We start from the raw sequence: 179,986 nt of genomic DNA, 5'->3' as shown, positions 1-179,986 counted from the left end.
GCCCCCCCGCGGGGGGGGGGGGGGGGGCCCCCCCCCCCCCCCCCCCCCCCCCGCTCCCCACCCCCCGCTCCCCACCCCCCGCTCCCCGCTCCCCCGCCCCACCATCACTTCATGAGGAGAGACAGATGGCTTCCTTCAATGTGAACGCGGCGCGCGCGCAGCGCCTCGAAACGCTCGGCCGGACCTGGTCGTTCGAGCTGGACGGCGAGACCTTCGAGCTCCCGACCGAGCTGGGCCGCGCCACCGCCAAGGCGCTGCGCGGCCTGGACGACAACGACGTCGACGGGCTGCTCGAACTGCTCCTGGGCGAGCAGCAGTTCGCCCGCTTCACGCAGCACGACATCACCGTCCAGGACATCGCCGCGATCCTGGAGGCGTACGGCAAGGAGACCGGGCTCGGCCTGGGGGAAGGCTGAGCCTCGTCGCGTTCGTGGACGAACACGCCGAGGCCCTCGAAGCGGACCTCCTCCGGCACTACGGCGTGGACCTGCTCGACTGGCACCGCGGCCGGCTCTCCAGCCGCCGGCTCGCGGTGCTGGTCAAGCACATGCCACGGGACAGTGCCCTCACCCACGAACTCCACGGCGAGGAAGCCGACTGGTCGGTCACCGACCATCTCCTCGCCGCCGCGGTGGACCATCTGGCGGCCGCGAACTGGATGTTCGCCACGGTCAACACCGACGAGAACGCCGACCCCCCGGACCCGCCCGTCCCGGTCCCCCGCCCCACGGACCCACTCCCCGGCCACCCCGCCGAACTCACGGAACCCCCCGCTCCACCGGCCTCCGCCGCCTCCGCCGCCTCCGCCGTCTCCCCGCAACGGGACCACCCCGCCCCGGACAACCCGTCCCGCGCCGACCTGGTCCGCTTCTTCACCTGACGGCGGCGGGAACGCGGCCCCGAAAGCCGGCCCGTCGGCTTCAGAACGGCATGAACAGAAGGCGGATCACCAATGCCGAGAGCAACACGGCCATCACCACATAGACATAACCCTCGGAAGCCGCGACAGGCGGGCGGCTGACGTTCCCCGGCCGTCGCGGGTCACAGACAAGCCGAACCTCTTGCCCAAGGCTCGCGATACGGCCTGATTTTCCACCGCCGATGGTTCGCTCGTAGGTCTTTCCATCGGGCCCTTTGTAGCGGATGACGGAGGATGTGGGCTTCTCCGCCACACAGGTGCCGGTTATTTCCGTGCCCCGACGCCTCAAGGAAAACAAATTCCTGGCCAGCACAACGAAAAACACCACGGCGGAAATGAGGACAGCCGTCCCTAAGAACCAGTAGATGAATTCGACCAGCCCGAAGTCTTCTCGCATGCGCGCGACAGTACCACGCGACAGCATGGAGAGAAAGGGGAAGCGGATGACGGACAGCCCCACCACGAAGGAGCTCGAAGAGAAGCTCAAGGAATCGTTTTCCTTGATCACCGGCCAGATTCAGCACCTGGCAGCGGAACAGAATTCCATCACGCTCGGCATCATCGATACACTCAAGCCGCTGCAAAAAGAGGTGGCCAACCTCAGGACGGAGGTGGCCAACCTCACGGCCAACCCTGAATGGCTGGCCAGCCATCTGCTTGAAGGAAAGCCTTTCAGTGCCTCCAACCAATTCGAGTACTTCAGCAATCAGGTATTCAAATGGGACCTGGAGGCCGTCGCTTTCACTCCCACCGGTCTCACGCTTTTCGGGGCGGAAGTGGTCAAGTTCCCCTGGGTGGAGAGACTCCGCCAATCCGGACTCGTCTCCTGGATCCAGGAGAAGCTGCCAGGCTGGCTGCATGCCCCCGACACCCAGGCGACCCACGAAGCCGAAATAGAGCAGTTGGCGCAACGCGCGCATACACGCATCGACAACATGCTTCAGATGCAGGAAACACAGCAGCAAAAAATCACGCAAACGTCCACCTCCATGGGACGGCAATTGGGTATCCTCCGCGGCTCGATCTCACAGACCAGAGGCGTTGCCGAAACCGCCAAATCCCTCGCGAAGAGCGCCCACACCCGTATCGACGGCATCAACCGTGCCCAGCAGGGGCGGCAGCAGCGCGCGGAGGCCGCGGCGGGCCGGCCGAGTGTGGCCGCGCAGGACCCGAAGAAGCTGAAGGACGCCGCCGAACAGATCCGGGCCCTTGAGTCGCGGGTCAACGAACTCGCGCGAGCGCTGGCGTGAGCCGCGAGCCGCGAGCCGCGAGCCCTGGGCCGTTCCGGCCCGCCCGCACCGCACCGCCCCGCCCCCCTTCGATTGGTGAGTGAACCATGTCCCTCGCAAGCTCTCTGGGGAGAGTTTCCACCTCGCTGAGAGGCTTCAAGACCCAGGCCGACGCGGCCGGCGCGGCGACCGGGAGCCTTCAGAGCAAGGCCCAGGCCGGCAGCCGGGAGATCGGCAGGATCAAGAGTTCCGCCCAGACCTCCGCACGCGAGCTGAGCGGCCTCAAGTCCAAGGCCGACAGCGCCGCGTCCTCGCTCACCAAGGCCGGGCAGGCCGGTCAGAAGGGCGGGACGCAGGTCGGAAAGTTCAAGTCCGGGGCCGACAAGGCGTCCAAAGGCATGAACGGGCTGAACAAGTCGATGAAGGGCAACCTCGTCGGCGTCCTGCTCGCCCTGCTCGCGCCGCTGATCGAGAAGGTGGTCGAGATGGCCACCCGGTCGAAGACCATGCAGAAGGTGATGAAGACCGCCTTCGACGCGATCAAGAAGGTGATCAGCGCGGTCATGAGCGCGATCGGCCCGATCATGAAGAAGGCCGGCTCGCTCATCAAGTCCGTCTGGAACGGCATCAAGTCGGCCGTCACCGCCGTCGTCAAGGCGGTCGCCACGGTCATCAAGACATACTTCAACGCCTGGAAGACGGTCATCACCACGGCGATGAACGCCGTGAAGAGCGTGATCTCCAGCGTCTGGAACGGCGTCAAGAAGATCATCTCGCCGGTCGTCTCCTGGATCAGGAACGTCGTCCCGCAGGCGTTCAGCACCGTCAAGAACAAGCTCTCCTCCATCTGGGGCGGCCTCAAGGGGATCGCCTCACGGGCCTTCAACTCCGTGAAGAGCGCGGTGAAATCGCCGCTCAACGGGGTCATCGACCTGATCAACTCCGCGATCGGGAAGCTCAACGGCATCAAGGTGTCGATCCCCGGCTGGGTCCCCGGCGTCGGCGGGAAGACCTTCGGGGTCAACCTGCCGACCATCCCCCGGCTCGCCGAGGGCGGCATCGTCACCCCCCGGCGCGGCGGCGTCGCCGCCCTGGTAGCGGAGGCAGGGGAGGCGGAGGCGGTGCTGCCGCTCTCCAAGCTCGACCGGCTGCTGCGGCACACCGCACGCCAGGGCCGGGCCCAGGCGCTCGCCGCCGGGGCGGGCGGCGGCGGGCTGCTCATCGAGAACTACCACGAGGCCGCCGGCAGTGACCTCCGCGAGACCGCGATGGCCCTGATGTTCCTCTCCAAGGCCCGCGGATGAGCGCCGCCACCGCCGGAGCCACCACCGGAGCCGGCCCCCTGCGGGATCCCCTCGCCGGGGTCGCCACCGCCCTAGCCTCCTTCCGTACCTGGACCGGCCAGAGCGGCTCCGCCCTCCGCTCCCTGCGCGACCGCGCCCAGCGGGCCGCCACAGCGGCGGGCCGGATCGCCTCCGCCGCCGACCCGGCGGCGAGCGGCCTCCGCCAGGTCAGGACCGGGGCGGACGCCGCCGGACAGGCGGTCGCCAAGGCCGGCCGGTCCGCCGGGAGCGCGGCCACCCAGATCCGTACCGGCGGCAACAAGGCCAGGTCCGCCACCGGCGCGCTCTCCCCGCTGGCCACCGGCGCCGGGCTCTTCGGCGGCCTGGCGGAGAAGCTCGGCTCGGGCGCGGGGGCCGTCGGCAAGATCATGGGACCGCTCTCGACCGGGCTCACCGTCGCCACCGGTGCCATGACCGCCGTCAACGTCGCCCTCCGCGCCAACCCCCTGGGCTTTGTGATCGGCCTGGTCACCCCGCTCGCCGCCTATCTGATCGACCTCGCCGTCAACTCCGACACCGGCCGCCGCATCCTGAAGCAGGTCTTCGACCAGGCCCTCAAGGTGGTCCAGGGGATCTGGAGCTTCCTGAGCCCGGTCGTGAAGCTGTACGCGAAGACCGTCACCACCGCCTTCACCACCGTCCGTACGGTCATCGGCGCCGTCCTCAAGGTGCTCGGCCCCGCGCTCACCCAGGGCTTCAACGGCGCCCGTAACGCGCTCTCCACCGCGACCCGCGCCCTCAGCGCGCTCTTCCGCTCGCCGTGGAACGCCCTCAAGGCCGCCGTCCGGCCGGCCGTCGACTGGATCCGCGAGGACATCCCGCGCGGCTTCCAGCGGGTGAAGGACGCCATGTCCCGCACCCTGGACGGGCTGAGCGGCTTCCTCACCACCGCCTTCCAGAACCTGCTCGCTGTCGTGAAGGGCCCGCTCAACGGCCTGATCTCGTTCGCCAACTGGGTCATCGACGGCCTCAACAGCCTCAGCTTCTCGGTCCTCGGAAAGAAGTTCGGGATCGACCTCCCGAAGATCCCCGAGCTGGCCGAGGGCGGCATCGTGCTCCCCGCGGCCTCGGCCACCGGCGCCGCGCACCCCGCCGTACTCCCGCTCTCCGCGCTCGGCCGGCTCCGGCCCGCCGAACCGGGCCACCGGGCCCCGGCGGGACGCCCCGGGCACCGCACCGTCCTGCCCTGCTACGAGGAGCCCGCGGGGCGCAGCGCGCTCTTCATCGCCGAGGACCTGCTCTTCCTCCACCGGACCGCCGCGTGACCACGGCCCTGACCACGGCCCTGACAACAACGGCTCCACCACGAAGCTCCGCTACGAAAACGAGGTGACGGCCCATGGCCGAGACCACCGCATACCAGGAAGACCTCTCCCCCGGCTCACTGATCACCCGCGACGGGCAGATCCAGTGGGCCGGACTGCTGCTCGGCCCCGGTACCCCCTTCCCGGTCGACCGCGCGGGGATCAGCGGCTGGGACGACCTCCCCGGCATCGATGTGGGCGATGTCCCCCGCCCCGACCAGCACGGCTCCTGGCCCGGTTCGCGCTGGGCGCAGCCCCGGCTGATCGACGCGACCGTCTGGCTGCTGCCCCCGTCCCGCGACGAGGCCCGCGCCACGCTCCGCGAGTTCCGGGCCGGCACCGGCCTGGACGGGGCCGAGCGGTGGCTCGCGGTCCGGCTGCACGGGGAGACCCTGGCGGTACGGGCCCGGATCAGCCGCCGTGTCGTACCGCAGGACCGTTCGTTCGTCCTGAGCGGCACCTCGAAGACCAGCCTCCAGTGGACCGCCACCGACCCGCGCCGCTTCGGCGCCGACGAACAGCGGGCCCGCACCGGGCTGCCCGCCCCCGAGCCGGGCCTCGACTGGCACCCCGGAGCCTCGGAGGACGGCCCCGGCGACGGACCCGACGGTCCCGGCAGCGGTCTCGGCTGGCCGCTCGACTGGGGTACGGCCGGGACGAACGGCTCCCTCACCGCCGTCAACTCCGGTGATACGGCGGCCCATCCGCTGATCGAGTTCCGCGGGCCCGTCCGCCGCCCCTCGCTGACCCGGCTCTCCGACGGCCGCCGGCTCCAGTACGACATCACGCTCGCCGCCGACGACGTCCTGACCGTGGACACCTGGACCGGGACGGTGGTCCTCAACGACACCGCCTCACGCCTCTACACGGCCACCGCCGCCTCCGCCCCCGAGCAGCTCTTCCTCCTGGAACCCGGCGAGACCGCGCTGGCCTTCCGCTCCGAGGACACCGCGCCCGACCCGGCGGCGCGGGCGACCGTGCGCTGGCGCCACTCGCACTGGTGACACGGGCGCCCTGTCCCGCCCTCCCGTCACCTCCGCCCCTCCCAAACCACCCTTCCGACGGACGACTTACGGAGATCCCATGCCCATCCGTTCCGCCTGGCTCCTCAACCGCACCGACGACGCCACCGGCACCCCCACCGGCCAGTCCCGTACCGACACCCGCCTCGCCCCCCTCGGCACCATGGCCCCCACCGGCCGCCTCACCACCCGGAGCGGCGTCGTCCCCGGCTCCCCCGACGGCAAGTACGTGCTCTCCGGGCTCTACGTGTTCGGCGAGGCCGCCGGCATGACCCTGACCGTCGCCTCCGGCCGCGCCGTCGTCCAGGGCGCCGAGGCGGCCGGCGCGTACCCCGTCGCCGTCACCGAGTACACCTCCCTCCTCCTCGACGACGGCGACCCGGCCAACCCCCGGATCGACCTCGTCGTGCTCCGCGTGTACGACGGGACGCAGGACGGCGGCGAGCGCACCGAGGCCGCGCTGGAGGTCCTCGTCGGCGAGGCGAGGGCCACCCCCGAGCCCCCGGAGATCCCGGCCGGCGCCCTGCCGCTCGCCTCCGTCCTCGTCCCGGCCGGCGCCTCGGCCGGCAACGGCGGGATCAACTGGGCCTCCGCCGTCTCCGACCTGCGCCGTACCACCGTCGCGGTCGGCGGGATCATGCCCGAGGAGTGGGCCAGGGCGACCCCCGGCGCCTACCCGGGCCAGTACCGGGACGCCGGCGCGGCCGGCCTCCAGCGCTGGGACGGCGCCGCCTGGCAGCCGTACCCGCCGGTGCCGCGCTGGCGGGACTGGACCCCGGCCTGGACGACCTCCAACGGCCAGGCGACCCCGGCCTACGGCAACGCGACGGTGAACTGCCGCTACGTCCAGCTCGGGACCGTGGTGCACGGGACCTTCGACATCCTCTTCGGCTCGACCACGAACTTCGGCAACGGCGCCACGTCCAGCACCAACTGGCGCTTCAGCCTGCCGGTGGCGGCCGCGGCGGCCACCCAGGCCGCGGGCTTCGCCGGGCTCGTGGGCACCAGCAGCAACAACAAGGACCGGTACGCCACCCGGGTCCGGCTCACCACCGTCAGGACCCTGGAACTGGAGCTGGCCTCGGGCTCCAACGGCCCGCTGGAGGGCCCGTACGGCGGCATCGTCGACGCCCTCACCCCCTGGACCTGGGTCGCCGGTATGCGGATCTCCGGCACCTTCACCTACGAGGCGGCGGAGGCCGCCCTGTGACGCCGGTGCTCCAGGAGTCGCTGCGGACCCCCGGCACCGCCGTCTACCGGGCCCTCTTCTGCGATCTGCGGACCGACCGGGTGCTCGACGTCCTCCCGCTCACCGACGCGAAGTTCGACGACTTCATCGGGAAGGCGGGCTCGCTCTCCGCGACCGTCCCGCTCCCCGACGCCGCCCTCGCCGAGCGGGCCCGCGCCGCCCTCGTGCCCGGCCGTACGGCGGTCTGGCTGGAGCGGAACGGGGACATCTGGTGGGGCGGGGTGCTCTGGACCCGCACCCCGCAGATGGACGAACAGGGGCGGCTCACCGTCCAGTTCCAGGCCGGCACCTTCGACTCGTACCTCGACCACCGGATCCTCTCCGCCGACCTGGCCGGGACGGGCGTCGAGCAGCTCGACATCGTCCGGCTCCTCATCGACCACGTACAGGAGCAGCCCGGCGGCGACATCGGGCTGCGGTACGGGTCCGAGGCGTCCGGGGTCCGCAGGGACTTCGCGTACGGCTACACCGCGCTGGCCCGGGTACGGGAACTGATCGACAAGCTCGGCCAGTTCGACGACGGCTTCGAGTGGCGGATCCACTGCTACCGCGACGCGGAGGGAAACCGCGTCAAAATGCTCCAGCTCGGCCATCCGGCGATCACCACCGGCCGGACGGAGATCGTCCTCGACCATCCCGGTCCCGTACAGACCTACAGTCTGCCGTCCGACTCCACCGTGCAGGCCAATGTGTGGGTGGCCCGCGGCGAGTCGGACAACAGCGACCAGTCGCAGGAGTCCGAGCCGCTGACCGTCCGCGTGATCAGCGACGAGGACCTCGCGGGCGGCTGGCCCCGGCTGGAGCAGACCTCGGACCACACCTCGGTGAACGACGCGGCCGCCCTCGGCTCCCTCGCCCGCGCCGAGCTGGCCCGCCACCGCGCCCCGGAGACCATCCCGGAGCTGACGGTGTGGATGGACGGCCGGATCACCCCCGCCCTCATGGGCGCCCGGATCCGGCTGCGCGTCCACGACCTGTGGCACCCCGGCGGCTCCGACACCCGGTTCCGGGTCGTCGGGCTCGCCGTCAGTCCGCCGCAGCGGGCCAGGCCCGAGACGGCCACGCTCTATCTGGAAGGGGTGTGAGAGGCCATGGCGATCATCCCCGTCGACCTGCTCGACCGGATCCGGACGCTGGAACGGCAGGTGCGCGACCTCATGGGCAGCGCCAACACCCGCCCGGCGATGAACCGGATCACCAGCGGCGATGTCGTCATCGGCGACGGCGGCCGGCTGCGGGTGCGCACCGGCGACGGCGACGACCTGCTCTATCTCGGGCGGGTCCAGCCCGACCGCGCCGATGAGACCCCCCAGCAGGGCCTGCTGGTACGGCGCGACGACGGCTCCCTCGCCCTGACCGTCTGGACCGGCGCCCCCGACACGCTGCCGGTCCAGGCGGTCCAGATCCTCGACCGCAAGGGCCATGTGGTCGTCGCCGACGACGCCGTACGCCAGGGCCTGGCCCGGCCGTACGTGCCGTATCCGCTGCCCCAGCCGGTCGCCGCCGAGCGGTGGGAGTCCACCGGCGCGACCGGCTGGACCACGCTCCACCGGGGCGCGGGCCTCGTCCAGCACGCGCGGGTGCACTGCCGGATCGCCACCGAGACGACGGGGGGCGAGGCCGAGGTGCGGCTGCTGGCCAACGGCGTCCCGGTGGTCCCGGCGGGCTCGGAGGGGCCGGTGCGGCTGGTGGCCGGCGCGCGGGACGTGGCGTTCACGGAGGTCCTGAACGTGGCGTACGACACGGCCGTCACCTTCGAGGTGCAGGCCCACGTCCTGACAACGGGCGCCACCGTACGCTGCCGCCCCCTCGCCCTGTACGGCGTGGAGTCCTGACGGACGGGGCGGCACGGGGCGGCACGGGGCATACGGGACAGGCGTACGAGGCGTACGGGGCAGGCGTGGCAGGCGTGGCAGGCGTACGCGGCGTACGCGGCGTACGCGGCAGGCGTACGGCACGGACGTGCGCCCACCGCCGCCACCCCGCCGCCCGCGCCGCCCCGCCACCCGCGCCACTCCACCACCCGCGCCACCCCGCCGCCCCGCCGCCACCCCTCCACCCACTCTGCCCCGCCGCCTCCGTCACCCCCACCACCCCGTCTCCCACCTCCACCCCCACCTCCACCACCCCTCTCCAGGAGGCCACCCCGTGCTGCCCGAATCCATCCCCACGGTGACCGTCACCGCGCGCTATCTGACGCCGGACGGCACCCCCATGACCGGCCAGGTCGAGTTCCGGCCGCCGACCGTGCTCACCCACGCCGAGGCCGATCTCTTCCTCGGCGGGCCGACCCGGGCGCCCCTCGACAGCGAGGGCGCGATCTCCGTGGTGCTGCCCGCCACGGACGCCCCCGGCTGGAACCCGGAGGAGTGGGCCTACACGGTCACCGAGAAGCTGGGCGGCCTCACCCGGCCGCGCGCCTACCGGATCGTCCTCGCCGCCGGCCAGGAGCGCGTCGACCTCGCCGACCTGGCGCCCGCCGACCCGGCCACCCCGAACTACGTGGCGGTACGCGGACCGGCCGGGCCCGCCGGGGAACCGGGCGAGCAGGGGCCACCGGGCGAGCCCGGAGCCGTACGTTCCGTCAACGGGCATACCGTGGCGGACATCGCCCTCACCGCCGCCGACGTGGCCGCGCTCCCCGCCGCCTCGGCCGGCGCCCGGGGCGGGGTCGCCACCCTGGGCGCGGACGGGCTCGTACCGGCGGGCCAGTTGCCGGCCGGCACCGGCGGCGGGGTCGCCTCCGTCAACGGCAGGACCGGTACGGTCGTCCTCGCCGCCGCCGATCTCGGCGCCCTGGACCCCGCCGCCGCCGACCTGCGGTATCTCCGGCTCGGCGGCGCGCCGGTCACCTCCGTCAACGAACAGACCGGAGAGGTCGCGCTCACCGCCGCCGACGTGGGCGCCGTACGGGCCGGGGACGCGCTGCTGCTCGACGGGGACCAGACGGTACGCGGCACGAAGAGCTTCGCCGCCCCGCCCGCCACCACCGTCAACCCCACCACCGCCGACCAGCTCACGCGGCGCGGATACGTCGACGCGGTCACCCCGGCGGGCACCTGGTCACCGGCCTCGGTCGGCTTCTCCGGGTGGGCGTTCGACCCGGCGGCGGGCTCCGGCTCCACCGTGCAGTACTGCGTCAACGGATGGGTCTATCTGATCGGCATACCGCTGCACGCGGCCACCACCGTACGGAACGTGGTCTTCTACGTCCCCGGGTACGCGGGCACCGGCCTCGGCGCCACCTCGTTCGCCGGCCTCTACACCGCCGCCGGGGCCCGCATCGGGCTGACCGCCGCCCTGCCCAACCTGATCAAGGGCACCTCGGGCGAGACCGTGGTCTGCCCGCTGACCAGCGCGTACAGCGCCGCCCCCGGCAACTACTGGGTGGCCCTGCTGATCAACGGGCCGAGCCCGAGCACCAACGGCCCCGCCTTCCTGCGCGGCTCCAGCATGGGCGAAACGCCCGGTGGGAGCGCCCGGATGCCGGGGTCCTTCATCCGCCACGGCCGGCTGAGCGTCACCGGCCAGACCTCGCTGCCGGCCTCCTTCACCCCGTCGACCGTGGTCGCCGACTCCAACGCCGTCTGGGCCGCGCTCTCCTGACCGTAAGGCCCGGACCGTACGGCCCCGACCACCACACACCCCCGGCCACACGCCCCTGACCACACGCCCTCTGACCGTAAGCCTCCGCCCCACCCCCCCTCCCACCCCCGCACAGAAAGCAGACCCCCATGGCCACCCCGCTCACCGCCGACGCCCTCGTCGCCGCCCTGCGCGCCGAGGGCGTCACCGTCGTCGAACACCCCGGCTGGCGCACCCACAACCGCGATCACATCGGCCCCTGGGGCCCCGTCAACGGCGTGATCGTCCACCACACCGTGTCCAGCGGAACCGAAGCCTCCGTAGAACTCTGCTACAACGGCTACGCCGCCCTGCCCGGCCCGCTCTGCCACGGCGTCATCGCCAAGGACGGCACCGTCCACCTGGTCGGAAACGGCCGCGCCAACCACGCCGGCGGCGGCGACCCGGACGTCCTGGCCCACGTCATCGCGGAGGACTACGGCGAGCGCCCGCCCGCGCCCCGCTACCACGAGGGCTCGGCCGGCGCCGTCGACGGCAACGCCCGCTTCTACGGCTTCGAGTGCGTCAACCTCGGCGACGGCAAGGACCCCTGGCCCGCCGCCCAGCTCGACGCGATCGAACGCGCCTCCGCCGCCGTCTGCCGGGCCCACGGCTGGACCGCCCGCTCCGTCATCGGCCACCTGGAGTGGTCCGACTGGAAGGTCGACCCGCGCGGCTTCACGATGCCCGCGATGCGCACCCGGATCGCCGCCCGGCTCGGCGCCGCGCCCGTACCCCCGGCGTCCAGCCCGCCCGCCACCCCGCGTCACCAGCCCTTCCCCGGCGCCGCGTTCTTCGCCGTCGGCCGTAACTCGCCGGTGATCACCGCGATGGGGCGGCGGCTGGTCGCCGAGGGGTGCTCGGCGTACGCGGTCGGGCCTGGCCCCCGGTGGACCGAGGCCGACCGGCGCTCGTACGCCGCCTGGCAGCGCAAGCTCGGCTACCGGGGCGCCGACGCCGACGGCATCCCGGGCCCCGTCTCGTGGGCCGCGCTGAACGTCCCGTACACCGCCTGAAGGAGGGCGCCCATGACAGAGACAGAACCGCGGAACCCGGTCACCGTCGCCGTGGAGCTGGAACGCCTGCGCGGCACGCTGGAGGCCGGGTTCGCCCGTACCGACGGCTCGCTCGCCCTGCTCGTCCAGCGCAGCGACCAGACCGACCGCCAGCTCGCCGAGCACGAGGAGCGGCTGGACTCCCTGGAGCGCGCCCGCTGGCCGCTGGCGAACATCGCCGCGCTCACCGCCGTCTGCGGCCTCGCCGTCGCGACCTGGGAGCTGGCCGTACGGTGACGGCCGCGCCCCCGTCCGTACCGGAACGCCGGAGGGCGGCCACCCCCTCGGGGATGGCCGCCCTCCGTATCACCGTCTACCGGTGGTCACCGCGCACGGCGGTCACCGCTCACTGGTTGTACGGACCGTAGTCGTAGTCCTCCAGCGGAACGGCCTGGCCGGAGCCCGTGCCGAACGGCGAGTAGTCGATGTCGTCGTAGCCGACGGCCGAGTACATCGCGGCCTTGGCCTCCTCGGTCGGCTCGACCCGGATGTTGCGGTAGCGGGAGAGACCCGTACCGGCCGGGATGAGCTTACCGATGATGACGTTCTCCTTGAGGCCGATCAGGGAGTCCGACTTGGCGTTGATCGCCGCGTCGGTCAGGACCCTGGTCGTCTCCTGGAAGGACGCCGCCGACAGCCACGACTCGGTGGCCAGCGACGCCTTGGTGATACCCATGAGCTGCGGACGGCCGGAGGCCGGGTGGCCGCCTTCCGTCACCACACGCCGGTTCTCGGTCTCGAACTTCGACCGCTCCACCAGCTCGCCCGGGAGCAGCTCGGCGTCGCCCGACTCGATGATCGTCACCCGGCGGAGCATCTGCCGGATGATGATCTCGATGTGCTTGTCGTGGATCGACACACCCTGCGAGTTGTAGACCTTCTGGACCTCGCCGACCAGGTGGACCTGGACCGCGCGCTGACCGAGGATCCGCAGCACGTCGTGCGGGTTGGTGGCGCCGACGGTGAGCTTCTGGCCGACCTGGACCGCGTCGCCCTCGCCGACCAGGAGCCGGGCGCGCTTCGAGATCGGGAACGCCGTCTCGTCGCTGCCGTCGTCCGGGGTGACGATGAGCTTCTTGGTCTTCTCGGTCTCCTCGATCCGGACCCGGCCCGCCGCCTCCGAGATCGGGGCGACACCCTTGGGCGTACGGGCCTCGAAGAGCTCGACGACACGGGGCAGACCCTGCGTGATGTCGTCACCGGCCACACCACCGGTGTGGAAGGTACGCATCGTGAGCTGGGTGCCGGGCTCACCGATGGACTGGGCGGCGATGATGCCGACCGCCTCACCGATGTCGACCAGCTTGCCGGTGGCCAGCGAGCGGCCGTAGCAGAAGGCACAGGTACCGACCGCGGACTCGCAGGTCAGGACCGAGCGGGTCTTGACCTCCTCGACCCCGGCGGCGACGACCGCGTCGATCAGGACATCGCCCAGGTCGACATTTGCCGGCGCGATGACCTTGCCGTCCACGACGACGTCCTCGGCGAGCATCCGCGCGTACACGGACGTCTCGACGTCCTCCGCCTTGCGCAGGACGCCGTCGGCGCCGCGCTCGGCGATCCGCAGCTTGAGGCCGCGGTCGGTGCCGCAGTCCTCCTCGCGGATGATGACGTCCTGCGAGACGTCCACCAGACGACGGGTGAGGTAACCCGAGTCGGCGGTCCGCAGGGCGGTGTCGGCGAGACCCTTACGGGCACCGTGCGTGGAGATGAAGTACTCCAGCACGGAGAGGCCCTCGCGGAAGGACGCCTTGATGGGACGCGGGATCGTCTCGTTCTTGGCGTTCGACACCAGACCACGCATACCGGCGATCTGACGCATCTGCATCATGTTTCCGCGCGCGCCCGAGTTGACCATCATGAAGATCGGGTTGGTCTTCGGGAAGTTCGCGTTCATCGCCTCGGCGACCTCGTTGGTCGCCTTGGTCCAGATCGCGATGAGCTCCTGGGTGCGCTCGTCCTTGGTGATCAGACCGCGCTCGTACTGCTTCTGGACCTTCTCGTCCTGCGCCTCGTACCCCTGGACGATCGCCTTCTTCGCCTCGGGCACGACGACATCGGAGATGGCGACGGTGACGCCGGAGCGGGTCGCCCAGAAGAAGCCGGCCGCCTTCAGGTTGTCGAGCGTCGCCGCCACGATGACCTTGGGGTAGCGCTCGGCGAGGTCGTTGACGATCTCGGAGAGCTGCTTCTTGCCGACCGAGTAGTCGACGAACGGGTAGTCCTCGGGCAGCAGCTCGTTGAAGAGCGCACGGCCCAGGGTGGTCCGCAGCCGGAACGGGTCGCCCTGCTGCCACGGCACGGCGGTGCCGTCCGTGTCGGCCTCCTCGGAGACCGGCGGGGTCCAGCCGCGCGGCGGGATGGTGCCCACCGGGAAGCGGATGTCGACCTTGGCCTGGAGCGACAGCTCGCGGTTGTCGAAGGCCATGGTGGCCTCGGCGGTGGAGCCGAAGGACCGGCCCGCGCCCTTGACCTCGCGCTCTTCTTCGTCCGTGGTGAGGAAGAAGAGGCCGAGCACCATGTCCTGGGTGGGCATGGTGACCGGACGGCCGTCGGCCGGCTTGAGGATGTTGTTCGAGGAGAGCATCAGGATGCGCGCCTCGGCCTGCGCCTCCGCGGAGAGCGGCAGGTGGACGGCCATCTGGTCACCGTCGAAGTCCGCGTTGAACGCGGTGCAGACGAGCGGGTGGATCTGGATGGCCTTGCCCTCGACGAGCTGCGGCTCGAACGCCTGGATGCCCAGACGGTGCAGGGTGGGCGCACGGTTGAGCAGCACCGGGTGCTCGGCGATGACCTCTTCGAGCACGTCGTACACGACCGTACGGCCGCGCTCGACCATGCGCTTGGCCGACTTGATGTTCTGCGCGTGGTTGAGGTCCACCAGGCGCTTCATCACGAACGGCTTGAAGAGCTCCAGCGCCATGGCCTTGGGCAGGCCGCACTGGTGCAGCTTGAGCTGCGGGCCGACGACGATCACGGAACGGGCCGAGTAGTCGACGCGCTTGCCGAGCAGGTTCTGGCGGAACCGGCCCTGCTTCCCCTTGAGCATGTCGCTCAGGGACTTCAGGGGGCGGTTGCCGGGACCGGTGACCGGACGGCCGCGGCGGCCGTTGTCGAAGAGCGCGTCGACGGCCTCCTGGAGCATCCGCTTCTCGTTGTTCACGATGATCTCGGGGGCACCGAGGTCGAGGAGACGCTTGAGGCGGTTGTTCCGGTTGATGACCCGGCGGTACAGGTCGTTCAGGTCGGAGGTGGCGAAGCGGCCACCGTCGAGCTGGACCATGGGGCGCAGGTCCGGCGGGATCACCGGGACGCAGTCCAGCACCATGCCCTTGGGGCTGTTGCTGGTCTGGAGGAAGGCGGAGACGACCTTGAGGCGCTTGAGCGCACGGGTCTTCTTCTGGCCCTTGCCGGTCCGGATGATCTCGCGGAGGCGCTCGGCCTCCTCGTCGAGGTCGAAGGACTCCAGGCGCTTCTGGAGCGCGGCGGCGCCCATCGAGCCGTCGAAGTAGGTGCCGAAGCGGTCGCGCAGCTCGCGGTAGAGCAGCTCGTCGCCCTCCAGGTCCTGGACCTTGAGGTTCTTGAAGCGGTTCCACACCTCGTCGAGACGGTCGATCTCGCGCTGGGCGCGGTCCCGGAGCTGCTTCATCTCGCGCTCGGCGCCTTCGCGCACCTTGCGGCGCACGTCGGCCTTGGCGCCCTCGGCCTCCAGCTCGGCGAGGTCGGTCTCCAGCTTCTTGGCGCGGGCTTCGAGGTCGGAGTCGCGGCGGTTCTCGGTCTGCTGGCGCTCGACGGAGACATGCGCCTCCAGCGACGGGAGGTCGCGGGTGCGGCGCTCCTCGTCCACGAACGTGATCATGTACGCGGCGAAGTAGATGACCTTCTCCAGGTCCTTCGGCGCAAGGTCGAGCAGGTACCCGAGGCGCGAGGGCACGCCCTTGAAGTACCAGATGTGGGTGACGGGCGCGGCCAGTTCGATGTGGCCCATCCGCTCACGGCGCACCTTGGCGCGGGTGACCTCGACGCCACAGCGCTCACAGATGATGCCCTTGAAGCGGACACGCTTGTACTTGCCGCAGTAGCACTCCCAGTCCCGGGTGGGGCCGAAGATCTTCTCGCAGAAGAGTCCGTCCTTCTCGGGCTTGAGGGTGCGGTAGTTGATGGTCTCCGGCTTCTTCACTTCGCCGTGCGACCAGGTCCGGATGTCGTCCGCGGTGGCAAGGCCGATCCGCAGCTCGTCGAAGAAGTTGACGTCGAGCACTTGTCGTCAATCCCTCTTTCGGGGGTTCGAGCCCCTCGCGTCAGCGAGTAGATGGGGCACTTCAGCAATGGTCTGAACGGGTCCGGGGAGAGCCGGCCGGATACGGGATCCGGCCGGCGAACCCGTCAGACCTCTTCGACGCTGCTCGGCTCGCGCCGGGACAGGTCGATACCGAGCTCCTCCGCCGCGCGGAAGACGTCCTCGTCCGTGTCACGCATCTCGATGGACATGCCGTCCGAGGAGAGCACCTCCACGTTGAGGCAGAGCGACTGCATTTCCTTGATGAGCACCTTGAAGGACTCGGGAATGCCGGGCTCGGGGATGTTCTCGCCCTTGACGATGGCCTCGTAGACCTTCACGCGGCCGGTCACGTCGTCGGACTTGATCGTCAGCAGCTCCTGGAGGGCGTACGCGGCGCCGTACGCCTCCAGCGCCCACACCTCCATCTCACCGAAGCGCTGGCCACCGAACTGGGCCTTACCACCCAGCGGCTGCTGGGTGATCATCGAGTACGGACCGGTCGACCGGGCGTGCAGCTTGTCGTCGACCAGGTGGTGGAGCTTGAGGATGTACATGTACCCGACCGAGATCGGGTCCGGGAACGGCTCTCCGGAGCGGCCGTCGAAGAGCTGGGCCTTTCCGGAGCCCTTGACCATCCGCTCGCCGTCGCGGTTGGGGATCGTGGACTCGAAGAGACCGGAGATCTCGTCCTCGCGGGCGCCGTCGAAGACCGGGGTGGCGACATTGGTGCCGGGCGCGACGTCGTCGGCGCCGATGCCCTTCAGCCGCTCCATCCACTCCTCGCTGCCCTCGACCTTCCAGCCCTGGCTGGCGAGCCAGCCGAGGTGGATCTCCAGGACCTGTCCCGGGTTCATGCGGGACGGGACGCCGAGGGGGTTGAGGATGATGTCGACCGGGGTGCCGTCCTCCAGGAACGGCATGTCCTCGATCGGCAGGATCTTCGAGATGACGCCCTTGTTGCCGTGGCGTCCGGCGAGCTTGTCGCCGTCGGTGATCTTGCGCTTCTGGGCGACGTAGACGCGGACGAGCTGGTTGACGCCGGGCGGCAGCTCGTCGCCCTCCTCGCGGTCGAAGACGCGGACGCCGATGACCTTGCCGACCTCGCCGTGCGGCACCTTCAGCGAGGTGTCGCGGACCTCACGGGCCTTCTCGCCGAAGATCGCGCGGAGCAGGCGCTCCTCCGGGGTCAGCTCGGTCTCGCCCTTGGGCGTGACCTTGCCGACCAGGATGTCCCCGGCGACGACCTCGGCACCGATCCGGATGATGCCGCGCTCGTCGAGGTCCGCGAGGACCTCCTCGGAGACGTTGGGGATGTCCCGGGTGATCTCCTCGGGGCCGAGCTTGGTGTCCCGGGCGTCGACCTCGTGCTCCTCGATGTGGATCGAGGAGAGGACGTCGTCCTGGACCAGCCGCTGGCTGAGGATGATCGCGTCTTCGTAGTTGTGGCCCTCCCACGGCATGAACGCCACCAGGAGGTTCTTGCCGAGCGCCATCTCACCCTGCTGGGTGGCGGGCCCGTCGGCGAGGACCTGGCTCTCGATTACCCGGTCGCCCTCGTTGACGACGACCTTCTGGTTGACCGAGGTGCCCTGGTTGGAGCGGGAGAACTTGGCGATGCGGTACGTGGTGTACGTACCGTCGTCGTTGGCCACCGTGATGTAGTCGGCGGAGACCTCCTGGACCACACCCGGCTTCTCCGCCTTGACGACGTCACCGGCGTCGACCGCGCAGCGGTACTCCATGCCGGTGCCGACGAGCGGCGCCTCGGAGGTGATCAGGGGCACGGCCTGGCGCATCATGTTCGCGCCCATGAGGGCACGGTTGGCGTCGTCGTGCTCCAGGAACGGGATCATCGCGGTCGCGACCGACACCATCTGGCGCGGCGAGACGTCCATGTAGTCGACGTCGTCGCCGGGGATGTAGTCGACCTCGCCGCCACGGCGGCGGACCAGCACGCGGGGCTCGATGAAGCGCATCTCCTCGGAGAGCGTCGCGTTGGCCTGCGCGATGACGAAGCGGTCTTCCTCGTCGGCGGTCAGGTAGTCGACCTCGTCGGTGACGACACCGTCGACGACCTTGCGGTACGGCGTCTCGACGAAGCCGAACGCGTTGACCCGGCCGTAGGAGGCGAGCGAGCCGATCAGACCGATGTTCGGACCTTCGGGGGTCTCGATCGGGCACATGCGGCCGTAGTGCGAGGGGTGCACGTCACGGACCTCGAAGCCGGCCCGCTCACGGGAGAGACCACCCGGGCCGAGCGCCGAGAGACGGCGCTTGTGGGTGAGCCCCGAGAGCGGGTTGTTCTGGTCCATGAACTGCGAGAGCTGGCTGGTGCCGAAGAACTCCTTGATGGAGGCGACGACCGGCCGGATGTTGATCAGGGTCTGCGGCGTGATCGCCTCGACGTCCTGGGTGGTCATGCGCTCGCGCACGACGCGCTCCATCCTCGCCAGACCCGTACGGACCTGGTTCTGGATGAGCTCGCCGACGTTGCGCAGCCGGCGGTTGCCGAAGTGGTCGATGTCGTCGGTCTCGACAACGATCTGCGTGCCGTTCTCGCCGACCGTCTCGGTCTCGCCGGCGTGCAGCTTGACCAGGTACTTGATGGTGGCGATGACGTCGTCGGTGGTGAGCACGCCGGCGTCCAGCGGCTCGTCGGCGCCGAGCTTCTTGTTGACCTTGTAGCGGCCGACCTTCGCGAGGTCGTAGCGCTTCGGGTTGAAGTAGAGGTTCTCCAGCAGCGTCTGGGCGGCCTCACGCGTCGGCGGCTCGCCCGGACGGAGCTTGCGGTAGATGTCGAGCAGCGCGTCGTCCTGGCCCTGGGTGTGGTCCTTCTCCAGGGTGGCGCGCATGGACTCGTACTCGCCGAACTCCTCCAGGATCTGCTCGGTCGTCCAGCCGAGCGCCTTGAGGAGGACGGTGACGGACTGCTTGCGCTTGCGGTCGATACGGACACCGACCATGTCGCGCTTGTCGATCTCCATCTCCAGCCAGGCACCCCGGGAGGGGATGATCTTGGCGGAGAAGATGTCCTTGTCGGACGTCTTGTCGATGGAGGAGTCGAAGTAGACGCCCGGCGAGCGGACGAGCTGCGACACCACGACACGCTCGGTGCCGTTGATGACGAAGGTGCCCTTGTTCGTCATGAGCGGGAAGTCGCCCATGAAGACCGTCTGGGACTTGATCTCGCCGGTCTCGTTGTTGGTGAACTCGGCGGTCACGAAGAGCGGGGCCGCGTACGTGAAGTCACGGTCCTTGCACTCGTCGATCGAATTCTTCGAGGGCTCGAAGCGGTGGTCGCGGAAGGTCAGCGACATCGACCCGGAGAAGTCCTCGATCGGGGAGATCTCCTCGAAGATCTCCTCCAGACCGGACTTCCTGGGGACGTCCTGCCCACTCTCGACAGCCGCCTCGACACGAGCCTTCCAGGCGGGGTTGCCGAGCAGCCAGTCAAAGCTCTCGGTCTGGAGCGCCAGGAGGTTCGGAACCTCAAGCGGCTCCTTGATCTTTGCAAAGGAGATGCGCAGCGGGGCAGTGCTTGCGCCGTTGTTCGTATTCGTGGTCGAGGCGTTGCGCGAGGCGGCCAAGAGGGGGTCCTTCCGAGGGCTCGGACTCACTACGCGCGTACCGGTGTCCCACGATGGACATCGAGAGAGAAAGCCCAGTTCAGAGCCGTTCAGTCGCCGATGCTCATGCGAGGGGGTGCCCCTGGTGACGGGCAGGGAGCAGCTAACAGGCAGCGCAAAGGGACAGTGTAGCCACTTGGCACACTGATGTCCAGAGCGGGTTTTCCGACACCCTCGTTGTTCTCAACACCCTGTCTCAACCGCTGCTGTTTTCGACCGCTGCACGCCTCGCGCGGCGGGCGCACACCATTACTGCCCTCTTCGTCACCGATCCATGCCTCGGATCCCGGATCGATTGTGACGACGCGTCCTGAGAATTGCGCGCTCCGTGCGGTTCGTCAAGGCCCCCCACCCCATGCGGAAGGTCACTGGGCGGGCGTCGGCACGGCGATGATCACCATACTCGTCGGCGGCTGAAGAGCAAGGCAGCCCCTGCGGGGACGCGAAAGGGCGACCACCCGACTGGGTGATCGCCCTTTGTGTCAACGCCGCACCGTGAGACTCCCCACATGGGGTGAGTCACGGCACCGGGACTGCCGCCGGTCGCAGGGAAGCCCTCGCGGGCCCCTCAGCGGCCGGTGGCGGACCCGGAGGGGGTCACTTGACCTCGACGGAGGCGCCGGCGCCCTTGAGGGACTCGGCAGCCTTCTCGGCGGCCTCCTTGGCGACCTTCTCCAGGACGGGCTTGGGGGCGCCGTCCACGAGGTCCTTGGCCTCCTTCAGGCCCAGCGAGGTCAGCTCGCGCACGACCTTGATGACCTGGATCTTCTTCTCGCCGGCACCCGTGAGGATGACGTCGAACTCGTCCTGCTCGGCCTCGGCCTCGACCGGGGCACCCGGAACGGCGACACCGGCGGCGGCGACCGGGGCGGCGGCGGTGACGTCGAACTTCTCCTCGAAGGCCTTCACGAAGCCGGAGAGCTCGATGAGGGTCATGTCCTCGAACTGCGCGAGCAGCTCGTCCTGGGTGAGCTTCGCCATGATGGCGGTCCTTCCACTAATCGGCTGGTGCCGTATGTACAGTTCCGCGGGCATAACCGGCCCGCTGCGACCTCCCGGGTGGGCTCACCCGGGACCGAGCGTGATTACTCGGAAGCGGCCTCGACGGGGGCCGGCGTACCGGCACCGCCCTGCTCTTCCTTCTGGGCGCGAAGCGCTTCCGCGGTGCGGACGAACTTCGAAGGAAGCGCCTGGAAGAGCGCGGCAGCCTGGGACTGCTTGCCCTTCATGGCACCCGCCAGCTTGGCGAGCAGGACCTCACGGGACTCAAGGTCCGCGAGCTTCTTGATCTCGTCGGCGCTGAGCGCCTTGCCGTCAAGGACGCCGCCCTTGATGACGAGATTCGGGTTCTCCTTGGCGAAGTCACGAAGACCCTTCGCCGACTCCACCGGGTCACCGGTGACGAAGGCAACCGCCGTCGGACCCGCGAAGAGGTCGTCCAGCGCGTTGATCCCGGCCTCGTTGGCCGCGATCTTGGTCAGCGTGTTCTTCACCACGGCGTACTGGGCGTTCTCACCGAGAGAACGGCGCAGCTCCTTGAGCTGCGCCACGGTGAGACCCCGGTACTCGGTCAGCACGGCGGCGTTCGAGCTGCGGAACTGGTCCGCCAGCTCGGCTACCGCGGCAGCCTTGTCGGGCCTTGCCATGAGCGTCGGCCTCCTTCCGGGTGATGAGGACCGCTCAGAAGGGGCTGGGCAAAACGAAACGCCCCGGCGCAGGCGCACGGGGCGTAGCTCGACCGGATGGAACCCGGGAGCTGTCCACAGTCACCTGCGCGGGTCGTCCGCAGCTAGCGGATCCTTCGGCCACCGCACCCTCTTACGAGCACACGGCAACGACCAGCGGTCTTTGGCTTCTGGGGAAGAGTACGTGAGTACGGGCACGCCGGGCAAATCAGTGGGCCGCGCCCGGCCGGCTCAGCTCGCCGCGCCCGCGCCGTCGTCGGCGCCCAGGCCCGCCAGCATCTCGGCCATGTCGAAGGTCTCGCCCGCCGGCGGGGCCTGGACCTGGGCCTTCGCCCCGTAGTCGGAGTAGTGCGAGGAGATCTTCATCTCACCCTCCGAGGTCTTCATCCCGATGTCCATCCGCACCGGGTAGCTGTCCTTGTTGACCCAGACCTCGGTGTCGTACCCCTCCATGCCCGCCTTCTTCATGGAGTCGATCAGGGCCTTGCGGTCCTTCTCCTCCAGCACGGAGAGCGAGCCGTTGGACTTCGCCATCTCCTCGATGGTGAGCGTGCCCTTGTAGTGCTCCGCGTCCACCCCGTCGACCTTCTCCGAGCCGACGTGCTTGAGCTGCGGGGACTCCAGCAGCAGGGCGAGCTGCTGGGCCGGGTCCTGGTTCATCTCCTCCAGGCCGCCGGTGAGCTGCTTCTGGAGCTCCTTGTCGCCGGACGCCTCGGCCATGGCGCCCATGTCCAGCTTCATCCACCGCTTGCCCTCGGTCTCCTTGGCCGCGGCCTCGCCCAGGTCCATGTATATGGCGTCGTCGATCCAGAGCATCCGGACCTCCTGGAGGCCGGTGGTCTCCGCGCTCAGCGCGGAGCCCTTCATCGTCATGTCCATCACGGTCGGGTCCCACCCCATGACCCCGGACATCTCGATGTCACCGGCGTCCTGGCCGGCCGCCTCCGGCACGGTCATCGTCATCCGCACCTTGGCGGACTTCGCCTCCGAGGTCTTCTTGTACGCCGCCGTGAGCGCCTCGGCGGCGCCGGAGCCCGCCGTGGTCCGCTCGGCCGCCGGGGCGCCCTTCTTGTCCGTGCCGTCGTCCCCCTGGCACCCCGCGACCCCGCCCATGACGGCCATCGCGGCCAGACAGACGCCCCCGCGCTTCCATACGGACATGTTCATGGTCCCCACCCCTTGTTCGCATTTCCGGTCGTACATGCGTCGTTCGTGCACTGCCTGAACGGTAACGCACAGCTCTGACACAGCCGGATACCCCAAAAGCCGGGCCCCGCACCTCCGGAGAGGTGCGGGGCCCGGCTTCGTTCGTACGGTGCGACCCTCGGCTGCCGGTCAGACGGCGGCCGGGTCCTCCTCGACGAGGAGGTTACGGGTGCGGTTGGCGTCCAGCGGGATGCCGGGGCCCATCGTGGTGGCCAGGGTGGCCTTCTTGATGTAGCGGCCCTTGGCGGCGGACGGCTTCAGACGGAGGACTTCCTCCAGCGCCGCGGCGTAGTTCTCGACCAGCTTCTTCTCGTCGAAGGAGACCTTGCCGATGATGAAGTGCAGGTTCGAGTGCTTGTCGACGCGGAACTCGATCTTGCCGCCCTTGATGTCGTTGACAGCCTTCGCGACATCGGGGGTGACCGTACCGGTCTTCGGGTTCGGCATCAGACCACGCGGGCCGAGGACGCGGCCGAGACGGCCGACCTTGCCCATGAGGTCCGGGGTGGCGACGACGGCGTCGAAGTCCAGACGGCCCTTCGAGACCTCGTCGATCAGTTCGTCGGCGCCGACGATGTCGGCGCCCGCGGCGCGCGCCGCTTCGGCACGGTCACCGGTCGCGAAGACCAGGACCCGGGCGGTCTTGCCGGTGCCGTGCGGAAGGTTGACGGTGCCGCGGACCATCTGGTCGGCCTTGCGCGGGTCGACACCCAGTCGCAGGGCCACCTCGACGGTGCCGTCGAACTTGACGGTGGCGGTGTCCTTGGCGAGACGGACGGCTTCGAGCGGGGCGTAGGAGCGCTCCCGGTCGATCTTGGCGTCCGCGCCGCGGAGAGCCTTGCTGCGCTTCACTTCTTCTCCTGGTGTTTCTTCTGGTGTGGAGTGCGTGGTGCGGGCCGCGCTCGGCCCTCCCACTGGGACGTGCCCTGCTGGGTCAGCCCTCGACCGTGACGCCCATGGAACGGGCGGTGCCGGCGATGATCTTCTCGGCGGCGTCCAGGTCGTTGGCGTTCAGGTCGGGCATCTTCGTCGTGGCGATCTCGCGCACCTGGTCGCGGGTGAGCTTCGCGACCTTCTTGACGTGCGGCTCGCCGGAGCCCTTGTCCACACCAGCGGCCTTGAGGATCAGCTTGGCGGCCGGCGGAGTCTTGGTGACGAAGGTGAAGGAGCGGTCCTCGTAGACCGTGATCTCCACCGGCACGACCATGCCACGCTGCGACTCGGTCGCGGCGTTGTAGGCCTTGCAGAACTCCATGATGTTGACGCCGTGCTGACCCAGCGCGGGGCCGACCGGCGGGGCCGGGTTGGCCGCACCGGCACTGATCTGGAGCTTGATGAGCCCCGTGACCTTCTTCTTCTTGGGAGGCATTGCTCTCTCCGGGTCCAGTTGAGAGTTTTCGAGCCCGCCGTCCGGTCATCCGGATGGAGGCATACCGCACAACGATAACGGGTATAGCCGTACGGCCAAAAACCGGCAGGTCGGACCGGGGCGAACCCCGGTCCGACCTGCCGGAAGTGCGTGTTCCGGAAGATTCCGGAGCGTCCTGGCGGCCCGGAGGGTGTTCCGGGCGCGGGGTCAGTTCTTCTGGATCTGGTCGAAGCTCAGCTCGACCGGGGTCTCCCGGCCGAAGATCTCGACAAGGCCCTTGACCTTCTTCGAGTCGGCGTTGATCTCGTTGATCGTCGCCTGGAGCGTGGCGAAGGGGCCGTCGGTGACGGTGACCGAGTCGCCGACCTCGAAGTCCAGCACCTGGACCTCGACCTTGCGGGCCGGCACCGGCTTGCCCTCGGCCTCGGCGGCCTCGCGGGCGGCCTTCTCCTCGGCCTCCGGGGCGAGCATCTTGACGATCTCGTCCAGGGTCAGCGGGTACGGGTCGTACGCGTTGCCCACGAAGCCGGTGACGCCGGGGGTGTTGCGGACGACGCCCCAGGACTCGTTGGTGAGGTCCATACGGACCAGGACGTACCCGGGAAGCTTGTTCTGGCGGACGTTCTTGCGCTCGCCGTTCTTGATCTGGACGATCTCTTCCTCGGGGACTTCCGCCTGGTAGATGAACTCCTCGACGTTGAGCGAGACGGCGCGCTGCTCCAGGTTGGCCTTCACGCGCTTCTCGTAGCCCGCGTAGGTGTGGATCACGTACCACTCGCCCGGCAGGCCGCGCAGCTCGTCGCGGAGCGCGGCGACCGGGTCGGCGGGGGCCTCGGGGGCGCTCTCCGCGCCGTCCTCGTCGGCCTCCTCCGCCGCTTCGGTCTCCTCGGCGCGGGGCGCGTCGGCGTCCGTCTCCGGGGCGTCGGCGGCACTCTCCTCGGCCGGCTCGCCGGCGACGGCGTCAGCGGCTTCGGCCCGGTCTGGCTCGACAGCGTCCGCCGCCGCGGCGATGCCGGTCTGGTCCTCTCGGGACTCCACCGGTTCGCTGGCGTCGTTCAGTTTCGGGTCGGACACGGTGGCTGCTTCTTCCTGGCTCAATGGGTGGAACACGCGAAAGGGGCGCCACACCGGGCGCCGTTCGCGGGATCAGCCGAAGACGTACTTGATTGCTTGCTGGAAGCCATAGTCAACCACGGTCACCAGACCGATCATGACGACCACGAAGACAATCACCACGGTGGTGTACGTCGTGAGCTGATTACGAGTCGGCCAGACGACCTTGCGCAGCTCGGCGACGATCTGTCGGTAGAAGAGCGCGAGACGGCCCAGGGGGCCCTTCTTGCCGCGCTTCCCGCCCTTACGGGGCTTCTTCGACTCGGCGGACTCATCGTCGGCATCAGGCTTGTCGATGGAGCCCACGGCGTCCGCCACTCTCTCTCACCTGATTCCGGGTCGTGACCGTGCCGCGCCCGGGGGAGCCGCACGGCGATGCATTGAATGTACGTACATGCGCACACATCCTGGCGAAGGTGTGTGTAGCAGGGCCGGAGGGACTTGAACCCCCAACCGCTGGTTTTGGAGACCAGTGCTCTACCAATTGAGCTACGACCCTTTGCTGCGTTCCCCTTCAACCTACCGCATCCGACCGGATGCACGGAGTGCCCGGTGCGGCTTCGGAGCTGAAGGCCAACGACGAGTGAGTGTACGTGGTCATGGGCCGTGCGTCGAACAGCTTCTTCCCGGATGCCCGCGGTGGGCCCGTTCACTGGATGAAACCTGTGTGTCATGGATGTGGCGGGTCTGGGAGCATGGGCCGTATGAGCGCTGCAACCCCACCCACCGAGCGCCGGGTCTCCGCCCGCATCGGCGCGATCTCCGAGTCCGCGACCCTCGCCGTGGACGCCAAGGCCAAGGCCCTGAAGGCCGCCGGGCGTCCGGTGATCGGCTTCGGCGCGGGCGAGCCCGACTTCCCGACCCCCGGCTACATCGTCGACGCCGCGGTCGAGGCCTGCCGCAACCCCAAGTACCACCGGTACACCCCGGCCGGCGGGCTGCCCGAGCTGAAGGCCGCCATCGCCGCGAAGACGCTGCGCGACTCCGGTTACGAGGTCGAGCCGTCCCAGGTCCTCGTCACCAACGGCGGCAAGCAGGCCATCTACGAGGCGTTCGCCGCCATCCTCGACCCGGGCGACGAGGTGATCGTCCCGGCTCCGTACTGGACGACGTACCCCGAGTCGATCCGGCTGGCCGGCGGTGTCCCGGTAGAGGTCGTGGCCGACGAGACCACGGGCTACCGGGTCTCCGTCGAGCAGTTGGAGGCCGCGCGGACCGAGCGGACGAAGGTCGTCCTCTTCGTCTCGCCGTCCAACCCGACCGGCGCCGTCTACAGCGCCGCCGACACCGAGGCCATCGGCCGCTGGGCCGTCGAGCACGGCCTGTGGGTGCTCACGGACGAGATCTACGAGCATCTCGTCTACGGCGACGCCGTGTTCACCTCGCTCCCGGCCGCCGTGCCCGAGCTGCGCGACAAGTGCGTCGTCGTCAACGGGGTGGCCAAGACATACGCCATGACCGGCTGGCGGGTCGGCTGGATCGTCGGCCCCAAGGACGTCGTCAAGGCCGCGACCAACCTCCAGTCGCACGCGACGTCCAACGTCTCCAACGTGGCGCAGGTCGCCGCGCTGGCCGCCGTCTCCGGCGACCTGGAGGCCGTCGCCGAGATGCGCACCGCCTTCGACCGGCGCCGCCGCACGATCGTCCGGATGCTCAACGAGATCGACGGTGTGGTCTGCCCGGAGCCCGAGGGCGCGTTCTACGTCTACCCGTCCGTGAAGGCCCTGCTGGGCAAGGAGATCCGGGGCAGCCGCCCGGCGACCTCCGTCGAGCTGGCCGCGCTGATCCTGGACGAGGCCGAGGTCGCGGTCGTCCCGGGCGAGGCGTTCGGCACGCCGGGGTATCTGCGGCTCTCCTACGCGCTCGGTGACGAGGATCTCGCCGAGGGCGTCGGGCGGATCCAGAAGCTGCTGGCCGAGGCGAAGGACTGACCTTCCCGCCCCCGCGCCACCCGCCCCCACCAGGGCATCCCAGCTCCTCGACGGGTCCCCGGCCACCGGCCGGGGACCCGTTCCGCGTTCCGTATCCGCCCGGATCCGTGTTCGGGCAAGATCTCGATCGGGGAAAGTGGCTGTCGGCACCCTTGCGCGTGCGGCAGGATTTCCAGATGGAGAGCACCACCCCCCGCACCAGGGACCTCAGCCTGCTGCCCAAGGCTCATCTGCATCTGCACTTCACCGGTTCGATGCGGCCCTCGACGCTGCTCGACCTCGCCGACAAGTACGGCGTCCACCTTCCCGAGGCGCTGACCAGCGGCGAACCCCCGAAGCTGCGCGCCACCGACGAGCGCGGCTGGTTCCGCTTCCAGCGGCTCTACGACATCGCCCGGTCCTGTCTGCGGGCCCCCGAGGACATCCAGCGGCTGGTGCGCGAGGCCGCCGAGGAAGACGTACGGGACGGCTCGGGGTGGCTGGAGATACAGGTCGACCCCACCTCGTACGCCCCGCATCTGGGCGGGCTGATCCCGGCGCTGGAGATCATCCTGGACGCCGTGGACGCGGCGTCCCGGGAGACCGGGCTCGGGATGCGGGTGCTGGTCGCGGCGAACCGGATGAAGCACCCGCTGGAGGCGCGGACGCTGGCCCGGCTCGCGGTGCGGTACGCGGACCGGGGCGTCGTCGGCTTCGGGCTCTCCAACGACGAGCGGCGCGGCATGGCCAGGGACTTCGACCGGGCCTTCGCGATCGCGCGGGACGGCGGGCTGCTCGCCGCGCCGCACGGGGGCGAGCTGACCGGGCCCGCCTCCGTACGGGACTGCCTGGACGACCTGCGGGCCGCCCGGATCGGGCACGGGGTGCGCGCAGCGGAGGACACCCGGCTGCTGCGCAGGCTCGCGGAGCGCGGGGTGACCTGTGAGGTCTGCCCGGCGTCCAATGTGGCGCTGGGCGTCTACGAGAAGCCCGAGGACGTCCCGCTGCGCACGCTCTTCGAGGCCGGGGTGCCGATGGCGCTGGGCGCCGACGACCCGCTGCTCTTCGGCTCCCGGCTGGCGGCCCAGTACGAACTGGCCCGCCGCCACCAGGGCTTCACCGACGAGGAACTGGCCGAGTTGGCCCGTCAGTCCGTACGGGGTTCGGCCGCGCCGTCCGGGGTGCGGGAGAAGCTGCTCGCGGGGGTCGACGCCTGGCTGGCCGGCTGAACCGCGCCTCTTGGCCTGTTGTGGGCCGCGTCCTCTAAAGGCTGACGCCCACCGTCACCGGTTCGTTGACGAGGGTGATGCCGAAGGCGTCGCGCACCCCGGCGACCACCTCGCGCGCGAGGGCCAGCAGGTCCTCGGTGGTGGCGGCGCCCCGGTTGGTGAGGGCCAGGGTGTGCTTGGTGGAGATACGGGCGGGCCCGGTGCCGTACCCCTTGGTGAAGCCCGCCCGGTCGATCAGCCAGGCGGCGGAGGTCTTGGTGTGGCCGGCGCCCTCCGGGAAGCCGGGGGGCGTCACCCCGTCGCCGAGGCGCTCCCTGACGCGGGCCGTGAACGCCGCGTACTCCTCGTCGGTGAGGACCGGGTTGGTGAAGAAGGACCCCGCGGACCAGGTGTCGTGGTCCTCCGGGTCGAGCACCATGCCCTTGCCGGCACGCAGCTTGAGGACGGTGTCCCTGGCCAGCTCGGCGGGGACCCGGTCGCCGGGCCCGACGCCGAGCGCCCGTGCGGTCTCGGCGTACTTGAGCGGCGCGGAGAGGCCGCCCGCGTCCTCCAGGCCGAAGCGGACCCGGAGCACCACCCAGCGGCCGGGGTGCGCCTTGAAGCGGCTGTGGCGGTACGAGAAGCCGCAGTCGGCCCCGGCGAGCGTCACCGTCTCGCGGGCCTCGCGGTCGTAGGCGACGACCTCGGTGATGGTGGCCGAGACCTCCTGGCCGTACGCGCCGACGTTCTGGATCGGGGTGGCGCCGGCCGATCCTGGGATGCCGGCCAGGCACTCGATGCCCGCGAGCCCCGCCTCGACGGTGCGGGCGACGGCGTCGCTCCAGACCTCCCCGGCGGCGAGTTCCAGCGCCGTGCCGTCGAGCGTGAAGCCCCGGGTGGCGATGCGCAGCGCGGTGCCGTCGAAGCCCCGGTCGCCGATGACCAGGTTGGAGCCGCCTCCGATGACCAGGAGCGGGGTGCCCGCGTCGTCCGCCTCGCGTACGGCGGCGATCACCTCGTCGTCGGTGACGGCGGTGACCAGCCGGGTCGCCGGGCCGCCGAGGCGGAAGGTGGTCAGGGGGGCGAGGGGCGCGTCGTGGAGTTCCTGCACGGGACAAGAGTACGGGCGCGACCTGGGCGGGGCGTGGTCCGGCACCCGTACGCGGAGGGCCCCGGCCAGGACGCGGTAAGGGGCGCCCGACAAGTGCGGGCGCCCCTTACGGTGCTGCGTGGTGCGTGGTGCCGGGCCGGCGTCAGGCGAGGCGGACGACGGCGCGGGACATGCCCAGCACCTTCTGGCCCGCGCTGGTGGCCGTCAGGTCGACCCGGACCCGGCCGTCGTCCAGCTTGGCGGCGACCTTGGCGGTGACCTCGACCACGGCGCCCGTCTCGTCGTTGGGGACGACGACGGGCTTGGTGAAGCGGACGCCGTACTCGACGACGGCGCCCGGGTCGCCCACCCAGTCGGTCACGACGCGGATCGCCTCGGCCATGGTGAACATGCCGTGGGCGATGACGTCGGGGAGGCCGACCTCCTTGGCGAACTTCTCGTTCCAGTGGATCGGGTTGAAGTCGCCGGAGGCGCCCGCGTACCGCACCAGGGTGGCGCGGGTGACGGGGAAGCTCCGGGCGGGCAGCTCCGTACCGACCTCGACGTCGTCGTACGCGATCTTCGCGGCCATCACCCTCACGCCCCCTCGGCGGCGCGCGCCACCAGCTTGGTCCAGGCGGTCACCACATGCTCGCCGGCCTCGTCGTGCACCTCGCCGCGTACGTCGATGATGTCGTTCCCGGCGAGGGACTTGATCGTCTCGATGGTGGAGGTCACGGTCAGCCGGTCGCCCGCGCGGACCGGGCGGGAGTAGGTGAACCGCTGGTCGCCGTGGACCACGCGGCTGTAGTCGAGGCCGAGCCTCGGGTCCGCGACGACCTCGCCCGCCGCCTTGAACGTGATCGCGAACACGAAGGTCGGCGGGGCGATCACATCGGTGTGCCCGAGCGCCTTGGCGGCGTCGGGGTCGGTGTACGCGGGGTGGGGGTCACCGATGGCCTCGGCGAACTCGCGGATCTTCTCCCGGCCGACCTCGTACGGCGGGGTGGGCGGATAGCTCCGCCCCACAAAGGACTGATCGAGCGCCACGGACTCGCTCCCTCCCTGATGTAGCTGATGTACCTGAGCTGCGTGACCACTACATGGCCGCCGCATCACTGCATGATCACTGCGTCACTGCATGATCACCGCATCATGATCACTGCATAACGACACGAGGCCGTCCCCCAGTGGGGACGGCCTCGCATGCGAGCCTGATTCAGCGCGTTTCGCGGTGCGCGGTGTGCGAGTTGCAGCGCGGGCAGTGCTTCTTCATCTCAAGACGGTCCGGGTTGTTGCGCCGGTTCTTCTTGGTGATGTAGTTCCGCTCCTTGCACTCCACGCAGGCCAGCGTGATCTTCGGGCGGACGTCGGTGGCAGCCACGTGAGTGCTCCTTGGACGGACAACGGATGAAAGGATGAACGCATAAAAGAGTAGCCGATCGAAGGACCGACCCCACAATCGGCTACTTTTTGTGTAGCGGTGACCGGACTTGAACCGGTGACACAGCGATTATGAGCCGCTTGCTCTACCGACTGAGCTACACCGCTGCGATGCCGGATCTCCTCGCCCGGAGGCGAGGAGCACCGAACATCTGAGCCCCAATACGGAATCGAACCGTAGACCTTCTCCTTACCATGGAGACGCTCTGCCGACTGAGCTATTGGGGCGAGCGATGAAGACATTACACGGTCGCCCGCCGATCGCCCAAATCCGTTTCCTGACCGGTCGCCCCAGGTGTCCCGCCCGTGTCAGCCACCGCTTACGGCCCGCTCGCGCCTAGGCTCGGCACGCGCTCCGTGATCTTGGGCGCCGGGATCGCGGGCGCCGAGCCGCCGGGGTCCCGCCCACGAGCGGACCCCCCAGGAGCCTGATGCCCGACAGCCAGCCGCAGCCTCCCGACGGGGCCACGGCCGACCCCACCGCGCTCGTGCTCCGCGGCGCCCGGCTCGCCGACGGCCGCACCGTCGACGTACGGCTCCGCGGGCCCCGGATCGAGGCGGTGTCCACGGCGGGTGCCCTCCCGCCGGCCCCCGGCACCGCCCGGGTGGACCTCGGCGGCTATCTGCTGCTCCCCGCCCCCGCCGAGCCGCATGCCCACGGTGACACCGCGCTCACCGCGGACCCGGCCACGGAGGGCCCCGTTCCGTACACCCCGGAGGATGTCCGGCGGCGCGCCACCGAGGCCGCGCTCCTCCAGCTCGGGCACGGGGCGACGGCGCTGCGCGCGCATGTGCGGATCGGGGACGCCCAGGGGCTCGGCCGGCTCACCGGGATCCTCCAGGCGCGGCGCTCGCTGCACGGTCTCGCCGAGCTGACGGCCGTCGCCGTGCCCCGGCTGCTGACCGGGGTGGCGGGCGCGGACGGGCTGGCGATGCTGCGGGACGCGGTGAAGATGGGCGCGGCCGTGGTGGGCGGCTGTCCGGACCTGGACCCCGACCCGACCGGGTACGCGGAGGCGGTGCTGGAGGTGGCGGCCGAGCACGGCTGCCCCGTCGACCTCCATACGGAGGCAGCGGATCCGGCCCGGCTCGCGCGGCTCGCGGCGCTGGCGGGCGGGGTGCCCGCGGGGGTGGCGCTCGGGCCGTGCGCGGGGCTCGGGGAGCTGCCGCCCGAGGTGGCGGCGCGGGCGGCGGACCAGTTGGCGGCGGGCGGCGTGACGGTGGTCTGTCTGCCGCAGGGCGGCTGCGGCGGCGTGGCGGGGTCCGCGTCCAGCCGGCCGGACGGGGGGCGCCGGGTGGCCCCCGTACGGCTGCTGCGGGCGGCCGGGGTGCGGGTCGCGGCGGGCGGCGGGGCGCTGCGGGACGTGGCGAACCCGGTGGGGCGCGGGGATCCGCTGGAGGCGGCGTATCTGCTCGCCTCCCAGGGCGGGGTGCGGGCGGCGGCGGCGTACGGCGCGGTGAGCGGGGCGGCGCGGGCGGTGATGGGGCTGCCGGAGGTGCGGGTGGAGGCGGGGTTCCCGGCGGAGCTGCTGGCGGTGCGCGGGGAGCGGATCGAGGGGGCGCTGTCGCTAGCGTACAGCAGGATCGTGATCCACCGGGGGCGGGTGGTGGCGCGGACCAGCGCCGTACGGGAGTACTGCGACTCGGCCGTGGCTGCGCTGCCGGAACTGCCGCGCCAGGGGCGGTCGAACGCGGGCCCGTGAGCGGCACGTACGGCGGCGTACGACTGACTGCGGGGAGCCGCGGCGACGTACGGTCGGACCATGCGAATCGTGATTGCCGGAGGACATGGTCAGATCGCGCTGCGGCTGGAGCGGCTGCTCACCGCGCGCGGGGACGAGGTGGCGGGCATCGTCCGCGACCCGGGGCAGGCGGCCGACCTGCGCGAGGCGGGGGCGGAACCGGTCGTCCTGGACCTGGAGTCGGCCTCCGTGGCGGAGGTGGCCGAGGTGCTGGCGGGCGCGGACGCGGCGGTGTTCGCGGCGGGCGCCGGGCCGGGCAGCGGGGCGGCGCGGAAGGAGACGGTGGACCGGGGCGCGGCGGTGCTCTTCGCGGACGCGGCGGAGCGCGCGGGGGTGCGCCGCCATGTGGTGGTCTCGTCGATGGGCGCGGACCCGCACCACACGGGCGACGAAGTGTTCGACGCGTACCAGCGGGCGAAGGGCGAGGCGGACGAGTCCGTACGGTCGCGGCCGGGCCTGGAGTGGACGATCCTGCGGCCGGGCGCGCTGACGAACGACGCGGGGACGGGGCTGGTCGCGCTGGCGCCGCGGACCGGGCGGGGCGCGGTCACGCGTGACGATGTGGCGGCGGTCCTGGCGGAGCTGCTGGTGACGCCGGGGACGGCGGGCCGGACGCTGGAGCTGATCGGCGGGGCGGTCCCGGTGGCGGAGGCGGTACGGGCGGCGGCGGCAGCGTAGAGACGCGGAGTCAGCGATGGAGAGATAACGACGACAACGACAAGATGGCCCCCTCCGTACGGAGGGGGCCATCTCGCTCGCGTGGCGGCGCCAGGATTCGAACCTGGGAAGGCTAAGCCGGCGGATTTACAGTCCGCTCCCATTGGCCACTCGGGCACACCGCCATGGGATGTCGTCACCGTCCGGAGCTGCCTTTGCGGGGCGGTGCTCCGTGGCGACGTCGTAAACGATACCCGATGTCAGGGGGTGCTCCGCCACCGGTTTTTTCCGCGCTCAGGGGCGTCCCGGGTGACTAGGCTTTACGGCGACGCCCGGGACACCCCGTACGGACAGACCGATCCACAGACTGATACAAGGAGCCACAGGACATGGCCGACTCCAGTTTCGACATCGTCTCGAAGGTCGAGCGGCAGGAGATCGACAACGCGCTCAACCAGGCGGCGAAGGAGATCTCCCAGCGCTACGACTTCAAGAACGTGGGGGCCTCGATCGGTTGGTCCGGCGAGAAGATCCTGCTCCAGGCGAACTCCGAGGAGCGGGTCAACGCGATCCTCGACGTCTTCCAGTCCAAGCTGGTCAAGCGCGGTATCTCGCTGAAGGCCCTGGACGCCGGCGAACCGCAGCTCTCCGGCAAGGAGTACAAGATCTTCGCCTCCATCGAGGAGGGCATCTCCCAGGACAACGCGAAGAAGGTCGCGAAGCTCATCCGCGACGAGGGCCCCAAGGGCGTCAAGGCGCAGGTGCAGGGGGACGAGCTGCGGGTGAGCTCGAAGAGCCGGGACGACCTCCAGGCCGTGATCGCGCTGCTGAAGGGGCACGACTTCGACTTCGCGCTCCAGTTCGTGAACTACCGGTGAGAACGGCGGTTCGGGGCCGCGCCTCCTAGGCGGGCGCGGTGTCCGGATGCCGGGAGACGGGGGACGGGAGACGGGGGACGGAGTGTTTCCGGGCGACGAGTTGTCTCCGGGGGACGGATTGTTTCCGGAGCCCGGGGCGGCCGGACGGGAGCCGGTGGTCGTGGCGCCGGGGGCCGTTCATGTGCCGGGGTGGCTCCCGCTCGCGCGGCAGCGGGAGTTGGTGGCGGTCTGCCGGGGGTGGGCGCGGGGGCCGGTGCCGATCCGGCACACCACGCTGCCGAACGGCGGAGTGATGTCCGTACAGACGGTGTGTGTGGGATGGCACTGGCAGCCGTACAAGTACACGCGGACCGCCGGGGACGTGAACGGGGCGCGGGTCGCGGAGTTCCCCCGGTGGCTGGTGGAGCTGGGGCGGGCGGCGCTGGCGGAGGCGTACGGGGATCCGGTGGCTGCGGCCGCGTACGCGCCGGACACGGCGCTGGTCAACTTCTACGACGGCGACGCGCGCATGGGGATGCACCAGGACAAGGACGAGAGGTCGGCGGCGCCGGTGGTCTCGCTGTCGATCGGGGACAGTTGTGTCTTCCGCTTCGGCAATCCGGAGCGGCGGGGGCGCCCGTACACGGATGTCCGGCTCGCCTCCGGTGACCTCTTCGTCTTCGGCGGGGAGTCGCGTTTCGCGTACCACGGGGTGCCCGCGGTGCGGCCGGGGACGGCGGTGCCCGGGACGGGGATGCGCGGCGGGCGGCTCAACATCACCCTGCGCGAGACGGGTTTGACGGAGGACTGAGGAAGCCGGGAGACCGGTGGACGGTGTGCCTCGTGAGGCGCCGGGATTCGGCCGTCTTGGACACCTTGGGGCGTTTTCACCGGAAGGCGCGGGGGGCGGCCATAGACTTCCCGGATGGATTCCGGCGCGGTACTGCTGTGGAACCCGGGCGGCGGCCAGGGGGTGCGGCAACTGGTCGAACTCGGCCTGGCCCTGGTGCTGTCCACCCTGATCGGCCTGGAGCGTGCCTTCCAGCAGAAGAGCGCGGGGCTGCGGACGCACGCGCTGGTGGGGGTCGGCTCGGCGCTCTTCATGGAGGTCTCGCAGCACGGCTTCGCCGATGTGCTGGGGATGCCGAACGTGGCGCTGGACCCGTCCCGGGTGGCGGCGCAGATCGTCTCGGGGATCGGCTTCATCGGCGGCGGTCTGATCTTCGTACGGCGCGATATCGTCCACGGGCTCACCACCGCGGCCACGATCTGGCTCACCGCGGCGGTCGGCATGGCCTGCGGCGGCGGGCTGTGGCTGCTGGCGCTCGGCGTCTCGGCGGCGTACTTCCTGATCGTGCGCGGCTATCCGCTGCTCACACGCCGCTTCCCGGCCGTCTCCGCCCCGGAGCGGAACGATCTGCGGCTGACCTACCGGCCGGCCCGGGGGGTGCTCTCCCGGGTCCTGGAGCGGTGTACGGAGCGGGGGTTCCGGGTCGTCAGCGTACGGGTCGAGCAGGCGCCGTGGCAGAACGCGGCGGAGGAGACCGGCGGGGGTGCCGGGGCCACCGAGGTACGGCTCTCCGTGGAGGGCACCGGCGACATACACCGTCTGGTGGCCGAGCTGACCGAGCTCGACGGGATCCTGGGCCTGTCGGGGCCGACGGCCGAGGATCCCGCCTGAGGGGAGGTCCGGATCCCGCCCGAGGCGGACGGTGCTCCGACGGGCGGCCGCTCAGCGCGAGGCGAAGGGCTGGTCCGTGGGGACGATCTCCTTGCCGAACGGCATCAGGGAGAGCGGGATCAACTTGAAGTTGGCGAGGCCCAGGGGGATCCCGATGATCGTGACGCACTGGGCGATCCCGGTGACGATGTGGCCCAGGGCGAGCCACCACCCCGCGAGGACGAGCCAGATGACATTGCCCGCGCAGGACGGGGCGCCCGCGTCGCGGCGGTCGACGGCGGTGTAGCCGAACGGCCACAGGGCGTACACCCCGATCCGGAACGCCGCTATGCCGAAGGGGATCCCGATGATCGTGATGCACATCAGGACGCCGGCGAGCATATAGCCCAGAAAGAGCCAGAACCCGCTCAGGACGAGCCAGATGATGTTCAGAATGGTCTTCATGCTCGCGGTCCTGCCATCTGTTCGAGTCGGGCGATGCGCTCCGCCATCGGCGGGTGCGTGGAGAACAGTCTGGAGAATCCCTGACCTGGACGGAAGGGGTTCGCGATCATCATGTGGCTGGCTGTCTCGATCCGCGGTTCGGCCGGCAGCGGGAGCTGCTGTGTTCCGCTCTCCAGCTTACGCAACGCGCTGGCCAGGGCGAGCGGATCGCCGGTGAGCTGGGCGCCGGACGCGTCGGCCTCGTACTCCCGGGAACGGCTCACCGCGAGCTGGATCACGGAGGCCGCGAGCGGGCCCAGGAGCATGACCAGAAGCATGCCGACGAGGCCGGGTCCCTCGTCGTCGTCCGAACGGCCTATGGGGATCAGCCAGGCGAAGTTCACCAGGAACATCACCACGGAGGCGAGGGTGCCGGCGACGGAGGAGATGAGGATGTCCCGGTTGTAGACATGGCTCAGCTCGTGCCCGAGGACGCCGCGCAGCTCGCGCTCGTCCAGGATGCGCAGGATGCCGTCCGTGCAGCAGACGGCGGCGTTGCGCGGGTTGCGGCCGGTGGCGAAGGCGTTGGGCGCCTGGGTAGGCGAGATGTAGAGGCGCGGCATGGGCTGGCGGGCGGCCGTCGACAGCTCGCGGACGGTGCGGTAGAGCCCCGGCGCCTCGAATTCGCTGACGGGGCGGGCGCGCATCGCGCGTAGAGCCAGCTTGTCGCTGTTCCAGTACGCGTACGCGTTGGTGCCGACCGCCACGACGAGCGCGATGATCAGCCCCGGCCTGCCGAAGAGACTGCCGATCGCGATGATGAGGGCGGACAGTCCGCCGAGGAGTACGGCGGTCCTGAGCCCGTTGTGCCGGCGGTGCACGGTACGCCCTCCAAGTGATGTGGCAGGGGAACCCTTTTGCCTGTGCTGTTCCACTTCTCACAAGTGGACCCTTCCGTACTGGTCAACGCCAGGCGGACGGTCCGGGTTCCCCGGCGCGCCCGGACGGGGGCGTGCGCCGTCCGGGTGGCCGTGAACGTCAGAAGAGGTTGACGCCGGCGAAGCGCAGGACCAGTTGCGGGGCGCCGGAGAGGGCGAGGCCCGCGACGGCGGCGAGCGCGACGGCCACCGTGAGCGCGGGGGCGGGCGCGAGGGCCGGGGCGGGTACGGCGGGGGCGGGGGCGGGGGCGGTTTCGGGGCTCGCCTGCTCGGTGCTCCCCTTCGGGGAGCGGAAGAGCACGGCCGTCCACCGGAGGTAGTAGTAGAGCGCCACGACGACGTTGAGGGCCATGACGACCGCCAGCCAGCCGAGCCCCGCGTCGACCGCCGCCGAGAAGACGGTGACCTTGGCGAAGAGGCCGATGATGCCCGGCGGCAGCCCGGCCAGGCAGAGCAGGAAGAAGGCGAGGGCGAGCGCGGCGAGCGGGCGGCGGGCCGAGAGTCCCTGGTGGTCGGCGATGCGGTTCAGCGGCTCCGTACGGGCCACCAGGGCGACGACACCGAACGCGCCGAGGTTGACGACGGCGTACATCAGGGCGTACGCGATGGTGGAGCCGACGCGCTCCGTGCCCCCGCCGTACCCGGCGGCGGCGATCGGCACCAGGAGGTAGCCGGCCTGGGCCACGGACGACCAGGCCAGCAGCCGTACGGCGCTCCATGGACGGGTCGCGGACTGACGCAGGGCGGCCACATTGCCGAGTGTCATCGTCAACGCGGCGAGGACGGCCAGGGCCGGCCCCCATACGGCGTGGTACGAGGGGAACGCGACCACGGTCACCAGGATGAGGCCCGAGAAGCCGACGGCCTTGCCGACCACGGAGAGGTAGGCGGCGATGGGCAGCGGGGCGCCCACATAGGTGTCGGGCACCCAGAAGTGGAAGGGCGCGGCGGCCGTCTTGAAGGCGAAGCCGACGAGGGTGAGGGCGACGCCCGCCTTGGCGAGGGTGGCGAGCTGCCCGGGGACGTTGTCCAGGGCGCCGGCGATCTCGGTGAGGTGCAGGGTGCCGGTGGCCGCGTACACGAAGCTGACGCCGAGGAGCATCACGGCGGTCGCGGTGACGGAGGAGAGGAAGAACTTGAGCGCGGCCTCGGAGGAGAGCCGGTCGCCGCGCCGGAGCCCGACCAGGGCGAAGGCGGGCAGGGAGGCCACTTCGAGGGCGACGACGAGGGTGGCCAGGTCACGGGCCGCGGGCAGCAGGGCGGCGCCGGCCGCCGAGGCGAGCAGCAGGAACCAGAACTCGCCGGCCGGGAGGGGGGCCGGGCCGGTGCGTGTGCCACGGGTGTCGTGGAGCGAGAGCAGCGCGGTGAGCAGCGCCCCGCCGAGCACCAGGAGCTGGATGACGAGGGCGAAGTGATCGGCGGTGTAGCTGCATACGCCGGGCTCGGTGGTGAGGCAGAAGGTGGCCCGGTCGCCGTGGCGCAGCGGCAGGAGCGTGCCGAGCGCGGCGAGGAGTCCGGCGACCGCGACCCCGCCGAAGAGGTGTTTGCGGTGGTCGGGGACGAAGAGGTCGGCGACCAGGATGATCAGGGCGAGCGCGGCCGCGAGGGTGGGCGGCGCGATGGCGAGCCAGTCGACGGACTGGACGAGGCCGGTGGCGGCTCCGGCGCTCTCGGCGGCCACGGTCATCACGACTTGCCTCCTGCGAGGAGCTTCTGCACGGCGGGGTCGGTGAGGCCGAGGAGGACCGCGGGCCAGAGACCGGCGAGGACGGTCAGGGCGACGAGCGGGGTCCAGGCGGCGAACTCGTAGGTCTGTACGTCGGGGACGCGCGCCGGGAGCGCGCTCTCCGGTCCGGCGCCCGGCGCTCCGGGGGTGCCGGGTTCCGGGGTGGTTCCCGGGGGGTGCGGGGGGACGCCCATGCAGACGCGGCGTACGACGAGGAGGAGGTACGCGGCGGTGAGCAGGGTGCCGAAGGCGGCGACGGCCATGAAGGTGAGGAAGGCGGGGCGGCTCAGCCCCTCGGCCGGGTCGAACGCGCCGAACAGGGCGAGCATCTCGCCCCAGAACCCGGCGAGCCCGGGGAGGCCGAGGGAGGCGACGGCGGCGAAGGCGAGCAGTCCGCCGAGGCGGGGGGCGCGGCCGTAGAGGGCGGCGCCGGTGGCCCCGGCGAGGGTGTCGAGGTCGGCGGTGCCGTACCGGTCCTTGAGGGCTCCGACCAGGAAGAAGAGGAGGCCGGTGATGAGGCCGTGGGCGATGTTGGCGAAGAGGGCGCCGTTCACGCCGGTGGGGGTCATCGTGGCAATGCCGAGGAGCACGAAGCCCATGTGGCCGACGGAGGAGTAGGCGATCAGGCGCTTGAGGTCGCCGCCGGCGCCCCGCCGGGCGAGGGCGAGGCAGGCGAGGGAGCCGTAGATGATCCCGGCGACGGCGAACGCGGCGAGGTACGGGGCGAAGACCCGCATTCCGTCGGGGGCGATGGGCAGGACGATACGGACGAACCCGTACGTACCCATCTTGAGGAGGACGCCGGCCAGGAGGACGGAGCCGACGGTCGGGGCGGCGGTGTGGGCGTCGGGCAGCCAGCTGTGCAGCGGCCACATCGGGGTCTTCACCGCGAGCCCGACGCCGATCGCCAGAACGGCGGTGACCTGCACGAACCTGCTGAGACCTGACCCGTTGTCAGTGGCGAGTGCCATCATGTCGAAGGTGCCGGCCTTGGCCCCGATCAGGAGCAGGCCGAGCAGCATGAGCACGGACCCGAGCAGGGTGTAGAGGATGAATTTGAGGGCGGCGGCCTCCCGGCCGCCGGTGACGCCTTCCGAACCGCCCCAGCGGGCGATGAGGAAGTACATCGGGATGAGGACCATCTCGAAGGCCAGGAAGAACAGGATGAGGTCGAGCACGGCGAAGGTCGCCAGCGTGCCCGATTCGAGGACGAGCAGGAGGGCGACGAAGGCCTTGGGCGAGGGGCCCTGGGGCATCTTGAAGTAGCTGTAGAGCGCGCAGAGGAAGGTCAGCAGCGCGGTCAGGACCAGGAGGGGGAGGGAAATGCCGTCGACACCGAGGTGGATGCGGACGTCCAGTGCCGCGATCCAGCTGATGTCCGTGGTCGCCTGCATCCTCGACGCGTGGGCGTGGTCGAAGCCGAGCGCGAGGACGATCGCGGCGATGAGGACGGCGCCGGTCACGGTCACGCCGTGGCGCAGGACGGCCTGGTCGGGACTGCTTCCCCGGAGCCCGGGCGGGGCGGGGAGCAGGGCCGCGACGGCGCCGGCGAGCGGGCCGAGGATGATCAACGCGAGAAGGAACTGCATCACGGACTCACTGATATCGATCACGGCTCACGCTCCGGCGGCGACGAGGACGGCGGCGATCGCCAGGACGACGGAGCCGGCCAGCAGGGCGCTGACGTAGGTCTGCACATTGCCGGTCTGCGCCCGGCGTACGGCGGTGCCCAGCCAGCGGGTGCCGGTGGCCGCGCCGCGTACATAGGTGTCGATCACCGCCCGGTCCAGGAAGCGGACCAGTTCGGCGGCGGCGAGGGCCGGGCGGACGAAGAGGCGGTGGTAGACGGCGTCGAGGTGGAAGCCCGAGGCCGCGTGGCGGTGGAGCGGACCCAGCAGGAGCCGCCCGGGGTCGGCCGGGTCGTCGGCGGCGGAGATCGAGCCGTAGGTGGCGGTGTGGGTCTCGATGGCCTCGGCCTCGGTGAGCGCGGGCTCGGTGTGCGGATGGGCGGTGACGGCGCCGATCGGCGTACGGGCGGCAAGCGGCCTGGTGTGGCGCCAGCAGCCGTAGGTGACCAGTCCGCCGACGAGTCCGGCGCCGGTGCCCAGGACGGAGGTGGTGAGGTTCGGGGCGAGGCTGTGGCCGTCGAACCACTGGGCGAAGTAGCCGACGCCCAGGCCGAGTGCGAGGGAGGGGACGGCGAGCACCCAGAGGACGGCGGTCATGGCCACGGGCTCCTTGCCGTCGGGGGCAGTCGGAAGGGGCGCCGCGAAGCTGCTCGTTGAGGGGCGGTGGTCGGGTGACGGGCGGGCACCCTGGCCGCGGAAGGCGAGGAGCCAGAGGCGGGTGGCGTACGCGGCGGTGAGGAGGGCGGTGAGGAGTCCGGCCGCCAGCACGGTCCAGCCCGCTGCGCCGGGGGCCGCGGAGTCGTCGAGGGCCGCGTGCTCGGCGGCGACCAGGACGGACTCCTTGGAGAAGAACCCGGCGAAGGGGGGGATGGCGGCGAGGGCGAGCAGACCGACGGTCATCGTCCAGTAGGCGTCGGGGATGCGGGCGGGCAGGCCGCGCATCCGGGACATGGTGGCGAGCGAGTTGGTGCCGGCGGCGTGGATGACGACACCGGCGCCGAGGAAGAGGAGGGCCTTGAAGGCGCCGTGCGAGACGAGGTGGAAGACGGCGGCGCTCCGGTCGCCCACGGCCAGGGCGCCCGACATGTAGCCGAGCTGGCCGATGGTCGAGTAGGCGAGGACGCGTTTGATGTCGTCCTGGGCGAGGGCGGCGAGCGCCGAGCCGACCATCGTGACGGCGGCCATCACGGCGAGCACGATCAGGGCCGCCTCCGAGGCGGCGAAGACCGGAAGGAGCCGGGCGATGAAGTAGATGCCGGCCGCGACCATGGTGGCGGCGTGGATCAGCGCGGAGACGGGTGTGGGGCCCGCCATCGCGTCGGGCAGCCAGGTGTGGAGCGGGAACTGGGCGGACTTGCCGGCCACTCCGGCGAGCAGCAGCAGCGCGACGAGGGTGGGGTGGCTCAGGCCGCCGTCGGCGACGGTCCGCAGGATGCCGGTGATCCGGAACGTACCGGCGTCGGCGGCGAGGGCGAAGAGGCCGATCAGGAAGGGGACATCGCCGAGTTTGGTGACCAGGAACGCCTTGAGGGAGGCGGCGCGCGCCTCGGGCGTCTCCCAGTAGTGGCCGACGAGGAAGTACGAGCAGATGCCCATGATCTCCCAGCCGACCAGCAGCACCATCAGGTCGCCGGAGTAGACGACGAGCAGCATCGCGGAGGTGAAGAGCGAGACCAGGGCGGCGTAGGAGGGGTAGCGGGCGTCCCCGCGCAGGTACCCCGTGGAGTAGATCTGCACGCACGAGGCGACGACGCCGACGAGGACGGCGACCAGGGCGGCGAAGCCGTCGATGTGCAGGGCGAGGTCGATGGGGACCGAGCCGGTGGGGGTGAGCTGGGTGGCGGCGTCCAGCGGGGCCTTGCCCGCGCCCGCGCCGCCGCCCTGGCGTACGGCCACGGTCACCGCGAGCGCGGCGGCGGCCAGGGTCGGCAGGACGGCCAGGGGGCGGACGAAGCCGGGGGCGGTCCGGCCGAGCAGCAGTCCGGCGACGGCGCCCAGGAACGGCAGGAGGGGGACGAGGACCGCGAGGGTCGTGGTGGTCACGCGGTGGCCTCGGCCTTCTGCGTCGGAGCCTGGTCGGCCGGGTCGGTCGCGCCGTCGGGTGTGCCGGGTCCTTCGCCGTCGGGGTGCTCGGCGGTGTCGCGGAGCCGGTCGATGTCCGAGGAGCCCCGGTTCCGGTAGACCATCAGCACGATGGCGAGCCCGATACCGATCTCGGCGGCGGCGATGGCGATGACGAAGAGGGTGAGCGACTGGCCGGCGTGGAGGGTGTCGCGGAGCCAGACGTCGAAGGCGACCAGGTTGAGGTTGACGGCGTTGAGCATCAGCTCGACGGACATCAGGACGAGGATCGCGTTGCGGCGGGCGAGGACGCCGTACAGGCCGACGGAGAAGAGGAGGGCCGCGAGTACGGCGGGGTAGGCGAGATGCATCAGCGCCGCTCCTTGCGGGAGAGGACGATCGCGCCGACCAGGGCGGCCAGCAGGAGGACGGAGAGCGCCTCGAAGGGGAGCACCCAGTTCCGGAAGAGGAAGGCGCCGGTGGCCTCGGTGGAGCCCTGGGCCGCGCCCCGCAGGTCGATCCAGGTCGTACGGAACGCGTCGACGACGACCCAGACCAGGCAGACGGCGGCGACGGCGGCCACGCCGATGGCGACCGGGCGGTTGCCCGAATCGGCGTCCGGGGAGCGGCCGATGGGCGCCTTGGTGAGCATCAGACCGAAGAGGAGGAGGACCACGACGGAACCGAGGTAGATCAGGACCTGCACCCAGGCGATGAACTCCGCCGTGAGCAGCAGGTACTCGACGGCGAGGCCGCCGAGCGCGACGACCAGCCAGAGGGCGGCGTGCACCAGCTGCCGGGTGGTGACGGTGATCAGGGCGGCGCCCAGGGTGACCAGGCCGACGAGGACGAAGGCGATCTCGACGCCGGACGGGGAGAGGAAGGCGTGTCCGGCGGCGGAGAGGGAGGAGGTCATGCGCCCGCCTCCGGCCCCTGCTGGTCGCGCTGTTCCCGCTGGTTCTGCTGTTCCTGCTGTTCCTGCTGGGCGGCGGCGGCGAGTTTCTCGGCGGTCTTGCGGGCGGCGCCGACTTCCTTCGGCTCCTCGGCGGCGGGGTCGAGGGCGGGCGGTGCCGGGACCGTCCACATCCACTCGCGGAGTTTGTCCCGCTCGTGGGTGAGTTCGCGGATGTCGGTCTCCGCGTACTCGAACTCGGGTGACCAGAAGAGCGCGTCGAAAGGACAGACCTCGATACAGATACCGCAGTACATGCAGAGCGAGAAGTCGATGGCGAACCGGTCGAGGACGTTACGGCTGCGCTCCCGGCCACCGGGGGCGGCCGCCGGGACGGTCTCCTTGTGGGAGTCGATGTAGATGCACCAGTCGGGGCACTCACGGGCGCAGAGCATGCAGACCGTGCAGTTCTCCTCGAAGAGGCCGATCACGCCCCGGGAGCGGGGCGGCAGTTCGGGCTGGGTCTCGGGGTACTGCGCGGTGACGGTCTTCTTCGTCATCGTCCGCAGGGTGACGGCGAGGCCCTTGGCCAGGCCGGATCCGGGGATCGGGGACATGGTTAGCTGATCGCCACCTTCACGATGCCGGTGAGCGCGATCTGCGCGAGAGCGAGGGGGATGAGGACGGTCCAGGCGAGTTTCTGGAGCTGGTCCTCGCGGAGCCGCGGGTAGCTGACGCGGAGCCAGATCACGACGAAGGCGAGGACGGCCGTCTTGAGGAGGGTCCAGACCCAGCCGAGTCCGTCGTCGCCGAGCGGGCCGTGCCAGCCGCCGAGGAAGAGAACGGTGGTCAGCCCGCAGAGGACGACGATGCCCGCGTACTCGGCGAGGAGGAAGAGGGCGAAGCGGAGACCGGTGTACTCGGTGTACGCGCCGAAGATGATCTCGGAGTCGGCGACCGGCATGTCGAACGGCGGGCGCTGGAGTTCCGCGAGCCCGGCGACGAAGAAGACCAGGGCGCCCACGATCTGCCAGGGCAGCCACCACCACTGGAAGGAGTCGAGGATCCCGGTGAGCGAGACGGTGCCGGCGGCCATCGCGACGGAGGCGGCGGCGAGCAGCATCGGCAGTTCGTAGGCGAGGAGCTGGGCGGCGGTGCGCAGACCGCCGAGGAGGGAGAACTTGTTGGCCGAGGCCCACCCCGCCATCAGCGAGCCGAGCACACCGACGCCCATGACGGCGAGCACGAAGAAGATGCCCGCGTCGATCGCCTGCCCGACGGCGCCCTCGCCGGGCCCGACCGGGATGGCCAGCACGACGAGGAGGTACGGGAGGAGCGAGACGGCGGGGGCGAGCTGGAAGATCTTGCGGTCGGCCCCGGCCGGGACGACGTCCTCCTTCTGGACGAACTTCACCCCGTCCGCGACGAGTTGCGCCCAGCCGTGGAAGCCGCCCGCGTGCATGGGGCCGAGGCGGCCCTGCATATGGGCCATGACCTTGTGCTCGGCCTGGCCGACCACGAGGGGGACGACCATGAACACGGCGAAGACGATGGCCAGCCGGAGGGCGATGCCGAGTACGTCCACGTCGTTCATGCGTCTCCTTCCGTGGGGTCGGGGCGTCCCTGGGGCTCTTGGGGCTCTTGGGGTTTCCGGGGTGCCGCCGGCGCTTCGGGCGCCTCGGGTTCCGGGGCGGGTTTCGGCTCGGGGGCCGGCTCGGGTTTGGCTTCCGGGCTCGGGGCGGGCTGGTGCCAGGGGGCGTCCGGGGTGGCGGGGCGCGCCGGGCGCTCGGGCCGTTCCGGCTGTTCCGGGCGCTCGGGGCGGTGCTGGGAGGCGGAGCCCTCGGATACGGAGCGGGATCTGCGGGGGCGGGCCGGGGCGGCGCCCGGGGTGCCCTCCGTGCCCGTACCGGCTCCGCCCGTGCCCGTACCGGCGCCAGGTCCCGTACCACTGCCCGTACCGGCGGATTCGGCTGCCGCGCCGGGGCGGGGGCGGCGGGCCGGACGGTCGGCGGCGGCCCCGGCCCGGGCGCCGCGTGCGGGGCGGGCCGGGGCGGGCGGGAGCTGGCCCTTGAGGGGGCCCCACTCGTTCGGGTCGGGGACGCCCGGCGGGAGCATCTGGCGGCGCTTGGGGCCGCCGTGCTCCGGCTCGCCCGGCTCCTTCGCCCCCGGCCACGCCTTGGCGACCCGGGCGGCGAGGACGAAGTCCTTGCGCAGCGGGTGCCCCTCGAACTCCTCGGGGAGGAGCAGCGGGACGAGGTTCGGGTGGCCGGTGAAGGCGACACCGAACATCTCGTACGTCTCGCGCTCGTGCCACCCCGCGCCCGCGTAGATCCCGACGGCGGTGGGCAGGGCGGGGGCGTCGTGCGGGACTGTCGTACGGACGAGGAGGCGCCGGACCGCGCCCGGGACGAGGGCGGCGACATGGGCGCAGACCCGGAAGCCGGTGCCCGGTTCGTCGACGGCGCTCAGCCAGTCGAAGTAGTCGCAGCCCAGCGTGGTCCTGGCGGTCTCCAGGGCGGTGAGCCAGGAGGCGGCGGGGACGTCGACGGTGAGGAGGTCGTACGCGGCCTCGGCGGTGGCGCCCTCGCCGAAGAGTTCGGCGGCGGCCTCGGGCAGCCGGCCGTACACGGCGGCGGACTCCGGGGCCGGGGTGTCCGGGGCGGAGGTGTCCGGGGCGGAGTTCCCGGAGGCGGGCGTCCCGGGGGTGGCCGGGTCCTGGTCGGGGGTGGTCACGAGGCGGACTCCCCCTGCGTACCGGCGCCGGAAGCGTCCGTACCCGGCGTGCCCGGGGCCGGGCGGGCCGGGACCAGGCCGCTGGTGAGGGCGGCGGCGGACGGGCGGCCTCCGGTCGCGTACCGCTCCTTGAGCGATTCGCGGGCGATCTTCTCCTGGAGCTTCAGGATGCCCTGGAGCAGCGCCTCGGGGCGCGGCGGGCACCCCGGCACATAGACGTCGACCGGGATGATCTGGTCGACGCCCTTCGTCACCGAGTACGAGTCCCAGTACGGGCCGCCGCAGTTGGAGCAGGCGCCGAAGGAGATCACGTACTTGGGCTCGGGCATCTGCTCGTACAGCCGCTTGACGGCGGGCGCCATCTTGTCCGTGACGGTGCCGGAGACCACCATCAGGTCGGCCTGGCGCGGCCCCGGCGCGAACGGGATCACGCCGAGCCGGATGAAGTCGTGCCGGGACATGGAAGCGGCGATGAACTCGATGGCGCAGCAGGCGAGCCCGAAGTTGAAGACCCAGAGGCTGTAGCGGCGCCCCCAGTTGAGGACGACCTTCATCGGCTCGGGCGCCAGCCGGGAGAGCACCCCGAGGCGCTTCGGCTCCGGCAGCGGTACGGCGGTGGCGCCGGGGGCCGGCGCGGTGCCGGGGGCGGCCTCACCGGGGGCGGTGGCGCCGGGGGCGGCGGGGGTCACGTCCATTCCAGGACGCCCTTCTTCCATGCGTAGAGCAGTCCCACGGCCAGGAAACCGAGGAACACGAACATCTCGACCAGCGTCGTGGCGCCGTACCCGGGCGCGGCGAACACGGTCGCCCACGGGAAGAGGAAGATCGAGTCGACCGCGAAGATCACGTAGAGGAACGCGTAGACGTAGTAGCGGACCTGGGTGTGCGCCCACCCCTCGCCCACCGGGTCCACTCCGCATTCGTACGTGAGCAGTTTCTCCGGCGTCGGCACCACAGGGCGCAGCAGTCGTCCGGCGGCGAAGGCGACGGCGACGAACACCACGCCCACCACCGCGAGCAGCCCGACGACCGCATAGCTCTGGAAGTACGCCGACGCGAGAACGGTCGGTTGCGACACGTCCGTCCCTCGCTCCCTCATGGCCTCGTCCGCGACGACGCACACGCTCCGTCCGCGTGCACGATCTGTCTGGGTGTCTGTACGCACGGGAGTCTAGGCCCTGTTAAAGGAACGGTAAGAGGCGCGTCTCGATACGCGTCCGGATATGCGTCCGGACAAGCGCCCCGATGCCCCTCGCGATACCCGTACGCGAGGGGCGCCGCATTCCTCGCCGCCGGTCCGCCCGTCGCAATGGTGGGGTTATCCCCCGCGTCGACTCCCCCAGCCACCCCATGGCGTCCGGCGCGCGCCCCGGGCACCCTTGGTTCCCATGAGCGCGAGCCCGACCGCCTACCGCGGTCTCCCGGACGACGACCGGCTGCCCCCGGTGCGCCTGGCGTACGACCGGCACACCTGGAAGGAGATCGCCCACCTCCTCGGCAACCTGCCGATGACGATCTTCGGATTTGTTTACACAGCGTTCATGATTCTCACCGGTGTGGGGCTCTCGGTGACCGTCATCGGGCTTCCGTGGCTGGTCACCGGGTTGGCCGGGGCGCGCGGCATCGGCCGTCTCGAACGGGCGCGGGCGCGCCGGCTGCTGGGGGTGCGGATCGACGAGCCGAGCCCGCTGTACGGCTCCCTCGGGCGCCGGGCCTTCCAGGAGCGCCAGGAGCGCCGGAGGAGCCAGGGGGGCCGGGGCGGGGCGGGCTCCGAGGGGTACTTCGGGCGGGTGCTGACCGGGCTGCGCGACCCGGTGGCCTGGCGGACGGTGCTGTACTCGTTCCTCCGGCTGCCCTGGGGCGCGCTGACGTTCGGCATCACGCTGGTCGGGTGCGTCGTGCTCTGGCCCGTCCTGCCGTATCTGGCGCGCGGGATGGCCAACGCCGACCGGGCCATGGTGCGCTCGCTGCTCGCCCCTTCCGACGAGCTGGAGCGCCGGATCGCGGAGCTGGAGTCGGACCGGGGGGTGGTCGTGGACACGGCCGCCGCCGATCTGCGCCGTATCGAACGCGACCTGCACGACGGCGCCCAGGCCCGGCTCGTCGCGCTCGCGATGGGGCTCGGGCTCGCCAAGGAGAAGCTGCTGGAGGACCCGGAGGCGGCGGCCGCCATGGTGGACGAGGCGCACGGAGAGGTGAAGCTCGCGCTCCAGGAGCTGCGGGACCTGGCGCGCGGGATCCATCCGGCCGTCCTCACCGACCGGGGGCTCGACGCCGCGCTCTCCTCCGTCGCCTCCCGCTGCACCGTCCCGGTCACGGTCACCGTCGAGCTGGGCGAGCGTCCGGCCGAGGCCATCGAGGGGATCACCTACTTCACCGTCTCCGAGCTGCTCCAGAACGTCAGCAAGCACAGCGGGGCGCGCTCGGCCGCCGTCGACGTCTGGCGTACGGAGGACCGGCTGCTGCTCCAGGTCACGGACGACGGGCGGGGCGGCGCCCGGCTGGACGGCGGTACGGGGATGGCGGGGCTGGCGGAGCGGCTCGGCGCGGTCGACGGGCTCTTCGTCCTCGACTCGCCGGTGGGCGGGCCCACGGTCGTCACAGCGGAGCTGCCGTGGCGCAAGCGCGCGCCTTCGTAGCCCCGGCCTTCCCGACCGCCGGTGCTTTCTGCCCCCTGGCCCTTCCTGGCCACCGGCCCTTCCTGACCCCTGGCCCTTCCTGACCACCGGCCCTCGCGCCTCTCCTGGCCCTCGCGCCTCTCCTGGCGCACTCCCCCGCCGTACGACACCCCGGTCCTGCCGGCCCTCGGCCGACCCTGCCCTCAGACCCCGCTGCCCTCAGACCCCGCTGTCCTCAGACCCCACTGCCTTCACACACCGCCGCCTCCCCACACCCGGGCCCTCGAACGCCCCTGCCCTCAGCCGACCCTGCCCTCCGACTCCCAGGACGGATCACGCCCATGGCCACCGCCCATGCCCACGAGCCGCGCCCCGGCTCGCGCCCCTTTCTCGTCCCCGAGCCCCTGCGTGCCCCCGTCGCGCCCCGGATGTGGCGCGAGTTCGCCTATCTGGTGCTGAGTCTGCCGATCAGTGTGCTGCTCTTCGGTTACGCGGTGGCCATGACCGCCGCCGGGGCCGGGCTGCTCGTCACCTTCCTCGGTGTCCCCGTGCTCGCCGCCGCGCTGGCCGGCTGCCGGGGCTTCGGGATCCTGGAGCGGCACCGCGCTCGGGCCCTGCTCGGGCTCGACGTGGCGGAGCCCGCGCCGGCCAGGGGGGCGAAGCCCGGGGTGTTCTCCTGGATGGGCGCGGTCCTGAAGAGCGGGGTGTCCTGGCGCCATCTGCTCTACGCGCTGCTGCATTTCCCGTGGGCGGTGTTCGCGTTCGTGACCTCGGTCACGTTCTGGTGTGTGAGCTGGTCGTTCTTCCTCTATCCGCTCTGGCGGTGGGTGTTCGTCGAGATCTCGGGGGACCCGCGCGGCATCTCCGTCTACAGCGACAGCCGGGGCGGCGCCTTCTATCTGGACACGCCGTTCGAGACGGCCGTCACCTGCGCGGTCGGCCTCCTGCTGGTGCTGGTCTCGCCGTGGCTGATCCGCGCCCTGACCACCATGGACCGGCTGCTCGTCCGCGGGCTGCTCGGCCCGTCGCGGCTGGCCACCCGGGTGGACGAGCTGGAGTCGGACCGGGGCGCTGTCGTGGACACCGCCGCCGCCGATCTGCGCCGTATCGAACGCGAGCTCCACGACGGCGCCCAGGCCCGCCTGGTCGCCCTCGCCATGGACCTGGGCACGGCGAAGGAGACGCTGGCCAAGGACCCGGTGGCCGCCGCGGCCCTGGTCGACGAGGCCCACGGCGAGGTGAAGACGGCCCTCCAGGAGCTGCGGAACCTGGCCCGCGACATCCACCCGGCCGTCCTCACCGACCGGGGCCTGGACGCCGCGCTCTCCTCCGTCGCCTCCCGCTGCGCCGTCCCGGTCACCGTGGAGGTCCATCTGCCGGCCAGGCCCGCCGCCGCGATCGAGGGCATCGCGTACGCCACCGTCTCCGAGCTGCTCCGTAACGTCAGCGAGCACTCCGGGGCCCGGCGCGCCTCGGTGGACGTCTGGCGTTCGGAGGACCGGCTGCTGCTCCATGTCGCCGACGACGGCGTGGGCGGCGCGCACGCCGGCGGCTCCGGCGGACTCGCCGGGCTGACCGGGCGGCTGGCGGCGGTGGACGGCCTGCTGGCGATCGACTCCCCGGCCAGCGGCCCGACCGCGATCACGGCGGAGCTGCCCTGGCGCGACCGGCCCCTGGGGGATCCCCTGGGGGATCGGCTCTGATCCCTGGGCGAGGTCGTCAGGTCCGCCGTGTCTTCCGCATACTGAGATCCCGGCCACGGAAGGCCGGGATCCCGGAGCGGGCTGTATCGACATGGGGGCGGAAGGTTGCCGAACGGCGTGGGAGACAGAGTGCGCGTGGTCATCGCCGAGGACTCGGTGCTGCTCAGGGAGGGCCTGACCCGGCTGCTGACCGACCGGGGGCACGAGGTCGTCGCGGGGGTCGGCGACGCGGAGGCGCTGCTCGGCACCGTGGACGGACTGGTGGCCGAGGGCAGCCCGCCGGACGTGGTGGTGGCGGACGTACGGATGCCGCCGACCCACACCGACGAGGGGGTACGGGCGGCCGTACGGCTGCGCAGGGACCACCCGGAGATCGGCGTGCTGGTGCTGTCGCAGTACGTCGAGGAGCAGTACGCGACCGAGCTGCTGGCCGGCAGCAGCCAGGGCGTGGGCTATCTGCTCAAGGACCGGGTGGCCGAGGTACGGGAGTTCGTGGACGCCGTCGTACGGGTGGCCAGGGGCGGGACCGCGCTCGACCCCGAGGTGGTGGCACAGCTCCTGGGGCGGAGCCGGAAGCAGGACGTGCTGGCCGGGCTGACCCCGAGGGAGCGCGAGGTGCTGGGGCTGATGGCCGAGGGGCGCACGAATTCGGCCGTCGCGAAGCAGCTCGTGGTGAGCGACGGGGCGGTGGAGAAGCATGTGAGCAACATCTTCCTGAAGCTCGGGCTCTCGCCGAGTGAGGGGGATCACCGCCGGGTGCTCGCCGTCCTGACGTACCTCAGGAACTGATGGCATCGGACACCGGCCGGATCCCGGGGCCGACCGGCCTCGGACACCGGCCGGCCCCGGGATCCGGCCGGCCCCGGGATCCGGTCTGCTGGCCGCCTCGGGAACAGCTCCCGGGAACGGCTCGCGGGAACGGCTCCCGGGAGCCGTTCCCGTGACTGACCGAAAACGACCGGCCCTGATGGCGTCTTAGGTCTCGGGCCCTACGCCCAAAGAACGAGCGCCGTCGGCCTCGACGGCCGGATTCCGGCCCATCCAAACCGGGACAAATTCATACATCCTGACGTCTCAAAAGTGCGTCCACCATATGGCCTTCCCGAGGAAGGCGACCCTTACCGACGTAGGGTGGTATCTCGGGACCGCCGGGTGTCCGGCCGGTCCCGAGCCGCCGCCTGTAGGGAGGTCCAGTTCCGTGACCAGCCAGGTCAGTAGCCCAGCCGAACAGGCCGATGAGGCCAACGACGCGAGCGATCCCGGCGATTCGGAGAACACGTCCGACGGCGTGCGCGCGGAGAGCGCCGCGCCCGGCGCGAAGGAGGTCCGCCGACTGGAACGGGTCATCATCCGTTTCGCGGGGGACTCCGGTGACGGCATGCAGCTCACCGGCGACCGCTTCACCTCCGAGACCGCTTCCTTCGGCAACGACCTGTCCACCCTGCCGAACTTCCCCGCCGAGATCCGGGCCCCCGCGGGCACCCTCCCCGGCGTCTCCTCCTTCCAGCTCCACTTCGCCGACCACGACATCCTCACCCCGGGCGACGCGCCCAACGTGCTGGTCGCGATGAACCCGGCGGCGCTGAAGGCGAACATCGGGGACGTGCCGCGCGGCGCGGACATCATCGTCAACACGGACGAGTTCACCAAGCGCCCCATGGCCAAGGTCGGCTACGCGGTCTCGCCGCTCGAAGACGGCTCGCTCGACGCGTACCAGGTCCACCCGGTGCCGCTGACGACCCTCACGATCGAGGCGCTGAAGGAGTTCGGGCTCTCCCGCAAGGAGGCGGAGCGCTCGAAGAACATGTTCGCGCTCGGTCTGCTCTCCTGGATGTACCACCGGCCGACCGAGGGTACGGAGCGCTTCCTTCGCGCCAAGTTCGCGAAGAAGCCCCAGATCGCCGAGGCGAACGTGGCGGCCTTCCGGGCCGGCTGGAACTTCGGCGAGACGACCGAGGACTTCGGGGTCAGTTACGAGGTGGCCCCGGCGGACGCCGCGTTCCCGGCCGGCACGTACCGCAACATCTCGGGGAACCTGGCGCTCTCGTACGGTCTGGTCGCCGCCGGCCACCAGGCGGAGCTGCCGCTCTACCTCGGCTCGTACCCGATCACCCCGGCCTCGGACATCCTCCACGAGCTCTCCAAGCACAAGAACTTCGGCGTCCGGACCTTCCAGGCCGAGGACGAGATCGCGGCCATCGGCGCGGCGCTCGGCGCGGCCTTCGGCGGCTCGCTCGCCGTGACCACCACCTCGGGCCCCGGCGTGGCGCTCAAGTCGGAGACCATCGGGCTGGCGGTCTCGCTGGAGCTGCCGCTGCTGGTGGTCGGGATCCAGCGCGGCGGCCCCTCCACCGGGCTGCCCACCAAGACCGAGCAGGCCGACCTCCTCCAGGCGATGTACGGGCGGAACGGCGAGGCCCCGGTGCCGGTGGTGGCGCCCCGCACCCCGGCGGACTGCTTCGACGCGGCGCTGGAGGCGGCCCGGATCGCGCTGGTCTACCGGACGCCCGTCTTCCTTCTCTCCGACGGCTACCTGGCCAACGGCTCGGAGCCCTGGCGGATCCCGGAGCCGGACGAACTCCCCGACCTGCGGGTGGCGTTCGCGACCGGACCCAACCACGAGCTGGCGGACGGTACGGAGGTCTTCTGGCCGTACAAGCGCGACCCGGAGACCCTGGCCCGCCCGTGGGCGGTGCCCGGCACCCCGGGGCTCGAACACCGGATCGGCGGCATCGAGAAGCAGGACGGCACGGGGAACATCTCGTACGACCCGGCCAACCACGACTTCATGGTCCGCACCCGGCAGGCCAAGGTGGACGGCATCGCGGTGCCGGACATCGAGGTCGACGACCCGGACGGGGCGCGCACGCTGGTCCTCGGGTGGGGCTCCACATACGGTCCGATCACGGCGGCCGTACGGCGGCTGCGCAAGGCGGGCGACCCGATCGCACAGGCGCATCTGCGCCACCTCAACCCGTTCCCCCGGAACCTGGGCGAGGTCCTCGCGCGGTACGACAAGGTCGTGGTCCCGGAGATGAACCTCGGTCAGCTCGCGACGCTGCTGAGGGCGAAGTACCTGGTCGACGCCCACTCGTACAACCAGGTCAACGGCATGCCGTTCAAGGCGGAGCAGCTCGCCACGGCGCTGAAGGAGGCCATCGATGTCTGACACGACGATGTCCGGGACCACCTCCCGGGGAGCCGCGTCCCCGGCCCTGGGCACCCCGTCCCTCGCCAATGAACTGCTGACGCTGGTCCCCAAGGCCACCGGCAAGCAGGCCATGAAGGACTTCAAGTCGGACCAGGAAGTGCGCTGGTGCCCCGGCTGCGGCGACTACGCGGTGCTCGCCGCGGTCCAGGGCTTCATGCCGCAGTTGGGCCTGGCGAAGGAGAACATCGTCTTCGTCTCCGGCATCGGCTGCTCCTCCCGCTTCCCGTACTACATGAACACGTACGGGATGCACTCCATCCACGGCCGCGCCCCGGCCATCGCCACCGGCCTCGCGACCTCGCGCCGGGATCTGTCGGTGTGGGTGGTCACGGGGGACGGCGACGCGCTCTCCATCGGCGGCAACCACCTCATCCACGCGCTGCGCCGGAACGTCAATCTGAAGATCCTTCTGTTCAACAACCGGATCTACGGACTGACCAAGGGTCAGTACTCCCCCACCTCCGAGGTCGGGAAGATCACCAAGTCGACGCCGATGGGCTCGCTGGACGCGCCCTTCAACCCGGTGTCGCTGGCGATCGGCGCGGAGGCGTCGTTCGTGGCCCGTACGGTCGACTCGGACCGCAAGCACCTCACGGAGGTGCTGAGACAGGCGGCGGACCACCCCGGCACCGCGCTGGTCGAGATCTACCAGAACTGCAACATCTTCAACGACGGCGCCTTCGAGGTCCTGAAGGACAAGGAGCGGGCCGAGGAGGCGGTGATCCGGCTGGAGCACGGGCAGCCGATCCGCTTCGGCGCGGAGGGCGCGAAGGGCGTCGTACGGGACCCGGCCACCGGCGACCTCCAGGTCGTGGCGGTCACCCCTGAGAACGAGTCGCGGATCCTGGTCCACGACGCGCACGCGGCCTCCCCGACGACGGCGTTCGCGCTCTCGCGGCTGGCGGACGCGGACACGCTGCACCACACGCCGATCGGGGTGCTGCGGAGCGTGCAGCGGCCGGTGTACGACACGCTCATGTCGGACCAGCTCGACGCGGCGGTCGAGAAGCACGGCAAGGGCGACCTGACGAAGATGCTGGCGGGCGGGGACACCTGGACGGTGGTCGGCTGAGGCCCTTCGTCCCCGGCCCGCGCGGTCACGTACGACGAGGCGTCGTCACGAGGCCGCCGCAGGATCGCGTATGACGAGGCGTCGTCACGAGGCCCGGATCCCCTGGTACGCCCCGGGGGTCCGGGCCTCGTCGTACGCCGAGCGGGTTCCGCTGCCGCCGTCGGCCTCGCGAGTTCCGCTGCCGCCGTCGGCCTCGCGGGTTCCGTCGTACGCCTCGCGCGCGGCGAAGACCTCGTCCGCGCACCCCCGCGTTCAGAGCGCGAGCCCCCGCACCCGCTCGGCCGCCGCCCGCCCCAGCGGGGTCAGGGTGTAGTCGACGCGGGGCGGGATGACGGGCTTGGCGTCGCGGTGGACGAAGCCGTCCCGCTCCAGCGTCCGGAGGGTCTGGGTCAGCATCTTCTCGCTGACGTCGCCGACCTCGCGGCGCAGCTCGCTGAAGCGGTACGAGCGCTCCAGCAGCGCGATGAGGACGAGCACGCCCCAGCGGCTGGTCACGTGCTCCAGGATCAGCCGTGAGGGACAGTTCCGCTGATGAGCACCGAACTCTTCACCGGACTCCGCACCGGACTTTTCACTGACTCTCATGCCAGTACCTTACTTCAAAGTGGGTACTTCCCCACAGTTAGCGCCCCTCCTAAGGTGAGTGCCAAAGAGAAGCGCCACCGCACCTCGCACGAAGCACAGACTTGGAGCCCCCCATGAGCATCGTCGTCACCGGAGCCACCGGACATCTCGGCCGACTGGTGGTGGACGCCCTGCTGGCGCGCGGCGTCCCGGCGGACGGGATCACCGCCGTCGTACGGAACAAGGAGAAGGCCGCGGAGGTCCTGCCGGCCGGTGTCGAGGTGCGGGTCGCCGACTACGACGACCCCGCCTCCCTGAAGGACGTCTTCCGCTCGGGCGACCGGGTGCTGCTGATCTCCGGCAGCGACGTCGGCAAGCGGGTGCCCCAGCACACCGCGGTGATCGAGGCGGCGAAGACGGCGGGCGTGGCCCAGCTCGCGTACACCGGGGTCCTCGGCGGCCCGGACGCCGACTTCGACCTGGCGGCCGACCACAAGACGACCGAGGAGCTGATCCTCGCCTCCGGACTGCCGTACACCTTCCTCCGCCACGGCTGGTACTCGGAGGTCTACACGGAGAACCTGGGGCCCGTCCTGGAGCACGAGGCCGTCGTCGCCGCGGCGGGCGAGGGCCGGCTGGCCTCCGCGAGCCGCGCGGACTACGCCGCCGCCGACGCCGTCGTCCTGACCACCGACGGTCACCTGAACAAGGCGTACGAGCTGAGCGGCGACACGGCGTGGTCCTTCGCCGAGTACGCGGCCGAACTCTCCCGCCAGACGGGCCGCACCATCGCGTACCGCTCCGTGGACGCCGCGACGCTGGAGGGCATCCTCACCGGCGCGGGCCTGCCCGGACCGTTCGCGGCGATCCTCGCCGATGTCGACCTCGCGGTCGGGCGCGGGCTGCTCTCCGCCACGCCGGGCGAGCTGGCGCGGCTGATCGGCCGGCCGACGACGCCGCTGGCGGACTCGGTGGCGGCGGCCCTGAAGGCGTGACGCCGAGGGCGTGACGCCCGACGAGGCGACGCCGAGGGCGTGACGACACCCTGAACGCTCTCCCCCACGCCCCGCACCCCACAACCCACCCTCCCCACACCCCCCGCCCTCGAATGTCATGACCGTATTCCGATACGAACATGACACCGCGCCCCGCGCCCCGCTACCTTCGACAGGCAGGGCGCGGGATGCGCGGGATGGTGCGGGATGGTGCGGGGGAGGCCCAGTGAAGTCATCGCCGGAGGCCGGACAGCCGGAGGGCGAGCAGCGGTCAGGGCTGCTGTACGGGATCGGCGCGTACGGGCTCTGGGGCCTGGTCCCGATGTACTGGCCGCTGCTCCAGCCGGCCGGGTCGACGGAGATGCTGGCCCACCGCATGGTCTGGTCGCTGGGCTTCGTCCTGATCACGCTGCTGGCGCTGCGCCGCTGGTCCTGGATACCCGGGCTGCTGCGCAGCCCCCGCAAGCTGGCGCTGATCACGGTGGCCGCGTCCACGATCACCGTCAACTGGGGCCTCTACATCTGGGCGGTCAACACCGGCCATGTGGTGGAGGCGTCGCTGGGGTACTTCATCAACCCGCTGGTGACCATCGCGATGGGCGTCCTGCTCCTCAAGGAGCGGCTGCGCCCCGTCCAGTGGGCGGCGGTCCTGGTGGGCGGCGCCGCGGTGGTGGTGCTCGCGGTGGGGTACGGCCGCCCGCCGTGGATCTCCCTGACGCTGGCCGCCTCCTTCGCGACGTACGGCCTGATCAAGAAGAAGATCAACCTGGGCGGGCTGGAGTCGCTGACGGCGGAGACGGCGGTGCTCTTCCTGCCCGCCCTCGGCTATCTGCTCTGGCTGGGCGCGACCGGCGCCTCCACCTTCGGCACCGAGGGCCCGGCGCATGTGGCGCTGCTGGTGTCGACGGGGCTGGTGACGGCCGTACCGCTGGTGTTCTTCGGCGCGGCGGCGATCCGCGTACCGCTGTCGACGCTGGGGCTGCTCCAGTACCTGGCCCCGGTCTTCCAGTTCCTGCTGGGCATCTTCTACTTCCACGAGGCGATGCCGCCGGAGCGCTGGGCGGGCTTCTCCCTGGTGTGGCTGGCGCTGGCCCTGCTGACCTGGGACGCCCTGCGGACGGCGCGCCGGACCCGGGCCGAGGCGGCGCGCCTGAGGACCATGGCGCGCCAGAAGCCCGCGCAGGAAGCCCCACAGCCACAGCAGCCACAGCAGCCACCGGCTCTGCCCCTCAGTGACACTCCCCCGTCCGCCCAAGGCTCTCGACAGGGGTAGCGCCGGGCCGGGACCACTGCGGTACGGGCCGGGAGGTCGGCCCCCAGGTGGCGGCCCCGTCGGCGTCCGTACGCCAGTACCAGCAGGGGGCCCGCGTCTCCGCCGGCCGCCCCTCCGGCTGCTCCTCCCAGGCCTCGCCGCGCCCGTACGGCGTCATGTCGAGCAGCCCGAAGGCCCCGCTGAACACCTCGCTGCCCCGGCCGGTCGTGGAATACGTGACGAACGTACGGTCGCCGTCCCGCAGGAAACTGGTGAGGTGCCCCATCCCCCCGCCGACCGGCTCCGCGAGCCCCCGCACCGAGTACCAGGGCTGCGTGTACCCCATGAACGCGGTGTACGGCGCGACCTCCTCCCAGGCCCCGGTCGTCAGAAAAGCGAAGGAGACCCCCCGGGCGTTCAGATACCCGACGGCGTCCTCCAGATGCCAGGCCGCCATGGTGCACCCCTCGCACTGCCCCTGGTGCGGCGCCCCGTCCCACCACATGTGCTGGTAGGTGAGCAGCTCGTCGCGCCCCTGGAACAGATCCAGGAACGGCACGCTCCCCTCGGCCCCCACCACCTCGACGGTCCCGTCGAACTCCACCATGGGCAGCCGCCGCCGGGCCGCCGCGATCGCGTCCCCCTCCCGCGTATGCGCCTTCTCCCGGACCAGCAACTCCGCCCGCGCCGCCCGCCAGGTCTCCGGATCGACGACGGGCGGCCTGCCGGGAAGCTCTCCGCTCACGGTGTCGCTCATGATGTCCCTCCAGCTCTCGTACGTACGTACCGACCGGCCCCCCGAAGCCCCCGCCACCAGCCTCACCACAACAGACCCGGCCCGCACCCGGAACTCATCGCGCCCCCGGCATCCCGCCGACGCCCACCGCCCGGTCCGGCCCCCCGAGCCAGACCTGTTGACCGCCGCCATCTCCCCCCACGGTGAGCCCGAAGCACTCCACTCCGGGCCTGCCCCGCTCCTCCCACCAGCGGTACGCCGCCTCCGTCTCGTCCCAGAGCCTGCGCGGCCCCGACTGGACCACGGCGTACTCGCTCGCCCCGGGTTCGTGGTCGGCCGTCGCCCAGGACCGGGTGTCGGTGCTGTAGGTCCAGAGGGTGTACGACCCGTCGCCGTACCGCTCGGCACGCCAGAAGGCGCCAGGAACCTGGACCCCGATCACGAACTGTTCGAGCCACCCTCCGATGGCGGCGGGGTCCAGCGTGCTCGTCCCCACTGACCCCGTCCGCAGGCCACGTCCGCCCCTTGAGGTAGGCGGCGAACGGCGGGCGCTCCGTACGCTGCTGCCGCAGGCGCATGAAGGCGCTGGACCGGGTGAACGGCCCGGATGCCGTACCGTCCTCCCCGACCACCAGCCGCACGATGTACTCACCGCCGTACTCGGTGCCCCACGGGGCCACGATCACCCCGCCCGGCCGGGTCTGCTCCACCCAGGCACGGGGCACTTCCCCGATCGAACAGGTGGCGACGACCCGGTCGTACGGTGCTCCTTCGGCGTACCCCGAGCGGCCGTCCCCGACGACGACCAGCGGGGATTCCGCTGCCCGCCGGAGGTTCCCGGCGGCGGCCCGGGCCACGCCCTCGTCGTACTCGACGCTGACCACGTTCGCGCCGCCCAGCCGGTGGGCGAGGAGTGCGGCGTTCCAGCCGGTGCCCGTGCCGATCTCAAGGACGCGGTGGCCCTCCCGTACGTCCAGGTCGGCGAGCATGGAGAAGACCATGCGCGGCATGGAGCCGGAGCTGGTGGGCGTGGCGCCCAGGCCGTCCCCACTGTGCGCGCCGTCGTCCCACTGCGTCGTGAGCGGAATATCGGAGTACACCGCCTCGGCCCACGCCCGGGGATCCCGGGCCCGGTCCACCAGCCCACCCTGCCGCGCGCCATCCGCCGTGCCCGGCCAGACCCGGTCGGGCACGAACCACTCCCGCGGCACCGCCTCGAACGCCGGCCCCCAGTCCGCGCCGATCGCCCCCCGCCGCCGCCAACGCGGAGGCGAGCCCCGAAGGCCCCGCCCCCTCTGCGCGTGTCGTCACCGGCACCTACCTGCCCGTCGCAGGACCGGAACCGTCGGACGTGTTCCCGCCCTCGTCGGATCCCCCGCCCCCGTGCTTGGCACCGCTGACCTTGGTCTGGGACATATTGCAGTGGCGAGCGAGCCAGGTCTGCGTCTTCCCGGCTCGCTTGCGCCGGCCTCTCAGCTCATGAGCCAAGTCCGATCGGAACCGGCCCAGCTTTTCGGGTTCAAAGCTCAAGGCCCTTCACGTACTCCTCGAAGGGCACCGACTCGGCTACCGCGATGCGCTGATATTCGATGAACCGAGCCGGGTCGCCCTCGTGAACCTCACGGTTGATCTGACGCCCGTCCGGGTGATAGTTCATCAGCACCACTTCAGAACGGTCGAAGAGCCAGAAGTCCTGAACCCCTTCCAGAGGGTTCACCTGGTCGGTCACATCCAGGATCCGGATCTGCTCACCCGCCAGCGCATGGGGCACGTAGTAGCGGGAGAACTCGAATCGCAGGTAATCCGAGAGCGGTTGAGTCACGACGTGCACGCGCCCCTGGGAACGCCCTTCCGTCACCTGCCGACGCAGCCGGTCCGTGTACTCGTCGGACACGGCCAAGGGGTCCACCCGGGCTCCGCCCTTGAACGCGGCGAACTCCTCTTCCTCCTGCGGCATGAGGTATTGCGGCAGCGTCTCCAGACGCCACGCCTCCCGCCGGAAACCTTCAAACCGCGCCGCCCACTCCTCACCAGCCAAGAGCACGTACGGCCTCCCTCAGCACGCTCTCGGGGATCTCCACGAGCTCTTCCCCTCGGGGCGGCTCGAAAGCCATGGAGACCTTCCCCTGAACAACTGACGAACCACTGGCGGAGCGATAGACGTTCGGGCAGTCGTCCTCCCCGCACTCCCCGTTGCCGTTTCCGGTGAGCCGGGTAAGTTCCTCACACCCCATATCGAACCCCCTTACATACAGGTCCGGTTGGACCCATTAGGCCAACGGTAGGGTGGCCGACCAGCGCCGTCTATCCGATACCGCCGGTATTCGCGTCATCGGGTAAATCCCGCCGCCACCAAGGTCGGAGCCGGAGCCGGAGCCGTTCGAACCAGCGGGGCTTCCGGTGGCCCGGGGCGCCGGAGCCGCGCGTCGGGAGGGAGCTGTATGCGGGCAGAGGTACGTACGCGGGCACGGGCAGCGCCCTGAGGAGGTAGAGCCCGCTGTCGTCAATGGCGCCGAGCACGAACTCCCCGCCGGCGGCAAGCCGCTCCCGGGCCGCCTTCTGCGCGGCGGGGTTGTGGCACCAGAACCGGAGCCCGGTGGAGGCGTCGGGGGTGCGCGCCGCCACCAGGGTCAAGGTGCCGTCGGGGATCCACCCCGAATGCGGCTGAGGGTCGAGGCCGTTGGCGATACGCCGGGCCTGGGCGCGGAGGAAGGTCAGGGCGTGCTCCGGCGACGTGGTCTGCCGGGCGGCGAGGAGGACCCGTACCCACGTACCGTTGATGGGCCCCTCGCACACTACGGTCACGTTGTAGTGCCGCCCGTTCACCTCTGCCTCCGGACGGGGGGCCGCTGCCTGCGGTGCAGTTCGGCGAGGGCCCGGAGCTGGGCCCGTTCCCGTTCGGAGGCCGGGCGCACGGAGATCAGCGCGGCCTGCCAGGTGTGCCCCGAGGGCCGGACCAGCCAGACCGTGTTCCCGGCGAACGACCTGATCACCCCGGGCATCTCCGTCCTGCGGTCGAACACCGCCGTGCCCAGGCCGAGTCCGGCCGGCGGAGCTGCGGCCTCCGTGGGGCGCCGCGGTCCTCGCCACGGCTCCGGAACGCGCGGCACGGCCGTCACCCCGCCACCCCCGCCCGGCGGTGCGGGTGCGCCGCGATCTGCCGGGCACAGTCGAGCGGGCTCACCGAACCGATCCCGCGCCGGGCATTGCCCCTGCGCGCATCCCACCAGGCACACAGATCACACCCGGGCACCGGAACAAGGTCGACCGGCGGACACACCTCGGCGGGCGAAACCCCCGGCCGACTCGGCTCGTCGGGGGGCGGCTCATGGCGGGTGGGGGTGCGCGGGGGTTTCTGCGGCTCGGCGGTGACGCTGTCACTGGACATGACCGTTCCTCTCCGTAGCGAATCCACTACTCAGGGCGGCCAGCGTCGCGTAGAGTCCAGATGTCTTCAACTTACTGAAATAGGTGGGAGAGTCGGGTACCCAATGGCGAATCGAAAGGAACTGGACCCCGAGCAGTCGCCGAGCGCTGCCTTCGGGGCACGTCTCCGCAGCTTGCGGGATGAACGCGGTTGGACTCAGGTGGAGCTGGCCGAGCGGATGGGGTGCTCCGGTGCGCACATTTCTGCCGTGGAAACTGGGCAGAGAAAACCAACTCAACAGTTCGCGGCAAGTGCCGACAGGGCCTTGGGAACAGGAGATCGACTCCAGCGCCAATGCCAGGCCGTCAGGTACAGGGCGTTACTGGAGGGCTTTCCGGAGTACATCGCCCATGAGGCACGAGCAACAGAGATCAGGCTCTACGAGGTTGGTGTCATACATGGCCTGCTCCAGACACATGAGTACGCGTCAGCGATCGGAGACAGCGCCGTCAAACGGGGCGTCGCTACACGGGAACAGGCCGATGAACGGATTGCGCTGATTGCCCAGCGCCAAGCGTCACTCACCCGAACTCCACCCCCGCTGGTCTTTGTCGTGCTCGACGAAAGCTGCCTCCGCCGCCCGATCGGGGACAGCACTCTCATGGATGCTCAGTTCGCTCGACTCATCGAGTTCGCCGAGCGGCCGAACACCGTGTTTCAGATCGCCCCCTTCGACCTCGGGGTTCGCCGCCCGTTGACTCTGCCGGTAACCCTGCTCACCTTGCCGGACCGCTCGCTCATGTCGTACGCGGAGTCCGCTCATCGGGGCCACCTGGAGCGGGACACCACAACGGTCCTTCCCCTCCTGACGGATTACCATCAACTACAGGCCGAGGCGCTGCCACGTGCGGCGTCCGTGGACATGATCCGCCAGTTGCGAAAGGGCAGCCCATGACGACCGAATCCCCCCTCTGGTTCACGTCCTCCTACAGCGAGAACGGCGGTCAGTGCATCGAGGTCGCCACCAACCTCGCGGCGACACACGGCACCGTCCCGGTCCGGGACTCCAAGAACCCCCACGGCCCCACCCTCGCCCTCACCCCGAACACCTGGACAGCATTCGTCAGCGGCGTCCGGCAGGGTGGTTTCTCCGGGGTCTGACGTGTCGGTCAGGGCATGGCGCAGTGCCGTCGGGGAACCGTTGCGGGCTGTTTCGCGTGACTTGTTGGTGTGATTTCGGCCAACGGTAGGGGGAACCGGGTGAGGGCTCGGGCGATGGTGACGGCGGCGATGTCCGTCTGCGTGGCGCTGGGCGTGGGGGGCTGCGGGCCGGAGAAGGGTGGGGCGGGTGGAGCCGGTGACGGGGCTTCGCCGTCCGGGGACGTTTCGGCGTCGGCCGCGCCGTCCGCTGCCGCCAGTAGCGAGGCGCCGCCCGCGGAGCCGACCGGTGAGCAGCCCGGGGTCCAGAGCAAGGAGGGCGCGATCAAGCGGTACGAGGAGTATCTGCGCGCCCTGGGGCACGAGGACATCGACACGGTCTGCGATATCGCCGGGCCCGCCGCGAAGAAGGCGGAGGACCAGGGGTTCGGGCCGTGTACGTCGACCTTCCGCTTCACGTTCCAGATGATCTCGCCCGCGCAGAAGACCGCTCTGAAGACGGCGACGGTGGATCCGGGACAGGTCGTCGAGGGGGCGTCCGGCAAGATCGACATCCCGAAGGAGGCGATCAAGGCACCCGCGACGTTCGGGGAGGACGAACTCGGGGACAGCACCCTGGAGTACCTCAAGAACAACTGGTACATCACGGGCTGAGAGGCTGCGTCGGTGCGTCGGTGGCGCGGTGGGCCGGTGGGTACGGAGAGGCGTGTGGGAGGGGGAGATGACGGCAGCGCAGGTGGCCGGAGCTGAGCGGGGCATGGAGCGGGGCTCCGGGCCGGCTGTCCGGATCGGGGTGCTCGCTCCGCTGAGCCGGCCCGGCTGGGTCGAGGCGGGGCGGCATCTGCTCGCCGGGTTCGAGCTCGCCGTACGTGAGGTCGGCGACGCGGGCGGCGTCGGAGGAAAGCCGCTCGAACTGGTCGTCCGGGACACCGCGGCCGACCCGGAGCGGGCCTCGGCGGCCGTCGAGGAGCTGGCGCGCCTCGGGGTCGCCTCGCTGGCCGGGGAGTATCACAGCGTCGTCGCGCGCGCCGTCGCCGCCCGGGCCGACGCGCTCGGCCTGCCGTACCTCTGCTCCTCGGCGGTGCTCGACGCGCTCACCGAGCGGCCGGCGGACCGGGTCGCGCGGCTCGCCCCGGCACAGTCCCACGGCTGGCGGATCTACGCGGACTTCCTGCTCGGAGCGGGCCACCGGGACATCGCCGTGGCGGCCCAGCCAAGTCTCTACTGGGCGACCGGGATCCGTATCCTGCGCGAGCACCTCGCCCCGCGCGGCGGCAGCGTCACCGAACTCGGCACGCTCGACCCCGCCGCCGTCTGCGACGAACTGGCCGGCCACCGCGCCACCGCCCTCCTGTTGCTGACCGGCCATCCGGAGCCGGCCGTGCCGATCGTCACGTCCGTACGCCGTGATCCGCGCCTCGCGGAGACCCTGATCGGGGCGCCGGCCGGGCAGCCGGAGTTCGCCTCATGGGCGGAGCTGCTGGGCCCCGACGGCGCCGCGATCCCGTTCCTGCGCTATCTGCCCGAGCGGTTGGGGCCTCTCGGTGTACGGGTCGGGGCGGCCCTGCGGGAACGGCTCGGCGAGGCGGCCTCCTTCGTCGCCTTCGAGGGGTACGACACGGTCACCGTCCTCGCCGAGGCGCTCCGCTCCCCGGGCGGGGTGTCGTGGGAGGGCGTCTCGGCCGAAGGCACCCGTGGGCGCGTCGCGTTCTCCCGTACGCCGGGTAGCGGCGTCTGGCAGTGGGCCGGGGCGCCCGTCCAGGTCGTCGACCGGGACCCGGCGGAACCCGGGCGTTTCCGCGTCCTCCACACGGGGTGAGCCGGTCGGCATCGGAGGGCGACCAGGGGCTGTCCGAGCCGTCAGAGGGTGGCGAGCAGGGCGTTGAGCGGGGGCGGGGTCCGGTCGGGGGCCAGGGCCTCGGTCAGGACGCGGCCGTACTGGATCTTGCGGCCCTTCTTCGTGCCGAGGAACCGCCTGAGCCGCTGGTGCGGGGTGCGGCCCCGCTGGGCGGGCTGGCGCAGAAAGGTCCGGACGGGGCGCAGGTCGCCTTCCGCCTCGATCAGCTCCATCACCCTGGGCACGCCCAGTGCCCGGATCAGCTCGTCCTCCAGGTCCGCCGTGCAGACGAAGAAGGCCGACCGCGCCGCGCCGGTCTGCTCGAAGCCGCGTACGTAGTAAGGGCGTTCCGCCTCGTCGCACAGGCCCGTGAGGCGCAGACCCAAGCCGGGTGAGCCGAGGAGCCCGGCGTAGCGCCCGACGCTCATCGCCCCGCCCATCGGGAGGACGCAGATCCCCTCGGCCGCCAGGTCCCGGCCGCGCCGTTCGGCCAGGGCCTCGACCGCCGCCGCGTCGCTCGGCCCTTCGAGCAGGACCGCCGTACGGACAGAGAGCCGTACGGCCGACTCCCGTACCAGATCCTCAAGGCCGCGCGGGTCGCCTGGGGCGCCCGCGTCGTTCGCCGCCCACGCGGTGACCATGTCCCGGAACGCTCCCATGCCGGCCATGCGACGAGTCTCGGTCCGTACCGGCCGCCGCGCGAGGGGATTTCCAGGAGGCGAGGGGATTTCCGGGGGCGCGCGGGCCGGGGGCGAGGGCGGGCGGCTGGTCCGGCCTGTCGTGTCCGCTGAGCGGACATCGACGCCCGGTTCGCGCTCTTGACGGTGGGTCACGCTCTCACCCACCATTCAGCACGCACAGCGCCCCACGTTCCTCATGACGTGGGGCGTCTTGCGCGTTTCGTCCTGTTGTTCCCGTCGTCCTTCGGAATTCGGAGCCCCCCACATGACGTTCATGACGTTCTCCGTTCCTCGAATACGCCGTACCACCGCCACCCTGACCGCCGCCGCCACCGGGCTCGCGCTCGTCGGGCTGCTCGGCGCCGCCACCCCGGCTCCGGCCGCCACCACCGCGCCGGCCGCCGCCGCGCCGGCCGCCGCCGCGCCGGCCGGTGCGCTCGCCGCGCCGGACATTCCGCTCGCCAACGTCAAGGCGCACCTGACGCAGCTCTCCTCCATCGCCGCCGCCAACGGCGGCAACCGCGCCCACGGCCGCGCCGGTTATCTCGCCTCGGTCAACTACGTGAAGGGCAAACTGGACGCCGCCGGGTTCACCACCACCGTCCAGCAGTTCACCTCCAACGGCGCCACCGGCTACAACCTGATCGCCGACTGGCCCGGCGGGGACCCGAACCAGGTCGTCATGTCCGGCTCGCACCTCGACTCCGTCACCGCGGGCGCCGGCATCAACGACAACGGCTCCGGCTCCGCGGCCGTCCTGGAGACCGCGCTCGCCGTATCCCGCGCGCAGCTCACCCCGGCGAAGCATCTGCGGTTCGCCTGGTGGGGCGCGGAGGAGCTGGGGCTGGTCGGCTCGCGGTACTACGTGAACAACCTGCCCACCGCCGAACGCGCCAAGATCAGCGGCTATCTGAACTTCGACATGATCGGCAGCCCGAACCCGGGCTACTTCGTCTACGACGACGACCCGGTCATCGAGCAGACCTTCAAGAACTACTACGCGGGCCTCGGCATCCCCACCGAGATCGAGACCGAGGGCGACGGCCGCTCCGACCACGCGCCGTTCAAGAACGTGGGCATCCCGGTCGGCGGGCTCTTCAGCGGCGCCGACTACATCAAGACCGCCGCACAGGCGCAGAAGTGGGGCGGCATCTCCGGGCGGGCCTTCGACACCTGCTACCACCGGTCGTGCGACACCCTGGCGAACATCGACGACACCGCGCTCGACCGGAACAGTGACGCCATCGCGTACGCCGTCTGGGCGCTCTCCGGAGCCTGACCCCGCCCTCACCGGCCTGACCGGCCCTGGGTGATCCGGGCCGGCCCTGGGTGATCCGGGCCGGCCGACCCGGTCCGGTGACCGACCCGGGCCGGGCCGGCCGACCCCGGGCCGGGCCTGGCCGACGCCGGCCGGGCCGGCTGGCCCGGGCCAGTCGGGCTCCGGCCCGGGTCAGCTCGTGATATCGCGGGTCGTGAGGCGCGCCCACGCCGCCGAGCCGAACACCGCCGCGTACACCGCCTGGAGCCCCAGGTTCCTCGCGATGCCGTCGCCCAGGACGGGCTCGCGGAGCAGGTCCGCGAAGGAGAGCCAGTCGTGGGTGAAGAGATACGGCTGTACGGCGTGGAGCTGCGGGATCGCGTCCAGGATCTGCACCGTGATCAGCAGCCCGACCGTCGCCGCCATCGCGGCTATCCCGCTGTTGGTCAGGGTGGATATGAAGAGGCCCAGCGCCGCGAACCCGATCAGCGAGCCCGCCACCACCAGGGCGATCAGCGCCGCCCGCGCCATGCCCTCGCCGAAGGAGATCCGGACGCCGGAGATCGTGGTGACGTCACCGAGCGGGAAGAGCAGCGCGCCGACGGCGAGTGCCGAGGCGGCCACGACCGCCGTGGCGACCAGGCAGAACGCCAGGGTGGTGGCGTACTTGACCAGCAGCAGGCGGGTCCGGCCCGCCGGGGCGACCAGCAGATAGCGCAGCGTCCCGCCGTTCGCCTCGCCCGCGATCGCGTCGCCCGCTATGACGCCGACCGCCATCGGGAGGAAGATCGGCAGCGTCGCCGCGAGCGCGGCGAAGACCAGGAACAGCCCGTTGTTGGTGACCTGCCCGATAAAGGGAGGCCCGCCTCCCGGGCCGCCCCCGCCCCCGCCGTCCCCCGTCTCGATCTTCACCGCGATGCCGATGAGGACCGGGAAGGAGGCGAGCACGCCCAGCAGTGCCAGGGTCCGCCACCGCCGGAAGGTGACGCTCAGCTCGGAGCGGAGCAGCCCGAAGGTCCAGAGCGGCCGGGGCCGCGCCGCCTCGGGGCGCCGGGCCTCAGGATCCTGAGGCGCCGCGTCCGGATTTCGGGGCGCCTCCTCGGGATCCTGGTGCGCCGTGCCCGTATCAGCCCGCGACATCGAAACCCTCCCCCGTCAGCGCGACAAACGCGTCCTCCAGCGAGGCGCGCTCCTGGCCGAAGGCCCGTACCCGGACGCCGGCGCCGACCAGCGCCGCGTTCAGCTCGGCCGGGTCCACCGCCGTGCCCTCGGCCGTCGGCAGCTCCCCGGTGACCCGGTCCTCCACCACGGCCACGCCCGTGACCCCGTGTTCCTTGAGCACCCGGGCCGCCTCGGCCGGGTCCGGGGTGGTGACGGCGAGTCTGCCCCGGGTGCCGGCCGCCAGCTCGGCGACCGTGCCCTGGGTGATCAGCCTGCCCTGGGTCATCACGGCGGCATGGGTGCAGACCTGCTCGATCTCGTCGAGGAGGTGGGAGGAGAGGAAGACCGTCGTACCGTCCGCCGCCAGCTCCCGCACCAGCGTCCTGATCTCCCGCATGCCCTGCGGGTCGAGCCCGTTCGTCGGCTCGTCCAGCACCAGCAGGGCGCGGGGCCGCAGCAGCGCCGAGGCGAGTCCGAGCCGCTGCTTCATCCCCAGGGAGTACGCCTTCGCCTTCTTGCCCCCGGCCGCCGTCAGCCCGACGCGCTCCAGCGCCCCGTCCACCCGCGCGGCACGGGTCCGGGGATCGGCCGTCGGGTCGGCGCTGTCGTACCGTACGAGATTCTCCCGGCCGCTCAGATGTCCGTACAGCGCGGGCCCCTCGATCAGCGCGCCCACCCGGGGCAGCACCGTCCGCGCGGCGCGCGGCATCCGGTGGCCCAGGAGGGCGGCCGAACCCGCCGTCGGTTCAATCAGGCCCATCAGCATCCGGATGGTGGTGGTCTTGCCGGAGCCATTGGGCCCGAGGAAGCCGAAGACGCTGCCTGCGGGCACCGTCAGGTCGAGGCGGTCGACGGCGAGCTGCCCGCCTCCGTACCGCTTGGTCAGGCCGCGCGTCTCGATGACGGCGCCGGTCCCCTCGGTCATCCTGTCCCCCTCCCGGGCCCTGGGCTCTCCGGTCCTGTCACGGAAACGGACCGGCTCCGGGCAGCGTTCCGCCCCGCCGCGCAGTTCACGCGACGGGGCGGTTCCGCATAGCGTCAGTTGTCCTGGTTGGCTGCCTTGAGCAGGGCGTCCTTCGTGACCGTGCCCACGTAGACCGTGCCGTCGTCAGTTGTCAGCGCGTTGACGATACGGGTCTGGAAGACCGTCCCCGTGCCGAACTTTCCGGTGACCTTGTCGCCGAGCGCGTCCACGAACTGCTGCGCCTCCGCCGGCAGCTCGCCCGACGCCTTCGCGTCCGAGCCGCCCTTGGCCGCGCCGTTCTTCGCCGCGTCGCCCTTCGCCTCGCCGGCCAGGCCCTCGCCCTCCGACGAGCTCAGCACGTACACCGCGTTCCAGCCCTTGCCGATGACCTTCGCGCCGTCCTTGCCCTCGCCGATGCCGCCGGCGAAGAAGCCCAGGCCGTCAGGGGTGCCGGCGGCGCCGGGCAGCGCCTCCTTCTCCTGCTGTCCGGACTTCCCGGCCTTCCCGGAGTGTTCGGAGTGCTCGGAGTACTCGGCCTTGATGTCGCTCTCCTCCGTGACCTTCGCGCCCTTGGGCGGCGTGAAGTCGAAGGTGCTCGCGGCCGGCTTGCCGAAGTCGACCTTGGTGAAGCCCGCGTCGACCACGGCCTTGCCGCCGCTGCTCGGCGAGAGCGTGAACTTGAGCGGCGTGCCCGTCTTCGCGTCCACCGCGATCGCGATGGAGCCGACCGTGGAGCCGGACTGCTTCGGCTTGATCAGCAGCCGGTACGCATCGCGTCCGGCCACCCGCGCCGTGCCGTCGACGGTCACCGAGGTCGTCTCGTCCGCGGCCTTCAGCACCTCCTCGGCGAACGCCTTGGGGGTGGCCGCGGAACCGTCGGGCAGGGTCCCCTCCTTGCCGTGGGTCCCCTCCTCGTCCTCGGACCCCTGCGAGCGGTGGGTGCCGTCCGTCGGCTCCGTCGCGTGGTACGCGGTGTTGGAGCCGCTGTCGTACGCCCAGACCTCGCCGCCGTTGTGGATGACGCTGTACTCGGCCGTCTTGTCGAGGATCGAGAGGCGCTGCTTGTCGGGGCCGTCCACCGCCACCCGCAGGGTGTGCGAGCCGGCGGCCAGCTCCATCAGCTTCTCGGACGGGTCCACGGCGGCGGCGCCTTCCCCGCCCCTGCCGCTCTCCTTCTGCTGCTTCACGAACGAGTCCGCGAGGCTGCCGAGCTGGTCGAGACCGGGGATGCCCAGGTCCGTGGTGATCTTCACCGTGCCGGAGAGCTGCTCGGTGTCCGACGCCGCGATCTTCTCGATGAGCTGCTGGGCGCTCACCTTCGGCAGATCCGGGTCACCGGTCGCCGCGAGCGCCGGGACGAGACCGATGGTCGCCGCGGCCACTCCCGCCACCGCGACGGGGAGCGCGTAACGTGCCGCCTTGCGGCGGACGGTGCCGGGCCCCGTCTCCTCCTCGGTCGCCGGTCCGTTGTCGTTCGGTGCCATGTGTGCCCTACCTCCGTGGTCGGCGGCCTTCCGTCCTCTGCGCGTGTCCACTCCTCGCCGCCATTCTCACCCGAATTGGTCAGGAGTGGTCTTCCTCCATGGGACCAAATCGGGGGCGCGGAAGCGTCAGCCCCCGGGCGCACCTTGTCGTACTGCTGTGGGATGACATACGGAGGAGCGACGCCCCCGGTCCCGTAGGGGGAGGTAGGGGAAGGGAGACAACGGAGAAGCAGGGCAGGGAAAAGAGGGGGAAGGGGAGCCTGAGGAGGAGGGGGCGTCGGCGTCTGCGCCGGGCGGGTGATCACGCCGTACGGGCCTACCGGCCGTACGAGTGCCCAGGGCCGTACGGGGAACGGGAGCCACGGCCGTGCGGGGCGTACGGGCCGTACGCGCGCCACCGGCCGTGCGGGGAGTACGGGTCATACGAGCGCCCCGCGCCGTACGGGAATACCAGCCGTACGAGCGCCACCGGCCGTACGGGGAGTACCGGACGTACGAGCGCCACAGGCCGTACCAGCGCCACCGGCCGTACGGGGTGGTGCGGGTGCCCTCCCGTCAGTTCGCGCGGTGGACCACCGCGTCGCAGAGCTCCACCAGGGCCGACTTCGCGTACCCCTCGGGGAGCGGTGCCAGGGTGGCGCGGGCCTCCTCCGCGTAGCGGACGGTGTCCTGGCGCGCCTGCTCCAGGGCCGGGTGGGCGCGGAGCAGCCGCAGGGCCTCGGCGAGCTTCGTGTCGTCCGCGAGGTCGCCGCTCAACAGCTCGACCAGCGCGAGGTCGTCCGGTCTGCGGTGCTCCTCCGCCTGGGCGCGCAGCAGCAGCACCGGCAGGGTCGGGATGCCCTCGCGCAGGTCGGTGCCGGGGGTCTTGCCGGATTCGTGGGAGTCGCTGGCGATGTCGAGGTAGTCGTCGGCGAGCTGGAAGGCGATGCCCAGCCGCTCCCCGTACTGGGTGAGGATGTCGACCACCGTCTCGTCGGCGCCGGACATCATCGCGCCGAACCGGCCCGCGACCGCGATCAGCGAGCCGGTCTTGCCCCGTACGACATCGAGGTAGTGGCTCACCGGGTCGGCGCCCCCGCGCGGGCCGGCGGTCTCCAGGATCTGCCCGGTGACCAGCCGCTCGAACGCCTCGGCCTGGACGCGGACCGCCTCCGGGCCCAGGTCGGCCAGGATGTACGAGGCGCGGGAGAAGAGGAAGTCGCCGGTGAGGACGGCGACGGAGTTGTCCCACCGGGCGTTGGCGCTCTCCACCCCGCGGCGGACCTCGGCCTCGTCCATCACGTCGTCGTGGTAGAGCGTCGCCAGGTGCGTCAGCTCCACGACGACGGCCGCCGGCACCACTCCGGGCGCGTACGGGTCCCCAAAACGTGACGCGAGCATGACCAACAACGGCCGGAATCGTTTGCCGCCCGCCCGCACCAGATGCTGGGCGGCCTCCGTGATGAACGGCACCTCGCTCTTGGTGGCGTCGAGCAGCCCCGCCTCGACAGCGGCCAATCCGTTCTGGACATCGGCCTCAAGAGCCTGGTCATGCACGCTCAGCCCGAACGGCCCGACGACGGTCACGAGAGGTACTCCTGTCTGCTGACGATCACACGGAATGTCGATGTGTCGCTGCCATCACTCAAGTCAGCGTATCCGGTCGGCTTTCGATCACCATGGGCGCCTTCCCGGCTCCGCCGGTATGTTCGGGATCGGCGATTCCACCAGGAGAGACCCATATGTCCGGAACGCGGGTCGACCCCGGAGTGAACGACGGGCAACCCCTCCCTTCGCGCGGCCTTCACGGAACCTCCCGGGGAGATCTCCCCGGCTCCCCCAGAGACTTCCCTCGGACCCCACACGCAACTCCCGGAGACCCCCCTGGGATTTCCCGGGCCCGTTTCCCCGACATCCCCCCGACATCCCCCTGACGGTCCCCCCGGCCGTCCCCCTGACACATGCCAGGGGCTACCGCCGGTACACCCGGAGATCCTCCCCCATTCCGCCCCGTCCCCGCCCCCATCCCGTCCCGGTCGCGTCCCGTCCTCGCCCCGCCCGCACGCCGTACCGGGCCCCGACCTCCGGCCCCACCTCGCGTTTTCCGGTCAACGCTCGGTCACTGCGCGCTTTTTATTTCCGCCTGCGCTGGGCAACACCGACGTAACGTGTCCCGTATCGATCCGGAAAGCGAGGCAGCACCGATGCCCGAGCAGAGCCCGCTCGAACCGGCCGAGGACGATCTCTTCGGCCCGCACAATCTGCCGTACGGAGTCTTCTCGACCGCCGACGAGCCCGACCGCCGGCGGCTCGGTGTCCGTATCGGCGATCACGTGCTCGACGCGGGGGCCGCCGCGCACGCGCTGGGCTCCCCGTACGCGGCGCTGCTGGCCAGGTCCAGCCTCAACCCCCTGATGGCGGCGGGGCGCACCACCTGGCGCGATGTCCGCCGGGCGCTCACCGCCTGGGTGACGGTGCCCGCGCACCGCCCCGCCATAGAGCCCCTGCTCCACCCGCTGGGCGCGGTGACGCTCCATCTGCCGTACGAGATCGGCGACTACGTCGACTTCTACGCGAGCGAGCACCACGCCACCAACGTGGGCCACGTCTTCCGCCCGGACGGCGAGCCGCTGACCCCCAACTGGAAGCATCTGCCGATCGGTTACCACGGCCGCTCCGGCACGGTCGTCGTCTCCGGTACGCCGGTGACGCGCCCGTCGGGCCAGCGCAAGGCGCCCGCCGACCCGGCGCCGCTCTTCGGGCCCTCCACGAAGCTGGACATCGAGGCGGAGGTGGCCTTCGTCGTCGGCACCCCGTCCCGCCAGGGCACCCCGGTGGAGCTGGCCTCGTTCCGGGACCATGTCTTCGGCCTCTCCCTCCTCAACGACTGGTCGGCGCGGGACATCCAGGCCTGGGAGTACGTGCCGCTCGGCCCCTTCCTCGGCAAGTCCTTCGCCACCTCGGTCGCCGCGTGGGTGACCCCGCTGGAGGCGCTGGACGCGGCCCGGGTCGCGCCGCCGCTCCGTACCGTCCCCCTTCTCCCCTATCTGGATGACGCGGAGGAAGAGGAGCCGGGCGGATTCGATCTGCGGATCTCGGTCGCCCTCAACGGCGAGGTGATCTCCGAGCCCCCCTTCTCCACGATGTACTGGACGGCGGCGCAGCAGCTCGCCCATCTCACGGTCAACGGGGCCTCCGTACGCACCGGGGACCTCTTCGCCTCCGGCACGGTCAGCGGCCCCGAGCGCGCCCAGCGCGGCTCCCTGCTGGAGCTGGCGTGGAACGGTACGGAGCCCATCGAGCTGCCCGGCGGCAAGCGCACCTTCCTGGAGGACGGCGACGAGATCACCCTGACCGCCTGGGCCCCGGGCCCGGACGGCACCCGGGTGGGCCTGGGCGAGGTGCGGGGACGGGTCCAGGCACAGGGGCAGGCTTAGGGGCAGGGGCGAGGACAGACTCAGGGGCGGGGCGGGGGCGGATCCAGGTACCGGGGCAGGAGCAGTGGCCGACGGGTGGGAGCGGTGGCGGATCCGGTCGTACGGGCGGGGGCGGTGGAGGTGCTGCGGGCGCTGCGGCTGGGGGACGCGGCGCTGTACGCCCGTACGCTCGACGCCCCGGACACCGGGGTCAGGCAGCAGACGGTCCGTGCCCTGATCTCGGTGGACGCGCTCCCGGAGCTGGTACGGGCCGGGGCGGACCCCTCGCGCGAGGTGCGGGCCTACGCGTCCCGCGTCAGCACGACGTGACCCGCCGACGCGACCGGGCCCGGCGCCTCCCCCGAGGAGGTGCCGGGCCCGGTCGTTTCCGCCTGCGCGCCGGCCCTACCGGACGAAGCCGCTCGCCTGGCCCGCCAGGTCCAGGAAGTACTGGGGTGCCAGGCCGAGGACGAGGGTGACCAGGACGCCTACGGCGATGGCCGTGGTGGTGAGGGGGGAGGGGACGGCGACCGTGGGGCCTTCCGGGGTGGGGTCGCTGAAGAACATCAGGACGATGACCCGCAGGTAGAAGAAGGCCGCGATGGCCGAGGCGATCACACCGATCACCACCAGGACCCCCGCGCCGCTCTCCGCCGCCGCCTTGAAGACCGCGAACTTGCCGGAGAAGCCGGAGGTCAGCGGGATACCGGCGAAGGCGAGGAGGAAGACCGCGAAGACCGCGGCGACCAGGGGGGAACGGCGGCCCAGGCCGGCCCACTTGGAGAGGTGGGTGGCCTCGCCGCCCGCGTCGCGGACCAGGGTGACCACGGCGAACGCGCCGATCGTCACGAAGGAGTACGCCGCCAGGTAGAAGAGGACCGACGAGATCCCGGCGCCGGTGCCCGCGATCACACCGGCCAGGATGAACCCGGCGTGTGCGATCGAGGAGTACGCGAGGAGCCGCTTGATGTCGGTCTGGGTGATGGCGACGATCGCGCCGCCCAGCATCGTGACGATGACGACGCCCCACATCACCGGCCGCCAGTCCCAGCGCAGGCCCGGGAGGACCACGTACAGCAGGCGGAGCAGCGCGCCGAACGCGGCGACCTTCGTGGCCGCCGCCATGAAGCCGGTGACCGGGGTGGGCGCGCCCTGGTAGACGTCCGGGGTCCACATGTGGAACGGGACAGCGCCGACCTTGAAGAGCAGCCCCATCAGGACCATCGCGCCGCCGATGAGCAGCAGGGCGTCGTTGCCCATGGTGTCGGCGAGCGCCGGGTTCACGCTCTGGACCGTGCCGTCGACGACCTCCGCGATCCGGGCGTACGCGACGGAGCCCGCGTACCCGTAGAGCAGGGCGATCCCGAAGAGCAGGAACGCCGAGGAGAACGCGCCGAGGAGGAAGTACTTGACGGCGGCCTCCTGCGACATGAGGCGCTTGCGGCGGGCCAGGGCGCAGAGCAGATAGAGCGGGAGGGAGAAGACCTCCAGCGCGATGAAGAGGGTCAGCAGATCGTTGGCGGCCGGGAAGACCAGCATCCCGGCGACCGCGAAGAGCAGCAGCGGGAAGACCTCGGTGGTGGTGAACCCGGCCTTGACGGCGGCCTTCTCGCTCGCGCCGCCGGGGACGGCTGCGGCCTGCGCGACGAAGGAGTCGACGCGGTTGCCGTGCGCCTCCGGGTCGAGCCTGCGCTCGGCGAAGGTGAAGACGGCGACGACCGAGGCGAGCAGGATCGTGCCCTGGAGGAAGAGCGTGGGGCCGTCGACGGCGATGGCGCCCATGGCGGCGATGTGCTTCTTCGTCGTGCCGTACCCGCCCGCCGCGAGCGCGACCACCGCGGCGAAGGAGGCGGCCAGCGCGACGAAGGAGAGGAAGAGCTGGGTGTGGTACCGCGCCTTGCGGGGCACGAACGCCTCGGCCAGGATGCCCAGCACCCCGGCGGCCACCACGATCAGTACGGGCGAGAGCTGCGCGTACTCGATCTTCGGAGCCGGGATCTTGGTGAATCCGTCGGCCGCCGTCGTTGTCCACAGGTTGTGGACGGCAGTCGCACTCATCGGGCGGCCTCCACCTCGGGCTGGGGATCGGTCTGCTGTACGTCGGACATCGTGTGCTCCACCGCCGGGTTGACGATCTGGGTCAGCGGCTTGGGATAGACGCCCAGGAAGAGGAGGAGCGCGATCAGCGGGGTGACCACCACCAGCTCCCGGACCCGCAGGTCCGGCATGGCCCTGACCTCGTCCTTGACCGCGCCGGTCATGGTGCGCTGGTAGAGGACGAGGACATAGAGCGCGGCGAGCACGATGCCGAAGGTGGCGATGATGCCGATCACCGGATACCGGCTGAACGTGCCGACGAGGACCAGGAACTCGCTGACGAACGGGGAGAGTCCGGGCAGCGAGAGGGTGGCGAGCCCGCCGATCAGGAACGTCCCGGCGAGGACCGGGGCGACCTTCTGGACCCCGCCGTAGTCGGCGATGAGGCGCGAGCCGCGCCGCGAGATCAGGAAGCCGGCCACCAGCATCAGCGCGGCCGTGGAGATCCCGTGGTTGACCATGTAGAGCGTGGCGCCCGACTGGCCCTGGCTGGTCATGGCGAAGATGCCCATGATGATGAAGCCGAAGTGGGAGATCGACGCATAGGCGATCAGCCGCTTCATGTCGCGCTGGCCGACCGCGAGCAGCGCCCCGTAGACGATGCTGACCAGCGCCAGCACCAGGATCACCGGCGTGGCCCACTTCGACGCCTCGGGGAAGAGCTGGAGGCAGAAGCGGAGCATCGCGAAGGTGCCGACCTTGTCGACGACCGCGGTGATGAGGACGGCGACGGGCGCGGTGGCCTCGCCCATGGCGTTGGGCAGCCAGGTGTGCAGCGGCCAGAGCGGGGCCTTCACCGCGAAGGCGAAGAAGAAGCCGAGGAAGAGCAGGCGCTCCGTGTTCGTCGCCATGGTGAGCGAACCACTCGCCCGCGCCTCGGCGATCTCGGCGAGCGAGAAGGAGCCCGCGACCACATAGAGGCCGATGACGGCGGCCAGCATGATCAGGCCGCCGACCAGGTTGTAGAGGAGGAACTTGACGGCCGCGTACGAGCGCTGGGTGGCCGCCGCCTCGTCGCCGCCCGCATGGGCGCGGTCGCCGAAGCCGCCGATGAGGAAGTACATCGGGATGAGCATGGCTTCGAAGAGGACATAGAAGAGGAAGACATCGGTGGCCTCGAAGGAGAGGATCACCATCGCCTCGACCATGAGGATCAGCGCGAAGAACCCCTGGGTGGGCCGCCAGCGGCGGTTGGGGGCGGCCTCCTCCAGAGGGTCGGCGTCGTGCCAGCCGGCCAGGATCACGAAGGGGACGAGCAGCGCGGTGAGCGCGAGGAGCGCCACCCCGATGCCGTCCACGCCCAGCTCGTACCGGACCCCGAAGTCGGCGATCCAGGCGTGCGATTCCGTGAGCTGGTAGCGGGCGCCGCCGGGCTCGAAGCGGACCACCACGATGGCGGCGAGGACGGCCGTGGCGAGCGAGAAGAGCAGCGCCAGCCACTTGGCGGCGGTGCGCCGGGCGGCCGGGACGGCCGCCGTGGCGACCGCCCCGATCGCGGGCAGCGCCGCCGTCGCGGTCAGAAGAGGGAACGACATATCGGTCACACCGCCCTCATCAGCAGGGTCGCGGCGATGAGCACTGCCGTACCTCCGAACATCGAGACCGCGTAGGTGCGGGCGTAGCCGTTCTGGAGCTTGCGGAGCCGTCCGGAGAGTCCGCCGAACGACGCCGCCGTGCCGTTGACCACCCCGTCGACCAGGGTGTGGTCCACGTAGACCAGCGAGCGGGTGAGGTGTTCGCCGCCCCGGACCAGGACCACATGGTTGAAGTCGTCCTGGAGGAGGTCGCGCCGGGCGGCCCGGGTGGCGAGCGAGCCGCGCGGGGCGACCACGGGGACGGGCTTGCGGCCGTACATGAACCAGGCGAGGGCGACCCCGAGGACCAGGACGACCATGGTGGCCCCGGTGACGACGCCCGCGCTGACCGGCGCGTGCCCGTGGTCGTGTCCGGTGACCGGCTCCAGCCAGTGCAGGAAGCGGTCGCCGATGGAGAAGAAGCCACCGGCGAAGACCGAGCCGACCGCCAGGACGATCATGGGGATGGTCATGGACTTCGGGGACTCGTGCGGATGCGGCGCGTTGCCCTTGGCGTCGGGCTGCCAGCGCTTCTCGCCGAAGAAGGTCATCAGCATCACGCGCGTCATATAGAACGCGGTGATCGCGGCGCCCAGCAGGGTCACGGCGCCGAGGATCCACCCCTCGGTGCCGCCCTTGGCGAAGGCCGCCTCGATGATCTTGTCCTTGGAGAAGAAGCCGGAGAGGCCGGGGAAGCCGATGATCGCCAGATAGCCGAGGCCGAAGGTGACGAAGGTGACCGGCATGTAGGTCCGCAGGCCGCCGTACTTCCTCATGTCGACCTCGTCGTTCATGCCGTGCATGACCGAACCGGCGCCGAGGAAGAGCCCGGCCTTGAAGAAGCCGTGCGTCACCAGGTGCATGATGGCGAAGACATAGCCGATCGGGCCGAGGCCGGCCGCCAGGATCATGTAGCCGATCTGCGACATGGTCGACCCGGCGAGGGCCTTCTTGATGTCGTCCTTGGCGCAACCGACGATCGCCCCGAAGAGGAGCGTGACAGCGCCGACCACCACGACGACCAGTTGGGCGTCGGGGGCCGCGTTGAAGATCGCGGAGGAGCGGGTGATCAGATAGACGCCGGCGGTGACCATGGTCGCCGCGTGGATCAGGGCCGAGACCGGGGTCGGGCCCTCCATGGCGTCACCGAGCCAGGACTGGAGCGGCACCTGGGCCGACTTGCCGCAGGCGGCGAGCAGCAGCATCAGGCCGATCGCCGTCAGCTTGCCCTCGGTAGCGTCGCCGGTGGCGGCGAAGACGGGGCCGAAGGCGAAGGTCCCGAACGTCGTGAACAGCAGCATGATGGCGATGGAGAGCCCCATGTCGCCCACGCGGTTGACGAGGAACGCCTTCTTCGCCGCCGTCGCCGCGCTCGGCTTGTGCTGCCAGAACCCGATGAGCAGGTACGAGGCGAGGCCCACGCCCTCCCAGCCGACGTACAGCAGCAGGTAGTTGTCGGCGAGGACGAGCAGCAGCATGGCCGCCAGGAACAGGTTCAGATAGCCGAAGAAGCGGCGGCGCCGCTCGTCGTGCTCCATGTACCCGATCGAGTAGATGTGGATCAGGGTGCCCACACCGGTGATCAGCAGGACGAACGTCATCGACAACTGGTCGAGCCGGAACGCCACATCGGCCTGGAAGCCCTCGACGGGGATCCAGGAGAAGAGGTGCTGGAGCAGGGTCCGGTCGTCGGTGGCCCGGCCGAGCATCGCCCCGAAGAGCACCACACCGATCACGAAGGAGGCGGCGGCGAGCAGTGTGCCGAGCCAGTGGCCCGTGCGGTCGAGCCGGCGGCCGCCGCAGAGCAGCACCGCCGCTCCGAGCAGAGGCGCCGCGACGAGCAGCGCAATCAAGTTCTCCACGATTCAGCGACCCCTCAGAGCTTCATCAGGCTGGCGTCGTCGACCGAGGCCGAGTGGCGCGAACGGAACAGCGAGACGATGATCGCGAGCCCGACCACGACCTCGGCGGCGGCGACGACCATCGTGAAGAACGCGATGATCTGGCCGTCGAGGTTGCCGTGCATCCGGGAGAAGGCGACGAACGCCAGGTTGCAGGCGTTGAGCATCAGCTCGACGCACATGAAGACCACGATCGCGTTCCGCCGGATCAGCACCCCGGCGGCGCCGATGGTGAAGAGCAGCGAGGCGAGATACAGGTAGTAGACCGGATTCACCGCCGGGCCCCCTTCTCCGCACTGTCGAGATCCGCGCCGTCGACATCCGCGCCCTCGGGATCCGGGCGGCCCAGCCGCTCGGCCGAGCGCTGCTCCAGTGCCCGCAGGTCCGCGATGGCCTCGTCCGATACGTCGCGGATCTGGCCCCGGTCCTTCAGCGTCCGGCTGACCGTCAGCTCGGACGGGGTGCCGTCGGGCAGCAGGCCCGCGATGTCCACCGCGTTGTGCCGGGCGTAGACCCCCGGCGCGGGAAGCGGCGGGAGCTGGCCGCTGCGCACCCGGGCCTCGGCCAGCTCGCGCTGGGTCCTGGCCCGTTCGGTGCGCTCCCGGTGGGTGAGGACCATCGCGCCGACCGCCGCCGTGATCAGCAGCGCGCCGGTGATCTCGAAGGCGAACACGTACTTGGTGAAGATCAGCGCGGCCAGGCCCTCGACATTGCCGCCCGCGTTGGCCTGGGCGAGCCCCGTGAAGGAGTGCAGCGAGGCGTTGCCGATCCCGGTGATGAGCAGGACGCCGAAGCCGAGCCCGCAGAGCGCGGCCCACCAGCGCTGGCCCTTCAGGGTCTCCTTCAGCGAGTCCGCCGCCGTGACCCCGACGAGCATGACCACGAAGAGGAAGAGCATCATGATCGCGCCGGTGTAGACGACGATCTGGACGACGCCCAGGAAGTAGGCGCCGTTCGCGAGGTAGAAGACCGCGAGGACGATCATGGTCGCGGCGAGGCAGAGGGCGCTGTGCACGGCCTTCTTCATGAGGATCGTGCAGAGCGCGCCGACCACGGCGACCGTGCCGAGGATCCAGAACTGGACGGCCTCGCCGGTCGATGTGGTGGATCCGGCGGCGAGCGCCGGCATCAGGCCGCCGACGGGCGGCGCGGCCAACGGGCCGGTCAGGGGGCTCATGCGCCGACCCCTTCGTCGTGCGGCTTCTCGCCCTTGCTGACGGCCACTTGCGGAACGGTGCCGGGCGCGGCCTCGGTGACCAGCCCCCGGTAGTAGTCCTGCTCGTCCATGCCGGGGAAGATCGAGTGCGGTGTCTCGACCATGCCCTCCTGGAGCCCGGCGAGCAGCTCTTCCTTCGTATAGATGAGGCTCTCGCGGGTGCGGTCGGCGAGCTCGAACTCGTTGGTCATCGTGAGCGCCCGGGTGGGGCACGCCTCGATGCAGAGCCCGCAGAGGATGCACCGGGCGTAGTTGATCTGGTAGACGCGGCCGTACCGCTCGCCCGGCGAGTAGCGCTCCTCGTCCGTGTTGTCCGCGCCCTCCACATAGATGGCGTCGGCGGGACAGGCCCAGGCGCACAGCTCGCAGCCGATGCACTTCTCCAGGCCGTCCGGGTGGCGGTTGAGCTGGTGCCGGCCGTGGAAGCGCGGCGCCGTCACCTTCGGCGTCTCCGGATACTGCTCCGTGAGCCGCTTCTTGAACATGGCCTTGAAGGTCAGCCCGAAGCCGGCCACCGGGTTCCACGGCAAGCCCGGTCCCTGCTCTCCCCCGGGCTGGGAGTCTTTCCCTCCGCGATCCTCCGTCGAAGATTCAGACACCGCCGGCCTCCTTTCCGTCACTCTCCGTACCGTCACTCACAGTATTGCCCCCGCCACTGACAATCAGCTCCCGCTCGCGTCGCGGCTGCCTGCGCGGGACCGGCGGCAGCGTCTGTCCGGGCAGCGGCGGTACGGGGAAACCGCCCGCCATCGGGTCGAAGGCCGGTGGCTCGGGCTCGTTCTCCGCCTCGGCCCGCTCCTTGCGGTCGCGGAACATGTCCACGACGAACGAGAGCAGCAGGAGGGTGAGGATCGCGCCGACCGCGTACAGCAGGATCGTCTGGAAGGGGTAGTTCTCGTTCCGCAGCGCCCGCGCGGTCGCCGCCAGCATCAGCCAGACCACCGAGACGGGGATCAGGACCTTCCAGCCGAGCTTCATCAACTGGTCGTAACGGACGCGGGGCAGCGTGCCGCGCAGCCAGATGAAGAAGAACAGCAGGAGTTGGACCTTGAGGACGAACCAGAGCATCGGCCACCAGCCCTGGTTGGCGCCCTCCCAGAAGGTGGAGATGGGCCACGGGGCGCGCCAGCCGCCGAGGAAGAGCGTGGTGGCGACGGCCGAGACGGTGACCATGTTGACGTACTCGGCGAGCATGAACATCGCGAACTTGATGGACGAGTACTCGGTGTTGAAGCCGCCGACCAGGTCGCCTTCGGACTCCGGCATGTCGAACGGGTTGCGGTTGGTCTCCGCGACCATCGTGATGATGTAGAGGACGAAGGAGACCGGCAGCAGCAGGATGAACCAGCGGTCCTGCTGCGCCTCCACGATCGCCGAGGTCGACATCGACCCGGAGTAGAGGAAGACCGACGCGAACGCGGCGCCCATGGCGATCTCGTACGAGATCATCTGCGCGCACGAGCGCAACCCGCCGAGCAGCGGATACGTCGACCCGGACGACCACCCCGCGAGGACGATCCCGTAGATGCCGACCGAGGCGACCGCGAGGATGTAGAGCATCGCGATGGGCAGGTCGGTCAGTTGCATCGTGGTGCGCTGGCCGAAGATCGAGACCTGGTTGTCGGCGGGGCCGAAGGGGATCACCGCGATCGCCATGAAGGCCGGGATCGCCGCGATGATCGGCGCCAGGATGTAGACGACCTTGTCGGCGCGCTTGACGATGATGTCTTCCTTGAACATCAGCTTCACGCCGTCGGCGAGCGACTGGAGCATGCCCCAGGGGCCGTGCCGGTTGGGGCCGATGCGCAGTTGCATCCAGGCGACGACCTTGCGCTCCCACACGATGGAGAAGAGGACCGTCACCATCAGGAAGGCGAAACAGAACACCGCCTTGACGACCACGAGCCACCAGGGGTCGCGGCCGAACATCGACAGGTCCTCGGCCGCCAGCACGCTCCCCGGCGCCGCGGTGAGCGGGGCGGCGAGCGGGGCGAGGGCGATCATGAGCGCACCTCCGGTGCTTCGTCGGCGGAGCCGCCCCGCGACGGGCCGTTCTCCGGCGGGGTGTCCTGCGGCGGCGCGTCCTGCGGCGAGCCGTCCGCCGCCGTACGTACCGTCTCCGCCGGGCCGATCCGGACCAGCGTCCCGGGCTGCGAGCCGGTGTCCGAGAGGACGCCGCCGCCCGTGGAGTTCATCGGCAGCCAGACCACCCGGTCGGGCATCTCCGTCACCGCGAGCGGCAGGGTGACCGTCCCGGCGGGCCCGGTCACGGCGAGGTCGTCGCCGTTCTTGACGCCCGTCTCGGCGGCCGTCGCGGCCGAGAGCCGGGCCACCGCGGCGTGCCGGGTGCCGGCCAGCGCCGTGTCGCCCTCCTGGAGCAGCCCCTGGTCGAGGAGCATCCGGTGGCCCCCGAGGACCGCCTCGCCCTCGCCGGCCCTGGGCAGCGGACGGGAGGGTTCCAGCGGCTCCGTGGCGCGCGGCCCCGACCAGCCGCCGAGCCGGTCGAGTTCGTTCCGTACGGCCCGCAGATCCGGCAGCCCCAGGTCACGTGATCCATCAGCGGCCATCGCGTCCGCCAGCATGTGGAGCACCCGGGCGTCGGTCGGGGCGAGCCGCCGGGTCATCTGGTCCGGCTTCAGCGCCGCCTCGAACGGCCGCGCCCTGCCCTCCCAGTTGAGGAAGGTCCCGGGCTTCTCGGCGACCGCCGCGACCGGCAGCACCACATCGGCCCGTTCGGTGACCTCGCTCGGCCGCAGCTCCAGCGAGACCAGGAAGCCCACCGCGTCCAGCGCCGCCCGCGCGCCCGCCGGGTCCGGCAGGTCCGCCACCTCGACGCCCGCGACCAGCAGCGCGCCCAGCTCGCCGGTGGCGGCGGCCCGGACGATCTGCCCGGTGTCGCGGCCGTACGCGTGCGGGAGCTGCCGTACGCCCCACACCGCCGCCGTCTCCTCGCGCGCCCGCGCGTCGGTGGCGGGCCGGCCGCCGGGCAGCAGCGAGGGCAGCGCGCCCGCCTCCACCGCGCCGCGCTCCCCGGCCCGGCGCGGGATCCACACCAGCCGGGCGCCGGTCGCTGTGGCGGTGCGCGCGGCGGCGGTCAGCCCGCCGGGGACCCCCGCGAGCCGCTCGCCGACGACGATCACCGCCCCGGCCTCGCGCAGGGCCCGCGCGGCGGCCGTACCGTCCTCGTCGAGACCGGTCTCGGAGGCGAGTGCGTCGAGCCACTCGGTCTCGGTGCCGGGCGCGGCGGGCAGCAGCGTGCCGCCCGCCTTCGTCAGCCCCCGGGTGGCGTGCGTGGCCAGCGCGTACGTCCGCTGCCCGTGCTTGCGGCGCGCCTTGCGCAGCCGCAGGAAGACGCCGGGCGCCTCCTCCTCCGACTCGAACCCCGCCAGCAGCACCGCCGGGGCGGCCTCCAGGGCGCTGTACGTGATCCCCGTACCGTCGAGGTCATGGCCCCGGCCCGCGACATACGCGGCGAGGAAGTCGGCCTCCTCGGCGCTGTGCGTCCGGGCCCGGAAGTCGATGTCGTTGGTGTCGAGGGCGACCCGCGCGAACTTGGCGTACGCGTAGGAGTCCTCGACGGTGAGCCGCCCGCCGGTGAGCACGCCGACACCGGTGCCTCCGGTGCGGGCGGTCCTGTCCCGGGCGCCCGCGAGCCCGCGCGCCGCCGCCTCCAGCGCCTCGGGCCAGCTCGCCGGCTCCAGGACGCCGTCCGCGTTCCGTACCAGCGGGGTGGTGAGCCGGTCGCGCTGCTGTGCGTACCGGAAGCCGAAGCGGCCCTTGTCGCAGAGCCATTCCTCGTTGACCTGGGGGTCGTTCGCCGCCATCCGCCGCATGACCTTGCCGCGCCGGTGGTCGGTGCGGGTCGCGCAGCCGCCCGCGCAGTGCTCGCAGACGCTGGGCGAGGAGACCAGGTCGAAGGGGCGGGAGCGGAAGCGGTACGCGGCCGAGGTGAGCGCGCCGACCGGGCAGATCTGGATGGTGTTCCCGGAGAAGTACGACTCGAACGGGTCGCCCTCCCCCGTGCCGACCTGCTGGAGCGCGCCCCGCTCGATCAGCTCGATCATCGGGTCGCCCGCGATCTGGTTGGAGAAGCGGGTGCAGCGGGCGCAGAGCACGCACCGTTCGCGGTCGAGGAGCACCTGGGTGGAGATGGGGACCGGCTTCTGGAAGGTCCGCTTCTTGCCCTCGAAGCGGGTGTCCGGGTCGCCGACCTGCATGGCCTGGTTCTGGAGCGGGCACTCGCCGCCCTTGTCGCAGACCGGGCAGTCCAGCGGGTGGTTGATGAGCAGCAGCTCCATCACCCCGCGCTGCGCCTTCTCGGCGACCGGTGACGTCAACTGCGACTTGACGACCATGCCGTCGGTGCAGGTGATCGTGCAGGACGCCATGGGCTTGCGCTGGCCCTCCACCTCCACGATGCACTGCCGGCAGGCGCCGGCCGGGTCGAGCAGCGGGTGGTCGCAGAAGCGCGGGATCTCGATGCCGAGCTGTTCGGCGGCGCGGATGACGAGGGTCCCCTTGGGGACGGAGATCTCCAGGCCGTCGATGGTCAGCGAGACGAGATCTTCCGGCGGAACCGCGGCGTCACCGCCCCCGGAGGGGGCGTTTGTCGTCACCGTCACGCGTTCACCTCCAGGTGCGGGTTCCGGTCGGCCCACACGGTGGACCTGGCGGGGTCGAAGGGGCAGCCCTTGCCGGTGATGTGCTGCTCGTACTCGGCGCGGAAGTACTTGAGCGAGGAGAAGATCGGGGAGGCGGCGCCGTCGCCGAGCGCGCAGAACGACTTGCCGTTGATGTTGTCGGCGATGTCGTTCAGCTTGTCCAGGTCGGAGAGTTCGCCCTTGCCGTCCTCGATGTCGCGGAGCAACTGGACGAGCCAGTACGTGCCTTCGCGGCAGGGGGTGCACTTGCCGCAGGACTCGTGCGCGTAGAACTCGGTCCAGCGGGTGACGGCCCGGACGACACAGGTGGTCTCGTCGAAGCACTGGAGCGCCTTGGTGCCGAGCATGGATCCGGCGGCGCCGACGCCTTCGTAGTCGAGCGGTACGTCGAGGTGTTCCTCGGTGAACATCGGGGTCGAGGAGCCGCCGGGGGTCCAGAACTTGAGGCGGTGGCCGGCCCGCATGCCGCCGCTCATGTCGAGGAGCTGGCGGAGGGTGATGCCGAGCGGGGCCTCGTACTGGCCGGGTCCCGCGACATGGCCGCTGAGCGAGTAGAGCGTGAAGCCCGGGGACTTCTCGCTGCCCATCGACCGGAACCACTCCTTGCCCCGGTTGAGGATCGCGGGAACCGACGCGATGGACTCGACGTTGTTCACCACAGTGGGGCAGGCGTACAGGCCGGCCACCGCCGGGAAGGGAGGCCGGAGCCGGGGCTGTCCGCGGCGCCCCTCCAGGGAGTCGAGCAGCGCGGTCTCCTCGCCGCAGATGTACGCGCCCGCGCCCGCGTGTACGACGATGTCGAGGTCGAGCCCGCTGCCCAGGATGTCCGTGCCGAGGTATCCGGCCTCGTACGCCTCGCGCACGGCCTCGTGGAGGCGGCGGAGTACGGGGACGACCTCGCCGCGGAGATAGATGAAGGCCTGCCGGGAGCGGATGGCGTAGCAGGCGATCACGATGCCCTCGATGAGGGCGTGCGGGTTGGCGAAGAGGAGGGGGATGTCCTTGCAGGTGCCGGGTTCCGACTCGTCCGCGTTGACGACGAGATAGTGCGGCTTGCCGTCGCCCTGGGGGATGAACTGCCACTTCATCCCGGTGGGGAAGCCGGCCCCGCCGCGTCCGCGCAGGCCCGCGTCCTTGACGTACGCGATGAGGTCGTCGGGCGTCATGGCCAGGGCCTTCTTGAGCCCCTCGTACCCGTCGTGGCGCTGGTAGGTGGCGAGTGTCCAGGATTCGGGCTGGTCCCAGAAGGCGGACAGTACGGGCGCGAGCAGCTTCTCGGGGCTGGTCCCGTTCTCGTCGAGCTCGGCCGCCATGGTCATCACTCCCCCTCCTCTGCTTCGGGTACGTCGCGGGGCGCGTCCTGCGGGGCGGCGTCGCGGGGTACGTCGCGGGGCGCGTCCTGCGGGGCGGCGTCGCGGGGCGCGTCCTGCGGGGGTTCGCCGTCCCGGGGCCGTACGACCACGTGCTGCGGGGCCTCGCCCTTGGCGAGCCGGAGCCCGGCGAGCGAGGCGGGGCCGGCGCCGCCGGTGGCCGCGACGGCACCCGGGCGCTCGTCGGGGAAGCCCGCGAGGATCCGGGCGGTCTCCTTGTACGTGCAGAGCGGGGCGCCCCGGGTGGGCTCGACGGTGCGGCCCTCGCGCAGGTCGTCGACGAGGCGGAGCGCGGTGTCCGGGGTCTGGTTGTCGAAGAACTCCCAGTTGACCATCACCACGGGCGCGAAGTCGCAGGCCGCGTTGCACTCGATGTGTTCGAGCGTGATCTTGCCGTCGGGGGTGGTGCCGCTGTTGCCGACCCCGAGGTGGCGCTTGAGCTCGTCGAAGATGGCGTCGCCGCCGAGCACCGCGCAGAGCGTGTTGGTGCAGACGCCGACCTGGTACTCGCCGCCGGGCTCGCGCCGGTACATGGAGTAGAAGGTGGCGACGGCGGTGACCTCGGCGGTGGTCAGTTCGAGGAGTTCGGCACAGAAGGCCATACCGGTCCGGGAGACGTACCCCTCCTCGGACTGGACGAGGTGGAGCAGCGGCAGCAGCGCGGAGCGGGAGTCGGGGTAGCGGGCGATGATCTCGCGGGCGTCCGGCTCCAGCCTGGCCCGTACCTCGTCCGGGTAGGCGGGGGCGGGGAGTTGCGGCATCCCGAGGCTGACCTCGGCGTTGGGGGGTGTGGCGGTCACCGGTCGACGCCTCCCATCACGGGGTCGATGGACGCGACGGCGACGATGACGTCGGCGACCTGGCCGCCTTCGCACATCGCCGCCATGGCCTGGAGATTGGTGAAGGACGGATCGCGGAAGTGCACGCGGTACGGGCGGGTGCCCCCGTCGGAGACGACATGCGCGCCGAGTTCGCCCTTGGGTGACTCGACGGCGGCGTACGCCTGTCCCGGCGGGACCCGGAAGCCCTCCGTCACCAGCTTGAAGTGGTGGATCAGAGCCTCCATGGAGGTGCCCATGATGTTCTTGATGTGGTCGAGGGAGTTGCCGAGTCCGTCCGGGCCGAGCGCGAGCTGCGCGGGCCAGGCGATCTTCTTGTCGGCGACCATCACCGGGCCCGGCTCCAGCCGGTCCAGGCACTGTTCGACGATCCGGAGCGACTGGCGCATCTCCTCCAGGCGGATGAGGAAGCGGCCGTACGCGTCGCAGGTGTCGGCGGTCGGGATGTCGAAGTCGAAGGTCTCGTAGCCGCAGTACGGGTCGCTCCTGCGCAGGTCGTGCGGGAGCCCGGCGGAGCGCAGGATCGGCCCGGTGGCGCCCAGCGCCATGCAGCCGGTCAGGTCGAGATAGCCGACGTCGCGCATGCGCGCCTTGAAGATCGGGTTGCCGGTGGCGAGCTTGTCGTACTCCGGCAGGTTGGCGCGGAGCTTCTTCACCAGTTCCCGCAGTTGTCCGACGGCGCCCGGGGGGAGGTCCTGGGCGAGGCCGCCGGGGCGGATGAACGCGTGGTTCATCCGGAGTCCGGTGATCATCTCGTAGGCATCGAGAATGAGTTCACGATCGCGGAATCCGTAGATCATGATGGTGGTGGCGCCGAGCTCCATACCGCCGGTGGCGATGCACACGAAGTGCGAGGAGAGCCGGTTCAGCTCCATCAGCAGGACCCGGATGAGGGTGGCGCGGTCCGGGATGTCGTCCTCGATGCCGAGCAGCTTCTCCACGCCGAGGCAGTACGCCGTCTCGTTGAAGAACGACGTCAGGTAGTCCATGCGCGTGACGAAGGTGGTGCCCTGCGTCCAGTTGCGGAATTCGAGGTTCTTCTCGATGCCGGTGTGGAGGTAGCCGATGCCGCAGCGGGCCTCGGTGACGGTCTCGCCCTCGATCTCCAGGATCAGCCGGAGCACCCCGTGGGTGGAGGGGTGCTGGGGGCCCATGTTGACGACGATGCGCTCGTCGTCGGCCTGGGCGGCGGAGTGGACGACCTCGTCCCAGTCGCCGCCGGTGACCGTGTAGACCGTGCCCTCGGTGGTCTCCCGTCCCGAGCCGAGCGAGCCGAAGGCGTCGGGGGCTTCGGTGGCGTCGGCCTCCCCGGCCGCGCCTGCGGCGGCGGAGGCGTGTGAAGTGGTCATCAGGAGTACGACCTCCGCTGGTCCGGAGCCGGGATCTGGGCGCCCTTGTACTCGACGGGGATGCCGCCGAGCGGGTAGTCCTTGCGCTGCGGGAAGCCCTGCCAGTCGTCCGGCATCATGATCCGGGTGAGGGCGGGGTGGCCGTCGAAGATCAGGCCGAAGAAGTCGTACGTCTCGCGCTCGTGCCAGTCGTTGGTCGGATAGACGGTGACCAGGGACGGTACGTGCGGATCCGCGTCCGGCGCGGAGACTTCGAGCCGGATCAGCCGGCCGTGGGTGAGCGAGCGCAGGTGGTAGACGGCGTGCAGCTCGCGGCCCTTGTCGGTCGGGTAGTGGACGCCGGAGACCCCGGTGCAGAGCTCGAACCGGAGCGCGGGGTCGTCGCGGAGGGTGCGGGCCACCTGGAGCAGGTGTTCGCGGGCGACGTGGAAGGTGAGTTCGCCCCGGTCGACGACGGTCTTCTCGATGGCGTACGAGGGGACGAGGTCCTGCTCCTCCAGAGCGCCCTCCAGCTCGTCGGCGATCTCGTCGAAGACGCCGTCGGGGCCGCCGTACGGGCGGGAGGAGGCGCCGGGGAGGTTCACGGTCCGTACGAGACCGCCGTAACCGGAGGTGTCACCGCCGTTGTTGGCGCCGAACATGCCGCGCTGGACGCGGATGGGCTCCTCGGCCCTGCCCCGCTCGGAGGGGAGCCCTTCCGGGGTGGACGCCCCGTCGGCGGGGGCGGTCCGCCCGTCGCCGGGGGCGGGTCGCCGGTCCTCGGGGGCGGGTCGCCGGTCCTCGGGTCGCCGGTCCTCGGGTCGCTGGTCGTCGCTCACCGCAGCAGCCCCTTCATCTCGATCAACGGGAGCGCCTTGAGGGCCGCCTCCTCCGCCTCGCGGGCCGCCTCCTCCGCGTTGACCCCGAGCTTGGAGCTCTGGATCTTCTGGTGGAGCTTGAGAATGGCGTCCATCAGCATCTCGGGACGGGGTGGGCAGCCGGGCAGATAGATGTCCACGGGCACGATGTGGTCGACGCCCTGCACGATCGCGTAGTTGTTGAACATCCCGCCCGACGAGGCGCAGACCCCCATGGAGATCACCCACTTGGGGTTGGGCATCTGGTCGTAGACCTGCCGCAGCACGGGCGCCATCTTCTGGCTCACCCGCCCGGCCACGATCATCAGGTCGGCCTGGCGCGGCGAGCCGCGGAAGACCTCCATGCCGAACCGCGCCAGGTCGTACCGTCCGGCGCCGGTCGTCATCATCTCGATGGCGCAGCAGGCGAGGCCGAAGGTGGCGGGAAAGACGGAGGACTTCCGCACCCAGCCCGATGCCTGTTCGACGGTGGTCAGCAGGAAACCGCTCGGCAGCTTCTCTTCGAGTCCCATTGGTGGCCCCTCAGCCCCTTTAGTCCCATTCCAGGCCGCCGCGCCGCCATACGTATGCGTAGGCGACGAAGACGGTGAGCACGAAGAGCAGCATCTCCACGAGCCCGAAAATCCCGAGCGCGTCGAAGGTGACCGCCCAGGGGTAAAGGAAGACGACCTCAATATCGAAAATGATGAAGAGCATCGCCGTCAGGTAGTACTTGATCGGGAATCGGCCGCCCCCGGCCGGCGTCGGTGTGGGCTCGATGCCGCACTCGTACGCCTCGACTTTCGCCCGGTTGTAGCGCTTTGGGCCGATCAGCGTGGCCATGACCACGGAGAAGATCGCAAACCCGGCCCCGAGGGCGCCGAGCACGAGGATGGGTGCGTAGGCATTCACGCCCCTCAGCTCCTTCCAGTCGTCGTTGACCGTTGGATCGCACCGGGCGGACCACCCCACCGCCACGCCGCGGATCGCTGAAGATCGCGTACATGTGAGGCAGTTCACAAGCCCGGCTGCCCCGCATCTTATGCCCGGCGGCCTGTGATCTGCGACACGGGGTACAGCGGTGAGTTTGTGATCTCCACCACCTGACGAAGGATCATGAAGCCGGATGAGGGGTGATCTTCGTACGCGAAGCGGCCAGGCGATCACCAGACGTGACATTCGCGCCCGTCGACGCTGGTCGGAGGGGGTCCGACTACCAAAAAATGGCCCCTACAAGCAAATTCGCGATGAGACACTTTCGAGTGATATGCAGCCGGGCTTCACTCGCGCGAGGGAGCCGGCGGTCACGGAGTGGACCGGGGGACACGTGCACACATTCACGAGCAACCGGACGGGGCGCGGAAGCGTCGGTACGGATACCCGGCCCGCACACCGGCGCGGTCGTCCGGGAATCGCCCATGACCGCCCCACACCCGGCGTGACCAACTCGACAGCCGAACGGTGACCGAGCCGTTATCAGCCAGCCCGGAATGTGACCTGCACCACCTGATCACCACCCACGAAGAAGGGGGCTTGGCCATCCGTGTGAAGCGGTGGTAAGCGACAGGCAATTCGGACGTTTATCAAAAAGCCCGTGATCACGGCCATGATCGCCCATGCCCGGTTTGCCCGTTACGGCGTCAATAAAGGCCGAAGCCAAGCGGATTCACAGGTTCCGCCCGCAACTGTGGCGCACCCCACGTTTCTTGACGTGGGCCCGGGCCCACCTGATAGCCGTTGGTCTCATGTCCCACACCGCTCAGATAACCAGCCACCGGAAACCCCGCCGGAGCACCCCGCGCGTCACGCTTCGCGCCGGTGTCGCCGGTGGCGTTCTCAGCACCATCGCGGTCGCCGGTGCCGCCGCGCCGGCCAACGCCGAGCCGGTGACCGACACCATCGAAATGCCCACGCTCACCGCCGGTCTGGCCGGTGACTTCGCCCGGTCCGCCGAGGCGACCCAGCAGGTCGCCAACACCATGGACCTCCAGGCCCAGCAGGACGCCGCCGCCGCGAAGGCGGTCAAGGCCGCCAAGACCGCGAAGGCGGAGGCGGAGCGGAAGGCCGAGGCCGAACGGAAGGCGGAGGCCAAGCGGAAGGCCGAGGCCCGCGCGAAGGCGGAGGCCGCGGAGCGCGCCTCCCGCGACGCCGAGCGCACCACGCTCACCGGCGCCTCGAACTCCAACTCCGGTTCCTCCACCGGGACCAGCGCGTCGACGGCGACCAGCACGGCCGCCAAGGTCAGCTCGCAGGCGACCGGCTCGGCCGCGGCCGTCGTCGCGTTCGTCCAGTCCCATGTCGGCGACGCCTACATCATGGGCTCCACCGGCCCCAACGCCTGGGACTGCTCCGGCCTCGTCCAGGCCGCGTACAGCCAGATCGGTGTCGACCTCCCCCGCGTCTCCCAGGACCAGTCGGTGGCGGGCACGCAGGTCTCCCTGAGCAACCTCCAGCCGGGCGACATCCTCTACTGGGGCGGTGCGGGCAGCGCGTACCACACGGCGATCTACATCGGCGACGGCCAGTTCGTGGGCGCCCAGAACCCCGGCAAGGGCGTGGTCCAGGCGTCCCTCGACTACGACCCGCCGAGCGGCGCGGTCCGCGTGCTCTGACGCGGTCCGGCGGGTCACCCGGCCCATGGCGGTTACGCGAACACGTGGCGGCCCGCACAGAGAAGACCCCGCTCCCCGAGAGCGGGGTCTTTTACTATTCTTTTAATTTTGGCATCATGTCCCCTTGTCCTGCCTGTCCGTCCGACTGTCCGTCGGACCGGCTTCGCAGGATGCTTTCTCAGCGCATCACCAGGGGGATAAGTGATCGAGACGGTGTTCAGAAGCGAGGATTTTCCGCAAGCGGACAGATTCGACCGCTGGCGGGATCTGATGCATCAGTGCACTGCACCGCTGGAACTCGACAGCGAGTACCGCGATGATTTCAGAGCCACCCAGCGTCTGCTGGATCTCGACGGCATTTCCGTATGGCCCACAAAATTCCAGCCCGCCCGGTTCCAGCGGACTGCGAGACTGATCCGCCAGTCCGATCCGGAGCAAGTGCACATTTCCATTCCACTGGCCGGAACATTGTATTCCGTACGCGCCGGCCAAGAAATGACCTTCGGCCCTCGCACACTGTGCGTCGTCGACAGCTCGCGAGAAACCGAGGTACGGACGACGGCCCGCCAGACAGGTATCGGAGTGGATGTCCCCAAGGCTCTGCTGCCGTTATCCGGGGACGGGCTCGAAAAACTCTGCCGCTACCGGCTCTCCGGGCGGGAGGGCTTCGGTGCCCTGCTGACCTCGTTCCTCGTCCAACTCGCCAAGGACACCGCCTCCTACCAGGAGTCCGACGGGCCACGCCTCGCCGCGATCACAGTCGACCTGCTCTCCGCGCTGATCGCGCAGTACCTCGGCACCGAGGACGCCCTCTCCCCCGGCACACACCGCCGCACCCTGACCCTGCGGGTGCGGGAGTTCATCCGGCTGAACGCGCGTGACCCGGATCTGACACCCGGTGCGATCGCCGCGGCACATCACATCTCGCTCAGCCAACTGCACCGGATATTCCGGGACCAGGGAACCACGGTCGCCGCCCACATCCGCCGTACGAGGCTGGCGGGCGCACGCAGGGATCTCGCCGATCCGGCCCTGCGCGACGTGGCCGTTCATACCATCGCGACCCGCTGGGGTTTCACCCATCACGCGACCTTCACCCGCGCATTTCACACCGTTTACGGCCTGCCGCCACGTGAATTCCGCCATCAGGGAACCGTGAGCGTACTGCACCATTGACCGCCGTCTCCGCGACCACGGCGTCGTGGCCGCCCGGCCCGGGAGGACCCGGTGACCGGTCCCGGTGCGGGGTTCGCCCGGTGGACCGCCCGACGCGTCCCATCGTCAAAAACTGTGGTCGCTGCGTCAAATAAGTCCGGTGGTTCCCAGGCATGCTTGGCGAAGAATTCCGATTCGTCCGGACCAACGTGAAGCAACTCGTCGACAACAACGTGAACGAGCGCAATCGGCATCACAAGACACCAGGAAAGGGATTGTGCGATGGCTGATGAGATGGTGAGACAGGCGCAGCGCTTCGTGAACGAAGTGTACGGCGGATTCATCGGAATGCGGGTCGCCGAAGACGGGCAGACCGGGTGGAACACCATGTACGCCCTGACGCGCGCCCTGCAATACGAACTCCGTCTGCCGGAATTGTCGAACAGTTTCGGCCCCGGCACCCTGGCGGCCCTCGGCGAGCAGTACGGAAAGCTCGACGCCTCCAACGTTCCGAATGCGAACTTCTGCCGGATCCTCCAGTCCGCCCTCTACTGCAAGGGCTATGACGGCGGCGGCATCGACGGTCTGTACAACGACCGCGTCAAGCAGTCCGTCACCAAACTCAACGCCGATATGGGGCTGAGTGTGGTCTACCCGGGGAGCGCTCTGTGGCCGAAGGTCGTCAAGGGGCTGCTCACCATGGACGCGTATGTCACCGTCAACAGCGGCTCCGAGCAGATCAGGGCCGTCCAGCAGTGGATGAACGGCCAATTCATCCTCCGCAAGGACTTCTATGTCATCCCCTGTGACGGCCACCATTCCAGGACCGTCGCCACGGCCATGCTCTACGCGGTCCAGTACACGATCGGCATGGCCGACGGCGTCGCCAACGGAAACTTCGGCCCCGGCACGAAGGCCGGCATCAAGGACCACCCGCTCTCGGTGGGATCGTCCGGAACCTGGGTGCAGTTGTTCACCGCCGGCATGCTGCTCAACCAGCGGTCGGTGTCGTTCACCAGCACCTTCACCTCCGCCCTGGCCGACGCCGTCCGTTCGTTCCAGTCGTTCGCCATGCTGCCGTCGACGGGGCAGGGCGACTTCTCCACCTGGGCCTCGCTCCTGGTCTCCTACGGCGACCAGGACCGTAAGGGATCCGCCTGCGACGGCGTCACCCGGATCACCCCCGACCGGGCCCGGGCCCTCAAGGCCGAGGGAATCACCGTCGTGGGGCGCTACCTCACCAACCCGGTCCCCGGCGGCGGCGCCGTCCCCGAGAAGGAGATCCAGTCCGGGGAACTCCAGACCCTCGCCGACCAGGGCATGCGCTGTTTCCCCATCTACCAGACCTTCGGCCGCGGCGCCGACGACTTCAGCTACCCCCTGGGCCGCGCCGCGGGCCAGGCCGCGATCAACGCCGCCCTCGACCACGGGTTCAAGTCCGGGGCGAGAATCTTCTTCGCCGTCGACTTCGACGCGTACGACTACGAGATCACCGACAGCATCCTCCCGCACTTCAAGGGCATCGAGGACGCGATGAGGGACGACGGCGGGCGCTACACGGTCGGCGTCTACGGACCGCGCAACGTCTGCACCCGCGTCTCGAACGCCGGCCACGCCTCCGCGTCGTTCGTCTCCGACATGTCCTCCGGCTTCTCCGGCAACTTCGGCTATCCGCTGCCGACGAACTGGGCCTACGACCAGATCGTCACCAAGACCGTGGGCTCCGGAAGCGGATCGATCAACATCGACGTCAACATCGCCTCCGGGAGGGACACCGGACAGGGCTCCTTCAACGCGCCGCGCGGCGTCAAGTCCGACACCCGTCTCAGCCCCGATGTCACCATGGCCATGGAGACCGATGTCGGCAAGTACATGGAGTCCCTCGGCTATCCCCTCGACGGCGGGCTCCGCTCCTACCAGCACTGGAAGTGCTTCGAGCGGACCGTCACCGCGCACGACGACCTGATCACCGAACTGTCGCTGCGGCACAACATGCGCAAGGCGCTCATACAGACCACCGCCTACTGGGAGATGCGGCACATCGCCCCGGACGACGAAGCGGCCTGGGCCGCGGTCATCCTGGCCTTCAACACGACCAGGCAGTACATCAGGGACACCTCCACCGGCATCGCCAAACAGCGGGCGGTCACCCTCATCGGCGCCTGGAACCACGCACTCGACAAGGGGTACGGCTCGGGGCAGCCCCGCCGGAACGTCGCCGTCGACGAGGACAAGTACAACGCGTGGAAGCAGGCGTACGACAGCGAGACCTACGCCCTCACCAGCGTCGCGCTGATCCACCGCTGGGACATCGACGGCAAGCCCGGCGGCGACGACAACTCACCGGCGCTGCGCCAGCCGACACTGGGCTACACCGACCAGGAGATCTACGAGGTCCTCCGCCGCTACCAGGGCCCCGGGGAGCCGGCGTTCAGCGAGGCGAAGAAGCGGATGGGTCTCTACTACGTGATGGAGAAGTACAACTCCATCTCCCGCAACCTGTAACCCACAACCGGTAACTCACCACCGGTACCGCACACCCAATAACTCACCACCGGTGCTGCACACCCGATAACTCACCACCGGTACCGCACAACCAGTGACTCACCACCTGCAACGCACAACCCGTAACTCACAACCTGTCACCAGGAGAACCACTCATGTCCGGAGACGAGCCCTACGCCGGCCACAACGGCGCGCTGCTGGTCCTGCTGATCCTGACCGGCCTCGTCGCCGTCATAACCCTCACGATCTACGGGATCAGGGGGCTGACGCGCGCCGGCCGTACGGGCGGGACCCTCTACGCGCCCGCCGCCGCGCTGGCGTGGGACGCGACGGCCGGCATGTACACCTGGGGGCTCCTCCGCCTGCTGTTCCACGACGACTACGCCCAGGCCCAGGCCTGCCGCGACGCCGTAGGGGCACGCCTCAGCGGGTACGACGCGACCTTCGTACCGCTGCGCTTCGGCTGCCGGACCGCTGACGGACAGGTGGTCGAGGCGATCATCCCCTCCTACCTCAATCCGGTGACCGCCGTGCTCGCCGTCTGTGCGCTCGTCCTGACCGGACTCGTCATCGCTCACCACAAGAAGGGCATCCACACGTGAGTACACCTCTCTCCCGCCGGCTGGTCATGCGCCGCGCGGTCTTCCTGGCCGCGGGCGCCGCCGTCGGCAGTCAACTGCTCGCCTCCCCCGCCGTCGCGCGCTCCGAAGGCCCGGACCCCGCACAGCTCCGCGAGTCGGTACGCAAGGCACAGGAACGCGAGAAGCGCGTCCTGAGCGGTATCCCCTCGAAAAACGGCTGGGAGATGGAGAAGGCCGTGGACGCCTTCGGCCACGTCTACACCAGACCCGTGCCGGGCATCCCGGTGAAGGACGTCCAGGTCCGGATGGGCGACGTCGAGACCGTACTCGTCCACGTGGTGCGCCGCTTCCACTACGAGGTCGACGAGCTGCGCGCCGGCGACGTGGTCGGCTGGCGCGCCCCGTCGACGGTCCGCAAGGGCCTGGCCGAGTCCAACCAGGCGTCCGGTACGGCGGTCCAGATCCGCCCCGGCTCCTACCCGTCCGGCGCGCGCGGGGGCTTCTTCCCGCAGCAGTTGACGGCGATCCGCGCCATAGTCGACGAGTGCGCCGGCGTGGTCCGCTGGGGCGGCGACGACAAGCACCCCGACGAGGCCCTGTTCTACGTCGACGTCAACCCCGACGACGAGCGGCTGCCGCGCCTCGCCGAGCAGATCACGACCTGGGAGTGGACCCCCGGCAAGGGCGCCGGATCCGGCACCGTCTGACGCCCGGCGCGCTCCGCGTCCTCCGGCCCCTCTGATGGCCCCTCTGACGCACCGTCCCGTTCCCGCCGTACGGCGAAGGCCCGCATCCCCCGCCCAGGGTGCGGGCCTTCGCCGTACGGCCGCGCCTCTTCAGCGTCCGGCCCGGCGCCTGCGGCGGCAGACGCCGCACTCCCGGGTGCCGACCACCGTCGGCGCGCCGGTCCACGCCGCAGGGCGGCTGTCGGTGCCGACGAGGGCATGGCGGGAGGTGGACGCCTGCGGCCACGTGACCGTCACATCGCCCGCGTCCCAAAACCTGATCAAGCCCACGCGTGACCCCTTCGAGTGATGACAAGCTCACTCCTCCTGGGTAGAAGAACACCTAAGGCACGTACGTCACTTCTCACCACGCCGCCGGACGGCTCCCCACACCGTCCGGCCAGGAGGAAGCTCCCCCCATGACCATAAAAGGCATCGACGTCTCGTCGTATCAGAGTTCTGCCTACACCACCTCCGGCTTCGACTTCGTCTTCGTCAAGGCGACGGAAGGCACCTCGTACATCAACCCGAAGATGACCGCCCAGGCCGCGCACGGCCGGGCGGCCGGGCTGGTCGTCGGCTTCTATCACTTCCTGCGGCCCGGGGACATGAAGGCCCAGGCCGCGTACTTCGTGGAGGAGTGCGCCAGCATCGTCTACGACCCGCTCTTCGCCGACTGGGAGGACAGCGGCGTCTCCAACGCGCAGAAGGACGCCTTCCTCGCCGAGGTGAAGCGGCTGCGCGGCACCACGCACCGCGTGGGTCTCTACTGCAACCGGGACTACTGGCTGAACCGCGACACCACCAGCAACGCGGGCGACGCCCTGTGGATCGCGGACTACGTCACCGCCGGGCAGCCCCGGATCCAGGCCGCGTGGAAGTTCCACCAGTACACGGACTCGCCCCTGGACACCAACGTGGGCCAGTTCGCCGACCGGGCCGCGCTGAAGACCTGGGCGAGAAAGGGCTGAGGGCGCGGGCGGGAGAGGGCCGAGGCCCCCCGGCCACGACCCCGGCCATGACCCGGTTTCCGGTTCCCCCGGCCGGAGCCCGGGCGCGGGTACGGGAGGAAAGCCCCTGGCACCGCTGCCTGGCTACGCCTTCGGGGTCACCTTCGAGAGCCCGTTGATGATGCGGTCCATCGCGTCGCCGCCCGTCGGGTCCGTCAGGTTCGCCATCATCTTGACGGTGAACTTCATCAGCAGCGGATGCGTCAGCCCGCGCTCCGTCGCCAGCTTCATGATCTTCGGGTTACCGATGAGCTTCACGAACGCCCGGCCCATCGTGTAATAGCCGCCGTAGGTCTCCTTGAGCACCTTCGGGTAGTGCAGCAGCGCCAGTTCGCGCTGGGCCGGGGTCGCCCGCGCCACCGCCTGGACGATGACGTCCGCCGCGATCTGCCCGGACTCCATGGCGTACGCGATGCCCTCGCCGTTGAACGGGTTGACCATCCCGCCCGCGTCACCCACCAGCAGCAGCCCCTTGGTGTAGTGCGGCTGCCGGTTGAACGCCATCGGCAGCGCCGCGCCCCGGATCGGCCCCGTCATGTTCTCCGGGGTGTACCCCCAGTCCTCCGGCATCGAGGCGCACCACGCCTTCAGGACCTCGCGCCAGTCCAGCTCCTTGTAGGCGGAGGAGGAGTTGAGGATCCCGAGCCCGACATTCGACGTACCGTCGCCCATGCCGAAGATCCAGCCGTACCCCGGCAGCAGCTTGTCCGGTCCCGGGCCGCGCCGGTCCCACAGCTCCAGCCACGCCTCCAGGTAGTCGTCATCATGGCGCGGGGAGGTGAAGTACGTCCGTACCGCCACGCCCATCGGACGGTCCTCGCGGCGGTGCAGCCCCATCGCGAGCGAGAGCCGCGTCGAGTTGCCGTCGGCGGCGACGACGAGCGGCGCGTGGAAGGTGACCGGGGTCTTCTCCTCGCCCAGCCTGGCGTGGACGCCGGTGATACGGCCGGTGCGCGCGTCCAGGATGGGAGCGCCGACGTTGCACCGCTCGTGGAGCCGGGCGCCCGCCTTCTGCGCCTGCCGCGCGAGCTGTTCGTCGAAGTCGTCGCGCTTGCGGACCAGTCCGTAATCCGGGTACGAGGCCAGGTCCGGCCAGTCGAGCTGGAGACGGACACCGCCGCCGATGATCCGGAGCCCCTTGTTCCGGAGCCAGCCGGCCTCTTCCGAGATGTCGATGCCCATCGCCACGAGCTGCTTGGTGGCGCGCGGGGTGAGCCCGTCCCCGCAGACCTTCTCGCGCGGGAAGGCGGTCTTCTCCAGCAACAGGACGTCGAGGCCCGCCTTGGCGAGGTGGTACGCGGCGGTGGAACCGGCCGGACCGGCGCCGACGACGATGACGTCCGCGGTGTTCTCGGAGAGGGGCTCGGTCACAGCGGGGTCTCCCGAAGACTCGAAATCGTGTACCGGACGGCACTGGTCACGTGCAGTCTATGGGTGCGCACCATCCCCCCAGCGAAGGGCTGCCGCCGTGACCTCTGTGACCGACCCCCGCCCCGTGGTACGGCTCCGCGTCCCCACCGAGGAGGACGCCTTCGCCTGGCACCGGGTCTTCGCCCACCCCGAGGTGATGGAGTTCCACGGCGGCGCGCCGGCCGAATTGTCCGTGTACGAGGAGCTGACGGCCCGCCAGCGCCGCCATGACGCGGAGCGCGGCTTCTGCCTCTGGACGCTGCTGGACGCGTCCGGCGAGGTGATCGGGTTCACCGGCGCCCAGCCCTGGCCGCACACCTCGTTCGGCCCGGTGGGCGAGATCGAGATCGGGTGGCGGCTGGGCCGGGACCACTGGGGCCGGGGGTACGCGACGGCCGCCGCCAGGACCACGCTGGAGCGGGTACGGGCGGCGGGCGTCGGCCGGGTGGTCGCCATGGTCAACGCGGAGAACGCGCGGTCGATGGCGGTGACGCGGCGGCTGGGGATGGAGCGGGCGGAGACGTACGAGACGCCGGTGTCGCGGCAGACGGCGTACTGCTACCGGCTGGAGCTGTGACGGGGGGCGCGTCGGGGGGAGGCGGGGCGCGTCGGGGGCGGTACGGCCTGTACCGCCCCCTGGGTCCGTGCTGTACCGCCCCCTGGGGCCGGGGCCGTTCAGCCGAGGTGGAACGTCTTCAGCGCCGTGCTGAAGACCACGTCCTTCTCCGCGTTCCAGAACTCCGCCCGGCCCGCGAAGAGGATCGCGTACTCCGTCCCGTCGTCGGCCACGAACGCCTGGTCGATGACGTGCGAACGGACCGGTGACTTCCGGGGCTGGTTGTAGTGCTCGAACTCCCAGAGCGCGCCCGGCCGCCCCTGGTAGGTGTTGGCGGTGAGCCGGAGCCGCTGGTATTCGGCGCCGGGCTGCCCGCTCCGTACCTTCTCCAGGCCGAGGAAGTTCTCGTACGAGGAGGACGGGGCGTCGGGGAGGACGCCGACCTGGAGGTACTCGCCGCCGGTCGGCGCCTCGTAGTAGACCTGGCCGTTCTCCTCGCGGCGCGCCCAGCCGTCCATCACGCCGATGGAGAACCCGGCGGGGTCCTGGCGGAGGCTGAACCCGACGGGCACCTCGGAGCCGGCGGCGTCCCCGGTGGGCGCGTCGGAGGTGGTCTCCTCGGACGTGGGTGTGGCGGTGGCGCCGGGGCCGGGGCCGGATGTCCCCGCCGGAGACGTCTCCGGGGGCGTCCCCTCGGAGGTCCCCTCGGGCGCCTTCGGAGTCGTCTGTACGGCGGAGGGCTTGTCGTCCGCCGGGGTGACGGCCTGGTCGGAGCTGCCGCCGGTGAGCAGCATGGCCCCGGCGGTGGCGCCCCCGCCGGCCAGGATCGCGGCGGCGAGCGTACCCGCCCAGAGCAGCACCGGCCGCCTCCGCCGCACCTCGGGCCCGGGGGCCGGGGGCGGTGGTGCCGGAGGCCGGGGCGACGGCACGTTGGTGACGGTGGCGTACGCGTCCGGGGCCACCGGGGCCGGGTGCTGGGCCAGGGCCGGGTGCTGCGGCTGGGGCTGCGGCTGCGGCTGCGGCTGCGGCTGCGGCTGCGGCTGCGGCTGCGGGGCCTGAACTCCCGGGCCCTGTACCGGATACGGTGCCACCGCGCCGCCCGGTCCCACCCCCGGGCGGGGCATCCCCGGCCCGAGCCCCGCGCCCACCGCCGGGGCGGGACCGGACCCCGCGCCCGAGCCGGGCCCCCGCCCCATGACCCGCAGCAGATACGGCCCCGCGTACGTCGCCGCCGCCAGCCACGGCAGGCCGAACGCCAGCAGGAAGCCGACGCCCGGCGCGACCTCGGCCCGGCCGCTCGCCCCGAACTCCGCGAAGTCGCTCGACAGGAAGACCATGCCCCCGCTGACCCCCGCGACCAGCAGGAGCAGCACCAGGAACGCGCCCGCCGCCAGCGCCCGTTCCCGCCCGTCAGCCGACCGCCGGGCGATCCCCGCACCGACCACCAGCGCGCCCACCACCCCCAGCGCGACCAGCCCGGTGACCGTCCCGCCGCCCACCGTGTCGCCGATCTCCGGGAGCCCGAAGGTGCCCTGTTCGCGGCCCGAGCCGAACATCCACAGGCTGCCCTGGATGTCGTACTCCATCGGCGCGCCCCAGCTCAGCCCGAGCAGGCTCACCCCGATGTTGGGCAGCACCGGCAGCGCGAAGAGCAGGTCCTTGCCGCTCACCCCGTCGGTGGCCGCCAGCCTGACGAAGCCGGCCAGGGCAGAGAGCGCGACGACCGCGCCGAGCACCCGTACCGCCGTACCGAGCGCATGGACCAGGCCCCCGGCCGCCGGACGCGCGGCGAGCCACCCCGCCAGGTCGGTACGGTGCAGGACCGCGCCCGTCACCACCAGCGAGAGCACCAGCGCGCCCAGCGCCGCGAGCAGCGGGGCCGAGGAGAGCGCGATGCCCTCCAGCTCGGGCTGGGCACAGAGCCCGAGGACCAGCACGACACCGCCGAGCAGCGCGGAGACCCGTACGGCCGCGTCAAGCCCCGCACCCCGGGCCCGGAGCCGGCGCGCGCCGGCGTACAGCGCGGCGATCCACAGGACGGTGACCGTCAGCGGGACAAGGGCGAGGACCGCGCCGGGACCGGCGGGGCCGGAGGGTCCGGCGGTTCCCGGGCCGCCCCCGAAGCCGTACCCGTCCCCCGGGCCGTACGGTGAACCGCCGCCCGCCCAGGAGAGTTCGAGGCCGCCGCCGAGCGCCTGGAGCAGCAGCGCCAGCGCGATCCGGAGCCGCAGCCCCCAGCCGATGACGATGTCGTCCCCGCCCCCGTGCCCCTGCCCGTACGACGGGGTCGCCAGCGCGAAGGCGAGCGCGAGCAGCATTCCGGCGGGCCAGGCGGCAGCGGCGGCGGCGGAACGCCAGTCGCCGCGCACCGTCCGGGAGAGGAAGAGCCCGACCGGCGACGGCTGTGGTACGACGCCACCCGGCGCCCCGGTGGGCGGAGGCGGCACCGACGGGGGTACGGATGGCGGTACGGGCGGGGGCGGCGGGCCCGCGGGAGACCCGGCCGGTGGGGGCGCGGACTGTTGGCGTCCGCACTTCATGCAGAAGAGGGCCTCATCCGGAGAAGAGGCCCCGCAGTGCGGGCAGTTCGACGGCACAGCAGACTCCGTGGGAGCGGTGAGGGACGAGGTCCGGCCAAGTGGCTCGAACAGTACGGACACATACTGCGTCCGTACGGTTCCCCTCAGCTATCCGATTTCCCGGAGCCGCCGCCCCGCCGGAGCCGTATCCCCGCCGGTTCCGTACGTCCGCCGGACCCGTACGCCCGTCAGGCCCGTACGCCCGTCAGGGCCGTACCCCCCGGTGCAGCGCCACGATCCCGCCCGACAGGTTCCGCCACGCCACCTTCGACCAGCCCGCCGCCTGGAGCCGGGCCGCCAGCGCGGGCTGGTCGGGCCAGTCGCGGATCGACTCGGCGAGGTAGACGTAGGCGTCCGGGTTGGAGGCGACGGCGCGCGCGACCGGCGGGAGGGCGCGCATCAGGTACTCCGTGTACACGGTCCGGAACGGCGCCCAGGTCGGGTGCGAGAACTCGCAGATCACCACCCGGCCGCCCGGCTTCGTCACCCGGTACAGCTCGCGCAGCGCCGTGTCCGTGTCCTGGACGTTGCGGAGCCCGAAGGAGATCGTCACCGCGTCGAAGACCTCGTCGGCGAAGGGCAGCCGCGTCGCGTCGCCCGCCGTGAACGGCATCCAGGCGTGCCGCTTCTTGCCTTCGCGCAGCATCCCCAGCGAGAAGTCGCAGGGCACGACGTACGCGCCGGTCGCGGCGAAGGGCTGGGAGGAGGTGGCGGTGCCCGCCGCCAGGTCGAGGATCTTCTGCGCCGGGCGGGCGTCGACCGCCCTGGCGACCTCCTTGCGCCACCGCCGGTCCTGGCCGAGGGAGAGCACATCGTTGGTGAGGTCGTAGTTCTCCGCCACGCCGTCGAACATGGAGGCGACTTCGTGCGGCTGCTTGTCCAGGGAGGCTCGGGTCACGCCCTCCATTGTGGCAGGGCGTGACCGGCGGCCCCCGAAGCCCCCGCCGTCCCCGGAGCCCCCGCCACCACCGAAGCCCCCGCCGTCCCCGGAGCCCCTCACCGCTCAGCGGTCGGCGAACGCCGGTTCAGGGCAGCAGCCTCGGCCGCCGCTTCGCCGCGACGTCCTCCACCCACCCGAAGAGCCCCACCGCCACCGCGATCAGCACCCACGCCACCCCGAACTGGAACCACGGGCTGTCGAGCGGCAGATCCCGCTCGAAGGCCGGGATGTCCCAGAGCATGTCGATCAGCGGCACGCTCACCATCAGCGCGACCTCGTGCCAGAGGTAGAGCGTCACCGCCCGCGCGTTGAACACCTTCACCACCCGGTCCGCCGCCGGCCGCCGCGCCAGCCACCCGAAGTCCGGCCGGAAGCGCAGGAGCAGCAGGACGAACCCGGCGGACCAGAGCGCCTGCGCGAGCGGGATGTCGTCCAGGTCGTACGTCCCGTCCACCTGGTGGTGGAACGCCCACCACGCGCCGGCCGCCAGCGCGGGCACCGCCGCCGCGACGACGGCCCCCGGACGGAGCCGGTCGAGCACCCCGTCGCGGTGCGCGAAGCCGAGCAGCCAGCAGAAGAGGAAGACCGACAGATCGCTGAGCGCGGAGCCGAACCGCCCGTCCGGCAGGGGCCGTACGGTCGCGAAGACGACGACCGGGACGAGCGAGGCGAGCAGCACCGGGAGCGGCGCCCGCCGGAAGGCCCGGAGCAGCAGGGGCGAGAGGAGGACGAACCAGAGGTACGTACGGAGGTACCAGAGCACCGCCCACGCCTGCTCGCCCCAGGCGTTCCCGGGCGGGTCGCCGACCGGCAGCACCCAGTAGAGGGCGTCGGCCCCCGGCAGCCAGCCGTGGCGCGCCATGGCCACGCCGAGGACCGCCCCGAAGACCCACAGCGGCACCAGCAGCCGCCGCAGCCGGCTCCGGATCACGGCCCCCGCCGGGCGCTCCAGGGAGCGCGCCATCAGGGAGCCGGCGAGCGCGAACATCACCCCCATGGAGGGGAAGAGGAGCCCGAGCCAGGGCCACTCGAAGGTGTGGTACGTGACGACGCGGACCAGCGCGACGGCGCGCAGCGCGTCGAAGTACCGGTCCCGGCCCCCGGGGGAGGCCGGCCCGGGGGCAGGCAGCGGGGTGTCCCCCAGGGCGTCCCGCGCGGTGTCCCCCGGGCGGGGCGGCACGGGAGCCCCCCGCCGGTGCGCGCCCCCCATCAGGCGGCCCCCGTCCCGGGGCGGGGCGCGCCGACCTCGCCGGTGCGCTTGAGCTTCTGCCAGCGCAGCCGACCGCCGGTGAGCGCGGTGACCGTGGAGTGGATCAGGACCAGATACATCAACTGGCGGTAGGCGATCTGCTGGAGCGGCATCATCAGCAGATAGCGGTACTTCTCCTTGTCGAGCCGGAACGCGTAGGCCGCGCAGAGGAGTTGCACCAGGAGCACCGCCAGCCAGGCGAGCAGCGACGCCTTGAGGTCCACGAAGATCATCGCGTAGACGGTGAACACGTCGATGAGAGGGGCGAAGACCGGTGTGACGATCTGGAAGAGCACGACCAGCGGCATCCCGACCCGGCCGAACCGGCCCGAGGGTCCCTTGTCCACCACCGACCCGCGGTGCTTCCACAGCGCCTGCATCGTGCCGTAACTCCACCGGTACCGCTGGCGCCAGAGCTGGCCGACGCTCGCCGGTGCCTCGGTCCAGGCGCGCGCGTGCTCCGCGTACACGACCCGCCACCCGGCGCGGTGCAGGGCGATGGTGATGTCGGTGTCCTCGGCGAGGGTGTCCTCGCTCATGCCGCCGACGTCGAGCACGGCCCGCCGGCGGAACGCCCCGATCGCGCCGGGGATGGTGGGCATGCAGCGCAGCAGGTCGTACATGCGGCGGTCGAGGTTGAAGCCCATGACGTACTCGATGTGCTGCCAGGCCCCGATGACGGTGTTCCGGTTGCCGACCTTGGCGTTCCCGGCGACCGCGCCGACCCGCTCGTCCCCGAAGGGCTGCACGAGCTGCCGTACGGTGTCGGGCTCGAAGACGGTGTCGCCGTCCATCATCACGACGATGTCGTGGGTGGCCTGCCGTACCCCGTTGTTGAGGGCGGCGGACTTGCCCGCGTTCTCCTGGCGGACGACCCGGACGTTGGGGAGCCCCAGGGACTCCGCGATCTCGGCGGTGCCGTCGGTGGAGCCGTCGTCGACCACGACGATCTCGATGGGGTGGGTGCTCGCCGCGAGGGAGTTGAGGGTGTTGGCGATGCACTCCTTCTCGTTGTACGCGGGGACGATGACGCTGACCGGCTCGTAGACCGGTGGCCCCCAGGCGAAGCGGCGGCGGTTGCGCTGCCGGTGGTGGCGGCGGGCGAGGACGAGCATCAGCGCGAACCGCCCCATGACGGCGACGCCGACGACCGCGAGCCCGGTAGCGAGCCCGGGGACGGACCACTCGGCGACGGCGACGGCGGCGATCAGGGCCCGCCCCTCCCAGAGGGTGGCGCCGGTGGCCTGGCGGTGGGCCATCTGCTCGACGTTCCCGCCGGGGCCGGTGGCACCGCCGGCCCCGGGGGTGCCACCGGGAGGGCCGCCGGCTCCCCCGCCGGCGGCACCGGCGACCGCTCCGGCCTCCTGGTCGACCGCCTGACCGCCCTCCGCCTCAGCGGCCTGACCGTCGGCCTGGGCGCCGCTGACCGTGGTGAAGGTGTACCCCTTGGCCTTCATCTTCTTGATGTACGCCGGGAGCGCCTTCAGCGTGTCCGTACGGTCGCCGCCCGCGTCGTGGAAGAGCACGGCGGCGCCCTCGCCGTCCTTCGGCGTGGCCCACTTGATGATCTTGCTGACGCCCGGCTCCTGCCAGTCCTCGCTGTCGGTGTCGATGAAGACGCTCGTGTACCCCATCGCGCCGAGGCGCTGGTAGACCGGCCAGCTCTCGTTGTCGATGGCGTTGTTGGTGGAGGAGTACGGGGCCCGGAAGAGCGTCGTCGTGATCCCGGCGGCGCCCGCCAGGGCGAGCTGGGTCTGGGCGATTTCGCGTTTGACGCGGGCCGCGCTCTGGTACGAGAGATCGACGTGCGTGAAGGTGTGGACGCCGACCTCGTTTCCCTGGTCGACCATGTTCTTCACGATGCCGGGATAGCGCGAGACCATCGATCCGATGAGAAAGAACGTGCCGGGCACGTCCTGCTGTTTGAGGATCTTGAGTACTTTCTCGGTGTACTCGGGATCGGGTCCGTCGTCGAATGTCAGAACGATGGTCTTGTCGGCGACGGACTGGGTACGTGCCCGTCCGTTCACAAAACTCAGAATGGGCCCGCCGTCGACAATGCTGTCGGGGACTTCGCTGTTGCTCGCGTCGGAACGGACCCGCTGGTCGCCGCCGACTTCGGAGCGGAGATAGCCGTCCAGCAGCAGCACGCTGACGAGGCCGAGCAGCAGGAGCAGGGCGAAGATCACCCGGGGTTTGGGGATCGCCTGCCGGCCGACGCGCTCGATACGGCCGGGGGTGGCGTGGCGGCGCCTGCGCACGCGGTCGGCGGTCTTCTCGGTCATCGGCTCAGCCACCCGAAGACGCGGAGGCCGAAGCCGAGGCGGACGCGGAGGCGGAGGCGGAGGCGGAGGCGGAGGCGGAGGCGGAGGCGGAGGCGGAGGCGGAGGCGGAGGCGGACACCTGCGGACTTCCGGGCGCCCCGCCCGGCGGCGGCGCCCCGCCCGGCGGACCGTATCCGCTCCCCTGCTCACCCGCCGGGCCGCCGCCGAACGGCAGGACCTGGGACGGGGTCAGGGAGATCCCGCCCATGAAGGCGAGCCCCAGCACGGCGACATACCCGAGGGTGAGCACCCCCAGCATCATCCCGGCCCGGCGCAACAGACGGGCCCGGCGCCCGGAGGCGTCCACGAAGACGGGGCCCTCCTGGGGCCGGACGGCACCTCGTTTACGGCGCCGGTCCGGCCGTACCGGGCGTTCCTCAAGGGTGGGGTCAGAATGCATGCGAGCAGATTGGCCACCCTTTATGTGCGAAACCTGTGCCTGCCGGGACGCGTTCCTATGAATTCCCTCATTTCCTGTCAGCGAGCTGAGAGCCGGCACCCCGGATGATCACTCGCCCCGCTCTCCTCATCTCTCAAACGCACTGCTGGCAAAGGCGGGTTGACCGATATCCCGCCGCCCCCCGCCCCGAATCGTGACCTCCGTCACGACATTGACCTGTGGGAGGCTCCCCCTTGTCGAGCGAATTCCTTCAACTTCCGGAAAGCGGGTGCGTTTTCGCCATGCCGAGTTCACCGAGTAACGGGCCGCACCGCAGGCGGGCGTACGGTCGTCCGACGGCCTGGGCGGCAGGACTGACCGCCCTCGCACTAGCCCTCGCCTGTTCGGCATGCTCCACCGGTACGGCCGCCGACGCGGACGGCGCCCGCGGCACCGGCAAACCGCCCGGCCAGGCCCCCGCGGGAGAAGACGGCGGTAAGGAGCCGGACTTCGCCCCGTACGTCAGCGCCACCACCGCCTCCGCCCTGGACACGGCGGGCTCGCCCGGCACGTACAACCTGGCCTTCGTCATCACCGGCGGCACCGGGAGCTGCACCCCGGTCTGGGGCGGTACGGCGGCGTACGACAGCGCGGCGGTGAAGGCGCGGGTGGCGGAGCTGACGGCCTCGGGCGGTTCGGTACGGGTCTCCTTCGGCGGCGCCTCGGGCACCGAACCGGCGCTGGGGTGCGACGGCGTGGACGCCCTGGTGGCCGCGTACGGGAAGGCGCTGGACGCGGTGGGCGCGACGAAGGCGGACTTCGACATCGAGGGCGACGCGCTCACCGACACCGCCTCCATCGCCCTGCGGAACAAGGCGATCGCCCGGCTCCAGCAGGACCGGGACCTGGACGTCACCTACACGCTGCCGGTGATGCCGGACGGCCTGGAGAAGTCCGGCCGGGCGATTCTCGCGGACGCGGCCGAACGCGGCGTGAAGCTCTCCGCCGTCAACATCATGGCGATGAACTACGGCTCCACCTACACCGGCGACATGGCCGACTACGCCGAACAGGCCGCCACAGCCGCCCACACCCAGCTCACCGAGATCCTGGGCCTCTCGTCACCGGCGGCGTGGAAGGCCCTGCACATCACCCCCATGGCCGGCGTCAACGACGTGACCGGCGAGACCTTCACCCTGGCCGACGCGGCCCGGCTCCGCCGCTTCGCCCGCCAGAAGGGCGTGGGCGCCCTCTCCCTGTGGGCGACTTTCCGCGACCAGGCGTGCGCGGAAGGCGTATCCACGACGAAGGCCTCCGACACATGCAGCGGCGTGGACCAGTCGGCCGGCGCCTTCGCGAAGGCCCTGTCGTCGGACTCCGGCTCCGCCACAGACTCCGAATCCGCCACTGACTCCGGCTCCGGTTCCGGCTGAGCAGGCCGGAGGTGCCGTACGTACGGAATCAGGCGCGCCGGTGGACCAGGCGGCCCGCGCAGACCGTCGCCACGCAGCGGCCGTCCGCGTCGAGGACGGCGAGGTCCGCGCGGCCCGACGCGGTGAGTACGGGACGGAGGGGGCCCGGCAGGACGGTGACGCCGACGCGGGCGGCGGCCTCGCGCAGGGCCGGGTCCTCCGCCGCGTACGTGTCGAGTACCGCGACCGCGCCCAGTTTGAGGACGGCGTGGATACGTTCCCTCGGGCTCGGGGCTGCGGGCAGGGGGCCTTCGTGGACGCGCCCGGGGCCGAGCGTGCCGGACCAGCGCCGTACCCGCGCGCCGGGGAACCGTTCCCGCAGCTCCTCGGCGGGCCCGGCGGCGAGGATCCGGTCCCGGCCGACCACCACCGCGCCGTCCGGGACACCCTCGTCGTCGTCCCACGCGTAACGGAGCACGTCGGCCATGTGCAGGGTCTCCACTCAGCGCCTCACAAGTACCGTACGGACCACGTCAGTCGCGTCAGCCGCGTCAGTTGGTGGCGATGAGCTTCAGCTCGGGGTGGGCCGTGCCGCCCTCGATCGCCGTCGACGAGATATGCGAGGCGACCCGCTCGTCGACCGGGTCGTTCGCCGGGTCGTCGTGGACGACGAGGTGCTCGTACGTCGTCGCGCGCTGCGCGGGGACCCGGCCCGCCTTGCGGATGAGGTCGATGATCTCCAGCCGGTTGGAGCGGTGCTTCGCGCCGGCCGAGGAGACCACGTTCTCCTCCAGCATGATCGAGCCGAGGTCGTCCGCGCCGTAGTGCAGCGAGAGCTGGCCGACCTCCTTGCCGGTGGTCAGCCAGGAGCCCTGGATGTGCGCGACGTTGTCGAGGAAGATCCGGGCGATCGCGATCATCCGCAGGTACTCGAAGAGGGTGGCCTGCGTCCGGCCCTTCAGGTGGTTGTTCTCGGGCTGGTAGGTGTACGGGATGAACGCGCGGAAGCCGCCCGTCCGGTCCTGCGTGTCCCTGATCATGCGCAGGTGCTCGATGCGCTCGGCGTTGGTCTCGCCGGTGCCCATGAGCATGGTGGACGTGGACTCGACGCCGAGCCCGTGGGCGATCTCCATGATCTCCAGCCACCGCTCGCCGGACTCCTTGAGCGGCGCGATCGCCGTGCGGGGCCGTGCGGGCAGCAGTTCGGCGCCCGCGCCGGCGAAGGAGTCGAGACCGGCGGCGTGGATCCGCGCGATGGCCTCCTCGACGGGGACCTTCGAGATCCGGGCCATGTGCTCGACCTCGGAGGCGCCGAGCGAGTGGATCACGAGCTGCGGGTACGCCTCCTTGATCGCGGCGAAGTGCTTCTCGTAGTACTCGACGCCGTAATCCGGGTGGTGGCCGCCCTGGAACATGATCTGCGTACCGCCGAGTTCGACGGTCTCCGCGCAGCGGCGCAGGATGTCGTCGAGGTCGCGGCTCCACCCCTTGGCGGTGTCCTTGGGCGCGGCGTAGAAGGCGCAGAACTTGCAGGCCGTCACGCACACGTTGGTGTAGTTGATGTTCCGTTCGATGATGTACGTCGCGATGTGCTCCGTACCGGCGTACCGGCGGCGGCGTACGGCGTCGGCGGCGGCGCCCAGCGCGTGCAGCGGCGCGGAGCGGTAGAGGTCGAGGGCCTCCTCGGGGGTGATGCGCCCACCGGCGGCGGCACGGGCCAGAACGGACGTGAGGTCGGCCTTCTCGGTCACCGGGGCGGGTCCTTCCCAAGGGGGTGTCACGACCGATTCAGCCTACGCCAGTCCCGTTCAGCGCCGGGTGAGGGTGCCGGTCACCGCTTGGTGAGGGTGCCCTTGGGGGTGCCGGCGGCCTCCTCGTCGGAGGCGTAGTCGAGGGTGGTGGCGGAGGTGCGCTTGAAGGTCAGCCCGGCCACGCCGCCCGTCGTGCACAGGTTCCCGCTGGAGCGCCGGCTGTCGTCCGTACGCTCCTCGATCTCCACCAGATCGCCCTTGGCGGAGACCAGCTTGCCGATGCCGAAGCACTCCACGGTGGTGCCGAGGACGGTGATCCGGGTCGTCGTACGGACGACGTCCTCGCCCTTCGCGCCCGCGCTGAACGCGGCGGTGAACGTGCCGTGCGGCAGCCCGCTCCGCTCGGTCACCGGGCCGCTCCAGGTGCCCACGAAGGAGGCGGGCAGCTCCCCGGCCGACGCGCTCGCCGAGCCGCTCGGCGCCCCGCCCTCGGAGCCGCCCGGGAGGCTGTCCGTGGGCTCGCGGGTGGCGGGGGTGGTCCCGGAGGGGCGCTCCGCCCCGGTGTCCCCGTCGGCGCTGTCGTTGGTTCCGCCGCCGAAGAAGTCCGGGCCGAAGGTCTGCACGGCGAACCCCGCGAAGGCCACGGCGACGGTCACGGCGAGCGCGACGGTGCATCCCCGCCGCCGGGCGGGCCGCTGCCCGGGGCCGGGGGCGGGAGCGGTACCGGGGGCGCCGGGGACCGCGCCCGGGACGCCCGGGGTCCCCGTACCACCGGCGCCGGTGGTCGCGACGCCCGTACCGGCGCCCGTACCGGAGCCGCCGCCGGGGTCCGAGGCGGTGGCGGTGTACGTGTGCACGTCGGCGGAGACCGAGAAGAGCCGGGGCCGTCCTGGACGCTCCGGGTCCTGCTCCGGTGACAGGGCCGGGGGTATGGGCGCCCCCGGCGGCGGTACGGGCGGCCCGAACACCCCCAGGGGTGCCCCGCCGCCGAGCGAGGCGCTGCTGAACGGCACCGGACCGCTGGGCGCGTCGGGCGGGAACGGCGCGGGGACCGGTACGGAGGGCGGCGTGGCGGGTCCGCCGGGCGCGGGCGCCTCGGGGAACGACGGCGCGAACGGCGGGGGCGTGGCGGGCGCCCCCGCCGTGTCCAGGTCCAGCAGGCGTACGACGGACCGGCTGACCTCCTCCACCAGGGGCCCCGGCAGCCACCCCGCCGCGACCAGCGCGCCCGCGCCCGCCCCGTCGGCGGCGAGCAGCCGGGCCGCCTCGGCCGGGGCCGGGCGGGCCGCCGGGTCCTTGGCCAGGCAGCTCACCACGATCTCCCGCAACTCACCGCTCAGCCCGTCGAGTTCGGGCTCCTCGTGGACCACCTTGTAGAGCAGGGAGGCCGACGAGTCGCCGGGGAAGGGGCTCGCGCCCGTCGCCGCGTACGTCAGCACCGAGCCCATCGAGAAGACGTCGGCCGCCCCGTCCACCGGCCCCCTGCCGAGGATCTGCTCCGGCGCCATATATCCCGGCGAGCCGACCGAGACGCCCGTGGAGGTGAGCGAGGAGGTGCCGTCGGTGGCGCGGGCGATGCCGAAGTCGATCAGGCGCGGGCCGTCGAGGGCGAGGAGCACGTTCGACGGCTTGACGTCCCGGTGCACCAGGCCGAGGGCGTGCACCGCCGTCAGCGCCTCCGCGAGACCCGCGCCGAGCGCCCGTACGGTCCGCTCGGGCAGCGGGCCCTGGTCCGCGACGGCCCGGGTCAGCGAGGGGCCCGCCACATACGCGGTCACCACCCACGGAACCTCCGCCTCCGGGTCGGCGTCGAGAACGGGCGCGGTCCAGCGCAGCCCGCCGGGCCCGGTGCCGACCCGGCGCACCGCGGCCACCTCGCGCCGGAAGCGGGCCCGGAACTCCTCGTCCGTCGCGAAGTGCGGGTGGACGGCCTTGACCGCGACCGTACGGCCACCCGCCGAGCGCCCGAGATAGACCCGGCCCATCCCACCGGCGCCCAGCCGCCCCAGCAACCGGTACGGGCCGATGGCCGACGGATCTCCGGTGTCGAGCGGCTGCATGCCCCGTCCTCTTCTCCCCAGTACGACCGCGGTACGGGCGCGGTACGGCCACGCTTACCCCGCTACGGCTTCCGGGAGCAGCCTAGGAGTTGAGGAGCTCCACAGGGACATCGGCGGGGAACCCGGTCGTGGGACCGACCCGGCGCGCGAACTCGGCGACCCCGGCGAGCTGGTCGGGGCCGAAGCGGAAGTCGAGCGTCGTGAAGTACCGCTCCAGCAGCTCCGCGTCGAACGCCTCCCAGCGCGCGGCCTGCTTGGCGACCGTGGCGACCTCCACCAGGGAGAGGTCGCGGGAGGCCAGGAAGGTCCGGTGCACCTCGTGGACGACCTCGGGCTCGCGGGCCAGATACTCCTTGCGCGCCGCCCAGACCGCGAAGACGAACGGCAGCCCCGTCCACTCCTTCCACATCCGGCCCAGGTCGTGGACCTGGAGGCCGAGCCGGGGCGCGTCGTGGAGCGAGGCGCGCAGGGCGGCGTCGCCGATGAGGACGGCGGCCTCGGCCTCCTGCATCATCAGGCCGAGGTCGGGCGGGCACGTGAAGTAGTCGGGCCGTACGCCGTACTCGTCGCTCAGCAGGAGCTGGGCGAGGCGTACGGAGGTACGGGAGGTGGAGCCCAGGGCGACCCTGGCCCCGTCGAGCTGGTCCAGCGGCACCTGGGAGACGATCACGCAGGACATGACGGGGCCGTCGCAGCCGACCGCGAGATCGGGGAAGGCGACGAGATCGTCGGCGTGGCGGAGGAATTCGACGAGGGTGACCGGGGCGATATCCAGCTCGCCGCGGACCAGTCGTTCGCTGAGCTTCTCCGGGGTGTCCTTGGTCAGTTCCAGATCGAGAAGGGTGCCGGTCCTGGCGAGGCCCCAATAGAGGGGCAGGCAGTTCAGGAACTGGATATGGCCGACGCGCGGCCGGACGGGGCGCGCGGAGTGCCCGGCCCCGGCCCCTGCCCCGGGCTCCTGTCCGGTGGTGCCGGCGCCGTCGCCGTCGCCCGCCGCGCTGCCCGCGCCGCCCGGGGCCGCCGTACGACCTGGCGCGCGGGGCGCGTCCGGGGCCGCCCCCGGCACCGCCGCCGCCGCTTCCGGGGCTTCCGCCGCTACCGCCGTCGCCGCCGCTGACATTTCCTCTGCGCTGTCACTGTCCACAGCGCGAGGCTAGACCTGTGCCGTACCAGGAAGCGCTCCGGGGGCCTCGACGCGTCAGCGCGTCAGGGCCTTATACAAACGTCCGGGTGAAGTGATCTTTCCCTCTACCGCTGCACACATGGTGCGTGCTAGGCTCGCCGCAAGTTGCAGTTTGGTTTCCCTTGCAGTACAGAGCCTGCGGAGCATGTGACCCGCAGGCTTTTGTAGTTTTCAGACTTCTTTGCAGGTTCTGGAGCAGGGCAACCCTTTGGCCCAAGGAGGGCTTATGGCTACCGGAACCGTCAAGTGGTTCAACGCTGAAAAGGGCTTCGGCTTCATCGCCCAGGACGGCGGCGGCCCGGATGTCTTCGTCCACTACTCCGCGATCAACGCAAGCGGCTTCCGTGCCCTTGAGGAGAACCAGGTAGTGACCTTCGACGTCACTCAGGGCCCGAAGGGCCCGCAGGCGGAGAACGTCACCCCTTCTTAAGTAAGGGGTCCGGCGCTCTCTCGCGGACATCTTGAACGCAGTACCCAAGGAGCCTCGCTTCTCTCACTCGGTCGGGTGAGCGGAGACGGGGCTCCTGCCTTTCCGCCCCCTCTACTCCTCCCCCACTCCCTCCTGCCCCTCCCTCACTCCCCTAACACCCCTTAACGCTCCCCCTACGCCCCTGTTCTTATTTATCTCTTATCTGATTCTTAAAATTCCCCAAATTTGTCCGAAGTTCTCCGGGGATTCAGCGGGACAGCGCGCGCCGTATACAAGATCGCCGGTCCGATCACTTCGTGTCACTCCGCATACAGTTCGTCGATCTCGGCCGCGAAGTCCTCGGCGATCGCCGCCCGCCGGAGCTTCAGGGTGGGGGTCAGATGGCCCTTCCCCTCCGTGAAGTCCTCCGCGAGCACACGGAAGCGGCGGATCGATTCGGCACGCGAGACCAGCCGGTTCGCCTCGTTCACGGCCCGCTGGAGCGAGGCGCGCAGGTCCTTGTCGTGGACGAGGGCGGCGGGCGGGACGTCCTGCTTGCTCCGCATCTGCCGCCAGTGCGCCAGGCCCTCCGGATCCAGGGTGATCAGGGCGGCGGCGTACGGCCGGTTGTCGCCGACCACCAGACAGTGGCTGACCAGCGGATGCGCGCGCAGCCACTCCTCCAGCGGGGCCGGGACGATGTTCTTGCCGCTGGACGTGATGAGGACGTCCTTCTTCCGCCCGGTGATCGTCAGATAGCCGTCCTCGTCCAGCGCCCCCAGGTCTCCGGTGGCGTACCAGCCGTCCGCCGAGCCGGGGCCCGGGACGGCGACAGGCCCCGGTACCGGTACCAGCCCCGGCACCAGCGTCCGGACGGCCTCGCCGCGCTCGGCGTCCCAGTACCCCGCGAAGAGCTGGCCGCCGCGCACCAGGATCTCCCCGTCGTCCGCGATCCGTACGGCGGTGCCCGGCAGCGGCCGGCCGACCGTGCCGAAGCGGGGCCGGAGCGGCGGGGTGACGGTGGAGGCGGCGGTGGTCTCCGTCAGGCCGTACCCCTCGAAGGTGACCACCCCGGCGCCCGAGTAGAACGCCGCGAGCCGCCGCCCCAGCGGGGAGCCGCCGCAGATGACGTACGTGACCCGGCCGCCCAGGGCCGCCCGGATCCGCCGGTACACCAGCGGCTCGTACAGCGCCCGCAGCGCCCGGAGCCCGAAGGAAGGGCCGGGGCCCGCGCCGCGCCCCGCCGCCTCGACCGCGCCCCCGTACGCCTGGGCGACCCGCGCGGCCCGGTCGAAGGAGGCGCCGCGGCCCTTGCGCTCGGCGGTGGCGCGGCCGGTGTTGTAGACCTTCTCCAGGACGTACGGGATGGCGAGGAGGAAGGTCGGCCGAAAGGCCGCGAGGTCCGCGAGCAGCTCCTCGGTCCTGATGGAGGGCGCGTGGCCGAGCCGTACCCGGGCGCGCAGGCAGGCGATGGAGACCATCCGCCCGAAGATGTGCGAGAGCGGCAGGAAGAGGAGGGTGGAGAGCCCTCCGGAGTCGTCGGTGGCGGGGGCGGCGGAGGTGGCGGGGGTGGCCGCCGCCGCGCCGGCCTCCTGGGGCGGGGCGTACGCCTGCTGCCCCGGTGCCTTGAAGACGGGGTGGAGGAGTTCGATGGCGTTGTCGGTCTCGGCGAAGAAGTTGCCGTGGGTGAGCACGCACCCCTTGGGGCGCCCCGTGGTCCCCGACGTATAGCCGATGGTCGCGACGGAGCCGGGGCCGAGCGCCGCGCGCCGTACGGTGACCTCGTCGTCCGGGATCTCCCGGCCGGCCGCGCGGAGGGCGTCGACCGCGCCCCGCTCGACCGTCCACACCGGCCCGAGCCCGGGGAGCCGGTCCCGCTCCTGGCCGATCAGCCGGGCCTGGACGCCGTCCTCGACGACGCAGGCGGCGGCGGCCGAGTCCTGGAGGATCCAGCGGACCTGGAAGGCGGAGGAGGTCGGGTAGATGGGGACGGTGACCAGCCCGGCGGCCCAGGCCGCGAAGTCGAGGAGGGTCCACTCGTAGGTCGTACGGGACATGATGGCGAGCCGGTCCCCGGGGCGCAGCCCCTCCGCGATCAGCCCCTTGGCGACGGCGAGCACATCGGCGGCGAAGGCGGCGGCGGTGATGTCCTGCCACCCGCCGCCGGGCCCGTGTCCGCGCCGGGGGCCCCGCGCCGCCGCCCGCGCGTCCGTCGGCTCGGCCGGCTTCCGGCTGATGACCACGGCGTCCGGCGCCTCGCGGGCGTTGTCGAACGGGATCTGGGCGAGCGAGCCGCGCCGTACGGCCGGGGCGAGCGGCGGTACGTACGCCTCCCGCACCACCCCGTCCTCCCGGACCAGCTCCACGGCTTCCGCGTGCGCTCCGGGCGTTCCGGACACTCCGGGCGCTCCGGCCCCGTACGGGGCGACGGCGGACGGCAGGGCTTCGGACTCGGACACGGCGGGCTCCTCGCTCGTCCTCGCAGTACTGACGGCGCGTGCGCCGCCCGGACGCGTCCGAGGACCGCCGTTCAGTAACCTCTTTGCATATTCAAGTTACGGGCGCCCGCAGACCCCGGAGCCCCGAGCCCGCCGATCTGCACGCCACCGGCACACCCGCCCGGCGGTTTCCTCACACAACTACCGGCCGCCGCCGTCCTCTTGGGCGCGGGCGGCCTCCAGGCGGGCCTTGGCTCCGTCGACCTTCTCCACGATCTGCTCGGACATCGCTTCGCGCTGCTTGCGCAGGAGGACGAAGCTGAGGGGCGCCGAGACGACGATCGCGAGCACCACCACCCACAGGAAGTTCGAGTCGCCGAGCCCCTTGGGCAGCACGCCGATCTGGACGAGTCCGGCGACGACGGCGAAGCTCGCGACGAAGATACCCAGCCGCATCGCGGTGTAGCGGAGCGTGGCGCCTGTTCTCACAGCGGGCCTCCCTTCCTCTTCTGTGGGCGAATGCGGTGGCCGGATCCGCGGGCGGCTCCGGGGGCGGCTCCGCGGGCGAAAAGCGTACGAAGCGCGTGAACAGTGAAGCACCAGTGAAGCACGCGCCCGTCAGCGCGGTTCCAGCGGGAGCAGCAGGGTGATGTCGTCGCGGTCGTCGCCCGGGGCGACCCGGATCGCGTCGGGGACCCGTCCGACCTCCTTGTAGCCGCACGCCGCGTAGAACGCGTCGACGCCCAGGCCGCCCCGGCAGGAGAGCCGGATCGCCTCGATGCCCTCGATGGTGCGGGCGCTGTCGGCCGCCGCGGCCATCAGATCGCGGCCGTACCCCTTGCCCTGGTGGCGGGGGTGGACCATCACCGTGTAGAGCCAGAGCCAGTGGCGCATCAGGCGGTGGGTGTTGAGGGTGAGGAAGGCCGCCGCGGCGACGGCGCCCTCCTCGTCGTACCCGACCAGCAGCCGGGTGCGCCCCTCGGCCATCGCCGCGAGGTGCTTGACCAGCTCGGGGCGGATGTCATCGGCCGTCACCGGCGGTACGAAGCCGACCGCGCCGCCCGCGTTGGTGACGTCCGTCCACAGCGCGAGGACGCCGTCGCGCAGCGCGCCGTCCACCGCCGGGTCCAGCTCGAATATGAGCGCCACGGTCTTCCTCGTGCTTTCTTGCTGCCGTGCTGTCGTGCCGTCGTGCCGTCGTGCCGTCGTACTGGCTGGGGTCAGACCCGCATCGCCTGCGGCGACTCGCGGCGGTCCGGGTCCGGGCCCGGGTACTCGCGGATGATCTCGTACCGCGTGTTGCGCTCCACCGGGCGGAAGCCCGCGTCGCGGATGAGGTCGAGCAGGTCGTCCCGGCCGAGCTTGCTGGGCGTGCCGTAGTTGTCGGCGTCGTGGGTGATCTTGTACTCGACGACCGAGCCGTCCATGTCGTCCGCGCCGTGCTGGAGCGCGAGCTGCGCCGTCTGCACGCCGTGCATCACCCAGAAGACCTTGACGTGCGGGACGTTGTCGAAGAGCAGCCGGGAGACCGCGAAGGTCTTCAGCGCCTCGGCGCCGGTCGCCATCGTCGTCCGCGCCTGGAGCCGGTTGCGGACCTTGCCGTCCTTCATGTCCACGAAGTCGTGCTGGTAGCGCAGCGGGATGAAGACCTGGAAGCCGCCCGTCTCGTCCTGGAGCTCACGCAAACGCAGCACGTGGTCCACGCGGTGGCGGGGCTCCTCGATGTGCCCGTACAGCATCGTGCACGGGGTCTTGAGCCCCTTCTCGTGCGCGAGGCGGTGGATGCGCGACCAGTCCTCCCAGTGGGTGCGGTGGTCGACGATGTGCTGGCGGACCTCCCAGTCGAAGATCTCGGCGCCGCCGCCGGTCAGCGACTCCAGGCCGGCCTCGATCAGCTCGTCCAGGATCTCGGAGGCGGAGAGCCCGGAGATCGTCTCGAAGTGGTGGATCTCGGTGGCGGTGAACGCCTTGAGGGAGACCTCGGGGAGGGCCTCCTTCAGCGCGCTGAGCGAGCGCGGGTAGTAGCGCCACGGGAGGTTCGGGTGGAGGCCGTTGACGATGTGCAGCTCGGTGAGGCTCTCGTTCTCCATCGCCTTGGCGAGGCGGACGGCCTCCTCGATGCGCATGGTGTACGCGTCCTTCTCGCCCGGCTTCCGCTGGAACGAGCAGTACGCGCAGGACGCGGTGCACACGTTCGTCATGTTGAGGTGCCGGTTGACGTTGAAGTGGACCACGTCGCCGTTCTTACGGGTCCGCACCTCGTGGGCGAGCCCGCCGAGCCAGGCGAGGTCGTCCGAGTCGTACAGGGCGATGCCGTCCTCACGGGACAGCCGCTCCCCGGCCAGGACCTTGGCCTCCAGCTCGCGCCGGAAACCCGCGTCGTGGACAGATGCGGTCATCAGGCCGCCTCCCCTACCTCTGCCGAACGTCTGCCAAATCGGTCAGACGAGCCTACGCCCCCGCACCGACAATCCCGGAGGCGGCCCTCCGCGCCCCGCCCCCGCCCCCGGTCCCTGCTCCTTGCCCCCCGCTCCCCGGTCCCGTCAGTCCTCGGGGAGTTCGCCCACCCGGTTCTCCCACTTCGTGGAGAGAACGATGGTCGTACGGGTCCGGGAGACGCCCTTGGTGCCGCTCAGCCGCCTGATGGTCCGCTCCAGCCCGTCGACGTCGCTCGCGCGCACCTTGAGCATGAACGAGTCGTCGCCCGCGATGAACCAGCAGTCCTCGATCTCCCCGAGGTCCCGCATCCGGCGCGCCACGTCCTCGTGGTCGGCGGCGTCGGAGAGCGAGATCCCGATCAGCGCGGTGACCCCGAGGCCGAGCGAGGCGGAGTCGACGGTGGCGCGGTAGCCGGTGATGACGCCCGCCGCTTCGAGGCGGTTGATGCGGTCGGTGACGCTGGGGCCGGAGAGCCCGACGAGGCGGCCCAGCTCGGCGTACGACGCCCTGCCGTTCTCCCGGAGGGCCTGGATGAGCTGCCTGTCCACGGCGTCCATATGCCTGAAACCTTCCATTATTCAGTAATCCCGCAAAGATCTAGAAAGAATCTAAGGCATCAAGAGCTGGTTTCCTGCGACCCGCCGCCCAGCTCCCCTGTCCACCTTCGGTATAGGCCATGATCCACTCCGGCCGCGTCCAGCACCCGCCCGGCGACGAAGTCGACCAGGTCCTGGATGTGTGTGGCCCCCGCGTAGAAGGCCGGGGAGGCGGGGAGCACCACGGCGCCCGCCCGGTCGAGGGTCACCAGATGGGCCAGGGTCTGCCCGTTCAGCGGGGTCTCGCGGACGGCGACGACCAGCGGGCGCCGCTCCTTGAGGGTGACGCTCGCCGCCCGCTGGAGCAGGTCCTTGGAGAGCCCGAGCGCCACCCCGGCCACGCACGCCGTGGAGGCCGGGACGATCAGCATCCCCTTCGTACGGTACGAGCCGGAGGAGGGCCCCGCGGCGAGGTCCCCGGGGGCCCAGTACCGTACGTCCGCCAGGTCGCCGGGCTCCCCGGTGAACGTGTCCGGTTTGCCGTCAGCGCCCCGCGCCAGCCACCCGGCCAGGTCGTCCGGCGCGTGCGCGTCACGGAAGGCGAGCCCCGTCTCGTCGAGCAGGGTGAGCCGCGCCGCCCGGCTGACGACGAGGTCGACGCTCTCGCCCGCGGCGAGCAGACCACGGAGCACGGCGGCGGCGTACGGGGTACCCGAGGCGCCGGAGACGCCGACGAGCCAGGGCCGTCTGCCCCGCTGGGGGCCGTGCTGGGGGGAAGGGGAGCCGGGCTTCACGGAACCGAGCCTATCCGGCGGGCCCGGTCAGGAACCGGGGGCCGGGTCCCGGACGTTCTCCGTACGGGGCTTGCCGCATGCCCGAGGCCGCACGAGGCCGGCTGCGCTGCCCGTCGCACTGCTGTTGTGTTACCCGATGCACCGCTCGATGCGTTGCCTGATCCGTTGGACCGGCGTGGACCACAGGGGGGCCGCGATGCCGTACTCGCCCATCCGACCGACTCCGTCGCCCTACCGCACCCGGGGCGACCGCGTGAAGCCCGCCATCCTGCTGATGGGCGGCTGGGTGGCGCTGCTGTGGGTGCTGGAGGTGTTCAACACCGCGACGGGCGCGCTCACCACGTACGGGCTGAGCCCCCGGGACGTCGGCGAGCTGCGCGACATCATCCCGATGGCCTTCCTCCACCACGGCTTCGACCATCTGGCGTCGAACACCGTGCCGCTGCTGGTGCTCGGCTTCCTCGCCGCGCTGAACGGGCTGCGGAGGTTCGCCGCCGTGGTCCTCACCATCATGGTCGTGGGCGGCCTCGGCGTCTGGCTGACGGCGCCCGAGCACTCGGTCACGGCGGGCGCCTCGGGGGTGATCTTCGGGCTCCTCGGCTATCTGCTGATCCGCGGGTTCGTGGACCACAGCGCGGTCGACATGGTCGTCGGCCTCCTGGTGCTCGCGGTCTACGGCTCGGCGCTCTGGGGCGTCCTGCCGTCCAACCCGGCGGTGAGCTGGCAGGGCCATCTCTTCGGGCTGATAGCCGGGGTGCTGGCGGCGTTCCTGTTCCGCAAGCCGGCACCCCACAACGAACGGATGGGTTGACGGACGGGCCAGTGCCCCTCCCGGCAAGCTTTGCCCCGTCGCGGCACTAGACGAAGGCGAGGCCCCGTACCGCCAGGTCGAGGACGGCGCAGACGAAGAGCGCTATCCCGATGAAGCCGTTGACCGAGAAGAACGCCCGGTTCAGGCGGGAGAGGTCGTGCGGGCGGACGATGGTGTGCTCGTACAGGAACGCGCCGACGACGATCACGAGCCCGGCCCAGAAGAACGCCCCGGCGCCGGTGGCCAGGGCGTACCAGACCAGCAGCGCCGTCGTCACGGCGTGCGAGGCGCGCGCCCCGTACAGCGCGGCGGGGATGCCGAAGCGGGCGGGGACGGAGAGCACGCCGTGCGCGCGGTCCGCCTGGACGTCCTGGCAGGCGAAGATCAGGTCGAAGCCGCCGATCCAGATCCCGACGGCGAGGCCGAGGATCACCGCGTCCCAGGACCAGCTCCCGGTGACGGCGAGCCAGGCGCCGACCGGGCCGATGGCCTGCGCGAGGCCGAGGATGGCGTGCGGGTAGTGGGTGAACCGCTTCCCGTACGGATAGACGACCATCGGGATCACGGCGACCGGGGCGAGCGCCAGGCAGAGCGGGTTGAGCGCGGCGGCGGCGCCGAGGAAGACGGCGAGGGCGATCAGCGCGCCGGTCCACGCGGAGCGCACGGAGACGGCGCCGGTGACCAGTTCGCGCCCGGCGGTGCGCGGATTGCGGGCGTCGATCTCGCGGTCGATGATCCGGTTGCACGCCATCGCGAACGTACGGAGCCCGACCATGGCGAGGGTGACCAGCAGCAGGGTGCCCCAGTGGACGGCCCCGTCGAGCTGGAACATCGCGGTGAGCGTGGCGATGTACGCGAAGGGCAGCGCGAACACCGAGTGTTCGATCATCACCAGGCGGAGGAAGGCCGCCACCCGGCCGCGCGAGGGCAGCGGCGCCATGCCGCCCTCCATCGGAACCGCCTCGCCGCTCACAGTCCGTACTCCTTCCAGCGCCGGGTCACCTGCTGTGCGGTGGCCGGGTCGGACGCGACCATCTCCGGCCAGCCGCCGTCCCGCGTGTACCCCTCCTCGGGGAGTTTGCGGGTCGCGTCGATGCCCGCCTTGCCGCCCCAGAACTGCTGGTAGGAGGAGTGGTCGAGATGGTCGACCGGGCCCTCGACGACGGTGAGGTCGCGCGCGTAGTCGGTGTTGCCCAGCGCCCGCCAGGAGACCTCGTGGAGGTCGTGGACGTCGCAGTCGGCGTCCACGACCACGATGAGCTTGGTCAGCGACATCATGTGGGCGCCCCAGATGGCGTGCATGACCTTCTGGGCGTGCTTGGGATACTTCTTGTCGATCGAGACGATCGCGCAGTTGTGGAAGCCGCCCGACTCGGGCAGGTGGTAGTCGACGATGTCCGGCACGATGATCTTCAGCAGCGGCAGGAAGAACCGTTCCGTCGCGCGGCCCAGTGGTCCGTCCTCGGTCGGCGGCCGCCCGACCACGATCGACTGGAGCAGCGGGCGCTCCCGCATCGTCACACAGTCGATGGTGAGCGCGGGGAACTCCTCCTGCGGGGTGTAGAAGCCGGTGTGGTCCCCGAACGGGCCCTCGGGCAGCGTCTTCCCGGGCTCCAGCCACCCCTCGATGACGACCTCGGCGTGGGCGGGGACCTGGAGCGGCACGGTCTTGCAGTCGACCATCTCGATCCGCCGCCCCTGCACGAACCCGGCGAACAGGTATTCGTCGATGTCGCCGGGGAGCGGCGCGGTGGACGCGTAGGTCACGGCGGGCGGGCAGCCGAACGCGATGGCGACGGGGAGGCGTTCGCCGCGCCGGGCGGCCACCTGGTAGTGGTTGCGGCTGTCCTTGTGGATCTGCCAGTGCATCCCGATGGTGCGCCGGTCGTGGCGCTGGAGCCGGTAGAGGCCGAGGTTGCGGATGCCGGTCTCGGGGTGCTTGGTGTGGGTCAGCCCGAGGTTGAAGAAGGAGCCGCCGTCGTGGGGCCAGGTGAAGAGCGCGGGCAGTTGGTCGAGGTCGACCTCGTCGCCGGTGAGGACGACCTCCTGGACGGGCGCGTGCTTGATCTTCTTCGGCGGTACATGGGCGACGGAGCCGAGCTTGCCGAACGCCTCGCGCACCCCGATGAAGCCCTGCGGCAGTTCGGGCTTGAGGAGCCCGCCGATCTTGTCGCTGATGTCGCTGTACGAGGTGAGCCCGAGCGCCTTGAGGAGCCGCCGGTCCGTCCCGTACACGTTCATGGCCAGCGGCATGGCGGAGCCGCGCACGTTCTCGAAGAGCAGCGCGGGCCCGCCGGCCTTGTTCACCCGGTCGACGATCTCCCCGACTTCCAGATACGGGTCGACCTCGACCTTGATCCGCTTGAGGTCGCCGTCGCGCTCCAGCGCCCTGAGAAACGAGCGAAGATCGTCATAAGCCATGCGGTCCAGTGTGTCACTCCCCCTGCCGCGCCCGGCCCGGGGCATCCCGTCACCGCGCGGTCCTGAGCTGTTCGCCGCGGGGCGACGCCGAGTTGTCCACAGGCCGGTAGTGGCCCGGTGCGTACTCGGTACCCTGGGACAGTCACAGGGGGCCGCGATCCGGTTCCGAACTCCACTTCCAGGGGGAGCTTCATGCTTCGGGTGCTGATGATTCTGGTGCCGCTGGCTCTCAGCATCTACGCGTTCATCGACTGCATCACGACCGAGGAGCAGGAGATCAAGTATCTCCCGAAGCCCATATGGGCCATCCTCGTGCTGCTCTTCCCGCTGGTCGGCTCGATTTCGTGGCTGATCGTGGGACGCGAGCGCACCATGCCGGGGCGGGGCGCGAGCTGGGTGGCGCCCGATGACAACCCGGAGTTCCTGAAGTCGCTCAAGGAGCCGAAGGACGGGCGGCCGGCCCCGGAGGCCGCCCCGGAGATCAAGGACGACGCCGCCGGCCATCTGGAGAAGTGGGAGGCGGACCTGCGGCGCCGCGAGGAGGAGATGAAGCGGCGTGAGAAGGGCGGCGGCGCCGACGACACGCCGCCCGCGTCCTGAACCGCTGCTGACCGATGGCGGCGGCGCCCCGCTCGGGGAGTTCCGTGCGGGGCGCCGGGCGACGGGGGCCGGGAGAGGTCAGACGCCGGCGTAGGAGTGCTTACCGGTGACGAAGATGTTGACGCCGTAGTAGTTGAAGAGCCAGCAGCCGAAGGCGATCAGGGCCAGATAGGCGGCCTTGCGGCCCTTCCAGCCGGCGGTGGCGCGGGCGTGCAGGTAGGCGGCGTACGCGACCCAGGTGATGAAGGACCAGACCTCCTTGGGGTCCCAGCCCCAGTAGCGGCCCCAGGCGTCGCCCGCCCAGATCGCGCCCGCGATGATCGTGAAGGTCCAGAGCGGGAAGACGGCGGCGTTCACCCGGTAGCCGAACTTGTCGAGCGTCGCCGATGCGGGCAGCCGCTCCATCACGGAGGTGGCGAAGGCGCCCGGCTTGACCCCGGCGATCAGCTTGGCCTCGTACCGCTCGCGGAAGAGGTAGAGCAGGGTGGCGACCCCGCCGACGTAGAAGACCGCGCCGCAGAAGATCGCGGTGGAGACATGGATCCAGAGCCAGTACGAGTGCAGGGCGGGCACGAGCTGGTCGCTGGCGGTGTAGAGGACGGTCACCGCGAGGCCGAGGTCGAGCAGGACCGTGGTGATCAGCGGCAGTCCGAGCCAACGGACGTTCCGCTTCGTCAGCAGGAGGCCGAGATAGACGCCGACCGCGACCGTGGAGAAGGTGATGTTGAACTCGTACATGTTGCCCCACGGCGCCCGCTGCACGGAGAGCGCGCGGGTGACCACCCCGGCCGCCTCGACGGCCCAGGCGAGCACGGTGAGGGAGACGGCGATCCGGCCGTACAGATCGCCCTGTTCGTCGCCGCCGGCCGCGCCGGGGCCGTCCGGGAGGTCGCGGGCGCCGGAGGCGGAGCGCGTGACGATCTTCGGGCGTTCCAGGACGGCCGTGGCGCGGCCCGTCCCGCCGGACTCGGCCTGGGCCGGTGCCGGGACGGTGCCCTTGGCGCCCCGGGCGTCGCCGGTGAGCGCGGCGGCCGTACGGGCCACCTTGCTGCGGCTGCCGAGGAGCCACTCCGCGATATGGGCGAAGAAGGCCAGCATGTAGACGGCCATGGCCGAATAGATCAGGACGTTGCTGGTCTGCGCCAGGCTTTCGTTGGTTGCTGCGGCGGCGAGATTCACTTCTCAGCCCCTTCGACAGTCTCTGCGGTCTGTGCGGTGTCTGCGGTCTCTGCTGCGGGCGCGGGGCCGGACTCGTGCTCGGACTCGGTTTCGGGCTCGGGCTCGGGCTCGGTTTTTGGCTCGCGCTCGGGTGCGGTGGGTGCCTCGGCGTGGAGGGTGCCGGCCAGGTCGGCCAGTTCCTCCGGGAGTCTGGCGGACTCACTGCGGCCGAGGCCCGCCATCTCGACGACGGTGACGCCGTCGGCGCCCCGCACGGCGCGGACCCAGACCCGGCGCCGCTGGATGAAGAGCGAGGCGGCGAGCCCCGCGATGGCGGCGATCGCGCCGGTGAGCGCCCAGCCGTTGCCGGGCTGCTGGGCGATCTGGAAGGTCGCCCACTCCTTGACCTCCTTCTCGAAGGTGATCGAGCCGGCGCCGTCCGGCAGGTCCAGCTTCTCGCCCGGCAGCAGGGTCTTCTTCAGGACATCGCCCTTGGCGTCCTTGAAGGGCTTCATCTTCCGGGTGTCGAGCTGGTACACGTTCTGCGGCACGCCCGCGTCGACGCCGAGGCTCCCGTGGTACGCGCCCACGTTGAGCACCGGGAAGTCGAGCGCGGGGAAGCGCGAGAACATCCTGTTGGCGCCGCCCTCGCCGCCGCCGTAGGTGGGCACGAAGAACGCGGCGAAGCCGAGCTGTTCCTTCTTGCCGTTCTTGTCGCGGTAGCCGTCCATCACCTTGATGGCGCCCGTGGAGGAGACGTTGTTGTCGATGGGCAGCAGCGGCACCGCGCCCTGGAAGACCACCGCGCCGCGGCCGTCCCTGACGGTGACGACGGGCGCGTACCCGTGGCCGTTCAGGAAGACCTTCGTACCGCCGACCACCAGCGGCTCGTTGACCTTGATGACCTTCGAGCGCTCCTTCCCGCCGGCGCCCTCGGTGTAGTGGACGTCCGCCTGGTACGTACGGGGCGTGCCGAGCTGGGGGCCGCTCCGCTCGTACGTACCGGTGAACTTGTCGAGCCGGAAGTGGAAGGGCTCCAGGTCGTCCGCGTCGAAGAGCGAGCCGGACCTGAAGTCGTCGTACTGGGTGAGGGTGTTGGCGAAGCCGTCGCCCTCGACGATCAGCTTGCCGCCCTCGGACTTGTAGAGGGTGCCGACGGCGAAGGCGAGCAGCAGCACGATCAGGGAGAGGTGGAAGACCAGGTTCCCGGCCTCGCGCAGATACCCCTTCTCGGCGGCGACCGCGTCCCCGGCGGTGTGGACGCGGAAGCGGCGCTTCTTCAGGATCGCGAGCGCGGCGGCGCGTACGTCCTCCGGCTCGGCCGCCGTGCGCCAGGTGGTGTACGCGGGAAGGCGGGTGAGGCGCTTGGGGGCGGCCGGCGGGCGGCTCCGCAGTTGGCCGACGAACTGCCAGGTGCGCGGGACGATGCAGCCGATGAGGGAGATGAAGAGCAGGATGTAGATCGCGGAGAACCACACCGAGCTGTAGACGTGGAAGAACTGGAGCTTCTCGAAGACGGGCGTGAGCGTCTCGTGCCGCGCCTTGAAGTCCTGGACCTTGAGTTCGTCGACGCTGGCCTGCGGGATCAGGGAGCCGGGGATGGCGCCGAGGGAGAGCAGGAAGAGCAGGATCAGCGCGACGCGCATGGAGGTGAGCTGGCGCCAGAACCAGCGGATCCAGCCGATGATCCCGAGGGCGGGGCCGCCGAGCGGGGCCTCGTCGCGCTCCTCGCGGGGCGCGGTGGAGAGCCGGGAGGCGTCGGCCGCGTCCTGGTCCGGGGGCTCGGGGGTGTCCGGGGCGGCCGGGGTGTCCGGGGCGTCCCCTTCCGGGGCCGGGGTGGCCGGGGGCGTTCCCGTGCCGGGGCCGGTGGTGTCCGTGTCGCTCATCGCACTTCCGCTCGTGGACGCCTTGGTTGTGGACGCCTTGTCCGTCGGTGACTCGCTCGCCGGGGACCCGTTCGTCGGGGACTCGCTCGTCGGGGACTCGCTCGTCGGTGGCGTGCTCCTCGGGGGCTTGCTCATGGCACTAGATCCCCACCGTGAAGCTGTTGGACCAGGTCTGCGTGGCCTGCACGATGCCGTCCCACACGCCGGTCAGCAGCAGCAGACCGGTGACGATCATCATGCCGCCGCCGATCCGCATCACCCACGCGTAGTGGCGCTTGATCCAGGCGAAGGCGCCCAGCGCCCTGCGGAAGGCCACCGCGCCGAGCACGAACGGGACGCCGAGGCCGAAGCAGTACGCGACGGTCAGGATCGCCCCGCGCCCCGCGCTCGCCTCCTGGAACGCCAGCGCGTTGACGGAGGAGAGCGTAGGACCGAGACAGGGCGTCCAGCCGATCCCGAAGAGCGCGCCCAGCAGCGGGGCGCCGGTGAGGCCGGTCACCGGGCGCTGGTGGATACGGAATTCGCGCTGGGTGAGCCAGGGCATCAGCCCCATGAAGAAGAGGCCCATGAGGACCATGAGCACGCCGAGCACCTTGGCCAGGATGTCCCGGTACTCCTGGAGCGTCTGGCCGAAGTAGCCGAAGAGGGCGCCGCCCGAGACGAAGACGGCGGTGAAGCCGACGACGAAGAGGGAGGCCCCGGCGACCATCCGGCCGCGCCGGGCGTCCGCCAGGTCGGTGCCGCTGACCCCGGTGACGTACGAGAGGTACCCCGGCACGAGGGGCAGCACGCACGGGGAGAAGAAGGAGACCAGGCCCGCGAGGAGCGCGATCGGCAGGGCGATCAGCAGCGCGCCGCCGAGGACGGTCTCGTTCCCGCCGGTCGCCTCGGCGAGGAAGTGACCAGGGGCCTGGCCGGGGGCATGGAGAGCCTGGAGGGCCTGGAACCGCTGCACAGGATCACTTCTCCGCGATCAGCGGGTCGATCATCTTGCGCAGTTTGTCCTCGTTGAGGGCCATCAGCGAGCGCGCCGCGATCTTCCCCTCGCGGTCGAGGACGATCGTGGAGGGGATCGACTGCGGGTTGAGGCTGCCCTTGGGGAAGCCGCTGACGATCAGCTTGCCCGTCGGGTCGTACAGGCTCGGGTACGTGACCCCGTAGTCCTTCTCGAAGGCGAGCGCGGGGCCCTTGTTGGCGTCCCGGGTGTTGATCCCGACGAAGGCCACGCCCTTCGCCTCGGTCTCCTTGGCGACCTTCGCGAAGTGCGGGGCCTCGGCGCGGCAGGGCGGGCACCAGGAGCCCCAGACATTGAGGACGACGATCTTGCCCTTGAGGTCGGCGATGTCGAGCCGCTTGCCTTCGAGGGTCTCGCCCGCGATCTCGTTGACGGGCCTGCGCTCCCCCGCGGCGACGGTGGAGATGCCCCCCGTGTTGGTCACGAAGTTGGTGTCACCGCCGCCGCCGGACTTGCCGCCGTTGCCGCAGGCCGTGAGCGCCAGCGCCGAGGCGACGGCGGTCAGGGGCAGGATCACGCGTCGGAGCCGGCGGGGCGAACGGCGTCGTGGGACGAGGCCTGAGTTCATGTGAAAAGTTTCGCATGGGCGTTTCGGGGATCTTGGGCACCCCCCTGCGTGCCCGTAAAGCCCGAAGTAAAGATTTCCCGCCCCGGCCCTGCCCCCGCCCCGGCGCCGTACGGCCGCCGGGTCAGCTCCTCGGCTCCTCAGCCTTCGGTGCCGTTTCCGGTGCCGCTTCCGGTGGCCGCGCCGGCCGGCTTGAGGAACTCGCTCCAGCCGCCGGTGGGCTCCTGGCCGACCCCGAGGGTGCGGAGCCTGTCGAGCACGGCGGGGTCCTGGACGTCGAGCCAGTCGGTGAACTGCCGGAAGGAGACCAGCCGTACGTCCTTCTTGCCCGCCATGCCCTTCAGGGCCTCCTCCACGGCGTCCATGTAGAGCCCGCCGTTCCACTGCTCGAAGTGGTTTCCGATGAAGAAGGGGGCGCGGTTCGTCTCGTAGGCCCGGTTGAATCCGGCGAGATACGCGTCGGTGGCCTGCTTGCGCCATTCCGGATAACGGGACGTCATTCCGTTCGTCGAATTCTGCGACTGATTGGCGAGCATGTTGTAGTCCATGGAGAGGACTTCGAAGGAATGCCCGGGGAACGGTACGGCCTGGAGCGGGAAATTCCATATCCCCTGGAGCTTGTCCGGCCAGACCTGGGTGCCGCCGGGCGAGCTCGCGTCGTACCGCCACCCCAGCTTCTTCGCCGTCGGCAGCAGGTTCTCCTGGCCGAGCAGGCACGGCGTGCGGCCGCCGATCAGCTCCTTGTGGTAGTCGAACGGCAGCGGGTCGAGGTCCTTCCAGCCGGTGTTCGTACGCCACTGGGTGACGAAGTCGACGGCCTGGTCGATCTCGTCGCGCCACTGCTCGGAGGTCCAGTTGGCGACCGTGCCGGAGCCGCCGCAGAAGTGGCCGTTGAAGTGGGTGCCGATCTCGTGGCCGTCGAGCCAGGCCTGCCGGACGTTGGTCAGCGTGGCCTTGACGTGGTCGTCGGTGAGGTAGCCGATGTCGGAGGCGCCGATGGGGTTGTTCGGCGGGCGGTAGAGGGTCTTCTTCGACTCGGGCAGCAGGTAGAGCCCGGAGAGGAAGAAGGTCATCGCGGCGCCGTGGTCCTTGGCGAGCTTGAGGAAGCGCGGGAAGAGCCCGTTGCCGACCTCGCCCGCGCCGTCCCAGGAGAAGATCACGAACTGCGGAGGGGTCTGGCCGGGCTCCAGCGGGACCGGCTTCTCGGGCTGGTGCGGCTGCTTGCCGGTGTCCGCGGTGGAGCCGTCGCCGATGAGGCGGACGTTCTTGGCCGCGGGGGTGCCGTTGGCGTCGCCGCCGCCGGCCTGGTCCGCGCCGCCGCCACTCCCCTTCGACGCGGGCGTTCCGTTCGAGCAGGCCGCGACGCCGATCGCGGCGGCGGCGCCCATTCCGGCGCCGAGCAGACTCCTCCGACTGATGTGCCGCATGCTGATCCCATCCGCACTCGTTCGTCCGTACATATGCTGGTCGTATAAATTGCGCGAGCAGCAATGGTTAGGAGCCGACGACGAACGCGGGGGTTCCTTATGCGGTCAGATTTTTACGCACGTAACAGCCGCTGTGACAAAAACGCACGGGCAGCGAGCAGGCGGTGACGGAGAGGCCGGTGGGCGGTAATCGATACCCGCGTACGAGGGGTGACCGGGCGCCCACTGTCGGCGCCCGGTTTTCCTTCCTCGGTCCGGGTCCGGGCTCGGCTCCTTCGCCGAGTCCCTCCCTCGGGGGGCTCAGGCGCCGAACGCCTTCGCGCCGCCCTTCACCGGGCGCGCCCCGGCGAGCAGATGCGCCGGTACGAGGTCACGGGCCGGCTCGGAATACCCCACCGAGACAATCCTGTCGCCCTGATAGGTGAAGCTCGTCAGCGAGGCCAGGGTGCACTGCCGGCGGCGCGGGTCGTGCCAGAGGCGGCGGCGCTCCACGAAGCTCCGTACCACCCAGATCGGGAGCTGGTGGCTGACGCAGACCGCCTCGTGCCCCCGGGCCGCGTCGCGCGCCGCGGTCAGGGCGCCCATCATCCGGACGACCTGGTCGACGTAGGGCTCGCCCCAGGACGGCCGGAACGGGTTGGTGAGGTGCTTCCAGTTCTCCGGGCGGCGCAGCGCGCCGTCGCCGACGCCGAAGGTCTTGCCCTCGAAGACGTTCGCGGCCTCGATCAGCCGGCGGTCGGTGTCGAGGCTCAGCCCGTGCGTCTTGGCGATCGGGGCGGCGGTCTCCTGGGCGCGCTCCAGCGGCGAGGCGACGACATGGGTGATGTCGCGCTCCGCGAGGTGCTCGGCGACCCGGTCGGCCATCCGCCGCCCGAGCTCGGAGAGGTGGTAGCCGGGGCGGCGCCCGTACAGCACCCCCTCCGGGTTGTGCACCTCGCCGTGGCGCATGAGGTGGACGACGGTGATGGGGTCCCCGTTCTCCGCGGTCTTTCCTTCGCGCTGCTGGCTCATGCGGCACTCTCCGTCGTGTCGGTTGCGGGGTCGGTGCCCGGGGCGGTGTCCGGGGGTGTGGCTTCGGCGGCGGCGCGGGCGGCGGCGGGCAGCGCGGCGGCGATCCGCTCGACGGCGCGGTCGTCGTGGGCGGTGGAGACGAACCAGGACTCGAAGGACGACGGCGGCAGATAGACCCCGTCGGCGAGGAGCGAGTGGAAGAACGGGGTGAAGCGGAAGGACTCCTGCCGCTTGGCCCCCTCGTAGTCGCGGACCTCGTCGGCCGTGAAGAAGACGGAGAACATGTTGCTCGCGTTCTGCACCCGGTGCGCGACGCCCTCCTTGCTCAGCGCCTCCGTCACCAGCGCCTGGATCTGCGCGGAGACCGCGTCGACCTTCGCGTACGCGGCGTCGTCGAGCAGCCGGAGCTGGGCGAGGCCGGCGGCGGTGGCGACCGGGTTCCCGGAGAGCGTGCCGGCCTGGTAGACGGGCCCGGCCGGGGCGAGCCGCCCCATCACGTCGGCGCGCCCGCCGAACGCGGCGGCCGGGAAGCCGCCGCCCATGACCTTGCCGAAGGTCATCAGGTCGGGCACGACGCCGTCGACGCCGTACCAGCCGGCCCTGGAGGTACGGAACCCGGTCATCACCTCGTCGGAGATGTAGAGCGCCCCGTCGGCGGCGCAGAGCTCCTTGAGCCCGGCGTTGAACCCGTCGCGCGGCGGTACGACGCCCATGTTGCCCGGCGACGCCTCGGTGATCACGCAGGCGATCTCGCCGGGGTGCGCGGCGAAGGCGGCCCGTACGGCGTCGAGGTCGTTGTACGGCAGGACGATGGTGTCCCCGGCGGTCGCGCCGGTCACCCCCGGGGTGTCCGGCAGCCCGAACGTGGCCACGCCGGAGCCGGCGGCGGCGAGAAGCGCGTCCACATGCCCGTGGTAGCACCCGGCGAACTTCACCACCTTCGCCCGCCCGGTGAAGCCGCGGGCGAGCCGGATGGCCGACATCGTCGCCTCCGTACCGGACGATACGAGCCGTACCTGCTCGACGGGGGCGATCCGGGCCACGATCTCCTCGGCGAGCGCGACCTCCCCCTCACCGGGCGTACCGAACGACGTACCCCGCGCGACCGCGTCCTGTACGGCGGCGGTCACCTCCGGGTGGGCATGACCGAGAATCATCGGCCCCCAGGAACAAACGAGGTCGACATATTCGCGGCCGTCCGCGTCGACGAGGTAGGGACCATGACCGGACACCATGAAACGGGGCGTACCCCCCACGGCGCGGAAGGCGCGGACGGGAGAGTTCACGCCTCCGGGCGTCACGAGGGCCGCACGGTCAAAAAGTGTCTGCGAAACTGGGGCACTATTGGGAAAGCTCACGCAATCCATGGTGGCAGAGGCTCGGACGGATCCGCGGACAGGTGTTTCACCGGCCGTTCGTGGGGGAGGTCACTGTCACGATGATCGGGTTGCGCGGCCGGGGCTGCGAGTGGTCGGGTGGAGATATGCATCGCGGTGGCGGAGTGGGCGAGGGGACCGATGACCTGGGTCCCGAGCCTGCCCGGCGAGGGAAGCACCGACGCGGCGAGCGCCAGGAGCGCGACGCGCACGAGGCGCACGAGGCGGCTCCGGAAATCAGGAGTGGTGGCCGGGTGGGGGTGACGTACAAGTACTTCGGCGCGCCCGACGGCGCCACGGCGGCCCGCGTCCCCATCTCGATGCGCCCGGAGGAACTGGGCGGCGACGAGCTGGGCATGGGCGGCATGTTCACGAAGATCAAGCCCGAGACGATAGCGGCGATGGTCCTGACCGGCATTCAGGGCATGCCCCTGAACAAGGTCCCCCCGCTCGAACTGGTCGTCCTCCACCCGGACTACGCGGTCGTCAAACTCCCCATGACGGTGGTCGACCCCCTGCGCGGCATCGGCGAGGAGTCGGTCGGCGCGGCGGCCTTCATCTGGTCGACGGTCCCGGACCGGGGCGGCCCGAAGGACGCGTTCAACGTCTACCAACTCCTCCACGAATGGCAGGACTTCAGCCACCGACTGCACGAGGCGGGGCATCAGCCTTACTGCCTGGTGTGGCCCTGAGCCGGGGCCCCGTAGGTGGCGGATGGGCCGTCACCTCCCGCTTCCTACCGCAGGAGAGCCCCCTTCCCCCAGCCAACCAGCACCGCCAACGCGGCCCCTGCCGAGCTGATGAGAAGCTGCACCGAGACGGGGTGCCTGGGCGGATGTCGCAGGCGTTGCGGACCCTCCTGGGCTGATGAGGACTGCACAACACGGTCGCGAAGAAGCCCGCCCGGCCGCGTTGCGACCCCTCCTGGGCTGATGAGGACAGGTGATGGGCTCGTTGTCCGCCGTCATGTACTCACGTTGCGACCCCGCCTGGGCTGATGAGGATCCGTCACCGGCCTGTGCGGGGGCCTGTGGTGGCTCATGTTGCGAACCCTCCTGGGCTGATGAGGACCCGGGGCGCGGGGTGAAGGTTCCCCACCGCATGGCGTTGCGACCCCTCCCGGGCTGATGAGGACCTGGTGACCGCGCTCTACGAGGCGGACGGCGTCACCCGTTGCGACCCCTCCCGGGCTGATGAGGACGCGGAGCCAGGCCGCGCGAGCGCGGCCCCGGTGAGCGTTGCGACCCCTCCCGGGCTGATGAGGACCCGGAGCCGGAAGGCGGAGGCCCCACCACGAGCGGAGGTTGCGACCCCTCCCGGGCTGATGAGGACCCGACGGTAAAACCACAGTTCATCGCCCCTCCGCTGCCACCTTTCAAGGGCGCTTCTACAGCAGTCCGTCGGTAGTGCATCGGTGCAGGTCAAAGCGGTTCATAAAATGTCGCCGGGGCCACCCAGATCAACGCCGAGGGTGTTGGATTCGATCATGTCGGGGGATCGGGCGGCATAGGTGACGATGCTGTCGTAGTCCGGGTCGATCGTCGTCTTCAGGGCAGCCATCAGTGCTCGGTACTGGGCTGTGGTGAGTTCGCCCTGGAAGACACTGCGTTGCGTCCAGTGGAGGTATTTGCGGCAGGTCTTGAGGACCTTGGGGTTTCGTTCGACGGCGGTGTCGTAGACGAGGATCACGAAGATGGCCGCTCACCACCAGGGGCGGAAAGGCTTGTAGGGCTTGTGCTCCAGACACATGCGGACGATCTTGAGGGCCTCCAGGTGGATGAGTTCCTCGTAGCTGACCTTGCGCTTGAGGGTGCGGTGATGGACCGTCGTCGCCAGTTCTTCCTTGACCAGGGCTGCGATCTTTTTGCGGCCGTCCTTGCTGAGGGACGCGCGGGCGACGTCTGTTTCGAAGTCGGAGGGTTTCAGCTTCTTCTGGGCGGCGGCTCGTTTGAGGAGCCGCTCGGTGAAGAGGGGCTTGAAGGGTTCGGCCAGGTCCAGGGCGAGGGTGTTGCGGCGGCGGTCCGTGTCCGCGTGGAGGAAGCCGATCGCCGGGTGCAGGGGCGTGGTGCGCAGAGCGGTGAGGACGCGGGCGTAGACGAGGGTGTTGAGGTAGCTGACGAAGGCGTTGCCGGCGTTGGTCGGCGGGCGGCGGGAACGGCCGTTGAGACGGAGCCAGGCCGGTAACCGGGTGTCGAGGACGGCCCAGGCGGTCCGGCGGAAGTTGCCCTCCTGCCCCATGATCGCGTCGCTGTCGCCGCAGTCGGGCAGGGCGGTGCGCAGGGACTGGAGGGCCGGGTCGAGGAGGTCGGTGTCCAGTGCCCACCGCAGGTTTTCCGCCGTGGCGAGTACGAGCGCGCGGCCGGTCGCGGCACGGTGCTCCGGGTCGGCGGTGATTTCCACCTGCCGGCGGACCACGGTGGCCGACGACATGGATTCCGAGGGGCTGAAGTGTCCGGCGTGGTTGCCGTAGTGGTCCAGGACGTGGAGGGCGACGCCGTTGCGGCTCAGGAGTGAGAGGGCCGAGGTGTTGATGTCGACGTGGTCGAAGGTGACCAGGTCGCGGATGTCGGTGATGGGGATACGGACCGGGTTGCCGTCGGCGCGCTCGATGCGGACGCTGTTGTCCTCGCGGCGGATGCGGCAGGGTTCGGTCAGCCAGTAGGTACGGCCGACGGCGGGCATCAGTCTCCCCAGCAGTAGTCGAGGTAGGAGCAGCCGCGGCAGTTGGCGCGGGTGAGGCGAGGTGGTGGTTCATCGGCGGCGATGGTGGCGCGGGCCCGGGCCTCGGACGCTTCGGCTTCGGCGCGGGCCTCGCTGTCCCAGGGGACGTCGGTGGTGCGGCGGATCAGGGGGTAGTGGATCGTGCCGCCGCGTACGGCTACGCCCCGGCGTTCGAGCAGGAGGCAGTAGTGGCGTACCTGTGCGGCGTGAGCGGGTGAGGGCGCGCGCGAGGACTTGGTCTCGTGGACGACGGCTCCGGTGGTGATCCAGTCGATCTTCGCTTCGCCGAGATCGATGTCGCGGCGGCGCGTGAAGGTCGTGTCGTCGACGACCTCGCCGAAGGCGACCAGATCGCTGCGCTGCTCGGCCCGGTAACCACGGGTGTAGAGCCAGAGCTGACGTGGGCAGTGGTGGAGGTACTTGATGTGGACGCCGCCGAGTTGGGCGTCCTCGTCGTCCGGCCCGTCACCGGGGCCTGCGGAGGGGTTCACAGGATGGTGTCCGGTTCCGTCGGTGGCTTCAGCCCGATGGCCTCGTCGTAGGCGCCGTCGATCACATGGACTCCCAGATTCCGGTCGTACTGCGGCTTGTATGAACTGAGTTGGCCGTAGCGGAGAGGGATGAGGAGGCCGGCCGCGCGGAGGAGGTGGCCTTCCGGGCCGGTGGTGAGGGCGCGGTATTCGTCTACGTCCTCGTGGAGCAGCACCTCGACGCTGTCGAACTGTTCGCTCAGCGTGTCGGCGAACTCGGAGCGGTCGCGAAACGGGTCGGTGAAGGTGAGGAAGGTGGCCGCGAAGTCGTCCCGGGCCCGGCGGGCCTTCGCTTCCCACGCCCTGCCCCAGTCGGTGTCGTAGGCGAGGTGGAGAAGCCGTTCGATGTCCTCTTCGCCGAGGGTTTCGCGGCCCTCCGCGACGAGCATGGTCAGGGCTCCCCAGGAGGCGGCGACCGCGTCGTCCTCGTACGGTCGGCCGGCTTCCGTACGGTGAACTCGGAACTCGACGGGCCCTGCGGGGTGGCGGCCCCGGCGGTTGACGCGGCCCGCTCGCTGGGCCACCGCTTCGAAGGGGGCGTTCTCCACCGCCCCTCGGTCGAAGTCCAGTTGCAGCGAGACTTCGACCGTCTGCGTCGCGACGGTGAGTCCGCCCCGGCGGGAACGGCTGCCCGCGGCGCGTTCGGGGTGGCGTCGCAGCAGGTTCTTCTCGATGGAGTCGCGGTCGCGGTTCTTGAAGCGGGAGTGCAGCAGCAGGGCGGCGTGCGGGTCTTCGGGCAGGCGGGCACGGGCGTTGTCGGCCAGTTCCTCGTACAGGGCCTGCGCGGTGGCCACCCTATTGACGACGACCAGGACGCTGTGGCCTTCGTCGAGCCAGGTACGCAGGCGTTCGACGCTCTCCGGGGCGGTTAGGGGGTTCTCGTCCAGGACGAGGCGGTGACGGACCGGGCTGGTGCCCTGGGGGGCGTGGTGGCGGGTCACCGGCTGGGTCAGGCTCTCCTCGATGAGGGTGGTCATCGGTGGGGCCAGCGTGGCGGAGAGGACGGCGACGCGGCTGCCGAGCCGCTCCCACAGTCCCATGGCGGCGCAGAGGCGGCCGAAGGTCTCGGGTTCGTAAGCGTGAAGTTCATCCAGCACGAAGAGCGAGTTCGTCTGTTCCAGGAGTACGGAAGAGTAGACGGGGCCGGCGATGGCGCCCCGGAGCAGTTGGTGCGGGGTGGCGACGCGCAGGCGCTGGGTGAACAGGCGCATGGCTCCGGCACGAGCCCGCGCCTGGCGGGCCATCTCGGCGGTCGGTTCGGCTCTTCGGCTCCCGTCGGCATCAGTGTCGGCATCAGTGTCGGTATCGGTGCCGGTATCGGTGCCGGTATCGGTGCCGGTGCCGGTGCCGGCGCATTCGGCCTCCGCCGCCTCGCCGAGAAGCGTGTGGGCGACGGTGCCGTGGAGGAGGCCGATGTCCGCCGTGTCCTCCCCAGGGGCCGGAGTCAGGTCGCGTTGCAGCCTTCGTCGTGCGGCGTTGAGGGAGGCGCGGTACGGCAGGGTCCAGACGACGCGGGGCAGGCCGGGCATCGTACGCAACTGCCGCCCGGCCCAGGACAGTCCGGCCTCCGTCTTGCCGCTGCCGGTGGGGGCGATGAGGACCAGGTGCCCTTCGGTGTCGGCGGCCTGCCGCTGATGCGGGTGGGGCGGGTACGGGAGGCGGCGGATGTAGTCGGCGGGCAGTGGCATATGGGTCTGGAGGCGCTCATGCGCGGACCCTGCGTGGTCGGCGAGGGTGAGCGCGCCTTGGGCGAGGACGGCGAGCAGTCCTCGGTCGGCTGCGACCGGCTGCCGCCAGGCTTCGAGCAGTTCGTCGAGAACGAGCCGTGCGCGGTCGGCGACTGTGGGCCCGCCACTGGGCGGGGAGGGCGGGTCCGTGTGCAGGGCGCCGGAGAACCAGGCGAGGAGTTCCCGGTGGAGCCCCCGGGTGACCTGAATCTGCGGGTCGCCGTTCGGGCGTGGTGTGCGAGTGAAGGCTTCGTCCCACCGCGTACGGAAGTTGTACTGCTGAGAGAGGCTCGGTTTGCCCTTGGCCGCGCCGGAGGCCGCCGCGTGCAGAGCCCGGTGATGGGTCGCGACGAGCGTGGCGATCATCAGCCGGTCCTCGTCCGTCCAGCCGGTGGCCGTTGCCAGAAGGTCGACGTAGGCCAGGGAGAGCACTTCATGGCGCTGCCCCCAGAACGTGCCGCCCGGCAGCAACTGCTGCTGGAAGCCTTCGGCGGCCTTGCCGGCGTCGTGGAGGAGGGCAGCAGCCCGTACACGGGTCCAGAACGCGGGTTCCGTCGCGAGCGGCCCGGCCGTGGCCACGCGGTGTTCGATCTGTGCCACCGTGTCGTGGACGATGCGCGAGTGCGTCGTCAGCCGTTCGGGGTCATGCTTCGGTACGGACTTGGCACGGACATCGCAGAGGGCACGCGGCACAGGCTTCGGCTTGGGCTTGGGCTTCGGGGTCAGGGGGCGAGCAGCCATACCGCCTGCCCCCAGTCGTCCTCGTACGCGTCGCGCACGGGGCGCACTCCGGTGGGGGCGTCGCACCACAGGTAGTCGGACCACACGGTGGAGAGCCGGTCGACGGATACGCTCGCCGCCATACGGTGCACGGTCGCCTGAGGCACGTCGTGTCCGCTCACCGGCGCCAGTGCGTGATCGACGATGGCCGTCGTCACCGGACGCAGTGTGGTCCGCAGCAGTCGCAGCGGGTGGACGAGGTCCTGGGACCGGCCCAGACGCAGGGGCCAACGGGGGCGGCGGAGTGCTCGCGCGATGCGGTCGCCGTCGGTGCCGGGCAGCCAGACCGTCAGGCGTACCTGCACGAGGAAGGGACGGTCGCGGATCGTCATGCCTCCCTTGACGGCGCGCACCCGGCCGCCGACCGCCGGGTTGGAGCCGTCGGTGGAGATGGGGTGATACGTCTCGGCGTCCACGCCACCGCCTTCGGCACGGGCGGCCATGCCGAAGGCCAGGGGTTCACTCCGCTCCCCCGTGGCGGCGGCCAGCAGGCCACGTACGGTCGAGGGCGGAGGCAGGGGCAGGCAGCGGTCGAGCCTCGGGAAGAGCGGATCGCGGAACGAGGCGACGGGTGCCAGGAAATCCGCCCGCCACGCTGTACGGCGCCCTTCATGGAGCGCTGTGGGAAGTGCCGCTCGGGATGTGTCCGGCACGGAGATCACCGGGCGGGGTCGTCGAACCAGCCGTCCAGCCGGCCGTCCCGCAGTTCGGCCGCCAGATCGCGCAGGATCGTTCGGGGGTGCTCGATGACGATGGTCCCGTCCTCGATCTCCCGGGCGCACTCCTTCTCGAAGTCCTCCCGGAGGAGGTCACGGAAGCCGGGACGCCAGCCGATCCGCACCGGGGCCTCCCACTCCCCGTCCCACGCCTTCAGTTCAGCGCGCAGCACCTCGCCGCGTACCCGCAGGCCGGTCCCTTCCAGACCGTCCACGCAGTGGGCCAGTGGGTTGACGCCCCCTTTGAAGGGCACCGTCACCAGCAGGTCGGGGACGCGGTCCCCGTAGTGGAGGGCCTGTTTGGCACCGCCGCTCAGGTGCGCGAGCGCCTCCAGGAGGAGCGCCGCCCGGTTGCGGCGCTCCTCGATCGGCAGCCGTACGGCCGGCTGACCGCGGAAGGTGAGAGAGGAGGCACCGGCCTGCGCCGCTTCGGCTACCTGCATGGCCTCGTCCTGGCTGAGGTAGTTCGGGCGGCCGGCGCCCGTGGCGTCGGGGAGGGTGAAGGTGCCGATCCTCGGCAGGTCCAGGAGGAACGGGGCGGCCAGATCGGCGGTGTAGAACTCGTGCCCGTGCAGGACCGGCTCGGACACCCCGCGCGACATGACGCCGAAGTCCTCGGTCGGATAGGCGGGTTCGACCGACATGAGGGTGCCCAGCATGAACGGGCTGTCCCGCAAGGTGGTGGCCGCGCCGTCCTTCTTCGCGCCGGCCTTCATGTAACCGAACAGGTCGTCGTCCGCGTAACGCACCGGGTTCGCCTCGGTGTTGCCCTTCTGTGCTTTGTTCTGCGCCTTGCCGATCCGGCTCACGGGCGAGGGTACGGAGCCGAGCTCGACCATCCCGTCGCGGGTCCAGCGCCGTACCGCCTGGGCGGAGATGTACGGGTAGTGCCTGCCCCGGATCCGGGCGTACTTGACCCGGGCCCTGGTGTCCTCACCCTTGCCGTTGTTGGGCGCTCCCGCTTCGACGGCCAGCACCATCTTCCCTGCCAGATAGGCCATTACGCCGCTCCCCTGTCGTCGTCATCGTCTTCGTCGCCGAGGATCGGCCGCTCCACGAGCAGTTCCGTACGGGCCTCGTCATCCGGGTCGACCGGTCGCTCGTTCACTGCCACGCCCCGTTCCTGAAGGAGCTGAAGCACGGTGGCGGACAGCAGCATGCGCTGCTCCCACGCGCGGGGGCGCTGCTGGATCAGCGGCCGCCAGTCCTCGGGCGTGGCCGCCACCGCACGCCCGTCGAAGGTCAGCCGGAAATGCGCCTGCATCAGCAGGGCTCCCAGCTTGTAGTCGCTCAGCGCCACGTTCCGGTACTCCGCGAGGCGCCCCCGGGGTGCGCCGCCGCCATGCTCGATCCAGTCGGCGATCACTGTTGCCACCGGCTTCAGGTCCGGGTTCATGCCCAGAATCTCCTCGGCGTAGATGAAGGCGAGCCGCGTCAGAGCCGCCCGGTTCCGCAGGCTCCAGGATTTCTCCGGCTTGTCCAGGAGCTGGTGGAGCTGTGCCGGCAGCGACCGGCTACGGCCGTCCTCGGCCTCGAACAGCAGCCGGGCGGCTTCGGCGGGCCCGCTCGTGACCGGCCGTCCCGCCTTGTCGCGACGGGTGAGGGCCAGTTCCAGCAGCCGCCATCCGCGTCGTGGTTCGGCGTTGCCCTCCACCGTCGCCAGGAAGCGGGGCACGGCACGGCGGGTCTGTGTGACCCGCAGCCACGGATGCTGGTTGTCGTTCTTGAAGCTCCACAGCGTGGCGGCGGCCGGCAGATCCGGGCCGAGCGCCTTCAGCGCCCGCAGGACCACCGGCTCGGGCCGGGCCCCTGTTCCGGCCTTGCCGAAACCGAGCTGCATGACCCGCTCGGCCCGCAGTACATTGCGGGCCGAGAACTCACGCTCGGCCGCGTCCTGCTCGCAGGAGAGCACCGTCGCCGACCCGGTGGTGACCCACGCTCCGTATGGCAGAGCCCAGGCCGCGATACGGCAACCACGGCAGATCGGCCAGCCCGCGACACCTGGCGGCAGCGTGTTGAGCATCTTGTCGGTGTCGTACAGCGGCAGATTCTTCTTCGTCCACAGCACGGCAGCGGGCACTCCGCAGAAGGTGCACGGCCAGGCCGGGGAGCCCGGGGCATCGGGTACGAAGAGCGCCAGGATCTCCGGCAGCAGGGCGGCGTGATCGCGAGGTCGCTTGTTGTGCGTCGCCTTGGAGTTGGGGTAGAGCGCGAGAAGGACCTTCCACCAGCCGTACGCGGCCGAGTCCGGGTCCTTCGGCGCCAGGGCGGCGGCCATCACGTCCTCGACCAGCCGGGCGGCCACCGCGTCCAGGTCGGCGTGGGTGACGTCCTGCGGAGTCGTCCGGCCGGCCAGCACCGCGACCGCCCAAGCTCCCGCGCGCTGGATCGGGTGACTCGTCGCGATCAGCCACGTCGAGTCGGTGGCGAGAGGGCTCACCGGATCCACCCGAAGCCCTGCACCGTGTCCAGTCCGAGGCCCCAGGACCGTAACGCGTCCACGAACCGGGCGTCGGCCTCCATGCCCACCCGCACCTGCGCCCCGATGCGCGGCGCCCCCCGCACCGTGAACCGCCGTCGGGGTCCCGCCTCCAGCACGCGCAACCCGCTCGGCGCCGGAAGCCCCAGGATGTCCGCCTTGTGAGCCAGGTTGTGCTGGAGCCGCGCGGCGTAATGAGGCTCCCCGGGAAGGAGATAGCGCCCCTCGTGCTTCACGACGACCGGAGTCGCACTCTCCATCTCCACCGGACCGTCCGCCACCGGAGCCCCGACGTCGATGGTGAAGCCCCGCATCGTCAACCGCGCCGGTCCCCACACGATCTCGGTACGGGAAGCGAGGGCCGCCACGAGAACCGCTGCGATCTCCGGTACCGGCGACCCCAGCCAGACCGACCCCTCGGTCGATGTCGTGTACACACCGCGCTTCCTCGGCGCGCCCTTGAACTGAGGCGCGGTCAAGCCCAGGGGCTTGAGCGGCTGCCCCTTCCAGCCCTCGTCGTGCAACGACCGTGCGAGAGCGGCGTCCTGGCTTCCGAGCAACTCGTACATGACAGCGCGCGCCGGCCCGTGCACGTGCTCCCAGCCCATGCTCGGAACATCGGCATCGATGTCCACCCTGACCCGCACAGCACCCCCAAGGACGCTACAGAACAACGGCGTTACGCCCCCCGATTGGCTGAGGGGGCGACAACAGGAAGGTAGCGGACCAGGCGGATGAAAGTGGCAGTAGCCCATAAAAAGCCCTGAAGCATTACCAAATATGCTATGGGGGACTTCCGTCGCGACTCAGTGGCCGCCCTGCGCAACTCGGACACTCAGAGCCGTAAGCTAGCGGGCAGCACTGACAGCCTCCCTGCGGCAAGTTCCATACCGATGGTTCGCGACGCCCCGACCTGCACTGATGCATTACCGTCGGGTCGCTGCAAAATGAGCAGCGCAACGCCGGACGAAGGCACTGGTGACCAGCGGCTTTACCGTCGGGTCGTCATCACCCCTGGAGGGGTCGCAACCCGGAGTTTCCCTCATCGCCCGTGACCCGATCATGTCGTCATCACCCCTGGAGGGGTCGCAACATCTTCTTGCCGAGGATCCACGCGACGCTGGAGCCCGTCGTCATCACCCCTGGAGGGGTCGCAACGCTGGACCCAGAGCAGGGCCACCAACCGGCGGTCCGAGTCGTCATCACCCCTGGAGGGGTCGCAACTCCAGGAGCCCGCCTCCTGGGTGCAGTCCACCGTGGTCGTCATCACCCCTGGAGGGGTCGCAACGCCAGCTCCACGGCGAGCGCGATGGCGGACACCTCCACGTCGTCATCACCCCTGGAGGGGTCGCAACCGGACATGACCAGCGTGGTCCGGGGCGCGAACGTGTCGTCATCACCCCTGGAGGGGTCGCAACGAGCGGGGCGCGCAGACCCGTACGAGCCGCGCCCCGGGTCGTCATCACCCCTGGAGGGGTCGCAACATGACGTCATGGGGGACACCGTCGAGGAGTGGGCGGGTCGTCATCACCCCTGGAGGGGTCGCAACCTGATCATGCGACCAGGCGCGACAGCCGCGCACGCGAGTCGTCATCACCCCTGGAGGGGTCGCAACGGGCGCAGCGTGCGGCGGAGGTTCCTGTTGTGCCCGGTCGTCATCACCCCTGGAGGGGTCGCAACGGATTCCCCCCGCACAGACCACAGTGTCCGTGACAGGTCGTCATCACCCCTGGAGGGGTCGCAACGGAGCGTGGGCGCGGACCGGAGGCGACCATGAGCGGGTCGTCATCACCCCTAGAGGGGTCGCAACACGCGACGATCCAGGCCGCGGACGCCGCCTACGCCAGTCGTCATCACCCCTGGAGGGGTCGCAACACGCGTGCCGGACACTGGTCCCGACCGCACTCGCAGGTCGTCATCACCTCTGGAGGGGTCGCAACGATGTCGCGGCGGGCCGATTTGGCGGCGGTGCCGAGGGTCGTCATCACCCCTGGAGGGGTCGCAACCCGGGCTCCCCGGGCGCGGTCGGCGGCAGGGGCCAGCCGGGTCGTCATCACCCCTGGAGGGGTCGCAACCGGAGGCCCTGCTGCGCCTGTGGCGCCCGCCCGCGCGTCGTCATCACCCCTGGAGGGGTCGCAACACGCGGACGGGCGGCCGGCCGAAGCCGGGCACCGGGGTCGTCATCACCCCTGGAGGGGTCGCAACCACGCCGCCAGGGCGCAGCCCCCGGGCGCGAGGGCGAGTCGTCATCACCCTGGAGGGGTCGCAACCCGAGGCGCAGCAGCAGAAGTGGTGGAAGGCCCGCCGTCGTCATCACCCCTGGAGGGGTCGCAACTGGCGCAGTCCGCGCAGCCGGTCGGTGACGTCCCAAGTCGTCATCACCCCTGGAGGGGTCGCAACGGCAGCCGATGCCAGATGGGACGCAGCGCCCGCTGGTCGTCATCACCCCTGGAGGGGTCGCAACCCCTGCCAGTGCCCGTTCGCCGCGATGATCCGCGCCGGTCGTCATCACACCTTGAGGGGTCGCAACCCGAAGCGGATGACCTCGGCGCCGACGCGGCTGCCCCGGTGCCGAATCCGGTCTCGTCGGGCAGGGTGGCCGCCCGCTCGGCGCGTATGACGGCGCACTCCGCAGCAGTGCCGGTCGGTCGGACGGTCGTCGACGGGAACAACCGGGCCCTCCCCCGGCCCCGCGCGAACTCGCCGGTGGCGGTCGTGCGGGGCCGGGTTCGTGGTGTCGGGTCAGATCTTGACCCACAGGTCGACGTACCTGCCCGTCTTGGCGGGGGAGGTCTCGCAGGTGTAGCTCCGCCACTTCTTCGCCTTCACCCCGGCGGTCCCGACGTCGTGGCAGTTGTTGAGGCCCTTCTTCAGGCCTGCGTCCGTGGTGAAGGGTCCCCAGGACTTCGCCGGTCCTGCCGTGATGGAGATCGGCGTCCCCGTCCCGTAGTTGTCGCCCGCCGCCGCCGGGGCCGCCATGGTGAGGCCCGCCGCTCCGAGGGCGGCGAGTGCGGCGATACCGGTGGCGGTCTTCTTCCAACGTGTCACGTTTCCCCCTGAGTTGGTGTCTGTACGGGAGACGACCGGGCGGGTGCGCGTGGTTCCCCGGAGGTACCGGAAGGGGTTGGGGAGGGCGTCCCGAGGCGGGGAAAATTGGTGTGTACAGGCGGGCCAGGTCTGTACACGCGCCGTCTCGCGCGGCGTTCCCGGCGGGCCGAGTGGAGGGGAACGGGAAGGGGCGGGAGAGGGGTCGGCGGGGGCGCGGGGGATGGGTGGACGGGGGCGCGGATGGGGGCGCGAGGGGGCGGAGGTGAGGGTTCCGGGGGGTGTTACGTGGCTGCGATCGCCGTGTAAAGGTGAGGGGGCGGGGACGTGCGGCGGGGGTTTGGTGGAGCGGTATTGCCGCTCTTAACTGGGGGTTTTCGGGGATGGGGGCACATATGTCGGGGCGGGGCGGAGATGTCGCCTCCGCCCCGCCCCGCCCCCCTCCCCCTCTTCCCCCGGCCTCAGTGGCTCGTGGCGCCCGTGGTTCCCCGTACGTTCATACGGTCATCCCACATGACACCGTGGCTATAAGCGTCAACCTTCTCACACGCTCCGTCAACAGGGCGTCGCCCCATGTGATCGTTCCCGGGTGATCGCCGACTCCACCGCGGCCACCCGGTCCGCCAGGACGCCCAGCGCCGCGACCGCCCGCGTGAGGGGGTCGGCCGCCGGGCCGCCCAGGGCCGCCGAGCGGACGTACGCCTTTTTGACCTCCGCCCAGCGCAGCGTCTGGGGTGGAGTCAACTCTCCTCGGATTTCGGCTAGTTTGAGGAGGTTCGCCTCGGCGCCGGATGTGAGCGTCTGGGCCTCGCCCGCGTAGTGGTCGGTCACGACCGCGGCGGCCTCGGCGTCGTTCATCACCGCGTCCAGCCGGGCCACGATCTTGTTCATGTTCCGGTACGAGCCCTGGAGCAGGAACGGCGGCTCCGTACGGGAGACTTCGGCCTGCGCCGCCGAGGCGATATACGCCTCGTTCACCGCCAGGACCGTCGCCCGCGCCGTCAGGACATGGCGGAGGACGGCGAGGATCCGGGCCGTCTCGGCCGGTGGGTAGGGGTGGCTCAGCCGGTCGGTGCGGGCTGTCGGGTCGTCGGATGCCAGGCGTACGAAGAGGTCCAGGTCCGAGCGGTCGCGGGCGGCCAGCGGGGCCAGTACCGGGTGCGCGGTCAGGGCGTTCTCCACGAAGCTCAGCGCGAAGGCCTCCTCCTTGCCGGTCAGCACCTCCCCCAGGTTCCAGACGTCGGCCCGGTTCGCGAGCATGTCCGGGATCCGGAAGCGGTGGCCGGATTCGGTGTACGGATTGCCCGCCATGCACACCGCGAACCGCTTCCCGCGCAGGTCGTACGTGCGCGGCTCGCCGTCCCGCACCCCCTCGATCCGGCGCTGCGCGTCGCACAGCGGGATGAACTGCTGGAGGAGTTCGGCCGAGGTGTGCTGGATGTCGTCCAGGTAGAGGAGGGTGTTGTTGCCGGCCGCCAGCGCGAAGTTGATCTTCTCCACCTCCTGGCGCGCGGTCGCGTTCGGCGCCTGCTCCGGGTCGAGCGAGGTCACCGCGTGGCCCAGCGCCGGGCCGTTGATCTTGACCAGGGCGAGCCCGAGCCGGTCGGCGACGTACTCCATCAGGGTCGTCTTGCCGTACCCCGGCGGCGAGACGAGCAGCAGGAGTCCGTGCGAGTCGGTCCGCTTCGTATCGCCCGCCGTGCCGAGCTGCTTGGCCAGGTTGTCGCCGATCAGCGGCAGGTAGACCTCGTCGATCAGCCGGTTCCGTACGAACGACGACATCACGCGCGGCCGGTGGTCGTCGAGCCGCAGCCGGGCCCGCTCGGCGGCGACCAGGGCGGCGCGCCGGCGCTGGTACGCCCGGAAGCCGGGGGCCACCCGGTCGCGGAAGTCGGCCGTACGGGCGAGGAGTTCGTCGATACGGACGGTCATACGGCGGCGCTCGATACGGGGGTGGCCGCCGAGCAGGCCCTCGACGGTCTCGCCGAGCGGCGCCCCGGAGTCGTGGCGTACCAGGTCGGGGCAGAGTTCCACGGCCACCGCCTCGGCCAGGTCGCCCTGGAGCCCGGAGTCGTCGCGGTCGGCGTGAGCGCCCGAACGGACGTATGCCGTCAGCCAGTTCTCGACAATCTGGCGCCTTGTGTCAAGGTCGTCGCCGAGGCCGGTGAGGCCGGTGAGATCGTCGTCGTATGCCGACGTCCCCACCGCCCGGCGGAACTTCTCCAGCAGGGTCCGCGCCCCCGCGCCGGTGACGAACCCCTCGGGGCCGCTGGTCAGTTCCTCGAAGAGATACGCGGCACTCGCCTCGCCCCCGCCGAACGGGGCCATGACGCCCGCCAGTTCGCTCCGGAGCGCGTCGATCGCGGGGGCGAGGCCGAAGGTCTCCCGGGCGCGCGCCATCGACACCGCCCGCCGGGTCCACGCGGCCCGCGCCTCCTCCGTCGTGCCGTGCGCCCAGAAGAGCTGGGCGGCGGCGCGGACTTGGGGCGGGAAGCGGAGCAGTCCCGCGTCCGCGTGGAGCCGGAGCAGGGCGCCGAGGATCAGCGCCGCGTCGTGGTCGTGGACGCCGCGCTCGTACCCCTCGTCGTAGGCCGACTCCGCCGACTCCCGTACGAGCTGGGCGAGTTCGGGGGAGCCCGGGGCCGGCAGGGCGGCGGGGCCGTGTTCGGCGAGCAGCCGGGCCGCCAGGTACTCGCCCCGGTAGACGTCCGCCGACTCCGAGGGCAGGCTCTGCCCCCAGTAGGCGCGCGTCGCCGCGAACTCCGGGTCCCTGACCGGGGACCGGTAGTCCGTTCCGGTGAGGGCGAAGGAGAGCCCGGGGGCGCCGTGGTCGCCGGGGGCGCCAAGAGCGCCTTGGCCGCCGGGGGCGCCTGCGCCACCCGCGCCGTTTCCGTCCCCCGTCGGTACGAGCGTCAGCTCCAGCGGCTGGGTGTTGACCGCGAAGCGGTGGCGGCCGAGCCGGATCAGGGCGCCGCCGTCCGTGTAGAGGTCGGCCCGGTCGCGCAGCGAGCGCGCGGCCTCCTGGCGGGCGGACTTCAGCCGGCCCTCCAGCTCCTCCGCCCGTACCGTGTCGCCGAGTTCGCGCAGCTCCGTCACCGTACGGCGGACCTTCGCCGTCATCGGGTCGGAGGCGAAGTACGTGCTGATCGCGTCCGCCGAGCCGAGTGCCGCCGCGCGCCGCGCGATGGTCTCCAGCACCCGGTCCGCCGAGCCGCCCAGCCGCTCCGCGCGCCGGGCCCGCGCGTCCTGGAGGCTCTGCTTGCGGGCGGCGAAGGCGTCGTAGATCTCCGTGCGCCGGGCGGCGAGTTCGGTGAGGCAGTCGTCCGACTCCGCGAACCGCGCCTCCAGGTCCTCCAACCGCAGCAGTACGGCGGCGACTTGCTCGTCACAGGCGTCCGGGGTGTCGGAGACGGCCAGCGCGCCCGTCACCGCCTGCCGCAACAGGGCCGTCTCGGCCGCGAATTCGGCCCGGCCCTCGTGGTCGAGGAGTTCGCGGCGGCGCGCTTCGAGCGTGGCGCGGGCGGTGTTGACCTTGGCCAGCACCTCCGCGATCCGCTCCAGGATGGCGGTACGGACGGTGGCGTCGCCGATGTCCAGGCCGGCCACCACCTCGGTCACCGTCCGCAGCCCGGCGGCGAGTTCGTCCAGCCGCGCGGTGACGGGCGCCGCCTCGGCGACGGTGGCCAGGGCCTCGCCCTCGGCCGTCAGCCCCGCGATGTCCTCGTGGTATCCGGCGAAGGCGTCCGCGCCCCGCAGGAAGCCGACCGCGCGCTGGGCGAACGAGGTGAGATCCCCCGCCACCTCCTCCGCCAGCGCGTCGATCGCCCCCGTGTCCGCGTACCGCCGCTCCTTCAGCGTGAGCACATGCCCGTGCGCCTGCCGGAGTCCGGTGAGCCGGTCCACCCACCCGGCGGCGGTGCGCGGCGTCTCCCCCCGGGCCCTGCGCACCAGCGCGGCGGCCTCGGCGGCGGCCTCCTCGAACGCCTCGGCCGCCTGCCGCGTCAGCGTCTGTACGGTCTCGAACTCGGCCAGCACCTGCCCGGCCGTCTCCCGCACCCCGGCCAGCGGGGTCCGCAGGTCGCCCACGTCCGGGTCGCCCAGCCAGTGGTACGTGTCGGCGGCGCGCACACAGGCGGCGAGCAGCGCGCCGTACGCCTCCGTGGTGGCGGCCGAGGAGTCGGTGGCGGCGGGGGCGTCGGTCACGGAGCGGGCCAGCGAAAGGCACTCCGAGATCCCGCGCACCAGATCGGCGTTGCCGATCCGGGCCAGCGGCCCCTCCCCGGCGGGCACGGCGGCGGCGTACGTGTCGGAGACGAACGGCGAGCGCCAGAGCTGCACTTGGTGTACGCGTACGGGCTCCTCGGCCTGCCCCGCCGCCCCCGCGGCCCCCGCCGCTCCCGCCGCCCCGGCGGCCGTCGGGGCGGTGCGCAGCGCGACGAGGGTGCCGTCCGCGAGGAGCGCGTACCCCCGGCAGGGCAGCGGGGCCGCGGCCTCCTCCCGGATCAGGTTGTACGGCAGGAGCAGGGTGCGGCCCCGGGCCCGGTCGTGGAACGCGTACAGCACGTCCTCGCCGTTCGGGGAGCGCAGCTCGCGCTCGAACTCCAGCCCCTCCGTGTCGAGTTCGAAGGTCTTGTGGGCGCCGGTGGCGAGGAAGTAGCCGCCGGGGAAGATGATCCCCTGCTCCTCGGGCAGCCGCCGGCACGCCTGCCCGATACCGTCCAGCCGGACGACGCGCCGGGTGGCGGCGTGGAAGACCAGATGGCGCCGGGCCTCCTCCTTGTACGGGCGTACGCGCAGCAGGATCAGGGCGCCGACCCGGGCGTACTCGATCTCCGCGTCGGCCAGCGACTGGAGCGGCTCGGTGACCGGCTCGGCGTACATCCCCTCCGGGGACTCCGTGTTGTCGTCCGTGGTGACGGTGAGGGCGCCGCCGACCGTGGAGACGTACAGCGACCCGCCGTCGACCCGGACGAGCGGGTGGCGGCCGGGGACATGGTCCTCGCGGGTGGTGGCGGTCCAGGTGAAGTCGTGGGCGGGCGGCAGGACATGGTCGCGCTCGCCGCGCGCGTCGAGGAACTCGACGGGGGTGGCGGGGGCAGTCGGGGTGAGGGCGCCGGGGCCGGAGGCGGGGCCGGGAGCGCCCTCCGCGTGTACCGCCCAGCGCAGGACGCGGACGTCGTCGGCGCTCTCACCGGTCTGGAAGACCGCGAGCAGCCGGCCCTCGCTCCGGACGAGGCGGCGGAGGCGCGCGTCCCGGAAGTACCGGTACAGGTCCGCGAACTCCCTGACGAAGCGCGGGTCGTCGAGGAGGCCGGGCACGGCGTCCTGCGGCAGGGGGTTCAACTCCCGGTCGTACAGGGCGAAGACGTCCTCGACCGCCACCGGGGCGCCCGCCCCGCCGGCCGGCCGCCCGTGGTGCGCCAGGAGCAGCGCGCCGCCGATGTCGACCAGGTCGCGGGCGACGCTGGGCCGCTCGGTGCGCAGCCGCTCGGTGCCGGTGAGCGCCAGCTCGGTGGAGCCGAACGCCGCCACCCGGCGGGAGTTGAGCTCCCCGGCCCGGCGGGCCAGCTCCCGCGCCTGGGCGGTGAGCCGGTCCCGCAGCACCTCGTACGTACCGACATCGACCCCGCCGAGGGGGCCCGCGCCGGGGGCCACGCCCGCACCCGTACCGGAACCGGGGGCCGCAGCCGTACCGGAGCCGGAGGCCGCGCTCGTCCCCGTACCGGAGCCGGAGGCCGCGCTCGTCCCCGTACCGGAGCCGGAGGCCGCGCTCGCACCCGTACCGACGCCGTCCACCACCCCGGTCCCCGCCGCCCCGGCCCCCATTGCCCCGTTCCCCGTCACCGTCCCGCTTCCCATCCGTCTTCTCGCTTCCCCTGCGCCTCAAGCCCACATCTGTCACACATGTCCGCGCACCGCCACGCACCTCCGCGCATCCCCGCGCACCACCGCACATCCCCGAACATCCCCGCGCCGTGACGCGCGGGCCCGGACTCGCCGACCCCCGTACGGCAGTTCCGGGCCCACGCGCCCCCGAGACCGGAGTCTCAGGCGGTGACCGCGCCGTTCAGCGCACCGCTCTTCGCGGTGCCGCCCAGCGCGGCGATCGGGGTGTCGGAGAGGCCCAACCGCTCGACCTGCTCCAGGAGTTGGGCGAGCTGCCCGGAGGGGACGCCGCTGCCGCCGGAGTTCATCAGCTTCATCAGCAGCGCCGACACGGTCAGGTTCGCCACATCGCCCGTGGAGACCGACCCGAGGATCCGGGTCAGGTCCTCCGGGAAGCTGGCCGTCCCGTCCAGCCAGGGCTTGCCGAGCGCCTGCGCCGTCTCCGAGTGCTGGACGAAGCCGTCCACGCTCTTGCCCAGCGAGATCGAGGAGACCAGCCGGTCGAAGAAGACCGAGTCGCCGCCGACGATGTTGATGTCGGAGTTCTCCAGACCGGTGGCGAGCACCGTGGCCTGCGCCTCGGCCACCTGCCGCTGCACATCGAGCCCGGCGAGCCGGATCTCCTTGTCGGCGGCGAGCCGCAGCCGGTACTCCTCGTGCGTACGGGACGCCTCGTCCAGCGCGGCCATCGCCGCCGCCTTCTCGGTGAGCCCGGCCGCCTCCGCCTTCAGCTTCTCGCCGATCATCGCGGCGTCCGCCGTGGCCTGCGCCTGGGTGCCCTCGGCGAGCGCGAGCGCCTTGAGCCTGGCGCCCTCCGCCTCGGCGCGCAGCCGGGCCTCGGTGGCACCGGCCTCCGCGAGTCCGGCCTTCTCGATGACGTCCGCCTCCTTGTCGCGGACCTGGACCTCGGCGAGTCCGGGCGCCGCCGACTCGGCCTGGATGCCCTCCGCGAGCCGCAGCTTGGCCTGCGAGTCGAGGTCGGCCGCCTTCAATCGCGCCTCGGCCAGCGTGAGTTGCTCGGCCGCGTGGTGCCGGGCCGCGACCTCCGCCGCCTCGGCCGCCTTGATGTCCTTGACCAGCTTCTCCTGGGCCTCCGCCTCGGCGGCGATGATCACCGACTGGCGGGTGCGCTCGGCCTCCTCGACGATCCGGAGCTTCTTGATCGACTCTTCCTGCTCGGCGACCGTACGGTCCACCGCGATCCGCTCACGGATGACGTCGGCCACCTCGCGCCGCTCCGCCTCGACCTCCTTGTCCTTGGAGATCCGGCTCAGCTCCGTCTCGCGCTCGCGCCCGATGACTTCGAGGACCCGGTCCTTCTCGATGCGCTCGTTCTCGACGGCGATGACCCGCTCGCGGTTCTTCTGCGCCACGGCGATCTCGCGCGCCTGGTTCTCGCGCTGGACGCCGAGCTGCTCCTCGGTGCGGAGGAACGCGGTCTGCGCCCCGAGCCGCTCCTCCTCCCGCACCTTGGCCGTCGCCGCCTCCTCACGGGCCCGCAACGTCTCGACCTCGCGCTGCTGCTTGATCTCGGCCTCGGCCTGCCGGCGCTCCAGCTCCAGGATGGTCTCCCGGGCGTCGACGTTCTGCCGGGTGATCTCCTTCTGCTCCGTACGCTGGAACTCGTTGGTCCGTACGTGCTCGACGGCGGTCAGCTCGGTGATCTTGCGGATGCCCTGGGCGTCGAGGATGTTGGCGCCGTCGAGCTGCGACATCGGGGTCTGCTCAAGGAAGTCGATGGCGGCGTCGTCGAGGTGGTAGCCGTTGAGGTCGGTGCCGATGACCCGGATGATGCGGTCCCGGAACTCCTCGCGCTTGGTGTAGAGGTCGACGAAGTCGAGCTGCTTGCCGACCGTCTTCAGCGCCTCGGAGAACTTCGCGCCGAAGAACTCCTGGATGGCGGTCTCGTCGCTGGCGCGCTCGGTGCCGATCGCCTGGGCGACCTTGATGACGTCCTCGACCGTCTTGTTGACGCGGACGAAGAACGAGATGTGGATGTCGGCGCGGATGTTGTCCTGGCAGATCAGACCCTCGCGGCCGGTCCTGCGGATCTCGATGATCTTCACCGAGATGTCCATGTACTCGGCCTTGTGGAGCACCGGCAGGACGACGGCGCCGGTGAAGGTCACATCGACCTTCTTGGTCTTGGAGATGATCAGCGCACGGCCCTGCTCGACCTTGCGGAAGAGCCGGCTGATCACCAGGAAGAGGGCGAGGGCGATGAGGAGGGCGACGGCGACGAGCACGCCGAGGCCCAAGGAGATGGCATCCATGGAGGTCCTTGTGTCCTTGTGACAGGTGACGGGAAGTTCAGGTGGCCCGGGCCGGGTGGGACGGTGGCGGTGGCCGGAGGCGGGCGTGGCGGGGCGCGCCGGGTGCGGACATCGGGCAGTGAGTCGAGTCGTACGGGTAAGGCGGTACGGGTACGGGTGCGGGTCGGCGGACCCGTATGCGGTACGGGGCGGACACGCGGCAGAGCAGGAGGTACCGGCTCACGCCAGGCGGAGCACCGGCCCCCCGCGCAGGACTCCACGGGCGCACGGGGCCCAGGGACTCCACGGACTCCCGGACTCCACGGCGCAAGCGGAACCCCGTCCCGCGAGACCGCGAGCCCCCGTCCGCCCCGCGAGCCCCGTCCGGTACCGGTGGCGCTCCCTCAGGTGGCCGAACGCGGGTCCAGCGCCGGGTCGTACGGCGAGACCCAGAAGAACTCGCCCTCGACGTCGAACGCGTACAGCAGCCCCGTGGACCCGGCGGTGAATCGTTCCGCCCCGCCCGTCCGGTCAGCCCGGCCCGTCCGGTCCGTGCCGTCCGTGTCCGGCCGCCGGACCTGGACCAGCGCGGTCGAGCCGTCGGCCGCCGTGACCTCGGCCTGACCGAAGTCGGCGGAGACGGAGCCGGTACGGATCACACAGGTCAGCCCGATGAAGTCCAGCCGCGACGGCGGCGTCTGTTCAGGAACGAGGTCGCGCAGCCGGCGTACGAGCAACCGGGTCACCCCCCAGGCCACCAGCGCGGCCCCGGCGAGCACGGCGCCCGACCAGAGCGTACGGACACCCCCCGGCTCCACCCACCGGCGCACCGGCACCGACCCGGCGAGGCTGGTGAACCACGCCGTGACGGTGAAGACCGACACCGGCACGGCGACCGGGACTCCCCAGAGCCCGGCCGACCCCGCCCCCTCGGTCAGATGCGTGAAGTCCGGGGAGAAGGAGTCGTGCTCGGCGGCGCCGATGGCCACCAGCAGCCAGAAGCCGATGACGACGAGGAGGGCGGCACCGAAGAGGACGGCGGGAAAGCCGAGCGCCGCGTCGAAGAACTCCGCGAATCCTCCGGATCCCCCCGGTCCTCCGGATCCCCCGGATGCGCTGAATCCTCCGGATCCCCCGGATCCGCCGACCGCGTCGAGCCCGCCCATCGTCCACACCCCCCAGGTGTCCCGCTCCCGCACGTCACCACCCCGACGCCGGAACACGCTTCCGTGTCCCGGCATCCGGGCGGTTCCCCCGTCTGCGCTGCACCCATTCTGACCGCCCGGGGCATGTGCGCGCATTGCCGGATCCCGGCAGTCTTAACGCGTCCTTAATGCCGGGCGCGAACCCGGAGCCCCGGCACCGGCGGCCTCCCGACACCCCTCCCGACACCCCTCGCGAACCCCGCCGGACACCTTGACGAGCAGTCACCCACAAGTTCTAAAGTACTAGCTAACTAGATAACTGGAGGACCGAGTGATCGAGTTCCATCTGGACGGCGGGTCCGGGCTCTCCCCGTACCAGCAACTGGTCCAGCAGGTACGGCACGCGCTGCGGCTGGGGCTGCTCGCGGAGGGGGACCGGCTGCCCACCGTCAAGGAGGTCGCGGGGCGGCTCGCGATCAATCCGAACACCGTGCTCAAGGCGTACCGGGAGCTGGAGCACGACGGGCTGGTGGCCGCCCGGCAGGGCGTGGGGACCTTCGTCACGCGGACGCTGCCGGGGGCTTCGCCCGCCGCGCTCGGGCCGCTCCGCAAGGACCTGCGGCGCTGGCTGACGAAGGCGCGGCTGACCGGGCTGGACGACGAGTCGATCGAGGCGCTGTTCCTGGACACCTTCCGGAACGCCGCCGGGGAGGGCGTGGCATGACCGGCACCGTGCTGCGCGCCCACGGCCTGGGCAAGAGATACCGGCGGCGGTGGGCGCTGTCGGAGTGCACCCTGGACGTCCCCGCCGGGCGGGTCGTCGGCCTCGTCGGCCCCAACGGGGCGGGCAAGTCGACCCTGCTGAACCTGGCGTCCGGGTCGCTCGCCCCGACCACCGGCACGATCGAGGTGTGCGGCGGCCGGCCCGCCGGCGGTACGGGGCAGCTCGCGAAGGTCGGCTTCGTCGCCCAGGACGCCCCGACCTACGCCGGGCTGAGCGTCGCCGACCACCTCAGGCTCGGCGCCCGCCTCAACCCCGGGTGGGACGACGCGCTCGCCCAGGAGCGGATCCGGCGGCTCGGGCTCGACCCGGCGCGGCGGACGGGGAAGCTCTCCGGCGGCCAGCGCGCCCAGATCGCCCTCACCCTGGGCATCGCCAAGCGGCCCGAACTCCTCATCCTGGACGAGCCGGTCGCCGCCCTCGACCCCCTCGCCAGACGGGAGTTCATGCGGGACCTGATGGAGTCCGTCGCCGAGCAGGAGCTCAGCGTCATCCTCTCCTCCCATCTCGTCTCCGATGTGGAACGCGCCTGCGACCATCTGATCGTGCTGGTCGACTCCCGGGTACGGCTCTCCGGCGACATCGACGACCTGCTCGCCACCCATCACCGGCTCACCGGGCCCCGGCGCGACCCGGCCACGCTCCCGGCCGGCCAGGAGGTCGTCTCGGTGAGCCATACGGAACGGCAGACGACCCTCCTCGTACGCACCGACGCCCCGGTCCTCGACCCCGCCTGGACCGTGAGCCGGCTGACCCTGGAGGACCTCGTCCTGGCCTACCTGGGCGGCCCGTCCGACGAGCGCCGCCCCGACGGACGCCGCCCCGGCGGAAGCTCCCGAGCCACCCTGGAGGCCCTGCGGTGATCTGGCTGACCTGGCGCCAACTGCGCCTCAACGTCCTGGTGGTGGGTGCCGCCGCCGCCGTACTCCTCGCCGTGCTCGCGGCGACGGCCCCCGCCCTCCCGGACCTGTCCGTCCCCGCCCCCGGCGGCACGGAGCCCGCCCCTCTCTCCTCGGCCGAGCAGGCCCTCTACTACACCGGCCTGATCGCCGTCCTCGTCCTGCCCGGGGTGATCGGCGCGTTCTGGGGCGCGCCCCTGATCACCCGGGAACTGGAGACCGGCACCCACCGGCTGGTGTGGAACCAGAGCGTCACCCGTACCCGCTGGCTCCTCACCAAGCTCGGCCTCACCGCGTTCGCCGCGATGGCCCTCGCCGGGGTGACGGGTGCGGCGGTGAGCTGGTGGAGCCGCCCCGTCGACCGGGCGGCCGAACGCGTGGGGAGCCTCGACCTCTTCGCCCGGCTCGAACCGCTGGTCTTCGGCTCGCGCGGCATCGTCCCCGTCGCGTACGCCGCGTTCGCCTTCGCGCTCGGCGTCACGCTGGGGCTCTTCATCCGCCGTACGGTGCCCGCGATGGGCGCGGTGCTGGCCCTCTTCCTCGCCGTGCAGCTCGCGGTCCCCCTGTGGGTACGCCCCCACCTGGCGACGCCCGCCGAGAAGACCGTCCCGATCACGGCCACCACGCACCTCTCCCTCCTCCAGGAGGGCCGGGAGATCGCCGTCGACTTCGAGGAACCGGGCGGCTGGCTCATCGCCCAGCAGACCCTGGACGCCACCGGCCGCCCGGCCCCCGTACCGGCGTCCTTCACCACCTGCCTCCACGAGGCCCCCTCCCCCACGGCCTCGGACGCCTGCTTCCGCGACCTGGTGACCCACCACTACGCCCAGCGCCTGACCTACCAGCCGGCCAAGAACTTCTGGCCCCTACAGTGGACCGAGTCGGCGCTCTATCTCACCCTCACGGTGACACTGGGCGGCCTCTGCGTCTGGCGCATACGCCGCCTGTCATGACCCACCGGTTGCCGTGGCCCCCGAAGGCCGTCGGAATGGCGCGTTCGGCGATGGCGGCGCGCCGCACGGCCAGGGGCGTGGTCCTGCCGAGTCCGGCCGCGTCGTAGTCGAGGGGCCAGCGGCCCGTGACGCAGGTCCACAGGGTTCCGGCGAGGCCGTCCGGGACCATGCCCGTACCGCCTTCCCGTACGGCTCGCCCCCCGCGCGCTTCCGATGCGACGGCACAGGGGCGGCCGGGTCGGGTCAACTCAAGGCGTGGGCGATGCGCTGCCGGAGGGGCTGATCGCCGATTTCGCCGGCGTCGCGCCAGGCGGCACCGGTCACTTCTTCGGCCTGGAGCCGACCGATATCGGCCGTGGTGCGGAAGAGGAAACGGAAGTCGATGTGCTGGTGGTCCGGTTCCCCCTTGGTGTCGTTGGCGGGGATGGGATGGACATCGATGTGAAGGGGCCGGTGCGTCACTGCGGTGACGGCCTCTGCGGGAATGCCTGTCTCCTCGGTGAGTTCGCGCAGAGCCGCGTCCAGCAACGTGTCGTCAACGGTTTCGAGGTGGCCGCCGGGCAGGAGCCAGGTGTCCAGGGCGAGATGACGGATGTGCAGTACGCGCCCGTCAGGGCCGACGAGGATCGCACCGGCGGTGGCATGTCCGCGGAATTCACTGCGGACGGTGAGGTCGGCGCCGGAGTCCAAGAGGTCCAGGACCGGCGCGAGGCCGGGCTTCTCCTGGGGGTGTTCGTCCAGGTAGGCAGTGAGGGTGGAGCGGAGGTGGGCTTCAGTGATGGGCACATCGATCACCTGTTGAAGTAGGAGAGCCACGTCGCCGCGACAGCGGCCCGATCGGCCGCGCTGACCTCGTACATACCAGGGTCGAGGTCACCACGGGTGAGCATCCTGATCCCGGCGAGGATTTCCGCCTGGACCAGGAAGATGAACGGTCCAACGCCTGCGCCGTGCAGAAAGTTGACGGCATTCCCGCCGTTCGCCAGATAGAAGTAATGGCCCGTGGTCTGGTAGCGCGTGATGTGGTCACCGGCCATGGTGCGGGTGTAGACGTTCGGCAGCCCGGCGAGGTCCAGTTCGTCCTCGCTGCTGGTGACGGTGGCGACGTAGGCGCCGTTACGAAGGTGCGGGAAGTCCTCGCCGTGGAGGGAGACCGCACCGGTCGCGCAGAGCACCAGCCCCGCCCCGGTCAGCGCGCTCTCACGGTCGCGGGCGACGGCGAAGCCCTGGGAGAGGGCTTGTGTGCGGCGTACGGGGTCGATGTCGAAGACGGTGACCTGGACCCCCTTCGCGTGCAGCAGCCGGGCGATGCTGGAGCCGAGTTTGCCGAAGCCGATGACCAGGGCGGGCCGTCCGTGCAGGATGTCGCCGCGTCCGCGCATGACGGCTTCGACGGAGAAGACCACGGACTGGCCGACGAGAAAGTCTTCGGGGTCTTTCAGTGGCGAGCGGGCCACCGAGACAACCGGACAGGGCGGCTTGCCAAGGTCCTCGTAACGGCGGTGCCCGTTCCCGGTGTCCTCGATCACCCCCGCGATCCTGCCGGAGAAGCGTCCGTGCAGGGCATCGAGGGTGGGGGCGAAGTAGCCGCCGACGTCCAACAGTACGACCGGCTCGCCGGCGGCCCGGGATTCGAAGTACTCCAGCGCGGTGTCAGCCCCGGCGAACAGTTCACGGGTCAGGGCATCGACCGGGAAAGTGCGCTCGACCTCGCGCCGTGCTTCCGGGCTGATGGATTTCGGCTTGGGCAGCACCGCCCGCAGGCTGGAGACGGAGTCGACCGCACGGACGAAGCCGGGCCGCTCGGGCAGCAGGTGGGTGACCAGGAACGACGTGGCCTGCTCGGCGGGGGCGAAGTGGGCCGCGATCTTGGCGAAGTAGGAGTCCAGTCGGGCACGTTCGAACGATTCCATGGCGGTTCCCTCTCAGGGGGCGGCGGTGCCCGCGAAGCCTGAGGCTCTCTGGCGAAAGCTGCTGTTGTCTGGTGGTACCGCACTGTTCTCGCCAGTGGCGCTCGGGGCGTTGACGAGGACCGTAGGTGACCGCCTCGACCGCGATCCAGGAGTTTGCGCGTATTTGCTCTCCATTCCCCGAAGCGGGTGAATGTCTGTACTGAGGTGGTACGGGGAGCACCCGAGGCCGCAAACTGAAGCAACACCGACCACGGGAGTGCGGCTATGCGGTTACGGTTCCTCGGCAAGGAGTCCAACCCCACGGAGTCACCCACCTTGTACGCCACGGACCAGCCCTCCGTACGTTGTGCAGGGGTGGAAGGTCACAGACGCGGAAGTCCTCGCCAAGTTCGATATCCCCGACGATGAGACGATCGTGGAGGTACCGGCGTCGCTGTTCCGGCACCTGGCCAAGGACGGACTGTCCGGCGTAGTGACGACCTGGGCCCCTCCCATCGTCCACGTCACACCGGAAGGCACCTGCATCGTCCAGGGCAAACGGGTCGCAGACGCCGCGACCTTGGGACAGATGAACCTCTCCGGCCACGAGGACTGCGTCGTGGTGAGCAAGGAAGCGATGCTGGCTCTACTGGAGGAGAACGATGGCGGACCTGGTCACGGGTGAGCAGCGTGACAAGCTGTTCCAGACCTTCCACCAGGAGGCATTCCACCTGGAGTTGAAGGACACCTACCGCACCACCATTGAGGACGGTCCCTACGCGAAGTGGCGGAGAGGGGAAGCCGACGACTACGCCTGGTTCACACCGTGGCTGGACCAGACCCGGGCGCTTACGGCAACGGGCAAGAAGATACGGCGCGTCCGTGTGGTATCCGAGCCGTTCACGGACTACATCCGGTGGGAGCACTCGCTGACGCCCCTCAACCTGGAGGCAGGGGAGGATATCCGCTGGCTTCCGAGACGCCTCCTGCCCGCCCAGATCTCCTTTCCGGTGAACGGCCACGACTGGTGGCTCTTCGACCGTAAGGTCCTCGCCGTCACACACTTCCGCGCGGATGGCCGCTACGAGGGTTCCGAGCTGATCGAGAACCCTGAGGTCGTGGGGGAATGCGTACGGTTTCGGAACCGGCTCTGGGACCTCGCCCTTCCCTACGACCAGTACCAGAGCAACTGACCCGGTTCCCGTGACCAACCAAGCTCAACAAGCCCGTGAGGCACTGGGCGCCCGGCTGCGTGAACTCCGTAAGGACGCGGAACTCACCGGCCGCGCGCTGGCCCAACAGGCGGGCTGGCAGCTTTCGAAAGTCTCCCGCATCGAACACGGCAAGCAGAACGCCAGCGAGAACGACCTTCGCGTCTGGTGCCGGATCACCGACTCCGAGGTCCAGCTCCCGGACCTGGTCGCCACGGTCCGCCACATCGAGGCCATGTGGTCGGAGTGGCGGCGTACGTTCCAGGCCGGTGCCGGACGGGCGAACCGACGTTCCCTCCCGCTGTACGAGAAGACCCGGACATTCCGCATCTGGCACCCCACCGTCATATGGGGCACCCTCCAGACCGCCGATTACGCGGCCGCGACCTTCCGGCAGGTCATCGACTTCCTCGATCTCCCGGACGACCTCGATGCCGCCGTCGCGGCCCGCATGGAGCGCCAGCGGTACCTCTACGGCGGCCGCCGCCGCTTCACCGTTGTCCTCGGGGAGCAGGCTCTCTACACGAACTACGGCGGCCCCGAGGTGATGCGCGGCCAGCTCGACCGCCTCCTCGCGGTGATCTCGCTGCCGAGCCTGAGCCTCGGCATCATCCCCTCCACAGCGGCGATGGAGATCTGGCCCGGCAATTCGTTCTCCCTCTTCGACGACCGCGTGGTCATCGTGGAGACGTATTCGGCCGAGATGACCGTCACCCAGCCCCGGGAGATCGCCCTCTACGCCAAGGCGTTCTCCCTCCTCCAGCGTGCCGCCGTGCATGGGGAACCCGCTCGCCGGCTCATCGCCCACGCCCTCGACCACTACCGGGACGAGTAGAGCGGCGCCCCGCACAGCGGGACCCGGGGCTCGCGCCCCCTCCGGGCTTGTGACGTCACGCCCTGGAGACGCCGCCCTTGGCCACCACCAGGAAGGCGCCCCACGGGGCGGGGGTGAAGCGCAGGGGCGGGCGGCGCGGGTCCTTGCTGTCACGGACGGCACGGCCACCGGTGGGGGTGGGGGCGACCTCGACGCAGTTGTTGTCGTGGCCCGAGTACGAGGACTTACGGTACGGGCCCACGCCTCCCGAGGTCATACGGCACCTTCCTTTGCGTGCGCCAGGAACGTACGCCACTGGACGGGACCGAAGCCGAGAGGCGCCCTGGTGACGTCCTTGCTGTCGCGGACAGCACGACCGCCGTTGGCGGTGGCAGCCACCTCGACGCAGTTGTTCTCCGCTCCGGAGTACGAGGACTTCCGGTATGGACCTATGACGTCATCGGTCACGATGTGTCTTCCTTGCCGCTCCGCAGTACGCCCCGAAGGAGCCGAGCGCTCGCCTCGGGTGTCAGTGCTGCCGATCGTAGTTGGTCAAACGCGTTGGTGTAAGCGGTCAAATCGTCAACCGCCTCAAGGATGGACGTACCCCTGAGGTTGTCCAGCGTCACGGCTTCCACTGTCGGTTCAGAGTCGAAGCTGAAGGAAGCGAAGGCCGACGTCACGCCAGCCTTCAACCCCGAGGTAAATGGCAAGACTTGGACGGTCACGTTCTTCCGTTTGCCCACTTCAAGCACGTGAGCCAACTGTTCTTGGTGAGCATCGGCGCTCACCAAGGGGTGCCTGATGACCGGCTCCCAGATAATGGCCGTATACGTGGCTCCGCCATCGCCGATTTTCGCCTGCCGCGCCTTCCCAACTTCGATCAGCTTCTCAGCTCGCTCAGGGGCGATGTAGCCGAGGGACGCCTCGATAACCGCTTCCGCGTAGGCAGAGGTTTGCAGCAGGCCCGGGAACATCACCGGCTGCCACTCGCGGATATACGTGGCGTCATCCTCCAACGAGATGTGTTCGAGGTAGTCCGCACGAAGGTGCGCGGCGTGTTCAAGCCACCAGCCGCGGCGATTCGACCTCTTGGCCAACTCCTCCAGCCGAGCCACCTTCGCACGGTCAGACACTCCGTACGACCCCAGGAGCAAGCGCACGTCGATCACCCGACACGACACGTGGCCGCTCTCCATGCGGCTGATCTTGGCCACAGACGCGGCAATCACCTCGGCAGCCTGAGCCTGATCCATCTTCGCGGCTTGCCGGTACTGCTTGAGCGCCGTACCAAGCCGCCTGCTACGCACCGTCGGTTTCCCACCTGCGGGCATCAACCTTCCCCTTTCTGTCCTGTCGCAAGTCTGCAACTTTCCCAGCAGCCAGACCAGTCACTCGATAGGGTGACTCAAGTAAATTTGCATGAAACGGGGTTGCGTCGAGCGGAAGCGTCACCCTAGCTTTTGGAGCGCGCCGTCAGCAATTCGCTACGCAGCGCGACATCGACCAGCGTCAGCTTGGGGGTACGACCATGCCCACAGCCCTTTTCGCCGAGCCGTATCGCGACACCTTCCGCATCCCGAGACGAAAGAAGCACGTACCGGCCGTACGGGCCCGCGTCCGGGAGACCCTGGAGAAGTGGGGGTACGAACAGCTCGCCCCGGATGTCGAGTTGGTCGCCTCCGAACTCGTCACCAACGCCGTGCGGCACTGCCGGGTGAGCTTCGCCGAGGTCGAGGTGACCGTCCTGCTCGACTGGGGGGACGTGGTGCTGGAGGTCTCCGACCCCGATCGCGTCAGGGTGCCCCGGATCCGCGAGGACTGCCCCGGGGAACAGGAGGGCGGGCTCGGGCTGTTGCTCGTCGCCGGGCTCGCCGACTCCTGGGGGTGCCGGGAGTTGGCGTACGGGAAGTGCGTGTGGGCGCGGTTCGGTGCGGTCGGGCGGACGGGGTGACCCGGGGGTCGCGGGGGAGGCGTCGGCAGTTCCGGTGGCGCCGCGTCGGGGTGCTCGCGCCCGCGTCGGTATCCGGGGCGACCGTACCCGTATCCGTACGCCCGTACGTGGCTGATGCCGGGCCCGGGGCCGTTACCTCGCCCGAGATGTGGGACGCGCTGCTCACCCTCGCGCGGCACCGGCGGGCCCGTCGGGCGCGGGAGGGGCAGAGGCAGGGGCAGAGACAGGGGCAGGACGGGAAAGGAGGGCAGCGGTCATGGGCGCTGTGACGATCGGGATGGCCGTGTACGACCCCGCGCTCCAGATGCCGGGCCGCGTGACCGGGTTCGCCGGGGAGCTGGTCTGCCTCGAACGGCCCACCGGGCTCACCTGGAACGCGCGCCGGGGGTCCGTTCGGCCCGCGACCGCGTGGGAGGAGCGGCAGCTCAAGGCCCTGGCCCGGCTCCATCGGCAGAAGCGGCTGCCGAGATCGTCACCGTCACCGTGACGGGGTCGCCCGGACCGGGGCCGGGACGGACCGGGACGGCGGAGGGCGGCGGCCCGTGGGGTAGGCCGCCGCCCGGCTGTGTGTGTGGGTGGTTGGGGGAAGGTCAGGGGCTCTCGATGGTGATGAAGGGGTCCCACTGGAAGTACCCCTGCAACTGGCGGTGGCGGTCCAGGATCTGGAAGTAGAAGTGGTACACGACGTTGCCGGCCCGCCTGACGGTGGTCCGCCAGTAATGGTCCTCGTAGTTCTGCGTGGTGAATTCCGGGGAGCCCTCGGTCCCTTCCTTCGGCATCGGATAGACGCCGTCGATCACCTCGATCTCCGGCGTCCTGATCAGCTCGTGCTGGCTGTCGCTGCTCACGTACCGGTAGAGCAACGCCTTGTAGTCGCTGCTGAGCGACAGCGTCGTCTCGCGCCACCTGATGCTGTCCCCGGGCTCGGCCCGGAGGTTCAGTTCGGCTCCCGACGTACCGATGATGTGGTCGTGGCGCGTCGTCATGTAGATCAGGCTCTGGTCGGCGTACGTCGGGGCGTTGGGGTCGCGCGACGCGTTGGGGTTCTGCTCGACGATGGTCGCCGCGTCGAACGCGATCAGTACGTTGAGATCAGCCATTTCCGCCCTTTCGGATTTCGGGTACGCGAATTCCCCGCCGGTGAATTTCCCACCGGGTTTCTCCGACGATCGTAGAGAGGGCGGAACATTTCATCGACCCCTCCGAAGACAACGTCCTAAAATCCGCCGAGGCCATTGATCCATGGATTCCCGGGGTGGCTGTCGGGGCGTCGGACGTGTCAACACCCTGTCCTCCGGCGGGCGTTCCGGCAGGGGCGGGAGAGGCGTGGGGCGGCGGCCGGGGCGCTCATTCCGCGCGGAATGAGAGAGTCCGGTGGGGCTTTCGCGGCCGTCGCGGCGGATTTATTCGTTCCGCAACTGCCACTGTCGGGCGGGCCGAAAATTCGTTCCTTTTTTCGCTGGTGATTTTCAGCCGGACGGGTGAGGAATTCCCCTGGAGGGGGGTGTGGGAGGGGCGCGGGAGGGGGCGTGGCAGGGGTCGCGGACCGGCGTCCCGGCCCCGGTGAGACAGCCAGGACGCGCGAGCAACCAGCGGGGGATGCCCGGCGTCCTTGGGGGTGTTCGAGGCTTGAATGAACCTTCGTTCAGTTTCGGCGGAGGCTCAAGCGAAGACCGCCCGGGGCCCACCCGGGGCTCACCCGGGGCTCACCCCGGGCCCGAACGTCAGCGAAGACACGCAGGAAGGCAAGGAACCAACCACCATGGCGAAGATCATCGTCGCGGCCCCGCCCATCACCGGCGAACTGGCACCCCTGCTCCAGCTCGCCCGCGGGCTCGCCGAGCGCGGCCACCGGATCACCGTGCTCACCGGCAGCCGCTTCCGCGAGCGGGTCGAGGGCGCCGGGCTCGCCTTCAAGGCGGTCACCGGCGTGGCCGACTTCGACGACCGCCTCGTCTCCGAGGACCCCGAGCGCCTGAAGCTCGCCCCCGGTCCCGACCAGCTCAACTACGACTGGACCACCTTCTTTGCCGCGCCCGTGCCCGACCTGCACGCGGCCCTCCAGGAGTTGCTGGCGGAGGACCCCGACCAGTACCTGATCTCCAACGCCGTCTGGCTCGGCGCCTTCCCGACCGCCCTGGGCGCGCCGGGGCTCCGGCCGCGCCGCTGGGTCGCGGTGACGGCCGTACCGCTCCCCCTCAGCAGCGACGACACGACCTTCTTCGGACCCGTGCCGGTCGGCCCCGGCGAGGACCAGGCGGCGGCCAACCGCGCCGGCAACGAGCAGTTCGCCCAGATGATGGCGCCGACCCAGGCCCGTCTCGTCGAGATCCTCAACTCCCTCGGCGCCACCCAGGAGTTCCCGCCGTTCGTGGACGCCACGGTCCGCCTCCCCGACGCGACCGCCGCGCTCACCGTGCCCGGCTTCGAGTTCGAGCGGAGCGACGCGCCCGACTCGCTCCACCTGGTCGGCATCCTCCCCACCCGCAGCGCCCCCGACTGGGAGCCGCCGTCGTGGTGGCCGGAGCTGGACGGCTCGCGCCCGGTCGTGGTCGTGACCCAGGGCACCATCGCCAACGCCGACCTGTCCCAGCTCGTCGAGCCCACCCTCACCGGCCTCGCCGACCAGGACGTCACCGTGGTGGCCGCGCTCGGCCGCGAGCCCGACGCGCTCTCCGTCCCGGTCCCGGAGAACGCGCGGGTCGCCGAGTTCATCCCGTTCGACGTCCTGCTCCCGAAGGCGGACCTGTTCATCACGAACGGCGGCATGGGCGGCACCCAGCAGGCCATCGCGGCCGGCGTCCCGGCCATCGTCGCGGGCCTCACGGAGGACAAGCCAGCCAACGCCGCGCGGGTCGCGTACCACGGCCTCGGCATCAACATGCAGACCGCCACACCGACCCCGGAGGCCGTCGCCGCCGCGGTCCAACTGGCCCTCAAGGACGCCGACATACGCGAGAACGTACAGAAGCTCGTGCCGGTGTATGCGGCGCACGACGCCCTCGGGGAGATCGAGCGGCTGACCGTCGGGGAGCCGTCGGCCTAGCCTCCCCGGTCCCCTGGCCCCCCGGCCCCCTGCTCCGGTCCCGGTCCCGATCCCCGGCCGAGGAGTGGTTCACCCCCGTACCGTCCTCGGTGTCAGGGTCGCGGGTCAGTGGTTACGGGCCCGAGCGCCCCAGCGGTTCACCGCTGGGGCGCTCTTCGTTGCGCCCGCCCGTCGCGCCCACCCGTCGCGCCCGCTCGTTTCCCCCGGGGATGCCAGGTTTCGCCCCGCCTCCTCCTGACTCATGATGACGGGAGGGGGCGGCGACCTCCGTACGGCCGAAACCGTCTCCACACGGGGGTTCCCGATGAGCACGCCGAACGAGCCGAACGCGTCGAACAAAACGAACAAGCCGAGCACGCCGAGCACGCCGAACGAACCGAGCGCGTCGAACAAGCCCGGTGAGTCACCCGGGGACCCGGAAGAGGCCGACGTCATCGTCGTGGGCGCGGGCCCGGCCGGCTCCTCCGCCGCGTACCACCTCGCCAGGGCGGGCGTCGACGTACTGCTCCTGGAGAAGGCCCACTTCCCCCGCGAGAAGGTCTGCGGCGACGGCCTGACCCCGCGCGCGGTGCACCAGCTCATCCGGATGGGCGTCGACATCAACGCCCCCGGCTGGATGCGGTCGCGCGGCATGCGCTGGGTCATCGGGGACCGCCAGGTCCATATCGACTGGCCCAGCATGGGGAGCTTCCCCGACTTCGGGCTGGCGCGCAGCCGCCACGACTTCGACGACATCCTGGCCCACCACGCGGCGGCGGCCGGGGCGCGGCTGCGGAACGGGGTGAAGGTGACCCATCCGCTCCTGGACCCCAGGGGCCGCGTCACCGGCGTACAAGCGGTACACACGCCCGCCCCCACCACCCGGAAATCTTCCGGGACCCCCGTCACCTACCGCGCCCCGGTCGTCATCGCCGCCGACGGCGCCTCGGCCCGCCTCGCCCTGGCGCTGGGGCTCCAGCGGGACACGAACCGCCAGATCGCGACGGCCGCCCGCCGCTACTACCGCAGCCCGGAGCGCTCCCAGGAGGAGTATCTGGAGCTCTGGGCCGACCTCCGCTTCCCCGGGACCGACCGCTATCTGCCCGGGTACGGCTGGATCTTCCCCATGGGTGACGGCCGCGTCAACGTGGGCCTCGGCGCCCTGCCGCACCGCCGGTACGGTACGGCCGAGCTGCGCACCGCCCTGGACGAGTGGCTGGCCCGTACCCCCGAGGCGTGGGGCCTGCGCGAGGAGAACGCCGAGGGGCCGGTACGGAGCGCCGCGCTGCCCATGGGCTTCAACCGCCGTCCGCTGTACGCCCGGGGGCTGCTGCTGGTGGGCGACTCGGGCGGCATGGTCTCCCCCTGGAACGGCGAGGGCATCGCCCAGGCCCTGGAGTCCGGCGAGGTCGCGGCCGGCAGCGCGGCGCTCGCCCTGGCCCTCCCGCCGGGCCCGAAGCGTGAACGCGTCCTCCTCAACTACCCCGTGGAGATGAACCGCCGCTGGGGCAGCTACTACCGCCTCGGCAACGCCGCCGCCGACCTCGTCTTCAGCCGCTCGGGCTTCCAGCCCCTGCTCAACCGGTACGTCCTGGGCTCGCCGTTCCTCCTCAAGGCCCTGGCCCGGCTCCTCACCGACCTCACCGACAAGCCCTCCCGCGACACGATCGACCACCTGATCAACACGGCGGTCCGCCTCGTCCCGGCCCCGCAGGTACGGCCGGTGCGGCCGACTCGACGCGGGTCCCGGTGACCGGGGCGGCGACGGATGCCGGGTGATCGGAGCCCGTGATCTGGGCCGGATCACTCAAACCTGCACCACGTGGACGTCCTGAGCCTTCAGCGCCTTCAGGTAGGTACCGACGGCGGCCGGATCGCTGGTGAAGACCACGGCGCTGCCGTGCCGCGCCGCCGTCAGCGCGACGAGGGCGTCCACCGCGTCCGGGCGCTTCTTCGGCGGCAGGTCCGCCGTACCGAGCGCGCCGCCGACGCGTTGCCACTCGATGAGGTCGGGGCTGGTCGCACACACGATGCACATCGTCTGTCCCGCACCGGTGGGGCGCATAGCCGGAGCGGCGCTTCGAGCCTGCGGCACGGTGCACTCCTTCAGCACACCGGCGAGGGCGTGCACCGTGGCCGGGGTAGGCCGCCAGACCTGTGCGAGCACCGGACCGAGCACCACCACACGGTGCGGCTCGTTCCTGACACCCGCGTGCAGAGCCAGCGCCTTCGCCTTGCGGTCCGTGAGCGCGATAAGCATGCCGGTGTCGTACACCGGAACGCGGACCGTCACGCGGCGTCGCTCCGACGGTCGGACAGGCCGTTCGCGACATCCGCTCCGTGGACGAGGTCCATGGCCGCGCGGACCTCGCGCCGCTCCTCCTCCGTCAGGTCCCCCTCGGCGGGCTCCGGCAGCGGCGGAAGCGCCCCTGCCTCCTCCTCGGCCGCCGCGATCAGGGCATCGATTTCGGCGAACTGGGCCTCGGCGGCCTCCACCTCGGCCATCTGCCGAGTCGCGGCGTTGACGAGGTACGCCGAGACATCCATACCCGCGCGCTCCGCGTGCGCCCGAATCCGCTCGGCGTGCTCGCTCTCCAGACTGATGCTGATTCTCGTCTTGGCCATACCTGGAGCGTAAGACGCGTATTACGATTCTCCAAGCGCACCCCGGGACTGTGGGGAGCCGACCGACGGCAACGGCCCCCGTCCCTCAGCACGCCCGCGTCGAGGACGACGGAATCACCCACCCGCGCCACGGTGCCGGACTGAGCGGGCCTCGATGACGCTCAGCAGACGCCGCCCGGACTCCTCGTCGGACTCGGTGAGTTCCACGCCCATGTGGTCACGCAGGTACGCGCGCGCGTTTTCACCGCGCTCCGCCAGCTCGGCTCTGGTGAACCGCTCGGCGGCCAGCTCCTCGACCAGAGCGCGGACGGTCGTGCTCTGCTCTTGGGCCAGCAGTTCCAGACGCTCCCCGGCCACCTTGGACACCTTGATGCTCGTCTCGCCCTCGCCCATGCCCTCGCCCATGCCGCGACTCTACTTGCGCCAGTCCCACGGCATGGGCAAGCCTCCTCACCCGTCCCCCTCGTCCCCCTCCAGCTCCCCCTCCGTCTCCAGGAACACCGCGCGCAGCGCCGCCAGGACCTCCGGGTCCGGCTTCTCCCAGAGGCCGCGGGACTCGGCCTCCAGGAGGCGTTCCGCGATGCCGTGGAGGGCCCAGGGGTTGGCCTCCTGGAGGAACTGGCGGTTCTCCGGGTCCAGGACATAGGTCTCGGTCAGCTTGTCGTACATCCAGTCGGCGACCACGCCCGTCGTGGCGTCGTAGCCGAAGAGATAGTCGACCGTCGCCGCCAGTTCGAACGCGCCCTTGTAGCCGTGGCGGCGCATCGCCTCGATCCAGCGCGGGTTGACCACCCGGGCGCGGAAGACACGGGAGGTCTCCTCGACCAGGGTGCGGGTGCGGACGGTCTCCGGGCGGGTGGAGTCGCCGATGTACGCCTCGGGGGCGGTGCCCTTCAGAGCACGTACGGTGGCGACCATGCCGCCGTGGTACTGGAAGTAGTCGTCCGAGTCCGCGATGTCGTGCTCGCGCGTGTCCGTGTTCTTCGCGGCCACCGCGATCCGCCGGTACGCCGTCTCCATCTCGGTGCGCGCCGGGCGCCCGTCGAGCTCGCGGCCGTACGCGTACCCGCCCCACACCGTGTAGACCTCGGCGAGATCCGCGTCCGTACGCCAGTCGCGGCTGTCGATGAGCTGGAGGATCCCCGCTCCGTACGTACCGGGCCGGGAGCCGAAGATACGGGTGGTGGCGCGGCGTTCGTCGCCGTGTTCCGCCAGGTCCGCCTGGGCGTGGGCGCGTACGTAATTGGACTCGGCCGGTTCGTCCAGCCCGGCCACGAGGCGTACCGCGTCGTCCAGCAGCCCGATCGCGTGCGGGAACGCGTCGCGGAAGAAGCCGCTGATGCGGAGGGTGACGTCGATACGGGGGCGGCCCAGCTCCGCGAGGTCCACCGGCTCCAGGCCGGTGACCCGGCGCGAGGCGTCGTCCCAGACGGGCCGTACGCCCAGCAGCGCCAGCGCCTCCGCGATGTCGTCGCCCGAGGTGCGCATCGCGCTGGTGCCCCAGAGGGAGAGCCCGACCGAGGTCGGCCAGTCGCCGTTGTCGGCGCGGTAGCGGGTGAGGAGGGAGTCCGCGAGGGCCTGCCCGGTCTCCCAGGCGAGCCGGCTCGGGACGGCCTTCGGGTCGACGGAGTAGAAGTTACGGCCGGTCGGCAGGACGTTGACCAGCCCGCGCAGCGGCGAGCCGGACGGGCCCGCCGGGACGAAGCCGCCGCTCAGGGCGTGGACGACATGCTCGATCTCGTCGGTCGTGCCGGCCAGGCGGGGGACGACCTCGGTGGCCGCGAAGGCCAGGACGGCGGAGACGGGCCCGGCCAGGGCGGACGGCAGCCCCGCCGTGACGGACGCCACCGCCGCGGGGTCCCACCCCGCGTCCTCCATCGCCTGGACCAGCGCGCGGGCCCGCTCCTCGGTGTCGTCGGCGGCGGTGCGGGTCGCGGCCGACTCGTCGAGGCCGAGCGCCTCGCGCAGGCCGGGCAGGGAGGCCGTACCGCCCCAGATCTGGCGGGCGCGCAGGATCGCCAGGACCAGGTTGACGCGGGCCTCGCCGGCCGGCGCGCCGCCCAGCACATGGAGGCCGTCCCGGATCTGCGCGTCCTTGACCTCGCAGAGCCAGCCGTCGACATGGAGCAGGAAGTCGTCGAACCCGTCGTCGTCCGGGCGCGCTTCGAGCCCGAGGTCGTGGTCGAGCTTGGCGGCCTGGATCAGCGTCCAGATCTGCGCCCGGATCGCGGGCAGCTTCGCCGGGTCCATGGCGGAGATCGCCGCGTACTCGTCCAGGAGCTGTTCGAGCCGGGCGATGTCGCCGTACGACTCGGCGCGCGCCATCGGCGGTACGAGGTGGTCCACCAGCGTGGCGTGCACCCGCCGCTTCGCCTGGGTCCCCTCGCCCGGGTCGTTGACGAGGAACGGGTAGATCAGCGGCAGATCCCCCAGCGCGGCGTCCGGCGCGCAGGACGCCGACATCCCGGCGTTCTTGCCGGGCAGCCACTCCAGGTTGCCGTGCTTGCCCAGGTGGATCATGGCGTCCGCGCCGAACCCGCCGTCCTCGGCGGGGGCCTGGATCCAGCGGTACGCGGCCAGGTAGTGGTGCGAGGGCGGCAGATCGGGGTCGTGGTAGATCGCGATCGGGTTCTCGCCGAAGCCCCGGGGCGGCTGGATCAGGATCAGCAGATTGCCGCGCCGCAGCGCGGCGAGCACGATGTCCCCGTCCGGGTCGCCGCCCGCGCCCACCCGGCTCCGGTCGAGGAACATCTCGCCGGGCGGCGGCCCCCAGTGGCGCTCGACGGCCTCCCGCAGGTCGGCGGGGAGTTCCCCGTACCAGCGCCGGTAGTCGGCGGCGGGGATACGGACCGGGTTACGGGCGAGCTGCTCCTCGGTCAGCCACTCCTGGTCGTGGCCGCCGGCGTCGATGAGCGCGCGGATCAGCTCGTCACCGTCGCCGGACTCCAGGCCGGGGACGGGGACGGGGGCGGGGACGGAGGCGGCGACGGACCCGGCGTCGCGGTCGCGGTCGTCGCGGTCACGGTCGTCGCGGTCGCGGTCGTCGCGGTCGCGGTCACGGGCGTCGTTGCCACCGCCGTCGTTGCCACCGCCGTCGTACCCGTCGCCGAAGTCGTACCCCTCGTCGCGCAGCCGCCGCAGCAGCGCCACCGCGCTGGCCGGGGTGTCGAGGCCCACCGCGTTGCCGATACGGGAGTGCTTGGTGGGGTACGCGGAGAGGACCAGCGCGATCCGCTTCTCCGCGTTCGTACGGAACGCCAGCATCGCGTGGCGTACGGCGATCCCCGCGACGCGCGCGGCCCGCTCCGGGTCGGGTACGTACGCGGGCAGCCCGTCCTCGTCGATCTCCTTGAAGGAGAACGGCACGGTGATCAGCCGCCCGTCGAACTCCGGCACCGCCACCTGCGAGGCCGCGTCCAGCGGCGTCAGCCCCTCGTCGTTCTCCGCCCAGGCTGCGCGGTCGCTGGTGAGGCAGAGGGCCTGGAGGATCGGCACGTCGAGCGCGGCGAGCGCGCCCGCGTCCCAGGCCTCCTCGTCGCCGCCCGCCGAGGCCTGCGCGGGCCTGGTGCCCCCGGCGGCGAGCACGGTGGTGACGATCGCGTCGGCCTCCCGAAGCGCCTCCAGCAGCTCCGGCTCGGGCGCGCGGAGGGAGGAGACGAAGAGCGGCAGAGGGCGGGCGTCGGCGTCCTCGACGGCCGAGCAGAGGCTCTCCACGAAGGCGGTGTTGCCGCTCATGTGGTGGGCGCGGTAGTAGAGGACCGCGACGGTCGGGTCGGGCGAGCCCACCGGCCGGCCGGGACGGCCGAGACGGGCCGGCCTGACCTTACGCTCCAGCCGCCCCCAGGTCGGCGCGGCGGCCGGCGGCTCGAAGCCGTGGCCGGTCAGCAGCACGGTGTCGGAGAGGAAGCGGGCGAGCTGCGCCAGGTTGGCGGGCCCGCCGTGCGCAAGATAGGCGTGCGCCTCGGCGGCGATCCCGATGGGGACGGTGGACGCCTCCATGAGCTGCGCGTCCGGCGCCTGTTCACCGGTGAGGACGATGACCGGGAGGCCCCCGGCGAGGAGCGCGTCGATCCCCTCCTGCCAGGCGCGCAGGCCGCCGAGAAGGCGTACGACGACGAGGTCGACGCCCTCCAGCAGCGCGGGCAGTCCGTCGAGCGCGAGCCGGGCGGGGTTGGCGAACCGGTACGGGACCGGGCCCCCCGCCGCGTTGGCGGCGCGGGCGCTGAGCAGATCGGTGTCGGACGTCGACAGGAGCAGCAGCATGCGGCGTCTGGCCTTCCTCGGGGTCCGCGCCCCGGGCGGGTGGTGAGGACGGCGGGAGTTCCTGGCTCATCCGGCTGCCGGGGCGGCCGGACTCACAGTGGCGGGACCGCGCCGGGTTCGCACCGGGCTTCCTCCCCATGACGCCGTCACATGACGTGTGGCGGCCCCCCGTCTCTGTCGGAGGGCCGTCTGCATAGTAAGTGCTGAGGTCACGGGCGGGGAGGGCGCCTGGGGAAGGGCCCGGGGGAAGGACACCCGGGGGAGGGGGCGGGCGGGTCCCCCGTGGGTATGCTCGCGCCCATGCCTCCCAAGTCGCCCATCCCCCTCAACCGGGACGAAGCCACCCCGCACGGCCCTCTCGGGGGCGATGCTCGGGGTGGCGTCCGGGCCGGTGCTCGGGGTGCGGCGAGCGGTGCGGCCGGGGATGCCGTGAGGGATGGCGTATGGGGTGCCGTAGAAGGTTCCGTACGGGTTTCCCTGCCGGATGCCGTGAGGGAGCCCGTACGGGTACGGGGTGACGCGTGCCCCGGGGCGCTGCGCCTGCACCCCGCCGACGACGGCGCGCTGGCCCGGCTCCGGCTCCCCGGCGGGCTGCTGACGCACGCTCAGGCGGCGGTGCTCGCCGACGCGGCCGAGCGGCTGGGCGACGGCCACCTCGACCTCACCTCCCGGGGCAACGTCCAGCTCCGGGGCCTCGACGCGGGGTGCGGCACCGAACTGGCCGGCCTGCTCGAAGGGGCCGGCCTGCTGCCGTCACGCACCCACGAGCGCGTACGGAACATCGTCGCCTCCCCCCTGGCCGGCCTCGACGGACTCGGCGCGGGCGACGTCCAGTCGTGGGCCAGGCGGCTGGACACCCTGCTCTGCGCGAGCGCACGCGCGGCAGGGCTCTCCGGCCGCTTCCTCTTCGCGCTGGACGACGGCCGGGGCGACATGGCGGCCCTGGGCGCCGATGTGACGTTGCTCGCACAGCGGGACGGCACGGCGCTCGTACGAACCCTAGGAGCCCTAGGGGACCCAGGGGACCCAGGGGATCTAGGGGACCTAGGGGACCTAGGGGACCTAGGGGACCCAGGGGCCCTAGGGAACCTGGGGGCCGCCCTACGGGTTCCCGCCGAGGACGCCCCGCGTGCCGCCCTGCTCGCCGCCGAGGCCTTTCTCACGGTGGCCGGCGAGACCGGTTCCGGCGCCTGGCGGATACGCGACCTCCCGCCCGAGGCCACCCGGCCGGGCGGGCCGCTGGCGGCCGCGGTGACCGAACGCCTCAGGTCCGCCGGGATCGGGATCCTGCCCGGGGAGGCGCCGGACGGAGAGAACCCTCCCGCGCCCCCGGCCACCGCGCCCGCCCCCGGCCCGCTCCCCTCCCCCGACGGAACGGTGGCCCTCTCCGTCTACCCCCGGCTCGGCCGGCTGAGCGTGGCCCAGTGGCGGCAACTGCTCAGCGAGGGCAGCGCCCTGCGGCTCACCCCCTGGCGCGGGGTGATCGTCCCCGCCCTGCCCCCCGGCACCGCGCCCCGGCTGCTCGCCCGGCTCCGTACCGCCGGACTGGTCACCGACCCCGCCTCCCCCTGGTACGGCGTCGGCGCCTGCACCGGGCGCCCCGGGTGCGCGAAGGCGCTGGCGGACGTACGGGCCGACGCCGCCGCTTCCGTGGCCTCGGAGACCTCCGTGCCCTCGGGCGGGCCGAAGGACACCCTGCCCGTGTACTGGTCCGGCTGCGCCCGCCGCTGCGGCCACCCGCAGGGGGCGTGGGTGGACCGGGTGGCGACGGCCGAGGGCGAGTACACCGTCTCCGTACAGACTTCCTGACCAGCAGCCAAACACCCCCATAGCCGCAGAGAACCCAGTAGTGACGAGATGAGCGAGACCACAGTGTTCGAGTACGAGAAGGACGGCGCGGCGATATACCGCCAGTCGTTCGCCACCATCCGCGCCGAGGCGGACCTCGCCGGGCTGCCCGCCGACGTCTCCCAGGTCGCGGTGCGGATGATCCACGCCTGCGGCATGGTCGACCTCGTACGCGACCTGGCCTTCACCCCCGGCGTGGTGGCCCGCGCCCGCGAGGCGCTGCGCGCGGGCGCGCCGGTCCTGTGCGATGTGCAGATGGTCGCGAGCGGGGTCACGCGGAAGCGGCTGCCCGCAGGCAACGACGTCGTCTGCACCCTCTCCGACCCGGCGGTCCCCGCCCTCGCCGCCGAGCTGGGCACGACGCGGAGCGCCGCCGCGCTGGAGCTGTGGCGGGACCGGCTGGACGGCGCGGTGGTGGCCGTCGGCAACGCGCCGACCGCGCTCTTCCGGCTGCTGGAGATGGTCGAGGAGGGCGCGCCGCGCCCGGCGGCGGTCATCGGCGTCCCGGTCGGCTTCATCGGCGCCGCCGAGTCCAAGGACGCGCTGGCCGCCCACCCTTCGGGGCTGGAACACCTGGTCGTACGGGGGCGGCGCGGCGGCAGCGCGCTCGCCGCGGCGGCCATCAACGCGATCGCGAGCGAAGCGGAATGACAACCCAGAGCACCCCCGCCACCCCCGACACCGCCCCTGCCCCTGACGGGCCCGGCACCCCTGGCACCCCCGGCCGCCTCTACGGTGTCGGCCTCGGCCCCGGCGACCCCTCCCTGATGACCGTGCGGGCCGTCCAGGTCATCGCGGAGGCGGATGTCGTCGCGTACCACAGCGCGCGCCACGGGCGTTCCATCGCCCGCTCCATAGCCGCCGGCCACCTCCGCCCCGACCACATCGAGGAACCCCTGGTCTATCCGGTCACCACCGGCACCACCGACCACCCGGGCGGCTATCAGGGCGCCATGGACGACTTCTACGCGGAGTCCGCGGCCCGGCTCGCCGCCCATCTCGACGCGGGGCGCACGGTCGCCGTCCTCGCCGAGGGCGACCCGCTCTTCTACGGCTCGTACATGCACATGCACAAGCGGCTGGCCGACCGCTACCCGACCGAGGTCGTCCCCGGGGTGACCTCCGTGAGCGCCGCCGCCGCGCGGCTCGGCACCCCGCTCGTCGAGGGCGAGGAGGTGCTGACCGTGCTGCCCGGCACGCTGCCGGAGGAGGAGCTGACGGCGCGCCTCGCCTCGGCGGACTCGGCGGTGGTGATGAAGCTGGGCCGGACGTTCCCGGCCGTACGGCGGGCGGTCGAACGAGCCGGGCGGCTCGCGGACGCGCGGTACGTGGAGCGCGCGACGATGCCCGGGGAGCGTACGGGGCCGCTCGCCGCGACGGACCCGGAGTCGGTGCCGTACTTCTCGGTGGCGGTACTGCCCAGCCGTGTGGCGGCGCTGCCGCCCCGAGCGGCGGAGCGGTCCGAGCACACGGACCCGCCCCCCGCTCCGTCCGCCGACACCCCCGACACCCCGGGCGAGGTCGTCGTCGGCACCGGCGGCGAGGTCGTCGTCGTCGGCACCGGCCCGGCCGGACCCCTCTGGCTCACGCCCGAGACGCGCGGCGCGCTCGCCGCCGCCGACGACCTGGTCGGCTACACCACCTACCTGGACCGGGTCCCCGCCCGCCCCGGGCAGCGGCGGCACGGCTCCGACAACAAGGTGGAGTCCGAACGCGCCGAGTTCGCGCTCGACCTGGCCCGCCGGGGCCGCCGCGTCGCGGTCGTCTCCGGCGGCGACCCGGGCGTCTTCGCGATGGCCACCGCCGTTCTGGAGGCCGCCTCGGCCGACCCGTACCGGGGTGTTCCCGTACGGGTCCTCCCGGGCGTGACCGCCGCCAACGCCGCCGCCGCGCGCGCCGGTGCGCCCCTGGGGCACGACTACGCCGTGGTGTCGCTCTCCGACCGGCTCAAGCCGTGGGAGGTCATCGCGGAGCGGCTGCGCGCTGCGGCCGGCGCCGATCTGGTCCTCGCCCTCTACAACCCGGGCTCCCGCAGCCGCCAGTGGCAGGTGGGCAGGGCCCGCGACCTCCTCCTGGAGTACCGCGCCCCGGACACCCCGGTCGTGGTCGCGCGCGACGTGGGCGGCGCGGAGGAGCGCGTCCGGATCGTACGGCTGGCCGAACTCGACCCGGCCGAGGTCGACATGCGGACCATCCTGATCGTCGGCTCCTCGCAGACGGTGACGGTACGACGCGGAGAACCCACCGACGGCGAGGGCGGCGTGGGCGGCCGGGACGGCGAAGGCGGCCAGGACGGTGAAGGCGGCCGGCGGATCGTCTGGACGCCGCGCCGCTACCCCGAGCCCTCCTCAGGGGCGGCGGCCGAGAGGCCCACCCCGGCCGAGAGCTCCGCCCCGGCCGAGAGGCCCGCCTCCCCCGACCGGCCCGGCCCTCCCGCCACATAGTCCAGCCACGCCACCGCCTCCCCGACGCTCTCCGCGACGGCCACCCCCTCCGGTACGGGTGGCCGTCGCACGACCACGACCGGGATCCCCGCCTCCCGCGCGGCGGTGAGCTTGGGGGCGGTGGCGGCCCCGCCGCTGTCCTTCGTCACGAGGACATCCACCCCGTACCGGCGCAGGATCTCCCGCTCCCCTTCGAGCGTGAACGGCCCCCGGTCGAGCAGGGTCTCCATGCGGGCGGGGTACGGCGGCTCCGGCGCGTCCACGGACCGTACGAGAAACCAGTGCGCGCCCAGCTCCGCCCCTGAGAAGACCCCGAGCCCGCTCCGCCCGGTGGTGAGAAACACCCTGCGCCCCGGACCGAGCCCGCCCAGCACCTCCGCCGCCTCCCCCAGCGACCCGGCCGTCCGCCAGTCGTCCCCCGCCACCGGCGCCCAGGACGGCCGCCGCACCGCGAGCAGCGGAACGCCCGCCAGCGCGGCGGCGCGGGCCGCGTTCCCGCTGATGGTCGCGGCGAACGGATGCGTGGCGTCGACCAGCGCGTCCGTACGGTGCTCCCGCAGCCACCGCGCCAGCCCCTCCGCCCCGCCGAACCCCCCGACCCGTACCTCCCCCGGCACCGCCCCGGGCCGTGCGACGCGCCCCGCGAGCGACGTCGTCACGTCGTACGGCCTCGGGCCGCGCGCGTGCAGCTCCTCCGCGAGGCGGCGCGACTCGGTGGTCCCGCCGAGAATCAGGACACGCATGGACAACAGCGTCAACGGGGCTCCCTGACGGACGTGCGGGTCACTCCCCACCCAAGCACACCGGCAGAACACCGGACACAGGGGTGCGGTACACGAAACCCCCCTCAAATGATCATTTATTGACTGTTTATTGAATGTTTCTTTGCCTTGTTGAGGATGACGCACAGATGGCTGCTCGTGAGGCCGTCAAAGTGAACACGTCAAGGGGGATTTGACATGGCCACGATTGACTTCGATCACGTGAAGTACGGGAAGAAAGACGCTTGCGTCAAGACCTTCCAGAAGGCCCTCATCGCCAAGGGCCACAAGATCCCGGACGGTCCGACCGAGAACTTCGGCAAGCAGACCAAAGACGCCTGCACCGCGTTCCAGAAGAAGCAGGGCTGGACGGGTGCCGGCGCCGACGGGGTGCCGGGCCCCCAGACCTTCGCCCTTCTCGGGCTCAAGGACGGCGGCCACAAGAAGTCCAGTACGGACACCGGATCGGGCTCGGGCGGGAAGATAGCCTCGCCCGTCCCCGGCCACGGGATCAACACGGGCAACCCCTACGGGGCGAAGGGCAGTTACTCGGCCGGATTCCACACGGGCGACGACTACCCCGCGCTCCAGGGCACCAAGGTCGTGGCCGTACGCGCCGGGACCATCGCCACCTCGGACGACAACGGGGGCTCGTACGGGAAGTGGGTCGTCCTGCGCGCCGACAACGGCCGTGACTACTACTACTGCCACCTCTCCAAGCGGAGCGTCGCCAAGGGCGCCAAGGTCAAGGCGGGCGACAAGCTCGGCGAGGTCGGCTCCACGGGCAACTCCACCGGACCGCACCTGCACTTCGAGGACCGGCCCGAGGGCGGCGGCTACGGGAACGTGCGGAAACCGAAGTGGTGAACACGACGCGGTGAACACGACCCGATGAGCACAGGGCGATGAACACGGGGCGATGAACACGGGGCGGTGGACACGGAGCGGTGAACACGGCTCCGCACCGCCCCGTACATCACACCCATCACCACGTATCACGCACCACGCACCACGCACCACGGAAGGAACGATTCCCATGGCCGCACCACTCTCCGCCTCCGCGCTCCTCACGGCCCTGCGCGCCGAGGGCGTGAAGGTCGTCGAGGTCGGCGACTGGCGTACGCACAACCGCAATCACAAGGGTCCCTGGGGCCCGGTGAACGGCGTGATCGTCCATCACACCGTCACCTCCGGCACGGAGGCGTCCGTACGGATCTGCCGCGACGGCTACGCCGCCCTGCCCGGCCCGCTCTGCCACGGCGTCATCGCCAAGGACGGCACCGTCCACCTCGTCGGCCACGGCCGCGCCAACCACGCGGGCGGCGGCGACCCGAAGGTCCTGGCCCGTGTCGTCGCGGAGGACTACGGCGAGCGCCCGCCCAAGCCCACCCAGGGCAACACGGGCGGCGAGGACGGCAACGCCCGCTTCTACGGCTTCGAGTGCGTCAACCTCGGCGACGGCAAGGACCCCTGGCCCGCCGCCCAGCTCGACGCCGTCGAACGCGCCTCCGCCGCGATCTGCCGGGCCCACGGCTGGAGCGCCCGCTCCGTCATCGGCCACCTGGAGTGGTCGAGCGACAAGATCGACCCCAAGGGCTTCGGGATGCCCGACATGCGCGACCGGATCGCGCGACGGCTCAAGACGACACCCGGGAAGAAGTAGGGAGCAGCGCACGGAACGAGGCGGGGCACGGGGTGGGGCACGGGCGAACAGGCCCGTGCCCCGCCCCCGTTCCGCCGATGGTCACGGCTCGGGCCCCCGGTCGATATCGACATCCCGGTCGCGGTGCGCCGAGTACAGGTGGCTGTCCCGGAACTGCTCCGCGCCCAGCGTCCTGCCGACCATGATCACCGCCGTCCGTACCACCCCGGCCGCCTTCACCTGCGCGGCGATGGAGTCCAGCGGCCCGCGCAGCACCAGTTCGTCGGGGCGGCTCGCCATCGCCACCACCGCGGCCGGGCAGTCCGCACCGTAATGCGGCAGGAGTTCGGCCACGACCCGGTCCACATACCGCGCCGCCAGGTGCAGCACCAGCAGCGCGCCGCTGCGCCCCAGCGTCGCCAGGTCCTCGCCCTCCGGCATGGGCGTGGCGCGCTGGGCGACCCGGGTCAGGATGACCGTCTGGCCGACCGTCGGCACCGTCAGCTCCCGCTTGAGCGCGGCTGCCGCCGCCGCGAACGCCGGTACGCCCGGGACCACTTCGTACGGCACCCCGGCCGCGTCCAGCCGCCGCATCTGCTCGGCCACGGCGCTGAAGACGGACGGGTCGCCGGAGTGCAGCCGGGCCACGTCCTGGCCCTCGGCGTGCGCCCCGACCAGTTCGGCGGTGATGGCGTCGAGGTCCATCCTGGCGGTGTCGACCAGGCGGGCCCCCGGCGGGCACTCGGCGAGCAGCTCACGCGGGACAAGGCTCCCCGCGTACAGGCAGACCCGGCACTCGGCGAGCCTGCGGGCGCCGCGCACCGTGATCAGATCGGCGGCGCCGGGTCCCGCGCCGATGAAGTACACGGTCATGGCCGCTCCTCAACTCCTGTTCCCGAACCGGGTTCCGTTTCCGGTTCCCGCACTGCTTCCGCTACCGCTTCCGCCACTGCTTCCGCGTCC

Annotated in this window: 160 protein-coding genes, 4 tRNA genes, 6 pseudogenes, 1 CRISPR repeat array and 1 riboswitch (1 of these 172 running past the window's edge); of the genes and pseudogenes, 60 read left to right on the top strand and 110 right to left on the bottom strand. The window is 71.1% G+C overall.

Annotated features, from left to right (window positions below):
- Nucleotides 1-125: 125 nt before the first annotated feature.
- Nucleotides 126-416 carry a hypothetical protein gene (locus AB0O07_RS29205; protein WP_365638715.1) on the top strand — a complete coding sequence of 97 codons (291 nt, stop codon included), beginning with the start codon at nt 126-128 and terminating at the stop codon, nt 414-416.
- 65 nt (nt 417-481) lie between these two features.
- Nucleotides 482-880, top strand: a complete 399-nt coding sequence (locus AB0O07_RS29200) for a hypothetical protein (protein ID WP_365638757.1) — start codon at nt 482-484, stop codon at nt 878-880.
- Between the two features lie 40 nt (nt 881-920).
- Here the strand turns inward: AB0O07_RS29200 and AB0O07_RS29195 are convergent, their stop codons facing one another.
- Nucleotides 921-1,316: a hypothetical protein gene (locus AB0O07_RS29195; RefSeq protein ID WP_365638713.1), complete on the bottom strand. Its 396-nt coding sequence runs from the start codon at nt 1,314-1,316 to the stop codon at nt 921-923.
- Nucleotides 1,317-1,362: 46 nt separating this feature from the next.
- On the opposite strand from AB0O07_RS29195, the gene AB0O07_RS29190 reads away from it, so the two are divergent.
- The 10 genes from AB0O07_RS29190 (at nt 1,363) to AB0O07_RS29145 (ending at nt 11,982) form a co-directional block, all read left to right on the top strand.
- On the top strand, nt 1,363-2,169 hold the full coding sequence (locus AB0O07_RS29190; RefSeq protein WP_365638711.1) for a hypothetical protein: 807 nt from the start codon (nt 1,363-1,365) through the stop codon (nt 2,167-2,169).
- Between the two features lie 86 nt (nt 2,170-2,255).
- Nucleotides 2,256-3,452, top strand: a complete 1,197-nt coding sequence (locus AB0O07_RS29185; protein WP_365638709.1) for a phage tail protein — start codon at nt 2,256-2,258, stop codon at nt 3,450-3,452.
- Nucleotides 3,449-4,756, top strand: coding sequence for a tape-measure protein (locus AB0O07_RS29180; protein WP_365638707.1), 1,308 nt, complete (start codon nt 3,449-3,451; stop codon nt 4,754-4,756). Before AB0O07_RS29185 ends, AB0O07_RS29180 begins: the two co-directional genes overlap by 4 nt.
- A gap of 74 nt (nt 4,757-4,830) precedes the next feature.
- The gene (locus AB0O07_RS29175) at nt 4,831-5,799 is read left to right on the top strand and encodes a phage tail protein (protein ID WP_365638705.1); all 969 of its coding nucleotides are present in this window, start codon (nt 4,831-4,833) and stop codon (nt 5,797-5,799) included.
- A 79-nt stretch (nt 5,800-5,878) separates the two neighbouring features.
- The gene (locus tag AB0O07_RS29170; RefSeq protein WP_365638703.1) at nt 5,879-7,027 is read left to right on the top strand and encodes a hypothetical protein; all 1,149 of its coding nucleotides are present in this window, start codon (nt 5,879-5,881) and stop codon (nt 7,025-7,027) included.
- Between the two features lie 5 nt (nt 7,028-7,032).
- Nucleotides 7,033-8,151, top strand: coding sequence for a hypothetical protein (locus AB0O07_RS29165; protein ID WP_365638755.1), 1,119 nt, complete (start codon nt 7,033-7,035; stop codon nt 8,149-8,151).
- Nucleotides 8,152-8,157: 6 nt separating this feature from the next.
- Nucleotides 8,158-8,901, top strand: a complete 744-nt coding sequence (locus AB0O07_RS29160) for a hypothetical protein (RefSeq protein ID WP_365638700.1) — start codon at nt 8,158-8,160, stop codon at nt 8,899-8,901.
- Between the two features lie 313 nt (nt 8,902-9,214).
- Nucleotides 9,215-10,672, top strand: coding sequence for a phage tail protein (locus tag AB0O07_RS29155; protein ID WP_365638698.1), 1,458 nt, complete (start codon nt 9,215-9,217; stop codon nt 10,670-10,672).
- A gap of 128 nt (nt 10,673-10,800) precedes the next feature.
- On the top strand, nt 10,801-11,706 hold the full coding sequence (locus AB0O07_RS29150; protein ID WP_365638696.1) for a peptidoglycan-binding protein: 906 nt from the start codon (nt 10,801-10,803) through the stop codon (nt 11,704-11,706).
- A 12-nt stretch (nt 11,707-11,718) separates the two neighbouring features.
- On the top strand, nt 11,719-11,982 hold the full coding sequence (locus AB0O07_RS29145) for a hypothetical protein (protein ID WP_365638694.1): 264 nt from the start codon (nt 11,719-11,721) through the stop codon (nt 11,980-11,982).
- 109 nt (nt 11,983-12,091) lie between these two features.
- Here the strand turns inward: AB0O07_RS29145 and AB0O07_RS29140 are convergent, their stop codons facing one another.
- The 10 genes from AB0O07_RS29140 to AB0O07_RS29095 all read right to left on the bottom strand — a co-directional run bounded on the left by AB0O07_RS29140 (nt 12,092) and on the right by AB0O07_RS29095 (nt 25,525).
- Complete coding sequence (locus AB0O07_RS29140; RefSeq protein ID WP_365638691.1) at nt 12,092-16,006, bottom strand: DNA-directed RNA polymerase subunit beta'; 3,915 nt, start codon at nt 16,004-16,006, stop codon at nt 12,092-12,094.
- 125 nt (nt 16,007-16,131) lie between these two features.
- Nucleotides 16,132-19,614 carry a DNA-directed RNA polymerase subunit beta gene (gene rpoB, locus AB0O07_RS29135; protein WP_365638689.1) on the bottom strand — a complete coding sequence of 1,161 codons (3,483 nt, stop codon included), beginning with the start codon at nt 19,612-19,614 and terminating at the stop codon, nt 16,132-16,134.
- A gap of 636 nt (nt 19,615-20,250) precedes the next feature.
- The gene (gene rplL / locus AB0O07_RS29130) at nt 20,251-20,634 is read right to left on the bottom strand and encodes a 50S ribosomal protein L7/L12 (RefSeq protein ID WP_365638688.1); all 384 of its coding nucleotides are present in this window, start codon (nt 20,632-20,634) and stop codon (nt 20,251-20,253) included.
- Between the two features lie 104 nt (nt 20,635-20,738).
- Nucleotides 20,739-21,299, bottom strand: coding sequence for a 50S ribosomal protein L10 (gene rplJ / locus AB0O07_RS29125; protein WP_365638687.1), 561 nt, complete (start codon nt 21,297-21,299; stop codon nt 20,739-20,741).
- Between the two features lie 270 nt (nt 21,300-21,569).
- Nucleotides 21,570-22,505, bottom strand: coding sequence for a hypothetical protein (locus AB0O07_RS29120; RefSeq protein ID WP_365638686.1), 936 nt, complete (start codon nt 22,503-22,505; stop codon nt 21,570-21,572).
- A 168-nt stretch (nt 22,506-22,673) separates the two neighbouring features.
- A complete protein-coding gene (rplA, locus tag AB0O07_RS29115) occupies nt 22,674-23,396 on the bottom strand; it encodes a 50S ribosomal protein L1 (RefSeq protein WP_365638683.1) in 723 nt (240 codons plus the stop codon).
- A gap of 82 nt (nt 23,397-23,478) precedes the next feature.
- The gene (gene rplK, locus AB0O07_RS29110) at nt 23,479-23,913 is read right to left on the bottom strand and encodes a 50S ribosomal protein L11 (protein WP_365638682.1); all 435 of its coding nucleotides are present in this window, start codon (nt 23,911-23,913) and stop codon (nt 23,479-23,481) included.
- 207 nt (nt 23,914-24,120) lie between these two features.
- Nucleotides 24,121-24,987, bottom strand: coding sequence for a transcription termination/antitermination protein NusG (gene nusG / locus AB0O07_RS29105; protein WP_365638680.1), 867 nt, complete (start codon nt 24,985-24,987; stop codon nt 24,121-24,123).
- 72 nt (nt 24,988-25,059) lie between these two features.
- On the bottom strand, nt 25,060-25,344 hold the full coding sequence (gene secE / locus AB0O07_RS29100) for a preprotein translocase subunit SecE (RefSeq protein ID WP_365638679.1): 285 nt from the start codon (nt 25,342-25,344) through the stop codon (nt 25,060-25,062).
- 108 nt (nt 25,345-25,452) lie between these two features.
- Nucleotides 25,453-25,525 (bottom strand) — tRNA-Trp (locus AB0O07_RS29095).
- 205 nt (nt 25,526-25,730) lie between these two features.
- Between AB0O07_RS29095 and AB0O07_RS29090 the strand changes: the two genes are divergently transcribed.
- On the top strand, nt 25,731-26,957 hold the full coding sequence (locus tag AB0O07_RS29090; protein ID WP_365638677.1) for a pyridoxal phosphate-dependent aminotransferase: 1,227 nt from the start codon (nt 25,731-25,733) through the stop codon (nt 26,955-26,957).
- Between the two features lie 176 nt (nt 26,958-27,133).
- On the top strand, nt 27,134-28,165 hold the full coding sequence (locus tag AB0O07_RS29085) for an adenosine deaminase (protein WP_365638675.1): 1,032 nt from the start codon (nt 27,134-27,136) through the stop codon (nt 28,163-28,165).
- Between the two features lie 34 nt (nt 28,166-28,199).
- On the opposite strand, the gene AB0O07_RS29080 is transcribed toward AB0O07_RS29085, so the two are convergent.
- The 6 genes from AB0O07_RS29080 to AB0O07_RS29055 form a co-directional block, all read right to left on the bottom strand.
- Nucleotides 28,200-29,255 carry a UDP-N-acetylmuramate dehydrogenase gene (locus AB0O07_RS29080; protein ID WP_365638673.1) on the bottom strand — a complete coding sequence of 352 codons (1,056 nt, stop codon included), beginning with the start codon at nt 29,253-29,255 and terminating at the stop codon, nt 28,200-28,202.
- A gap of 142 nt (nt 29,256-29,397) precedes the next feature.
- Nucleotides 29,398-29,826, bottom strand: coding sequence for a MaoC family dehydratase (locus AB0O07_RS29075; RefSeq protein WP_365638670.1), 429 nt, complete (start codon nt 29,824-29,826; stop codon nt 29,398-29,400).
- Between the two features lie 5 nt (nt 29,827-29,831).
- Entirely contained in the window at nt 29,832-30,284 is a 453-nt protein-coding gene (locus AB0O07_RS29070; RefSeq protein WP_365638668.1) for a MaoC family dehydratase N-terminal domain-containing protein, read from the bottom strand.
- 169 nt (nt 30,285-30,453) lie between these two features.
- Entirely contained in the window at nt 30,454-30,618 is a 165-nt protein-coding gene (gene rpmG, locus AB0O07_RS29065; RefSeq protein ID WP_003956487.1) for a 50S ribosomal protein L33, read from the bottom strand.
- A 94-nt stretch (nt 30,619-30,712) separates the two neighbouring features.
- Nucleotides 30,713-30,785: transfer RNA gene (locus AB0O07_RS29060), tRNA-Met, on the bottom strand.
- A gap of 47 nt (nt 30,786-30,832) precedes the next feature.
- Nucleotides 30,833-30,905: transfer RNA gene (locus AB0O07_RS29055), tRNA-Thr, on the bottom strand.
- Nucleotides 30,906-31,108: 203 nt separating this feature from the next.
- Here AB0O07_RS29055 and AB0O07_RS29050 point away from each other — a divergent pair.
- On the top strand, nt 31,109-32,380 hold the full coding sequence (locus AB0O07_RS29050) for a hydrolase (protein ID WP_365638666.1): 1,272 nt from the start codon (nt 31,109-31,111) through the stop codon (nt 32,378-32,380).
- Nucleotides 32,381-32,440: 60 nt separating this feature from the next.
- Nucleotides 32,441-33,097, top strand: a complete 657-nt coding sequence (locus AB0O07_RS29045) for an SDR family oxidoreductase (protein ID WP_365638664.1) — start codon at nt 32,441-32,443, stop codon at nt 33,095-33,097.
- 82 nt (nt 33,098-33,179) lie between these two features.
- Here AB0O07_RS29045 and AB0O07_RS29040 read toward each other — a convergent pair.
- Nucleotides 33,180-33,261, bottom strand: a tRNA-Tyr gene (locus tag AB0O07_RS29040).
- 204 nt (nt 33,262-33,465) lie between these two features.
- Here AB0O07_RS29040 and AB0O07_RS29035 point away from each other — a divergent pair.
- The 3 genes from AB0O07_RS29035 (at nt 33,466) to AB0O07_RS29025 (ending at nt 35,614) form a co-directional block, all read left to right on the top strand.
- On the top strand, nt 33,466-33,954 hold the full coding sequence (locus tag AB0O07_RS29035; protein ID WP_365638663.1) for a YajQ family cyclic di-GMP-binding protein: 489 nt from the start codon (nt 33,466-33,468) through the stop codon (nt 33,952-33,954).
- A gap of 118 nt (nt 33,955-34,072) precedes the next feature.
- The gene (locus AB0O07_RS29030; protein ID WP_365638661.1) at nt 34,073-34,744 is read left to right on the top strand and encodes an alpha-ketoglutarate-dependent dioxygenase AlkB; all 672 of its coding nucleotides are present in this window, start codon (nt 34,073-34,075) and stop codon (nt 34,742-34,744) included.
- A 114-nt stretch (nt 34,745-34,858) separates the two neighbouring features.
- The gene (locus AB0O07_RS29025) at nt 34,859-35,614 is read left to right on the top strand and encodes an MgtC/SapB family protein (protein ID WP_365638658.1); all 756 of its coding nucleotides are present in this window, start codon (nt 34,859-34,861) and stop codon (nt 35,612-35,614) included.
- Nucleotides 35,615-35,665: 51 nt separating this feature from the next.
- On the opposite strand, the gene AB0O07_RS29020 is transcribed toward AB0O07_RS29025, so the two are convergent.
- From AB0O07_RS29020 to AB0O07_RS28965, 12 genes are all read right to left on the bottom strand, one after another.
- Entirely contained in the window at nt 35,666-36,058 is a 393-nt protein-coding gene (locus AB0O07_RS29020; protein WP_365638655.1) for a YccF domain-containing protein, read from the bottom strand.
- The gene (gene htpX / locus AB0O07_RS29015; RefSeq protein ID WP_365638654.1) at nt 36,055-36,918 is read right to left on the bottom strand and encodes a zinc metalloprotease HtpX; all 864 of its coding nucleotides are present in this window, start codon (nt 36,916-36,918) and stop codon (nt 36,055-36,057) included. The genes AB0O07_RS29020 and htpX overlap by 4 nt, the downstream gene beginning before the upstream one ends.
- A gap of 157 nt (nt 36,919-37,075) precedes the next feature.
- On the bottom strand, nt 37,076-38,662 hold the full coding sequence (locus AB0O07_RS29010) for an NADH-quinone oxidoreductase subunit N (RefSeq protein WP_365638652.1): 1,587 nt from the start codon (nt 38,660-38,662) through the stop codon (nt 37,076-37,078).
- The gene (locus AB0O07_RS29005; RefSeq protein ID WP_365638752.1) at nt 38,662-40,290 is read right to left on the bottom strand and encodes an NADH-quinone oxidoreductase subunit M; all 1,629 of its coding nucleotides are present in this window, start codon (nt 40,288-40,290) and stop codon (nt 38,662-38,664) included. The genes AB0O07_RS29010 and AB0O07_RS29005 overlap by 1 nt, the downstream gene beginning before the upstream one ends.
- A 27-nt stretch (nt 40,291-40,317) precedes the next feature.
- Entirely contained in the window at nt 40,318-42,372 is a 2,055-nt protein-coding gene (locus tag AB0O07_RS29000; protein ID WP_365638650.1) for an NADH-quinone oxidoreductase subunit L, read from the bottom strand.
- On the bottom strand, nt 42,369-42,761 hold the full coding sequence (gene nuoK, locus AB0O07_RS28995; protein WP_365638648.1) for an NADH-quinone oxidoreductase subunit NuoK: 393 nt from the start codon (nt 42,759-42,761) through the stop codon (nt 42,369-42,371). Before nuoK (AB0O07_RS28995) ends, AB0O07_RS29000 begins: the two co-directional genes overlap by 4 nt.
- Nucleotides 42,761-43,306 carry an NADH-quinone oxidoreductase subunit J gene (locus AB0O07_RS28990; RefSeq protein ID WP_365638646.1) on the bottom strand — a complete coding sequence of 182 codons (546 nt, stop codon included), beginning with the start codon at nt 43,304-43,306 and terminating at the stop codon, nt 42,761-42,763. The genes nuoK (AB0O07_RS28995) and AB0O07_RS28990 overlap by 1 nt, the downstream gene beginning before the upstream one ends.
- Nucleotides 43,303-43,899: an NADH-quinone oxidoreductase subunit I gene (locus AB0O07_RS28985; RefSeq protein WP_365638644.1), complete on the bottom strand. Its 597-nt coding sequence runs from the start codon at nt 43,897-43,899 to the stop codon at nt 43,303-43,305. Before AB0O07_RS28985 ends, AB0O07_RS28990 begins: the two co-directional genes overlap by 4 nt.
- Nucleotides 43,900-43,901: 2 nt before the next feature.
- Complete coding sequence (locus tag AB0O07_RS28980; RefSeq protein WP_365638642.1) at nt 43,902-44,876, bottom strand: complex I subunit 1 family protein; 975 nt, start codon at nt 44,874-44,876, stop codon at nt 43,902-43,904.
- Entirely contained in the window at nt 44,873-45,910 is a 1,038-nt protein-coding gene (locus AB0O07_RS28975) for an NADH-quinone oxidoreductase subunit C (RefSeq protein ID WP_365638749.1), read from the bottom strand. Before AB0O07_RS28975 ends, AB0O07_RS28980 begins: the two co-directional genes overlap by 4 nt.
- Nucleotides 45,911-46,011: 101 nt before the next feature.
- Nucleotides 46,012-46,710, bottom strand: coding sequence for an NADH-quinone oxidoreductase subunit B family protein (locus tag AB0O07_RS28970; protein ID WP_365638641.1), 699 nt, complete (start codon nt 46,708-46,710; stop codon nt 46,012-46,014).
- Complete coding sequence (locus AB0O07_RS28965) at nt 46,701-47,114, bottom strand: NADH-quinone oxidoreductase subunit A (protein ID WP_365638638.1); 414 nt, start codon at nt 47,112-47,114, stop codon at nt 46,701-46,703. The genes AB0O07_RS28970 and AB0O07_RS28965 overlap by 10 nt, the downstream gene beginning before the upstream one ends.
- A gap of 289 nt (nt 47,115-47,403) precedes the next feature.
- On the opposite strand from AB0O07_RS28965, the gene AB0O07_RS28960 reads away from it, so the two are divergent.
- From AB0O07_RS28960 to AB0O07_RS28940, 5 genes are all read left to right on the top strand, one after another.
- Entirely contained in the window at nt 47,404-48,654 is a 1,251-nt protein-coding gene (locus AB0O07_RS28960; RefSeq protein WP_365638637.1) for a sensor domain-containing protein, read from the top strand.
- Between the two features lie 320 nt (nt 48,655-48,974).
- Nucleotides 48,975-50,336 carry a sensor domain-containing protein gene (locus AB0O07_RS28955; protein WP_365638635.1) on the top strand — a complete coding sequence of 454 codons (1,362 nt, stop codon included), beginning with the start codon at nt 48,975-48,977 and terminating at the stop codon, nt 50,334-50,336.
- Nucleotides 50,337-50,465: 129 nt separating this feature from the next.
- Nucleotides 50,466-51,125, top strand: a complete 660-nt coding sequence (locus AB0O07_RS28950) for a response regulator transcription factor (protein WP_365638746.1) — start codon at nt 50,466-50,468, stop codon at nt 51,123-51,125.
- Nucleotides 51,126-51,534: 409 nt separating this feature from the next.
- On the top strand, nt 51,535-53,505 hold the full coding sequence (locus AB0O07_RS28945) for a 2-oxoacid:acceptor oxidoreductase subunit alpha (protein ID WP_365638632.1): 1,971 nt from the start codon (nt 51,535-51,537) through the stop codon (nt 53,503-53,505).
- Nucleotides 53,506-53,617: 112 nt separating this feature from the next.
- Nucleotides 53,618-54,619, top strand: coding sequence for a 2-oxoacid:ferredoxin oxidoreductase subunit beta (locus AB0O07_RS28940; RefSeq protein ID WP_365638744.1), 1,002 nt, complete (start codon nt 53,618-53,620; stop codon nt 54,617-54,619).
- Between the two features lie 255 nt (nt 54,620-54,874).
- Here the strand turns inward: AB0O07_RS28940 and AB0O07_RS28935 are convergent.
- Nucleotides 54,875-55,204, bottom strand: a pseudogene (locus tag AB0O07_RS28935) (helix-turn-helix domain-containing protein); the annotation flags it as partial.
- Between the two features lie 113 nt (nt 55,205-55,317).
- On the opposite strand from AB0O07_RS28935, the gene AB0O07_RS28930 reads away from it, so the two are divergent.
- Both AB0O07_RS28930 and rarD read left to right on the top strand, forming a co-directional pair.
- Complete coding sequence (locus tag AB0O07_RS28930; protein WP_365638630.1) at nt 55,318-56,178, top strand: SDR family oxidoreductase; 861 nt, start codon at nt 55,318-55,320, stop codon at nt 56,176-56,178.
- A 226-nt stretch (nt 56,179-56,404) separates the two neighbouring features.
- Nucleotides 56,405-57,451, top strand: coding sequence for an EamA family transporter RarD (gene rarD / locus AB0O07_RS28925; protein WP_365638629.1), 1,047 nt, complete (start codon nt 56,405-56,407; stop codon nt 57,449-57,451).
- Here the strand turns inward: rarD and AB0O07_RS28920 are convergent.
- From AB0O07_RS28920 to AB0O07_RS28885, 8 genes and pseudogenes are all read right to left on the bottom strand, one after another.
- A complete protein-coding gene (locus AB0O07_RS28920) occupies nt 57,408-58,187 on the bottom strand; it encodes a DUF899 family protein (RefSeq protein WP_365638627.1) in 780 nt (259 codons plus the stop codon). The two genes, rarD and AB0O07_RS28920, sit on opposite strands and share 44 nt — an antisense overlap.
- 94 nt (nt 58,188-58,281) lie before the next feature.
- Nucleotides 58,282-58,662 (bottom strand): hypothetical protein, encoded by a 381-nt coding sequence (locus tag AB0O07_RS28915; protein ID WP_365638762.1) that lies wholly within the window; start codon nt 58,660-58,662, stop codon nt 58,282-58,284.
- Between the two features lie 169 nt (nt 58,663-58,831).
- A pseudogene (locus AB0O07_RS28910) lies at nt 58,832-59,266 on the bottom strand (methyltransferase domain-containing protein); the annotation flags it as partial.
- A 217-nt stretch (nt 59,267-59,483) separates the two neighbouring features.
- On the bottom strand, nt 59,484-59,654 hold the full coding sequence (locus AB0O07_RS28905; RefSeq protein WP_365638624.1) for a helix-turn-helix transcriptional regulator: 171 nt from the start codon (nt 59,652-59,654) through the stop codon (nt 59,484-59,486).
- Nucleotides 59,655-59,685: 31 nt separating this feature from the next.
- A complete protein-coding gene (locus AB0O07_RS28900; RefSeq protein WP_365638622.1) occupies nt 59,686-60,210 on the bottom strand; it encodes a DUF6879 family protein in 525 nt (174 codons plus the stop codon).
- Nucleotides 60,194-60,400: a hypothetical protein gene (locus AB0O07_RS28895; protein WP_365638619.1), complete on the bottom strand. Its 207-nt coding sequence runs from the start codon at nt 60,398-60,400 to the stop codon at nt 60,194-60,196. Before AB0O07_RS28895 ends, AB0O07_RS28900 begins: the two co-directional genes overlap by 17 nt.
- A 70-nt stretch (nt 60,401-60,470) precedes the next feature.
- Nucleotides 60,471-60,992: a hypothetical protein gene (locus AB0O07_RS28890; protein ID WP_365638616.1), complete on the bottom strand. Its 522-nt coding sequence runs from the start codon at nt 60,990-60,992 to the stop codon at nt 60,471-60,473.
- The gene (locus AB0O07_RS28885) at nt 60,989-61,276 is read right to left on the bottom strand and encodes a hypothetical protein (RefSeq protein WP_365638613.1); all 288 of its coding nucleotides are present in this window, start codon (nt 61,274-61,276) and stop codon (nt 60,989-60,991) included. The genes AB0O07_RS28890 and AB0O07_RS28885 overlap by 4 nt, the downstream gene beginning before the upstream one ends.
- A 381-nt stretch (nt 61,277-61,657) precedes the next feature.
- On the opposite strand from AB0O07_RS28885, the gene AB0O07_RS28880 reads away from it, so the two are divergent.
- From AB0O07_RS28880 to AB0O07_RS28865, 4 genes are all read left to right on the top strand, one after another.
- Nucleotides 61,658-62,488: a helix-turn-helix transcriptional regulator gene (locus tag AB0O07_RS28880; RefSeq protein ID WP_365638611.1), complete on the top strand. Its 831-nt coding sequence runs from the start codon at nt 61,658-61,660 to the stop codon at nt 62,486-62,488.
- Nucleotides 62,485-62,694: a DUF397 domain-containing protein gene (locus AB0O07_RS28875; protein ID WP_365638609.1), complete on the top strand. Its 210-nt coding sequence runs from the start codon at nt 62,485-62,487 to the stop codon at nt 62,692-62,694. The genes AB0O07_RS28880 and AB0O07_RS28875 overlap by 4 nt, the downstream gene beginning before the upstream one ends.
- 99 nt (nt 62,695-62,793) lie before the next feature.
- On the top strand, nt 62,794-63,345 hold the full coding sequence (locus AB0O07_RS28870; protein WP_365638607.1) for a hypothetical protein: 552 nt from the start codon (nt 62,794-62,796) through the stop codon (nt 63,343-63,345).
- A 67-nt stretch (nt 63,346-63,412) separates the two neighbouring features.
- On the top strand, nt 63,413-64,510 hold the full coding sequence (locus AB0O07_RS28865; protein ID WP_365638604.1) for an ABC transporter substrate-binding protein: 1,098 nt from the start codon (nt 63,413-63,415) through the stop codon (nt 64,508-64,510).
- Nucleotides 64,511-64,551: 41 nt separating this feature from the next.
- Here the strand turns inward: AB0O07_RS28865 and AB0O07_RS28860 are convergent, their stop codons facing one another.
- Nucleotides 64,552-65,196 carry a TOPRIM nucleotidyl transferase/hydrolase domain-containing protein gene (locus AB0O07_RS28860; RefSeq protein WP_365638602.1) on the bottom strand — a complete coding sequence of 215 codons (645 nt, stop codon included), beginning with the start codon at nt 65,194-65,196 and terminating at the stop codon, nt 64,552-64,554.
- A gap of 286 nt (nt 65,197-65,482) precedes the next feature.
- Here AB0O07_RS28860 and AB0O07_RS28855 point away from each other — a divergent pair.
- Nucleotides 65,483-66,478, top strand: a pseudogene (locus tag AB0O07_RS28855) (M28 family metallopeptidase); the annotation flags it as partial.
- Between the two features lie 180 nt (nt 66,479-66,658).
- Here AB0O07_RS28855 and AB0O07_RS28850 read toward each other — a convergent pair.
- From AB0O07_RS28850 to AB0O07_RS28835, 4 genes are all read right to left on the bottom strand, one after another.
- A complete protein-coding gene (locus tag AB0O07_RS28850) occupies nt 66,659-67,606 on the bottom strand; it encodes an ABC transporter permease (protein ID WP_365638600.1) in 948 nt (315 codons plus the stop codon).
- On the bottom strand, nt 67,593-68,552 hold the full coding sequence (locus AB0O07_RS28845; RefSeq protein ID WP_365638598.1) for an ABC transporter ATP-binding protein: 960 nt from the start codon (nt 68,550-68,552) through the stop codon (nt 67,593-67,595). The genes AB0O07_RS28850 and AB0O07_RS28845 overlap by 14 nt, the downstream gene beginning before the upstream one ends.
- 113 nt (nt 68,553-68,665) lie before the next feature.
- Entirely contained in the window at nt 68,666-70,075 is a 1,410-nt protein-coding gene (locus AB0O07_RS28840) for a DUF2092 domain-containing protein (protein ID WP_365638596.1), read from the bottom strand.
- A gap of 555 nt (nt 70,076-70,630) precedes the next feature.
- A complete protein-coding gene (locus tag AB0O07_RS28835; RefSeq protein ID WP_365638594.1) occupies nt 70,631-71,641 on the bottom strand; it encodes a polyprenyl synthetase family protein in 1,011 nt (336 codons plus the stop codon).
- Between the two features lie 617 nt (nt 71,642-72,258).
- Between AB0O07_RS28835 and fahA the strand changes: the two genes are divergently transcribed.
- Nucleotides 72,259-73,491 (top strand): fumarylacetoacetase, encoded by a 1,233-nt coding sequence (gene fahA, locus AB0O07_RS28830; RefSeq protein ID WP_365638591.1) that lies wholly within the window; start codon nt 72,259-72,261, stop codon nt 73,489-73,491.
- Nucleotides 73,492-73,575: 84 nt separating this feature from the next.
- On the top strand, nt 73,576-73,800 hold the full coding sequence (locus AB0O07_RS28825; RefSeq protein ID WP_365638588.1) for a hypothetical protein: 225 nt from the start codon (nt 73,576-73,578) through the stop codon (nt 73,798-73,800).
- 75 nt (nt 73,801-73,875) lie between these two features.
- On the opposite strand, the gene nuoN is transcribed toward AB0O07_RS28825, so the two are convergent.
- The 14 genes from nuoN to AB0O07_RS28755 form a co-directional block, all read right to left on the bottom strand.
- Nucleotides 73,876-75,528 carry an NADH-quinone oxidoreductase subunit NuoN gene (gene nuoN, locus AB0O07_RS28820; protein ID WP_365638585.1) on the bottom strand — a complete coding sequence of 551 codons (1,653 nt, stop codon included), beginning with the start codon at nt 75,526-75,528 and terminating at the stop codon, nt 73,876-73,878.
- Entirely contained in the window at nt 75,525-77,102 is a 1,578-nt protein-coding gene (locus AB0O07_RS28815; protein ID WP_365638582.1) for an NADH-quinone oxidoreductase subunit M, read from the bottom strand. Before AB0O07_RS28815 ends, nuoN begins: the two co-directional genes overlap by 4 nt.
- Nucleotides 77,103-77,107: 5 nt before the next feature.
- On the bottom strand, nt 77,108-79,003 hold the full coding sequence (nuoL, locus tag AB0O07_RS28810; protein WP_365638580.1) for an NADH-quinone oxidoreductase subunit L: 1,896 nt from the start codon (nt 79,001-79,003) through the stop codon (nt 77,108-77,110).
- Nucleotides 79,004-79,017: 14 nt separating this feature from the next.
- Nucleotides 79,018-79,317 (bottom strand): NADH-quinone oxidoreductase subunit NuoK, encoded by a 300-nt coding sequence (gene nuoK, locus AB0O07_RS28805; protein ID WP_365638577.1) that lies wholly within the window; start codon nt 79,315-79,317, stop codon nt 79,018-79,020.
- Nucleotides 79,314-80,171 (bottom strand): NADH-quinone oxidoreductase subunit J, encoded by an 858-nt coding sequence (locus AB0O07_RS28800; protein WP_365638742.1) that lies wholly within the window; start codon nt 80,169-80,171, stop codon nt 79,314-79,316. Before AB0O07_RS28800 ends, nuoK (AB0O07_RS28805) begins: the two co-directional genes overlap by 4 nt.
- A 44-nt stretch (nt 80,172-80,215) precedes the next feature.
- Nucleotides 80,216-80,788 carry an NADH-quinone oxidoreductase subunit NuoI gene (gene nuoI, locus AB0O07_RS28795; protein WP_365638575.1) on the bottom strand — a complete coding sequence of 191 codons (573 nt, stop codon included), beginning with the start codon at nt 80,786-80,788 and terminating at the stop codon, nt 80,216-80,218.
- Nucleotides 80,789-80,849: 61 nt separating this feature from the next.
- A complete protein-coding gene (nuoH, locus tag AB0O07_RS28790) occupies nt 80,850-82,262 on the bottom strand; it encodes an NADH-quinone oxidoreductase subunit NuoH (RefSeq protein WP_365638572.1) in 1,413 nt (470 codons plus the stop codon).
- Entirely contained in the window at nt 82,259-84,880 is a 2,622-nt protein-coding gene (locus AB0O07_RS28785; protein ID WP_365638570.1) for an NADH-quinone oxidoreductase subunit G, read from the bottom strand. Before AB0O07_RS28785 ends, nuoH begins: the two co-directional genes overlap by 4 nt.
- A complete protein-coding gene (nuoF, locus tag AB0O07_RS28780; RefSeq protein WP_365638568.1) occupies nt 84,877-86,238 on the bottom strand; it encodes an NADH-quinone oxidoreductase subunit NuoF in 1,362 nt (453 codons plus the stop codon). The genes AB0O07_RS28785 and nuoF overlap by 4 nt, the downstream gene beginning before the upstream one ends.
- On the bottom strand, nt 86,238-87,050 hold the full coding sequence (gene nuoE / locus AB0O07_RS28775; RefSeq protein WP_365638740.1) for an NADH-quinone oxidoreductase subunit NuoE: 813 nt from the start codon (nt 87,048-87,050) through the stop codon (nt 86,238-86,240). Before nuoE ends, nuoF begins: the two co-directional genes overlap by 1 nt.
- A 35-nt stretch (nt 87,051-87,085) precedes the next feature.
- The gene (locus AB0O07_RS28770) at nt 87,086-88,477 is read right to left on the bottom strand and encodes an NADH-quinone oxidoreductase subunit D (protein ID WP_365638565.1); all 1,392 of its coding nucleotides are present in this window, start codon (nt 88,475-88,477) and stop codon (nt 87,086-87,088) included.
- A complete protein-coding gene (locus AB0O07_RS28765; protein WP_365638562.1) occupies nt 88,477-89,295 on the bottom strand; it encodes an NADH-quinone oxidoreductase subunit C in 819 nt (272 codons plus the stop codon). The genes AB0O07_RS28770 and AB0O07_RS28765 overlap by 1 nt, the downstream gene beginning before the upstream one ends.
- Complete coding sequence (locus tag AB0O07_RS28760; RefSeq protein WP_365638560.1) at nt 89,292-89,846, bottom strand: NADH-quinone oxidoreductase subunit B family protein; 555 nt, start codon at nt 89,844-89,846, stop codon at nt 89,292-89,294. Before AB0O07_RS28760 ends, AB0O07_RS28765 begins: the two co-directional genes overlap by 4 nt.
- A 19-nt stretch (nt 89,847-89,865) precedes the next feature.
- Entirely contained in the window at nt 89,866-90,225 is a 360-nt protein-coding gene (locus AB0O07_RS28755; protein ID WP_365638558.1) for an NADH-quinone oxidoreductase subunit A, read from the bottom strand.
- An 833-nt stretch (nt 90,226-91,058) separates the two neighbouring features.
- On the opposite strand from AB0O07_RS28755, the gene AB0O07_RS28750 reads away from it, so the two are divergent.
- The 5 genes from AB0O07_RS28750 to AB0O07_RS28730 all read left to right on the top strand — a co-directional run bounded on the left by AB0O07_RS28750 (nt 91,059) and on the right by AB0O07_RS28730 (nt 96,873).
- Nucleotides 91,059-91,925, top strand: a complete 867-nt coding sequence (locus AB0O07_RS28750) for a C40 family peptidase (protein ID WP_365638556.1) — start codon at nt 91,059-91,061, stop codon at nt 91,923-91,925.
- 201 nt (nt 91,926-92,126) lie between these two features.
- Nucleotides 92,127-93,101 (top strand): helix-turn-helix domain-containing protein, encoded by a 975-nt coding sequence (locus AB0O07_RS28745; RefSeq protein ID WP_365638554.1) that lies wholly within the window; start codon nt 92,127-92,129, stop codon nt 93,099-93,101.
- A 261-nt stretch (nt 93,102-93,362) separates the two neighbouring features.
- Nucleotides 93,363-95,585, top strand: a complete 2,223-nt coding sequence (locus tag AB0O07_RS28740) for a glycoside hydrolase domain-containing protein (protein ID WP_365638552.1) — start codon at nt 93,363-93,365, stop codon at nt 95,583-95,585.
- A gap of 155 nt (nt 95,586-95,740) precedes the next feature.
- The gene (locus AB0O07_RS28735) at nt 95,741-96,187 is read left to right on the top strand and encodes a hypothetical protein (protein ID WP_365638550.1); all 447 of its coding nucleotides are present in this window, start codon (nt 95,741-95,743) and stop codon (nt 96,185-96,187) included.
- Complete coding sequence (locus AB0O07_RS28730; RefSeq protein ID WP_365638548.1) at nt 96,184-96,873, top strand: hypothetical protein; 690 nt, start codon at nt 96,184-96,186, stop codon at nt 96,871-96,873. The genes AB0O07_RS28735 and AB0O07_RS28730 overlap by 4 nt, the downstream gene beginning before the upstream one ends.
- 129 nt (nt 96,874-97,002) lie before the next feature.
- On the opposite strand, the gene AB0O07_RS28725 is transcribed toward AB0O07_RS28730, so the two are convergent.
- Nucleotides 97,003-97,176, bottom strand: coding sequence for a hypothetical protein (locus AB0O07_RS28725; RefSeq protein ID WP_365638546.1), 174 nt, complete (start codon nt 97,174-97,176; stop codon nt 97,003-97,005).
- Between the two features lie 134 nt (nt 97,177-97,310).
- On the opposite strand from AB0O07_RS28725, the gene AB0O07_RS28720 reads away from it, so the two are divergent.
- Nucleotides 97,311-97,862, top strand: coding sequence for a glycoside hydrolase family 25 protein (locus AB0O07_RS28720; protein ID WP_365638543.1), 552 nt, complete (start codon nt 97,311-97,313; stop codon nt 97,860-97,862).
- A 123-nt stretch (nt 97,863-97,985) separates the two neighbouring features.
- Here the strand turns inward: AB0O07_RS28720 and AB0O07_RS28715 are convergent, their stop codons facing one another.
- Nucleotides 97,986-99,272, bottom strand: coding sequence for a geranylgeranyl reductase family protein (locus AB0O07_RS28715; protein ID WP_365638541.1), 1,287 nt, complete (start codon nt 99,270-99,272; stop codon nt 97,986-97,988).
- A 97-nt stretch (nt 99,273-99,369) separates the two neighbouring features.
- Here AB0O07_RS28715 and AB0O07_RS28710 point away from each other — a divergent pair, with 97 nt between their 5' ends.
- On the top strand, nt 99,370-99,888 hold the full coding sequence (locus AB0O07_RS28710; protein ID WP_365638539.1) for a GNAT family N-acetyltransferase: 519 nt from the start codon (nt 99,370-99,372) through the stop codon (nt 99,886-99,888).
- Between the two features lie 98 nt (nt 99,889-99,986).
- Here the strand turns inward: AB0O07_RS28710 and AB0O07_RS28705 are convergent, their stop codons facing one another.
- The 6 genes and pseudogenes from AB0O07_RS28705 to AB0O07_RS28680 all read right to left on the bottom strand — a co-directional run bounded on the left by AB0O07_RS28705 (nt 99,987) and on the right by AB0O07_RS28680 (nt 107,359).
- A complete protein-coding gene (locus AB0O07_RS28705) occupies nt 99,987-102,314 on the bottom strand; it encodes a hypothetical protein (protein ID WP_365638760.1) in 2,328 nt (775 codons plus the stop codon).
- Nucleotides 102,315-102,395: 81 nt separating this feature from the next.
- Nucleotides 102,396-102,464 (bottom strand): annotated as a pseudogene (locus tag AB0O07_RS28700) (zinc-ribbon domain-containing protein); the annotation flags it as partial.
- Nucleotides 102,465-102,651: 187 nt separating this feature from the next.
- Nucleotides 102,652-103,344: a demethylmenaquinone methyltransferase gene (locus AB0O07_RS28695; RefSeq protein WP_365638537.1), complete on the bottom strand. Its 693-nt coding sequence runs from the start codon at nt 103,342-103,344 to the stop codon at nt 102,652-102,654.
- 127 nt (nt 103,345-103,471) lie between these two features.
- A complete protein-coding gene (locus AB0O07_RS28690) occupies nt 103,472-104,566 on the bottom strand; it encodes an acyltransferase (RefSeq protein ID WP_365638534.1) in 1,095 nt (364 codons plus the stop codon).
- A gap of 29 nt (nt 104,567-104,595) precedes the next feature.
- A complete protein-coding gene (locus AB0O07_RS28685) occupies nt 104,596-106,920 on the bottom strand; it encodes a bifunctional polysaccharide deacetylase/glycosyltransferase family 2 protein (RefSeq protein WP_365638531.1) in 2,325 nt (774 codons plus the stop codon).
- Nucleotides 106,921-106,924: 4 nt separating this feature from the next.
- Nucleotides 106,925-107,359, bottom strand: a complete 435-nt coding sequence (locus tag AB0O07_RS28680) for a hypothetical protein (protein WP_365638529.1) — start codon at nt 107,357-107,359, stop codon at nt 106,925-106,927.
- Between the two features lie 281 nt (nt 107,360-107,640).
- On the opposite strand from AB0O07_RS28680, the gene AB0O07_RS28675 reads away from it, so the two are divergent.
- The gene (locus tag AB0O07_RS28675; protein WP_365638528.1) at nt 107,641-108,771 is read left to right on the top strand and encodes a chitinase; all 1,131 of its coding nucleotides are present in this window, start codon (nt 107,641-107,643) and stop codon (nt 108,769-108,771) included.
- Nucleotides 108,772-108,799: 28 nt separating this feature from the next.
- Here the strand turns inward: AB0O07_RS28675 and AB0O07_RS28670 are convergent, their stop codons facing one another.
- The 4 genes from AB0O07_RS28670 to AB0O07_RS28655 form a co-directional block, all read right to left on the bottom strand.
- Nucleotides 108,800-109,252 (bottom strand): hypothetical protein, encoded by a 453-nt coding sequence (locus AB0O07_RS28670; protein WP_365638526.1) that lies wholly within the window; start codon nt 109,250-109,252, stop codon nt 108,800-108,802.
- A gap of 49 nt (nt 109,253-109,301) precedes the next feature.
- The gene (gene mqnC, locus AB0O07_RS28665) at nt 109,302-110,501 is read right to left on the bottom strand and encodes a cyclic dehypoxanthinyl futalosine synthase (RefSeq protein WP_365638525.1); all 1,200 of its coding nucleotides are present in this window, start codon (nt 110,499-110,501) and stop codon (nt 109,302-109,304) included.
- Nucleotides 110,502-110,581: 80 nt separating this feature from the next.
- On the bottom strand, nt 110,582-112,561 hold the full coding sequence (locus AB0O07_RS28660) for a serine/threonine-protein kinase (protein WP_365638523.1): 1,980 nt from the start codon (nt 112,559-112,561) through the stop codon (nt 110,582-110,584).
- 82 nt (nt 112,562-112,643) lie between these two features.
- Nucleotides 112,644-113,705 (bottom strand): menaquinone biosynthesis protein, encoded by a 1,062-nt coding sequence (locus tag AB0O07_RS28655; protein ID WP_365638521.1) that lies wholly within the window; start codon nt 113,703-113,705, stop codon nt 112,644-112,646.
- Between the two features lie 265 nt (nt 113,706-113,970).
- Between AB0O07_RS28655 and AB0O07_RS28650 the strand changes: the two genes are divergently transcribed.
- Nucleotides 113,971-114,174, top strand: a complete 204-nt coding sequence (locus tag AB0O07_RS28650; protein WP_329821845.1) for a cold-shock protein — start codon at nt 113,971-113,973, stop codon at nt 114,172-114,174.
- Nucleotides 114,175-114,473: 299 nt separating this feature from the next.
- Here the strand turns inward: AB0O07_RS28650 and AB0O07_RS28645 are convergent, their stop codons facing one another.
- From AB0O07_RS28645 to AB0O07_RS28620, 6 genes are all read right to left on the bottom strand, one after another.
- Nucleotides 114,474-116,552, bottom strand: a complete 2,079-nt coding sequence (locus tag AB0O07_RS28645; protein ID WP_365638738.1) for an AMP-dependent synthetase/ligase — start codon at nt 116,550-116,552, stop codon at nt 114,474-114,476.
- A 240-nt stretch (nt 116,553-116,792) separates the two neighbouring features.
- Nucleotides 116,793-117,080: a DUF4229 domain-containing protein gene (locus AB0O07_RS28640; protein WP_365638519.1), complete on the bottom strand. Its 288-nt coding sequence runs from the start codon at nt 117,078-117,080 to the stop codon at nt 116,793-116,795.
- 129 nt (nt 117,081-117,209) lie between these two features.
- On the bottom strand, nt 117,210-117,740 hold the full coding sequence (locus AB0O07_RS28635; RefSeq protein ID WP_365638517.1) for a GNAT family N-acetyltransferase: 531 nt from the start codon (nt 117,738-117,740) through the stop codon (nt 117,210-117,212).
- 71 nt (nt 117,741-117,811) lie between these two features.
- Nucleotides 117,812-118,990, bottom strand: coding sequence for an aminofutalosine synthase MqnE (mqnE, locus tag AB0O07_RS28630; RefSeq protein ID WP_365638515.1), 1,179 nt, complete (start codon nt 118,988-118,990; stop codon nt 117,812-117,814).
- Nucleotides 118,991-119,134: 144 nt separating this feature from the next.
- On the bottom strand, nt 119,135-119,587 hold the full coding sequence (locus AB0O07_RS28625; protein WP_365638512.1) for an Lrp/AsnC family transcriptional regulator: 453 nt from the start codon (nt 119,585-119,587) through the stop codon (nt 119,135-119,137).
- Nucleotides 119,588-119,646: 59 nt separating this feature from the next.
- Nucleotides 119,647-120,360: a UbiX family flavin prenyltransferase gene (locus AB0O07_RS28620; RefSeq protein ID WP_365638510.1), complete on the bottom strand. Its 714-nt coding sequence runs from the start codon at nt 120,358-120,360 to the stop codon at nt 119,647-119,649.
- A 274-nt stretch (nt 120,361-120,634) separates the two neighbouring features.
- On the opposite strand from AB0O07_RS28620, the gene AB0O07_RS28615 reads away from it, so the two are divergent.
- Nucleotides 120,635-121,171 carry a rhomboid family intramembrane serine protease gene (locus AB0O07_RS28615; protein WP_365638736.1) on the top strand — a complete coding sequence of 179 codons (537 nt, stop codon included), beginning with the start codon at nt 120,635-120,637 and terminating at the stop codon, nt 121,169-121,171.
- Nucleotides 121,172-121,217: 46 nt separating this feature from the next.
- On the opposite strand, the gene mqnP is transcribed toward AB0O07_RS28615, so the two are convergent.
- Both mqnP and AB0O07_RS28605 read right to left on the bottom strand, forming a co-directional pair.
- The gene (gene mqnP / locus AB0O07_RS28610; protein WP_365638734.1) at nt 121,218-122,123 is read right to left on the bottom strand and encodes a menaquinone biosynthesis prenyltransferase MqnP; all 906 of its coding nucleotides are present in this window, start codon (nt 122,121-122,123) and stop codon (nt 121,218-121,220) included.
- A gap of 17 nt (nt 122,124-122,140) precedes the next feature.
- Nucleotides 122,141-123,592 carry a menaquinone biosynthesis decarboxylase gene (locus AB0O07_RS28605; protein WP_365638508.1) on the bottom strand — a complete coding sequence of 484 codons (1,452 nt, stop codon included), beginning with the start codon at nt 123,590-123,592 and terminating at the stop codon, nt 122,141-122,143.
- Nucleotides 123,593-123,784: 192 nt separating this feature from the next.
- On the opposite strand from AB0O07_RS28605, the gene AB0O07_RS28600 reads away from it, so the two are divergent.
- On the top strand, nt 123,785-124,192 hold the full coding sequence (locus AB0O07_RS28600; protein ID WP_365638506.1) for a PLD nuclease N-terminal domain-containing protein: 408 nt from the start codon (nt 123,785-123,787) through the stop codon (nt 124,190-124,192).
- A 78-nt stretch (nt 124,193-124,270) separates the two neighbouring features.
- On the opposite strand, the gene ccsB is transcribed toward AB0O07_RS28600, so the two are convergent.
- The 7 genes from ccsB to hemL all read right to left on the bottom strand — a co-directional run bounded on the left by ccsB (nt 124,271) and on the right by hemL (nt 132,621).
- On the bottom strand, nt 124,271-125,371 hold the full coding sequence (gene ccsB, locus AB0O07_RS28595; RefSeq protein ID WP_365638503.1) for a c-type cytochrome biogenesis protein CcsB: 1,101 nt from the start codon (nt 125,369-125,371) through the stop codon (nt 124,271-124,273).
- Nucleotides 125,368-127,236, bottom strand: a complete 1,869-nt coding sequence (locus AB0O07_RS28590) for a cytochrome c biogenesis protein ResB (protein WP_365638501.1) — start codon at nt 127,234-127,236, stop codon at nt 125,368-125,370. Before AB0O07_RS28590 ends, ccsB begins: the two co-directional genes overlap by 4 nt.
- Before the next feature lie 139 nt (nt 127,237-127,375).
- Nucleotides 127,376-128,086 carry a cytochrome c biogenesis protein CcdA gene (locus AB0O07_RS28585; RefSeq protein WP_365638732.1) on the bottom strand — a complete coding sequence of 237 codons (711 nt, stop codon included), beginning with the start codon at nt 128,084-128,086 and terminating at the stop codon, nt 127,376-127,378.
- Nucleotides 128,087-128,195: 109 nt separating this feature from the next.
- Entirely contained in the window at nt 128,196-128,819 is a 624-nt protein-coding gene (locus AB0O07_RS28580; RefSeq protein ID WP_365638498.1) for a TlpA disulfide reductase family protein, read from the bottom strand.
- Nucleotides 128,820-128,956: 137 nt separating this feature from the next.
- The gene (locus tag AB0O07_RS28575; protein WP_365638495.1) at nt 128,957-130,243 is read right to left on the bottom strand and encodes a hypothetical protein; all 1,287 of its coding nucleotides are present in this window, start codon (nt 130,241-130,243) and stop codon (nt 128,957-128,959) included.
- Nucleotides 130,244-130,543: 300 nt separating this feature from the next.
- Nucleotides 130,544-131,254 (bottom strand): histidine phosphatase family protein, encoded by a 711-nt coding sequence (locus AB0O07_RS28570; RefSeq protein WP_365638492.1) that lies wholly within the window; start codon nt 131,252-131,254, stop codon nt 130,544-130,546.
- A complete protein-coding gene (gene hemL / locus AB0O07_RS28565) occupies nt 131,251-132,621 on the bottom strand; it encodes a glutamate-1-semialdehyde 2,1-aminomutase (protein ID WP_365638489.1) in 1,371 nt (456 codons plus the stop codon). Before hemL ends, AB0O07_RS28570 begins: the two co-directional genes overlap by 4 nt.
- Before the next feature lie 116 nt (nt 132,622-132,737).
- Between hemL and AB0O07_RS28560 the strand changes: the two genes are divergently transcribed.
- A complete protein-coding gene (locus tag AB0O07_RS28560; RefSeq protein ID WP_365638486.1) occupies nt 132,738-133,322 on the top strand; it encodes a hypothetical protein in 585 nt (194 codons plus the stop codon).
- A gap of 739 nt (nt 133,323-134,061) precedes the next feature.
- Here the strand turns inward: AB0O07_RS28560 and cas2 are convergent.
- From cas2 to AB0O07_RS28500, 12 genes are all read right to left on the bottom strand, one after another.
- On the bottom strand, nt 134,062-134,319 hold the full coding sequence (cas2, locus tag AB0O07_RS28555; protein ID WP_365638484.1) for a CRISPR-associated endonuclease Cas2: 258 nt from the start codon (nt 134,317-134,319) through the stop codon (nt 134,062-134,064).
- 12 nt (nt 134,320-134,331) lie between these two features.
- Entirely contained in the window at nt 134,332-135,312 is a 981-nt protein-coding gene (gene cas1b, locus AB0O07_RS28550) for a type I-B CRISPR-associated endonuclease Cas1b (RefSeq protein ID WP_365638481.1), read from the bottom strand.
- A complete protein-coding gene (locus AB0O07_RS28545; RefSeq protein ID WP_365638479.1) occupies nt 135,312-135,842 on the bottom strand; it encodes a CRISPR-associated protein Cas4 in 531 nt (176 codons plus the stop codon). The genes cas1b and AB0O07_RS28545 overlap by 1 nt, the downstream gene beginning before the upstream one ends.
- Nucleotides 135,839-138,349, bottom strand: a complete 2,511-nt coding sequence (gene cas3 / locus AB0O07_RS28540; RefSeq protein WP_365638477.1) for a CRISPR-associated helicase Cas3' — start codon at nt 138,347-138,349, stop codon at nt 135,839-135,841. Before cas3 ends, AB0O07_RS28545 begins: the two co-directional genes overlap by 4 nt.
- On the bottom strand, nt 138,331-139,041 hold the full coding sequence (locus tag AB0O07_RS28535) for a CRISPR-associated protein Cas5 (RefSeq protein WP_365638475.1): 711 nt from the start codon (nt 139,039-139,041) through the stop codon (nt 138,331-138,333). Before AB0O07_RS28535 ends, cas3 begins: the two co-directional genes overlap by 19 nt.
- Before the next feature lie 5 nt (nt 139,042-139,046).
- Entirely contained in the window at nt 139,047-140,105 is a 1,059-nt protein-coding gene (cas7i, locus tag AB0O07_RS28530) for a type I-B CRISPR-associated protein Cas7/Cst2/DevR (protein ID WP_365638473.1), read from the bottom strand.
- Nucleotides 140,105-141,544, bottom strand: coding sequence for a hypothetical protein (locus AB0O07_RS28525; protein WP_365638471.1), 1,440 nt, complete (start codon nt 141,542-141,544; stop codon nt 140,105-140,107). The genes cas7i and AB0O07_RS28525 overlap by 1 nt, the downstream gene beginning before the upstream one ends.
- On the bottom strand, nt 141,541-142,218 hold the full coding sequence (gene cas6 / locus AB0O07_RS28520) for a CRISPR-associated endoribonuclease Cas6 (RefSeq protein WP_365638469.1): 678 nt from the start codon (nt 142,216-142,218) through the stop codon (nt 141,541-141,543). The genes AB0O07_RS28525 and cas6 overlap by 4 nt, the downstream gene beginning before the upstream one ends.
- A 366-nt stretch (nt 142,219-142,584) precedes the next feature.
- A CRISPR array of direct repeats spans nt 142,585-144,113; the repeat unit is 29 nt; unit sequence GTCGTCATCACCCCTGGAGGGGTCGCAAC.
- 212 nt (nt 144,114-144,325) lie between these two features.
- Nucleotides 144,326-144,631, bottom strand: coding sequence for a hypothetical protein (locus tag AB0O07_RS28515; protein WP_365638467.1), 306 nt, complete (start codon nt 144,629-144,631; stop codon nt 144,326-144,328).
- Between the two features lie 552 nt (nt 144,632-145,183).
- Nucleotides 145,184-150,454: a DNA repair ATPase gene (locus AB0O07_RS28510; RefSeq protein WP_365638465.1), complete on the bottom strand. Its 5,271-nt coding sequence runs from the start codon at nt 150,452-150,454 to the stop codon at nt 145,184-145,186.
- Between the two features lie 221 nt (nt 150,455-150,675).
- Nucleotides 150,676-152,787, bottom strand: a complete 2,112-nt coding sequence (locus AB0O07_RS28505) for a flotillin family protein (protein WP_365638463.1) — start codon at nt 152,785-152,787, stop codon at nt 150,676-150,678.
- Nucleotides 152,788-153,170: 383 nt separating this feature from the next.
- A complete protein-coding gene (locus AB0O07_RS28500) occupies nt 153,171-153,965 on the bottom strand; it encodes a hypothetical protein (protein WP_365638461.1) in 795 nt (264 codons plus the stop codon).
- Between the two features lie 277 nt (nt 153,966-154,242).
- Between AB0O07_RS28500 and AB0O07_RS28495 the strand changes: the two genes are divergently transcribed.
- Genes AB0O07_RS28495 through AB0O07_RS28485 form a run of 3 tightly spaced genes read left to right on the top strand, consistent with a single transcriptional unit; the run spans nt 154,243 to nt 156,544 of the window.
- On the top strand, nt 154,243-154,635 hold the full coding sequence (locus AB0O07_RS28495) for a GntR family transcriptional regulator (protein ID WP_365638459.1): 393 nt from the start codon (nt 154,243-154,245) through the stop codon (nt 154,633-154,635).
- Entirely contained in the window at nt 154,632-155,555 is a 924-nt protein-coding gene (locus AB0O07_RS28490; RefSeq protein ID WP_365638458.1) for an ABC transporter ATP-binding protein, read from the top strand. The genes AB0O07_RS28495 and AB0O07_RS28490 overlap by 4 nt, the downstream gene beginning before the upstream one ends.
- Nucleotides 155,552-156,544: an ABC transporter permease subunit gene (locus AB0O07_RS28485; protein WP_365638456.1), complete on the top strand. Its 993-nt coding sequence runs from the start codon at nt 155,552-155,554 to the stop codon at nt 156,542-156,544. The genes AB0O07_RS28490 and AB0O07_RS28485 overlap by 4 nt, the downstream gene beginning before the upstream one ends.
- 243 nt (nt 156,545-156,787) lie before the next feature.
- Here AB0O07_RS28485 and AB0O07_RS28480 read toward each other — a convergent pair whose 3' ends face one another.
- Both AB0O07_RS28480 and AB0O07_RS28475 read right to left on the bottom strand, forming a co-directional pair.
- On the bottom strand, nt 156,788-157,330 hold the full coding sequence (locus AB0O07_RS28480) for an NUDIX domain-containing protein (RefSeq protein ID WP_365638454.1): 543 nt from the start codon (nt 157,328-157,330) through the stop codon (nt 156,788-156,790).
- A 5-nt stretch (nt 157,331-157,335) separates the two neighbouring features.
- Entirely contained in the window at nt 157,336-158,457 is a 1,122-nt protein-coding gene (locus tag AB0O07_RS28475) for an adenosylhomocysteinase (RefSeq protein ID WP_365638452.1), read from the bottom strand.
- 346 nt (nt 158,458-158,803) lie between these two features.
- Between AB0O07_RS28475 and AB0O07_RS28470 the strand changes: the two genes are divergently transcribed.
- The 3 genes from AB0O07_RS28470 to AB0O07_RS28460 are packed head-to-tail and all read left to right on the top strand — an operon-like array spanning nt 158,804 to nt 160,482.
- Nucleotides 158,804-159,121: a hypothetical protein gene (locus tag AB0O07_RS28470; protein ID WP_365638449.1), complete on the top strand. Its 318-nt coding sequence runs from the start codon at nt 158,804-158,806 to the stop codon at nt 159,119-159,121.
- Entirely contained in the window at nt 159,099-159,629 is a 531-nt protein-coding gene (locus AB0O07_RS28465; RefSeq protein WP_365638447.1) for a DUF6879 family protein, read from the top strand. The genes AB0O07_RS28470 and AB0O07_RS28465 overlap by 23 nt, the downstream gene beginning before the upstream one ends.
- A gap of 10 nt (nt 159,630-159,639) precedes the next feature.
- Nucleotides 159,640-160,482: a helix-turn-helix transcriptional regulator gene (locus tag AB0O07_RS28460; RefSeq protein ID WP_365638445.1), complete on the top strand. Its 843-nt coding sequence runs from the start codon at nt 159,640-159,642 to the stop codon at nt 160,480-160,482.
- A 55-nt stretch (nt 160,483-160,537) separates the two neighbouring features.
- On the opposite strand, the gene AB0O07_RS28455 is transcribed toward AB0O07_RS28460, so the two are convergent.
- Genes AB0O07_RS28455 through AB0O07_RS28445 form a run of 3 tightly spaced genes read right to left on the bottom strand, consistent with a single transcriptional unit; the run spans nt 160,538 to nt 161,795 of the window.
- A complete protein-coding gene (locus AB0O07_RS28455; protein ID WP_365638443.1) occupies nt 160,538-160,738 on the bottom strand; it encodes a DUF397 domain-containing protein in 201 nt (66 codons plus the stop codon).
- A complete protein-coding gene (locus AB0O07_RS28450) occupies nt 160,735-160,932 on the bottom strand; it encodes a DUF397 domain-containing protein (protein WP_365638729.1) in 198 nt (65 codons plus the stop codon). The genes AB0O07_RS28455 and AB0O07_RS28450 overlap by 4 nt, the downstream gene beginning before the upstream one ends.
- Nucleotides 160,926-161,795 (bottom strand): helix-turn-helix transcriptional regulator, encoded by an 870-nt coding sequence (locus AB0O07_RS28445; RefSeq protein ID WP_365638441.1) that lies wholly within the window; start codon nt 161,793-161,795, stop codon nt 160,926-160,928. Before AB0O07_RS28445 ends, AB0O07_RS28450 begins: the two co-directional genes overlap by 7 nt.
- Nucleotides 161,796-161,992: 197 nt before the next feature.
- Between AB0O07_RS28445 and AB0O07_RS28440 the strand changes: the two genes are divergently transcribed.
- Nucleotides 161,993-162,415: an ATP-binding protein gene (locus AB0O07_RS28440; protein ID WP_365638439.1), complete on the top strand. Its 423-nt coding sequence runs from the start codon at nt 161,993-161,995 to the stop codon at nt 162,413-162,415.
- A 256-nt stretch (nt 162,416-162,671) separates the two neighbouring features.
- Complete coding sequence (locus tag AB0O07_RS28435) at nt 162,672-162,902, top strand: hypothetical protein (protein ID WP_365638437.1); 231 nt, start codon at nt 162,672-162,674, stop codon at nt 162,900-162,902.
- A 103-nt stretch (nt 162,903-163,005) separates the two neighbouring features.
- Here the strand turns inward: AB0O07_RS28435 and AB0O07_RS28430 are convergent, their stop codons facing one another.
- On the bottom strand, nt 163,006-163,515 hold the full coding sequence (locus tag AB0O07_RS28430) for an inclusion body family protein (RefSeq protein WP_365638435.1): 510 nt from the start codon (nt 163,513-163,515) through the stop codon (nt 163,006-163,008).
- Nucleotides 163,516-164,177: 662 nt separating this feature from the next.
- On the opposite strand from AB0O07_RS28430, the gene AB0O07_RS28425 reads away from it, so the two are divergent.
- Together AB0O07_RS28425 and AB0O07_RS28420 are read left to right on the top strand one after the other, a co-directional pair.
- The gene (locus tag AB0O07_RS28425; RefSeq protein WP_365638433.1) at nt 164,178-165,461 is read left to right on the top strand and encodes a nucleotide disphospho-sugar-binding domain-containing protein; all 1,284 of its coding nucleotides are present in this window, start codon (nt 164,178-164,180) and stop codon (nt 165,459-165,461) included.
- A gap of 304 nt (nt 165,462-165,765) precedes the next feature.
- Entirely contained in the window at nt 165,766-167,193 is a 1,428-nt protein-coding gene (locus tag AB0O07_RS28420; RefSeq protein WP_365638430.1) for a geranylgeranyl reductase family protein, read from the top strand.
- Between the two features lie 54 nt (nt 167,194-167,247).
- Here AB0O07_RS28420 and AB0O07_RS28415 read toward each other — a convergent pair whose 3' ends face one another.
- The 4 genes from AB0O07_RS28415 to cobN all read right to left on the bottom strand — a co-directional run bounded on the left by AB0O07_RS28415 (nt 167,248) and on the right by cobN (nt 172,064).
- The gene (locus AB0O07_RS28415; RefSeq protein WP_365638428.1) at nt 167,248-167,700 is read right to left on the bottom strand and encodes a hypothetical protein; all 453 of its coding nucleotides are present in this window, start codon (nt 167,698-167,700) and stop codon (nt 167,248-167,250) included.
- Nucleotides 167,701-167,729: 29 nt separating this feature from the next.
- Nucleotides 167,730-168,065: a hypothetical protein gene (locus AB0O07_RS28410; RefSeq protein WP_365638426.1), complete on the bottom strand. Its 336-nt coding sequence runs from the start codon at nt 168,063-168,065 to the stop codon at nt 167,730-167,732.
- Between the two features lie 114 nt (nt 168,066-168,179).
- Nucleotides 168,180-168,470 (bottom strand): hypothetical protein, encoded by a 291-nt coding sequence (locus tag AB0O07_RS28405; protein WP_365638423.1) that lies wholly within the window; start codon nt 168,468-168,470, stop codon nt 168,180-168,182.
- 45 nt (nt 168,471-168,515) lie between these two features.
- Nucleotides 168,516-172,064: a cobaltochelatase subunit CobN gene (gene cobN, locus AB0O07_RS28400; RefSeq protein WP_365638727.1), complete on the bottom strand. Its 3,549-nt coding sequence runs from the start codon at nt 172,062-172,064 to the stop codon at nt 168,516-168,518.
- A 319-nt stretch (nt 172,065-172,383) separates the two neighbouring features.
- Nucleotides 172,384-172,462: riboswitch (cobalamin riboswitch) on the bottom strand.
- Nucleotides 172,463-172,616: 154 nt separating this feature from the next.
- On the opposite strand from cobN, the gene cobG reads away from it, so the two are divergent.
- From cobG to AB0O07_RS28385, 3 genes and pseudogenes are all read left to right on the top strand, one after another.
- Complete coding sequence (cobG, locus tag AB0O07_RS28395; protein WP_365638421.1) at nt 172,617-174,137, top strand: precorrin-3B synthase; 1,521 nt, start codon at nt 172,617-172,619, stop codon at nt 174,135-174,137.
- A gap of 48 nt (nt 174,138-174,185) precedes the next feature.
- A complete protein-coding gene (locus tag AB0O07_RS28390) occupies nt 174,186-174,827 on the top strand; it encodes a precorrin-8X methylmutase (RefSeq protein ID WP_365638418.1) in 642 nt (213 codons plus the stop codon).
- Nucleotides 174,824-176,518: pseudogene (locus tag AB0O07_RS28385) on the top strand (precorrin-2 C(20)-methyltransferase); the annotation flags it as partial. The gene AB0O07_RS28390 and the pseudogene AB0O07_RS28385, both read left to right, overlap by 4 nt.
- On the opposite strand, the gene AB0O07_RS28380 reads toward AB0O07_RS28385, so the two are convergent.
- Nucleotides 176,509-177,363 carry a cobalt-precorrin-6A reductase gene (locus AB0O07_RS28380; RefSeq protein ID WP_365638417.1) on the bottom strand — a complete coding sequence of 285 codons (855 nt, stop codon included), beginning with the start codon at nt 177,361-177,363 and terminating at the stop codon, nt 176,509-176,511. The pseudogene AB0O07_RS28385 and the gene AB0O07_RS28380 overlap by 10 nt on opposite strands.
- Nucleotides 177,364-177,579: 216 nt before the next feature.
- Between AB0O07_RS28380 and AB0O07_RS28375 the strand changes: the two genes are divergently transcribed.
- Nucleotides 177,580-178,248 carry a peptidoglycan DD-metalloendopeptidase family protein gene (locus AB0O07_RS28375; RefSeq protein WP_365638416.1) on the top strand — a complete coding sequence of 223 codons (669 nt, stop codon included), beginning with the start codon at nt 177,580-177,582 and terminating at the stop codon, nt 178,246-178,248.
- A gap of 169 nt (nt 178,249-178,417) precedes the next feature.
- A pseudogene (locus AB0O07_RS28370) lies at nt 178,418-179,020 on the top strand (peptidoglycan recognition family protein); the annotation flags it as partial.
- Between the two features lie 105 nt (nt 179,021-179,125).
- On the opposite strand, the gene cobM reads toward AB0O07_RS28370, so the two are convergent.
- Together cobM and cbiE are read right to left on the bottom strand one after the other, a co-directional pair.
- A complete protein-coding gene (gene cobM, locus AB0O07_RS28365) occupies nt 179,126-179,896 on the bottom strand; it encodes a precorrin-4 C(11)-methyltransferase (protein ID WP_365638414.1) in 771 nt (256 codons plus the stop codon).
- A protein-coding gene (cbiE, locus tag AB0O07_RS28360; RefSeq protein WP_365638412.1) for a precorrin-6y C5,15-methyltransferase (decarboxylating) subunit CbiE crosses the window boundary here: on the bottom strand, nt 179,893-179,986 show its 3' end. Its footprint extends 1,289 nt past the window's final position; the window shows 94 of its 1,383 coding nt (coding positions 1,290-1,383); its start codon lies off the right edge, out of view; the stop codon is at nt 179,893-179,895. Before cbiE ends, cobM begins: the two co-directional genes overlap by 4 nt.

The sequence above is a fragment of the Streptomyces sp. NPDC093085 genome, assembly GCF_040683935.1.
In the GTDB taxonomy this organism is placed as follows: Bacteria; Actinomycetota; Actinomycetes; order Streptomycetales; family Streptomycetaceae; genus Streptomyces.
This window is presented reverse-complemented; position numbering and strand designations above follow the sequence as displayed.

What these genes read in the sequence shown, in the direction of transcription:
- AB0O07_RS28930 (WP_365638630.1), top strand. Translation starts at nt 55,318, where the DNA reads ATGAGCATCGTCGTCACCGGAGCCACCGGACATCTCGGCCGACTGGTG.
- AB0O07_RS28770 (WP_365638565.1), bottom strand. Translation starts at nt 88,477, where the DNA reads ATGACCACTTCACACGCCTCCGCCGCCGCAGGCGCGGCCGGGGAGGCC.
- AB0O07_RS28860 (WP_365638602.1), bottom strand. Translation starts at nt 65,196, where the DNA reads ATGGCCGGCATGGGAGCGTTCCGGGACATGGTCACCGCGTGGGCGGCG.
- AB0O07_RS28865 (WP_365638604.1), top strand. Translation starts at nt 63,413, where the DNA reads ATGACGGCAGCGCAGGTGGCCGGAGCTGAGCGGGGCATGGAGCGGGGC.
- cobM (WP_365638414.1), bottom strand. Translation starts at nt 179,896, where the DNA reads ATGACCGTGTACTTCATCGGCGCGGGACCCGGCGCCGCCGATCTGATC.
- AB0O07_RS28990 (WP_365638646.1), bottom strand. Translation starts at nt 43,306, where the DNA reads ATGACCTCCTCCCTCTCCGCCGCCGGACACGCCTTCCTCTCCCCGTCC.
- AB0O07_RS28510 (WP_365638465.1), bottom strand. Translation starts at nt 150,454, where the DNA reads ATGGGGGCCGGGGCGGCGGGGACCGGGGTGGTGGACGGCGTCGGTACG.
- AB0O07_RS29005 (WP_365638752.1), bottom strand. Translation starts at nt 40,290, where the DNA reads ATGCAGTTCCTTCTCGCGTTGATCATCCTCGGCCCGCTCGCCGGCGCC.
- AB0O07_RS28720 (WP_365638543.1), top strand. Translation starts at nt 97,311, where the DNA reads ATGACCATAAAAGGCATCGACGTCTCGTCGTATCAGAGTTCTGCCTAC.
- AB0O07_RS28430 (WP_365638435.1), bottom strand. Translation starts at nt 163,515, where the DNA reads ATGGCTGATCTCAACGTACTGATCGCGTTCGACGCGGCGACCATCGTC.
- AB0O07_RS29175 (WP_365638705.1), top strand. Translation starts at nt 4,831, where the DNA reads ATGGCCGAGACCACCGCATACCAGGAAGACCTCTCCCCCGGCTCACTG.
- AB0O07_RS28740 (WP_365638552.1), top strand. Translation starts at nt 93,363, where the DNA reads ATGGCTGATGAGATGGTGAGACAGGCGCAGCGCTTCGTGAACGAAGTG.
- AB0O07_RS28970 (WP_365638641.1), bottom strand. Translation starts at nt 46,710, where the DNA reads ATGGACGTGACCCCCGCCGCCCCCGGCGCCACCGCCCCCGGTGAGGCC.
- AB0O07_RS28570 (WP_365638492.1), bottom strand. Translation starts at nt 131,254, where the DNA reads ATGAGCCAGCAGCGCGAAGGAAAGACCGCGGAGAACGGGGACCCCATC.
- AB0O07_RS29190 (WP_365638711.1), top strand. Translation starts at nt 1,363, where the DNA reads ATGACGGACAGCCCCACCACGAAGGAGCTCGAAGAGAAGCTCAAGGAA.
- AB0O07_RS29010 (WP_365638652.1), bottom strand. Translation starts at nt 38,662, where the DNA reads ATGACCGTGGCCGCCGAGAGCGCCGGAGCCGCCACCGGCCTCGTCCAG.
- rplL (WP_365638688.1), bottom strand. Translation starts at nt 20,634, where the DNA reads ATGGCGAAGCTCACCCAGGACGAGCTGCTCGCGCAGTTCGAGGACATG.
- AB0O07_RS28435 (WP_365638437.1), top strand. Translation starts at nt 162,672, where the DNA reads ATGGGCGCTGTGACGATCGGGATGGCCGTGTACGACCCCGCGCTCCAG.
- nuoK (WP_365638648.1), bottom strand. Translation starts at nt 42,761, where the DNA reads ATGCATCTCGCCTACCCCGCCGTACTCGCGGCCCTCCTCTTCTCCGTC.
- fahA (WP_365638591.1), top strand. Translation starts at nt 72,259, where the DNA reads ATGCCCGAGCAGAGCCCGCTCGAACCGGCCGAGGACGATCTCTTCGGC.
- AB0O07_RS28380 (WP_365638417.1), bottom strand. Translation starts at nt 177,363, where the DNA reads ATGCGTGTCCTGATTCTCGGCGGGACCACCGAGTCGCGCCGCCTCGCG.
- AB0O07_RS28845 (WP_365638598.1), bottom strand. Translation starts at nt 68,552, where the DNA reads ATGACCGAGGGGACCGGCGCCGTCATCGAGACGCGCGGCCTGACCAAG.
- AB0O07_RS28750 (WP_365638556.1), top strand. Translation starts at nt 91,059, where the DNA reads ATGTCCCACACCGCTCAGATAACCAGCCACCGGAAACCCCGCCGGAGC.
- AB0O07_RS29160 (WP_365638700.1), top strand. Translation starts at nt 8,158, where the DNA reads ATGGCGATCATCCCCGTCGACCTGCTCGACCGGATCCGGACGCTGGAA.
- AB0O07_RS29025 (WP_365638658.1), top strand. Translation starts at nt 34,859, where the DNA reads ATGGATTCCGGCGCGGTACTGCTGTGGAACCCGGGCGGCGGCCAGGGG.
- nuoN (WP_365638585.1), bottom strand. Translation starts at nt 75,528, where the DNA reads ATGAGTGCGACTGCCGTCCACAACCTGTGGACAACGACGGCGGCCGAC.
- hemL (WP_365638489.1), bottom strand. Translation starts at nt 132,621, where the DNA reads ATGGATTGCGTGAGCTTTCCCAATAGTGCCCCAGTTTCGCAGACACTT.
- AB0O07_RS28965 (WP_365638638.1), bottom strand. Translation starts at nt 47,114, where the DNA reads ATGAGGGAGCGAGGGACGGACGTGTCGCAACCGACCGTTCTCGCGTCG.
- AB0O07_RS28590 (WP_365638501.1), bottom strand. Translation starts at nt 127,236, where the DNA reads ATGAGCGACACGGACACCACCGGCCCCGGCACGGGAACGCCCCCGGCC.
- cobN (WP_365638727.1), bottom strand. Translation starts at nt 172,064, where the DNA reads ATGGAGGCGTCCACCGTCCCCATCGGGATCGCCGCCGAGGCGCACGCC.
- AB0O07_RS29170 (WP_365638703.1), top strand. Translation starts at nt 5,879, where the DNA reads ATGCCCATCCGTTCCGCCTGGCTCCTCAACCGCACCGACGACGCCACC.
- rplJ (WP_365638687.1), bottom strand. Translation starts at nt 21,299, where the DNA reads ATGGCAAGGCCCGACAAGGCTGCCGCGGTAGCCGAGCTGGCGGACCAG.
- AB0O07_RS29150 (WP_365638696.1), top strand. Translation starts at nt 10,801, where the DNA reads ATGGCCACCCCGCTCACCGCCGACGCCCTCGTCGCCGCCCTGCGCGCC.
- AB0O07_RS28980 (WP_365638642.1), bottom strand. Translation starts at nt 44,876, where the DNA reads ATGAACGACGTGGACGTACTCGGCATCGCCCTCCGGCTGGCCATCGTC.
- AB0O07_RS28660 (WP_365638523.1), bottom strand. Translation starts at nt 112,561, where the DNA reads ATGCAGCCGCTCGACACCGGAGATCCGTCGGCCATCGGCCCGTACCGG.
- AB0O07_RS29020 (WP_365638655.1), bottom strand. Translation starts at nt 36,058, where the DNA reads ATGAAGACCATTCTGAACATCATCTGGCTCGTCCTGAGCGGGTTCTGG.
- AB0O07_RS28475 (WP_365638452.1), bottom strand. Translation starts at nt 158,457, where the DNA reads ATGGAATCGTTCGAACGTGCCCGACTGGACTCCTACTTCGCCAAGATC.
- AB0O07_RS28880 (WP_365638611.1), top strand. Translation starts at nt 61,658, where the DNA reads ATGGCGAATCGAAAGGAACTGGACCCCGAGCAGTCGCCGAGCGCTGCC.
- AB0O07_RS28955 (WP_365638635.1), top strand. Translation starts at nt 48,975, where the DNA reads ATGGCCACCGCCCATGCCCACGAGCCGCGCCCCGGCTCGCGCCCCTTT.
- nuoH (WP_365638572.1), bottom strand. Translation starts at nt 82,262, where the DNA reads ATGATCGCCCTCGCCCCGCTCGCCGCCCCGCTCACCGCGGCGCCGGGG.
- AB0O07_RS28465 (WP_365638447.1), top strand. Translation starts at nt 159,099, where the DNA reads ATGGCGGACCTGGTCACGGGTGAGCAGCGTGACAAGCTGTTCCAGACC.
- AB0O07_RS28580 (WP_365638498.1), bottom strand. Translation starts at nt 128,819, where the DNA reads ATGAACTCAGGCCTCGTCCCACGACGCCGTTCGCCCCGCCGGCTCCGA.
- AB0O07_RS28685 (WP_365638531.1), bottom strand. Translation starts at nt 106,920, where the DNA reads ATGACCGAGAAGACCGCCGACCGCGTGCGCAGGCGCCGCCACGCCACC.
- AB0O07_RS28960 (WP_365638637.1), top strand. Translation starts at nt 47,404, where the DNA reads ATGAGCGCGAGCCCGACCGCCTACCGCGGTCTCCCGGACGACGACCGG.
- AB0O07_RS28800 (WP_365638742.1), bottom strand. Translation starts at nt 80,171, where the DNA reads ATGCCGGCGCTCGCCGCCGGATCCACCACATCGACCGGCGAGGCCGTC.
- AB0O07_RS29180 (WP_365638707.1), top strand. Translation starts at nt 3,449, where the DNA reads ATGAGCGCCGCCACCGCCGGAGCCACCACCGGAGCCGGCCCCCTGCGG.
- AB0O07_RS28455 (WP_365638443.1), bottom strand. Translation starts at nt 160,738, where the DNA reads ATGACCTCGGGAGGCGTGGGCCCGTACCGTAAGTCCTCGTACTCGGGC.
- AB0O07_RS28675 (WP_365638528.1), top strand. Translation starts at nt 107,641, where the DNA reads ATGCCGAGTTCACCGAGTAACGGGCCGCACCGCAGGCGGGCGTACGGT.
- AB0O07_RS28375 (WP_365638416.1), top strand. Translation starts at nt 177,580, where the DNA reads ATGGCCACGATTGACTTCGATCACGTGAAGTACGGGAAGAAAGACGCT.
- AB0O07_RS28895 (WP_365638619.1), bottom strand. Translation starts at nt 60,400, where the DNA reads ATGGGGTGTGAGGAACTTACCCGGCTCACCGGAAACGGCAACGGGGAG.
- AB0O07_RS28940 (WP_365638744.1), top strand. Translation starts at nt 53,618, where the DNA reads ATGAAGGACTTCAAGTCGGACCAGGAAGTGCGCTGGTGCCCCGGCTGC.
- AB0O07_RS28410 (WP_365638426.1), bottom strand. Translation starts at nt 168,065, where the DNA reads ATGGCCAAGACGAGAATCAGCATCAGTCTGGAGAGCGAGCACGCCGAG.
- AB0O07_RS28490 (WP_365638458.1), top strand. Translation starts at nt 154,632, where the DNA reads ATGACCGGCACCGTGCTGCGCGCCCACGGCCTGGGCAAGAGATACCGG.
- AB0O07_RS29075 (WP_365638670.1), bottom strand. Translation starts at nt 29,826, where the DNA reads ATGGCCGCGAAGATCGCGTACGACGACGTCGAGGTCGGTACGGAGCTG.
- AB0O07_RS28415 (WP_365638428.1), bottom strand. Translation starts at nt 167,700, where the DNA reads ATGCTTATCGCGCTCACGGACCGCAAGGCGAAGGCGCTGGCTCTGCAC.
- cas3 (WP_365638477.1), bottom strand. Translation starts at nt 138,349, where the DNA reads ATGGCTGCTCGCCCCCTGACCCCGAAGCCCAAGCCCAAGCCGAAGCCT.
- rplK (WP_365638682.1), bottom strand. Translation starts at nt 23,913, where the DNA reads ATGCCTCCCAAGAAGAAGAAGGTCACGGGGCTCATCAAGCTCCAGATC.
- AB0O07_RS28420 (WP_365638430.1), top strand. Translation starts at nt 165,766, where the DNA reads ATGAGCACGCCGAACGAGCCGAACGCGTCGAACAAAACGAACAAGCCG.
- AB0O07_RS29085 (WP_365638675.1), top strand. Translation starts at nt 27,134, where the DNA reads ATGGAGAGCACCACCCCCCGCACCAGGGACCTCAGCCTGCTGCCCAAG.
- AB0O07_RS28600 (WP_365638506.1), top strand. Translation starts at nt 123,785, where the DNA reads ATGCTTCGGGTGCTGATGATTCTGGTGCCGCTGGCTCTCAGCATCTAC.
- AB0O07_RS28440 (WP_365638439.1), top strand. Translation starts at nt 161,993, where the DNA reads ATGCCCACAGCCCTTTTCGCCGAGCCGTATCGCGACACCTTCCGCATC.
- AB0O07_RS29120 (WP_365638686.1), bottom strand. Translation starts at nt 22,505, where the DNA reads ATGAACATGTCCGTATGGAAGCGCGGGGGCGTCTGTCTGGCCGCGATG.
- mqnE (WP_365638515.1), bottom strand. Translation starts at nt 118,990, where the DNA reads ATGACCGCATCTGTCCACGACGCGGGTTTCCGGCGCGAGCTGGAGGCC.
- AB0O07_RS28425 (WP_365638433.1), top strand. Translation starts at nt 164,178, where the DNA reads ATGGCGAAGATCATCGTCGCGGCCCCGCCCATCACCGGCGAACTGGCA.
- AB0O07_RS29050 (WP_365638666.1), top strand. Translation starts at nt 31,109, where the DNA reads ATGCCCGACAGCCAGCCGCAGCCTCCCGACGGGGCCACGGCCGACCCC.
- AB0O07_RS28840 (WP_365638596.1), bottom strand. Translation starts at nt 70,075, where the DNA reads ATGGCACCGAACGACAACGGACCGGCGACCGAGGAGGAGACGGGGCCC.
- cas1b (WP_365638481.1), bottom strand. Translation starts at nt 135,312, where the DNA reads ATGCCCGCCGTCGGCCGTACCTACTGGCTGACCGAACCCTGCCGCATC.
- AB0O07_RS28815 (WP_365638582.1), bottom strand. Translation starts at nt 77,102, where the DNA reads ATGTCGTTCCCTCTTCTGACCGCGACGGCGGCGCTGCCCGCGATCGGG.
- AB0O07_RS28390 (WP_365638418.1), top strand. Translation starts at nt 174,186, where the DNA reads ATGAGCGAGACCACAGTGTTCGAGTACGAGAAGGACGGCGCGGCGATA.
- AB0O07_RS28605 (WP_365638508.1), bottom strand. Translation starts at nt 123,592, where the DNA reads ATGGCTTATGACGATCTTCGCTCGTTTCTCAGGGCGCTGGAGCGCGAC.
- AB0O07_RS28615 (WP_365638736.1), top strand. Translation starts at nt 120,635, where the DNA reads ATGGGCGGCTGGGTGGCGCTGCTGTGGGTGCTGGAGGTGTTCAACACC.
- mqnP (WP_365638734.1), bottom strand. Translation starts at nt 122,123, where the DNA reads ATGGAGGGCGGCATGGCGCCGCTGCCCTCGCGCGGCCGGGTGGCGGCC.
- nuoE (WP_365638740.1), bottom strand. Translation starts at nt 87,050, where the DNA reads ATGCCGCAACTCCCCGCCCCCGCCTACCCGGACGAGGTACGGGCCAGG.
- AB0O07_RS28625 (WP_365638512.1), bottom strand. Translation starts at nt 119,587, where the DNA reads ATGGACGCCGTGGACAGGCAGCTCATCCAGGCCCTCCGGGAGAACGGC.
- AB0O07_RS29205 (WP_365638715.1), top strand. Translation starts at nt 126, where the DNA reads ATGGCTTCCTTCAATGTGAACGCGGCGCGCGCGCAGCGCCTCGAAACG.
- AB0O07_RS29195 (WP_365638713.1), bottom strand. Translation starts at nt 1,316, where the DNA reads ATGCGAGAAGACTTCGGGCTGGTCGAATTCATCTACTGGTTCTTAGGG.
- AB0O07_RS28575 (WP_365638495.1), bottom strand. Translation starts at nt 130,243, where the DNA reads ATGCGGCACATCAGTCGGAGGAGTCTGCTCGGCGCCGGAATGGGCGCC.
- AB0O07_RS28650 (WP_329821845.1), top strand. Translation starts at nt 113,971, where the DNA reads ATGGCTACCGGAACCGTCAAGTGGTTCAACGCTGAAAAGGGCTTCGGC.
- AB0O07_RS28985 (WP_365638644.1), bottom strand. Translation starts at nt 43,899, where the DNA reads ATGTCCCCGATCCCCGGATCCGGCCTGGCCAAGGGCCTCGCCGTCACC.
- cobG (WP_365638421.1), top strand. Translation starts at nt 172,617, where the DNA reads ATGCTCGCGCCCATGCCTCCCAAGTCGCCCATCCCCCTCAACCGGGAC.
- AB0O07_RS28920 (WP_365638627.1), bottom strand. Translation starts at nt 58,187, where the DNA reads ATGAGCGACACCGTGAGCGGAGAGCTTCCCGGCAGGCCGCCCGTCGTC.
- AB0O07_RS29145 (WP_365638694.1), top strand. Translation starts at nt 11,719, where the DNA reads ATGACAGAGACAGAACCGCGGAACCCGGTCACCGTCGCCGTGGAGCTG.
- AB0O07_RS28735 (WP_365638550.1), top strand. Translation starts at nt 95,741, where the DNA reads ATGTCCGGAGACGAGCCCTACGCCGGCCACAACGGCGCGCTGCTGGTC.
- AB0O07_RS29045 (WP_365638664.1), top strand. Translation starts at nt 32,441, where the DNA reads ATGCGAATCGTGATTGCCGGAGGACATGGTCAGATCGCGCTGCGGCTG.
- AB0O07_RS28505 (WP_365638463.1), bottom strand. Translation starts at nt 152,787, where the DNA reads ATGGATGCCATCTCCTTGGGCCTCGGCGTGCTCGTCGCCGTCGCCCTC.
- AB0O07_RS28760 (WP_365638560.1), bottom strand. Translation starts at nt 89,846, where the DNA reads ATGGGACTCGAAGAGAAGCTGCCGAGCGGTTTCCTGCTGACCACCGTC.
- AB0O07_RS29035 (WP_365638663.1), top strand. Translation starts at nt 33,466, where the DNA reads ATGGCCGACTCCAGTTTCGACATCGTCTCGAAGGTCGAGCGGCAGGAG.
- AB0O07_RS29090 (WP_365638677.1), top strand. Translation starts at nt 25,731, where the DNA reads ATGAGCGCTGCAACCCCACCCACCGAGCGCCGGGTCTCCGCCCGCATC.
- AB0O07_RS28560 (WP_365638486.1), top strand. Translation starts at nt 132,738, where the DNA reads ATGCATCGCGGTGGCGGAGTGGGCGAGGGGACCGATGACCTGGGTCCC.
- AB0O07_RS28875 (WP_365638609.1), top strand. Translation starts at nt 62,485, where the DNA reads ATGACGACCGAATCCCCCCTCTGGTTCACGTCCTCCTACAGCGAGAAC.
- AB0O07_RS28850 (WP_365638600.1), bottom strand. Translation starts at nt 67,606, where the DNA reads ATGTCGCGGGCTGATACGGGCACGGCGCACCAGGATCCCGAGGAGGCG.
- AB0O07_RS28680 (WP_365638529.1), bottom strand. Translation starts at nt 107,359, where the DNA reads ATGCATTCTGACCCCACCCTTGAGGAACGCCCGGTACGGCCGGACCGG.
- cas7i (WP_365638473.1), bottom strand. Translation starts at nt 140,105, where the DNA reads ATGGCCTATCTGGCAGGGAAGATGGTGCTGGCCGTCGAAGCGGGAGCG.
- AB0O07_RS29185 (WP_365638709.1), top strand. Translation starts at nt 2,256, where the DNA reads ATGTCCCTCGCAAGCTCTCTGGGGAGAGTTTCCACCTCGCTGAGAGGC.
- AB0O07_RS28445 (WP_365638441.1), bottom strand. Translation starts at nt 161,795, where the DNA reads ATGCCCGCAGGTGGGAAACCGACGGTGCGTAGCAGGCGGCTTGGTACG.
- AB0O07_RS28405 (WP_365638423.1), bottom strand. Translation starts at nt 168,470, where the DNA reads ATGGGCGAGGGCATGGGCGAGGGCGAGACGAGCATCAAGGTGTCCAAG.
- nuoF (WP_365638568.1), bottom strand. Translation starts at nt 86,238, where the DNA reads ATGACCATGGCGGCCGAGCTCGACGAGAACGGGACCAGCCCCGAGAAG.